The organism is Rothia amarae (assembly GCF_042677725.1).
In the GTDB taxonomy this organism is placed as follows: domain Bacteria; phylum Actinomycetota; class Actinomycetes; order Actinomycetales; family Micrococcaceae; genus Rothia; species Rothia amarae.
The window spans coordinates 1-208,220 of sequence record NZ_JBHUCN010000013.1 but is presented as its reverse complement, the minus strand read 5'-3'; the positions used below and the strand labels follow the sequence as shown (position 1 = coordinate 208,220).

182 protein-coding genes, 3 tRNA genes, 1 other RNA gene and 6 pseudogenes are annotated in these 208,220 nt (G+C 51.9%); 65 read left to right on the top strand and 127 right to left on the bottom strand.

The genetic code is table 11. From position 1 onward, the window contains the following. Window positions 1-121 precede the first annotated feature (121 nt). Window positions 122-712, bottom strand: coding sequence for a MarR family winged helix-turn-helix transcriptional regulator (locus ACFR81_RS07765; protein WP_343875190.1), 591 nt, complete (start codon window positions 710-712; stop codon window positions 122-124). 170 nt (window positions 713-882) lie between these two features. On the opposite strand from ACFR81_RS07765, the gene bcp reads away from it, so the two are divergent. The 8 genes and pseudogenes from bcp (at window position 883) to ACFR81_RS07725 (ending at window position 9,026) form a co-directional block, all read left to right on the top strand. Next, window positions 883-1,362, top strand: coding sequence for a thioredoxin-dependent thiol peroxidase (gene bcp / locus ACFR81_RS07760; protein ID WP_377148778.1), 480 nt, complete (start codon window positions 883-885; stop codon window positions 1,360-1,362). Between the two features lie 103 nt (window positions 1,363-1,465). Further along, window positions 1,466-1,550, top strand: a tRNA-Leu gene (locus ACFR81_RS07755). A gap of 128 nt (window positions 1,551-1,678) precedes the next feature. After that, window positions 1,679-3,397: an ABC transporter substrate-binding protein gene (locus ACFR81_RS07750; protein ID WP_343875194.1), complete on the top strand. Its 1,719-nt coding sequence runs from the start codon at window positions 1,679-1,681 to the stop codon at window positions 3,395-3,397. A gap of 142 nt (window positions 3,398-3,539) precedes the next feature. Next, complete coding sequence (locus ACFR81_RS07745) at window positions 3,540-5,018, top strand: malate:quinone oxidoreductase (RefSeq protein ID WP_343875196.1); 1,479 nt, start codon at window positions 3,540-3,542, stop codon at window positions 5,016-5,018. Window positions 5,019-5,204: 186 nt separating this feature from the next. Further along, the gene (locus ACFR81_RS07740) at window positions 5,205-6,308 is read left to right on the top strand and encodes a YihY/virulence factor BrkB family protein (RefSeq protein ID WP_343875198.1); all 1,104 of its coding nucleotides are present in this window, start codon (window positions 5,205-5,207) and stop codon (window positions 6,306-6,308) included. Between the two features lie 85 nt (window positions 6,309-6,393). Beyond that, a complete protein-coding gene (locus ACFR81_RS07735) occupies window positions 6,394-7,182 on the top strand; it encodes an alpha/beta fold hydrolase (RefSeq protein WP_343875200.1) in 789 nt (262 codons plus the stop codon). Between the two features lie 94 nt (window positions 7,183-7,276). Beyond that, on the top strand, window positions 7,277-8,368 hold the full coding sequence (locus ACFR81_RS07730; RefSeq protein WP_068170292.1) for an S-(hydroxymethyl)mycothiol dehydrogenase: 1,092 nt from the start codon (window positions 7,277-7,279) through the stop codon (window positions 8,366-8,368). 9 nt (window positions 8,369-8,377) lie between these two features. Further along, a pseudogene (locus ACFR81_RS07725) lies at window positions 8,378-9,026 on the top strand (MBL fold metallo-hydrolase). A gap of 67 nt (window positions 9,027-9,093) precedes the next feature. On the opposite strand, the gene ACFR81_RS07720 reads toward ACFR81_RS07725, so the two are convergent. Genes ACFR81_RS07720 through ACFR81_RS07710 form a run of 3 tightly spaced genes read right to left on the bottom strand, consistent with a single transcriptional unit; the run spans window position 9,094 to window position 14,769 of the window. After that, on the bottom strand, window positions 9,094-10,473 hold the full coding sequence (locus ACFR81_RS07720; RefSeq protein ID WP_343875203.1) for an MFS transporter: 1,380 nt from the start codon (window positions 10,471-10,473) through the stop codon (window positions 9,094-9,096). After that, a complete protein-coding gene (locus ACFR81_RS07715; RefSeq protein ID WP_343875206.1) occupies window positions 10,454-13,621 on the bottom strand; it encodes an SMC family ATPase in 3,168 nt (1,055 codons plus the stop codon). Before ACFR81_RS07715 ends, ACFR81_RS07720 begins: the two co-directional genes overlap by 20 nt. Further along, window positions 13,618-14,769, bottom strand: coding sequence for a metallophosphoesterase family protein (locus ACFR81_RS07710; protein ID WP_343875209.1), 1,152 nt, complete (start codon window positions 14,767-14,769; stop codon window positions 13,618-13,620). Before ACFR81_RS07710 ends, ACFR81_RS07715 begins: the two co-directional genes overlap by 4 nt. A 35-nt stretch (window positions 14,770-14,804) precedes the next feature. Here ACFR81_RS07710 and ACFR81_RS07705 point away from each other — a divergent pair, with 35 nt between their 5' ends. Next, complete coding sequence (locus ACFR81_RS07705; protein ID WP_343875211.1) at window positions 14,805-15,836, top strand: ADP-ribosylglycohydrolase family protein; 1,032 nt, start codon at window positions 14,805-14,807, stop codon at window positions 15,834-15,836. On the opposite strand, the gene ACFR81_RS07700 is transcribed toward ACFR81_RS07705, so the two are convergent. The 7 genes from ACFR81_RS07700 to clpS form a co-directional block, all read right to left on the bottom strand. After that, window positions 15,833-16,696 carry a phosphotransferase family protein gene (locus ACFR81_RS07700; RefSeq protein ID WP_343875215.1) on the bottom strand — a complete coding sequence of 288 codons (864 nt, stop codon included), beginning with the start codon at window positions 16,694-16,696 and terminating at the stop codon, window positions 15,833-15,835. The genes ACFR81_RS07705 and ACFR81_RS07700 overlap by 4 nt on opposite strands. Window positions 16,697-16,781: 85 nt before the next feature. After that, on the bottom strand, window positions 16,782-17,414 hold the full coding sequence (locus ACFR81_RS07695) for a non-canonical purine NTP pyrophosphatase (RefSeq protein ID WP_068170313.1): 633 nt from the start codon (window positions 17,412-17,414) through the stop codon (window positions 16,782-16,784). Beyond that, window positions 17,414-18,163 (bottom strand): ribonuclease PH, encoded by a 750-nt coding sequence (gene rph, locus ACFR81_RS07690; protein WP_145173271.1) that lies wholly within the window; start codon window positions 18,161-18,163, stop codon window positions 17,414-17,416. Before rph ends, ACFR81_RS07695 begins: the two co-directional genes overlap by 1 nt. 40 nt (window positions 18,164-18,203) lie before the next feature. Next, the gene (locus ACFR81_RS07685) at window positions 18,204-19,055 is read right to left on the bottom strand and encodes an MBL fold metallo-hydrolase (RefSeq protein ID WP_343875220.1); all 852 of its coding nucleotides are present in this window, start codon (window positions 19,053-19,055) and stop codon (window positions 18,204-18,206) included. Continuing rightward, on the bottom strand, window positions 19,052-20,017 hold the full coding sequence (murI, locus tag ACFR81_RS07680; RefSeq protein WP_186303149.1) for a glutamate racemase: 966 nt from the start codon (window positions 20,015-20,017) through the stop codon (window positions 19,052-19,054). Before murI ends, ACFR81_RS07685 begins: the two co-directional genes overlap by 4 nt. A gap of 118 nt (window positions 20,018-20,135) precedes the next feature. After that, window positions 20,136-20,690 (bottom strand): DUF2017 domain-containing protein, encoded by a 555-nt coding sequence (locus ACFR81_RS07675; RefSeq protein ID WP_151144487.1) that lies wholly within the window; start codon window positions 20,688-20,690, stop codon window positions 20,136-20,138. Then, complete coding sequence (gene clpS / locus ACFR81_RS07670) at window positions 20,691-20,996, bottom strand: ATP-dependent Clp protease adapter ClpS (protein WP_068170322.1); 306 nt, start codon at window positions 20,994-20,996, stop codon at window positions 20,691-20,693. A gap of 230 nt (window positions 20,997-21,226) precedes the next feature. Between clpS and ACFR81_RS07665 the strand changes: the two genes are divergently transcribed. After that, window positions 21,227-22,528 (top strand): nicotinate phosphoribosyltransferase, encoded by a 1,302-nt coding sequence (locus ACFR81_RS07665; protein ID WP_318274997.1) that lies wholly within the window; start codon window positions 21,227-21,229, stop codon window positions 22,526-22,528. A 29-nt stretch (window positions 22,529-22,557) separates the two neighbouring features. Further along, on the top strand, window positions 22,558-23,178 hold the full coding sequence (locus ACFR81_RS07660) for an isochorismatase family protein (RefSeq protein WP_343875226.1): 621 nt from the start codon (window positions 22,558-22,560) through the stop codon (window positions 23,176-23,178). Between the two features lie 53 nt (window positions 23,179-23,231). Here the strand turns inward: ACFR81_RS07660 and ACFR81_RS07655 are convergent, their stop codons facing one another. The 5 genes from ACFR81_RS07655 to ACFR81_RS07635 all read right to left on the bottom strand — a co-directional run bounded on the left by ACFR81_RS07655 (window position 23,232) and on the right by ACFR81_RS07635 (window position 29,101). Continuing rightward, on the bottom strand, window positions 23,232-25,031 hold the full coding sequence (locus tag ACFR81_RS07655) for a DEAD/DEAH box helicase family protein (RefSeq protein ID WP_145173283.1): 1,800 nt from the start codon (window positions 25,029-25,031) through the stop codon (window positions 23,232-23,234). 207 nt (window positions 25,032-25,238) lie between these two features. Further along, the gene (locus ACFR81_RS07650; RefSeq protein WP_343875233.1) at window positions 25,239-25,532 is read right to left on the bottom strand and encodes a DUF3039 domain-containing protein; all 294 of its coding nucleotides are present in this window, start codon (window positions 25,530-25,532) and stop codon (window positions 25,239-25,241) included. Window positions 25,533-25,637: 105 nt separating this feature from the next. Beyond that, a complete protein-coding gene (locus tag ACFR81_RS07645) occupies window positions 25,638-27,182 on the bottom strand; it encodes a hypothetical protein (RefSeq protein ID WP_343875236.1) in 1,545 nt (514 codons plus the stop codon). A 47-nt stretch (window positions 27,183-27,229) separates the two neighbouring features. Next, complete coding sequence (locus ACFR81_RS07640; RefSeq protein WP_343875553.1) at window positions 27,230-28,069, bottom strand: ABC transporter ATP-binding protein; 840 nt, start codon at window positions 28,067-28,069, stop codon at window positions 27,230-27,232. Window positions 28,070-28,162: 93 nt separating this feature from the next. Continuing rightward, window positions 28,163-29,101 carry a tetratricopeptide repeat protein gene (locus ACFR81_RS07635; RefSeq protein ID WP_343875239.1) on the bottom strand — a complete coding sequence of 313 codons (939 nt, stop codon included), beginning with the start codon at window positions 29,099-29,101 and terminating at the stop codon, window positions 28,163-28,165. Between the two features lie 183 nt (window positions 29,102-29,284). Between ACFR81_RS07635 and ACFR81_RS07630 the strand changes: the two genes are divergently transcribed. After that, window positions 29,285-30,559 carry an AI-2E family transporter gene (locus ACFR81_RS07630; protein ID WP_238398051.1) on the top strand — a complete coding sequence of 425 codons (1,275 nt, stop codon included), beginning with the start codon at window positions 29,285-29,287 and terminating at the stop codon, window positions 30,557-30,559. A gap of 16 nt (window positions 30,560-30,575) precedes the next feature. Here ACFR81_RS07630 and ACFR81_RS07625 read toward each other — a convergent pair whose 3' ends face one another. Next, window positions 30,576-30,911, bottom strand: coding sequence for an ATP/GTP-binding protein (locus ACFR81_RS07625; RefSeq protein WP_068170339.1), 336 nt, complete (start codon window positions 30,909-30,911; stop codon window positions 30,576-30,578). A gap of 74 nt (window positions 30,912-30,985) precedes the next feature. On the opposite strand from ACFR81_RS07625, the gene nucS reads away from it, so the two are divergent. After that, window positions 30,986-31,705, top strand: a complete 720-nt coding sequence (gene nucS / locus ACFR81_RS07620; RefSeq protein WP_151144475.1) for an endonuclease NucS — start codon at window positions 30,986-30,988, stop codon at window positions 31,703-31,705. 106 nt (window positions 31,706-31,811) lie between these two features. Here the strand turns inward: nucS and ACFR81_RS07615 are convergent, their stop codons facing one another. The 13 genes from ACFR81_RS07615 to ACFR81_RS07555 all read right to left on the bottom strand — a co-directional run bounded on the left by ACFR81_RS07615 (window position 31,812) and on the right by ACFR81_RS07555 (window position 44,457). Then, complete coding sequence (locus ACFR81_RS07615; protein ID WP_343875247.1) at window positions 31,812-32,069, bottom strand: F0F1 ATP synthase subunit epsilon; 258 nt, start codon at window positions 32,067-32,069, stop codon at window positions 31,812-31,814. A 2-nt stretch (window positions 32,070-32,071) separates the two neighbouring features. Beyond that, on the bottom strand, window positions 32,072-33,535 hold the full coding sequence (gene atpD / locus ACFR81_RS07610; RefSeq protein ID WP_343875249.1) for a F0F1 ATP synthase subunit beta: 1,464 nt from the start codon (window positions 33,533-33,535) through the stop codon (window positions 32,072-32,074). A 47-nt stretch (window positions 33,536-33,582) separates the two neighbouring features. After that, complete coding sequence (locus tag ACFR81_RS07605; protein ID WP_068170347.1) at window positions 33,583-34,515, bottom strand: F0F1 ATP synthase subunit gamma; 933 nt, start codon at window positions 34,513-34,515, stop codon at window positions 33,583-33,585. A 74-nt stretch (window positions 34,516-34,589) separates the two neighbouring features. Continuing rightward, window positions 34,590-36,215 carry a F0F1 ATP synthase subunit alpha gene (atpA, locus tag ACFR81_RS07600; protein ID WP_145173303.1) on the bottom strand — a complete coding sequence of 542 codons (1,626 nt, stop codon included), beginning with the start codon at window positions 36,213-36,215 and terminating at the stop codon, window positions 34,590-34,592. 150 nt (window positions 36,216-36,365) lie between these two features. Further along, window positions 36,366-37,184: a F0F1 ATP synthase subunit delta gene (locus ACFR81_RS07595; protein ID WP_343875253.1), complete on the bottom strand. Its 819-nt coding sequence runs from the start codon at window positions 37,182-37,184 to the stop codon at window positions 36,366-36,368. Next, a complete protein-coding gene (locus tag ACFR81_RS07590) occupies window positions 37,184-37,732 on the bottom strand; it encodes a F0F1 ATP synthase subunit B (RefSeq protein WP_343875256.1) in 549 nt (182 codons plus the stop codon). Before ACFR81_RS07590 ends, ACFR81_RS07595 begins: the two co-directional genes overlap by 1 nt. Window positions 37,733-37,779: 47 nt before the next feature. Continuing rightward, window positions 37,780-37,989 carry an ATP synthase F0 subunit C gene (atpE, locus tag ACFR81_RS07585; protein WP_186303135.1) on the bottom strand — a complete coding sequence of 70 codons (210 nt, stop codon included), beginning with the start codon at window positions 37,987-37,989 and terminating at the stop codon, window positions 37,780-37,782. Between the two features lie 128 nt (window positions 37,990-38,117). After that, entirely contained in the window at window positions 38,118-38,909 is a 792-nt protein-coding gene (gene atpB / locus ACFR81_RS07580) for a F0F1 ATP synthase subunit A (protein WP_068170356.1), read from the bottom strand. 84 nt (window positions 38,910-38,993) lie between these two features. After that, window positions 38,994-39,254, bottom strand: coding sequence for a LysE family translocator (locus tag ACFR81_RS07575; protein WP_343875261.1), 261 nt, complete (start codon window positions 39,252-39,254; stop codon window positions 38,994-38,996). A gap of 21 nt (window positions 39,255-39,275) precedes the next feature. Then, window positions 39,276-39,689, bottom strand: coding sequence for a hypothetical protein (locus ACFR81_RS07570; RefSeq protein WP_343875263.1), 414 nt, complete (start codon window positions 39,687-39,689; stop codon window positions 39,276-39,278). Continuing rightward, complete coding sequence (locus ACFR81_RS07565; RefSeq protein WP_318275000.1) at window positions 39,686-40,714, bottom strand: MraY family glycosyltransferase; 1,029 nt, start codon at window positions 40,712-40,714, stop codon at window positions 39,686-39,688. Before ACFR81_RS07565 ends, ACFR81_RS07570 begins: the two co-directional genes overlap by 4 nt. Beyond that, the gene (locus tag ACFR81_RS07560) at window positions 40,714-42,561 is read right to left on the bottom strand and encodes a nucleoside-diphosphate sugar epimerase/dehydratase (RefSeq protein ID WP_068170365.1); all 1,848 of its coding nucleotides are present in this window, start codon (window positions 42,559-42,561) and stop codon (window positions 40,714-40,716) included. Before ACFR81_RS07560 ends, ACFR81_RS07565 begins: the two co-directional genes overlap by 1 nt. Window positions 42,562-42,564: 3 nt before the next feature. Beyond that, on the bottom strand, window positions 42,565-44,457 hold the full coding sequence (locus tag ACFR81_RS07555; RefSeq protein ID WP_343875322.1) for a glycosyltransferase family 2 protein: 1,893 nt from the start codon (window positions 44,455-44,457) through the stop codon (window positions 42,565-42,567). A 275-nt stretch (window positions 44,458-44,732) separates the two neighbouring features. Here ACFR81_RS07555 and ACFR81_RS07550 point away from each other — a divergent pair, with 275 nt between their 5' ends. Beyond that, the gene (locus ACFR81_RS07550) at window positions 44,733-45,812 is read left to right on the top strand and encodes an NAD-dependent epimerase/dehydratase family protein (protein WP_068170367.1); all 1,080 of its coding nucleotides are present in this window, start codon (window positions 44,733-44,735) and stop codon (window positions 45,810-45,812) included. Window positions 45,813-45,872: 60 nt separating this feature from the next. On the opposite strand, the gene ACFR81_RS07545 is transcribed toward ACFR81_RS07550, so the two are convergent. From ACFR81_RS07545 to argS, 8 genes are all read right to left on the bottom strand, one after another. Next, window positions 45,873-46,880 carry an L-threonylcarbamoyladenylate synthase gene (locus ACFR81_RS07545; RefSeq protein ID WP_068170369.1) on the bottom strand — a complete coding sequence of 336 codons (1,008 nt, stop codon included), beginning with the start codon at window positions 46,878-46,880 and terminating at the stop codon, window positions 45,873-45,875. Between the two features lie 73 nt (window positions 46,881-46,953). After that, a complete protein-coding gene (gene prmC, locus ACFR81_RS07540; RefSeq protein WP_068170370.1) occupies window positions 46,954-47,841 on the bottom strand; it encodes a peptide chain release factor N(5)-glutamine methyltransferase in 888 nt (295 codons plus the stop codon). A gap of 3 nt (window positions 47,842-47,844) precedes the next feature. Beyond that, a complete protein-coding gene (prfA, locus tag ACFR81_RS07535; protein WP_377148698.1) occupies window positions 47,845-48,924 on the bottom strand; it encodes a peptide chain release factor 1 in 1,080 nt (359 codons plus the stop codon). Window positions 48,925-49,055: 131 nt separating this feature from the next. Then, window positions 49,056-51,161, bottom strand: a complete 2,106-nt coding sequence (gene rho / locus ACFR81_RS07530; RefSeq protein ID WP_343875328.1) for a transcription termination factor Rho — start codon at window positions 51,159-51,161, stop codon at window positions 49,056-49,058. Between the two features lie 311 nt (window positions 51,162-51,472). Further along, complete coding sequence (gene thrB / locus ACFR81_RS07525) at window positions 51,473-52,471, bottom strand: homoserine kinase (RefSeq protein WP_465269601.1); 999 nt, start codon at window positions 52,469-52,471, stop codon at window positions 51,473-51,475. 29 nt (window positions 52,472-52,500) lie between these two features. Continuing rightward, the gene (locus tag ACFR81_RS07520; RefSeq protein WP_190618309.1) at window positions 52,501-53,796 is read right to left on the bottom strand and encodes a homoserine dehydrogenase; all 1,296 of its coding nucleotides are present in this window, start codon (window positions 53,794-53,796) and stop codon (window positions 52,501-52,503) included. Between the two features lie 67 nt (window positions 53,797-53,863). Then, on the bottom strand, window positions 53,864-55,348 hold the full coding sequence (locus ACFR81_RS07515; RefSeq protein ID WP_343875336.1) for a diaminopimelate decarboxylase family protein: 1,485 nt from the start codon (window positions 55,346-55,348) through the stop codon (window positions 53,864-53,866). Beyond that, the gene (gene argS, locus ACFR81_RS07510; RefSeq protein ID WP_343875338.1) at window positions 55,349-57,010 is read right to left on the bottom strand and encodes an arginine--tRNA ligase; all 1,662 of its coding nucleotides are present in this window, start codon (window positions 57,008-57,010) and stop codon (window positions 55,349-55,351) included. It lies immediately after the preceding gene. Window positions 57,011-57,160: 150 nt separating this feature from the next. Between argS and ACFR81_RS07505 the strand changes: the two genes are divergently transcribed. From ACFR81_RS07505 to hrpA, 3 genes are all read left to right on the top strand, one after another. Beyond that, a tRNA-Arg gene (locus tag ACFR81_RS07505) sits at window positions 57,161-57,233 on the top strand. 42 nt (window positions 57,234-57,275) lie between these two features. Further along, window positions 57,276-58,163, top strand: a complete 888-nt coding sequence (locus tag ACFR81_RS07500; protein WP_343875340.1) for an alpha/beta hydrolase — start codon at window positions 57,276-57,278, stop codon at window positions 58,161-58,163. A 78-nt stretch (window positions 58,164-58,241) separates the two neighbouring features. Beyond that, on the top strand, window positions 58,242-62,603 hold the full coding sequence (gene hrpA, locus ACFR81_RS07495) for an ATP-dependent RNA helicase HrpA (protein ID WP_343875342.1): 4,362 nt from the start codon (window positions 58,242-58,244) through the stop codon (window positions 62,601-62,603). Between the two features lie 100 nt (window positions 62,604-62,703). Here the strand turns inward: hrpA and ACFR81_RS07490 are convergent, their stop codons facing one another. Together ACFR81_RS07490 and ACFR81_RS07485 are read right to left on the bottom strand one after the other, a co-directional pair. Then, the gene (locus tag ACFR81_RS07490; RefSeq protein WP_068168739.1) at window positions 62,704-63,132 is read right to left on the bottom strand and encodes an HIT family protein; all 429 of its coding nucleotides are present in this window, start codon (window positions 63,130-63,132) and stop codon (window positions 62,704-62,706) included. Between the two features lie 8 nt (window positions 63,133-63,140). Then, window positions 63,141-63,791, bottom strand: a complete 651-nt coding sequence (locus tag ACFR81_RS07485; protein WP_151144438.1) for an MBL fold metallo-hydrolase — start codon at window positions 63,789-63,791, stop codon at window positions 63,141-63,143. Between the two features lie 161 nt (window positions 63,792-63,952). On the opposite strand from ACFR81_RS07485, the gene ACFR81_RS07480 reads away from it, so the two are divergent. After that, window positions 63,953-64,387, top strand: a complete 435-nt coding sequence (locus ACFR81_RS07480; protein ID WP_238398048.1) for a Fur family transcriptional regulator — start codon at window positions 63,953-63,955, stop codon at window positions 64,385-64,387. 169 nt (window positions 64,388-64,556) lie between these two features. On the opposite strand, the gene ACFR81_RS07475 is transcribed toward ACFR81_RS07480, so the two are convergent. From ACFR81_RS07475 to ACFR81_RS07455, 5 genes are all read right to left on the bottom strand, one after another. Then, window positions 64,557-65,468 (bottom strand): metal ABC transporter permease, encoded by a 912-nt coding sequence (locus ACFR81_RS07475; protein ID WP_068171583.1) that lies wholly within the window; start codon window positions 65,466-65,468, stop codon window positions 64,557-64,559. Continuing rightward, window positions 65,465-66,349, bottom strand: coding sequence for a metal ABC transporter ATP-binding protein (locus tag ACFR81_RS07470; RefSeq protein WP_343875347.1), 885 nt, complete (start codon window positions 66,347-66,349; stop codon window positions 65,465-65,467). Before ACFR81_RS07470 ends, ACFR81_RS07475 begins: the two co-directional genes overlap by 4 nt. Before the next feature lie 2 nt (window positions 66,350-66,351). Then, window positions 66,352-67,311, bottom strand: coding sequence for a metal ABC transporter solute-binding protein, Zn/Mn family (locus ACFR81_RS07465; RefSeq protein WP_186303136.1), 960 nt, complete (start codon window positions 67,309-67,311; stop codon window positions 66,352-66,354). Window positions 67,312-67,484: 173 nt separating this feature from the next. After that, on the bottom strand, window positions 67,485-68,579 hold the full coding sequence (locus ACFR81_RS07460) for a hemolysin family protein (protein WP_068171590.1): 1,095 nt from the start codon (window positions 68,577-68,579) through the stop codon (window positions 67,485-67,487). Continuing rightward, on the bottom strand, window positions 68,579-69,916 hold the full coding sequence (locus ACFR81_RS07455) for a hemolysin family protein (protein ID WP_343875350.1): 1,338 nt from the start codon (window positions 69,914-69,916) through the stop codon (window positions 68,579-68,581). The genes ACFR81_RS07460 and ACFR81_RS07455 overlap by 1 nt, the downstream gene beginning before the upstream one ends. 308 nt (window positions 69,917-70,224) lie before the next feature. Between ACFR81_RS07455 and ACFR81_RS07450 the strand changes: the two genes are divergently transcribed. From ACFR81_RS07450 to ACFR81_RS07440, 3 genes are all read left to right on the top strand, one after another. Then, a complete protein-coding gene (locus ACFR81_RS07450; RefSeq protein WP_343875352.1) occupies window positions 70,225-73,965 on the top strand; it encodes a multifunctional oxoglutarate decarboxylase/oxoglutarate dehydrogenase thiamine pyrophosphate-binding subunit/dihydrolipoyllysine-residue succinyltransferase subunit in 3,741 nt (1,246 codons plus the stop codon). A gap of 190 nt (window positions 73,966-74,155) precedes the next feature. Then, on the top strand, window positions 74,156-74,755 hold the full coding sequence (locus tag ACFR81_RS07445; protein WP_145173366.1) for a GDSL-type esterase/lipase family protein: 600 nt from the start codon (window positions 74,156-74,158) through the stop codon (window positions 74,753-74,755). 146 nt (window positions 74,756-74,901) lie between these two features. Beyond that, window positions 74,902-74,976 (top strand): 50S ribosomal protein bL37, encoded by a 75-nt coding sequence (locus ACFR81_RS07440; RefSeq protein ID WP_369796768.1) that lies wholly within the window; start codon window positions 74,902-74,904, stop codon window positions 74,974-74,976. A 95-nt stretch (window positions 74,977-75,071) separates the two neighbouring features. Here ACFR81_RS07440 and rsrA read toward each other — a convergent pair whose 3' ends face one another. Both rsrA and ACFR81_RS07430 read right to left on the bottom strand, forming a co-directional pair. After that, entirely contained in the window at window positions 75,072-75,341 is a 270-nt protein-coding gene (rsrA, locus tag ACFR81_RS07435; protein ID WP_145173369.1) for a mycothiol system anti-sigma-R factor, read from the bottom strand. A 1-nt stretch (window position 75,342) separates the two neighbouring features. Continuing rightward, entirely contained in the window at window positions 75,343-75,996 is a 654-nt protein-coding gene (locus ACFR81_RS07430; protein WP_343875356.1) for a sigma-70 family RNA polymerase sigma factor, read from the bottom strand. 225 nt (window positions 75,997-76,221) lie between these two features. Between ACFR81_RS07430 and ACFR81_RS07425 the strand changes: the two genes are divergently transcribed. The 4 genes from ACFR81_RS07425 (at window position 76,222) to hisN (ending at window position 80,151) form a co-directional block, all read left to right on the top strand. Further along, window positions 76,222-76,734, top strand: coding sequence for a DoxX family membrane protein (locus ACFR81_RS07425; RefSeq protein ID WP_068171605.1), 513 nt, complete (start codon window positions 76,222-76,224; stop codon window positions 76,732-76,734). A 107-nt stretch (window positions 76,735-76,841) separates the two neighbouring features. After that, window positions 76,842-78,212 carry a 3-phosphoshikimate 1-carboxyvinyltransferase gene (aroA, locus tag ACFR81_RS07420; RefSeq protein ID WP_343875358.1) on the top strand — a complete coding sequence of 457 codons (1,371 nt, stop codon included), beginning with the start codon at window positions 76,842-76,844 and terminating at the stop codon, window positions 78,210-78,212. After that, window positions 78,205-79,293, top strand: a complete 1,089-nt coding sequence (gene rsgA / locus ACFR81_RS07415; RefSeq protein ID WP_190618644.1) for a ribosome small subunit-dependent GTPase A — start codon at window positions 78,205-78,207, stop codon at window positions 79,291-79,293. Before aroA ends, rsgA begins: the two co-directional genes overlap by 8 nt. A 51-nt stretch (window positions 79,294-79,344) precedes the next feature. Further along, the gene (gene hisN / locus ACFR81_RS07410; RefSeq protein WP_145173375.1) at window positions 79,345-80,151 is read left to right on the top strand and encodes a histidinol-phosphatase; all 807 of its coding nucleotides are present in this window, start codon (window positions 79,345-79,347) and stop codon (window positions 80,149-80,151) included. A gap of 65 nt (window positions 80,152-80,216) precedes the next feature. Here hisN and ACFR81_RS07405 read toward each other — a convergent pair whose 3' ends face one another. The 15 genes and pseudogenes from ACFR81_RS07405 to glf form a co-directional block, all read right to left on the bottom strand. Continuing rightward, on the bottom strand, window positions 80,217-80,756 hold the full coding sequence (locus ACFR81_RS07405) for a DUF4190 domain-containing protein (protein WP_343875361.1): 540 nt from the start codon (window positions 80,754-80,756) through the stop codon (window positions 80,217-80,219). Between the two features lie 137 nt (window positions 80,757-80,893). Then, window positions 80,894-81,263: a transfer-messenger RNA gene (ssrA, locus tag ACFR81_RS07400) on the bottom strand. A 153-nt stretch (window positions 81,264-81,416) separates the two neighbouring features. Beyond that, entirely contained in the window at window positions 81,417-81,908 is a 492-nt protein-coding gene (smpB, locus tag ACFR81_RS07395; RefSeq protein ID WP_343875559.1) for an SsrA-binding protein SmpB, read from the bottom strand. Between the two features lie 7 nt (window positions 81,909-81,915). Next, the gene (prfB, locus tag ACFR81_RS07390; protein WP_068171615.1) at window positions 81,916-83,031 is read right to left on the bottom strand and encodes a peptide chain release factor 2; all 1,116 of its coding nucleotides are present in this window, start codon (window positions 83,029-83,031) and stop codon (window positions 81,916-81,918) included. 41 nt (window positions 83,032-83,072) lie between these two features. Next, the gene (locus tag ACFR81_RS07385; RefSeq protein ID WP_068171618.1) at window positions 83,073-83,522 is read right to left on the bottom strand and encodes a pilus assembly protein TadG-related protein; all 450 of its coding nucleotides are present in this window, start codon (window positions 83,520-83,522) and stop codon (window positions 83,073-83,075) included. Continuing rightward, a complete protein-coding gene (locus ACFR81_RS07380) occupies window positions 83,519-83,995 on the bottom strand; it encodes a pilus assembly protein TadE (RefSeq protein WP_141669413.1) in 477 nt (158 codons plus the stop codon). Before ACFR81_RS07380 ends, ACFR81_RS07385 begins: the two co-directional genes overlap by 4 nt. Continuing rightward, on the bottom strand, window positions 83,976-84,368 hold the full coding sequence (locus ACFR81_RS07375; RefSeq protein WP_068171625.1) for a TadE/TadG family type IV pilus assembly protein: 393 nt from the start codon (window positions 84,366-84,368) through the stop codon (window positions 83,976-83,978). The genes ACFR81_RS07380 and ACFR81_RS07375 overlap by 20 nt, the downstream gene beginning before the upstream one ends. A gap of 21 nt (window positions 84,369-84,389) precedes the next feature. Further along, complete coding sequence (locus ACFR81_RS07370; protein WP_083147285.1) at window positions 84,390-84,569, bottom strand: hypothetical protein; 180 nt, start codon at window positions 84,567-84,569, stop codon at window positions 84,390-84,392. Between the two features lie 65 nt (window positions 84,570-84,634). Then, complete coding sequence (locus ACFR81_RS07365; RefSeq protein WP_068171630.1) at window positions 84,635-85,567, bottom strand: type II secretion system F family protein; 933 nt, start codon at window positions 85,565-85,567, stop codon at window positions 84,635-84,637. Then, complete coding sequence (locus ACFR81_RS07360; protein ID WP_145173388.1) at window positions 85,564-86,421, bottom strand: type II secretion system F family protein; 858 nt, start codon at window positions 86,419-86,421, stop codon at window positions 85,564-85,566. The genes ACFR81_RS07365 and ACFR81_RS07360 overlap by 4 nt, the downstream gene beginning before the upstream one ends. Then, on the bottom strand, window positions 86,418-87,677 hold the full coding sequence (locus tag ACFR81_RS07355; RefSeq protein ID WP_343875373.1) for a CpaF family protein: 1,260 nt from the start codon (window positions 87,675-87,677) through the stop codon (window positions 86,418-86,420). Before ACFR81_RS07355 ends, ACFR81_RS07360 begins: the two co-directional genes overlap by 4 nt. 594 nt (window positions 87,678-88,271) lie before the next feature. Beyond that, a pseudogene (locus tag ACFR81_RS07350) lies at window positions 88,272-89,033 on the bottom strand (ABC transporter ATP-binding protein); the annotation flags it as partial. Between the two features lie 2 nt (window positions 89,034-89,035). Next, window positions 89,036-89,932 carry an ABC transporter permease gene (locus ACFR81_RS07345; RefSeq protein WP_343875375.1) on the bottom strand — a complete coding sequence of 299 codons (897 nt, stop codon included), beginning with the start codon at window positions 89,930-89,932 and terminating at the stop codon, window positions 89,036-89,038. Beyond that, window positions 89,929-91,965 carry a glycosyltransferase gene (locus tag ACFR81_RS07340; RefSeq protein WP_343875378.1) on the bottom strand — a complete coding sequence of 679 codons (2,037 nt, stop codon included), beginning with the start codon at window positions 91,963-91,965 and terminating at the stop codon, window positions 89,929-89,931. The genes ACFR81_RS07345 and ACFR81_RS07340 overlap by 4 nt, the downstream gene beginning before the upstream one ends. Further along, window positions 91,958-93,145: a UDP-galactopyranose mutase gene (gene glf / locus ACFR81_RS07335; protein ID WP_068171646.1), complete on the bottom strand. Its 1,188-nt coding sequence runs from the start codon at window positions 93,143-93,145 to the stop codon at window positions 91,958-91,960. Before glf ends, ACFR81_RS07340 begins: the two co-directional genes overlap by 8 nt. Window positions 93,146-93,558: 413 nt before the next feature. Between glf and ACFR81_RS07330 the strand changes: the two genes are divergently transcribed. Next, a complete protein-coding gene (locus tag ACFR81_RS07330) occupies window positions 93,559-97,266 on the top strand; it encodes an FtsK/SpoIIIE domain-containing protein (protein ID WP_190618172.1) in 3,708 nt (1,235 codons plus the stop codon). On the opposite strand, the gene ACFR81_RS07325 is transcribed toward ACFR81_RS07330, so the two are convergent. Further along, a complete protein-coding gene (locus ACFR81_RS07325; RefSeq protein WP_141669414.1) occupies window positions 97,234-97,644 on the bottom strand; it encodes a hypothetical protein in 411 nt (136 codons plus the stop codon). The two genes, ACFR81_RS07330 and ACFR81_RS07325, sit on opposite strands and share 33 nt — an antisense overlap. 279 nt (window positions 97,645-97,923) lie before the next feature. On the opposite strand from ACFR81_RS07325, the gene ACFR81_RS07320 reads away from it, so the two are divergent. After that, window positions 97,924-98,172: a WhiB family transcriptional regulator gene (locus tag ACFR81_RS07320; protein ID WP_068171655.1), complete on the top strand. Its 249-nt coding sequence runs from the start codon at window positions 97,924-97,926 to the stop codon at window positions 98,170-98,172. Between the two features lie 84 nt (window positions 98,173-98,256). Here ACFR81_RS07320 and ACFR81_RS07315 read toward each other — a convergent pair whose 3' ends face one another. Genes ACFR81_RS07315 through ACFR81_RS07305 form a run of 3 tightly spaced genes read right to left on the bottom strand, consistent with a single transcriptional unit; the run spans window position 98,257 to window position 101,916 of the window. Then, the gene (locus tag ACFR81_RS07315; protein ID WP_190618170.1) at window positions 98,257-99,825 is read right to left on the bottom strand and encodes a sensor histidine kinase; all 1,569 of its coding nucleotides are present in this window, start codon (window positions 99,823-99,825) and stop codon (window positions 98,257-98,259) included. Window positions 99,826-99,877: 52 nt separating this feature from the next. Next, window positions 99,878-101,251: a CpaE/TadZ family protein gene (locus ACFR81_RS07310; protein ID WP_190618169.1), complete on the bottom strand. Its 1,374-nt coding sequence runs from the start codon at window positions 101,249-101,251 to the stop codon at window positions 99,878-99,880. Window positions 101,252-101,259: 8 nt separating this feature from the next. Then, a complete protein-coding gene (locus tag ACFR81_RS07305; protein WP_068172551.1) occupies window positions 101,260-101,916 on the bottom strand; it encodes an SAF domain-containing protein in 657 nt (218 codons plus the stop codon). A gap of 216 nt (window positions 101,917-102,132) precedes the next feature. Between ACFR81_RS07305 and ACFR81_RS07300 the strand changes: the two genes are divergently transcribed. Then, complete coding sequence (locus ACFR81_RS07300) at window positions 102,133-102,369, top strand: helix-turn-helix domain-containing protein (protein ID WP_068172549.1); 237 nt, start codon at window positions 102,133-102,135, stop codon at window positions 102,367-102,369. On the opposite strand, the gene ACFR81_RS07295 is transcribed toward ACFR81_RS07300, so the two are convergent. Beyond that, on the bottom strand, window positions 102,366-102,914 hold the full coding sequence (locus tag ACFR81_RS07295; protein WP_141669436.1) for a histidine kinase: 549 nt from the start codon (window positions 102,912-102,914) through the stop codon (window positions 102,366-102,368). The two genes, ACFR81_RS07300 and ACFR81_RS07295, sit on opposite strands and share 4 nt — an antisense overlap. Window positions 102,915-103,107: 193 nt before the next feature. Here ACFR81_RS07295 and ACFR81_RS07290 point away from each other — a divergent pair, with 193 nt between their 5' ends. Both ACFR81_RS07290 and ACFR81_RS07285 read left to right on the top strand, forming a co-directional pair. Continuing rightward, a complete protein-coding gene (locus ACFR81_RS07290) occupies window positions 103,108-103,833 on the top strand; it encodes a LysM peptidoglycan-binding domain-containing protein (RefSeq protein ID WP_343875388.1) in 726 nt (241 codons plus the stop codon). A gap of 18 nt (window positions 103,834-103,851) precedes the next feature. Then, window positions 103,852-104,403, top strand: coding sequence for an Rv3235 family protein (locus tag ACFR81_RS07285; protein ID WP_145173411.1), 552 nt, complete (start codon window positions 103,852-103,854; stop codon window positions 104,401-104,403). 107 nt (window positions 104,404-104,510) lie between these two features. On the opposite strand, the gene secA is transcribed toward ACFR81_RS07285, so the two are convergent. The 10 genes from secA to ACFR81_RS07235 all read right to left on the bottom strand — a co-directional run bounded on the left by secA (window position 104,511) and on the right by ACFR81_RS07235 (window position 117,414). After that, window positions 104,511-107,156 carry a preprotein translocase subunit SecA gene (secA, locus tag ACFR81_RS07280; RefSeq protein ID WP_068172535.1) on the bottom strand — a complete coding sequence of 882 codons (2,646 nt, stop codon included), beginning with the start codon at window positions 107,154-107,156 and terminating at the stop codon, window positions 104,511-104,513. A 260-nt stretch (window positions 107,157-107,416) separates the two neighbouring features. After that, complete coding sequence (gene hpf, locus ACFR81_RS07275) at window positions 107,417-108,043, bottom strand: ribosome hibernation-promoting factor, HPF/YfiA family (RefSeq protein ID WP_343875391.1); 627 nt, start codon at window positions 108,041-108,043, stop codon at window positions 107,417-107,419. 120 nt (window positions 108,044-108,163) lie between these two features. Then, complete coding sequence (locus ACFR81_RS07270; protein WP_343875394.1) at window positions 108,164-108,655, bottom strand: ComF family protein; 492 nt, start codon at window positions 108,653-108,655, stop codon at window positions 108,164-108,166. A 483-nt stretch (window positions 108,656-109,138) separates the two neighbouring features. Further along, window positions 109,139-110,827 (bottom strand): LpqB family beta-propeller domain-containing protein, encoded by a 1,689-nt coding sequence (locus ACFR81_RS07265; protein WP_343875397.1) that lies wholly within the window; start codon window positions 110,825-110,827, stop codon window positions 109,139-109,141. Further along, window positions 110,817-112,577, bottom strand: coding sequence for an MtrAB system histidine kinase MtrB (mtrB, locus tag ACFR81_RS07260; RefSeq protein WP_343875399.1), 1,761 nt, complete (start codon window positions 112,575-112,577; stop codon window positions 110,817-110,819). The genes ACFR81_RS07265 and mtrB overlap by 11 nt, the downstream gene beginning before the upstream one ends. A gap of 11 nt (window positions 112,578-112,588) precedes the next feature. Further along, window positions 112,589-113,278, bottom strand: a complete 690-nt coding sequence (mtrA, locus tag ACFR81_RS07255; protein WP_068170557.1) for an MtrAB system response regulator MtrA — start codon at window positions 113,276-113,278, stop codon at window positions 112,589-112,591. A 64-nt stretch (window positions 113,279-113,342) separates the two neighbouring features. Beyond that, the gene (locus tag ACFR81_RS07250; RefSeq protein ID WP_141669385.1) at window positions 113,343-114,440 is read right to left on the bottom strand and encodes a uroporphyrinogen decarboxylase/cobalamine-independent methonine synthase family protein; all 1,098 of its coding nucleotides are present in this window, start codon (window positions 114,438-114,440) and stop codon (window positions 113,343-113,345) included. 24 nt (window positions 114,441-114,464) lie between these two features. Beyond that, the gene (locus ACFR81_RS07245) at window positions 114,465-114,833 is read right to left on the bottom strand and encodes a chorismate mutase (RefSeq protein ID WP_068170561.1); all 369 of its coding nucleotides are present in this window, start codon (window positions 114,831-114,833) and stop codon (window positions 114,465-114,467) included. Between the two features lie 81 nt (window positions 114,834-114,914). Next, window positions 114,915-116,108 (bottom strand): tRNA 2-thiouridine(34) synthase MnmA, encoded by a 1,194-nt coding sequence (gene mnmA / locus ACFR81_RS07240; protein ID WP_343875403.1) that lies wholly within the window; start codon window positions 116,106-116,108, stop codon window positions 114,915-114,917. Window positions 116,109-116,172: 64 nt separating this feature from the next. Continuing rightward, window positions 116,173-117,414 carry a cysteine desulfurase family protein gene (locus ACFR81_RS07235; RefSeq protein ID WP_068170564.1) on the bottom strand — a complete coding sequence of 414 codons (1,242 nt, stop codon included), beginning with the start codon at window positions 117,412-117,414 and terminating at the stop codon, window positions 116,173-116,175. A gap of 128 nt (window positions 117,415-117,542) precedes the next feature. On the opposite strand from ACFR81_RS07235, the gene ACFR81_RS07230 reads away from it, so the two are divergent. Continuing rightward, window positions 117,543-118,013 carry a tRNA (cytidine(34)-2'-O)-methyltransferase gene (locus ACFR81_RS07230; RefSeq protein ID WP_068170566.1) on the top strand — a complete coding sequence of 157 codons (471 nt, stop codon included), beginning with the start codon at window positions 117,543-117,545 and terminating at the stop codon, window positions 118,011-118,013. A 123-nt stretch (window positions 118,014-118,136) separates the two neighbouring features. Here the strand turns inward: ACFR81_RS07230 and ACFR81_RS07225 are convergent, their stop codons facing one another. Beyond that, window positions 118,137-119,603: a S1C family serine protease gene (locus ACFR81_RS07225; RefSeq protein ID WP_233125997.1), complete on the bottom strand. Its 1,467-nt coding sequence runs from the start codon at window positions 119,601-119,603 to the stop codon at window positions 118,137-118,139. Window positions 119,604-119,871: 268 nt separating this feature from the next. On the opposite strand from ACFR81_RS07225, the gene ACFR81_RS07220 reads away from it, so the two are divergent. Further along, a complete protein-coding gene (locus tag ACFR81_RS07220; protein WP_190618158.1) occupies window positions 119,872-121,890 on the top strand; it encodes a TPM domain-containing protein in 2,019 nt (672 codons plus the stop codon). Between the two features lie 120 nt (window positions 121,891-122,010). Next, the gene (locus ACFR81_RS07215) at window positions 122,011-122,727 is read left to right on the top strand and encodes a PspA/IM30 family protein (protein WP_068170522.1); all 717 of its coding nucleotides are present in this window, start codon (window positions 122,011-122,013) and stop codon (window positions 122,725-122,727) included. A 73-nt stretch (window positions 122,728-122,800) separates the two neighbouring features. Here ACFR81_RS07215 and udk read toward each other — a convergent pair whose 3' ends face one another. Further along, window positions 122,801-123,421, bottom strand: a complete 621-nt coding sequence (gene udk, locus ACFR81_RS07210) for a uridine kinase (protein WP_068170521.1) — start codon at window positions 123,419-123,421, stop codon at window positions 122,801-122,803. 169 nt (window positions 123,422-123,590) lie between these two features. Between udk and ACFR81_RS07205 the strand changes: the two genes are divergently transcribed. Beyond that, window positions 123,591-124,928, top strand: a complete 1,338-nt coding sequence (locus tag ACFR81_RS07205; RefSeq protein WP_343875413.1) for an MFS transporter — start codon at window positions 123,591-123,593, stop codon at window positions 124,926-124,928. 67 nt (window positions 124,929-124,995) lie between these two features. On the opposite strand, the gene ACFR81_RS07200 is transcribed toward ACFR81_RS07205, so the two are convergent. Continuing rightward, window positions 124,996-125,199, bottom strand: coding sequence for a cold-shock protein (locus ACFR81_RS07200; RefSeq protein WP_068170519.1), 204 nt, complete (start codon window positions 125,197-125,199; stop codon window positions 124,996-124,998). Window positions 125,200-125,707: 508 nt separating this feature from the next. Here ACFR81_RS07200 and ACFR81_RS07195 point away from each other — a divergent pair. The 5 genes and pseudogenes from ACFR81_RS07195 (at window position 125,708) to ACFR81_RS07175 (ending at window position 127,304) form a co-directional block, all read left to right on the top strand. Further along, the gene (locus tag ACFR81_RS07195) at window positions 125,708-126,040 is read left to right on the top strand and encodes a hypothetical protein (RefSeq protein WP_068170513.1); all 333 of its coding nucleotides are present in this window, start codon (window positions 125,708-125,710) and stop codon (window positions 126,038-126,040) included. A gap of 151 nt (window positions 126,041-126,191) precedes the next feature. Continuing rightward, window positions 126,192-126,410, top strand: a pseudogene (locus tag ACFR81_RS07190) (transposase); the annotation flags it as partial. After that, on the top strand, window positions 126,407-126,592 hold the full coding sequence (locus ACFR81_RS07185) for a hypothetical protein (protein ID WP_083147259.1): 186 nt from the start codon (window positions 126,407-126,409) through the stop codon (window positions 126,590-126,592). The pseudogene ACFR81_RS07190 and the gene ACFR81_RS07185, both read left to right, overlap by 4 nt. 12 nt (window positions 126,593-126,604) lie before the next feature. Then, window positions 126,605-126,991, top strand: a pseudogene (locus ACFR81_RS07180) (transposase); the annotation flags it as partial. Continuing rightward, window positions 126,945-127,304: a transposase gene (locus tag ACFR81_RS07175; protein WP_369796766.1), complete on the top strand. Its 360-nt coding sequence runs from the start codon at window positions 126,945-126,947 to the stop codon at window positions 127,302-127,304. The pseudogene ACFR81_RS07180 and the gene ACFR81_RS07175, both read left to right, overlap by 47 nt. A 259-nt stretch (window positions 127,305-127,563) precedes the next feature. Here the strand turns inward: ACFR81_RS07175 and ACFR81_RS07170 are convergent, their stop codons facing one another. The 10 genes from ACFR81_RS07170 to ACFR81_RS07125 all read right to left on the bottom strand — a co-directional run bounded on the left by ACFR81_RS07170 (window position 127,564) and on the right by ACFR81_RS07125 (window position 134,582). Continuing rightward, the gene (locus tag ACFR81_RS07170; protein WP_068171307.1) at window positions 127,564-127,857 is read right to left on the bottom strand and encodes a hypothetical protein; all 294 of its coding nucleotides are present in this window, start codon (window positions 127,855-127,857) and stop codon (window positions 127,564-127,566) included. A 15-nt stretch (window positions 127,858-127,872) separates the two neighbouring features. Then, window positions 127,873-128,625 (bottom strand): hypothetical protein, encoded by a 753-nt coding sequence (locus tag ACFR81_RS07165; protein ID WP_068171310.1) that lies wholly within the window; start codon window positions 128,623-128,625, stop codon window positions 127,873-127,875. A gap of 140 nt (window positions 128,626-128,765) precedes the next feature. Continuing rightward, window positions 128,766-129,356 carry a hypothetical protein gene (locus tag ACFR81_RS07160; protein ID WP_068171312.1) on the bottom strand — a complete coding sequence of 197 codons (591 nt, stop codon included), beginning with the start codon at window positions 129,354-129,356 and terminating at the stop codon, window positions 128,766-128,768. A 12-nt stretch (window positions 129,357-129,368) separates the two neighbouring features. Next, window positions 129,369-129,791: a hypothetical protein gene (locus tag ACFR81_RS07155; protein ID WP_158004408.1), complete on the bottom strand. Its 423-nt coding sequence runs from the start codon at window positions 129,789-129,791 to the stop codon at window positions 129,369-129,371. Next, complete coding sequence (locus tag ACFR81_RS07150; RefSeq protein WP_190618154.1) at window positions 129,754-130,455, bottom strand: hypothetical protein; 702 nt, start codon at window positions 130,453-130,455, stop codon at window positions 129,754-129,756. Before ACFR81_RS07150 ends, ACFR81_RS07155 begins: the two co-directional genes overlap by 38 nt. Next, window positions 130,455-130,940, bottom strand: a complete 486-nt coding sequence (locus tag ACFR81_RS07145) for a sigma factor (protein WP_068171322.1) — start codon at window positions 130,938-130,940, stop codon at window positions 130,455-130,457. The genes ACFR81_RS07150 and ACFR81_RS07145 overlap by 1 nt, the downstream gene beginning before the upstream one ends. Before the next feature lie 280 nt (window positions 130,941-131,220). Further along, a complete protein-coding gene (locus ACFR81_RS07140; RefSeq protein ID WP_190618152.1) occupies window positions 131,221-132,249 on the bottom strand; it encodes a DUF2637 domain-containing protein in 1,029 nt (342 codons plus the stop codon). A gap of 124 nt (window positions 132,250-132,373) precedes the next feature. Continuing rightward, the gene (locus ACFR81_RS07135; RefSeq protein WP_068171330.1) at window positions 132,374-133,276 is read right to left on the bottom strand and encodes a hypothetical protein; all 903 of its coding nucleotides are present in this window, start codon (window positions 133,274-133,276) and stop codon (window positions 132,374-132,376) included. Between the two features lie 40 nt (window positions 133,277-133,316). After that, window positions 133,317-133,721, bottom strand: a complete 405-nt coding sequence (locus ACFR81_RS07130; RefSeq protein WP_151147323.1) for a hypothetical protein — start codon at window positions 133,719-133,721, stop codon at window positions 133,317-133,319. 624 nt (window positions 133,722-134,345) lie between these two features. Beyond that, window positions 134,346-134,582 (bottom strand): helix-turn-helix domain-containing protein, encoded by a 237-nt coding sequence (locus ACFR81_RS07125; RefSeq protein WP_068171340.1) that lies wholly within the window; start codon window positions 134,580-134,582, stop codon window positions 134,346-134,348. Window positions 134,583-134,692: 110 nt separating this feature from the next. Here ACFR81_RS07125 and ACFR81_RS07120 point away from each other — a divergent pair, with 110 nt between their 5' ends. Continuing rightward, on the top strand, window positions 134,693-135,055 hold the full coding sequence (locus ACFR81_RS07120) for a helix-turn-helix domain-containing protein (RefSeq protein WP_083147272.1): 363 nt from the start codon (window positions 134,693-134,695) through the stop codon (window positions 135,053-135,055). Here the strand turns inward: ACFR81_RS07120 and ACFR81_RS07115 are convergent. Further along, window positions 135,015-135,088 (bottom strand) — tRNA-Met (locus ACFR81_RS07115). The two genes, ACFR81_RS07120 and ACFR81_RS07115, sit on opposite strands and share 41 nt — an antisense overlap. A 140-nt stretch (window positions 135,089-135,228) precedes the next feature. Continuing rightward, window positions 135,229-138,234, bottom strand: coding sequence for a UPF0182 family membrane protein (locus ACFR81_RS07110; RefSeq protein WP_343875426.1), 3,006 nt, complete (start codon window positions 138,232-138,234; stop codon window positions 135,229-135,231). 237 nt (window positions 138,235-138,471) lie between these two features. Between ACFR81_RS07110 and ACFR81_RS07105 the strand changes: the two are divergent. Next, window positions 138,472-139,784 (top strand): annotated as a pseudogene (locus ACFR81_RS07105) (helicase HerA-like domain-containing protein); the annotation flags it as partial. 72 nt (window positions 139,785-139,856) lie between these two features. On the opposite strand, the gene ACFR81_RS07100 reads toward ACFR81_RS07105, so the two are convergent. Further along, window positions 139,857-140,969 carry a YlbL family protein gene (locus ACFR81_RS07100; RefSeq protein WP_343875428.1) on the bottom strand — a complete coding sequence of 371 codons (1,113 nt, stop codon included), beginning with the start codon at window positions 140,967-140,969 and terminating at the stop codon, window positions 139,857-139,859. A 173-nt stretch (window positions 140,970-141,142) separates the two neighbouring features. Here ACFR81_RS07100 and ACFR81_RS07095 point away from each other — a divergent pair, with 173 nt between their 5' ends. Continuing rightward, complete coding sequence (locus tag ACFR81_RS07095) at window positions 141,143-142,600, top strand: zinc-dependent metalloprotease (RefSeq protein WP_343875431.1); 1,458 nt, start codon at window positions 141,143-141,145, stop codon at window positions 142,598-142,600. A gap of 155 nt (window positions 142,601-142,755) precedes the next feature. Here ACFR81_RS07095 and ACFR81_RS07090 read toward each other — a convergent pair whose 3' ends face one another. From ACFR81_RS07090 to nudC, 3 genes are read right to left on the bottom strand one after another with little or no spacing between them, the layout of a single operon-like run. Next, entirely contained in the window at window positions 142,756-143,337 is a 582-nt protein-coding gene (locus ACFR81_RS07090) for a M48 family metallopeptidase (protein ID WP_343875433.1), read from the bottom strand. A 35-nt stretch (window positions 143,338-143,372) separates the two neighbouring features. Continuing rightward, the gene (locus ACFR81_RS07085) at window positions 143,373-145,217 is read right to left on the bottom strand and encodes an ATP-dependent helicase (RefSeq protein ID WP_343875435.1); all 1,845 of its coding nucleotides are present in this window, start codon (window positions 145,215-145,217) and stop codon (window positions 143,373-143,375) included. A gap of 44 nt (window positions 145,218-145,261) precedes the next feature. Continuing rightward, window positions 145,262-146,383, bottom strand: coding sequence for an NAD(+) diphosphatase (nudC, locus tag ACFR81_RS07080; protein ID WP_343875438.1), 1,122 nt, complete (start codon window positions 146,381-146,383; stop codon window positions 145,262-145,264). A 36-nt stretch (window positions 146,384-146,419) separates the two neighbouring features. Here nudC and ACFR81_RS07075 point away from each other — a divergent pair, with 36 nt between their 5' ends. Continuing rightward, a complete protein-coding gene (locus ACFR81_RS07075) occupies window positions 146,420-147,430 on the top strand; it encodes a phosphotransferase (protein WP_151147311.1) in 1,011 nt (336 codons plus the stop codon). A gap of 30 nt (window positions 147,431-147,460) precedes the next feature. On the opposite strand, the gene ACFR81_RS07070 is transcribed toward ACFR81_RS07075, so the two are convergent. Both ACFR81_RS07070 and ACFR81_RS07065 read right to left on the bottom strand, forming a co-directional pair. Then, on the bottom strand, window positions 147,461-151,108 hold the full coding sequence (locus ACFR81_RS07070) for an ATP-dependent DNA helicase (RefSeq protein ID WP_343875441.1): 3,648 nt from the start codon (window positions 151,106-151,108) through the stop codon (window positions 147,461-147,463). A gap of 7 nt (window positions 151,109-151,115) precedes the next feature. Continuing rightward, window positions 151,116-154,445: an ATP-dependent helicase gene (locus tag ACFR81_RS07065; protein ID WP_343875443.1), complete on the bottom strand. Its 3,330-nt coding sequence runs from the start codon at window positions 154,443-154,445 to the stop codon at window positions 151,116-151,118. Window positions 154,446-154,634: 189 nt separating this feature from the next. Between ACFR81_RS07065 and ACFR81_RS07060 the strand changes: the two genes are divergently transcribed. Both ACFR81_RS07060 and ACFR81_RS07055 read left to right on the top strand, forming a co-directional pair. Continuing rightward, a complete protein-coding gene (locus tag ACFR81_RS07060) occupies window positions 154,635-155,324 on the top strand; it encodes a 3'-5' exonuclease (RefSeq protein WP_343875563.1) in 690 nt (229 codons plus the stop codon). Window positions 155,325-155,409: 85 nt separating this feature from the next. Next, window positions 155,410-156,759 carry a threonine/serine exporter family protein gene (locus tag ACFR81_RS07055; protein WP_233126019.1) on the top strand — a complete coding sequence of 450 codons (1,350 nt, stop codon included), beginning with the start codon at window positions 155,410-155,412 and terminating at the stop codon, window positions 156,757-156,759. An 87-nt stretch (window positions 156,760-156,846) separates the two neighbouring features. Here the strand turns inward: ACFR81_RS07055 and hemL are convergent, their stop codons facing one another. The 8 genes from hemL to hemE all read right to left on the bottom strand — a co-directional run bounded on the left by hemL (window position 156,847) and on the right by hemE (window position 165,933). Continuing rightward, entirely contained in the window at window positions 156,847-158,172 is a 1,326-nt protein-coding gene (gene hemL / locus ACFR81_RS07050) for a glutamate-1-semialdehyde 2,1-aminomutase (protein ID WP_068171366.1), read from the bottom strand. A 111-nt stretch (window positions 158,173-158,283) separates the two neighbouring features. Then, window positions 158,284-159,282, bottom strand: coding sequence for a porphobilinogen synthase (hemB, locus tag ACFR81_RS07045; protein ID WP_343875447.1), 999 nt, complete (start codon window positions 159,280-159,282; stop codon window positions 158,284-158,286). 35 nt (window positions 159,283-159,317) lie between these two features. Then, entirely contained in the window at window positions 159,318-160,202 is an 885-nt protein-coding gene (locus tag ACFR81_RS07040) for a uroporphyrinogen-III synthase (protein WP_068171371.1), read from the bottom strand. Beyond that, entirely contained in the window at window positions 160,202-161,164 is a 963-nt protein-coding gene (hemC, locus tag ACFR81_RS07035; RefSeq protein ID WP_151147292.1) for a hydroxymethylbilane synthase, read from the bottom strand. Before hemC ends, ACFR81_RS07040 begins: the two co-directional genes overlap by 1 nt. Further along, window positions 161,161-162,486 carry a ferrochelatase gene (locus ACFR81_RS07030; RefSeq protein WP_151147290.1) on the bottom strand — a complete coding sequence of 442 codons (1,326 nt, stop codon included), beginning with the start codon at window positions 162,484-162,486 and terminating at the stop codon, window positions 161,161-161,163. The genes hemC and ACFR81_RS07030 overlap by 4 nt, the downstream gene beginning before the upstream one ends. After that, a complete protein-coding gene (gene hemQ, locus ACFR81_RS07025) occupies window positions 162,487-163,221 on the bottom strand; it encodes a hydrogen peroxide-dependent heme synthase (RefSeq protein ID WP_318275013.1) in 735 nt (244 codons plus the stop codon). Window positions 163,222-163,343: 122 nt separating this feature from the next. Continuing rightward, the gene (gene hemG, locus ACFR81_RS07020) at window positions 163,344-164,795 is read right to left on the bottom strand and encodes a protoporphyrinogen oxidase (RefSeq protein ID WP_068171381.1); all 1,452 of its coding nucleotides are present in this window, start codon (window positions 164,793-164,795) and stop codon (window positions 163,344-163,346) included. A gap of 19 nt (window positions 164,796-164,814) precedes the next feature. Beyond that, window positions 164,815-165,933, bottom strand: a complete 1,119-nt coding sequence (gene hemE, locus ACFR81_RS07015) for a uroporphyrinogen decarboxylase (protein WP_343875451.1) — start codon at window positions 165,931-165,933, stop codon at window positions 164,815-164,817. 179 nt (window positions 165,934-166,112) lie between these two features. On the opposite strand from hemE, the gene ACFR81_RS07010 reads away from it, so the two are divergent. From ACFR81_RS07010 to ACFR81_RS06995, 4 genes are all read left to right on the top strand, one after another. Continuing rightward, the gene (locus ACFR81_RS07010) at window positions 166,113-167,414 is read left to right on the top strand and encodes a glutamyl-tRNA reductase (protein WP_343875454.1); all 1,302 of its coding nucleotides are present in this window, start codon (window positions 166,113-166,115) and stop codon (window positions 167,412-167,414) included. A 64-nt stretch (window positions 167,415-167,478) separates the two neighbouring features. After that, window positions 167,479-168,147: a TetR/AcrR family transcriptional regulator gene (locus ACFR81_RS07005; protein WP_343875457.1), complete on the top strand. Its 669-nt coding sequence runs from the start codon at window positions 167,479-167,481 to the stop codon at window positions 168,145-168,147. A 106-nt stretch (window positions 168,148-168,253) separates the two neighbouring features. After that, window positions 168,254-168,481: a DUF3107 domain-containing protein gene (locus ACFR81_RS07000; protein ID WP_145173488.1), complete on the top strand. Its 228-nt coding sequence runs from the start codon at window positions 168,254-168,256 to the stop codon at window positions 168,479-168,481. 248 nt (window positions 168,482-168,729) lie between these two features. Continuing rightward, entirely contained in the window at window positions 168,730-170,277 is a 1,548-nt protein-coding gene (locus ACFR81_RS06995; protein WP_343875461.1) for a DEAD/DEAH box helicase, read from the top strand. A gap of 51 nt (window positions 170,278-170,328) precedes the next feature. Here ACFR81_RS06995 and ACFR81_RS06990 read toward each other — a convergent pair whose 3' ends face one another. Beyond that, window positions 170,329-171,168, bottom strand: coding sequence for a PHP domain-containing protein (locus ACFR81_RS06990; protein ID WP_068171395.1), 840 nt, complete (start codon window positions 171,166-171,168; stop codon window positions 170,329-170,331). 83 nt (window positions 171,169-171,251) lie between these two features. On the opposite strand from ACFR81_RS06990, the gene ACFR81_RS06985 reads away from it, so the two are divergent. Continuing rightward, a complete protein-coding gene (locus tag ACFR81_RS06985; protein WP_343875463.1) occupies window positions 171,252-172,799 on the top strand; it encodes an aminopeptidase P family protein in 1,548 nt (515 codons plus the stop codon). A gap of 117 nt (window positions 172,800-172,916) precedes the next feature. Here ACFR81_RS06985 and ACFR81_RS06980 read toward each other — a convergent pair whose 3' ends face one another. Further along, a complete protein-coding gene (locus tag ACFR81_RS06980) occupies window positions 172,917-173,777 on the bottom strand; it encodes a YflT domain-containing protein (RefSeq protein WP_343875465.1) in 861 nt (286 codons plus the stop codon). A gap of 171 nt (window positions 173,778-173,948) precedes the next feature. Between ACFR81_RS06980 and ACFR81_RS06975 the strand changes: the two genes are divergently transcribed. From ACFR81_RS06975 to ACFR81_RS06965, 3 genes are read left to right on the top strand one after another with little or no spacing between them, the layout of a single operon-like run. After that, entirely contained in the window at window positions 173,949-175,268 is a 1,320-nt protein-coding gene (locus tag ACFR81_RS06975) for a magnesium transporter MgtE N-terminal domain-containing protein (protein WP_068171404.1), read from the top strand. Beyond that, the gene (locus ACFR81_RS06970) at window positions 175,261-175,902 is read left to right on the top strand and encodes a DUF1003 domain-containing protein (protein WP_083147266.1); all 642 of its coding nucleotides are present in this window, start codon (window positions 175,261-175,263) and stop codon (window positions 175,900-175,902) included. The genes ACFR81_RS06975 and ACFR81_RS06970 overlap by 8 nt, the downstream gene beginning before the upstream one ends. Before the next feature lie 32 nt (window positions 175,903-175,934). Beyond that, window positions 175,935-177,092: a P-loop NTPase gene (locus tag ACFR81_RS06965; protein WP_343875476.1), complete on the top strand. Its 1,158-nt coding sequence runs from the start codon at window positions 175,935-175,937 to the stop codon at window positions 177,090-177,092. Here ACFR81_RS06965 and ACFR81_RS06960 read toward each other — a convergent pair. After that, a complete protein-coding gene (locus tag ACFR81_RS06960) occupies window positions 177,089-177,460 on the bottom strand; it encodes a twin-arginine translocase TatA/TatE family subunit (RefSeq protein WP_068171410.1) in 372 nt (123 codons plus the stop codon). The genes ACFR81_RS06965 and ACFR81_RS06960 overlap by 4 nt on opposite strands. A 99-nt stretch (window positions 177,461-177,559) precedes the next feature. Here ACFR81_RS06960 and ACFR81_RS06955 point away from each other — a divergent pair, with 99 nt between their 5' ends. Both ACFR81_RS06955 and ACFR81_RS06950 read left to right on the top strand, forming a co-directional pair. Next, window positions 177,560-178,216 (top strand): O-methyltransferase, encoded by a 657-nt coding sequence (locus tag ACFR81_RS06955; RefSeq protein ID WP_186303140.1) that lies wholly within the window; start codon window positions 177,560-177,562, stop codon window positions 178,214-178,216. Between the two features lie 143 nt (window positions 178,217-178,359). Next, a complete protein-coding gene (locus ACFR81_RS06950; protein WP_343875480.1) occupies window positions 178,360-179,031 on the top strand; it encodes a hypothetical protein in 672 nt (223 codons plus the stop codon). Window positions 179,032-179,100: 69 nt separating this feature from the next. On the opposite strand, the gene ACFR81_RS06945 is transcribed toward ACFR81_RS06950, so the two are convergent. From ACFR81_RS06945 to ACFR81_RS06935, 3 genes are all read right to left on the bottom strand, one after another. Then, window positions 179,101-179,265 (bottom strand): DUF3117 domain-containing protein, encoded by a 165-nt coding sequence (locus ACFR81_RS06945; protein ID WP_068171418.1) that lies wholly within the window; start codon window positions 179,263-179,265, stop codon window positions 179,101-179,103. 129 nt (window positions 179,266-179,394) lie between these two features. Next, entirely contained in the window at window positions 179,395-180,714 is a 1,320-nt protein-coding gene (locus tag ACFR81_RS06940; RefSeq protein WP_343875486.1) for a hypothetical protein, read from the bottom strand. Beyond that, window positions 180,707-181,027 (bottom strand): DivIVA domain-containing protein, encoded by a 321-nt coding sequence (locus tag ACFR81_RS06935; RefSeq protein WP_343875488.1) that lies wholly within the window; start codon window positions 181,025-181,027, stop codon window positions 180,707-180,709. Before ACFR81_RS06935 ends, ACFR81_RS06940 begins: the two co-directional genes overlap by 8 nt. Window positions 181,028-181,238: 211 nt before the next feature. On the opposite strand from ACFR81_RS06935, the gene ACFR81_RS06930 reads away from it, so the two are divergent. From ACFR81_RS06930 to ACFR81_RS06915, 4 genes are read left to right on the top strand one after another with little or no spacing between them, the layout of a single operon-like run. Beyond that, window positions 181,239-181,967: an amino acid ABC transporter ATP-binding protein gene (locus ACFR81_RS06930; RefSeq protein WP_377148771.1), complete on the top strand. Its 729-nt coding sequence runs from the start codon at window positions 181,239-181,241 to the stop codon at window positions 181,965-181,967. Window positions 181,968-181,986: 19 nt separating this feature from the next. Then, window positions 181,987-182,838: a glutamate ABC transporter substrate-binding protein gene (locus ACFR81_RS06925; protein WP_343875566.1), complete on the top strand. Its 852-nt coding sequence runs from the start codon at window positions 181,987-181,989 to the stop codon at window positions 182,836-182,838. Between the two features lie 30 nt (window positions 182,839-182,868). Next, window positions 182,869-183,552: an amino acid ABC transporter permease gene (locus ACFR81_RS06920; RefSeq protein ID WP_068171431.1), complete on the top strand. Its 684-nt coding sequence runs from the start codon at window positions 182,869-182,871 to the stop codon at window positions 183,550-183,552. Continuing rightward, window positions 183,549-184,451, top strand: coding sequence for an amino acid ABC transporter permease (locus ACFR81_RS06915; protein ID WP_343875494.1), 903 nt, complete (start codon window positions 183,549-183,551; stop codon window positions 184,449-184,451). The genes ACFR81_RS06920 and ACFR81_RS06915 overlap by 4 nt, the downstream gene beginning before the upstream one ends. 71 nt (window positions 184,452-184,522) lie before the next feature. On the opposite strand, the gene dapE is transcribed toward ACFR81_RS06915, so the two are convergent. Then, on the bottom strand, window positions 184,523-185,662 hold the full coding sequence (dapE, locus tag ACFR81_RS06910; protein WP_343875497.1) for a succinyl-diaminopimelate desuccinylase: 1,140 nt from the start codon (window positions 185,660-185,662) through the stop codon (window positions 184,523-184,525). Between the two features lie 97 nt (window positions 185,663-185,759). Here dapE and dapD point away from each other — a divergent pair, with 97 nt between their 5' ends. Beyond that, on the top strand, window positions 185,760-186,716 hold the full coding sequence (gene dapD / locus ACFR81_RS06905; protein ID WP_343875499.1) for a 2,3,4,5-tetrahydropyridine-2,6-dicarboxylate N-succinyltransferase: 957 nt from the start codon (window positions 185,760-185,762) through the stop codon (window positions 186,714-186,716). A 98-nt stretch (window positions 186,717-186,814) separates the two neighbouring features. Next, complete coding sequence (gene galE, locus ACFR81_RS06900) at window positions 186,815-187,828, top strand: UDP-glucose 4-epimerase GalE (RefSeq protein ID WP_343875501.1); 1,014 nt, start codon at window positions 186,815-186,817, stop codon at window positions 187,826-187,828. A gap of 102 nt (window positions 187,829-187,930) precedes the next feature. On the opposite strand, the gene ACFR81_RS06895 is transcribed toward galE, so the two are convergent. From ACFR81_RS06895 to ACFR81_RS06860, 8 genes are all read right to left on the bottom strand, one after another. Next, window positions 187,931-189,217: a citrate synthase gene (locus ACFR81_RS06895; protein ID WP_068171446.1), complete on the bottom strand. Its 1,287-nt coding sequence runs from the start codon at window positions 189,215-189,217 to the stop codon at window positions 187,931-187,933. Window positions 189,218-189,415: 198 nt separating this feature from the next. Then, window positions 189,416-190,543 carry a succinyldiaminopimelate transaminase gene (gene dapC / locus ACFR81_RS06890; protein WP_343875504.1) on the bottom strand — a complete coding sequence of 376 codons (1,128 nt, stop codon included), beginning with the start codon at window positions 190,541-190,543 and terminating at the stop codon, window positions 189,416-189,418. Window positions 190,544-190,644: 101 nt separating this feature from the next. Further along, the gene (locus ACFR81_RS06885) at window positions 190,645-190,857 is read right to left on the bottom strand and encodes a hypothetical protein (protein WP_343875507.1); all 213 of its coding nucleotides are present in this window, start codon (window positions 190,855-190,857) and stop codon (window positions 190,645-190,647) included. Beyond that, window positions 190,854-191,693, bottom strand: coding sequence for a nucleotidyltransferase family protein (locus ACFR81_RS06880; protein ID WP_343875509.1), 840 nt, complete (start codon window positions 191,691-191,693; stop codon window positions 190,854-190,856). The genes ACFR81_RS06885 and ACFR81_RS06880 overlap by 4 nt, the downstream gene beginning before the upstream one ends. A gap of 74 nt (window positions 191,694-191,767) precedes the next feature. Beyond that, window positions 191,768-192,091, bottom strand: a complete 324-nt coding sequence (fdxA, locus tag ACFR81_RS06875; RefSeq protein ID WP_068171450.1) for a ferredoxin — start codon at window positions 192,089-192,091, stop codon at window positions 191,768-191,770. Window positions 192,092-192,235: 144 nt separating this feature from the next. After that, on the bottom strand, window positions 192,236-193,591 hold the full coding sequence (locus tag ACFR81_RS06870; protein WP_343875513.1) for a PIG-L family deacetylase: 1,356 nt from the start codon (window positions 193,589-193,591) through the stop codon (window positions 192,236-192,238). Window positions 193,592-193,685: 94 nt separating this feature from the next. Continuing rightward, entirely contained in the window at window positions 193,686-195,593 is a 1,908-nt protein-coding gene (typA, locus tag ACFR81_RS06865; protein WP_068171455.1) for a translational GTPase TypA, read from the bottom strand. Window positions 195,594-195,951: 358 nt separating this feature from the next. Continuing rightward, window positions 195,952-197,877, bottom strand: coding sequence for a BCCT family transporter (locus ACFR81_RS06860; RefSeq protein WP_343875517.1), 1,926 nt, complete (start codon window positions 197,875-197,877; stop codon window positions 195,952-195,954). A gap of 374 nt (window positions 197,878-198,251) precedes the next feature. Here ACFR81_RS06860 and pgi point away from each other — a divergent pair, with 374 nt between their 5' ends. Further along, window positions 198,252-199,928: a glucose-6-phosphate isomerase gene (gene pgi / locus ACFR81_RS06855; protein ID WP_343875519.1), complete on the top strand. Its 1,677-nt coding sequence runs from the start codon at window positions 198,252-198,254 to the stop codon at window positions 199,926-199,928. A gap of 147 nt (window positions 199,929-200,075) precedes the next feature. Here the strand turns inward: pgi and ACFR81_RS06850 are convergent, their stop codons facing one another. Both ACFR81_RS06850 and ACFR81_RS06845 read right to left on the bottom strand, forming a co-directional pair. Then, a complete protein-coding gene (locus ACFR81_RS06850) occupies window positions 200,076-200,567 on the bottom strand; it encodes a DUF805 domain-containing protein (RefSeq protein WP_068171462.1) in 492 nt (163 codons plus the stop codon). Window positions 200,568-200,570: 3 nt separating this feature from the next. After that, a complete protein-coding gene (locus ACFR81_RS06845; RefSeq protein ID WP_343875523.1) occupies window positions 200,571-201,251 on the bottom strand; it encodes a pyroglutamyl-peptidase I in 681 nt (226 codons plus the stop codon). Window positions 201,252-201,286: 35 nt separating this feature from the next. Between ACFR81_RS06845 and ACFR81_RS06840 the strand changes: the two genes are divergently transcribed. Next, window positions 201,287-201,751 (top strand): hypothetical protein, encoded by a 465-nt coding sequence (locus ACFR81_RS06840; RefSeq protein WP_343875526.1) that lies wholly within the window; start codon window positions 201,287-201,289, stop codon window positions 201,749-201,751. Between the two features lie 6 nt (window positions 201,752-201,757). Here the strand turns inward: ACFR81_RS06840 and ACFR81_RS06835 are convergent. The 4 genes and pseudogenes from ACFR81_RS06835 to ACFR81_RS06820 all read right to left on the bottom strand — a co-directional run. After that, window positions 201,758-202,012: pseudogene (locus tag ACFR81_RS06835) on the bottom strand (prolyl oligopeptidase family serine peptidase); the annotation flags it as partial. Window positions 202,013-202,339: 327 nt separating this feature from the next. Then, window positions 202,340-203,290, bottom strand: a complete 951-nt coding sequence (locus ACFR81_RS06830) for a VOC family protein (RefSeq protein WP_343875529.1) — start codon at window positions 203,288-203,290, stop codon at window positions 202,340-202,342. Between the two features lie 40 nt (window positions 203,291-203,330). Next, on the bottom strand, window positions 203,331-204,329 hold the full coding sequence (locus ACFR81_RS06825; RefSeq protein WP_145173538.1) for a TIGR00730 family Rossman fold protein: 999 nt from the start codon (window positions 204,327-204,329) through the stop codon (window positions 203,331-203,333). 30 nt (window positions 204,330-204,359) lie between these two features. After that, window positions 204,360-204,749: a DUF488 domain-containing protein gene (locus ACFR81_RS06820; protein WP_145173541.1), complete on the bottom strand. Its 390-nt coding sequence runs from the start codon at window positions 204,747-204,749 to the stop codon at window positions 204,360-204,362. A 193-nt stretch (window positions 204,750-204,942) separates the two neighbouring features. Between ACFR81_RS06820 and ACFR81_RS06815 the strand changes: the two genes are divergently transcribed. Together ACFR81_RS06815 and ACFR81_RS06810 are read left to right on the top strand one after the other, a co-directional pair. Continuing rightward, window positions 204,943-207,162, top strand: coding sequence for an NADP-dependent isocitrate dehydrogenase (locus ACFR81_RS06815; RefSeq protein ID WP_343875534.1), 2,220 nt, complete (start codon window positions 204,943-204,945; stop codon window positions 207,160-207,162). Between the two features lie 82 nt (window positions 207,163-207,244). Continuing rightward, window positions 207,245-208,153 carry an SIR2 family protein gene (locus tag ACFR81_RS06810; protein ID WP_343875537.1) on the top strand — a complete coding sequence of 303 codons (909 nt, stop codon included), beginning with the start codon at window positions 207,245-207,247 and terminating at the stop codon, window positions 208,151-208,153. Window positions 208,154-208,220: the final 67 nt, after the last annotated feature.

Here is a 208,220-nt window from a genome sequence, read left to right as displayed (position 1 = left end):
TCTGCCAATTGAGCTAGAGGCGCTTGCCTGTTGCCTTGCAACGAATAGATACTCTACACAGGTATTTTAGTCTTGGCAACTCAGGCTCATTCCATGTTGCCAAGACCACAGGTTCCTGGGTTTATTCATCGAAGCTGTTTGCCCGAGCCGCCGCTAGCATTTCTGGGGTAATCACATCAAGAACTGCAGTAATGGGACCATCCTTAGATTCCATCTGCACTTCAGATCCCTCAGAATCAAGACCGGTTGACTTTAAAGCAGTATTGCGCTCGTCTCGCAAAATGGCGTTCGCACCTTCCTGCCTCGACAGCTCGTGCACAATATTGAGCAACATCTCGCGAAACTTAGGGTCGGCAAGCCCTGCCGTCCCCGACAGCGTTGTATCGATATTCTCTGCTCGTTCCAAGACCTCCTTACCCTGGGGGGTAATCCCCAAGAGATAACTCCGTCGATCTACGGTATTGCGGGTTCGATAAATGTGACCGTGAGATTCCAACCGGGCAAGAGTTTTGCCCATTGTCTGTGCTTGAACGCCCACAATAGACGCCACATTCACCTGCGAAATGGTCCCTGCCTTGGAAATAACTCCCAAAGCGGTGACACCCGCATGTGTGAGACCGAGTTCTTTCAGCTGGTTATTCCAGCTATGCTCCAGCATTCGTGCTGCAGTAGATAACAAACGATTTATTGACCAATTACCAATATCAGGCATGGCAACATTATAAGGACACACAACTAAAAATAGTAAGCAAGCGGAGCTTTTTTATTCAAAATTTATGTTTTTCACGACAATCAGAGGGGCTCTGGAGAAAAAATATATGGGCGCGCGAGAAATCAATCGATAAAATAAGTCTCGATATGCAACCTGTTCTCGATGGAGAAATGTTAATGACGCACCTAACCTCAGGCACTCCCGCCCCCGATTTTTCCCTCTATGATGCCGAAAACAAACTTCATACCCTCAGTCAGTTCAAGGGACAGAAGGTAATTCTTTATTTTTACCCCAAAGCTTCCACTCCCGGCTGCACCACTCAAGCCTGTGATTTCCGAGATAATATTGCCTCGTTAGCATCCCACGGCTATCAAATTTTAGGCATATCACCAGATGCCCCCGCAGCCCTGGAAAAATTTCGAACAGAGAATGACCTCAATTTCCCGCTACTTTCCGATGAAGATCACAGCGTTGCCGAAGCATACGGCGCGTGGGGCGAGAAAAAGAACTACGGTAAGACTTATGTGGGGCTTATCCGATCCACATTCGTCATCGATGAAAACAGCGATATAGAACTAGCTCAGTACAATGTGCGCGCCAAAGGTCATGTATCTAAGCTGCGCAAAGATTTAGCAATTGATCCACGCTAGATTCAGTTCTTCGACCATGTGCAAACTATCTCATCTTCGGGTTTGAAGAGTCTCTAGCTATGCTGTAGTATCTCTTAGGTACTTCGGTTTCGCCCGAAGAAATGCGCGAGTGGTGAAATTGGCAGACACGCAGGATTTAGGTTCCTGTGCCTTACGGCGTGAGGGTTCAAGTCCCTCCTTGCGCACCAAGTTTTGAAGAGCCCATCCAGAGCGGATGGGCTCTTTTGCTTTATATACAATGAAGTATGCAGATTTTTCCGCTCTCATCATCGGTGGAACAGTGCACCAAGCCGATCATGCCTGAAAGGTGAAAAAGTTGGGTCAGCATTTTACGCGGCGTCGTATGTTGCAGCTAAGCGGTCTCCTCACCGCAGGAATCAGTTTGAGCGCCTGCTCCTCCGAAAATTCCTCCGCCGATAGCCCTACATCTGCCCATCCGGTAACCTTCCGTTTTGCTAATGCCGCAGAAACATCCAGTCTGGACGTCGGAACCTCGGGCACCTTAGAAACAGCGCGAATTTCCGCGCAAATTTTAGAACCGCTCGTGCGTGCGAACATCAACACCGGTGAACCCGAAGCTTCACTTGCCTCTGACTGGTCTGTTTCAGACGATTACCGCACCTACACTTTCACGCTGGTCTCTGGAGTGAAGTTTCAGGACGGCACAGATTTCAATGCCGCTGCAGTCGTCAAAAATTACCAGCGATGGGTCTCTGTCTCCCAGGACACCGCATCAAACTCCCACATCGAATATCTGCAAATACTGAGCTCTCTCAATTCCAAGGATGGCAAAACACCGCTAGTCACCGATTGCCAGGAACACGAGGGGAAAGTAATCTTCACTCTTTCCCGCCCATCGGCTTCTTTCCTCCGTGCACTCACTCAGCCAGCATTCGGCATCTGCGCGCCATCTGCCCTCACCAAAAATCTCTCGCTCAAAAAATTTCCTGTGGGCACCGGCGCTTATACCGTGACCTCGTGGGATGGCCGCGCCGCCCAGCTCGACTACTACACCGGATTTAGGGGCGACAAACCCACCGTAGAACGTATTATCTTCACCGCCATTCCCGATGCGGAAAAACGTTTTGTGGCAATGCTGAACGACGAAGTAGACGGCTACGACCTGGTAGGTGGAGATAACTACGTGGAACTAGCCCGCCACGGCAAACTCACCCAGCCAAGAGACCCCTACTCCATCTGCTACATTAGCTTTAACCTGCAAAACAAGATTCTCTCTAACCGGGAAATGCGCTCAGCCATCGCTCACGCCGTCGACCGAAATTTCTTGGTCAAGAAGTATTTCCCCCAGGGTACAAACGTTGCAGTAGATTTTCTGCCGTCCTTGTTCATGATGAAGAACGAAGACACCTCGGCGTATTACACGCATAAAACCGATATCACTGCAGACCGCCTGAAAGAGGCAGGCTACAAGGGGGAGCCCATTGAGTTCTACTACCCCACCGATGTTTCTCTGCCGTGGATGATTTCACCCGAAGTTATTTTTGCATCTATCTCAGCTGACCTTGTCAAAGCAGGCATCAATATTACGCCTAAGCCGGTGCCGTGGATCGATGGGTATCTCGATATCATCAGCAAACCCAGCGAAACACGAGGTTTAGCACTGACTGGGTTTGTTGGCTCCTACCGCGACCCCAATGCCTTCCTCTCGCGCGTACTGGCTCCGACGTCGGAAATTATTTCTCAGGCAGAGAAGACTAAAGCAGTGGCACCCGATGTCGATGTTGAAGCTAGCCCCTTGCCTGTACCCACACCCTCAGCAGCAGAAAAAGACCGGGAAGAGCTGGTAGTGAGCTACCGCGAAATACTCGAAGCGATTCGCAACGCTGACCAGTTGATTGATGACCAGGAACGGAAAGAAGCTTACACAGCCATCAATCTGAAGGTTGCCCAGCTCATGCCCGCTTTTCCGCTGTGCTATCCCGTATCCGCAGTAGCTTTGGGCCAGCGCGTTAACTACTACCCGCTGAGTGCTACCGCGGTCTCAGAATTTGCCTTAGCAAACGTCAAACCCTAAGCGATATCCAAAAATCGAGCTTCATAAGTCTGCCTGTTATTTCCTCCACGCCACAGAACGAGTTAGTCTAAAAATAAAGGCGTGCTGAATCACGCAACATCGGTGCCTGATGGCGCCGCAGACGAAATTATGGGAGTTTAGCGTGGCTAACTACGAAACCACCGACGTCGTCCTTGTAGGTGGCGGCATCATGAGCGCGACACTGGGTGTGTTGCTCAAAGAACTAGAACCTTCCTGGAATATTGTGCTCCTGGAACGCCTCGATCAGGTCGCCCAGGAATCGTCTAATCCCTGGAACAACGCCGGTACCGGACACTCCGCTCTGTGCGAGCTGAACTATGCTCCTGCCGCAACAGATGGCACTGTCAACACAGCCAAAGCCTTGGGCATTAACGAGCAGTTCCAGGTATCCCGCCAATTCTGGGCAACTTTGGTTGAAGAGAAAAAACTCAAAGACGCACAGTGGATTAACCCCGTTCCGCATATGTCCTTAGTATTTGGCGATGCGCACTCAAAGTACCTCGCTGCACGCAATGAAGCGTTTAAAGCAGAAAAGTTATTTGAGCGTATGCAGTTTTCCACCGACCCTGAGCAAATTCGCCAGTGGGCTCCACTGACGATGGAAGGTCGCGCACCTTCAGTTCCTGTAGCTGCCAGCTGGTCGCCCGAGGGTACCGACGTGGATTTCGGTGCACTTACCCAGAATCTCGTGAACTACCTTGTATCGCAGGGCATCGAGGTGCGCTACGGTCAGGAAGTCACCAACGTCACCCAGGAAAGCGATAAGTCCTGGACTATCAACGTACAGAACCGTTTGCGTAAAGGTGATTCTTCCAAGATTCGTGCGAAATTCCTCTTCCTCGGTGCCGGTGGTGGAGCACTCCATCTACTTCAGAAGTCAGGCATCAAAGAGGGAAAAGGATTTGGCGGGTTCCCTGTATCCGGTCTTTTCCTACGCAACACCAACGAAGCAACGGCAGATCTGCACAACGCCAAGGTCTACGGTCAGGCATCTGTGGGCGCACCTCCCATGTCCGTACCGCACCTCGACACCCGCTACGTTAACGGCAAGCGCTCCCTATTGTTCGGCCCCTACGCCGGTTTCAAAACGAACTTCCTCAAGCAGGGTTCCTTGCTTGACCTACCCCGCTCGCTACGCCTGGACAACCTCTACCCCATGATGAAGGCTGGCTTGGACAACATGGACCTCACCAAGTACCTCATCGGTGAGTTGTTGAAGAATCAAGAGTCACGGGTGCGTTCTCTGCGCGAATATTACCCCGAGGCAGTGGGCGGAGATTGGGAGCTCATCACCGCCGGTCAGCGCGTCCAGGTCATGAAGAAAGACGCCCAAAAGGGCGGTGTGCTCCAGTTCGGCACTGAGCTCATCTCTTCTGCGGATGGTTCTATTGCAGCTCTCTTGGGTGCTTCCCCCGGTGCTTCAACTGCTGTTCCCATCATGCTCCGCTTGGTACAGCAATGCTTCCCTGATCGCTTTAGCACCTGGGAACCCCGTATTAAAGAATTGGTCCCTGCCTTCGGAACCAAGCTCAACGATAACCCCCAGCTTGCCGATGAAATCATGAGCCACACTGCTCGTGTACTTGGAATCAACAACTAAGCGCTGGAGAACCTACTCCATTGAGAGCCCATCATGACAGGTCCGAAACACTGAAGCGTTTCGGACCTGTTCTTTCCCAAATAAAATCATTGATATTCTTCTACCCGCGCTTCAGAATTCACGGTGAATACATAGGGTAAGCTAACTTAGTACTCACCAGCTCCTGTACTTAATGAAGAGGATTTTATGGCAACCCTTGATGAGCAAACTGTCAAGAGAGCTCAAACGGATCACGAATCTACCCAGAGCAAATCAGACAAGCTCTCCAGCGTCTCAGCTTCAAACTGGGGCTACATTTTTAAACGATCTTTTAATAAGTTCTTGGCGGACGGCTCCACCGACCTAGCTGCAGCCCTCACCTACTTTGCAGTGCTCTCCATTTTCCCTGCGCTACTGGCTATTGTTTCAACCTTAGGTGTGTTTGGGCAGGGCGACGCCACCGCTAACGCAATTCTTAAGTTCCTCGGCGATTTTGCACCCAAGGACATCATGCCTCTGGTGGAAGAACCTATTCGAAACCTCTCCTCCAGTAGCGGTGCAGGGTTTGCTCTAATTATCGGTATCGTGGGTGCCCTCTGGACCGCGTCAGGTTACGTGGGGGCCTTTGGTCGTGCGATGAATAAGATCTACCGAGTCACCGAAGGACGCCCCATTTGGGTACTTCGCCCCTGGAATCTACTGGTCACCGCAGGGTTAGTTCTGCTCGTTGTTCTCATGATGCTTGTTCTGCTACTCAGCGGATCAGCCCTTGATTTCCTCAACAACATCATTCCCGGCGTCGATCTTTCGGGCTTTACAGCGGTATGGCTATGGGTTCGCTGGCCCGTTATCTTCGCCATCGCGGTAGCGCTCATTGCGTTGCTCTACTACGGCACTCCTAATATCAAGCAGCCTAAGTTCCACTGGCTCTCCCCCGGCGCACTTATTGCTTTGATTACCATGGGCATTGCAGGAGTTGGCTTCACTTTCTACGTGACCAACTTTGGCAAATACAATGCCACCTACGGAATGATCGGCGGCGTCATCGTTCTGTTACTCTTCCTCTGGATTATGAACAATGTCTTGCTCTTCGGTGCACAGATTGATGCCGAAATTGAGCGTGTCCGTGAACTTCGCGCAGGTATCCGTGCTGAAGAAACTCTTACTTTAGAGCCTCGCTCAGACACCATGGCTTTGAAGAACATCGAAAAGCAGGACAAGCTGGTTGAAGAAGCACGCGCCATCCGGTTGGAGAATAACGGTGTTGACTTTGAGCAAAAGGCAAAAGATTTAGAAGATTCTGAAAAGTAAACAGTTCTTTTCTATCAGGTCTTTAACCAGATGAGGTGGGTTCCCCCTAGCCGGGGAGCCCACCTTTTCTATTAGAGTTGGGAACATGACTACGTTTCCTCCTGTGGAGTACACCAGCTATCCTTTGCCCCAGCAGGGCGCTCCGTTTGTCGTCCTGATTCACGGATTTGCCGCAACCGCCGAGCAGGTCTGGATCAAGACCGGTTGGATTCGCAAGTTACAAGCTCAGGGTTTGCACTGCATCACCGTGGGTTTGCCGTACCATGGGCAGGACTTTTTGCGGGACGACGCGCAGTCAGCCAGCACCACTCAGAGCATCGAAAAGTCTGCGCTCCCCGCCGAAGGTAAAACGTATACAGCCGCAGTTGAAGGTGCTCTTTTTCGGTTGAGTCAACAAGTCGGGCATCCCCTGCATGTGGTGGGGTTCTCAGCAGGGGCTCGTATCGCCTGGGAATTTGCCATTAATCACCCCGAGAACGTCAGAACTGTCACCGTGGCTGGGTTCCCCCAAAAAAACCATATCGAGGACTTAAAGAATTACCTCAGCGGACGTCAGTATGAATCGTTTGACACCGTTTTTCGCGAACTCATTGACCACTCGCCCATTACCACCGAGGGGCTATTGCAGTTCGTCTCAGCACCCCACGAAGGCGAATTTGACCCTGCCCAGCATCACCCCAAAGTCCCGACCCTTGTTGTGGGTGGCACAGCAGATACAGTCTCTGGAAACGGAGATTGGCTGTATGAGGCACTAGAGATAACTGATGTCCCCCACCGCAGAGAAATTCTCTCCGGACGGGATCACATTAATGCGCTCACCAGCGGCATATTCAAGAAAGCCGTGATGCAGTGGATTCAAGAATTTGAGCCGTAAATCATTCCTCTTCGCGTGAACTGAACTTATCAGAATGCTGAGGATTAGATACGATTGAAAAAATCTTTATGTTTGCTCCATGAAAGGATGATTAATGCATCAGGTTAAAGCAGTAGTCGTTATGGCAAAGAATGAACCTGCCACCGTTACCACAATCAATGTTCCAGATCCCGGCCCCGGTGAAGTACTCGTTCAGGTCAAATCCTGCGGCGTCTGCCAAACGGACCACCACTACATCGAAGGCGGCGTAGGAGACAACTTTCCCTACCTGCTGGGCCATGAATCAACCGCTGTTGTAGAGTCAGTGGGCGAAGGTGTCACCCACGTAGAACCCGGTGACCTCGTCATCCTCAACTGGCGTGCGGTATGCGGCGAATGCCGCGCCTGTAAGAAAGGGCAGTTGCAGTACTGCTTCAATACCCATAATGCTACTCAAAAAATGACTCTTGAAGATGGCACTGAACTAGAAGCAGCTCTAGGAATTGGGTCCTTTGCGGAGAAAACCCTGGTTGCTGGTGGACAGTGCACCAAGATTGATGCCGATATTGACGAAAAAGATTATGCGGCAATTGGTCTTCTAGGTTGCGGTATTACCGCCGGTGTGGGGGCGGTACTCAACACCGGCGAGCTCAAACGCGGTGAATCGGTTGCTGTAATTGGTTGTGGCGGCGTCGGTGTTGCAGCTATTGCCGGTGCCAAGCTAGGGGGCGCTACCACCATCATCGCTGTGGATGTGGACGACACTAAGCTCGCCCGCGCCAAGGATCTCGGCGCCACCCATACCATCAACTCAACCTCAACCGATCCGGTAGAGAAAATTCGTGAACTGACCGATGGCTATGGCGCTGACTTGGTCATTGACGCCGTCGGCATCAAAGAGACCTTCCAGCAGGCGTTCTATGCCCGTGACCTCGCCGGACGAGTCGTACTGGTGGGCGTTCCCTCCCCCGGTACCTCCTGGGATATTCCCCTCGACGACGTCTTCGGCCGTGGGGGATCCATCAAATCAGCATGGTATGGGGATACTCTGCCTTCGCGTGATTTCCCCATGTTCGTCGACCAGTACCAACTAGGTCGTTTGCCCCTCGATCAGTTCGTGACCGAGCGAATTTCTCTCGAGGATGTCAATGATGCCTTTGAGACCATGAAGACCGGCAAGGTGCTTCGTTCGGTTGTGGAACTTTAGGAGACAACAATGAGTGAAAAAATTGAAAAAGTTGTAACGACGGGAACCTTTTCACTCGATGGCGGAATCTGGGACGTTGAAAATAACGTCTGGATTGTAGGCAACGAGAAATCGGTGATTATCATAGATCCCGCTCACGACGTCGATAAAATTTCGAAAGCAGTGGACGGTCGAAACGTTGAAAAGATTCTGCTTACCCACGCCCATGATGACCACATTGGTTCAGCCAAAGAAGCCGCAGACCGTTTTGAAGCACCGGTCTACCTCAATTCAGCAGATCGGCAACTCTGGGAAATGGTGTACCCCAGCTGGGATTTTGACGAAGATCTCGCCGAAGGAACTCTTCTGAGCATTGGTGATACTGAACTTCGAGTGCTTGAGACACCCGGTCACTCCCCCTGGCTCGGTATGTTTTTACGCGCCAGATTTGAGCTGGGAAAACTCTGACGGTGTCGTCTTCAGCGGAGACACGCTGTTCCAGGGCGGTCCCGGAGCAACCGGTCGCTCGTTCAGCGATTTCCCCACTATCCTCAATTCGATTACGGGAAAATTGCTGGTGTTGCCTGATTCCACTGCGGTTCTCACCGGTCATGGTGAGGAAACAGGAATCGGGCTAGAAGCCGGCGATGTCGAAGAATGGACCAAGCGCGGTCACTAACCGTCAGCGTTTTCTTTGAGAATAAGCAAGGAGCTCAGCACGATGGTGCTGAGCTCCTTGCTTATTCTTATTTATTCTTAGGCCTCTCCAGCTGGAGAAGATGCAGTCTCTCTTCATAACGCCGCCTCCATTGGAAGCCAAAGAGTTGCCCGGTGCAAAAGAACAGAGTGGCAGCAACAAGTGGAACCAGTAGAGACGCCGATTGACCTGTCATATTGCTCATCAGCACTGCCCATACGTACCCCAGAGCTAGTCCACCGATGTATGTGGATTGAGTGCTGGAATGAGCCAAGACGATGTTTCCCCGGGCAGAGAGCCTGGTAATAATCGTGTCCATACACATCAGGGCAGCACCGATAGCGCAGCCAAAGAAGATGAGCACGAAAATCGTCCAGAAAACCGCACGCGGTAACGAGAGTGTCAGAGTTGCCATCACCAATAAGCCGGAAATCAGTAACCAGCCTTCCCATGTGGCAAACCGTTGAAGGTTTCCCACCAGGAAAAGGCAGGTCACAGCCCCTGCAACTCCCATAATCCCCAGATAGATACCTACGGTTTCTAGGGTTTCAGTTTGTACTGCCCGAATCACTAATGCGGACTGCGTTGCCCCGATGGCGATACCTAGAAAAGTTGCCCCCAACATCGGCAACCAGCCCAGTTGCTGGCTGTCTTTTCCTAAATCTTCCACGCGCGGTTCGGAAGTTTCAGAACCTAATGATTGGGGGTTCAGCGCTGATGGCTTCCATAACACGAACATCATGCCCACCACGTTGATGACGATGACGGCGAACAGGGAGGATTGAACACCACCTAAAATGGACACCAAACCCACAATCGCAGCAGCGACCGGTAGGGCTATCACGTCAAGGATTGATTCAAACGCTGAAGCATAAATGAGGTTGTTGCGATACTTGACTTCCTTATACTGACCACCCCAAAACAAACGCATAATCGAACCTAGAGGGGCGGTCGTGAGACCAGCAAGAAGGGCAGCCAGAAGCAACAAAATAATTGATCCACCAGCACCGGACGTCGTAAACCTGCCGGTCTGAATCATCAAGAAAGCCACGGCTGGAATATTTAGTGTTGCTGCAACCATCAGAACTCGGCGGTACCCGACCCTGCGAGAGAGATTGCGGTAGGTTCGTTGCGTTGCTGCGGAGCTCAGCGCCACCAAACCTGCAGCATAGGCACCCAGTGAAACTTCTCCCGTTTGATGTGCCATCACCAGGAGCACCGACAGAGCAATCATGAAAGACGGCAGACGCATCAAAATAGAAAAGACCAAAAGTTGACGATCAACGGGGCGGTAGCTCTCCCTCAGTTGCTCCCGCATAGCCCGAGTCTTTTGCCAAATCTTCTCACTGCGTCGTCTTTTACTGCCGGAATTAGCTGGGGATTCTGCAGGCCGAGTATCTGAGGTCATCTCACGGGCGAGGTGTTTCAAGGGTTGATCCTTCCGGTGAGGTACTGAGCGTAATATGCAAGGGAATTCGATTCTTCATCTCAGCCACGTGCGAAATGAGACCAATCACGCGGCCACCTTCTCGCAAATTATCGAGTGTACCCATCACTTCTTCCAGTGTGGATTCATCGAGCGTACCGAATCCTTCGTCTACAAATAGCGTATCAATTTCGATACCGCCGTTGCGCTGTTGGACGACGTCCGCCAGCCCCAGTGCGAGCGCCAATGAGGCCATGAAAGTCTCGCCACCGGAGAGGGTAGCGGGAGTGCGTTCTCTCGCAAGCCAGCTATCGAAAACGGCGATTTCTAGACCAGATTTGCCCCGCCCTGTTTTGGCATCGGTGTGGCGCAGCTTGAAGCGGCCATGCGTCATGCTTTCCAGATGCAAGGTGGCTGCGAGCGCTACCTCCTCCAGTTGCGCTGCCAGCACAAAGGTGGTGAGAGACATAGCAAGACGGTTATCGGTTGTATTGCCTGCTGCAATATCGGCAAGACGGCGGTGCATCTGAGCGGTCTCAATGAGCTTTTCGTTGCGGGCCGTGATACGTGTATGTTCTGCCCGCAGTTGCTGAAAACTATGGTGGGCACTGGCGAGTTGCGTTTCCCAGCGGATGAATTGTTCGCCGATGTGCTGGGTTTTTTCGAGTTGTTCGGTGAGGAGCTCGCATTCTTCAGCGGTGGGGGGCTGCATCCCCATTTCTTTGTTTTCTTTGATGTCTTGTTGTGCTGGGGTATCTAGTCGTGCTTGGATACCGCTGAGTGTGTTGTTATAGGTGGTGATTTCTTCTTCGAGCTTGGTCAGAGTTGCCGCAGGCAGGGCGCTTTCTCGGATTTCTGACTCCCCTGTGAAGATTGAGTCCTGTAATTTTGCCTGGGAAAGCGTTTGTTGATCGACTTCTACCTGGTGAGCGTGCACATAGTCATTTCCTGTTTTTTGGAATTTTTTGAGCAGAGGCAGTAGCCGTTGAAGGCTGTGCAGAGTGTTTGCCCAAGACAATTCGGTGCGATGAGTTTCAAGGTGGGTTCGTTCTAACTGATGTTGTTCTTGGAGTACCTGTATTTCTGATTCGAGACGGGAAATTTCAAGCGCCTTCTGTCGCATCTGTTGGGCGGTGGACTCTTGTTGGTCCTTCAGCTTTGTTGCTGCGTTTTTGAGTTCGGTAGCACGGTGGGCACGGTGCTTTAGTTCTTCTAAACGTGCTTGTGCCTTATTGAAGTTGTCGAGGGCTTGTTCGACGTTGATAGCACCCATCTCTTGGAGATTTTCTGCTGTGGCCCGGGCGGCGGTGAGTTGAGTTTGGGTTTCTTGGGCTTCTACTTCTGCAGCATTTCGCGCGACTCGGGCATTCTTGACCTCTGATTCTTCGACCAGTTCTTGTGTAACCTCTCCTGCAGCAGGACGTGGGTGCTGGCAAGAACCACAGACGGGGCATGGTTGGTTGTCTTCGAGTTGGTTTGCTAAGGATTGAGCTGCTTGTGCGTAGCGAAGATTTTGAAGCGCTTCCGCGTGGTGCGCCAGCTTTTGCCTGTTTTGTTCGGCGACTTGGGCTTGTACAACTTTGCGCTCTAGCTTTTTGAGATGCTCGTTTAGCTGCCGTGAAAGTTCTACTACTTTTTGAGTGCGGTCGAAGGCTGCGGTGAATTCGGCGAGTTCAATTTCTGCCCGATGGAGACTCTCTTGCTCTTTTTCGGTCGTGGCAAGTTTTTGCGCTGATTGTTCTGCTTGTTGCTCTAATACTTGAACTTGCTTTTCATGGTCGTTCCGGCGCGCTTGCAGCTGATGAACTTGCTCTTCACCCTGTTGAAGCTTCTTTTCCCGTTCTATCAGCTGTTCGGTGAACCCCGCTCGCTGTTTGATATCGTCATAGAGCGTTTCGAGTTCGGCAGAAGTATCCGGAGTGAAAACCTCATTTGCTACCGTGTGCAGCTTTTCTCCTGTTGACTGCGCGGGAAGCGTTTTTAGCCAGGGGTTAAGCTGCATTTCGTGGAGAAGGGGTGCTTGAGCTTGTGCGAAATGATTTTCCGCCTGAATTCTCTTCTTCTCTGCTTGGTTTGCTGCATCAAAGAGCGGCAAAATCTGCAGTGCAGCGTGCGCGCGTTTCACCTTATGGCGCTTCTGCTTGAAACCTTCCTCCTGGCTCTTGAGACGTTTGAGTGAAGCGCTGAGTTCTTCGAAAATTTCCCACTGTCTCTTGGATTCGTTGAGTCGTTGCACTTCAGTGCGAAGTGTGTTCACCTTTTCTATAGAGAGCCCATGGGCCGTGCGCACCACATCTAGCGCCTGTTTAATTCGGTGTTCAGATGCAGCCAGCTCCTCCCCCAACGTCGGGTTCTGCCCCTGGTCAGAGTACTCTGCGGAAATTTTCTCCAACAGCAAGTCTGTCAAACGCGCTTTGTCTTGTTCCTGCGCTACCGGCGCCAGTTGGCTTTCGAACCGCTCTTTCACATCATCTAAGGCAGAGCTTTCTAAGGTTTGCTCCGAGCGATCAGCAATTTTCTCTACATCGTGCAGAGCCCTCTCCGCCTTCAACCCGCTCTCTTTTGCTCGCCGAATAAGTTCCTGCTGTACCCGCTCAAAGGTAGCAGTGGGGAACAATCGTTTGAGTAGTTCTTCTCGATCAGCCGATTTACTGGTCAGGAAACGGGCAAATTCGCCTTGGGGTAACAGCATGACCTGAGTAAATTGCTCACGATTCAACCCGATGAGTTCAGTGATGTATTTCCCTGCCTCATCGTTTCGCTCTGCCTTTGTTTCCCACTGCCCGGGCTGCTCGGGGTTTTCACGCTCCACAAGCACTTTGGCCTGTTGGGTAAGCGTACCTGTACCCCGTTTTTTGGGGCGCTCCCACTTGGGCGAGCGCTCAATACGCAGGTGAGCTGAACCGATGGTGCATTCAAGTTCGACGCGCGGTTCCACATCATCTGCAGCAAAGTGGCTCTTGAGCTCTGGGCGAGCTAGCGAAGTAGTGCCATAAAGAGCGAAACAAATGGCATCCAAAATGGAGGATTTTCCCGAACCGGTAGGGCCATTAAGCAAGAAAATTCCGGCCTGATTGAGTTCTTCGAAATCAATATCGACGGTATGGGGAAAGGGACCATAGGCGGTCAACCTCAGGCGGTGGATTCTCATGCGGAAACTTCCTCTGCTTCTACAGCCGTGCACACGTCGTGTACATAGGTCACTTCATCGGGTGTGAGCTCGCTACCGCAAACGTGTCCGAAAAAGTCAGTACAGACTTCTTCGGTATTCATGGTCTGCGAAACTCGCTGCGCATAGGCGCGGGTATCTCTCTGTGCTGGATGCGCCGGATCAAAATAAAGTTCCGCTACCGTCTCAAACCGTTCCCGAAGTTTTTCGAGAGCGCCTAAAGGTCGCACGTCGTCAGTGATATACATCCGGCAAATGGATTGCTCAAAGGGGGTGTAGGTCTTCTCCGTGCATAGCTCAGCCAACGTACCCCGCAGCGTTTTCAGAGAAAGCTTGTTTTTCCAGATGACTTCAGAAATCTCTACGATGCCCTCGGCCTCAACATCGAGTAGCCAAGCGCCCTTGCGGTGGTTTTCCTCAGAGAAAGAGAAAGCCAAAGGTGAGCCGGAGTAACGGATAGTATCGGTTAGCTTTTGCTTACCATGAATATGGCCTAGAGCGACGTAGTCAAAATCCCTGAACACCTGAAAATCTACGGTCTCAATACCTCCGACGGCGATATTTCGTTCCGATTCGGTCGGTTGAGATCCGCTGGCAAAGCAATGAGCCATAGCGATGCTAACGGTATCCTGCGGCAACTCTTCCTTGCGCTGCCGGGCAGCGTTGAAGGTATGTTCTAGGACATCGCGGTGAGTAGGGGCGACGCCGAGCCGTCTGCCCATTGACCGCGGTTCAAGATAGGGAGCGGCAAAAATTGCAACGCTTACCCCGCCTTTTTCGAGAAGCACGGGCTCGTTACTTTGCTCCACCTCTGTTTGAAAAAATACCCGCTGCCGTGCCAGGAGTTTAGAGGCAAAGCCTAGCCGCGCAGCCGAATCATGGTTGCCGCTACTGAGCACCACCGCGCACCCCAGCTCGCTCAATTCTTCAAGAGCTGCGGAAAGCAATTCAATGGTTTCGGTACGCGGCTGCGCCTGATCATAAACATCACCGCTCACCAAGACCGCATCGATATTTTTCTCTTTCACGGTTTCTACTAACTCCAGCAAGAACTTCTCGCTGATGTCGTGCAGAGACAGCCCATGAAAAGATCTGCCCAGGTGCCAATCAGAGGTGTGCAAAATACGCATAGTTCTAATCTATGCCAAAAAGATAAGATAGGTGCATGACTTCGACTTTTCAGCCCGCACCTCAAATCACCCACCCGGCTTTCGCCCAGGCTTGCTCGGCGTCGCTTGATGCATTAGCGAGCGCGGATGCGGCGCTGCATCAGAGCAAAAGCCCCTCCGATGAAACCTGGTTTGCGCTGTACCAGCTAGATGGGCTCAACGAAGTCTTAGAATGGAACAACGAGGGCGTAGCCGCCGATGAAACCGCGTGTATCTGGCTTGCGCTTTTGCGCATGATTCGCACGGTTCACAGTATCTCCCCCGACGGCGCACCTTTTGCCTTAGATCGGGCAATCGACTCCCTGGCTCCGCACAGCTGTAGCGGCCACATCGATGCGACCATCATGAAAGCACTGAACCAGAGCGACATGCAGCTCCTGGAGAAGAACATCAATACTGAGGCACAGGACGGCGGATCGCTCGTTCGCTCAGCCATGATGGGTTTTCTACCAGTGGAGGATCCCACCACCGTAGCGGTATTGACCGCTCGCGCAGCGGCCTTGACCCACGGTCATGAGCAAGAAATATTCAGTGCAGTTGCAGTCGCTCTTCTGGTGCGCTCGCTCCTGGCGGGCGTCACTGATGGTCAGCAGCGCTCCGAAGATGGGCTTCTAAGCCAGGCGTTGGAGGCAGCCGCGGATTGGTTCGTCCGGTTGCCGCTTCCCCAGCTCCCTGGCCATGGAGAAGAGATTGAGAAGATTCTGCGGGGTGCTCTCAATTCTCCCTCGGAGGTTCGGATTCAAGATCGCTCAGCCCCAGTCAATACTGCCGGTGCGATACTGAAGGAATCCATCATCCTGACTTTTTCTATGTTGAGTACCTCTGAAATTTCGGATTCGAAGCAATCCACTCAAGCTCTTCCCACTGGTACTGTGCGCGCTCGTCTGCTGGCGACTTTCTTCGCCAGCATCGCCCGCCCAAATCAAGCCTTCTCAGCCTCAGAACAGGTAGAGCCCACCCATCCTGCGATTCACAGCGTACTGGAGAATTTCTTCGCTCAAGTGGGAGCCAGTCCCTTAGCAGCTTAGATTTCTTCGCGGTGATCCATCAGCCAGTTATCGGCTCGTTCCACAGCCAACCGCACAATCGCCCCGCCCATGCCATTATGCATAGAATAAGCGACAGCTTCTAAGGCCAATTTGTGCGAGATAGTTTTGGCTCTCTCTAGTTCAACAGAACTCAATGATTTCTTGAGCGAATCCCAGCCATACCAGTTTCCCAACGAAGCCCAGTCATAAGCGGGATCAGCTATGCATGCGTGATCCCAATCAATCAAGCCCACCAACCGGTCACCGTTCCACAGGATATTGTGACCGGCTAAATCGTTGTGAATCAGCCGAGGTTTCATTGGCTCCAGCTCTAAAACGTTCTCAATAATCTTGTGAGCGTAGGGGCGGTTGCTCCGCAACAGTTGAGGAACCACATCATCTTGGAGTGTCCCGACCCAATCCTGACCACCCCAGTGACAATGCGGCTGATCCAGGTAAGGCTCCATACCGGTGTAATCAATCGAGTGTAAATCTCGAAGCATATGCGATAGAGCTTTTGGCGAAGCCGGGCCCGGATTCTTCGGTTCACCCTTGATCCAGTGCAGCCCCACCGCCGTCATTCCATTGCGCGTAATGGTTCGAGTAATCGGACGAGGCACAGCAAAAGAAAGACCAGTGGGTAATCGGCGAAGTGTTTCCGCACGCCTGGCCACTTTAGCCCCAGTGTCAGGAGTCTTAGCAACGCGGACGCTCAGTCGCCCCTCCATGTTAATGACGAAGTGGGCTGACCCTCCTCGGCGCACGTCCCATCGGTCGCGGGCAACGTTGAGACCCGCTTGACGCATAACGGCATCCACCACAGGCGCAAAATTGGCTTGGTCTAGGTGAGCTCGATGCATGGTTTTCTCAACCCCAAAGAATAAGAACTCTCACGACGTTGTGGAAAGTCCCACAGGCAGCACTGGTCAGGCGCCACCTTGCGGTTTACGATTCAAGTGCCTGGCGAAGATGCGGGATTAAAGCGGTGAACGCACGAGCGCGGTGGCTCATAGAATTCTTCACTTCTGCCGGTATTTCAGCACATGATTTTCCAGCATACTCCCCTGTGAGCTCCGATGGAGCCAAAATGGGGTCATAACCGAAGCCGCCTTCACCTGCGGGCTGGCGCAAGAGTCGACCGGGCAACTCCCCGTATTCCACAGCTTCGGATCCATCTGGGGTCACCATTGTTGCTGCGCAGCAGAATTTTGCCCGGCGGTGACTATCGTCAATATCCGAAAGCTGTGCCAGGAGCAAATTAATATTTGCCGCATCATCACCGTGGTTCCCAGCCCAGCGAGCGGAGAAAATCCCTGGAGCTCCTCCGAGCACATCAACTGCAAGCCCAGAATCATCGGCAATAGCAATCAACCCGGTAGCAGCAGATACTGCCCTCGCCTTTTTGAAGGAGTTTTCGGCAAAGGTAACGCCGTCCTCAACTACGTCGGGGGCGTTGACCGCAGTGGCATCGACCACGTCAGTATCTACGTTCAGACCTGGAATTTGTCCGCGTAAAATGTCACGGAGCTCGCGCAGCTTACCCTGGTTATGCGAGGCAAGAACAACTTTGGCAGGCATTAGGACTCCCCCAGAACCTGGCGCTGGATGGCAGCGAGTTCAGCGGTGCCTTCAAGCGCAAGATCGAGGAGCGCGTTAAGCTCCTCGCGGTCGAAGGGAGCACCTTCAGCAGTTCCCTGCACCTCCACGAATTTGCCGTCGCCTGTCACCACCACGTTCATGTCGGTCTCAGCACGAACATCTTCAACGTAGGGCAAATCAAGCATGGGCACGCCGTCGATAATCCCCACTGAGATGGCGGAAACTGAGCCGGTCAGAGGCTGAGCTTTGGCACGAAGAATACCCTGACTCTTAGCCCACTGAATTGCTTCCGAAAGCGCTACATAAGCACCGGTGATGGATGCAGTGCGCGTTCCTCCATCTGCTTGCAGAACGTCGCAATCCAACACAATCGTGTTCTCACCAAGCGCTTTGGTATCGATGACGGCGCGCAACGAGCGGCCGATGAGGCGAGAGATTTCGTGGGTGCGCCCACCAATCTTGCCTTTGACAGATTCTCGGGAAGAGCGGGTGTTCGTTGCCCGAGGAAGCATCGCGTATTCAGCGGTGACCCAACCTTTGCCTTCGCCTTTGAGCCAGCGTGGCACTCCTTCGGTGAAGGAAGCGGTGCACAATACTCGGGTGTTTCCGAATTCAATGAGCGCCGACCCCTCGGCGTTCTTTGACCAGCCGCGGGTAATGGTGATGGGGCGCAGTTCATTGGTGGCGCGTCCGTCTGCTCGCAGAACGGAGGTGTTTTCTTGAGCCATAGTAGGTTGTTCTCCTATGAATGATTGAAGCGAGAAAAGTTTAGGGAAGTGTTTTGTTGATGACTTGCAGGGTTGTGGTCTGTGTCGGCGAGTCATCGGGGCGAGGATGTACCTGATAGGTGGCGCTGGTTTCTGCCACCCCGATGCCGCCGTCGAACATTTCTTGGGCTTCTGCAAGAATTTCTGCAGGGTCATTCCAGATGGGTAAGTGAGTCAGCAACAGGTTGCGGACGTTCGCCTCTTGGGCAGCAAGACCTGCACGTTTACCGCTGAGGTGGATGCCACGCAGGTGATCATCTCGACCTTCCTGATAAGCGGCTTCGCAAAGAAAGAGGTCTGCGTTTCGTGCAGCATCCACCAGCCCCTGGCAGGAATCCGTGTCGCCCGAATACGTCAGAACGGTGTGACCTTCTTCCGAATCGCATTCAATCCGCAGAGCATAGGGCTCTTTGACAGGATGCTGTACCTCATAAGGGGTTACCGTAAAAGGGCCAATCTTGATGGCTTGCCGGGGGGTCCAGGAATGGAAATCAAACTCGGTGTGCATACCGGTTTCCATCGTCAGCCCATGAGTGTTAAGAAGGTACTGGTGAATATCCGTGGGACCATACAACGGGATAGGGCCTTTGGGCCATCCACGTGGATCCCACTTCACTGCCACGTGTACACCAGATAAATCAATGCAGTGATCGGGGTGAAGATGGGAAATCAAGATGGCATCAATCTCTGAAAGATCAACATGCCGTTGCAGTACGCCGAGGGCACCATTGCCCATATCAACTAGTACTCGCCACGTTCGACCAAACTCGTCCGTGGCGGCAATCATATAGCAAGACGCCGGGGAAATAGAGCTGGGAAAAGAACCCGAGCATCCGATAACCGTCAATCTCATGTTTTGTCCTGTTCCAAGGCATTGTCAGGTGCGCCAAATAGTTCGGGCGCGATGGTTTTTTGGGCGTTGCTCAACATCTCTGGGGTGAGGGTCGCCAAAGAACCGGTGGGGAATTGCTGGGCCACTGAATCGGTTTGACGCACGGTAGCCACTTCGGGCCCTAAGAAGCGGCGTGCTAGTTTCTCGAACGATTCTGTTTCCCCGGTGGCAAGAAAATCGTAATGGGTGGGGGTGTTATCGGTGCGTTCCATGTTATGGGCAACGAGCGCACGGTAAACGTCTTTTGCAGATTCTTCCGACGAAGAAACAAGCGTGACCGATTCACCCATAATGTATGAAATAACGCCGGTGAGAAGCGGGTAGTGAGTACACCCGAGCACCAGTGTGTCTACTCCAGCCTCTTTGAGGGGACGCAGATATTCTTCAGCGGTGGCTAGAAGCTCTGGGCCGGAGGTAATACCCCGTTCTACGAATTCCACAAAGCGTGGGCACGCCACTGAAAAAATATCATAACCGCTGACGGTAAAGGTGTCTTCATAGGCTCGTGATGTCACCGTTGCTTCGGTAGCAATCACACCGATTTTTCCATTGCGCGTAGCAGATACTGCCCGGCGTGCAGCAGGTTGAATTACCTCGACGACGGGAATCCCATAAACACGAGTGTATCGTTCTCGGGCGTCTCGAAGTACAGCAGCCGAGGCAGTATTGCAGGCAATCACCAGCATTTTCACTCCGGCATCTACCAATTCGTCCATAATGCGCAGAGCGTTAGCGCGCACCGAAGCTATCGGGAGAGGCCCGTAAGGGCCGTGGGCAGTGTCACCTACATAAATAATGTTTTCGTGCGGCAGCTGATCCATCACTGCGCGAGCTACGGTCAATCCTCCTACACCCGAGTCAAAAACGCCGATGGGCGCTGCAGGTGTAGGCTGCGCGGAAATGTGAGAGCCCCAAGGGGTCATTACTGTGGCGGTTTCTTCGTATGACATGCTATCTCTGAGAATACAGTGAGAATTTCTAAGACAGTGGAATTTGCATTACTTGCCCATGTTTCAGGGCGAATATCACGGTGTTATTCATTTAGTTCAATGAATCCAACATGGCTTCCATGAGGGTATCGAGAAGCCAAGAGACAAAGTTATAAATTAGCGACATATAGTCTTCGATGTCTTCAACAGCATTCCAGTCGGTTTTTTCTGCAATGAGCTGAGCATCGTTTTCGTTCTGGATGTTGAGGCGGGCTGCGAGTGTCAGCCGAACATCATTGAGTGCAGCTGCCCATGCGCGGGCATGCTCGGCGTCGAGAACGACATCGAGTTTTTCTAGATCCATCGCGGCTAGTTGCAAGTAGCCAATTTTTTCCTGGCGCAGTGAAATCTCTGTATAACGGCGGTATTCGTCGGCAACTTCTGGGTCGTCGCTCGCTACCGGAAGCATTCGTGCGAGCGCCGGGTCGGTGGGTGCTGAAACGTTTTCTGAAATACCTACCAACGCCGCTAGCGGGTCTTGTCCTTCGTCAGTATCGGGTTCGAGGGTGGTGGCGACATCGGTAAACAGCTTTTGGAGCAGAGATGCTTCTTCTGCATTAAAGCGGGCAGTCAGCCCTTTGCGGCCGCTCTTGAATCCTTGCGCCATTTATTCGCTCACCCTTTCAAAAGTTGCCCAGAGTCCCCAGCCGTGCATTGCTTGTGTGTGTTTTTCAGCTTCTTCGCGGGAACCGGTGAAAACGACGGTTTTTCCTTGCTCGTGCACCTGCATCATGAGGCGGTGTGCTTTGTCTTTGCTGAATCCAAAATAGGAGCGAAATACATAGGTTACGTAGCTCATCAGATTTACGGGATCGTTCCAAACAATGACTTGCCAGGGCACGCCCGGTGCAACCTCAAATTCTGTCTCTTGAGCGAATGCCGCTTCAAGAGCTTCCTGGGGTGCAGCTGACATGTAACAATCTCCTTATTTTCCCTTGCGTGAGCCTTTGGTTCAGCGGGTCATCTTTGACCACACCCTGTCACTTTCCCTCAGCCTATCCTAAATTTGCCTTGAATTTACTCAGCTATTTTTCACTATTTGTTCATCTGCCGGTTGAGCCAGGGTTTAGTTTATTCTGCTGTTCTCAACACACGAAGCACTGAATATATTCCTCTAAGCGTTTTACCCGTAAAATATAGCCTGTGTCTACCTCAACAGCATTATTGACTGATCATTATGAGCTCACCATGCTCCAGGCCGCTTTGAAGTCTGGTGCCGCTCACCGCCATAGCTTCTTTGAAGTATTTACGCGTCGGCTCCCTGCCGGACGCCGGTACGGAGTGTTAGCCGGAACCGGCAGGTTTCTGGAAGGACTCAAGAATTTTAAGTTCGAAAAAGAAGAACTAGATTTCTTAGCGAACACTCACGTGGTGAACGATGAGACTCTGGAATATCTGAGTAATTTCTCGTTCAGCGGCAACATTTTTGGGTATGCCGAGGGTGAAGTTTATTTCCCGCACTCCCCCGTCTTGCAGGTGGAGAGCACCTTTGCCGAAGCGTGCGTACTTGAAACTTTCATTCTTTCTATCTTGAATTACGATTCCGCTGTAGCTTCTGCTGCTTCGCGCATGTCTCTAGCGGCGGGCAATCGCCCCTGTTTAGAGATGGGTAGCCGCCGCGCCCACGAGGAAGCTGCTGTAGCGGCAGCACGTGCAGCAATCATTTGTGGCTTTACCGGCACCTCTAACCTAGAAGCTGGTCGCCGCTACGGTTTGAATACTATTGGAACCTCTGCCCACGCTTTTACCCTCCTGCACGATACTGAGCGCGATGCTTTCCAGGCGCAGCTCGATTCTTTGGGCGTGGATACTACTTTGTTAGTGGATACCTACGACGTCGAAAAAGCAGTGCGCCTCGCGGTGGAGTTGGCTGGTCCCGAGCTAGGGGGCGTCCGCTTGGATTCCGGAGACTTGGTTGCTCAGGCTACCTGGGTTCGCCAGCTTCTCGATGAGCTGGGAAACACCAAAACCAAGATTACTGTGACCTCTGACCTGGACGAATATGCTATCGCTTCACTCGCCGCAGCTCCCGTTAACTCCTACGGTGTGGGTACCAAATTGGTGACCGGTTCGGGCGCCCCGACGTCGTCCATGGTCTACAAAGTAGTAGCCCGCGAAAACGATGAGGGTGTCATGGAACCTGTGGCAAAAGCATCCACGGGTAAAGCGTCCTATGGCGGTCGTAAGTATGCGGTGCGCAAAATCAATGAACAGGGTAGAGCAACTGCTGAGGTTATTGGGGTTGACGCGAAAGCGCCTTCCGATTCAAACGATCGCGACTTGATGGTCGATTTCGTCAAAGACGGAAAAATCCTCGAAGGGTTCACCGGGGCTGAAGGTGTGCGTCGTGCTGCCGAACGTCACGCTCGTTCGATTGCTGAACTCCCCCGAGCGGCGTCTCGACTGTCTGAAGGCGAGCCTGTCATCCCATCCCAATTCATCTAATTCGATTCTCTGTAAAGTAGAGGAAAACCATGTCTAAAGCTTTGATTATTGTCGATGTTCAAAACGACTTTTGTCCCGGTGGTAGCCTGGCAACGGAAAACGGTGCCGACGTCGCCGCAGCAATTAGTGAGTATGTAGAAGTGCACCACACTGATTACGATGCAATTGTTGCAACCCAGGATTGGCATAAAGATCCCGGTTCACATTTCTCAGAAACCCCCGACTATAAAAATTCCTGGCCGGTACACTGCAAAGCAGAGACGAACGGGGCGGAAACTCACCCGAATCTCGATACCGACTACATCGAGGCTTTCTTCCGTAAGGGTGAATTCGAGGCCGCTTATTCAGGCTTTGAAGGTATTTTGGCGCCGGAGGATACTGTCATGACCGGCGAGCGCGATGTCCATGAAAATCCTGAAGACAATACCCCCAAGCTGTCTTTGGACGATTGGTTGCAGGAGCGGGATATCACCGAAGTCGATGTCGTGGGAATCGCTACAGATTTCTGTGTCAAAGCGACCGCTCTAGATGCTGTAGATGCCGGGTATGAAACCCAGGTATTGGCAGAGCTCACCGCGCCTGTTTCCGATGAGGGATTCGAAGACGCTCTGGAGGAACTGGAGGACGGCGGCGTCACCGTCGTCAGATAACGCGGGAATGCAGGTGAGGGCGGAAGCTACGGTAGCTTCCGCCCTCTTTCTTTTTATTTACGACCGACGAACCAGTCCGCGAGTTTATCCAGTCGGGCTTGAATTTGCTCAGCGGAGGCTTGCGCCACCGGCGGTCCGCCGCATACTCGCCGCAATTCGTTATGGATGGAACCGTGAGGTTTGCCCGAGCGCACCGCGTAGGCAGACACATTTTTGGCTAATTTATTGCGCAGATCTTTGAGTTGGCGGTGGTCGACAACTTGAGGGGTGGAACCGGTAGGACGCCGAGAGGCATGTTCTTGCTGATGAGCGCGCAATAGTGTACCTACTTGATCGGCATCAAGCAAACCGGGGATGCCCAAAAAATCTTGTTCTTCCTCCGAGCCAATGCCTACTGCGCCGGCACCGAATTCTGAGCCATCAAAGAGAACACCGTGGAAGGACGCCTGGGAACCAATCGCCTCAAATTTGCCCTTAGTCAGCTCCTCAGAGGCGCGGTCCTCACGGTTTGCTTCTTCAATGAGGTGATCGTCCAGGCCCTCGTTAAGGGGATCCTGAGGAATGTCATCACCAGGTGCTTTGCGGTCGAGGGCATGGTCGCGTTCGGCTTCCATCTCATTTGCCAGGAGCATGAGCTGCGGTACCGAGGGCAAGAATACAGAGGCGGTTTCTCCTCGTTTACGGGCACGCACGAAGCGACCGACTGCCTGGGCAAAAAATAGGGGTGTGGAAGTAGATGTTGCGTACACGCCCACAGCAAGACGGGGCACGTCCACGCCTTCAGACACCATACGAACCGCTACCATCCAGCGCTGCTCCCCTTCGGAGAAAGCATCAATTTTGCGGGAGGCGGTTTTGTCATCGGAGAGCACCACGGTGGGTTTTTCCCCCGTGATTTTTTCGAGCTGGGCCGCATAGGCACGTGCATCCTGGTGGTCGGTGGCAATGACCAACGCACCGGCGTCGGGCACTGTACGGCGCACTTCGGTGAGTCTCTTATCGGCTGCCGAAAGAACCGTGGGAATCCACTCGCCGTTGGGATCAAGAGCAGTTCGCCACGCCTGGGCAGTGATGTCCTTGGTAAAACCCTCCCCTAGGTTTGCCGCCATTTCTTCACCGGCAGAGGTGCGCCAGCGCATCTGCCCGGAGTACGCCATAAAAATAACCGGGCGCACCACATGGTCTTTAAGCGCCGGACCATATCCATAGGAGTAGTCAGACTTTGAACGGCGAATACCGTCTTTACCCTCCTCATAGGTCACAAAGGGGATTGGTGAATCATCTGAACGAAACGGTGTTCCGGTCAGAGACAGACGTTTATGGGCTGGTTCAAATGCTTCACGGAGACCATCACCCCAAGACAGGGCATCACCAGCGTGGTGAATTTCGTCCATAATCACCAGGGTGCGCGCGTTCTCGGTGCGAGCACGGTGCAACATGGGCTTATTCGCTACCTGGGCGTAGGTAAGGGCAACACCCTGATATTCGCGACCGTGGGTACCGTCAGCATTCTTGAAGTTAGGGTCAATCGAAAGCCCGACGCGCGCGGCGGCGTCTGCCCACTGCTTCTTCAGGTGGTCAGTAGGGGCGACAACCGTCAGACGGTTTACTTCTCCCCGGTCAAAAAGTTCTTTAGCTACGGTAAGGGCAAAGGTGGTTTTACCTGCGCCGGGGGTAGCTACAGCCATAAAATCCCGCGGGCGCTGGGTGAAGTAGAGGTGCATTGCCTCTGCCTGCCAGGCACGAAGTTTGGTTGCTGTACCCCAAGCCGCACGGTTAGGGAAGGCAGGAGAAAGATCGGGAGACGGCGTTGGCGCTGCGTCAAAAAGCGATGGCTGTTCGGAATCACTCATTCATTTCCCCTTTAGTCGTCTACCTTCTGATTTTGCTAGTGAGCCACTCGTTTCCTGCCCACGCACCAGAGATGATTCTAATACTTTCTCCTTTGCTCAGAGGCCGGAAATATCACAGGCGTTACGGTCGACTGGCGCAAATACACGAAAAACCACCCAAGAATGAAAGATTAATAACATCATTCTCGGGTGGTTTCTGCTGAGGGTTTATTGATCGTCCTCGTTGTCTTTGCCCGGGCGGAGCCCGTCGTAAACTTCCTTGCACTGCGGGCACACGGGGAACTTCTCGGGATCGCGGCCGGGTGTCCATACTTTGCCGCAGAGCGCACGCACTGGGTTTCCTGTCAGCGCGGATTCCATGATTTTTTCTTTACGAACGTAGTGGCTAAACCGTTCGTGGTCGCCAGGTTCTACGTTCTGAGTTTCCTCACGTTCAAGGAGGGTGGTGCCCCCTTGAGTTTCGTGAGCGAACGGATCTTCAACTCCGGGAATGGATGACATGTGCTGACCTCCTGGTCATCCGTGCAAACTCTTTCCGCACGGGTTTCAGTTTGTGTTGGTGCTATTGTATCTTGCCGGTCAATATCTGCGCGGCACAACGTTCACTTAGCGAAATTGGCTCACGCGTTGGAGGGTCTCGGCGGAGTGAGCGTCATACCGTGCAGCTCCCACGGTTAGACCGATAAAGAAAACGATGGCGCCAATCAGCAGAGAAACCGCACCGCTCAACCACATCCACAACGGGCTGGAGGTTGAAGAATAAACAATCCAGAGGATTCCGCCGGGAATTGCAAATGCCATGAGCACCAGCATGATCAACCCTCGAATCAGACCTTTAGAAAAGCCATCCGATTGTTTGGGGGTCTTGAAAGGACTTCCTCCAGGTGGAGGTACGGGAACTGAGATGAGCATATCGACAAAGGCAGACAGCCCGACACCGCATAAGAGTTGCCCTACGCCCAACCCCATAATCGCCGGAAGTGAGGCAAAATTATCAAACCGCCAACTCAGAAAAAGGGAACCGAAAATAATTAACGGCCCCATCAGCACCAGCAAGCCCCATGCTCTGCCCCAACGATCGTCCTTACCGCTTACAGGAGCTAGCACGTTCATGGAAAATGCCGAGTTCTCGTAAGAAATGAGGTAGGAATACACGTAACCTGCCAGGGCAGGGACAAATACCGCCGCCATCGCGAGTAAGACTGGATTGCCCGTTGATTCCTCTCCTATGGAGACTCGTCCAAAGAGAGTAAAAAGTACATAGAACGCTGGAATCATAATGATATTGAGGTTACAGCGCGGATCCTTTACCAACATATGCACGGTTCGAGCGGCAAGAGCTCCTCGGGGGCTGGCAGGGAAATGTTTGAAGATGCCGGTGTTTCCGGCCTCAACTTGTTTCGATGCCGTGGTTCCACCGATTTCGCCGATGCGGCTCATCGCACGGTTAAGAAGTTTCGCCCAGATAACCCAGGACAGAGCAAGGTATATCAGGCTCAGAACCAGGAAAAGCAGGGCTTTACCCCAGTGCCCCATATAGACCGCGCTAGCTACGGCAAAAGGCGCGCCCAGTGGGGTCCAGGACAGCACTTTCATAGCTGAAGGGAGCGCATCCCAGGCTTCGCCTAGCCCCAGAGCTAACCCAGCGACCAGGGGACCAGCGCCCATCATCAGTAGGAACCCTACGATAATCAGCCCTTGTTTTACCCCTGGAATGGAGCTGATTTCTATGGCGAGAAGGCTAATAATACGCGAAATAGTCAGGACAAGCGCCAGTCCGAGAGGAATCATCAGCACGTAGACAACCAGCGACACCGGGTGCCGCCAGAGTAAGAGAGCAGTCACAGCACTAAAAAGCACCGTCGCAAGACCGGGTAGACCAATCAAGCCGCCCAGCAACTGCCCCAGCTGAATATCTTTAGTTTTCAGCGGATATGGCGCAAGATGGTCGGGATCTAAGGTGGCATCGGTACCCGAAGCAAAAATCGGAAGAATCCACCATAGCAGTGCCAGCAGAACTCCTGCTCCCACGAGCAACATAGCTGTTTGCGGGTCATTACCTTCGTGTGCCCCTTGCGTCGCGGTAAAAACTCCCCATCCCACGAGAGCACCCAGCAGATACAAAGAACCGAAAATAGTCCCGACAATCACCCAGGCATTCCCTTTAAAGGAAGCGAGAAAATACCGCCATTTCAGATTTAAGAGGACTTTAACCATGAAATCCCCTCCGAAATCTTTCGACCACCTACGAGTTCGACGAACCGGTCTTCCAAAGATGAGTCACCGCGTACTTCGTCGGTTGTCCCAGCAGCCAAAATGCGACCATCACTCATAATTGCCACATGGTCGCAGAGTCTTTGCACCAGATCCATGACGTGGGAGGACAATATGACGGTGCCTCCACCCTGTACGTAGGCTCTGAGAATATCCTGAATATTCGAGGCAGAGACCGGATCCACCGCCTCGAACGGTTCATCGAGAACCAACAAGGATGGGGCATGAATCATAGCGGCAGCCAAAGCCACCTTTTTCGTCATACCCGCCGAATAGTCGCTGACGCGCCGTCCTGCAGCCTCCGTCAAATCAAGAGCAGCTAGCAAATCGGCGGTGCGCTGAGCTACAGTCGCCCGATCCAGTCCGTGCAACAACCCAGCATAGGTAATCAGCTGCTCCCCCGTGAGCTTGTCAAAAAGAAATACGCCATCAGGTAATACACCAATTTTGCTCTTAGCGCTCTGAGGGTTCTCCCACACATTGATGCCATCGATGAGCACCGTCCCTGCGGTAGGGCGAAGCATGCCAGTAGCCATCGACAACGACGTCGTCTTACCGGCACCATTGCGCCCTACCAGACCAAAGAAAGAACCCCTCGGAATAGTGAGGTTAATACCGTCTACGGCTATCTTGTCTTTGAAAGCCTTCACAAGATTCTGAATTTCAAGTGCGGGTCGGTGTAAGGCTTCTGCAGGAACTTCAGCAGCCACCGCCTCAGCGGTTGAAACTGGTGTGGATAGAGATTGTTCAGTGGAATCATCCATGCTGATGGATGGTCGGGGAAGATGCGTGTTCTCACTCATATTTCTACCGTATAAGTTTGAGCAGAATACTGCATCCTCCCCTAGGAGTACTTCTTAGAACAGAGCCATCATCAAATCGGCGCGCGCCTTAGTCACGCGAGGATCATGAGAGCCCACTACTTCAAACAGTTCTAACAGACGTTCGCGCACCACGTTCTTCTGTTCGGCGTCCACTGCCTTGAACAAAGTAATCAATCGGCTAAAGGCGTCCTCCATATGCCCACCCGCTACATCAAGGTCAGCAACGTTGAGGGATGCTTGAACATCCTGGGGGTTTTCAGCGGCGCGCTCGCGTTCCTCCTGAAGGTTAAGGTGGGCAACACGTGACAGCAACCCCACCTGTGCTAGCCCAATCTTTGCATCCGTATCGCCGGGATTTTCGTTGAGAGCTTTTTGGTAGGCGGTTTCAGCCGCAGAAAAATCTCCCCGGTCAATCGCCTCTGCTGCTTCTTGGTGCAAGGGAGGAAGCGGTTTTTCTTGCTCTTGGGAAACGTTGGGTTCAAATCCGCCGGGAAGCTGTTGTTGTGCGGCAATCTGCAAAAGCTGTTGCAGGACGTCGGTGAGTTGTTCTAGGGTGACTTGCGAGTTAAACATCGGGGCAGGCTGCCCGGCAATGACAGCGACAGCAGCGGGCACGCCCTGAATCTGAAATGCTTGACCGATTTCCGGTTGCTTGGTGATATCAACGGTTGCAAGCAACAAATTGCCCTGCGCCGAGTTCACCAACTTTTCCATGTTTTCTACGGTCTCTAACGACGCCGGAGAATGCTCGGCATACATCGCGAAGACTACTGCGCCCTGCGATGATAGCTGGACAAATTTTTGAAAATCCTCACCGGATTCAACTTCAAATCGCCAGGTAGGTTCATCGCCTGCAGATTGAGATGTTTCTTCAGCTGCTGGTGCGGTTGAAAATTCTGAGAGATCCGGGGCGTTTCGTACAGAGGCGGGGAGGTCAATATTTTGGTTAGCTTCGTGCGGTGATTCAGACATCATATTCTCCTTATAGTTCTCACGAACTCATCTATCTTATCTGAGCTCTTAGAATGAACTTTCTTCAGTTATCCTGCCAAATCCGCCCTCTTTTATGGGCTAAAAGAATCAATTCTTGCGATGGGCTGAATCTCAAAAGCTACAGTAGATGTCAGACTAATATTTTTCGATGAGATGAGCCCCATGCCCCAGCTAAAAACTGATGCTTCAAATTTTATGAGCCATCTGAGACACCTTGCGGCAGCGCAGCGTAAGAAATATCAAAAGCTACCGCAGATTCCCGGTGCCCAGCCTAGGCCGCGGTTTGATCCACCGACCAACTCTTCGGTACGTGCAGAATCTGACTTTGCTTTCTCTGGCAACTCTGCCGAGCACGAAGCTCGCCTCTCTGCTCAGCCGGTTCAACATTATTCTCTCAGCAACCCGGTTCTTGCAGGTTTCATGCTGACGGTCGGTGTGGGTCTTGCTCTGCTGGGTTGGTATATTCTGACCAATGTGGGGGCTCTCTCCGGGTGGATTGTTGGCGCACTTTTCATTGCTCTGGGTCTTGATCCGGCGGTGCGACGTCTGGAAAAAATGGGCTTACCTCGCATTGCCGGTGTTGCTCTCGTCGTTTCGATATTTGCCCTGGCCGTCGTGGGCTTAGTTTCTTGGGTTGTTCCTAAAATCGCCAACCAAACTGTGCAGTTTATTAGCGACTTTCCCCATGAGTTCGATCAATTTCTGAATTCAGATTTTTTCTCTTCGATTGATCGCCAGTGGGGGGTACGCCACATAGTCGATGAGGCAGTGACGCAGGCAACCGGAGAGTTTACTGCCGATTCAAATGCGGTAGGCAGTTTTCTGAATAATCTCGTCGACGCAGGCTCAATGCTTGCGAACATCATCACCGGCACCATTATCGTGCTGATTCTTTCGCTCTACTTCCTCTCCTCTTTGCCCCTGATGAAAGCATGGTTCGTGCGGCTCACCCCCGCTTCACGACGCACCCGTGTCAGCGCCTTGACAGAAAGTATTACCGGCGCTGTCGGACATTACGTGGCTGGTCAGGCTATTGTCGCGCTGCTCAACGGTACGTTCGCCTTTATCGTTATGCTCATCATCGGCGCACCGTTCCCCCAGCTTCTCACGCTCTTTGTGGTCATACTGGCTTTCATTCCGCTCATCGGTGGCGTCTCCGCTGGGGTACTGGTCTCGCTGGTATGTCTGTTGGATAGCTGGCAAACTGCGCTTGCTTTTGCGATTCCTTACTTTATTTATCTTCAGGTGGAGGCTTACTTCATCTCGCCCCGCATTATGTCAAAGGCGGTGGCTGTACCCGGTGGTATTGCCATCATCGCAGTTGCTGCCGGGGGCGCACTGTGGGGTGTGCTTGGTGCGCTCATCGCTATCCCTGTGGCTGCTTCTTTGCTCATCTTGGTTAAAGAAGTTCTTGTACCCCGGCAGGACGAACATTAGAACCCAGCGCAGGCACCTACCATTTGCTGCGTGTCTGCCAGCATTTGCTATGCCAGTGACGCCGCTCCTCAATAGCTCGATCTTTGCCAAACATGTGGTCTTCGCGCCAAATGACGAGGTGCGCGGTACGTGGAGGTATCTTCCGCCCGCACTCAGGGCAGATATAGGTTTTGAGCGCGTTGACCGCCGGCATAAACTGAATAAACCAGTCGCCATCGAAACTGTGTTCTACATAGGGTGCGGGGTCCAGAATTCTAGAAATATCTCTGCCCTGCGGCATGGCTTTCTGCCATTTAGAGGGCTTCTGACCAGAATTTGAAGAACGACCGCGGGATCCTGAACGTTTAGGCATAGTACATATTGTGGCATAGTTGATGAGCTTCATTCGGGCTGCTTCCAACTCTGCTGAGCTGTTAGAGTTATGGAGTGCGTCTTGTAATAGCTGAATGTTCCGTAGATTATGTAGGTCGGCTCAAAGCCCACCTCCCCCGAGCTACCCGCTTGCTCATGGTAAAAAATGATGGTTCCGTTCTGATTCACTCAGACGGTGGCTCTTATAAACCGTTGAACTGGATGAGTCCTCCTGCAACTATGCACGTTGCTGACCGAGAAGAATTAGCGAGATCTACTACTTTTGAATTGGAAGATGACCCTGATATCCAGGAGCTCTGGCGCGTTCAGGCGGCTAAATCCGATGATTATCTGCTGATTCGCGTCTACGGCGTGGTGGGAGAGCTCTCTCATGATTTAGGTGTTGATCCCGGTTTAATCAAGGACGGTGTTGAAGCCGATTTGCAACGCCTACTCGCTGAACAAATCGAAGTCTTAGGTAGTGGATACCGGCTCGTGCGCCGCGAATATCCAACTGCTATTGGGCCAGTCGATATTCTCGCGCGGGATTCTCAGGGTGCAGCTATAGCTGTGGAACTCAAGCGCGTGGGCGACATCGACGGTGTCGAGCAGTTGACCCGCTATCTTGAATTGCTCAATCGAGATCCCCTGCTCTCCCCCGTCAAAGGTATTTTCGCCGCTCAGAAAATCAAGCCTCAGGCACGGGTACTCGCAGAAGACCGTGGTATCCGGTGCGTCAGCTTAGATTACGATGCCATGCGCGGAGTCGACGACGTCGATTCTAGGCTCTTCTAAAACTTCCGCCATCGTCGTTGATGCGCATATGTAATCTTCATCCATAGACACCACATAAAAAAGAACCCCTCCTGTTAGGAGGGGTTCTTTTGCTGGTGGACTCGCGCTAGATATTAGCGTGCTTTGCAGCGATAATGACCTTGTTGTTAGACACGGTCAAGAAGCCTTCATGAAGACGAGTCACAATCTTTTCACCGGAAACCGGTTCAATGATGAGTTCGCCGTCTTCAGCAAGCAAAGCCATGGTCGGAATATGCCCGGACATAATTCCGATATCACCGTCAAGAGTACGAGCACGAACGTACTTCGCTTCTCCCGTCCACACTTTTTTCTCACGAGAGACTACTTCGACGTTGAGTGCCATGATTACTTGGCTCCAGTCTGTGCCTTGAGTTCTTCGTACTGACGCATGACGTCGTCCATGCCACCAATGTTGTAGAACGCCTGCTCGGGAATGTGGTCTACATCGCCGCGGCAAATCATCTGGAATGATTCAATGGTGTCCTTAATGGGAACAGTTGAACCCTCAACACCGGTGAACTGCTTAGCAGTGTAGGTGTTCTGGGAGAGGAACTGCTCGATGCGACGTGCACGAGAAACAACGACCTTCTGTTCTTCGGAAAGTTCGTCCACACCAAGGATCGCGATGATGTCCTGGAGTTCCTTGTTTTCCTGAAGAATTGCCTTCACCTGGATTGCGGTGTCGTAGTGTTCCTGACCGATGTACTGAGGATCCAAAATACGTGAAGTGGAAGTCAGCGGATCGATTGCGGGGTACAGACCACGAGCTGCAATCGCACGGTTCAACTCGGTGGTTGCATCGAGGTGAGCGAAGGTAGTTGCCGGAGCGGGGTCGGTATAGTCATCCGCTGGAACGTAAATTGCCTGCATAGAGGTAATGGAGTGACCACGGGTTGAAGTAATGCGCTCCTGCAAAAGGCCCATTTCATCAGCCAAGTTGGGCTGGTAACCCACAGCTGAAGGCATACGACCGAGAAGGGTAGAAACTTCTGAACCAGCCTGAGTGAAGCGGAAGATGTTGTCAATGAACAACAAAACGTCCTGGTTCTTTACATCGCGGAAGTATTCCGCCATGGTCAGACCGGTCAAAGCTACGCGCAGACGAGTTCCTGGGGGCTCATCCATCTGACCGAAAACGAGTGCGGTGTCTTTGAGAACACCTGCTTCTTCCATTTCAACCCAGAGGTCGTTACCTTCACGGGTACGCTCACCAACACCAGCGAATACCGAGGTACCACCGAAGTTACGAGCAACACGGGTAATCATTTCCTGAATCAGAACGGTCTTGCCCACGCCAGCGCCACCGAACAGACCAATTTTACCGCCCTTGATGTAGGGGGTCAGAAGGTCGATTGACTTGATGCCAGTTTCCAGCATTTCGGTGGAGCCTTCGAGCTGTGCAAAGCTGGGAGCCTTACGGTGAATTCCCCAGCGCTCGTCGGCATGAATTTCTGAGTTATCTACGTCAAGAGCATCGCCCAAAACGTTGAAGATGTGACCCTTGACGCCGTCGCCCACGGGAACAGAAATCGGAGCGCCGGTGTCCTGAACAGACTGACCGCGGACAAGTCCGTCGGTAGCCTTGAGAGAGATTGCGCGCACGAGTGAGTCGCCGAGGTGCTGTGCAGTTTCAAAGGTGATGCTCTGGGTTACGCCGCCGATAGTAATTTCAGCGGTAAGAGCGTTGTAAATGTCCGGTACCTGACCGGCAGGGAACTCAACGTCGACCACAGGGCCGATGACGCGCGCGATGCGGCCAGTAGCGCCCTGAGTCGGCGTGGTTGCCGATTCATTCAGAGTGGAGGTCATTGTTCTCACTTACCTGTATAGAGAAAGTTGAATAAGTATCTTCGATATTAGGAGGCGGCGAGGGCGTCTGCGCCGCCCACGATCTCGGAAATCTCGTTGGTGATTTCTGCCTGACGAGCGTTGTTCATGAGTCGGGTGTATTTCTTCACCAGTTCGTCTGCGTTATCGCCGGCAGACTTCATAGCGCGCTGGCGAGATGCCAGCTCACTTGCTGCTGCTTCGAGCAAGCAAGCGTAAAGTCGTGAGGCAATGTAACGGGGCAACAGCTCATCAAGAACTTCCTGCGGGCTCGGTTCAAAGTTGAAAGCTGCGTTCTGATCTACCAGAGCATCCTCAATCTCTTCGCCGGGTACAATTTCGTCACCGATACGCTTGGTATCTGCAACTGCCAAAGGCAACATACGCAGAATCTTCGTTTCCTGAGTCACCATCGAGATGAACTCTGTGTAGACAATGTGAAGATCATCCACACCGCCCTCTTCGTAAGGGCGAGCGAAAGCGTCAAGCAGAGCTTCACGCATTTCAACAGCCATCTCTACGTTGGGGCTATCGGTATTTCCTTCCCACGAACGTTCATAGTCGCGCTCACGGAATTCGAAGTAAGACTTCGCTTTACGTCCTACGAGGAACAGCTGAACTTCGCGCCCTTCGCTACGAAGCTTCTCAATCAGGCCTTCAGTCTTTTTCAGGACTGAAGAAGAGTAAGAGCCTGCGAGACCGCGATCGCTGGTCAAGACCAGAACTGCAGAGCGGCGGTGCTGAGCATTTTTATCGCTAATCAAGGGGTGCTTGATAGAACCCTGGGCAGCAATAGCAGTAACAGCCTTAGTCAAAGCAGCAGCATAGGGGCTAGCCGCATCCGCGCTCTGACGTGCCTTGTTAATACGAGAGGTCGCGATCATCTCCATCGCCTTGAAGATTTTCTTCATGGACGACGTCGAAGCAATCTTTTGGCGGTAAACCCTAATCTGGGCTCCCATAGAGCTTCCTTTCTTCCTCAGTGGGCGTTGTCTTCTCCTTCACTGGAGAAGACAACGCTACTGCGGAGTAATCGCTAACCGATGGTTTCCTGAGAGACTTCCGAGTCAGAAACAGGCTTGTGCTCTTCATGGCCAGCTTCTACAAGGTGGCTTGAGCCCTGTGAACGGAAATCACGCTTGACAGCTTCAACGCTTGCCTTCAGCTCGGCGACGGTGTCGTCTTCGAGCTTTCCGGTTTCAGCAATGTTCTTCAACGCGTTGCCGTGACGACGGAGGTAGTTGATGTATTCCTTCTCGAAGCGAAGAACATCTGAAACCTCGATGTCATCCAGGTAGCCGTTAGTACCTGCCCAGATGGAAGCCACCTGATCCTCAACGGAGTAAGGAGAGTATTGGGGCTGGCGCAGAAGTTCGGTGAGGCGAGCACCGCGGGTAAGCTGCTGCTTGGAAGCGTCGTCCAAGTCAGAAGCGAACATTGCGAATGCTTCCATCGCACGATACTGAGCCAAATCAAGCTTCAGGGTACCTGAAACTTTCTTCATTGCCTTCGTCTGTGCAGCGCCACCGACGCGGGAAACCGAGATACCTACGTCAACAGCGGGACGCTGGTTGGCGTTGAACAAATCGGACTGGAGGAAGATCTGACCGTCGGTAATGGAAATAACGTTGGTCGGAATAAAGGCGGAAACGTCGTTAGCCTTGGTTTCAATAATCGGGAAGCCGGTCATCGATCCTGCGCCCAGCTCATCAGAGAGCTTTGCACAACGCTCGAGCAAACGAGAGTGTAGGTAGAAGACGTCGCCGGGGTATGCTTCGCGTCCTGGAGGTCGGCGAAGAAGAAGTGAAACGGAGCGGTAAGCTTCAGCTTGCTTGGACAGATCATCAAAGATAATCAGGACGTGTTTGCCGCCGTACATCCAGTGCTGACCAATGGCAGAACCGGTGTAGGGAGCAAGGTACTTGAAGCCAGCTGCATCTGATGCAGGAGCTGCAACGATGGTGGTGTATTCAAGTGCGCCGTGAGTTTCAAGAGTCTGGCGAACAGCTGCGATAGTGGAAGCCTTCTGTCCCACAGCAACGTAGATGCAACGAACCTGCTTGGATGGATCACCAGTTGCCCAGTTAGCCTTCTGGTTGATGATAGTGTCCACTGCAATAGCGGTCTTACCGGTCTGGCGGTCACCAATAATGAGCTGACGCTGACCACGACCAATCGGGATCATCGCGTCAATTGCCTTCATACCGGTCTGAAGGGGCTCGTGTACGGACTTACGCATGGTAACGCCCGGTGCCTGAAGCTCCAACGCACGGCGGCTTTCGCTCTGGATTTCGCCTAGGTCGTCGATAGGCTGACCCAGTGGATCAACGACGCGACCGAGGTAGCCTTCACCAACGGGTACAGAAAGCACTTCACCAGTGCGGTGGACTTCCTGGCCTTCTTCAATACCGGTGAAGTCGCCCAAGACGATAACACCAATTTCGCGGGTGTCGAGGTTTAGTGCAAGACCAAGAGTGCCGTCTTCAAAACGGAGCAACTCGTTAGCCATTGCAGAAGGAAGACCCTCGACGCGGGCAATACCGTCAGATGCTGACGATACGCGACCCACCTCTACTCGTTCTACATTGCCGGGTTCGTAAGACGCCGCGAATTCATTTAGCGCATTACGGACTTCATCGGCATTGATGGTCAAATCGGCCATCTGTGTCCCTGCTCTCCTTATACATGATTTCCAACTCTGCTTCGAGAGGTGAAAATCGAAAACTTGCTTTATACAGTTACGTTCCCGTCCACAATTTGCTGTGTACGGGAACGGGGCCGTACACGTGTATCTGCTAAATCAGTGTGTTGACTATCGCTGGGTGAGTGCTCGATTGAGATCGGAAAGTCGAGTCTGAACGGTGCCGTCCATCATGTCGTCTCCTACCTGCACTCGCAGCCCACCAATAAGCGATGGGTCAACAGAAATATCTAGCTTCAGTTCTTTGCCATAAGCGTTGGAAAGACCAGAACGAAGTTTCTCGATCTGGGCTTCTGACAAGGGTCGTGCTGTTGAAACACGTGCAATGGAACGGTTCTGTTGTTTGACGATAATATCGACAAACTTCTCGGCCAATCGCGCAGGTGTTGCCCCGCGAGGCGCCTTTGCGACGCGTTCAATGAGCAACTTACCCTCAGCAGATTGGGGGTTACCGCCCAGGACCAAAGCCAGCTTCTGTTTAGCGTCGTTAGATGCACGTTCTTCAGTCAGTGCGGTCTGCGCTTCTGCTAAATCGTCCACAGAATTGATAAAGGTCAACAATTCGTTGATAACGTTTTCAAGACCCTGAACGCCGTTGTTCGCTTCTGCTGAATAAGCTGAAGCTTCAACTGCTGCTTGTTCAAGAGAATCTGCAAGATCGCGTTCGTTAGACCAGCGTGCCGAAGCTGCTGCCTGTACTACCTTGATTGCCGATTCTGAAATCTTGCCACCGAAAATGGTGGAGCAAATGCTTGCGCGACTGTCTGCCGAACGGGAAGGGTCTGTTAGTCCACGGCGCAAACCACCGTTTTCATCCAGAACATCGACTACAGCAAATAGTTCTTGAGCGAGATGATCAGGGTTTGCACCAATATTGGCGGCTAGTACCTGTTCAACTTTCTTCAATGATTCAGTAGATACTCCTGCCATTACCGAGTAGCACCTGCATTCTGCTTTTCGGTTTCTAGGTCAGCAAGAAAACGATCTACCACACGAGCCGATCGCTCATCATCATTAAGGGATTCGCCCACAATCTTTCCAGCCAGTGCAGTTGCCAAAGTTCCAACTTCCGAACGGAGTGAAACGGTAGCTGCTGCGCGTTCTGCCTCGATTGATTTGTGTGCATTTTCGGTAATGCGCTGCGCTTCAACAGCGGCGCGTTCCTTGGATTCAGCAATAATTGCATCACCTTCGGCGCGTGCTTCTTCACGAATTTTCTGAGCTTCCAGACGAGCGCTTTCGAGCTGCTGGTTGTACTCTTCGCGTGCTGCTGCGGCTTCAGCCTGAGCTTTTTCAGCCTTTGCAAGACCGCCCTCAATCGCTTCCTTACGATCCTGATAGATCTTTTCGAACATCGGGAAAACGTATTTGGCAACGATGAAGAAGAGGATCAGGAACCCAATGAGCGTAATGACCATTTCCCAAACATTTGGGATAAGAGGGTTTGTTGCACCCTCGGCAGCCATCAAATATGACATAGGGAAAATTCCTGTTCTATAGATTGGTCAGTTAGGACTCTCGTCGATTAGACGATGAAGGCCAGAACCAGACCAAGAATTGCCAAAGCTTCAACCACTGCGAAGCCCATGAACAGCATAGGCTGCAGGGTGCGCTGGGATTCAGGCTGGCGAGCAACAGAAGTCATGTATGCAGCGAAGATCAGACCCACGCCGATACCGCCACCAATAGAAGCGAGGCCGTAACCAATTGCGTTCAAGGAGCCGGTAAGTTCCATGTTGTTTCCTTTCAACAGTGCTCACAAAATAGGATGTGTGTAATGAGCAGAGTTTTGATTTATGCAATTACTACCCGCGGGTGCGGGTCGTTTTAATTCATCGAGTGTGGATTCACTCGAGAAAACTTTTAGTGGCCTTCGGAGACCGATCCCTGGATGTACACAGCCAGTAGCAACGCAAAGATGTATGCCTGGATGCACTGGATGAGGAATTCGAGGAAGTAGAGGAAGATACCCAGAGCAATCGAAGCTACCGAACCAACCGCAGCGATACCCCCTACCTCAATGATGAGGAACTGGGTGAGAGATGCTGCCACCATCATCGCAAGGTGACCACCGAACATGGTTGCGAACAAACGCAGAGCGTGAGTAACGGGGCGGATGATGAGGTTCGAAAGGAACTCGATGGGAATCAAAATGATGTATAGAACGGGAGGGACGCCAGGAGGCATGGTGAGATCGCGGAAGAAGCCACCCAATCCCTTTCGCTTAATGCCTACCCCGACCCATACAAAGTAACCAACAGCTGCGAGAACATAGGCAGAACCAGCGTGGCTAAGAGTGGGAAGCTGGAAGAAGGGAATTGAACCGTAAAGATTGTTCACCAGAATGAAGAAGAAAGCGGTGAAAAGCAAAGGAACGAATGGCTTGAAGTGGTGAGCCCCAATAAGTTCTTTACCTAAGGAGTTACGGACAAAGCCGTAACCCATTTCGGCAACAAACTGATTCTTACCGGGAACCATCGCACGCTTGCGACCTGCCCAGAGGAAATAACCCGCAACGATAACGACGGACAGCAGAACAAGAAGCATCTGCTTGCCAAAGCCGAATGAACCGACGGTGAAAAGATCCGGAAGATGCATTTCCTCCACCGATGGAGGAACATATCCGGCGGCTGTTACGAGCCCGTTTTCAATCAAGGCAAGTCCTTTCTTGCTTTGTGTGCCAACCGCTGTTTGCAGCTGTCTTCATCAAGTTAAGTTGTGTGTGATTCGATGAAAAATTTAAGAAGTTTTGCGATGTTGCATGTGGTAGTAAACCAGGTAGAAACCGCCTGCGGCTCCTATCAACGCTCCAAGCCAAACTATCCATCGCGTGCCCAAAAGAAGGTCCAGCCCATAGCCTACCAAACTCCAGAACGCTATGCCGATTACGACATAGAGTAAGGTCATGAAAGCGCCAGAAATTCCTCCACCAGAAACCAGTTCACCGGCACTACGGAGCTCTTTGTCGCCGTCCCACCATTTCTTTTGGCTTTGGTTCACTGAATCCCCTGAAATTTGTATTTAGTCATGAGCATCGAAGTACAAAATTCTCATTTTCATGATGGTCCGCATGCTCCCCCCAAGCCAGAGAAGAACCGTAAGAATCGCCCCTGTCAAAAACCATCCGTTCAGGATTAACCGCGGAAGAGGAACCAGAAGCAACAGACCAAAACCAATAAGAACTTTGATGATGTAGGTAGCCATCAGTGCTCTAGCAACTTCAGAAAGTGCTTTCTTTTCAGCACGCTGAGCTACCAGGATATCGATGGCGAACCAAAGATAGACTAGTGCGAACCCCGATAGCAGACCTAGCATACCTGCCCAGCCATCGATGATTGCACCAACCATAGTACCTGCCAGAACTAGCGGAATACATAGTTTTGTGACAAATCGGAGAATATTTTTCCACTGAGTTGGTGTGCTATGTGCGCTCATGAATTTTTCTTCGAAAAGCGTCGAATAAGAGCAGGAAGGCTCAGATAGAGAGCAACCAAAGCTAGGACCAGGAGCCCTGCTCCGAGAGCGTCCTGGGTTTCATAAGGCAGTGCCACGACAGCAATGAGAGAAATCAGAACAGTGAAGCACGCGACCACCACAGAAGACCCCACATGGCTTAGACCGACGTCGGTCAGCCGCTGGTAGACGTGGGTGCGATGCGGTTTATACCACTGCTCCCCCCGTGCCATTCTGCGCAAAAGTGTGAACCCAGTATCTGCCAAATAAATCATGACCGGCGAAAGAATATATTCAACATAGACCCCAGAGAGGAAAGCACCCACTGCCATGGAGGCAATAGCACCTCCCAGGAAGTAACTACCGGCGTCCCCCAAAAAGACATTTTTCCCGGTTCGAATATTCCAAGGCAGAAAAGCCACATATGCGAAAGCTACAGCGGCTCCCGCAGCAACGAGCCAGGGCAATCCGCTAATCCAGCCTGAGTAGGAATAAAATCCGCCAACAACCAATCCATGTAGACCAGAGATTCCGTTAACCCCGTCCATAAAGTTCACCACGTTGATATACGCGGCGACCGCAAAAACCCCCAGAGGTATCCACCAAATGGAGGTATGGAGGGCAAAAGTGATAGCAACACTGACTACGAGCCCAATGAGCAATTGCACCAGGAAGCGTACGCGAATGGAAACCCCGCGAAAATCCTCCATCCAACCTAGGAAACCCGATGTCACCATGCCGAATAAAACGGCTAATGCTACGGATCGATCGCTGGGAATGAGCCCGGAAACAAGTGCTACTACGAAACCCGCCATAGCGGCTACGGCAGTTGCCAGACCCATGCCTCGGAAAACCGGTTCGACGTGAGAAGAACGCGCAGTTGGAATGTCCACTAGATTCCAGCGGTGCAAGAGAGGTTTAACAAAAAACGGTAACAACAGGCCCAACACTAGAGCGACCAGGGCAGGAACCACCATCACGGGTGCTTGTATGGATAATCCCGGCATTATTGTTGCCCCCGATGCTCATCTCGCTGATAACCGCGCGATGCTAGATAGTTAGTGTGCCACGTAGAATAATCCAGTTCTTCCGGCGAAAGTGGCGGCGTTTGCGCGTGAGAAATATAAGGATTTTTCTCGCTCTGTTCCATCTTTTCGTCTTTGCCAAAGAGAACTTCTTCAAGCTTTTCACCCGGGCGCATCTGAGTAATTTCAATATCGACGTCGTACCGCTCGTAAAGACGGCGAAGGTTCTCCGCCACGTCGTAGATGCGTACGGGCTTGCCCATATCGAGCACCATAACATCCCCAGAATTCCCAATGGATCCTGCGAGCATGACGAGCATGCAAGCATCGGGGATAAGCATAAAGAAGCGAGTCGCATCTCGGTGGGTCACAGTAATGGGTCCGCCGTCTTTAATCTGCTGAGTAAAGATGGGCTTGACTGAACCTCGCGACCCAAACACATTGCCGAAGCGAACCGACACATACCGTCGTCCGGTCTGTTGCCCGAACCAGCTGGTGAGCTTTTCTGCAGTGCGCTTTGACTGTCCTAGAGCTGTCGTAGGATCGGCGGCTTTATCGGTTGAAACATTAACAAATACTTCAACTTCAACTGAAGCTGCAGCTTCAAGCACATTTTTCGTACCCAGAGTATTAGTTTTCCAGGCTTCCTTGGGGTAAGCCTCAAGTGCAGATACATGTTTAAGTGCTGCGGCGTGGAAAACTACGTGAGGTCTCCGCTCTTCAAATACCGCGTCGATAGCCTCTGCATCACGAATGTCTGCCAAAATGATGCAATTATCATCCAGGGCAGTACTACCCAGCAAAGAATATTTGCTTTCCATCAGCAAAGTTTCATCATGATCGAGCAACATCAGTTCTTCGGGGTTGTACTTGATAATTTGCCGGCACAATTCTGATCCAATTGAGCCACCGGCTCCTGTGACAAGCACCCTTTTCCCCGTGATGTAGGAGCTAATATCCTCGTCATTGATGTCGTAATCAATCTTGCCGCGGACTCCTTCAATAATCATGCGGTTTGCATCTTCAGGCTCACCGTCAGATCCTGCAGTGAGTTCAGATATCATGCCGGTGATTTTGTGTACCTGCACGTCGAGTTCCCGCATCTTCAAAGCAAGACGCTCAAAAGATTTTTCGTGGGGGTCACTCATCGCATAGAAAACTTTGCTGACGCCATAGCGTTTGACTAACGTGGGAAGATCGGTTCCCCGTCCAATAACATTCACCGAATGAATACGAGCGTTACGCAGCGCAGGATCGTCGTCCACAATTCCAACCGGCATGTACTGGCTTTCAGGATCCGACATGAGAGAAGCGACCAACGACCGCCCTACAAAGCCGCCGCCATAGACGATAACCGGTTCACTTTTTTCCGAATCTGGACGATTCATAATGTCTTCAACAATGCGCTTGGCATAACGCATAATCATCATCGCCATGATGGCAAAAGGGAAAGCAATAATGACCACTGACCGAGGTACATCAATATGCCAGGCAAAAAGCAGAAGCACAATCTGAATGACGATTATGTCCACTACCACTACTGGGTAGAGCAGCATTGCCTCCGAAAAACTACCGTAGGAGAAACGGTTGCGATAGAGCCCCAGCGCATAACCCAAACCCAGCTGAATAAGTACGGCCAGAGCAGCTACAATCACCAGCCCAGAGGGATTGATGAGATCAGCATCGCCATAGCGCAAAAAGAAACCGATGGGTAGAGCAATCAGCCAAGCTAGTGCGTCCAAGAACATCTGCACAAACCGCCACCAGGGTTTACGATCCGTATTAGGCTGTTCGACGACTGGAATAGATTGAGTCGTAGGAGAAGCCATAGACTATTTCTCCTTACTTTGAGGTTGCTCAGGGGTGGAAGCCGCTGAGGATTCGGTGAAGAATCGACGGAACAATTTCTGCCTCAAGCTCAGTGGGATAAACCGATATGCCGAACGTACCAAGAGATTTTGTGCGACGCGCGGTGCGGAAACAACATGCCCACGATAGAGCCGTTTTTGCACCTGAATATCCTGTTTGAGTGCCTGCACTCCCCCGCGCTTTGTATATGCACCCACTTCAGTGCGGTACTTCACCAATGGTTGGGGTAGGTTCTTCAAACCATACCCTGCTTGGTTGAGCCTTGCCCATAGCCAGTAATCTTCTGCACCAGGTACTTCTTCATAACTACCTACCGATAGCACTGCTGACTTCCTGAACATCACAGTCGGATGAAAGATTGGATTTCGTTGAGGAAGCACACGGGCTATTTCCAAAGACGTACAGGTTGCTTTCCGCACAGCCAGCTCTTTTTGTCCTGAGGCATCTACTTCGTACAGAGCACTTCCCAGGACGGCAAGGTTGGTTCCTGTCATCGCCTCAAGCTGTTCCTCAAAACGCTCGGGGAGGGATATATCGTCGGAATCTGCTCGAGCCACAAGTTCAAACTTACAAGCCTGCAGTCCAAGATTGAGCGCTGAGGCTAAACCACTGTTTTCAGGTTGGCGGACGATAGTGAAATCTGTGAGTTTCTCCGAGACAGCAAGAGATTCCCATTTTTCAAGAATGGCGTTAAGCTCAGGAGTTAACGGACCATCGGCCACCACAACAAACTGATGTGGCCGCACTGTCTGATCTCGAAGATTTGAGGCAATCGCTTGGTCCAAATACAGGGGATTATCCTGGGCATAAGTGCTCATTAGCACGGAAAACGGAGGATTTTCCTCTTGCTGGATGTTTTGTTCCCTCCATTGCTGAGCGAAGCGTGGAAACTCCAATTCATAGATCCCCTGCAACACTTCATCGTTAGACCGGAAAGGAACCAGCGCATCTTTGATACCCCGAGCAAGGTAAGTCAGATAGGTCTTCTTATCATCGGTACGCAACACCGTAGTAATCCACAGACGAAGGGTAGAACCCCCATACAGAAATTTTTCCAGCGGAGTGAGGGTACGTCGTCGACAAAAAAGCCACAACTTATTGCGTACGTCATTATAGAATCGCGGTCCCGGATTGAAATCAGTATTGCCCGCGCTCTTGGTGTGGTGGATAACCACAGATTGAGAAGTCGCGATAGCATCTCTGCCATGCGCTAACCGTGTCGTATATTCGAAGTCATCATTCCAAATGAAGAAATCTGCGATAGGTAAGCCTTCGCGGCGCATGACTGCCGCATCCATCATTACTGACACGAAAGACGCCGATCGAATTGGGCGTGCGCCCACGACTCTTGCCCGGGAAAATTCAGCAGCTGAAGCACCGAATTTAGTACGCATCGTATTCATCGGATGATCACGGCCATCTGTCCACTCCACCTTTGATGCTACAAATGCAGGATGCTCCCCATGTGCCCCTCGGTAGTTAGACCAGGCTTTGACAGCTTCACTCAGAGTACTCTCGGTGGGTTCTGTGTCGTCGTCCATGACCCAGACCAAATCAGCTTGATGCCGCACCAGAGCACGATCAATACCAACCGTGAACCCGCCAGCTCCCCCAAGATTTTTGGAAAGATTGACGATGTCGACAGGTAACGAATATTCCAAGTTCTCTAGATATTCTGCGGTACCGTCGGTTGAAGCATTATTGATAATTACTACTGCGGCAGGTAGTTGATCTCCAGATGCAATACCTTTCAAGGTCACCGGTAACAATTCCTGCCGGTTATACGTCACCACTACCGCAACAACCCGAGGGCTCGCTTCATGAGCCATTTCGCTCTGTATCTTAGGTGAAGTCATAACGAGGAGACCGATTCCTTTCGGTAGCCTGCATCCGGGGCAGATGCGGGAGAAACTCAAACTATCGCAGCACATACATCAGAAAAAATATTTGAGTTCAAAGAACTTACGATAGTTCAACTCATTTAGTTTACTGAATCGGTGCTCTGTGTTCACTCTGATTGCCTGTTCACTCGCTAAAAGTCTGCTGTGTTTAGTACAAATTCTCTGCAGATATGTGCGAAAGTTAGTCATGAAAGTTTATATAAACTCTTCTTCCCTTTGAAAGGATCGATATGTCGGTATCTGCATGGAAAGTAATCGGTGCAAGCGGATTTGTTGGGTCTTCGATTCTGACCCGTCTTAAAATTGATGGTATCGAAGCAGATCCCATCGAGGCCCCACGCCTGGCAACCAGCCAACGTGATGCAAATCAAATTATTCGCGATGCTCGCAAGCTCGAAGGCATTATCGATTCTCTTGCGGATTCTTTTGCAGGTGCCGAAGTAGTCATAAATGCTTCCGGCTTGGCAGCTCCGAACCAGCAGGACATAGCTCCCTTGCTGGGTGCAAACGCATTGCTTCCCGCCGTCATTGCTATTGCTGCTCAGCGTACCGGAGTGAAAAGACTCATTCATCTTTCCTCTGCCGCTGTTCAGGGGCCCCGCCCCGTTCTCGATGATTCTCCACGCACCGAGCCATTTTCTGCATATTCTTATTCCAAGGCACTGGGTGAAGATGTTCTCTTACGCATCGCAGATTACGTAGAAGAAAAAGCCGCCGCCGGCGTAGCTCCAGGCTCTGCCAATTCCTCGTTCCCCGCTGCCCCCTCGTTTTCTCCCGCTTCAGTTTCGGCTCACCACGCGTTAGAGACGTGCATCGTTCGTGCAACCAGCGTGCAAGGGGCAGGACGGCGCACCACCGAATCTTTTGCTAAATTTTCTTCATCTCCTTTGGCTTCAGTAGCCGGATCCGGCAGTTATAAATCCCCTGTTTCGTCCTCCTACGCTCTGGCAGAATTCGTTTCGATGCTCGGCCAGTTTTCCGGCGAGTTGCCGAGGATTGTGGTTCAGCCGTGGGAAGGAACCACCTGTGAATCTGTCATTGTTGACGCCGGACGGCGTCGCCCCCTCCACATCCCTGCCCCACTCTGCACCGTGGCAGTGAAAGCCGGGTATGCTCTATCCGGACTTTTGAATGATAGATTGCAGGGCTCAGTACGCAGGGCAGAGGTCATGTGGTTTGGTCAGGACGTCGACGATTCCTGGGCACGAGAGAATGGTCTGCTCCCCCAACACCGTGTACAAGAAGTCCTACGATCAGCCCATTTAGGGTTAGGCAAAAAATATGATCGAAAATTCAAAAAAGACAAATAGAACATCAATATATCGGGTGCATCAGTTCAGATGCACCCGATATATTTGTGAGGCCTTAGGCTACTCGTTAGATTTATGGGAATCAGCATCGTCAAAGAGAAGTTTGCGGGCATCACTTTGAGAAAGTGGTTTAACGGCTGCTTCCCTTCGTGCGATTTCCTGGCGAATACTTTCCTTGGTGCGCATTTGATCTACGCGTGCAGTACCCTGCCCACCTTCAACAAGATGGGCATTGAAAGATCCGGCTGCAGGGGCAGAAGCACGCGGCCCATCGCCCAATCCCACTGGGGCAGAAGCTGTAGGACTCTCTGCTTCTTCAACCAATGAACTAGCTACCCGGCGCTCTTCCGCGCGCTCAGCAGTGGACTGTCGATTCTCGGCTTCTAGCTCTTCTTTAGTAATGATAGAAGGCACAACCTGCCGTAGCTCTTCCATGCTAATAGCACCTTCACGAACCACTACGAGTCGGTCTGCAGTGCAGTCAACGATAGTGGAAGGAAGCGCTTCTGCAGGAAGGGCATCTTCATGGGCTCCAATGGGGCGGCGTCCGCCATCAATAATAACTTCGACGTCTTCGCCCAATTGTTCAGAGGCTGCCTCAGCGGTAGTTGCAGCATGTTGCCCGGTCTTATTGGCAGAAGAAACCGCTAACGGCCCAATCTCCCTCAGAAGCTGGATTGTCAAAGGATCGTTAGGCACACGCAACGCTACTGTTCCCTGGGTCTCCCCCAAATCCCAGCTCAAAGACGGCTGCGAATAAAGAATGAGAGTCAAAGCACCCGGCCAGAATTTACGAGCAAGCGCAATGGCATCGTCAGAAACTTCATCGGCAAGACCGGGCAGAACAGCTTCATCAAAAATCAAAACCGGAGGCGGCATAGTGCGTGACCGCCCCTTCGCTGCCAGTAGCGTACTGACGCCGGCATGCGAGAACGCATCAGCCGCGATACCGTACACGGTATCAGTGGGTAGCACAATGGCTTTATTCTCGCGCAAAGCTACTCGAGCAGCCTCGATAGCTTCATTGCGAACTTCGGTAGTTTCTGTTGAATATACGGTTGCTTTCACGCTGTCATTCTCTCACGTTCAGAGCGGACACAATAGATAAGTGGTTCTGTGATATCGAAAAGAGTCGGAAGACTTAACCAAGATACCCTGCGGTATGGCGGGGTCTGCCCGTTAAATCATCGATAGATTCAATTCTTTCAAACCCAGACTCAGCCAAAATGGTTCGCATGTCTTCACGTTGGGTCTCTGCATGCTCCATGATAAGAAAACCTCCGGGTTTGAGGAGCTCAGCTGCTCGCTGGCAAATAGCGCGAGGAATCTTGAGCCCATCTTCGCTACCTCCGTACAGAGCCATCTGTGGATCGTGCTCGCGTACCTCGGTATCTTGGGGAACAGCACCGTTCGGAATGTAGGGCGGGTTCGAAGCAACAATATCGAAGGTGGATTCGTGTCCTGCTAGAGCACGAGTTGCATCTTCATGGATGAGCTTCACCGCAGTGCCCACAATATTGCGGGTGGTCCACGCTATCGCAAGCTCACTCAGTTCCACCGCAAAAACGGAATGCCCCGGGCGCTCGACGTCGATGCTGGCGGCGATCGCCCCCGAGCCGGTACACAAATCTACAATTTTCAGCGGTGATGTCTTCTGGGAATCCACTTCTGCCAGAACCCGGCTCACTAGCTCTTCTGTCTCAGGGCGAGGGATAAAAACTCCCGGCCCCACAGCCAGCTCTAGTTGCCTGAAATACGCGACGCCGGTCAAATGCTGAAGAGGAATTCTTTGAGCCCTCTCAGCAATAAGGTCGGTAAACCCTTCGGGTGCAGGTGCTCCAATGAGCTCCAGACTCTGTACCCGACCCCGTGAAATACTTTCCCCGCTCGCCTTACTCATGCAGTATGCGGCCAAAAGCTCGGCGTCGACCCTAGGATTCTCTACCCCGGCTTCTGCAAGATACGCCGAAGCCCGGCGAAGAACTTCTTTAAGTTCTTCGCCGGGCAACTGCTCAAATGATTCTGCCAAGACTTAGTTTTCTTCCTGTCCCAGCTGCTCAAGACGGTGTTTCTCATCCACATCAATAGCAGACTGGATAACTGCCTCAAGGTCACCGTTGAGAACCGCATCCAGGTTGTAAGCCTTGTAACCGGTACGGTGGTCGGCAATTCGGTTTTCCGGGAAGTTATAAGTACGGATACGCTCGGAGCGATCCATCGTTTTCACCTGAGAATGGCGCTTTTCAGCGTTTTCCGCGTCAATCTGTTCCTGCTGCCACGCCAACAGACGAGCCCGCAACACGCGCATAGCGGCTTCACGGTTCTGAATCTGAGACTTTTCGTTCTGCATAGCAACCACAATGCCGGTCGGCAAGTGAGTAATACGCACAGCGGAGTCAGTGGTATTCACGGACTGACCACCGGGACCAGATGAGCGGTACACGTCAATCTTCAAGTCATTCTGGGAAATCTCAATTTCCTCAGGCTCATCGACCTCGGGAAAGACCAAAACACCAGCGGCGGAAGTGTGGATACGCCCTTGAGATTCTGTAGCCGGCACACGCTGTACGCGGTGAACGCCACCTTCATACTTGAAATGCGCCCACACGCCATCTGCAGGATCGGTAGAAGAGGTCTTGATAGCAACCTGAACGTCTTTATAGCCGCCCACGTCAGTCATATTGGAAGAAATCATTTCTGTCTTCCAGCCCTTAGACTCTGCGTAGCGAGTATACATACGCAATAGATCAGCTGCGAAAAGGCTTGCTTCGTCGCCGCCTTCACCACCCTTGACCTCAAGAATGACGTTACGACCGTCATCAGGATCGCGGGGAATAAGCAGGTGACGTAAACGCTCGTTAGCCTCGGTCAACTGCTTTTCCAGCTCGGGAACTTCTGCAGCAAACTCGGGGTCTTCTAAAGCCATCTCACGAGCTGCTTCCAAGTCATCGGTGAGCGCACCTACGCGCTTGTAGGCTTCAACAATACCGTTCAGCTCCGAATAGCGACGCCCTAGTTTACGAGCCTTACCCTGGTCTGCGTGCACAGCGGGGTCAGCCAGCTGTTTCTGCAAATCAGCATGCTCATCAAGCAAAGACTGAATTTCGTACAAAATATGCCTTCTTTTAGATCAACGGGATTTAGTTCCCGAATGTCATCACATCAAAAACGCGGCTGAACCGCGCGGGTGCGAAAGTGCACTGCCCGGCATCGAAATAGAGCAGACAGTGCACTTTTTAAGTGTTAGTCGTTAGAGGAGGTTCCCAAACCGGACTTCTGAACGGTCAGCAAGAACTCTACATTGGACTGAGTCTCACGCAGTTTGGAGGTCAGAACGCCCAAAGCCTGCTCCTGATCCAGCCCTGCAAGTACGCGGCGCAAACGCCACATAATCTTGATTTCCTCAGAGGACAGCAGGTTTTCTTCACGGCGGGTGCCGGATGAATTGACATCAACGGCGGGGAAAATACGCTTGTCCGCTAGCTGACGGGACAGACGCAACTCCATGTTGCCGGTTCCCTTGAATTCTTCGAAGATAACCTCGTCCATCTTGGATCCGGTTTCTACCAGAGCAGTCGCCAGAATGGTCAGCGAGCCACCTTCCTCAATGTTGCGGGCAGCACCAAAGAATTTCTTCGGTGGGTACAGCGCAGCAGAATCGACACCGCCGGAGAGGATACGACCTGAAGCAGGAGCACTCAGGTTGTAGGCACGGCCCAAACGAGTCATCGAATCCAACAGTACGACGACGTCCAACCCCTGCTCTACGAGGCGCTTAGCACGCTCGATGGCAAGTTCAGCAACAGTCGTGTGATCGTCTGCAGGGCGATCGAAGGTCGAAGCAATAACTTCGCCCTTGACGGTACGCTGCATATCGGTCACTTCTTCAGGACGCTCGTCGACCAAAACCATCATGAGGTGAACCTCAGGATTGTTGGTGGTAATCGCATTTGCGATCGACTGCAGCATCAAAGTCTTACCAGCTTTAGGAGGCGAGACAATCAGACCGCGCTGACCCTTACCGATGGGAGCGATGAGGTCGACCACGCGGGTGCCCAGCTTCTTCGGCTCGGTTTCCAGTCGCAAGCGTTCCTGGGGATACAGAGGAGTCAGCTTGGAGAAATCACGGCGGTTCTTTGACTCTTCAGGCTCAAGACCATTGATAGAAGTCAGCTGAACTAGCGCATTGAATTTCTGGCGCTGGTTGTTCTTGTTATCGTTTTCACGCGGTGCGCGGATTGCGCCCACTACGGCGTCGCCCTTGCGCAAACCGTAACGCTTCACCTGGTTGAGGGAAACGTACACATCGGATGCACCGGGTAGGTAACCGGACGTACGGACGAACGCATAGTTATCCAGAACATCGAGGATGCCGGCTACAGGTACGAGGACGTCGTCTTCGGTGACCTCAGGCTCATCGTACTCATTAGTATTACGGCGGTTGCGGTTACGACGCTCGTTTTGGCGGTCGCGGCGGTTACGTTTGCGGTTGTTGCGGCTGTCGTCGTCAGGACCGTTGCCAAAGTTTTCGCGGTCATTTGAACGGTTGTTGCGATCGGAGCGATCGTTTCGCTCATTGCGCTCAGAACGATCGTTGCGTTCATTGCGGTCGCCGCGATCGTTTTTCTCACCGTTACGCTTGGTGCGAGTGCGCTTGCGGGAGTTTGACCGCTCAGAATCGGACTCATCGTTCTTCTCGGAGCCCGGCTGCTGGTTGTTCTGCTCAACAGGAGTCGATTCAGACTGTGCTGAAGAATCTGCTGAGTTGTTTTCGTCGTTCTGCTTCTCAGAAGAAGAATTGCGACGACGACGATCAGAGCGGGTTCGTGAACGACGGTTAGTGCGTTCAGAGTTGTCTTCCGAACCTTCGCCCTGCTCAGAGGAGGCATCTACCGATTCGTTTTCATCAGCTTTCTGCTCAGTATTCTGAACACCGGTTGAAGTTGCACGGCGATTACGACGCGCGGGAGCCTTCTTAGGCTCTTCTTCAGTTTGCGAAGCGTTTTCCGTCTGAGCACTGTCAGTGTTCTGCTCTGAGGCGGTCTCTACCTGCTCAGGGCTCTCCGCTTTTTTGCGGGGTGCACGTTTACGCTTCGGCTTCTCAGCGCTCTGCGCATTTTCAGAATCAGAAGATGAAGCTTCTTGAGCATTCTGCTGTTCTACGCGTTCTGCTGAAGCTCCGCGCTGATGGTTAGTAATAGCGTCTACCAGGTCGGATTTACGCATACGGCGAGCGCCAGTAATGCCAAGCTGGGATGCTAAAGACTGTAGCTGAGCAAGTTTGAGGCTGCTCAATGATGGTGATTTGGTTTCTTCCGGAGCCGCAGTGCGGTCGGTGGATTCTGCCACGAAGGTCCCTTCCCCTCGAAAAGTTCGAAAAATCTTTCGGTTTGGCACATCAGATACGTGCCGTGCTCAGCATCAGATCAGCTGGCACACGGTGCAGGCATCCGCATGGGTATCTGAGGCTAATGCCTCAAACATACGAATAGCTACTTGAAGTAATGCGAAGAGTCTGCACGGCTATGCCCGCTCTAGAACGCATTACGTGATTTCATGAGAGGTACTTAAGAGAACCTCAAATAAAAAAAATTAAATCATCACGATTCACACTACCTGGAAGCGGTAATTTGAACTCTGTGAGTTACGCTCTGCAAAAATTAATTTGCTGAGTCAACACGTAAAACTATAACACCTTCTGTATCGATGTTCACGGGTAGTACGCGCCAGGAAAGCTTTTCGCCGGCAAATGAGCCTACCTGTGGGTCATTTTGAGCGGCATCGATAGCGCTTATTATTTCTGTGCGTTCTTCCTCACCTCGGGCAAAAATGATGACGGTCGGCCCTGCCCCTGAAATTACTGCAGGGTATCCGTGTTCTCTCAGGGTTCTCACCAAGACGGCTGAAGGCGCCATTGCGTTAGCTCGGTAAGACTGGTGTAGGTAGTCTTCAGTAGCAGCCAGCAAATGTTCTGGGGCTTGGGAAAGCGCTTGAGTAAGCAATGCCGAACGAGCGGAATTTCGGGCAGCATCAGCGTGCGGCACGTTCTCTGGCAGTAATGCCCTCGCCTGCTTGGTGGGCACCTCATAGTCAGGAATTGCTATGACAGGCAGAATGCGGGGGTTTACAGCAATGGGCAGGGTTTCCCATGCAGAGGTGGTCCCCCAGGAAACCGTGAGGTGACCGAGCAAAGACGGCGCTACGTTATCTGGGTGACCCTCCATATCCGAGCAAATCTGCAGTATCTCAGCAAAGCTCAACCGCGACGTCTTCGGGAGAAGTTCGTTGGCTGCGACGACTCCTGCCACAATGGCAGAAGCCGAAGAGCCCATCCCTCGCGAATGAGGAATCTGGTTGTGCGCTTTCAACCGGATACCCGGAAAGTCTTGCAGCCCGGCGTATTGAAAGCAGCGGTTCATCGCACGAATCACCAGATGATTGGCATCGCGGGCTATTTCTTCACTCCCCTGCCCTGAAAGTTCAAATTCTAGCCCCCGCGCGATGCGTGTGACCTCAATTTCATCGTAGAAAGCTAAGCTCAGCCCCATTGAGTCATAACCGGGACCCAGGTTAGCGCTCGATGCGGGTACTTTAACGCGAACGGTGGTACCCACCGGGATGGAATCGGCAGTCAGCAAGGAACAACCTTTCGTCGTCATGAAGGGATAATTTTGAACAGGTAAGGGGATTATTTACCCTCAACTCGAATGACCGAAGCAATCGAGCGCACGGCGTCCAAAGAATCCACGACAGCCATCGTCTTTCTCAAATTTGAATCAGCTGCCTGATGCGTCACGATGCGCAAAGCTGCAGAGAACTGACCATCTTTTTCAAACTTGGTCTGGCGCATCGTTTGAATAGAAACACCGTGTTCAGCAAAAATCCGAGCGATATTGGCAAGCACACCTAACTTATCTTCGACGATAAGTCCGACTGAATAGCGAGAGACCACTGCCGCCATCGGTGTCGACTGCAAAGCAGCATGGTTGGATTCAGGGACACCCGCACCGCCCAAAACCATGCGGCGGGCCAATGAAACGAAATCGCCCATCACGGCAGAGGCTGTCGGAGCACCGCCTGCTCCTGGACCGTAGAACATCAATTCGCCGGCATTCTCTGCTTCCACAAAAACAGCGTTATAGGCATCATGTACCGATGCCAAGGGATGTTCCTGAGGAACCAAAGTGGGATTGACCCGGATATTGACGCCGTCACCATCCAGCTCGCAAATGGCGAGAAGCTTGATGACGAATCCGTCATCTTTAGCCGCCTGCACGTCGTGGGCAGTAATGGAGGTAATACCTTCGCAGTGAACGTCATCAATCGTAAATTCCGAATGGAATGCCAAAGAAGCAACTATGGCAGCTTTGGACGCCGCATCATACCCCTCAATATCGGCGGTCGGATCTGCTTCGGCATATCCAAGCCGCTGAGCTTCTTTGAGGACATCATTAAATTGGGCGCCGGTTGTATCCATTTGGTCGAGGATAAAATTGGTGGTGCCGTTCATAATGCCCAAAACACGCGTAATTTTATCGCCTGCTAGAGAATCGCGGAGGGGGCGCAAGATGGGGATAGCCCCGGCGACTGCTGCCTCAAAGGAGAGCTGTACACCGTTCTGATTCGCCGCTGCTTGGAGTTCCTGACCATGCTTTGCCAGCAGAGCCTTATTTCCAGAAACTACAGGTTTGCCAGCATGAAGCGCCCTCAAGATGCGAGTACGAGCAGGCTCAATTCCGCCGGTTAGCTCAATCACCACATCTGCCTGATCAATCAAGACCTCAGCATCATCTGTCAGCAAAGCTGCAGCCAGAGGTACCTGCCGGGGCGCTTCAGTATCACGTACGGCAATACCGATGAGTTCAGCAGGAACCCCAATGCGCTGGCGAATAAGATCGCTGTCTTCCAGCAAAATACGAGCGACCTGTGAACCTACGTTGCCCGCACCGAGCAAAGCGACCTTGATTTTTTCAGGCTGTGACATGTTTTTATACTCCTGCTTAGAAATGTTAGGGGAATCTTCCGATGCTCAGCATCGAAGACCTGCCAGATTAGACGAGCCCTAAATCCCGGCTCAGCATTTCTTCTTCAGTCTCCCCCCGAACCATCAGACGAGGAACGCTATCCTGGGCTGTTGCCACTACTGGCGGTTTAGTGAGGTAGTTGTAATTAGAACTGAGTGCATAGCAGTAGGCGCCTGTTGCTGGAACTGCCAGGATGTCCCCCGCCATCAAATCTGTAGGTAAGTAGCAAAAGCGCACCACAATATCGCCCGATTCGCAGTGTTTACCTACCACACGAGAAAGAACCTGAATTCCCCTCGGCTCACGATTTGCTAGCACCGCCGTGTAATCGGCGTCGTAAAGAACCGGACGAGCATTATCGCTCATTCCGCCATCTACTGATACATATCGACGAACGCGAGACGCTCCCGCTTCGTCTTCGATTGCTACGTCTTTGATAGTGCCCACCGTATAGAGGGTGATACCTGATGGACCCGAGATAGAACGCCCGGGTTCAAAGGACAAATGTGGAATTTCCATTCCTAAATCAGCGCATGTTTTGGACACCGAATCAGCAAGTTCTGTGGCGACATCTAACGCAGCGCGAGGGGACTCCCCCTCGATATACCCGATGCCGTAACCGCCGCCCAAATCAATTTCAGCTAGGGTGACGTCGAAACGGTGGTTCAACTCGTTCATAAAGCCCAAAACTTTTTCGGCGGCTTTGGAGAATCCTTCTGCCTCAAAAATCTGAGACCCAATATGGCAGTGCAGGCCACGAAGGTTTATAGAATCCTCGCCTAAAGCTACAGCGGCAGCAACGGTTGCGTAAGAATCCTCGTCGCTCAAACCTAAGGCGGTGATTTGTTCGGTGGTAAATCCTGCCAGCATCGCAGTTCCAGCGACCATCGACTGACCAAACTTCTGGTCTTCGTGCGCGGTGGCAATGTAGTCATGGGTAGAAGCGTGAACACCGGGGGTAACACGCAACATCACAGGTGCTACTACTCCCATATCGCTGGCTATGCGCGCAATCTGCTGAACCTCATAGACAGAATCGGCGACGATGCGGCCTACCTGGTTCTCCAGGGCGCGGCGAATTTCCACATCAGATTTATTGTTTCCGTGTAAAGCAATCTGTTGCCCGGGAACTTCAGCACGCAGAGCAAGGGCTAACTCGCCACCTGAAGCGGTATCGAGGTTGAGTCCTTCTTCCAGAGCCCACCGCGCCACCGCCGTCGTCAAAAATGATTTGGCGGCATAGTAAACCGAGACCTCGGCACCGTGCTCAGCAAATGCAGAGGTGAATGCATTTTTGAACTCTGCAGCGCGAGCACGGAAAGTCGTCTCTGAGAAGATGTATTCGGGGGTGCCAAATTGCTCACGCAAAGCGCTGACCGCTACGCCGTCTACTTCGAGTTCACCGGAATCATTACGGCTGAAGCTATCGGTCCATATGGTGCGGTTGAGGTCTGCGGGATGCGCTGGTATTTCCAACCAATCTGGTTTGAAAAGAGTTGAGGAATCACTCATTTACATCTTCTCCGGTGCTGTTACGCCAAGCATGTTCAATCCGTTAGAGAGAACCTGGCCGGCTGCGTTGTTGAGCATGAGACGTGCGCGGTGCAGGTCCGTGATTTCTTCCTCGCCCTTAGGTGCCACGTGGGAGTTTCCGTACCAGCGATGGTAAGAGCCTGCCAGTGTTTCGATGTAGCGGGCGATGCGGTGGGGTTCGCGGAAGGTCGCTGCCTCTTTGACTGCCTGTGGAAACTGGCTGAGGACGGCGATGAGTTCGTTGTCAGATTCTGTGTTGAGCTGGGACGCATCAAAGCTGGAAGTATCAACCCCAGCTTTTTCTGCGTTACGAGCCACGTTGCAGGTACGAGCGTGAGCATACTGCACATAGAAGACAGGGTTTTCATTAGACTGCTTGGTCAGCAAATCAAGATCAATATCAATGTTTGTATCTACAGAGTAACGAGTCAAGGTGTAACGTGCGGCGTCAACGCCCACAGCTTCTACCAAATCTTCAAGAATGACGATGGTGCCGGCACGTTTGGACATCCGAACGGGCTTGCCATCGCGTACCAAGTTCACCATTTGACCAATCATCACTTCAACACGGTCGGGGTTATCCCCCAGCGCTGCTGCAGCTGCTTTAAGGCGCGCGACGTAGCCGTGGTGGTCTGCACCGAGCATATAGATGGCGATGTCAGCGGGGTTCTCGGGGCGATTAATCTTGTCTTGGAAATAAGCGATATCGCCAGCGATATAAGCGGCGTTTCCGTCTGATTTAATCACTACGCGGTCTTTGTCATCACCAAAATCAGTTGATTTCAGCCACCATGCACCGTCCTTGAAGTAGAGGTGCTCGCTGGTCTTGAGTTTCTCGAGGAGTTCATCTACTTTGCCCTCTTCAAAGAGGGAGTTCTCGTGAAAGAAAACATCAAAATCTACCTTGAAATCATGCAGGGACTTTTTGATGTCCTCAAACATAAATTTCACGCCAGCAGCACGGAACACTTCTTGAGGATCCTCTGAAGTCAGCGCCTCAGGGTGCTCAGCCATGACGCGATTGGCGATGTCGGTGATGTACTCGCCACCGTAGCCATCCTCAGGGGCAGCATTGCCCTGAGCACGCGCTAGAAGTGAACGAGCAAAACGGTCAATCTGTGTACCGTGATCGTTAAAGTAGTATTCGCGCACCACATGTGCACCCTCAGCCTGCAAAATACGCGCCAATGAATCACCCACCGCAGCCCAGCGGGTTCCACCCAAGTGAATGGGGCCCGTGGGGTTCGCGGAAACGAACTCCAGGTTGATGGTTTGGCCGGCTAGCTCTGAATTAGTACCGAACTTCTCCCCTGCCTCGACAATCGTGCGGGCAATTTCCCCGGCGGCACCGGCGTCCAGAATGATATTGAGGAAGCCTGGACCAGCGATATCGACCTGGGCGACGCCGTCAATCTGAGCAATTTTTTCGCTCAAAATAGTAGCTACCTCGCGGGGATTCTTGCCCACCTTTTTAGAAATCTGCAGTGCAACGTTTGTTGCCCAATCGCCGTGATCGCGGTTCTTTGGTCGTTCAACCCTAATTTCGGGCAGTTCGGCGCCATCGACAAGAGTCAGTTCGCCAGATTCTAGAGTGGTTGCAAGGGCAGTTGAGATTGCATCTGAGAGTTCTTCGGGTGTCATGGGAATAAGTCTACCCAAAGCGCAGGTGCAGACGAAGAAGCCCATCTTGCGATGTGAATCGCAAGGTGATTCCATACGACGGAAATGAAAGAGATGCCTAAGAATCTGGTAAGGTAGTGACGTGCTGTTTTAGCTAACGCTGAAGCACGTGCCTCTGTAGCTCAGTGGATAGAGCACCAGTTTCCGGTACTGGTTGTCGAAGGTTCGAATCCTTTCAGGGGCACTTTTCTTTTTAACCTTTTTCTTTTGAACTAGAGAGAAGACTATGAAGAGCACAACCGGTTTTTATACCCGCGGACACCTTGATGCGCAAAGTTATACGTTCTATCCGGCAAATTCTTCAGATCCGGCTCCCCTGGTGGTCTATGTCCACGGTGGCGCGTGGCGCTATGGCTCTAAAGATTCTCTTGAATCCAGCGAAAATGGTGTGCACCGCCTTCGCGAATTCTTCTCAGCTGCGGGCTTCGCCTGTGCCTCCATCAATTACAGACTCTCGTCCCAGGCGCAATTTCCTGCCCAGATTCATGATGTTAAAGCTGCCATTGCGCATTTTCGCAAACACGCCACATCATTTCAGATTGACCCTCGCAAGATTGTGTTAGTCGGTGGTTCTGCTGGTGGTCACCTCACCATGCTGGCTGCGGCTACAGGTACTTTAGGCGATTCTTATTATGATGGTGCGCTGACTTCCGGTTCTTCAGAAGTCACGTGCGCAGTGAGTATTTACGGGGTTTCCGATCTTCGAACGATCTACGATGACCGCGAAATCTGCGGTTTTCCCCGCGTGCACCCTGAAGACGACGACGCCGAATGCCTTCTTCTGGGCAGTAACTTTCCTGCGCCGGCGGGTTCGCAGGCAGAAGTGAACTGGTTCAAGGCTCAACCGCTCGATATTATTTCCCACGCGCGCCCTGCCGGCACACGCCGCTGCGCACCGCTTTATCTTCTTCATGGATTAGGTGATACGTGCGTGCCTCACCTCCAATCCAGCAGGGTCTATGAAACGTTGCAACAGCGCGGTATCGAGACGGAGCTATATCTAATCCCCGATACTGAGCATGCCGATTTACGGTGCTACACCGATGAATCTTTGCACTCAATGGTGCGCTGGGTGCAGCAACAACTAGACTCGAAGGGCTTTTCCACCCCTTAACTATCTAACCAGCGCTCGCTACGCCTGCGGCAAACTTCTTTCCCCTACGCTGTGGCTGTTCTACAATGATTTTTCAGTATGTCTAAGAATCATTCAGGCTCCGCCTCACCCTCACTTTCCCACATTGCCGCCGCTATGCATGCGGCGAATACCCGCGCGTCGACCCCTGCACCGCAAGCAGATGTTGCACATCCTGCGCAGAAAAATAACTCTGCAAGGCAGAAAAGCTCCGGGACAACTCAGCGTAAGAAACGCGGGTCAGCTCGTTCTCCGCAGCAGAATCAGAACCGTAACAGAGGCGAGCGCAAAACAACCTCTCGGGAGTACAAGCCTTTTATTCCCAGCACCATCAGCTTTCCTCCTGCACTTCCGGTCTCCGAACGCCGGGAAGATATCAAAAAAGCAATTGCTGAGAACCAGGTTGTTATTATCGCCGGTGAAACGGGCTCAGGTAAGACTACCCAGATTCCTAAAATGTGTTTAGAACTTGGTCTGGGCGAAACCGGGCTGATCGGGCATACTCAGCCCCGCCGTCTGGCTGCTCGATCTGTTGCTGAACGTATTGCTGAAGAACTCGGTCAGAACATTGGACAGACAGTGGGGTATCAGGTTCGCTTCACCTCCGAGGTGGGCGAGCATTCGGCAATCAAATTGATGACCGACGGCATCTTGCTAGCAGAGATTCAAAATGACCCGCTACTGAAAAAGTATTCGACCATCATTATTGATGAAGCGCACGAACGAAGCCTCAATATTGACTTCATTCTTGGTTATCTCAAACGCATTATGGGTCAGCGCTCCGATCTTAAAATCATCATTACTTCTGCCACCATTGACCCCGAGCGTTTTGCTCGCCATTTTTCGCCCAGCTTTGTGCCTGGGGTCGGAATTGTCGATGACTCTCTGAGCGCTGAAGAAAAGGAAATTGCCGAGGCAACGCTGCCAGATGACGCACCTCCCATCATCGAGGTGTCAGGCAGAACCTATCCCGTTGAAATCCGCTACCGTCCGCTGAATGTGCCAACCGAGGGTGAAGACGACGACGCCGACGACGGTTTAGAGGACGAAGATCGTGATCCCATCGAGGGTATCTTGGACGCGATTCGCGAATTGGCGGCAGAAGATCCCGGCGATATCCTCATCTTCTTCTCGGGGGAGCGAGAAATCCGCGATGCTCAAGATGCCATTGAGGACATGATTCGCTCCACTCGGAGGCTACCCCACTATGAGGTTTTACCCCTGTTCGGCCGCCTCTCGATGCAAGAGCAAACTCAGGTGTTCCGCCCCGGTTCACGCCCGCGCATCGTGTTGGCAACCAACGTTGCAGAAACCTCACTGACAGTACCCGGTATCAAGTATGTGATTGATACCGGCACCGCCCGCATTTCACGTTATTCTTCTCGTACTAAAGTTCAGCGCCTTCCCATTGAGCGTATTTCTCAGGCGAGCGCTAACCAACGGTCGGGTCGCTGTGGGCGCGTGTCAGATGGTATTGCTATTCGTCTTTATTCTGAAGAAGATTTCCTTTCCCGCCCAGAATTTACCGACCCTGAGATTTTGCGTACCAACCTGGCTGCGGTGATTTTGCAGATGACCTCTATTGGAGTGGTGAAAGCTATCTCCGATATTGAGCGTTTTCCCTTTGTGCAGCCGCCAGAGACCCGCGCTATCAACGATGGCGTCAACCTCCTGCGGGAGCTGGGCGCTCTGCGCCAGAAGAACTTCCAGCAGGCTACGCGTGGACGCCGTTCGCCCGCTACGCCACTGACCGGTGTGGGGCGCAAGATGGCAGCGCTACCCGTTGATCCCCGTTTGGCGCGCATGATTGTCGAGGCAGATCAGCGCGGTTGTGCCAAAGAAATGATGGTTCTCGCCGCGGCATTGACTGTGCAAGACCCGCGAGAACGGCCCACTGAGCGTCGGGCAGAAGCTGATACTCAGCATGCACGCTTCAAAGACGAAAAATCTGACTTCTCCAGCTATCTCTTGCTGTGGAACTTCATCAACGAAAAGCAGCAGGAGCTCTCTTCCAGCCAGTTCCGCAAGTTGTGTCATCGAGAATTCCTGAATTTCTTGCGAGTGCGTGAATGGCAGGATCTTTATGCGCAGCTGGCTGAGATTGGACGGTCAGCCCACATCTCAGTGAGCCGCGGCAGAGATATCAATCCCGCAGCCCCCGAGGTCGATCTTCATAAGTCGCTACTTTCGGGCTTGCTCTCTCATATTGGCCTCAAAGATGAACGAGCCCGCCGCGAGTACATGGGCGCTCGGGGTACCCGTTTCCAAATCTTCCCAGGTTCTGGATTGTTCAAGAAAAATCCCGAGTGGATTGTTTCGGCTGAATTAGTAGAGACATCCCGCTTGTGGGCACGAGTCAATGCAGAGGTCAAGCCCGAGTGGATTGAAGAAGTCGGCTCTCACCTGGTAAAAAAGCAGTACTCTGATCCTCATTGGTCATCGGCTCAAGGGTCGGTCATGGCACATGAAAAGGTCACACTCTTTGGAGTGCCCGTGATTGCGGACCGCAGAGTGCAGTACTGGCGTATTGACCCGCAGGCAGCCCGGGAAATGTTCATTCGCTCCGCCCTCGTTGAAGGCGACTGGCGAACCCATCACAAGTTCTTTGAGCGAAATCAGCGCGCGTTGGCTGAGGTCGAGGAACTCGAAGCTCGCCTGCGCCGTCGTAATCTGCGCGTAGACGATCAGACGCTCTTTGATTTTTACGATGCCCGGTTGCCAGAGAATATCTACTCCGAACGTCATTTTGATCGCTGGTGGAAAGAGGAGCGGACAAAGAACGAGCATCTGTTGGATTTCAACCCCGATCATCTCATCGATGAAGAAGCTGCAGACTACGACGAATCGCTCTTTCCCCGAACCTGGACGATTCATACCGGATCAGGCGAACTCACCCTCGATCTGCGCTATGAATTTGCTCCATCGGTTTCTATCGGGGGAGTCCGCAGTTCAGAGACTAAGGCAGACGGAATTGCCGTGCAGGTACCTATCCTATTCCTCAATCAACTGGAGCAAGCTCCCTTTGAGTGGATGATTCCCGGTCTACGCACTGAACTCATCACGGCACTTATCAAGTCCTTGCCTAAGCAGCTGAGGAAGAATTTTGTGCCGGCGCCCGACGTCGCCCAAGCTGCAGTGGCAAAACTCAACGCTGAGTTCTCCCCTGCCGAGGACAACCTCCTCGAATCTTTGGCACTGGTGCTCCGTCGTCTTCGAGGAATTGTAGTTGACCCTGCCGCCTTTAACTGGGATCAGGTACCAGAGTATCTTCGCTTCACGTTCCAGGTGCGCAACCCTCACAATAAAATTTTGGGTGAAGGTCGCGATATCGAGTTACTCAAGACCCAGTTACACTCCCATATTCGTTCTGCTCTGGCAGCATCGCTGGGGGCTTCACCCGATACTTTTGCTGCTATGAACAAGATGGCTCAGAGGCAGCAATCCTCTGCGCAACGAGGTGGAGATCAGTCCAAGGGTCAGCGCCCGACACTGGCGGGAAAGACGGTTACAGCAGGACACGCATCCGCAGCTGCCCATGGCGTTCGCGAGCAAAGTGGTTTGACCGACTGGCCCGCACAAGAGTTTCCGCGCAAAATTGAACGAGTCATCGCTACCCAAAAAGTCGCCGGTTTTCCGGCGCTCTTTGACGAAGGAAAAACCGTGGGGATTAGAATCTTCCCCACCGAAGCGGAAGCAGCGCGTTCACAACGTCGCGGCGTCATTCGTCTGCTTCATCTCAAGGTGCCCTCGCCTATCCGCTATGTGAGTGACCATCTGTCGAACCGAGAGAAAATCGTCTTCACTCAGAATCCGCACGGTTCTATTGATTCGCTCATTAGTGACTGCACAGTGGCAGCGGTAGATATGTTGACACCGGCGCAGGCGTCCTTTACCCACGACGAATTTGAAAAAGTTTTTCAGCAGGTTCGTGCAGAACTCATTGAATCGGTTTTCCAAGTCACCAAGTTAGTGGCGGATATCCTGGCAGAAGCTTCGGCTGTGCAGAAGAAAATAAAAAAGAGCACCTCGTTGAGCGTCATTCACGCGATGCAAGATATGAAAGCTCAGTTGGATCACCTGATATATCCCGGATTCGTAGCCCAGACGGGGTATTCTCAGCTGGTTCATCTCCCCCGCTACCTGAAAGCAATCACTCAGCGCATTGAGAAGCTGGGACCCCAGGTGCACCGCGACAATCAGCTCATGATTGCGGTACAGGAACTAGAAGACGAATATGATTCAGCCCTGAAATCTTTGCCCCAAGGGACCGAAGTTTCTGATGAATTAGAACACGTGGGTTGGATGATTGAGGAGCTACGCGTAAGCTTCTTTGCTCAAGAACTGGGTACAGCCTATACCGTTTCCGAAAAGCGGATTCGCAAAGCGCTACGAGATGCTCTAGAGAATCTGAAAAATTCATAGCAATCTGTCAAAATGCTGAAATAATTTAGCCCCGGTTCTTCTGATGAAGAACCGGGGCTAAAACATCCGAGAATGCATATTACATCAAAGTGAGCACGCCTTAGGACTCAGGTACAAACTCTTCCCAGCCCGCCTCGCGCAAAGCTGCACGAAGTTTCTCAGCGTGTGCGTCCAGGGTTGCGCCATCGACGTTACGGTCTATAGCTTCTGGCCCAAAGTCAGCTAATCCATTAACCGGGTAGACATGCAGATGAGTATGAGGCACTTCTAACCCTGCAATCATCAAACCAATTTTAGTTGCGGTAAAGAGGTGCGACTGTGCCTGACCAATTTTCTGAGCCACGTCGAAAAGATGGGCGTTCAAGTCTGCAGGTAAATCAATCCAGTGATCGATTTCTTCACGAGGGACGACGAGCGTATGCCCCTCCCCCATGGGTTCGATGGTTAAGAAAGCCACAGCTTTCTCGTCTTTCCAAATGAAGCGTCCGGGAATGTCGCCGTTAATAATTTGGGTGAAAACGGTAGCCATGTCTCTCCTTAGATCTCTACCTCATCGCGGGGCTCCAGGTGAACGTACTCGGTACCGTATTTTTCCCCGAAGTTTTTCAGCTGTCCTTCAATAATGCCATGCCCGTTCTCCGAAAGGAGGGCATTGTGAATGGGGTATGCCTTCTCAGCTCCCACAGCGATGATGTAATCGATAACTTCTTGAATCTTATTCCAGGGAGCATGGATAGGTACGAGCAAGGTTTTTACCTTGAGCTGGTGAGGCACGACCAGCGAATCACCGGGGTGGAACAGCTCATCATTGATGAGGTAGCCGACGTTATCGATAGTGCGAATCAACGGGTGAATCAACGCGTGCTGTCCGCCGAACGTCTTGATGTCGAATCCATCCAGAGAGAAAGATTCCTCCGCCTCAGCGTTATGGAGCTTGGCGCCCTTGACTTTGTCTTTCAGCTCGTCAATCACTGCTCGAGGAGCATAGAGCTCAGTTTCAGGGTGAGCTTCTAGAAAAGCTGCAACTTTCTCTGCTTCAAAGTGGTCAGGGTGAGCGTGGGTGATGAGAATGAAGTCAGCACCTTCGAGAGCCTCTTCGACCTCAGAGAAATTCCCCGGATCCAGCACCAGCGTTTTGTTGTTATTTTGGAGGCGAATACATGAGTGAGAATATTTAATAAGTTTCATATCTCTAGCCTAGTGGCGGGCACAACAGAAATTCCAGTTTGCTGCCTCAGCACTTAATGCCTGAGACGATATTTGCTCTTTCAAGAAACACCCCGCCATATGCTGGAGCGCTGGTGTAAGGTTAGGGACGATTTATGTACGTTGTACCAAAGGATTCTTTCGTGGCTTCAACACAAGGTTCATCTCCTAAACCCGAGATTCGTAATACAAAGCAACGTCGCACAGTGAAATCAACCATAGAAGGTCTTGAAGATTTCATCTCTGCGCAGGATCTTCATCTGTTGATGGTGAACCGCGGCGAATCGGTATCATTAGCGACTACTTACAGAATTCTGCAGTCGATGGCGGAGCAGGGCGAGGTGGATGTGCTCAAAACGGAAGACGGCGAGGCTATCTATCGCCAGTGCGCTGTGGAGCACCATCACCACCACCTATTGTGCAGAAATTGCGGAGCAGCGGAAGAGCTAGAAGTTCCGGACTTAGAATCGTGGGCGCACGAAATCGGTGAGAAATTTGGTTTTGCGGATATCAATCACGTCATTGAAGTCACTGGAATATGCGCAGACTGTCAAAAGAGAGCTAAGACTACTCACTAGAGATTTTATGCAAACAATCGGTAAGAAACTGACCAAGCACACCGGTACGGTGAACAAGCTTGGACTGGTCTGAATTGCATTTGCGAGCTCTAGCCAGGCATGCAAGAAGGTTCATTCAGCGTTGGGTGCTTGCTCGGTTTTTATCTTTCGAGCACCCCCAAATAAGACTTTAAGCAGCAATCTTCTGAGGTTGCGTCTCGCCTCGTCCAGAAGCGCTATGACGTCCTCGTACTCCGGCTACAATCCTGCACAGCACGTAAATGATGAACGAGATGGTCGTAACGTAGGGGCTAATAGGAAGGGATCCTGCCAGAGCCAACAGCATGCCGCCCACCATGGAAATCTCTGCAAATAGCACCGAAAATATCAAAGCCTTCAGCGGTGACGACGTTACTTGCAGAGCCGCCGCAGAGGGCGTGATCAGTAGGGCTAGCACGAGCAAAGAACCCACTACCTGCACAGACAGCGCAACGGCGATACCCAAAATCACCATAAACAGCAACGACAGTGCGCGAAGCGGAACTCCTTTGGCACGTGCCACCTCAGGGTCAAGAGAAGCGAAAGTTAGCGGTCGCCAGACTAGAGTCAGAGCCACCACTACGATGACGGCGCCGATGATCATTTCCAGAAGCTGTGAATCGTCCACCGATACAATCTGCCCAGTCAACAGCGAAAACTTGTTGTTTGCTCGTCCTTCATACATCGATAGAAACAGAATGCCCAGCCCGAGGCCAAAGGGCATCAGGGCACCAATGACAGAGTTAGATTCGCTACGCTTGACACCCAACAACCCAATGAGAATAGCCGAAGCAATAGAACCCACCAGCGATCCCGTGACTACGTCAAATCCTAGTAGCAAGAAGAGGGCAGCACCGGCAAAAGACATTTCAGCGATACCGTGCACCGCAAAGGCATGGTCGCGCATCATCACGAACATCCCCACAAAGCCACCGATAACCCCCAGTACCGCACCAGCCAATATTGACTGGCTCAGTAGCTGAACCAATTCTCCGTAACGGTCGAAAACAAAAATTTTGGACCAAAATTCAGAGGCAGTGAGTGCACCTATTAGATGAATCATGCGCGAATCTCCCGCTCTGCGTAGGTTGAACCAAGCCCGTGGTCGCTGCAATGGGGGTGCGCAATGTCGCCTGCGCTGATATCCAGAGGAGCATTGGCGTCACCTCCCACGACGACGTAGCGGCCGTTGGTTCGAATCACGGTAACTTGGATCTGGTAAAGATCCGAGAGCACTTCACTTCGCATGACCTCTTCAACCGTTCCCACGGTGAAGCGACCGTTGGCTAGATAGAGCACCCGATCGACATGATCAATAATAGGGTTGATTTCGTGGGTCACGAACACCACGGTGGCATTTTTCTCTTTGTTATAGCGGTGTATCAAATCAGAGACCGCGTACTGGTGATTTAAATCCAGAGATAATAACGCTTCATCTGCCAACAAAATCTGAGGATCATTGGCTAGGGCCTGCGCGATACGCAGCCTTTGTTGCTCCCCACCAGAGAGTAATCCAATGGGAACCTTGGCGTATTCGGTTGCGCCTACAGCTTCTAGAAGCTGGTCAATCACAGCGTTTTGCTTCTTGTTCCCTACACGAATCCCCCATTTGTGCCCGTCGATTCCCAAGCCCACAAAATCGCGAGCACGCAGAGGCGCATTAGTAGGTAGCGGACGTTGCTGAGGAATGTAGCCAACTCCTGGATTGCCAGTCTTAGCAGGTGAACCCAGAACGGAAATGCTACCGCTGTTGAGTTGGGTTAGCCCTAACACCACTTTCAAAAAAGTGGATTTGCCAGAGCCATTGGGCCCAAGCACTGCAAAGTACTCCCCTTGCTGGATCGTCAAATCCAGTTCACTCCATAGTTTGCGGGAGCCAAAGGAGAGTTCACCGTTGTGGACAGCGATAGATGCCTGGAAAATCCGGGGGTGTTGTGGGTTCATACTTATTGATCAACAGCCTGTTTGATGTTGGAAATATTATCGTTCATCCAGTCTACGTAGCTCTTGCCTTCAGGGAGGGTTTCATAAAATGATGCGTTGGCTACATGGTGTTCCTGAGCGGTTTTGAGCACTTCATTGGTCTGGTTGGATGAGGTTTGTTCGTTGTAACCCAGAAAGTTAACAGAACCGTTAGCGAGTTGGTCTTTGATTTCCTGCAATGTTAGTGGAGCTACATCTGAGCCGTCCTCTATCGCTGCGGTGAAATCTGCTGGGGTGACATCTTCCATGCCGGTTGTCTGCAAGAGGTAATTAGGTACGGGCTCCGTAGCAATAAAGTGTTTACCTTTTGCATTTAGACTTTCGGCGTCTTTCTTTAAGGTGTCGAGCTTAGCTTCAAAGCTTTCGCTATTTTTCGCAAAAGTATCCGCATCTGTAGAATCCACAGCTTTAAGTTCTGTTGCTACTGCTTCAGATACCTTTTTCATGGCATCCAGGCTGTACCAAACGTGCTCGTTGAGGGAGCCATGATCGTGAGTATGTTCTTCCCCCTCAGAATGCTGATGGCCCTCAGTGAGTTCCTTTATCTCTTCTTCTGAGAATAGTCCTGATTCCTCTACTGCATTGATAACTTTTTGGTCTGGGTTATCGGTGCCTGCCATGTCTTCGAGGAATTGATCGTAACCGCCGCCGTTGAGCACCACAAGATCCGCATCTTTGACTTTCAAGCGGTCTGAAGCGGTTGCTTCATAGGAGTGGGGATCCTGGCTGGTGGATGAGATGAGGGAAGTAACTTCGACTTTGTCCCCTGCTATCTGCCGTACGACATCGGCGTAAACGTCAGTAGTTGTTACTACTTTCACGACGTCGTCTTTCGAGTCAGAGGCAGAATTCTGAGCGCCGCATCCCGTGAGTGCTAAGGCACCTGCAGAGGCGAGAGCTACGCTGCGAAGGACGAGTTTCACGGATATTCTCCAGACTATTTTTGAAAACGATTCTCAACTAACATACTCCTTAGAGCGAATGGTTCGCAATTCCCTGAGTGAAACTTCCACCAAAATAGTGGTGCCCCGCTTCTTGCGGGGCACCATCATAAAATGAAATAAATTACGAAACCGAAAATCAACGAGAGTTAGCTCTAATCGGCAGCCGAACTTCCTGCCCGAACAGAAGCTGCCTCACGACGGCGCACATGCTCCTGTGTAGTGTCCTTGATTTCACCTACTAGCTCTTCCAAAATGTCTTCAAGAAATAGCACGCCTAGCGACTCCCCTTGTTGACTTACTACGTGGGAGATATGGGCGCGGTTTCGCTGCATGATAGCCAGAGCATCATCGATATCTACCCCTGGCTGAACAATCGACATCTGACGGATCTTGGACCAAGGAATAGTCCGCGACGAACGCTCCTTGGGTATCCCCAGCACATCCTTGATGTGGACATAGCCCATGTAGGTGCCGTCGTTGGCATCCTCGATGATGTATCGAGAGAATCCGGTATGAGCCACCAGGCTCTCAAGATCCATAGGCGAGCAGGGGAACTTCAAAGTCACTAGCTTCTCGCGAGGAACCATAATTTCTTCAACGTTCTTTTCGGAAAACTCCAATGCGCCAGAGAGGACGCCGGATCCGTCGTCCACCGTTCCCTCAGCAGTTGATTCCGCCACGATATTTTGAAGCTCATCCAAGGTAAAAGTGGAGGATACCTCAGATTTGGGCTCCACCTTCATCAAGCGCAACGTGTGGTCAGCTACCCAGTTGAGGAATCCGACAATGGGACGGAAGATACGCGAGAGCAGAACCAAAGGCGGAGCAATCCATAGTGCAACACCTTCAGATGCCAAGGACACAGCAGCGTTCTTGGGAACCATCTCCCCCAAAATAACGTGCAAGAAGGTGACGATAATCAGTGCAATCAAGAAAGCAGCAATATCTGCTACAGCGAGAGGAATGCCCAGATGCTCTAGGGGCCCGGCCACCAGATGGTGCAGAGCTGGTTCGGAGACATTGAGAATTAACAAAGAACAAACGGTAATACCCAGCTGGCAGGTAGCGAGCATGAGCGATACATGTTCTAGGGCATACAGAACGGTCTGCGCCCTTTTGTTGCCTGAATCGGCAAGCGGTTCCATTTGGGAGCGGCGAGTCGACATGATGGCGAACTCCCCCGCCACAAAGAAGGCGTTACCAGCAAGGAGCAATACCAGAAGTCCTAGGGCTGTCCAGTCACTCATTACTGTGCACCTCCACGTGCGGCTTCAAGAATTTCAGGTTTATGGGGAATATAGCGGATGCGGTCCACTCTCCTATGTTCCATGGCTTCAACTTTGAGAATGCCATTTTCAAGGGGAAGGTCATCCCCTGTTTCGGGAATTCGCCCCAACCGGTCCATGAGGAATCCGCCTACGGTTTCATAAGCGGGATCGTCTTCGATTTCAAGAACATCGATATATTCGTTGACTTCATCGGGACGCAAGAGACCAGAAAATAGCCAATCTCCTGAGCCCAGCATGAGCGGGCGTTCTTCCACTCCAGCGAGTTCGTGCTCGTCAGAGACTTCACCCACGATTTCCTCTACTAGGTCTTCGAGTGTGGTCATGCCAGCGGTTCCGCCGTACTCATCAAGGACGATGGCGAGTTGCAACGCACCTTCGCGCAACTGAAGAAGTAGCGCATCAAGGTGCAGGGTTTCGGGGACTTTGATGACTTCTTCCATCAGCGTGCCTGCCTCAAGCGTTTCACGCACATCGGCTGGAACGCTGACAGCCTTCTTCACGTGTACTGCTCCGACCACGTTGTCCTGGTCCTCCCGATAGAGGGGGAAACGAGAGTAGCCGGTAGCCTTAGCAGCCTCAATAATTTCGGAAACGGGAACAGTATCTTCCAACATGGTGACTTTACGGCGCGGAGTCATCACATCCGCTGCCGTAAGCTCAGCAAAAGACAAAGTCTTATCCACAAATCGAGCTGTATCCTGATCAAGCGTGCCCTGCTCTGCAGAGCGCTTAATCATCGATGACAACTCTTCTGGAGAGCGAGCACCGGAAAGTTCTTCCTTAGCTTCCATCCCAAAGAGATGCAGAATCTTATTCGCTGAACCATTCAATACATGCACAATCGGGTGCATCACCTTGGTGAACATTAGTTGCCAGGGAGCTAGCTGACGTGCCACCCGATAGGGCTCAGCGATTGCCAAGTTTTTAGGAATGAGCTCGCCTAGAAGCATGGACAGCAGGGTTGCAATGCCCATAGCCAAAATAAGGGTCATGATACGAGCGATATTTTCCGGCAAGCCCCAGCTTGAGATAGCGTCTACCGCTAAATCCTGAATCGCAAAATCCAGGGTATAGCCTGTAAGCAACGTGGTGATAGTAATACCAATCTGGCAACTCGAGAGCTGCGTAGACAGGGATTTCAGACACGCAAGTACTTTTTCGCCAGCTTTATCACCCTTATTAATCTCTTGCTGAACAGAACTCTGATCCAGCGCAACCATGGAAAATTCCACTGCCACAAAAAATCCGGTTCCAAAAATCAGTAATATACCAACGACAAGCAGAATCCATTCCATGCCATGAAATATTACCAGCGCTCAAAAAGCTACATCTATGATTTCTCCGAGCGCTAGAAAATTCCTGTTTAGACAACAAGACGGAGCTTCATCACTAATATTCAGCTCTCTGGGGAATTCATCTTTCGTTAACGAAGCGAGAGAGTAGAAAGTTAGGGTAAAAAGTTACTAAACTGAAAATAAGTATGCGAGGAACCGAACAGAGGTCTTCGCATAAAAAATAATTTCAGATCGAGCTCCCCTCTATACGGCGGAGTCGTGTGGTTCTGGAAATACTTCATCATCACAATGGAAGAGGCGTAGCAACTGTGCCCAATATTTCAGAGCACCAGGTGCCCGAAGAATTCGCTGGTAACGAATGGCTCGTTGAAGAGCTTTTTGAAAAATTTCAGCAAGACAAGAACTCAGTAGAAAAGAAGTGGTGGCCCATTTTCGAGCAGATGCAGGGTGAGAAGTCTTCCTCCTCCGAGTCTCAAGCTTCTCAGGAGTTCGCAGAGTCTTCACCGGCGAAGAAAACTGCGCCCGCGGCGTCAGCTACCCAGTCCGCTTCTCCGACGGTTGAGAAGGCTAGCCCGTCCAAGACCGGAACGGTTCCTGCCCCTCGCAAAGCTACTGAGCCCAAGCCTTCCTCTGAGGAATCCAAGAACCAAGAACCTGCCGAGGACAAAGAAGTTCCACTGCGCGGTCCTGCTAAAGCGGTTGTTACCACCATGGAGGAATCCCTTGAGGTTCCTACCGCAACTACGGTTCGCGCTGTACCTGCCAAGCTACTTATCGATAACCGTGTAGCCATCAACGAGTACCTCAAGCGCACCCGCGGTGGAAAGATTTCGTTCACCCACATTATTGGTTACGCTGTAATTCGTGCGGCAGCAGCCATTCCGTCCATGAACGTTCTGTATGGAACCAATGACAAGGGCAAGCCTGTTGCCATTCACCCCGCGCATATCAATTTCGGGTTGGCTATCGACATCCCCCGCCCCGACGGCTCGCGCAACCTCGTCGTACCCAACGTCAAGGGTGCTGAAGAGCTGAGTTTCTCTCAGTTCTGGAAAGAATACGACGACATCGTACAGCGCGGTCGCAAGGGCGAGTTGGGCATTGAAGATTTCCGTGGAACGACCATTTCGTTGACTAACCCCGGAGGCATTGGCACCGTCCATTCGGTGCCTCGCCTTTCAAAGGGTCAGGCATGCATCGTGGGTGTTGGTGCACTCAACTACCCCGCTGAATTCCGCGGAGCCTCAGAAAAGACTCTTGCTCGCCAGGGCGTTTCAAAGATTCTGACCTTGACTTCCACCTACGATCACCGGGTTATTCAAGGCGCAGGTTCCGGTGAATTCCTCCGCCAGATTGAGCACTTCTTGCTCGGTGGAGATGGTTTCTACGACCAGATTTTTGAAGACCTTCGTATTCCTTTTGAGCCCGTCCGCTGGGCAGTAGACAACCAAGTCAATCCTGAATCAGAAGTTTCTAAGGTTGCCCGTATCCAGCAGCTCATCCACGCCTACCGCGTGCGTGGTCACTTGATAGCTCAGACCAATCCACTGGGTTATGAGATGCTCTCGCACCCGGATTTGCAGTTGGAAAACTATGGTCTAACCCTGTGGGATCTTGACCGTTTCTGGCCCACCGGTGGTTTTGGAGGCAAGGATTTCCTCTCATTGCGCACGATCTTGGACTTGTTGCGCGAGGCATACTGCCGCACCATTGGCGTGGAATATATGCACATTGAGAACCCTGAAGAACGTCAGTGGTTCCAGACCAAACTGGAAAATGGGTACACCAAGCCCACCCGCGAAGAGCAGTTCCGTGTTCTAGGCAAGCTGAATGCTGCTGAAGCTTTTGAAACTTTCTTGCAGACGAAGTACCTCGGACAGAAGCGTTTCTCGCTCGAAGGCGGCGAATCACTGATTCCGTTGTTGGACTCGGTTATCTCTGAAGCAGCTGATGCTGGTCTCTACGGCGTAGGTATCGGCATGGCTCACCGTGGACGCCTGAATGTTTTGACCAACATAGCAGGTAAGTCTTACGCTCAGATTTTCCGTGAATTCGAAGGTGAAATGGATCCCCGCCTCACAGGTGGTTCAGGCGATGTGAAGTACCACCTGGGTACCGAAGGTGAATTCACCTCTGATAACGGCAACCAGACTCAGGTTTATCTTGCAGCTAACCCCTCTCACCTTGAAGCGGCTAACACCGTTCTAGAAGGTATTGTGCGAGCTAAGCAAGATAGCTTGGCTGAGGCCGGTAACACCGACCCCTTCCCCGTGCTTCCCATATTGGTTCATGGTGATGCCGCATTCGCAGGTCAGGGCGTTGTGATGGAAACCCTACAGATGTCCCAGCTTGAGGGATACAAGACGGGTGGTACCGTCCACATTATCGTCAACAATCAAGTGGGCTTTACCACTACCCCCTCCGATGGTCGTTCTTCAACCTACGCAACCGACGTCGCCCGTATGATTCAGTCACCTGTTTTCCACGTGAATGCAGATGATCCTGAAGCTGTAGTTCGCGCCGGTCAGCTTTCATTTGAGTACCGCCAGAAGTTCCAGAAGGACGTCGTTATCGACTTGCTGTGCTACCGCCGTCGCGGACACAACGAAGCCGATGATCCTTCGATGACTCAGCCTTCGATGTACAAAATGATTGGCGCGCAGAACTCGACCCGCAAGATTTACACCGAATCTTTGGTTGGTCGCGGAGATATCACTCAGGAAGAAGCTGAGAGAGCACTTAAGGATTATCAGCAGCGCCTAGAGCAGATTTTCACGGAGACTCACGAAGCACAGTCCTCCAAAGCGCCTCTCGTGACTGCAGATGCTGCGGCTGTCTCTAACATTGAGCGCCCCGCTGCTCAGCAGAGTGAAGATGCTGTCAACGTTCCTGAATCCACCAGCATCTCTGCAGAAACGCTCAAGAGCATTGGTGAGTCCTTCGTCAACTTCCCCGAAGGCTTTGAGCCCCACAAGAAGTTGAAGAAGCTCATGGAACAGCGCGAGAAGATGGCTGTTGAGGGTGGCATCAACTGGGGCTTTGGCGAGCTTGCTGCCTTTGGCTCTTTGCTTCTCGAAGGCATTAACGTGCGTATGTCCGGTCAGGACGTTCAGCGCGGCACCTTCGTGCAGCGCCACACTGTCTTGCACGATGCGAATACGGACGCTGAGTGGAATCCTTTGCAGCATCTTTCAGAGAACCAGGGACAGTTCAATATCTATAACTCGTTCCTCTCTGAATACGGCGTGATGGGATTCGAATACGGTTACTCCGTAGAACGTCCTGACTCGCTAGTGCTGTGGGAAGCTCAGTTCGGTGACTTCGCCAACGGCGCTCAAACCATTGTGGATGAATTTATTTCTTCGGCAGAACAGAAGTGGGCTCAGCGTTCATCGTTGGTTCTGCTTTTGCCCCACGGTTTTGAAGGTCAGGGACCGGATCACTCGTCTGCACGTCAGGAACGTTATCTACAGCTCTGCGCGGAGAACAATATGACCGTTGCTGTGCCTTCTACCCCGGCGTCGTACTTCCACCTGTTGCGCTTCCATGCGCACTCTCGCCCTCATAAGCCTTTGGTTGTCTTTACCCCCAAGCAGCTTTTGCGCTTGAAGGCAGCGGCGTCTTCAGTTGAGGATTTCACGCAGGGTGAGTTCAAGCCGGTTCTCGAAGATACCGGCAATCTGAAGGCTGAAGAGGTTCAGCGCCTGGTCATGGTTTCCGGTCGTCTTTACTACGATTTGGAAGCAGAGCGCCAGAAGTCCGGCGATAAGACCACTGCAATCATCCGCGTGGAGCAGCTCTATCCGCTTCCCGTGGATGAGATTCAAGCACAGTTGGCTAAGTATCCCAATGCCAAGGATATTGTCTGGGCACAGGACGAACCTGCTAACCAGGGTCAGTGGCCTTTCATTGCCGTCAATCTGGTGCCTGAGTTGGATGTGAAGGTTCGCCTGGCTTCACGCCGCGCGGCAGCATCTCCTGCAGCGGGTACCGGCAAGCGCCACGCAGCTGAGCTAGAAAGCTTGATTGCGGACGTTTTTGAAGGCTAAGTTTTCTCGGTGATGGTCGCTGTGCCGTTGAGACCAATAGTGTCTTAGCGGCACAGCATCATTTATGAGGGAAATACTTTTCTAGGATTTGTACCCTAAAGTGGAGGTTTCTCCCGTGGAGTACGATTATTCTTAAACGAGGACATCAACGGTTTTCCCGTTTTCCATACTTTTGACAGAAAGATTCTCAGTGGATCAGCGAAATATTAGACTAGTTGCCGTGGGCGATGACCTTTTGGCGGGTATTGGAGATCCCCGCGCGCTTGGCTGGTTTGGTCGGGTGCTTGCACGAACTCCGCAGAATTCCGCTCCGGTGGCAGCCTATAATTTGGCGGCACCTGGCGAAGGTACCGAGTTGCTTAACGCTCGTTGGTTCGATGAAGCGAGCCGTCGTTTTGGTCAAGGCGCAGACAATCGTTTGGTTATTGCTCCTTCTACTTTTGATGTGGATTTGGATATCACCAGCGCCCGGAGCCGTCTGAACCTCGCCAATATGGTGGACATGGCGTCGCAGAACAATGTGAAGGTTTTGGTAGTTGGTCCTCCGCCCACGCTCGATACAGAACGCAACCGCCGTATTGCAGATCTAAACGCAGCCTACGCGGATGTAGTGACCCGTCGAAATCACGTCTACGTAGATACTTTTAATCCGCTTCTTCACCATGAGCAGTGGCGTAATGATCTCGCGGCAAACGACGGGCGCCCAGGTCAGTCAGGCTACGGTTTGATGGCTTGGCTCGTTTTGCATCGAGGTTGGTACAGCTGGCTCAACCTTCCAGAACCTGTCTAACGGCTCACTGTTCAGCTGTTTCGTGCGGTCTCAGATGAAATTTCTGTCTGACTGTGCGAAAATGGACGGCAGTGTCTTGAAATTTTCGAGAACATTTATAGTGCGAACGGTATCACTGTTGGCATTGAATTTATAAGGAGGCTCTGATGAGCAAGCGCGGTCGTAAGCGCAAGGACCGTCGTAAGAATGGCGCTAACCACGGTAAGCGTCCTAATTCTTAAGGTACCTTGAATACTTTTCAGGCCCTGAGCTTTTTGAGCTCAGGGCCTGTTCTTTTTTTGCGGGGCTCCCTCGTTTGCCGTGAGCGCTACTTCAGCTAATGCCCTGCGGCAGAATGCTGGTTCTCGCGCAATGCTGAAATGCGTTCCCAAATCTTAGTTTTGAGATTCTCAGGTGCAGGTTCGCAACAAGAGCGTTTCACGACCGAACGGATAACGCATTCGAGGTCATGTTCACTGGCGCAGTGTTCGCAGTGCTTGAGATGGTGGTCCATTTCCTGCAATTCTTCGCAGGAGAGTGTGCCATCGAGGTATTCATAAATATGACCAAGCTTTTCTGAACAAGGATGTTGCTCCTTCTCTGTCATCTTATTTTCCCTTCTGAGCTGTTTGATTTTTGATGCCATGTTCTTCGGCGTAGTCTGCCAGTAAATCCCGGAGAAGCTTTCGCCCGCGGTGTAGGCGTGACATCACGGTGCCGATGGGCGTGTTCATGATGCCTGAGATTTCTTTATATGAGAATCCTTCGACATCGGAATAGTAGACCGCCATTCGAAATTCTTCGGGGATAGATTGAAGCGCCCGTTTAACGTCGTCATCCGGCAATCGGCTGAGTGCTTCAGCTTCTGCTGATTCGAGGCCCTTAGAGTCATGGGAACTCGCTTGCGCGAGTTGCCAGTCTTCCACCGTATCGGTGTGCGATTGGTGAGGCTCACGTTGACGTTTGCGGTACAGGTTGATGTAGGTATTCGTTAAAATCCTGTACAGCCACGCTTTGAGGTTTGTCCCTGGCCTGTACTGGTGGAATGAAGAATACGCTTTGGTATATGCCTCTTGCACCAGGTCTTCTGCATCCGCAGGATTTCGTGCCATGCGTAAAGCAGCAGCATACAGCTGATCCACATATTGCATCGCTTCTCGTTCGAAGCGCGCACGGCGTTCTTCCGTCGTTTCGTGTGTAACATCAACGTCAGATTCTTCAGACACGTTCCCCACTGATTCAGTGAGATGCTGTGCTGTCATTCAGCTGTTCCTTATCTGAGTAAGCGGAGTGCTTCCGCTGGGGGTGAGAAAGCTATTGAGTTGATGATAGGTATATCTTGAATACATCAACAAACCGTCTGCAAAAAATATTCCTTGTCATGCTCTTCGCGCGTCATCGCATGACAAAATCACTTCGCGTGCTTACTATTATAGGTAGTAAATTAACTACGAGATGGCTGGCGAAAGTCAGCTGGGAGGAACATTATGTCACTGGTACGTAAACTAGCACGCCCCCTACTTGCATCAAGCTTTGTACTTTCAGGCGTTGATCGTCTGAAGAACTCCAACGACTACAGCCACCTGGAGAAGGCTATAAGCCTCGCTTCTAAGTCAGCTCCTCAGTTGGTCGTCCTCAAGGGTAAAGAGCAGCTCCTTGGTCAGGGACTTGCAGCTACTCAGGTAGCTGCTGGTAGCTTGTTTGCCCTAGGTAAGCTCCCCCGCCTTTCTTCCGTCGTCCTTCTGGCTACCGGCGCAACCAACGCCTATGTTGAGTACGCTGCTACCGAGGCAAACACCAAGGAAGATAAGAAAGCTCGTTCCCGTTCTGCATTGACCAACGGTTCTCTACTGGGTGCCATTGCGATCACCGCAGTGGATACCGATGGCAATCCTTCACTCGTTTGGCGCGCCAACAAGCTCGGTAACACTATTGCTAAGAAGTCCGGTCAGATTACCTCTGACCTCAAAGATAAGTCAGATGACATCTTCAGCCACTAATAGCAGGTGAGCGTTTGAAGCCTCGTCCTTTCTTGGGCGAGGCTTCTTTTTATTGCGTAAACTGGAGGTACTGTGCGATATCAAGCTCGTATCTAGCGAAGGACAACGTGATTTCAACTCAAAATTCAGATGTACAGGTTCCCGACGGCGATTGGTTAGCGCCAACACCACTTTCTGCTCGGGGCGGGTTCGCCACGGTGCGCATCCCCGGTTCTAAATCTTTGACTAACCGTTATCTGATTCTTGCTGCTCTAGCTCACAGTCCTTCCGTTATTCATGCTCCTCTTCACTCACGAGATTCTGCGTTGATGGTCGAAGCGTTGCGGGCCTTAGGAGTACGAATAGAGGAAATAGAGACTGACAGCCCTTTTGGCCCAGATCTTCGAGTTTTCCCCCTCCCACGAGAAATAGAACCCTTTCATGCGTCCATTGACTGCGGTCTTGCAGGAACAGTCATGCGCTTTGTGCCGCCGGTTGCAGCACTAGTTCCTGGAACGTTCAGCTTCGATGGAGATTCTCATGCTCGCCAGCGCCCTTTGCAACCTGTAATTCAGGCGCTGCGAGACCTTGGGGTGGATATTGATTCCCAGCAGAATTCTTTGCCGTTTGAGATGAAATCTCGCGGTTCTATTGAAGTTTCGGAAATCACCATTGACGCTTCTGGGTCCTCCCAATTCCTCTCCGCCCTGTTGCTATCCGCACCCGCCTTTGAGCAGGGATTGACTATTCACCATCGTGGTTCAGCGATTCCGTCGATGCCCCATGTTGAAATGACACTGGAAGTATTGCGAGAAGTAGGAGTCAACGTTCAGGTGGAAGAAAACCGCTGGGTGGTTCCATCTACTTCCTATGCAGGTTTCGAGGTGACGGTCGAGCCTGATTTATCGAATTCCGGTCCGTTCCTCGCTGCAGCCACCGTCTTAGGTGCAGAAATTTTGATACCCGACTGGCCAGCACACACCACCCAAGGTGGGGACCATTGGAAGACCATCCTGCCTCTATTCGGCGCAAAAGTGGAACACGATTCCACCGGCTTGAAGGTTAGAGGTGCAACGCAGGCGGAAAAATTTCATCAGTCAGGGGTAGACCTCAACCTAGCAGAATCTGGAGAACTAGCACCTACTGTGGCTGCCCTCTGCGCGCTCACACGCTCCCCCAGTGTTCTGTCAGGGATTGCCCATCTGCGAGGACACGAAACCGATCGTTTAGCCGCCCTTGTTGAAGAAATAAATCGATTAGGCGGTCATGCTCAAGAAACAGAAGATGGTGTGAGCATCGAACAACCCGTCACCCACGGTGAACTATTTCATACCTATGATGACCACCGCATGGCAACTGCCGCTGCCATCATCGGCTTAGCTGTGCCCGGCGTCGTCGTCGAAAATATTGGCACCGTGGCTAAGACCCTTCCCGATTTTCCCCTCATGTGGGAAAACATGATCAATCAATGGACAGAAAGCGCTCGTGACCATGCGTAGAAACTGGGACGAATCAAATATCCGCGTACGGCCCAACAAAAAAGGATCCCGCCCTCGAACTAAGGATCGGCCCAGCTATAAAGACGCCGAAATCGGTCGAATTATCACCGTAGATCGCGGTCGATACACGGCAGTGGTAGACGAAGGTAGTCCCACTGAGCGCACGCTCACAGCAGTCCGAGCCAAGGAACTCCGAAGGAACCCCGTGGTCGTAGGTGACCGCGTGGCGCTGGTCGGAGACACCTCTGGCCAGGAAGGCTCACTAGCGCGGCTGGTACGGATTGAAGAGCGCGATACCGTGCTTCGTCGTAGCGCAGATGATACGGACCCCTACGAACGCGTAGTGGTTGCTAACGCCACTCAGCTTGTGATTGTAGTGGCAGCTGCTAATCCCGAACCGCGCACAGGATTTATTGACCGTTCTCTAGTCGCAGCCTTTGACGCGGGAATCCGCCCCATTCTGTGCATTACTAAAACTGACCTCAAGCACCCACAGGAGCTCTTAGATTACTTTGCGCAGGCGGACGTGCGCATCGTGCTTTCTGAGTCAAGGGACGGGCGCGCGCCCAGTGAAGAAGGATCGCAAGGTCTCTCCCCTAACCTCGTAGAAACTATCTCTTCTCTGTTGGAGGGAGAGGTGTCTGTGCTTCTTGGCCACTCAGGCGTGGGCAAGTCTACGCTGGTTAACGCTTTGACAGGCTCTACCCGAGATACCGGGCATGTTAATGCGGTCACGGGTCGTGGCCGGCATACGTCGTCTTCGGCGCTGGCATTGCAACCTCAGGATGCCCCCGCCGATACCTGGATTATCGATACACCGGGTATCCGCTCCTTTGGGTTGGCTCATATCCCCGCTGAAAATATAGTGGGTGCGTTTACAGAACTCGCGCCCGCAAGTGCTGGCTGCCCTAAGGGATGTTCACATTCAAGAACTGCGGCGGGCTGCGGTATTACAGCATTTGTGGCAGAGGGCAAGGCAGGTGCTTCAGGCCCTGCTCGCTTAGACTCGTTGCGCAAATTACTTGGCGTTGAAGAAAACCCCGAAGTTGGGTCTGAAAAAGAGCTCGGTATAGTCGAGTAATAATTGTTTTGCCCCGTCACCCCCTATATTTCTATGAGAAAATGATTTCTTATGAGTGCAAACACCTATACCGATGACCTCCGGCTCGCCCACATCCTTGCTGACAGCGTGGATCGTCTCACTCTATCGCGGTTTCAGAATCAGGATTTCACCGTGGAGACCAAGCCGGATTTGACTCCAGTGACTGACGCGGACAAAGAGGCAGAACAGCTCATCCGTAGCCAGCTTTCGCGAGTTCGCACCAGAGATTCTGTTTTAGGGGAGGAATTTGGGGAAACCGGCTCATCCTCTCGTCAGTGGGTCATTGATCCTATCGACGGCACCAAGAATTTTGTACGTGGCGTACCGGTATGGGCAACTTTAATTTCTCTGATGGATCATGGGCAGCCGGTACTAGGTGTAGTCTCAGCGCCTGCCTTGCAGCGCCGGTGGTGGGCTGCTCAAGGCACCGGAGCCTATACCGGGCGTTCTATTGCCAAGGCAACACGCATTTCAGTATCCGGTGTTTCAAACCTCTCTGACGCTTCTTTTTCTTATTCTTCGATGAGCGGGTGGAAGGAACTGGGTATTCGAGATCGATTCATCGACCTCACTGATAATGTGTGGCGCACGCGCGCTTATGGAGATTTTTGGTCCTATTGCATGGTGGCTGAAGGGGCGGTCGATATTGCGGCCGAACCTGAACTGAATCTTTACGATATTGCCGCTTTAGTCCCCATCGTGACCGAAGCGGGCGGACGCTTGACGTCGTTAGCAGGCGAAAACGGACCTCACGGCAGAAATGCGCTGGCCAGCAACGGACATTTACACCGAAACGCCCTTGATTTCCTCGGCACAGACAGAAAATTAGGCGATTAAATAGCCGAATCTCACAAAAATACCCGCCTGAGCAGGGCGGGTATTTTGATGAGAAAACTATTCTTTTAGAAAATCGAAGTATTCGACGGTGGATTTTGGCATTCTTGATACTCCGTTGTACCCGGTTCATAGGCGCTACAATCTGAAATCTCGCTAAAGAGCCATACTGAGAGAATCATTGCGCCAATACTCAGAATAGTTCCTATGGCTCCCACCACGATTGCACCAATTGCCATGAGGCGCGCCCGGCGGTAAAAGAATTGAGGGTCTGAAGGGCGAGTACGTCGTAGTGCCATAATTCCCAGGACGATTCCTAAGACCGCAGGAACCAAGCTCAGACCGGCGGCACCTAGTGCCAAAAAAATGACTGCACCGATAGAAAAGACTGCCGATACGATTCCACCAAACGCCAAAACATAACCACGCCCCCTCGCATCAGTGGGGTGGGCGCCTAATGGGCGACGTACATTCTCAGGGATCACAAATTGCTCAGGTACTCCTGACTGTGTGGCCAGTGAACCAGGCTGCCATGGTTCCACATGGTTCTGATGAGAAGCAGAAGGCTGTACGGGCTGCTGGGGAGATGAAGCAGAAAATGATGGCATCAGAGCAAAAGACCTTATCCGCAGAAAATATGTATTTCTATTCAATCACAGCCACTTACCCGAAATGTATAGCTCAAGAGCGAGAATAGAAGAAAAAGGGCACAAAAAAGCCCCCTTCTCATAGAGAAGGGGGCTAATCGTGGAGATGCGGGGAATCGAACCCCGGTCCGATGTGTTTTCAACAGGGCTTCTACGTGCGTAGTTTACGTAGTGGTGTTTTCGGCTCCGGCACTTGCGTAAACACATATGCCGCCGAACCTATTCGTATAAGAGTCCCTTATGCCCCTACGACGAGGGTATAAAGCAGTGGCCTTCTAAGTTGATGCCGGGTACTGAGTCAAAGGCGAACTCAGGCCGACAGACTGGACTCGCGCTTAGGCAGCGAGTGCGAAGTCAGTGCGATTTTGTTTTGCACTTATTGTTTTGCAGAGGGTATTTACGAGTGTCCTCTACATCCTCGGCACGCTTCACCTGTTTCAACTCACATCGTCGAAACCGATCATCCCCAATATTCTTTTTTCAAAGAGCTTACCTATTCCAGAAAGTTATCTGCTTGATAAAGCCTAAATTTACCTACAGGACCAATCCGGGCAGGACTCTTCAGTCTACACCGACACAACTTATTTGCCAAGAGCCAGCAATAGGAGGTAGCCGTTATCACTAGCCAAGATTCTTATACCGCATAGCGCGGGCGGCTTCCAAGTTGTCCTGGCGCTCACGGAGCGCGTGGCGTTTGTCGAACTCTCGTTTACCGGTAGCTAGCGCGATTTCAGCCTTCGCTTTACCGTTAGAGAAATAGATGCGCAGGGGAACTGCCGTGTAACCCGTTTCGTTGAGTTTCTGCGCAATCTTATCAATTTCATAGCGGTGCAAGAGCAGTTTTCGACGGCGTCTTGCTTGGTGGTTGGTCCACGAACCTCGCCCATATTCGGCGATATTTATGCCTTCCAGCCAAAGCTCGTTACCGTACATCTGGCAGAAGCCTTCAGTAATGTTAACTCCCCCATCTCGCAGGGATTTTACTTCGGTACCCATGAGCTGCAATCCAGCTTCGTAGGTATCTACGATGTTGTAGTTGTGGCGAGCTTTTCTGTTCGATGCAACTACTTTATTATTCGGGTCTTCAGTCTTTTTTTTCTTCTGTGTTGCCATCATTTTCTTATTCTTTTTCGTTTCGCATTGATGCTCTCCAGCGAATGCCAGCATCAATAAAATCATCAATTTTGCCATCAAATACTGCAGAGGGGTTTCCCTCTTCATGGTTAGTGCGGAGATCTTTAACCATTTGGTAAGGGTTCAGCACGTAGGAGCGCATTTGATCACCCCAGGATGCCTTGACGTCGCCTGCTAATTCCTTCTTTTTGGCGTCCTCTTGTTCTTTCTTGAGCAAGAGCAATCTGGATTGAAGAACGCGAAGAGCAGCAGCGCGGTTCTGTATCTGCGATTTTTCATTCTGCATCGATACCACGATTCCCGTGGGTATATGGGTCAGTCGAACCGCAGAGTCAGTGGTGTTCACTGACTGACCTCCAGGACCAGAACTTCGGAATACATCCACTTTGATTTCGGTGTCTGGAATATCGATGAATTCCGTTTGCTCGATCAGTGGAATTACCTCCACCGCAGCGAACGACGTCATGCGTTTCCCCTGGCTGTTAAAGGGAGAAATACGCACCAATCGATGGGTTCCCGCTTCGATAGATAGACGTCCATAAGCGTACGGTGCTTGAACCTCGAAAGTCGTCGATTTGATGCCGGCTTCTTCGGCAAAGGAGGTATCAAGAATCTGGGTGGTAAATCCATGAGATTCTGCCCACCGTAAATACATCCGCTGAAGCATCTCAGCGAAATCTGCAGCGTCCACGCCTCCCGCACCTGAACGAATGGTGACTACAGCTTCCCGCTGATCGTATTCACCCGATAGCAGGGTAACAACTTCGAGTTCAGCCAGTTTTTTGGCAATAACTTTGAGGTCTTCCTCAGCTTCTGCCAGCAAATCAGCTTCGTCTTCTTCCTCAGCTAACTCGACCATTGCTTCAAGATCGTTAATGCTCTCTTCAGTTTGGGTAAGCCTTTCGAGTTCGGACTGGCGATGTGAGAGTTGTGAAGTTATCTTCTGCGCCTTCTCAGGATCGTCCCAGAGGCTCGGAGCACCAGCTTCTTCGGAAAGCTCTGCAATAGATTTTTTGAGCGCATCAATATCACTCACCTGTGCGATGGATGCATAGGTGAATCGTAAATTCTTGATTTCTGAGGAAAAGTCTATTGAAGCCATGACTCTTAAGCCTAGCCGATATATGAATTTTTAGTGTGGTGTTACTGTTGCAGCTCACTACGCGCTGAGCTTGTAGCTGTAATTTCTACACCTTCTGGGAGAACTATGGAGACGAGCGGAATCCTCGCACGGGCGCTGAGCGTGACTTGCGCGGTGTTTGCATCGGGTGCTCCCGTAGGATTCGAGATTCTCAATGCTTCGAATTCCTGTACAGCCCCCGTCTGTTCAAGGGTCTGGCTCACTGTTTCTGAAACCGCTGCGTTAGTGAGTCGTACATAAGGCTTATCTGAACCGCTGGATAACCCCGTTACTCGCTGGGCAGCAGCGGAGCTGAGCTGGTCGGAAAGATTTTGAAGTTGTTGCTGCTGTATATAGACGGATGTAATGCCTATTACCACAGTCGCCAGTATCAACAGAACAACGCCTAAACCAATCAGAAGAAGCATGATGCTACCTTCTTCATCAGCTGCGCGTGCAGAATCTGCTTTCATCGATACCTGCCTCCCCAAACGAATGAAGAGGAAGAGACTTCTGCAAAGGAAGCTCCCCTGACCCAAGGAATAAGAGGGAGTTGGACTTGTACAGTTGTGCTCACACGGATGGAGTCAGACTGGGAGCAGTCATTTCCACAACTTACAGCAACGCGCAGGTTCTCCGGTTCAATCCCATAGTCACGAGCAGCAAACTGTGCTGCCTGTTGCGCAGTCTGAGAATTCATCTGATCTAGCGGCTGGTTAGATATTGTCTGAGCAGCTTGATCTGCAGCGGCGTGGGCGGCCATGGTACCGGATTGCACAGCGAAAACGGAGAGCAAAAAGTAAATGGTGGGCACCATGAGCATAAAACCTAGACCAATAAATTCCACCATCGCGTTGCCCTCTTCTGAGTTATTGACACTAGCTATAGAGGTAATTTTGTGCCGAAGCGTCTGGTACCAGCTATTTCTATTTTTGGACGATTGCATGTCCGCTCACCTCAATCCCCTGATCGAATCCGAAAGGACCAACCACAGGTAACGTGCCGTGGACTCTTATCTCGATGGCATCGACCCCGTTTACCGTTACGGCCGAGCTAGAAACAGTTGTTTGATAGATATCCGGTAGACCACCAGCAATGATTTCTTCCGTACGCGTTCGTCCCTCGGATTCTGTTCTATCCAGCAGAGTTCCATAGCGTGCGCCGGCAGATGCCGCATCGAGCATGATATTGCGGGCATAGAGCGCAAAAGCAATTTGCAGAACGACGCCAAAGAGCATCAACACCAAAGCGCTGACCATCACGAACTCGGCGGTAACATTACCGCGTTCTTTGGTGTCGTTCTGAAGGGGTGAATACATGCTAAAAACCCGTAGAAGAATCTATTTGCTGACCATAGACATGGCGTTATTGAACATGTTGACCAGGGCATCCTGAGCAACGACCAACAAGGCAGCCACAAGGATGGCGGTCATCATTGTGATCATAACCCAGCCGGGGACATCCCCTCTTTCCTGGTCGTCGTACTGCGGTGCAGCCTGACCAAAGAAAGCGTTCATCATGGTGAGAGCGAAAAGGACTGTTTTCTTCATGGTTTCTCCTAGAGATTGAAGCGCAAAGCGCAGATTTAGAATTTGAAATTGATAAGGGATAGACCGGGAAATAGAGCAAAAACTACGGTAAGCGGCAGAATACAAAAGATGATGGGCGCCATCATGGCTATTTCTTTCTTACCCGCAGCTTCCATCAGCTGTCGTTTAGAAGAATCGCGTACGTCCTGAGCCTGTGCCCGCAATACTTCGGAAAGAGGAGTACCTCTCTCGATGGCGACGACGATTCCATCCACAAAACGTGCCAGTGGGGCGATTTCGGTTCGTGCGGAGAAATCTTGCAAGGACCTCACCAAACCATCGCCCGAACGTATCTGAGCAAGAATCTTTTTGAATTCACCCGAAAGCTCTCCACTGGAGCAACGGCAGACTCGCTCCAAGGCACCGGCAGCTGATTCACCGGCTGTGACCGAGAGAGCCATTAGCTCTGCGAGCGCGGGAAATTCTTCCAACATTTTGGATTCTCGTTTTTCAATGGTTTGTGTAAGCCACCAGTCTCGGGCCAGGTAACCGGCTACTGCTGAAAGGACGCAGATTGCTAAAGCCCCCGCCACCGAAATTTTTCCTTGAATCATTCCCAAGCCCATAAACAGGGCTGCCGCCACAAGTCCGATGAGCGACCACACCAACTGTTCTGCCCTGAAGCTTGACACCGAGAGATTTAGGCCAGAACGAATGAGGCGTTTTTCTAAAGCTGTGGTGTTGATAGTGGAATGGTTGAACCGTGCCAGAGCTGTTCGTATAAAAGGTCGCAGGACCTCGACAAAGCTCTCACCCATGCCCATCTGAGACTGTTGGGATTCATAGCGCAATGAAGCATGGATTTCCTGGGACTTCATCTGAGGTGCAATACGGTCAGAAAAGTCAACCGTGCGTCGTGCCAATAGTGCTGATGCAACCAACCATATTCCAGCTGCAAGACACAACCCAATCAAGATTTTGTGACTCATGCCAGTACCCTCCGTTCAGCAGGGAGCTCTCCAATTTTGAGCATGACGCGGTAGGCAACCACCGAGATGATGAGTCCGCCGAGCATGACCATCAGGCCTGGGAATGAGTTATAGACTTGCACGGTACCTGGCTGAGTTGCCATCAAGCACAGCACCACCCACGGTGCAACTACGGCGAGTTTGGCGGCATTTACCGTCCAGGATTGTCTCGCTTCAATTTCCGAACGAGTTCGGGCGTTTTCTCTCAAGAATTCGCTGAGTGTTCCCAACAATCTGCCCAGATCAGTACCGCCGACTTCACGAGTTACTTTGAGAGCCTCGACGATATTATCTGCAGTTGGATCAGCCATCCTCTCCTTGAACCGGTTCAAGGAGGCAACGAATTCTCCTGTAGATCGGTAGTCGGCAGAGAACAATTCAAAAGGCTCCCGAAGTTGCTCCGGTCCCCTATATTGCAGTTGCATCATTGCTTCTGGCAAAGAGAGACCAGCCCTAATAGCTGAGCGAAGATGGTCAACAACGTCGGGCCAAAGTTCACGGATGGCAGCAGTCCTTTTCTTTGCACGTTGTGCCACTAAAAATCGTGGCAAAAAGAAGCTGAGGACTGCAGTGATGAGAGCCAGATTATTAAGGGCAGTAATGACCCAGATTAACAGAGCAAGAAATCCCGCCACCAACGTGGAAAGTGCGTAAAACCGCTGTGGGCTCATCCGTTGAATATCCGCCTGGCGGAGCAGAACTGACATTTTAGATTCTGGTTTGTGCCGTTTGGTGATGGGTTGCGGCGCCTCCCAGAAAGAGAGCCATACGAGGAATACTCCGATACCCAGAACAAGCCCTATGATGGCGTTCATCGTTTATCCCCTCCCCCGCCAGATTTGAACAGGGATTCGCTGGTATATCCGGCACGCTCAAATTTATGGGATACGGGAAGTTCTGAAGCTGTGCACACCAGTTCATCTCCGCGGCGCTCAAAAAGAGTCGTGGTTTCAATCACTGAATTCTCTACGCGGTTGCCGAGCGCAATAATCTCGCTAACGCGGCGTCTGCCCCGATTATCTCGGCTGCAGTGCACCACGACATCGAAACAGGAAGCTACGGTGGGTACCACGAACTGGCTAGATATGTTCTCACCAGCGAGCAGGGGCAAGGTGCACATCTTTGTGACAGCATCGCGCGCAGAGTTAGCGTGAATGGTACACATGCCCGGTAAACCCGAGTTCAACGCAATCAGCATATCCAGCGATTCCGCCTCACGTACCTCGCCGATTAACAACCGATCCGGTCTCATACGCAAAGCTTCTTTAACCAGACGGCGGAGCGGGATTTCACCGGTTCCTTCTAAGTTTTCTTGCCGGCATTGGAGACCCACGACGTCCCGCAGAGGAACCTGAAGTTCAAAGATTTCTTCGCACGTTACGACTCTCTCGCGCTGACCGATACTTGCTGTGAGACAGTTCAACAGGGTGGTTTTACCAGCCTGGGTTGCACCTGAAACTAAGATGTTGAGCCCGCTAGCTACTGCGGCGTTGAGAAATTGCGCAGCTTCAGGAGTAAGGGAACCGAGTTTAACTAAATCATTCAATCTACGCGCGCGTGCGATGAACTTGCGAATATTAACAGACCAGTGCTGACGCGTGATATCGGGGATAACCACGTGTAGGCGCGAGCCGTCCGGTAGAGACGCATCTACAAAGGGGTTACTCAAATCGAGCCTGCGACCGGACTGCTTCAGCATTCTTTCCACCAGATAGCGAATTTGATCCTCTGTCAGAAGAAGTCCGGTTAATTCCGATTCGCCATAGCGAGCCACAAAAATTTCTGACGGAGAGTTAATCCAAATCTCCTCGATACTGGGATCATCAAGATATTTCTGCAATGAGCCAAAGCCACAAATCGTATCAATCAAGTTCTTGCGAATTTGAGCAAAGTCATCCAGTATGGGCAAGGTTCCTTTGACCATCCGAGACTCATATTGGGCGATGGACTGGTCAATAATTCGAGCGGCTTGATCCTGGTCTGCCAGAGGATCAATGCCGCTATGGCGGATCATTTCGCGGACGTCGCTCTCCAAGAGCTTATATCCGGGAAGCTTATCCAAAACTGGCATGTGAAATCCTCTGATGGCTGATGATGCGTAACTAGATGAAAGAATTACTGACAATCTATGCGCAACAATTGACATCAAACAAGCAGAAATATAGGGCTGCTGTGGAAAACTTCTTGAACTTCCCCCGATTCACTTCAACGCCACCTTTTAAAAAGAAACATTGATAAGCTACTATAAAGTTTTTGTCCCCTCTCCCACCAAGCATTGTCCCCAGTTGTGAAACAGACTACATATTTCGTCATAATTCACACACTTTACGCATGAAAGAAGCGCCAGATGAATCATCTGGCGCTTCTTATGAGATTTGTTTCTGCGAAATTATGCGTTCAGTTGATGCAATCGTTCACGTTTCTTTTCCAAGCGGGTAATCTCCGAATTTACTATTTCGAGTTTTTGTTCATTACTCATAGCATCAATCTCAGCCTGAGAATCCTCAGCGATATCAGCAAGAGCCACAACGACAGTCTCTGTTGAACCTGATTCAATGGCCTGCATTAGCTCTCGTCGGCTGACCTCCATGGTCTCCAGCTTCTGCTGGGCAGCCAGCAGGTCCCCTTCATACCGGTTCCGTTTGGTGGTGCCAAAAGGCAAATCACGCATAACGTCTACGGCTTCCATAGCCTCGCCGTCAAACTTGACTGCGCCCCTTTCCAGCACCACGCCACGATCACAAATCTGCGACACCAAATCAAGGTCATGGCTCACTACAACAAGAGTCTTACCGCTAGCGCACAGCTCCTTAATCTTTGCGAGGCATTTGCGCTGGAACGGCTCATCGCCCACCGCCAAAATCTCATCCACCAAGAAAATTTCAGGATCAGTATGAATAGCCACGGCGAAAGCTAGACGAAGGTACATACCCGATGAATAGAATTTCACTTCGGTATCGATAAAGTCGCCGATCTCAGAGAAAGCGACAATCTCATCAAATTTCGCTTCGATTTGTTCTTTTTCCATACCCAAAATCGCAGCGTTCATAAAGACGTTGTCGCGGCCCGTAAGGTCAGGATGGAAACCAGCACCGACCTCGATGAGTCCAGCGATGCGTCCTCGTGTTAGCACACTTCCGTCGTCGGGTTGCATAACTCCAGAGATGAGCTTCAACAAGGTTGACTTGCCCGAGCCGTTGTAGCCCAACAGCGCAACTCGCTCACCCTGGCGAATATTCATCGTGACGTCGTTGAGCGCATTGAACTTTTCGCTCAAATCACCCTTACGCCCTTTCACCAGCCAAATGAAAGCTTCTTTCATCGACCGCGTATGACGCAAAACAAAACGTTTAAAAAGGTGATCAATACGTATGACATCCGGGGCGTTCGCTGCCACTGGAGGTAGATCAAATATATCCAGTTTCATGATTACAACTCCTGTGCGAAGTTACCCTCGAACTTGCGAAATAGATAGTTCCCCAGCAATAGCAAAACAAGAGAGACACCGAATGCAACCGGCACCCAAATCGTCAAAAGATGCGGGAACATATGCCAGTTACCTGCCTCTAACAAGAATCCCTGCTGTTCAACACTCAATGTGGGTTGCCAGAAAGCGTAGTGAAAGAGTTCGACGGCAACGCTCAGCGGATTGGTCATATAGATTTGCTCGATATGTGGAATCTGCACCTCGCGAGCCACCATGGTCCAGGAATACATCACAGGAGACAGCCAGGTAGCCATCATCAAAAACATATCCACCAGGTTTTCAGAGTCGCGGAAGAACACATTGGCGACACCAAAAATCATTCCGACAGCAAGCCCAAACAGCATAATGAGAACAATTCCCACTGCCGCTGCAAGAATTTGTTTGATATCCGGTGACCACCCCACCACAAAACACGCTACGATGAGCACCAATATTTGGGGAAGAAAGTGGATAATTCCTACCCAAATAGTGGAGAGCGAGAAGAGCTGCCTCGGAAGGTAAATCTTCTTGATCAATGCCCCGTTCACCACAAAGGCACGTGCGCCGTTGCTAAAACACTCTGAGAAGAAATTAATAACGATAATGCCTGAGAAAAGATAAACAGAATAATTCTGTAGTCCTTTCTCAAGACCCAAAAAGATACCCAGAGCTAAATAAAAGACCAGGAATTGAACCGCAGGTTTAATATAAGACCAGACAATGCCCAGCACCGATCCGCGGTAGCGAACCTGGATTTCCTTATCTACGAGCAGTTTTAGAAGATATCTGTGATTGAGAGCGTCCTTCAGCCCCCGGCCTCGACCGGGGGCTGAAAACTCTCGATTAGCTATATCAGTCATCGAGTAATTTCTGACTCCGTATGCTTATTGAAAGTCTCTTGCCATGCTTCGTAAGAAGCTACTTGTTCTGCAGCTTCTTTATATTGCTTACGCAAATCTGCCCAGTCGGTAAAGAGCTTGGTATGAAGCTTGGTAGCTCGTACCAAATCCTTGCGCAACTGCTGAGGGTCACGTTTGTACCAGAACACACCGGTTCCTTCAGCATTGGTCACAAGGAGCGAGTCGAATTTTGAGACAGTCCACCAGCGATTTTCTGCATAGGTGAGCTGAATTTGCGGGTTTTTCTCCGCCATCTCATCCACTGGCTTGAAGAGCTGGCGTCCCACTGTTGAAACTGCCCACGGCACCAGCTTCGAATAGCCGGGAGCATGGAAATTACGGCGGCCCTTGAACGGAGGTTTCTTCGTCTTGGGCTGCGGGTAATCGTCAATGTTGGTCTTGAGCTGTGCGTCTTGGAAGTTCTTGACCTTGCCGCGAATGACGGGCAATCGTTCGCTCAACGAAGGATGAAGATGTTCAGGACCTGAGAGCAAATCTTCAATCGCCAACAAGCGACCTTCCTCAGTGTAGTACTGCATCGACAGAGCATGCTTTACGTCGAGGAAAAGAGACTCGCGAAGAACCGACCCACCCTTTTCAAAGGGTGAGTGAATCAAAGCAGTAATGAGTCGGTTACGCTCATGGAAGTATGCCTGCCAGCCCACCGAATCGTCTTTGTCCTGCCAGGAGACATGCCACAGACCTGCTCCGGGGAAAGACACCGTTGCAATGCCCGCCTCCTTAGCGCGAAGACCGTATTCGGCATCGTCCCATTTAAGGAAGAGGGGAAGGGACAAGCCAATCTTCTTGATGACCTCGGTGGGAATGAGGCACATCCACCAGCCGTTGTAGTCTACGTCGACACGGCGATGCATCCAGTGCGTGCTACGCAGGTTGCTTTTCGCTAAATCGTGACCCAAGGACATGTCTTCGTGGGGTCGATCGTAGAAAGTTCGCCAAGGGTTTACAACCTCGCCGAATGCGTGAAGAACTGAACGGTCGAACATGTCAAACATGTGTCCACCCACAATGGTGGGGTTCTTGCAGTAGTCGGCAAAAGTAATAAGGCGCAGAATTGATTCTGGTTCAACCACGACGTCGTCGTCCAGCAACAAAACGTAGTCGCTACCATTGTTTATCGACTCATACATGCCGCGACCGAACCCGCCTGATCCACCCAGATTACTCTGGTTGATAATGCGGAATTTACCAGAGAGAGGCTTAACGGCATTTTCAAAATCGGGGTGATCGGCTACCTTATCGGTACCTTGATCCACGATAAGAATTTCCTGAACAGACTCTAAAGCATCGAGATTTTCGCCCAGGGAGCGAATGTTATTGATGCAGTATTCAACCTTGTTCATCGTGGTAATTTGAACAGTTGCTTTGCCGCCGTCTTGACCCAAACGTGGTTCGATATCGCCCTGCCACTCAGCTTCCTGCAGAATCAGGTCACTCTTTGTGGCTGTGAGGTCGAACCAGTACCAGCCACCATCACCAAACGGGGCAAGAGTGAGCTGGAAAGTAGAGGTAGCGACGCCAGAAACGACTTTTGCGTCCACGCGCTGAATCACACCACGTGCGTTCGACTTATACACCACGATCATGCCGTCGCCTTCGGTCCTCAGCTGAAGGTTGACCGAATCTAGCTCTGTCCAACGACGCCAGTAGGACGCGGGAAAAGCATTGAAATACGTACCAAATGAAACTGTCTTACCAGCATCGATTTTGGTGGAACGGCGTCCTAAAACATCGGGAGATGCAGAACGTGAAGGAGCGTTTGCGTCCGTTTTCAACTCTTGAACTGCTGCTGCCTCTGCGATGGCGTCCGCGGCGTCGCCGTCCATACGAGTAGGAAGTTGAACACCAGTGGCGCTACCGCTATCGATGTATAGAGGGATGACGTCCGTCTGCACTGCTTCGGGCAGAATGATTCGTTGCAAGGTACGAAGAGACTTCGTCTTTGGGGTGGGGGTAGCAGTCATCTTATGCATCCACCCCGCCTGCTTCGAGCTTCTGTCCATTTTCAAAATGAGGCTTAATCTTGTTGTCGAACATAGATAGTGCCGCGCCAATAGCCATGTGCATGTCAAGGTACTTGTAGGTACCCAAACGACCGCCAAAGAGAACCTTGTCTTCACCCTTTGCAAGGTCGCGGTATGCCAAAAGCTTCTCGCGGTCGACAGAGGTGTTCACCGGGTAGTATGGCTCATCGCCCTTCTCAGCGAATCGGGAGAATTCGCGCATAATAACGGTGGCGTCCTTCGTGTAATCACGCTCGGGGTGGAAGTGGCGGAATTCGTGGATGCGGGTATAAGGCTGATCTGCATCGGGGTAGTTCATCACTGCGCAACCCTGGAAATCCTCGATGGGAAGAACTTCTTGTTCCAAGTCGATGGTGCGCCAGGAGAGGTCGCCTTCTGCGAAATCGAAGTAGCGATCGACCGGCCCAGTGTAAATCACGGGAACCTGCCCGATAACGTTAGAGCGAGAATACTCATGACCGTCTTCGAAGAAATCGGTATTGAGGTGAACTTCGATGTTTTCGTGTGCGGCCATGCGCTCAAGCCATGCGGCGTATCCATCTACCGGCAAACCTTCATACTTGTCGTTGAAGTAGCGGTTGTCATAGTTGTAGCGAACTGGCAAGCGCGAAATGATAGATGCCGGTAAGTCAGCGGGATCAGTCTGCCACTGTTTTGCAGTGTAATGCTTGATGAAAGCCTCGTAGAGCGGACGACCGATGAGCTGGATGCCCTTATCGTTGAGGTTCTGAGGATCGGTACCAGCCAACTCGCCCGCTTGCTCCTGAATAAGTGCTTTTGCTTCAGCAGGGGAATAAGCGGCGTTGAAGAACTGGTTGATGGTTCCCAGGTTAATAGGCATGGGATAGACCACGCCGTTGTGGTTGGTGTACACCTTATGAACGTAGTTGGTGAAGTCAGTAAAGCGGTTGACATATTCCCAGACACGTTCATTTGAAGTATGGAAAAGGTGAGCACCGTACTGGTGAACCTCAATACCAGTCTGCTCTTCTTTCTTACTGTATGCGTTGCCACCAATATGCGAGCGACGGTCCAGAAGCGCTACCTTGAGACCTAGTTCGGTTGCAGCACGCTCTGCGATGGTCAGACCAAATAAGCCCGAACCTACGACTACGAGATCAGCGTTCACAAAATACTCCTGTACTTCTGGTTTCCTAGCCTGCGCTAGAAGTAATTATTTTTGACCGATGGCGAGCGAATCTACAGATCTACACCTTCTGACAAAACTACCTGATGATTTATTCTAACGTGCTTTGCTAACTCACATTTTTTATACTCTTCAGAGAATTTTCTGAGCTCACCTGGGGAAAACATCGAAACACTCAGAAATATTCAGTTAATTTTAAGGGATTTTCTGAGATTTCATTGAGTTATCCACAGGTTGAAGGGACCCCCGTTGCACAAGAGAGAGCGCTTTATTCTTATTAAGAGATGCACCGAAAATTTTTACTCGCACTCAGTGAAAACGAACATCTTTTAGTTCTTAAGGTTGAAGCTCATCCGCGTCTCTCTGGCCTTCACTTGCATGAGAGGCTGCGAGAAATGCTCAATACAGAAGATTCATTCAGCGTGAGTTCTTCCGGTTCTTTGGACGACGTCCGACATTTCCAAGATATCCCCGCAGGCAGCATCATTTCTTCGAGTGAGCACCCCATATTGACTTCCCTGCCTGCGCAAAATGCCCTCTTTCTCCAAGTTATTGCTGGGCCAGATATGGGAAAGCGTTTTTCGCTGCATCGGAATTCCGCGTTCAGGGTTGGGCGAACCAACGGCGAAATTCAGATACATGACCCTCTGCTAGATACCGAATCCGCTCTAGTCTCGATGACTCCTTCAGGAATATTTATCATCGATGACAGCGAGGAGTATGAACTCAAACTTCACGAAGAAGTCATATGGGGGTCATCCGTCGTCGAGCTAGTGGAGAACACAAAGTGTCGCCACGACGTCGTCCACTCAGATCTTTTTAGCCCGTTTTCGTTGGATTTACCTCCCCGGCGACCGCTTTTTCAGCAGGTCGCCATGATAGTTCTACCCCTTCTCGTGGGAGGAGTAATAGCAGTAATAACCGGTATGTGGTTCTTTCTGATGATGTCGATAGCTTCATCCCTCATGCTGGGTATCAATCTAAAGTCCGGTCACGGCCAATCCAAAAAATATCGGCGCATCCTAGACGATGGCATTGCAAAGGATAAAGCGCGAGCGCATTCCGTACACGGTCTGGAATGCCCGGGAGCGTTGAAACGGCCTCTCTCGGAGGCTATGACGTGGGGTCGTGGCTCACGGGAGGTTAACTGTGAGAGTTCTCAGCTGCGTTTTGAGGATTTACCGATGTTGCAGTCAGTTCCCATCTATTCGCGGTTGTATAAAAACTCTGCTCAGGTATTTGACGCTCATGTTTCAGTGTCGGTGTTTCGGCATCTTCTCTTACAACTCATTCTTAAAACTAAAGGAGCTAGAATTTTCATTGATCCTGCGCTCCTTCGGATTCTTCCTGCGGAATGTGAGCTTTTGCAGGTACTACCAAACGTCGAGCTTATGAGCTCCTCCTCGAATTTAGATGGCGGTAGCGAGCAGGACTGGCTCATTTTTGCTTCGGAGAGTGACGTTAAACTTGAGGGGTGGATTGGGTCAGTAGTGCGGTTCTTGGAGCCTCACCGAAATCGCCCGCCGGTTGATGAGCTCCTCCAACGCCGTGTTCCTCTCACAATTCTCGATGAAGATACTTCGGGTGCGGAAAACAACCTCGCTCTTAGTTTCCATCATTTCGCAGAGTGTCCTGCTCCTCGGTTCGATACCGGGCAAGTACTGAGATGTACTGCTCACGGGATGGCATCGCGGACTTTTGAAAAATTGTTCTTGAACTGGCTAAATCAACTATCTACACTTGCTCTCGAACAGAATTCTGTCGTTGTATCTGAGCACCCCCTCTTTGATATAGATGCCGCGCAAGAGCGGTGGCAAAGTTCCTTATTTACTCGTTCCCTCTCATTTCCTGTGGGCATAAGCGATGGAGCAGAGACCATTCTGGATTTATCAGTTCATGGCCCCCATCTTCTGTTGGCTGGAACAACCGGGTCAGGTAAGTCTCAGCTACTGCGCTCTATCATTCTCAGTCTTGTCTACTCTTTCGCGCCGTCGCGTCTGGCGCTCGTCCTCATCGATTTCAAAGGAGCCGCAGGGCTCGGTCAATTTGAAAGGCTTCCGCACACCCAGGCGGTGCTTTCTGACTTAGAAGAAGGTGAATTTGATCGTTCACTCAAATTCTTGCGGGCAGATTTGGAAAAAAGGGAAAGGCTGTTCCGTTCTCTAGCGGTGAGCTCTTACACTGATTATCTTCACCTGATGTATAAGCGTAACGAAAAGCCCAAATACCCTGAGCTGTTAATCGTGGTTGATGAATTTAAAATGCTCACCGACCAATTTCCTCAGAGCATGAATGAATTGATGCGTGTGGCTACTATCGGCAGATCCCTCGGCGTGCATTTGCTTCTCTCTACTCAGAAACCGCGGGGGAATGTCTCCTCGGATATCACATCCAACATCGGTACCACCCTGTGTTTGCGGGTGGCATCAAGCGCCGAGTCTATCTCTGTCATAGATTCAGACCTTGCCGCCAAAATACCTCTGAGTTCACCGGGTGCAGGATATATCAAGTACTCAGATGGTTCTCTGATCCCTTTTCAATCTCTTTATATTGATTCGCCCAGAAAGCCCCCTGAGCAGGCAGCTTGCTCGCTTTCTATACTCGGAACCGGTATATCTTCGAAGACTTTGATTCCAGAGTCTGCAGATGAAGACGCGCGGTTAGCAGACTATGTAAGTCGTGTGCAGGCGGTTTGCGCGCCTTCGGACTATCGACCAATCCCCCATCGAAAGGCTTCTTCTACTCTTTCCATTTCAGAGGGCCGTCGTCTTTTGTTAGGCGTAGTTGAAATTGCCGCAGCAGGTGATCATCACGAGGTTGAACTAGATAGTCAAATCGGTCCAATTAGCCTGGTGGCAGAGCAAAATCAGAGATGGGAATTATTGAGGACGCTGGCAGTTCAGGCGCTCGCTGCGGATATAGAAACCCATATCTTGTGCGGCGAATATAGCAGTTTTACCTATTTCCAAAATTTTGTACAGGAATCGGGATGGCAGGTGAGTTCACTTGTGGGTCCTTTTGACCCTGAATTCCAAACTTTGGTGTGGAGGGAAGTTACCCAGGAAAGCTCTTCCAATCGCCCCATTTTATTTCTTATTGATGGCTTAGACAGCTGGCTTGAAATGCATGTCAAGGAGCTGGAAGCGAGCAGAACTCTGCAGAGATTACTCATGAATGCTCCAACCAAGAACCATATCGTCGTAGCAGGTTCGCATACGAGCTTAAAGGGAAGCATGGCCCAGCTCTTTTCTACTCAGTTATTGAGCGATGAAGCTATCAGTAAGGATCCGTTGAAATCAATCAGCAAGAATATTCTTCACCCCGCCCCTCATAATTTTTCAGTCGAGGGCAAACTAGTCAAGAAATTCAGTCCCCACTCAAAAATTACCTCTGCAGAATTGATTCCTGCGCAGAGCGCACTACCCAGAGACATCTCCCCACCAATATCTTCACACGAGTGCTGGAATCAGTTGCCTCTAAAGATTACTTTAAAAGAAGCTGCAAAACTTCCTCTTGTTTTCCCAGCTCATCTATCCTCACAGCAGAATCTGGTGCTTCGTACCGCTGTCACGCGGCACAACGAGCTGATGGTAACCGCTTACCCTATGCACCAGTGCACAGCTATCGTTGGTCCCCGCTTATCCGGCAAAACAGCTTTGCTAGATGCTTTGCAACAACTCAACCCGGAATACTCCTATTTGAGAATCTCGGGAAAGATACCCGCAACCGCAGAGCAACTAGCTGAAATCCAGCGACATCTGGAGACTACGCCGCATTTGGTGCTCCTTCTGGACGATTTACAATTTGTGGCACACGAGGTTCAGCAAAAAATTCTGCAGAATATGTCGCAGTTAGAGCACGTATTTTTTACGGTAGTTCCCAATCCACGTCTGATGTCTCTTCCACTGTATTCAGCCGGAATAGGCGCCATCCGCGGATTTGCGTTGATGCCGCAGAGCCCCCGAGATCTTGAGTTTTTCGCCAGCGCGAATTTAGCTGATGACCTCAAGACGGAGGGGCAAATCCCCGCTGGCAGAGTCCTCTACATCAATCAGGGCGACAGCGTAGCTCTACAGGTCCCTATCGAGGGAACGTCCCGATGAGTGCGCTTCAAAGAAAGCGTTGACGGAGGAAGAAAAGAGCATCATAATCGCGAGTCCGCCAAGAAAAACAGCTAACAAGCCAATGAACAGCTGCCCACCCACTACGGTCTGTACTCCTAGGATGACAGCAAATAATTGCCAGACTAAAAGCATTGAACGGGCTGAAGGTTTACCCGCCAAGAGCTTGCAGGCGGAAAAGGCAATGACAGCTGCAATCACCAGGAAGAAAATGGCGAGAGCGATGATACGCCCCATCCCTGTCTCAGATGCTCCCGCCGAAATAATCATGATCACCGAATAACCGGCAATAGCAAGTGCTTCGAGGAAACCCACCCCAGCTGCTACTTTGATAGAACCAGGTGCTTGGAGTGATGCCACAGATTTGCCTCTGTTCGTAATAAAAGCGGATTCTTTAGACTCCATAGTAGCTAAAAATTTAGGGTCTCCTATATACCTCATTTGCACTATTTGCACCTGTGAGATATAACTCAGCTCCCGGAGGAATTTTCTTCTAGAAACCTCTTGTTTACGCTTTCTTTACGTGGGAAAGTTATTGAGGTTTAGAAAGGCCTCTACTCGTAGGGGCCTCATTTGTTGTCATAGTATTTGTTGCAATCAGATACTTGCGAGTTAGCCTCTAATAAGGAGAACGTGCTCATGGATTGGCGTAGCCGTGCTGCTTGCCTGGAGAAGGATCCAGAACTATTTTTTCCCGTAGGAAATACTGGTCCCGCCTTACTTCAGATTGAAGAAGCAAAAACGGTATGCCGTAACTGCACGGTCATGGACACCTGTCTGCAGTGGGCTATCGAAACAGGGCAAGACTCCGGTGTATGGGGCGGTATGAGTGAGGACGAGCGACGCGCTATGAAGCGTCGAGCTGCCCGAGCCCGTCGCGCTTCCTAAGTTTAGGAAACATCGAGTATTAAGTTCCTTGAAAGAGGGGAATCAGCTAACAAGCTGATTCCCCTCTTTCTTTGTTCTAATTTATTAGTTGGTTGTCAGATGAGCACGGATGGTAACTGCTGTACCGCGAGGCTGACGCGGTTCCCATCGAATGGAACCATTGAGCTCGCTGGCAACGAGTGTGCGCACAATTTGCATGCCCAGCCCCTCCCTGCCCTTATTTTCTCGATAAGCTGACGTCCCTGCTTCTTCAATGGGATACTTCACCATTCCGCATCCATCATCACAGATGGTAACGGTGAGTTGTCGTTCATTTTGTGCCGTGAGGCTTTGTAGAGCGGTCAGGGTAACTGTCCCAGTTTCGCCGTCTAAACCATGCTCCACTGCGTTGGCAACGATCTCATTGATAACCAGCGCGAGTGGAGTAGCAAACTGGCTGGGGAGCTCACCAAAAGTCCCGTTCAATTCCGTACGAATGTGTTGACCGGGCGATGCTAGCTCGGCAGCCAGATGAAATTGGCGTTGAATGAGTTCGTCAAAATCCACGTTCTGCGTCAGGCCCTGGGAAAGAGCTTCATGGACCATTGCAATCGTGGCGACACGGCGCATCGCTTGTTCTAGCCCTTGTTTAGCTTCACCCGTTTTCATCCGTCGTGATTGTAGGCGCAACAGCGCTGAAACCGTTTGAAGATTGTTCTTCACACGATGGTGGATTTCACGAATGGTGGCGTCTTTGGTCATCAGTTCCAGTTCGCGACGTCGTAACTCGCTGACGTCGCGGCACAGCAAGATGGCACCATATCTTTCTTCCCCCAACGATGTTTCCTGCCGCAGGGGAATAGCTCGAAAGGTGACACTCGTGTTGCGCACCTTGATTTCGCCGCGCCACGGCATGCGTCCACTGAGCACCAGGGGAAGGGTTTCATCAGCGGTTTCATCCTGGGACATGAGATTTCGTGTAATCTCAACGAGCTGTTTTCCTTCAAGTTCTCCACTAAAACCTAAACGCTTATAGATAGAGGAAACGTTAGGAGAAGCAAAATTTACTATTCCTTCAGAATCCAAGGTCAGGAGGCCATCGCTGACGCGCGGGTTACCGCGGCTAGTACCCACAGATGCGCTGAATTCAGGCCAGGCTCCACGTTTGACCATTTGGATGAGGTCTTCTGCCACCGTCTTGTAGACCGTTTCTATACGAGGTGGGCGCCGCAGCCCAAAGAGCTCAGTATGGATGGTAAGAACCGCGATAGTTCGACCGTGTCTGACCAAGGGAAGCACACCGGTTCGAAGTATTAGTTCATCGGAGGTTTCAGTGTCATCAAGGTACTCGGTCTTTTGATGCCGCCACACTTGCTGGACTACTTCCAGCAGCTTCTCCCCCATTTCTTGGTCTACCATATCGCGGTAAAACACTGTGTGAACGGTGGAGGGGCGAACCTGCCCGGCGCTAGTAAAGTGACGAGGAAATGCAGGCGCCCTCATTGCTGAGAGGTGCTCTGAATCCGGAAGATTCTTTTCGTCCGGTAACCAAAGCACTATATCTGCATGAGCGGTGTCTGCGATTATTTGCCAATCGCCCATCAACAAATGTAACCATTCGGTGTCTCCTGGTCCCAGCGACGCCGCATGTAATTTTGAATCGTTGAGTGACATTACCCCTCCAGAAAAGTTGCTTCATGAAAGATTTTAGTCGCTCATGATCCTTCTAAGATTTACGTTTCCAGGCGCGCCATTTTGCCCTCGAAGGATCATGCGATGATTCTTTACCTGGTGCAGACCGGGTAGCAATGGTCAGATTGTCAGACGAAAACTCACCAACTCCCCTCGCTTTTGTTTCTTCGATAATCAGCGATTCGATCAGGGTTCGTAACGCTTGGCAAACATCTGAAGACGGCGCACTTTCTGCCAGGGTCTGCCCCGTGAGCCAAGATTTATCTATGGCATCTGGATTCCACGGAATAAATCCTTCGATGGGAAGTTGTGGACCGAATCTCTGCCAAGAATGTAGAATCTGCTCCTCCGGTTGCGGTCCGATGGAACCGGGGCGGACTTTGTTGATCCAAACATGCACTTTAGATTTTTCGACGTGGACGTTGGGGGTGGAAAGCAATTCCGAAATTGCTTTCATCACACGAGGCACGCCTAAGGCATCGGCGACCCCCACCAGGATAATTTCATCGGCTTGATCAATTGCAGTTAAAGTAGCTGCGTTTCTGCGTGGCGCGACACCGTCAAAGCTCAGTTCTTCATCAGCTTCTAAAGAAAACCCCGCATCCACTAGCACAAAGTCGTATTTTGCAGTCAATGTTTTCAACACGCTCTCGAGCGCTTGGGAACGTATTTCGGGCCACCGATCAGCTCGGGTTATTCCGGTGACCACATCTAGAGTTCCGCTCTCAATCTTTACCGTGCTCATGATCTCTGCAATTTTCTCTGTTTCCAGATTTCCTCGATCTGCCAAATGACATAGCTGGGACAAAGTTGAATAATCATCCATCATGCCCAAAAGCGAGCTCAGCGACGGAGCATACGTATCGGCATCGACAATACACACGGTATGTTGTTGGTCAGCGAGTATTGCCGCACAGTTTAGAGCGAGAGTGCTACGCCCCGGCGCGCCGGCTGGCCCCCAGAAGGTGATGATTTTCCCTTGCCTATCAGGTTGTACATCTTCTAAGGCCGCAGATGACAGTTCTACCCCTGAAAGAGGACCTCGACCGCTCACACTAACGGGAGTATTTTCGACTTCTTCAGCAGCAGTTTCTAGCGCCTCGATAACCTCTGAAGGGTTCGCCAACGCACTCAGGTAGCGAATATTTTCCAGGGGTTCTGGATCCCCTGGGTCAACGACAGCAACCACGCCGACATCGCTCTCCGCCAGGTAATTCACCAGTGAGGCAGTTAGATCTTCGAATCCACTAATTAGCAGAACGGCTCGAGCAATGCCCGTCTGGGCGATACCCAAAACCTCAGCGAGCTCATGTACGTGTCTCGCTACGCTAACGATACCGCGTTCGCTTTCGATAGCTTCAATATATTTGCCTGAAATATCGCCAAGAACAATAACAGGTACATTCACCGGGCTACCTACTTCTGTCCAAAAGTTGTGGGAACCAAATTAATCTTGTTTTCGTTGTTGGTGGCGTTGAGCACTTCCGCCAGGGCGTCATCGGTGACAAGCAATTGCACAGCAGATTTTCCTGTACTACCAATCATCGATTCCTCAGAATGGACGCCGCTCACCTCAGCGGCTTGCATGACAACTTGCGGTTCAGAATAGGCAGTACCGTTGTCCTTTTTCTTCGATACCCAGATATCTACTCTGTCGCCGGTAGTAAAGGAAGACGCAATAGTAGAATCCATCACAACGGTTGCTAGACGACGGCCGTCATGATCTTGCGCTTTTACAGTATTCTGCTGCAGAAGTGCTCCTGCAGGAATGTTCTGATTGGCTCGGGCGTAATCTGGTAGTGCATCATCTGCGGAGAGATAAAGGTTTTCAGAATCGCCCAATCTCACCTCTGAGAGAGTGAGGTCTTCCTGTCGAATTTCATCTCCCACTTTGATGTCGTGGGCAGCAATGTAGTAATTCTGAGTTTTGTTAGTAGCTCTCATGACGCCGATGACAGCGAGGACAGAAAGCAAAATAAGCAATAATCCAATCAAAAGCTTAGGATCTTTCCACCCCGGTTTATGAATGCGCTCGGCAATGACCTGAGGAGTGACGGTTACTTTCTGAGCCATAGTGGTATCCCGTGTTCGAAATCTGCGATGAGTGATTTGACCAACAGCATACGATGCAATGTCTACTAAAAATAGACTAAAAGCAACCAACCGCACTTTTAGGGACATGCAACCAAATGTACATTTTGTCCCCTTAAAAACCTTTTTCCTAGTCAAACACCAAGAGTCGAGATTATAGTTACTGTAACGGCATCAAACTACATCAAAGAGGTCACAATGGTTAAGAAAAGGTTTCATACCCTCCCCGAGATTTGCGAAATTCTCAACATCACTATGAGTCAAGCACGAGCTCTCGTCAAAAAAGGAGAACTTCCCGCCATTCAGGTAGGCGGACGCGGTCAATGGCGTGTAGAAATTTCTAAACTCGAAGAATATATTGAGCAAGCATATGAACGAACCCAACAACAGGCTGCCAAAGAGGCAGAGGACCAAAAAACCAAAACCTCAGCCTAGGTAAGCAGCGAACAGCAGGCACTAACCTGAGAAAGCTGCACCGTTCGCCACCCTGAGATTTGCTGGGCACGAAAGTGCCCTTCGAGGGGGTGCAAGGCTATTTCTGCGAAATCGAGTCCAACCCTCTCAATTGTTCCCTCAGTAGTTACTGCGCCCATGTTGTGAAAAATACGCACAGGAATGCGAGCACTCGCTAACGCGCGAAAAGCGTACCCTAGCGAGAGCGAACGAGAAACAGAACGTGCTTCCACCGTAGAGAATGGCGTTCCACCTTCCCACCAGTTGACAGAGTTCATTGGAATTAAAATATTCTCCGAATGAGACTGAAGTTGAATCCATCCTTTTCCCAGGGATTCAAGAGTCCCTTCCCATTGCAACGAATCGCCCGTATTGACGCGCACAGAACGTCCTATTTGCGCCGCCAGACGGTCGGCTTGTTGAATCTTGGCGAATTCACTTCGTCGCACATCACGAGCCTCAGCCTCCACGACTCTTTGATTTTCTGCCGCTAACTGCGTCTCATAATCACGAAAAATTCTCTCCATTCTCATGCTCTAAAAGTAGCATCTCCCCCGTTGAACCCACATGAACTACATATTTGGGGCATGAAATCTCTTTACTATTACTTAAAACACATTCATAATCAAAATAAAGCATCAAAATGCATCAAACGATACGAAATGATTGATTATGAGAACGAAAATTAATATCCCTCTTTCCAGGGACCTCTTTCTTCTTGTGCTCGTTCCTATCCTTTCGCTACTAGCCATTGCGGCAGCGAAGCAGCTACTGAAATCAGGAAAGAATCTGGACCCAGTAGAAAGTGGGCTTATCATCCTCGTTGCTTCCGTAGCAGGGATGATGATTCTCTGGTGGACTATCGGTTTACTAGGAATACTAAAAGCTATCTGCACAGCCGAAGGACGGGGCTCTGTCCAACTACCGCATTGGGCTCCAGCCGTTCTACGGCGTGTAGCGGTAGCTGTTCTCGGATTATCAATCTTTGCTACTCCAGCTCAGGCGGTAGATATTACTGCTGGCGCAGAGCCCAGCGCTATTTCCAGTGTGAGCGCCCCAGATGCGGCGGTGTTGCCCTTCTTTCAATCCTCTACAGCCGATGAAGCGGAACATCCGTTCGTCGAACAGCCTCTGCTCACAACGCAGAAAGTTGAAATGACATCCACGCAGAAAGATACAGACAAAGCTGCACCACAGATTCTCCCCTTTTTCATGTCCGGTATGAGAGAGGAGCCCGAGGGTTCCTCCACGACCTACACGGTGGCCGCCGGAGATAGTCTCTGGAGTATCGCGCAAGCTCACCTACCAGAGTCTGCGACCCCTTCAGAAGTGCTGGACTTCACTCATCAGATCTATGACCTGAATCAAGTAAATCTCGGAGAAATGGATGACCCCATCTTCGCTGACCAGATTCTCACCATTCCCACTTTCACCCCGCACGCATAACTATCCAGGAGTAAAACAATGTCCCATCCCCATGGCCCTCTTAAGCAATCATCCCTATCTGCCGATCTCCGAGCAGATGAGAAGCAGACCAATTTTCTTGCTATTTCAGCCGAAGACTACGAAAAATTTAGGCGCAAAATAGTCAAAGAAGAACAACCTGACTCAGTTTCTCGGGGAATCCCTCTCAAACCTTCAGACTCACAGTGTAGAGCCATCGAAGTAATGTGCGCTGGGATAGGTGTCGTTCTGCTTGAGGTATTTGCTGGACGCCGTCCAGCTTCTCATGTGTCGAAATGGCTCAGCAAAGAATGTCAGCAAAGGGTTGTCCTCAGAAGCAAAGTAACTGCAAATAGCCTACGGCGAAAATACGCTCGGGTCCCTCTCAATCACTCGCCTTTTGCACCCCAAATTACGATGCCGAAAACTCGCAGAGCCAAAGCGCAAAAGATTTCTCCCACGGTCTTTGAGGTTTCCCTCATTATGCAAGACTATGCCCGCGTGAGAGCGATGGCGTTGCGGGTAGAAAAGGTTTTCTCCAGATGGCAAATCACTGAGATAGAGATTGCCTAAGCAATGCCCGTTGTTCCCGCACGTTCCCTGATGATGCTGAAGCTGGGACCTAAAAATTGGCCTCCGCATGTAGTGCGGAGGCCAATTTTCGACTAAGACTAAATGTCTTACTTCCTATGCTTCATTTTCACTTCTGACTCATCTACAAACTCATTTTCCAGAGTTTTCGTCTCGGTCCCACCAGATTCGGATGGAGCCGAATACTGCAAGAACTTAGGCTGAGCAGGAATATCCAACTTGATATTGGACGAGCGAGTACGCTGCTTGGAAAGGTCGAGATGATAAAGGTAGCTGACGGTTTCTTCGCGTACTGCATCCATCATTGCCTGATACATTCCATAGCCTTCACGCTGGTACTCCACCAGTGGGTCACGCTGAGCCATCGCTCTGAGCCCAATGCCTTCTTTGAGGTAATCCATCTCGTAGAGATGCTCAGGCCAATGCTTACCAATGACTGAGAGAACTACTCGACGTTCAATTTCTCGCATAGCCTCTGATCCGACTTCTTCTTCACGCTCTTCGTAAATGACCTGTGCGTCTGCAAGAACTTCCTTGACCAGCTGGTCGCGAGTAATTTTGGACTTATCTCCGGCGTCTTCCGCCAACTCATCAACAGTGAGAGTAATAGGATATACGCTCTCCAGATTCTTCCAGAGTTTAGCGAAGTCCCAATCTTCGGCATGCCCTGTGCTAACTTCAGCGTCGATGGTAGAAGTCAGAACATCACGGGTGAACTTTTGGATGTTCTCCTTGAGATCATCACCGTGCAAAATGGCGTTGCGATCCTTGTACATAGCTTCACGTTGGCGGTTAAGAACATCATCATATTTGAGAATATTCTTTCGTTGCTCGGCGTTTCGGGATTCAACCTGCCCCTGGGCAGAAGCGATAACACGCGAAACCAATTTAGAATCTAGCGCAGTATCATCGGGAGCACCCGCCATAAGGCGACCCGCAGCCTGTCCATTGAACAGACGCATCAAATCGTCAGCTAGAGACAGATAGAACCGCGATTCGCCGGGATCGCCCTGGCGACCTGAGCGACCGCGAAGCTGGTTATCGATGCGGCGCGATTCATGGCGTTCGGTACCCAATACGTAGAGTCCGCCCACAGCGGTGACTTCATCGTGTTCAGCTTGAGCTGCATTTTCACACTCAGCTAAAACCTCGGGCCAGCGGGCCTCATACTCTTCAGTATTCTTTTCGGGATCCAGCCCTAAAGACTCCATCTTTTCAACAGCATTGAATTCTGGGTTACCACCGAGCATGATGTCGGTACCACGGCCAGCCATATTGGTTGCAACAGTCACTGCACCTTTACGACCTGCCTGAGCCACGATTGCAGCTTCACGGGCGTTGTTCTTCGCGTTCAACACCTCGTGTCGCACGCCTTCGCGCTTCAGGAGCTTCGAAAGGTACTCGCTCTTTTCAACGCTGGTTGTACCCACCAAGACGGGCTGCCCTGATTCGTGGCGTTCTTTAATATCTTTGACGACCGCATTAAATTTAGCGATTTCGTCCTTATAAACCTTATCCGGCTGATCCTTACGAGCAACATCTTTGTTAGTCGGAATCGGAACGACACCAAGCTCATAGGTATTCATAAATTCTGCCGCTTCGGTTTCAGCAGTACCGGTCATACCGGAAAGCTTGTCGTACATGCGGAAGTAATTCTGCAAGGTGATAGTAGCCATCGTCTGGTTTTCGGGCTTAACCTCAACCTTTTCCTTGGCTTCAATTGCCTGGTGGATGCCGTCGTTATATCGACGACCAGAAAGAATACGTCCGGTGTGCTCATCAACAATCATGACCTCGCCGTTCATCACGACGTAATCTTTATTATCTTTGAAGAGCTCTTTTGCTTTAATAGCGTTATTCAAGAAACCGATAAGAGGGGTGTTGGAAGACTCATAGAGGTTGTTGATACCCAGGTGATCTTCAATCTTATCGATGCCCGGTTCCAAAATACCTACGGTGCGCTTTTTCTCATCTACCTCATAGTCATAATCGGCTTTGAGGGTCTGTGCAAACCGCGCAAATTCGGCATACCAGCGGTTGGCTTCACCAGCAGCGGGACCGGAAATAATCAGCGGGGTTCGTGCCTCATCAATCAAGATGGAGTCCACTTCGTCCACGATGGCGAAGTTGTGACCGCGTTGTACCTGCTCTTCCACAGTCCACGCCATGTTATCCCGGAGGTAATCGAAACCGAATTCATTGTTGGTGCCGTAGGTGACGTCTGCTAAATATTCTTTACGACGCTGTTCAGGAGTCTGGTTTGCAAGGATAACGCCTGATTCCATTCCTAAGAATCGGAAGACGCGCCCCATTAGATTTGCTTGATATTCAGCGAGATAATCGTTGACGGTGACCACGTGTACGCCCTTGCCAGTGAGCGCGTTCAAGTAGGCAGGTGCGGTAGCAACCAGTGTTTTGCCTTCGCCCGTCTTCATTTCGGCGATATTCCCCAGGTGGAGCGCAGCGCCGCCCATAAGTTGGACGTCGTAGTGGCGCTTGCCGAGGGTGCGCTTGGATGCTTCTCGAACCACCGCAAAGGCTTCTGGCAACATGGTGTCCAGCGATTCGCCGTCCTGAGCTCTCTTTCTAAACGCATCAGTTTCAGCGCGGAGTTCAGCATCGCTCATGGCGATAAAGCTGTCTTCTAGAGAATTCACCGCATCAGTGTAAGCGCGGAGCTGTTTGAGAATCTTCTTGTCTCCAACTCGAAGAATCTTTTCTAGGAAAGATGCCACTGAAAACTGACTCCTTGTAATAACGAAAGTAGAGGTTACGGGTCTCTCCCCAAAGGTAAGAGAAGACACGCTTTCACCATTCTAGGTTACTCTCTGCTCAGAATTTACGAGGTATGGCTTTTCTTCTGTGGGCTAACGGTAAGACATTGGGCACATTTTGCCCTTGAGGTTACACGATATAAAACAAGCAGAGTCGGTAGATTTTTATCTACCGACTCTGCAAAAAATATCTACATTAGGTTTGCTTGGGCACCCAATATTTACTGATTTTTGAGCAAAATTACGCCGTAGGACCAGCCTTTACGACGGTAAACGGCTGAAGGCGCGCCAGTCTCTTTATCAACGTAAACGAAGAAGTCATGCCCTACCAGTTCCATATGGTCAACTGCTTCTTCAGGGGTAAGTGCAACTGCTTTAAAGCTCTTGCGACGGATTTCAATGGGTGAAGAGAGGTCGTCCTCAAGCGAAATTTCTGAACTGAAAGCGGCTTCTTCAACAGTTTGATCTTCAAATTCTATGAGGGGTGAATCCTCAGGAACCAGCGCACCAGTGGCTTCACCCACACTGACCGGGCGTTTGTTGCCGTGTTTGGGAGTTTTTCGTCGGTCGCGAGCGCGGCGTAAACGTTCTAGCAATTTGCCATAGGTTTCATCAAAGACAGCAAATTTGTCAGAGCCCTGGGCTTCTGCGCGCAGGACGGGACCTTGACCTTCTACTGTGATTTCTACTCGAATTGTTTCTGAACCGGAGTGACCTTCTAGCGAGAATTTCACTTCGATGTTGCTCACGCGTTCTCCAAGTTGCTCAAATTTAGCAACTTTTTCTTCGACATACTCGCGGAGGCGATTGGAGACCGTAATGTTTCGTCCAACTACGTTGATTTCCACAATTCTCTCCCAACATTGAAGGGTAGCGTCTGTGATTTAACATTCGCTCAGGAACTTTGGGTGGGTTCCTTATGAACAACAATAGAACACTATATGTTGTCAGTCACATAAATTTCGCACTTAGCGTTGTGTTAAGTTGGTTTCTACGTTGTGTCGCTTTGTTTCATCTGAGGTTTTCCGCGGGACTGCCGCTACAGTGATAGCTCCTATCACGTGAGCCCCGTGCTTTTCTAGAATAGAGGTGGCTGCTTTGAGGGTTGCGCCGGTAGTCAATACATCGTCTACGAGCACACACTTTTTGCCCCGCAAATCCCGTTCGCGCCCTAACACACTAGTTAAGGTGGGTCGGATGCTCATAGAATCGAGGATTCGACGGCGTCTGGCGCTCACTCCCAGCAATTTTTGACCGGTAGCTGATGAAAGACGCGATTTTTGACGCAAGAATCTTCCTAGCTGAAATTCAAAGGTCTCGGTGAGCGGCGTCTTTCGTAGCTGGCGCAGGGTTTGTTGAGCTAATAATTCTGCGGGAACAAACCCCCGACGTCGGGCACTTTGGGCGGTGGACGGGATAGGCACCCAGTAAATTTGTTGAGAGGAGGTTTTATTCCTCATGCCCATTGCTTTTGTAGGTGAGCTACTCAGCGGTCCGAGTATCTCGTATGCCGCACGTACCAGCCCGGTCACAAAATATTCAGTCAGATCAGTTCTGCCACCATTCTTAAAAGCTAAAATACAACGGGCTAGCTCGTGCGTATAAGCTCCTGCGGAAAAAACCGGAGGAAGAGCATATCTTGATTTTGGTCGCATAACTTTCACTAACGAATACCTCACTAGATAATCGCATCTCGTGCAGAGCGCTCTGCCCAGCCCCATGCACTGCCCATAGGAGAGGCAACTGGCACACGTTCGAGGAAAGAAGAGTTCGTAAACCGAATAAAGAAGAGCCCAGAAGGTCTCCGCATCACGATGAGTATGAGCGTGATGTCGCAGTTGAGGTGTCTGAGGAAAAAGTTGCATACCTCCAGTGTCACCGCCCGAGCATCAGCTACACCAGGTTTATTTTCAACTGTGGATAACTTGTAGTGAATAGATGAACTACCCGGAGAAATTAGCGTCTTCCAGCGAAATATCAATGCGCGACCAGCGCCCGTCAAGCAACCTGTAGACGCTTGCATCTTGGGTATGCGCCAGTGCAGTTTCGCTACCGGGGGCAGCAGAGATGCTTGCTAAACCATCGAGAGTTTCAATCTGATTGACCTCGCCCGAGAGGTTTACAATCTCTGTGCTCCCCTGCGAATAGTCAGCCAAGAGCACAGAAGAATCGCTATACCACTGAGCATCTGATACCTTGCCGGTACTGCTCAAGCGGATCGGCTCCATCAAAGCCTCCGGAGTATTATCGGACCCGCGTTTGATACCCGACATCCAGACGGCTGATTCTCCGCCGCTTTGAGTCACAATCACAGCGCGTGTGCCGTCGCGCGAAATTTTCAAGGAGCTCACCGTGTAGTCTTTGAGCCAATCTGCAGAAATGGTGCGCGGAGTTTGATTCTCTCGATTCGCGATAGATATAGCCTTGACCTCCCCATCAGAAGTAGAGGACCATAACCACTGGAATTGATCAAATGATGGCTGAGTGAGCATTTCCCCCATCATGACAGTCTTGCGTGTATTGGAGTTAATCCAGTTCAGCGAGTTGCGGGCAGCGTTGAGATAAGCAAAGTTCTGTCTCTTATACCCCATAGCGGGAAGTTGCATTGAATCATCCGAGGTATAAATGGTGGTCAGATTACTATCATCGCGGAAGTTTTCGCTCATCCTCATATCCTTGCCAGAGAATCCCACAACTTGCGGACCCACATCGGGATTGATGACTGGCGCCTGATAATCATCCAAACTGTTCTGCTTCAAAACCTGGTCTTGAACGGAAAGCTGAATTGCCTGCACTCCGTTGAGCTGGGACAAAGTTTGAGTGAGCTGAGTTTGGAATCTTTCAATATCAAGCTGGGAGAGATTAGCCGCCGGTTCTGCTGTATTCACATCCACCGTTGCGGTGCCCCCATTAACCGGCACTGAATTCCGATTGAGCTGTGTGCCTTCGGGTACAGCAGAGCTGACAGCGCCCTCAAGGTAGGGCGCCGGGCCCTGCAACAGCACGCGAACCAACGACGTCGCAACCGTACTACGGTCTGCAAACCAGCGCGTATCCGGCACGGCATAGGTAAACGTGGAATCGTAAAAATAGAGCGTGAAAGGAGTAAAGACCTTTTCGAAGTTCGCCCGAGAAATGACGATGGCATTCGGTGCAGAAGCGATACGCCACTGTCCGTCCACCTGCTTAACCGTAATGTTGACATCCTGGTTTTCCGCCGCGTCAAAGGAGGTAGCGATACCCTTCTTATCAATCTCAGTTGTTACCGGTACATTGACGACGAAGTCCTCGCTCTTTCCCCCCTGTTTGAGATTCACCTGGTCTCCATAGACGAGGGTCTTATCATCAGGTTGCCAGGTCTGCGCAAATTCGGGTGTCAAAAACTCACGCGCCACTGTGTAATCATCGTGGGCGCCGATACCTGCCTCTATAAATCCACGCACAATTTGTTCTGGGCTAGCGTTCTGGCTCGGTCCCTGTGCCTGGATATCCGCCGCAGAAGGCGAGGCACTCTGTGCAGGGTCAGCATAGTGGTTGACGGAACCGTCAGTTGGAATACTCCCGCAACTTGTAGCTGTGAGCAGAAAGATGAGCCCCAAAGAAGAAACTTTGTACAAAGGTCTAATTTTCATCGGGTACTTCCTCCGAAGAAGCAGCGGTATAACGAGAATTTGGTTCAGGCTTATCGAGTTCGTGATCGAGCGAAGCTACAGTGAGTATGCTACCCGTGGCGGCAGTTTGCTCCGTTGACCGCAGAGAACCGTTTTCTGGTTCACCTGTTAGTAGCACGGGCGAGGACCCCATAGGAATATCTTGAGTCAGCGGCAAGGTCATGCGGAAGCACGCACCTTCGTCCGGCTTGCCCCACGCTTCCAGTGTTCCTTGGTGCAAACGCACGTCCTCGGCTGCGATAGAAAGCCCCAAACCGGTTCCTCCCAACGTACGTTTACGGGAAGGATCAGCACGCCAGAAACGATTGAAAACTTGATCCAAATGCTCAGGTTTCATACCGATACCGTGGTCACGTACTGCAAGACCTACCGTGTTTTCGTTCACGCCGATGTACACGTCAATCGGGTTACCTTCGCTGTGCTCCACTGCATTGAACAAGAGGTTACGCAAAACCCTTTCGATACGGCGGTGATCCATCTCCACCATAATTTGTCGCTCGTCCGTATGGAGAGTGAGCTCCGTACCGGTTCGCGCAAGATGCGGTTGCACTTCGAACAAGACATCGTTGATAACCGCCAGTAAATCAACCGGCGCGCAATCGAGTGTGGCGGAACCGGCGTCAAACCGCGAAATCTCCAGTAAATCTGCCAGCAACGAATCAAAGCGATCTACCTGGTGGTAAAGAAGCTCCGTGGGACGGCGGTACGCCGGATTCAAATCTTCACGACCGCTGTAGAGCATCTCCGCCGCCATACGGACGGTAGTCAAAGGGGTACGCAGCTCATGCGAGACGTCGGAAACGAATTGCTGCTGCATGCTAGAAAGGGTTTCCAGCTGAGAAATCTGGTTCTGTAACCCGTCTGCCATGCGGTTGAAGGAATGACCCAACCGAGACGTTTCGTTTTCCCCTCGCACAATCACACGCCGGTCAAGATCACCGGCTGCCAGTTTCTCGGCCGTTATAGCAGTGGAGGCAATAGGGCGGATAACCGTTCGCGTCACAAACCACACGATAGAAAGAACAACCACAAGCAGAATCAAGAATGCCAGCAGAATCACCAGGTTGATATACCGCATGGTCTGCTGGGACGCCGATAAGTCATACACCAGATAAAGACCATAGTCAGGGTTCTGGTGAATCTTGATAGACGTACCTACAAATAGAACCGGATGCGTTACACCATTCTGAGTAATACTCGATGACTGCCAATAGATACCGCCGTCGTCCTTCCGCACTGCCTCATCCAGCTCCGCAGGAACCGCATCGGCAGTAATAGAAGGACCCTGGCTGTGAGCTGTAATTGAACCGGGATTATCTGGATCTCCGTGAGGCACCAAAATCCACTGCCGGCTAGAATCACTGCCGTCTACCTCAAGAACCGTCATAAAGCGCAGAACGTCGCGTTCAATCTCCGAATTTGCAGTGGCATCAGAGCTATCAAGAAGTGACTGAACATTCGTAAAGCCGCTCTTAGATTCTTCCAGTGCTTGGCTGAGGCGACCATCAAACAGAGAATTAGCAATCTGATGTGTCAAAAATGAACCCACGAAGATGAAAGCAATCATCATCAAAATACCAGCTGCCGACACAGCACGGAATTGAAGCGACTGTCGCCACAGTTGACGGACAGTTTTAATAGGATGACGCCGAGGATTCAGTTCTGACGCTGGAGCTGCATTCACCTTCGGCAGTGGTGCGGTAATTGACACGAAGGGTAGTCCTAGCGGTGCGGTTTATCTGAGACGGCCTTATAACCTACGCCGCGCACAGTCAAAACAATCTGAGGGTTCTCAGGGTCCTGCTCAATCTTTGAACGCAGGCGCTGAATATGAACGTTGACCAAACGAGAATCAACCGATTTTTCGTAACCCCATACGTTATCTAATAACGATTCGCGGGTCATTACTTGCCCCGGTTGCTGCGCCAAATTTGCCAGCAAATCAAACTCCAAAGGAGTCAGTGAGATGTTCTCTCCCCCGCGGCTGACGGTATGACCGGCGAGGTCTATCTCCAACCCGCCTACTAGCAGATGACCCTTGCTGTGCTCTTCTTTAGGGCGCAGACGAGCACGTACGCGGGCTAACAGCTCAGCAGGTTTGAAGGGCTTGGCGATATAATCATCTGCACCAGCTTCAAGCCCCCGCACGACGTCCTCAGTATCGCTCTTGGCGGTCAACATGATGATAGGGACATCTGACTCCTGGCGAATCTGGGTGCACACCTCGATACCGTTCATACCCGGAAGCATAAAGTCGAGAAGGATGAGGTCCGGCTGGTGAGTACGGAAAGCATCAGCGGCTTGGTCGCCCGTCTCGCAAATAGCTGTTTCAAAGCCTTCTTGAGCTAGTACGATTCCGACCATCTCAGCCAGAGCTTCGTCGTCGTCCACGACGAGTATGGTTGCGTTCATTATTCTCCTCTGAAAAATCAGCAGACCCTCTCATCTTAGCGGGGTCCAAAATAAGTGTGAAAAGTTACTGGTCCTGCGCAATTTCGGAGACTGCCCGCGCCGTCTCGGTCAGATGCCTTAGCACCGCTGTAGCCTGCGGGGAGGAAATTTCAGAGAGGTCTCCTCGCTCCGTCAAGGTCAGACCGCTTAACTGGTCAGCAGAGAGGCCTACCGTCCGCCAGGATTTCCACAGCGAATGGGCAAGAGATGAAACACTCTGAACTTGGTGGGTATCTGCTACCCCCAGCCATACCTGCTGCCCCGCTTCAATCAGGGTGGCTACTTTCTCCCAATCCCTTTCTTCAAAATTTTTGGAAGAAAATGCGCTTGCGTTTACAGTCGATTGCAAACTGGCAAGGTATGGGTGGGGTGCATTCGCAACTGCAGTGAAAACATTGTGGTTCTTCATCTCCTGTGCCAGTAGTTCGTAGCTACTCTCTAATATCTCAGGTTTGATTGCCCGATACGTTCTCAACCCGCTTGCTGTTGAGATTTGACCGGCCATCGCTGCTCCCAAATCCGGTTCATCGAACTGGATAATGATTTGCTCATCCGGCACAGCCTCACGCACCAGTTTGAGCCAAGAACCAAGACCGGCAATGAAAGCATCCCGAATATCTCGTACCGCACCGTAATCTGCGATGGCGCGCTCCCCCTGCGGCAGATGCAAAGAAGAAGCAAGAGTAAAGGGACCGCAGAATTGCAGTTTCAGAGCATTGCCGGAAGCGCTTTCTTTGCCCACGGTATCTGCCAGAGCATTTAAATCAGAGGTGAAGAGCGAACGCGCTTTTTCTGCTTCCCGGGAGTAGCCAGAAACCAACCGCCACCCGAAAGAAGCTCCATCTGCTTCGAGGCCGTCCAACACAGCGATACTTCGAGCCAACGTCGACGCCGCATAACCCCGATCAGGTAAAGCAGGAAGATACGACAGATGTGGTGACCCCAATTCACCGCGCACGCGATGGACTGTATCGATGACATCGCTACCCGACCAGTTCCCCAACCCCGTACAACGTACAAAATACCGCTGGTCAAACGTTACACCGGCGTCCATCCCCTGCTTCTGGCTCAGCATTTCATGATCGATGCTGGCATACTGGGCGATTCTTTGAACTCGCGGCATACACGGCTCCTCATAAAGGATGAGCTAGTTAGCTGCCTCTCGGGCAATCTGCTCATGATGTTTGATGACTTCGGAAATAATAAAGTTCAAAAACTTCTCGGCAAATTCAGGATCCAACTCTGCTGCTTCAGCAAACGACCGCAACCGCCTAATTTGTTCTTCTTCACGTTTGGGGTCACCGGCAGGTAAGGAATGCTCAGCTTTGAGAAGCCCCACCTTTTGGGTGGCTCTAAATCGCTCTGCCAAAATATAAACCAAACTGGCGTCAAGATTATCAATGGTTCGGCGAATGCTGAGCAACTCAGCCATCACAGAATCATCGGCGGTATTCTGCAAACTTGAAGCATTCTGATTGAAATCTTCATTAGCTTTAATTTCTTGTGAAGCGCTCATGATGCAATCCTAATCGATAGGAGAAAAATGCTCCTTTTCCCTTCTCAAAGAAAGGAGCAACTTCCCTCATCTATCAGGGCCTTATGCTGCCTGGATATCTGCGCGGTTCAATGAATACGCCCGGTTAATAGTTGCCTGCCCCAAGACTCTGGTGCCCTGGTACATCACTACCGTTTGACCGGGAGCTACACCCTTGAGTCCTTCTTTGAGACGAACCACGATTTCCAAACGTAGCTTTCCAGCATCCATAGACTCGTCGTCCTCCACCCATTCCATATGAGCAGCAGAAAGCACGGGATCGGCATGCGCCCTCACCTGGGAGGTAATTTCGAATTCTGCGCTCTGAGCGCCCAGTTCCGGCGTCTTTTCGAGGAACTCGGTGACTTCGGCAATAGGCAGACCTGCCCAGGTTGCACGAATCCCACGAATCTCATCAACGGCAAGTAACTCACGGGAACCTACAATAACTTCGTTTGTTTTGGGTTTGACTTCCAGCACAAACCGCGGCTTACCATCTGCTGCCGGACGCCCCAGGGCCAGCCCCTTGCGCTGGCCCACGGTAAATGCCTGAGCGCCGGTATGGTGACCTAAAACGTTACCCTCGGTGTCCTTAATTTCACCTTCACGCAGCGCAATATGATCACCTAGCCAAGCGCGAGTATCCCCTTCAGGGATAAAGCAGATGTCATAGGAATCAGGCTTCTTCGCTACCGAAAAACCGCGTTCAGCAGCTTCGGCACGCACTTCGTCTTTTGAGGGGGTATCCGCCAGCGGGAACCACGCGTGTTTGAGTTGCTCGTGAGTAAGTACACCCAATACATAGGACTGGTCTTTTGCCCAGGTAGCTGCACGATGCAATTCGCGGTTGCCGTCTTTATCAGCTATCACTTTGGCGTAGTGTCCCGTCACTACGGCGTCGAAGCCCAAGGCAACAGCTTTTTCAAGGAGGGCTGCGAACTTAATTTTTTCGTTACAGCGCATGCAGGGGTTAGGTGTGCGCCCGTGCTCGTATTCAGAGATGAAATCATCAACGACGTCCTCTTTAAAGCGCTCGGAAAAATCCCACACATAAAAAGGAATGCCCAGTTTGTCGCATACTCGGCGAGCGTCCATCGAATCCTCGATGGTGCAACAGCCGCGGCTACCGGTGCGCAAAGTACCGGGCATCCGCGATAGAGCCAAGTGCACCCCGACGACGTCGTGGCCAGCATCAACTGCCCGAGCTGCTGCGACTGCAGAATCGACTCCGCCACTCATTGCTGCCAAAATCTTCATAAAAATCCTTCTGTATATGGCACGCCAACAGCGCACCTTCAAGTCTGTGAAAAGTCAGAGCACTTTAGTGCCACATCGAAGCGTCAGGGGTACGTGCTGCCAATCCAGCCGAATATGCCTGTTTGAAAGCGGCAGGAAGTGCCTGCAGTAGCTGATCAATATCTTCAGCAGTGGTGCTGTGCCCCAGGGTGAATCGTTGAGCCCCGCGCGCTACTGTTTCCTCGACTCCCATAGCTAAGAGCACGTGAGAGGGGCGGGGTACGCCAGCGTTACAGGCTGATCCTGTGGAGCTCTCCACCCCTGCCATATCCAGCAAGAAGAGAAGCGAATCACCTTCGCACCCTTCAAAAGTGAAATGCGCGTTGGCAGGTAGCCGGTTCTGCGGACCATTCTCCATAATCTGCAAATCTGTTTCAGGTTCAGGACCCCGCAAGATTGCCTGAGGAATTTCTGTGCGGACTAATTTAATCAGGCGATTTCTCAAGAGAGCAATGCGGCGAGATTCTTCAGCAAGATTCTCGCTCCCCCACTGAGCTGCTACCCCAAAGCCTGCAATAGCGGCAGCATCGATAGTGCCCGAACGAACCGAACGTTCTTGTCCACCGCCGTGCTGAACGGGTGTCATCTTTGCCTGGCGCGTAGCGATGAGGGCTCCAATACCCATGGGCCCGCCAATCTTATGACCGGAGATAGCCATGGTGTCCACACCTGATTCTCGGAAGTTCACCTCAAGCGCGCAAAAAGCCTGCACGGCATCGGTATGAACGGGAATCCCATACTCATGAGCGATGGCGGTTATCTCAGCAATAGGCTGAACAGAACCCACCTCATTATTTGCCCACATCACCGTTACCAGTGCAACCGATTCAGGATCTTTCTCAATCAATGTTCGAACGCTGGCAGGATCTACTACTCCCTCAGAGTTGACGGGAATCCACTCTACGATGGCGTCGTCATGTTTTTCTAAAAATTCCGCAGCTTCCGATACCGCATGATGCTCAATAGCAGACACCAGAATACGGCGGACGGATGGATTCGCTTCCTTCCGGTTCCAGAAAAGTCCTTTTACCGCCAGGTTATCTGCCTCGGTGCCTCCGGAGGTAAAAATAACTTCCGCTGCATCGCAACCCACCGCCGAAGCGACCTGCTCTCTGGCAGCCTCTACCACAGCGCGAGCGCGGCGTCCTGCAGAGTGCAGGGAAGAAGGATTACCACCAACTCTCATTTGTTCCGCCACGGCATCAACAACGGGACCGAGGACGTCGGTCGTTGCGGCGTGGTCAAGATATACGCGAGAAGAACTCATAAGGGTGCCTTTTTTCGAGAGAGCTTTAGCTTGATTATTTTACGCTTCATTGAGAATTTAGCCCATGAGATGGTTCACGAATCACGTATTCATCTGCAGGCTTTATTTCATGCGCCTAGACTGAAGGGGTGTTTAAGATTCTTTTCTATACTCCTGAGATTCCCGGCAATACGGGAAATGCTATTCGTTTGGCTGCTATTACCGGTGCAGAACTTCATGTGGTGAAGCCGCTGGGGTTCAATTTTGAAGACGCTCATTTGCGCCGGGCGGGTCTTGATTACCATGATTTGGCGGTCATGACCGTGCACGAGACGTTGGAGGATGCGTGGGCGGCGCTTCTTCCCGCTCGTGTTTTTGCTTTCACCACCACAGCGGAGAAAAATTTTGCAGATGTGAAATACCGTGAGGGTGACGTGCTGATGTTCGGGCCCGAATCAGTGGGATTACCCGCTGAGGTTCAGCAGGCAGAGCAGATTACCGAGCGTGTGAAGATTCCTATGCTGGAAGGGCGACGCTCGCTTAACCTTGCCAATTCAGCATCAATTGCCGTGTATGAGGCATGGCGTCAGCTGGGGTTTGCCGGTTCCACTTTCGAATAGGAACCATCAGGTTTTCTAGAACCGCCAGTGAATCCTATAACAAAATCCCGGTCACTCATAATAATAAGTGACCGGGATTCCTGTTTTATCAACCAGTTCTAGGCCTGTGTACTGGTGCAGTGTTTACTTTTGGGCATCTTCAGAATTACCCAAAGTTACCTTGATTTCTTCGGTAGAATTTCCACGCTGAACTTTGACAGTGGCAGTGGAGCCGGCTGCCTGTTCGCGTACCGCTGCGGTCAATTCCATGGCTTCGCTTATTCGCTTACCGTTAAATTCGGTGACGACGTCGCCCTGTTTGAGCCCTGCTTTACCGGCAGCTTGTCCGCTAACGACGTCTTTGATAACTGCTCCGTCTCCAAAGGTATCCGAAGAATCATTGTCTCCAGGTGAGGTTGCTACTGAAGCACCCAGGTAGCCGTGGGTGGCATGCCCGTTGTCAATAATTTCTTGAGCAATTCGGCTTGCGGTGTTGATGGGAATGGCGAACCCTACACCGATGTTTCCCGAGGATGAGGAAGAAGATGACGAACCCGCAGAAGCAATTGCCACGTTAACACCGATGACCTCGCCTTGAGCGTTGACCAGCGCACCGCCGGAGTTACCGGGGTTAACCGCCGCGTCGGTCTGAATCACATTGATGGCAATACTGGACTGGGTCTGGGACTTCTGACTTTCTTGACCAGGAATTTCAAACTGAAAGGGTGATTCTTGGGAGCCGTACTGATCCGAAGATTCTTCTGAGTTATTAGGTGCCGCTGAGGATGCAACTTCGATCGTACGAGAAAGGGTGGAGATAATTCCATCGGTGACGGTATTCTGCAACCCCAGGGGTGCGCCGATAGCCAACGACGTATCTCCTACGTTCAGTTTGGATGAATCTCCCAAAGTTGCTGGGGTGATATTCATTCCTGCCGTATCAATTTTGATGACGGCAAGATCGCTCGTGGGGTCGGTTCCAACCAAAGTTGCCTTCTTGACAGTTCCATCTGACATCTGAACTTCAATATTGGCGTTATTAGCCGCGCCATCGAGGGTCACTACGTGTGTATTAGTCAGAATATGGCCTTCTCCATCTATGATGATGCCCGACCCAGACCCCTGCCCCGAATTGCTGGTTACCCCGATGGTAACGACCGACGGCGTCGCCTTAGCAGCAGCAGCGGTTACTTCATTGACTGAGTCCGTGTTATTGACAATAGTTGTGCCCGGATTCGTGGTACCCACCGTTGAGATACCGTTATCTGAGAGCAGAGCCGCCCCGGCTCCTGCACCGCCGCCTACGAGCGCAGCTATTAAAGCAGCACTAAGTAAAGCACCGGTTGAGTGTTTTTTTCGTGAGGTCGGCTGTGCTTGGACGGGCGTACCGTAACCCTGCCCGGTCCACTGGGACTGAGCCGAATAGGATGGTTGCTGCCCATACTGGGGATTCTCCTGATACCGACCGTCATACTGCTGGGTTTTCAGAGGAACGGTAGGGTCCGACGTTTGATTCCAAGCTTGTCCCTGGGCATTTTCAGTGGAGCCGTGAGCTCCCGGTGTATTTTGCACTCCAGGATTCTGATTCTCGCCCCAGGGGTCTTGAGTCATTGGATGAATTCCCTTCATATAAGAATAGTGGCGGCGTCAGTTGCCGTATTTCATGAATATGGTTCAACTATCTCGCACTCTACTGTGATGACTTTGTGTTTATTCTGTAAGTTTACTGAAAGCCAATTGTTGATTTTTGCAGGAAAGTGCGCCAGGGGCGAATACGGTGAATTCTCCCGTAACGGGTGCCACTTACCTCTAGAATATTGACTAAAGATTCTTAGTGCTCGCACCAAGAGCAGGATCCCCTTTTAGATCGAGAGGTCTCATGAAACTTCAACCTTCCGCCCGCATCGCATTAGCTTCTTGCGCCTCAATTGGAATTTTGTTTTCTGCACCGACTGCTTGGGCTCAGGCACCTATGGATTTGCAACCCTCGGTTCGTGTTGAAGACACCACCGGTGCTCTGGGGAATACTTCGGGGCTCAAGAATTCCATATCCCAGTTAGCAGATGAACATCAGATCAATCTGTTTGTGGTGACCATCGATCAGTTTGAATCGCCCTCAAATTCTGAGCAGTGGGCTCAAAAATTTGGTTCGATGAATAATCTGGGGAGTAACGATGTCCTCTTGGTCATCGCCACCGACGACCGTCAAGCATATTTTGCACCCGGCGGCAATGGGCTCCTCTCTACCTCGGATGTCAACGAGATCTATCAGAACAACATCTTTCCTCAGCTCAAAAAATCTGATTATTCAGCAGCTGCCTCAGCGGCTGTGCAAGGAATTGATGAAAAGCTCTCAGGTGGCGCTACTACCTCTGATAACGGTAGCGGATCTGTTGGCGGTGTAGCAACCAGTGTGGGCGTTTTGGGTGGTGTTGCAGCGCTTGCTGTCGGTGGCGCCTGGATGGTCAGTCGACGTCGTAAATCTGCAAACTCAAATTCTGCTCCTGGGCAGTTCGACCGTCCACAGACCCAGCAAACTCTCGTCCCCATCCCCCAGCTGCGTAAAGAAGCGGGGAACATGCTGGTGCAGGTGGACGACGCTATAGTCCACTCTGAACAAGAGGTTGAGTTCGCACGCTTGCAATACGGAGAATCAGAGGTCGCTCCCTTCGTGACAGCCATTGAGAGCGCTAAAGCGCATATGCAACGCTCCTTCCAGTTGCAGAAACAACTCGATGACACGATTCCGGATACCGAAGAAGAACAGCGCGCCTGGCTGGGAGAAATTATCAGCCGCACCAAAGACGCCTACCGCGCGCTAGAAGAGCAGAAGCAAAACTTCACTAATCTGCGCCAGTTAGAACAAAATGCACCGCAAATTCTCCAAGCTCTGGAGGGTCGCTTCAGCGAGACAGAACAGCTCTTTCCTACCGCTGAACAGTCGCTGGAGAAAATCCGCTCGCTGTACGCCGACTCGGCGGTCACTCCGGTTGCCGATAACGTTCAAGAAGCTCACAAACGTTTGGACTTCGCTCGAACGAGCATGAGCCAGGCACAGACTCATATGGATTCCAACAGATCAGAAGCTGTACTAGAAATTCGTGCTGCGGAAGAAGCTGTTGGCCAGGCCAAGGGACTTCTTGAATCAGTCACCCACCGGGAGCTGGAGCTAGCAAAGACTAAAGAATCGCTTGATTCGGCAATTTTGGTTGCCGAGCGAGATGTCGCTCAAGCACGCGAACTCTCCAAGTTTGCCAATACAGGCGAACTTGCCGGCGCTGCCGCCGGAGTTTCTGCCGTCATCGATCAGATCCGAGCCGAATCTGCCGCGCCAAAATCCGATCCCCTCGCTTTGAGCCGCAAACTGACCGAAGTACGTTCTGACCTTGATAGAGCACTCAATAATGTGCGCGAGGTTCAAGACCGCCAACGAGCAGCAGGCGATACCTTACAGCACACTCTCGTATCTGCTCAGGCGCAAGTTTCTTCTGCCTCAGAATATGTATGGGCTCGTCGCGGCGGGGTCAGCGCAGAAGCACGCACCAAGCTTCGCGAAGCAGAACGAAATCTTGCAGAGGCTCAGAGCTTGCAACGCACCGATCCCATGGAAGCTCTGAACTATGCCAATAACGCTATTCGTTTAGCGAACGATGCACAGAATCTCGCTCAGGCCGATGTCGATTCTTTCACCCGCAGCAATATGGGTTATGGCAATCGCGGCGGGGTCGATTTAGGTTCTGCCATGCTCGGCGGCATCTTGATGGGTTCTCTCTTTGGAGGAAATCACTCAGGCGGCGGTATGTTCGGTGGCGGCGGAGGCTTCGGAGGGGGCTTTGGCGGCGGAGGCGACTTCGGTGGCGGGGGCGATTTTGGCGGCGGCGCCGGTGGCAACTTCTAAGACTGCACCCGTGCGCTCAGTGTGAACATTGCCTGAGAGTTCCCTGAAACTCTGCACGTTCTCAACCTTTACCTGGCACAATAAAAATATACATATTCATTAATCTCTAAGGAGTTTAAGTTGGTCAAGCAAACCATTTTCAGCCGTATTGCTCAGCTTGCGAAGGCTAATATCAACTCAATTATTGACGCTGCAGAAGATCCCCAGAAAATGCTGGATCAGATGGTACGCGATTACACCAATAACATTGCTGAAGCTGAACAGGCAGTAGCTCAGACTATTGGTAACCTCCGCCTCCTCGAAGAAGATTTCGCAGAAGATCAGCGTGAAGCTGAGGAGTGGGGCAACAAGGCTCTGGCTGCGTCCAACAAGGCAGACGAATTCCGTACCAGCGGCGATACCGCCAATGCTGATAAGTTCGATAATCTCGCTAAGGTTGCCCTGGGCCGCCAGATGCAGGCTGAGAAAGAAGCAGCTTCCATCAAGCCCCAGATTGAGTCACAGACTCAGGTCGTTGAGCAGCTCAAAGACGGTCTGACCAAGATGCGCGAAAAGCTCCGTGAGCTCTCCTCCAAGCGTGATGAGCTGGTGGCTCGTAGCAAGAACGCATCAGCACAAACCCAGGTCAACGACGCTTTGAAGTCATTCGATGTCATGGATCCTACCTCTGAAATTTCACGTTTCGAGGAAAAGGTACGCCGCGAAGAAGCCATGGTTCGTGGTCAGCAGGAGCTGGCATCCTCCTCCATCGATGCGCAGTTCAACGATTTGGAAGAACTCGGCAAAGAAACGGAGCTTGAGGCTCGACTTGCTGCGTTGAAGAACAAGAACGCATAATTTAGCTTCTAACGCTTTCTATACATGAGGGAGGCTCTCGCGTCTGCGAGAGCCTCCCTCATGTATATGAGCTTTAAGCCTGAGAACCCAACTGAGATTTAATACGATGAACCAGCATATCCAGCGCTACCAAGTTTGTTCCGCCCTCAGGGACGATGATGTCCGCGTATCGTTTGGAGGGCTCAACGTAGAGCTCATGCATGGGCTTGACGGTCTCTAGATACTGGGTCTGTACAGATTCGATGCTACGCCCGCGTTCGACGACGTCGCGCCGCATACGACGGAGGATGCGCACGTCGGCGTCGGTATCCACAAAGAGTTTGATGTCTAGACGCTCGCGAATTGCGGGCTCAGCAAAAATGAGGATGCCCTCCACGATGATGATGGGACGGGTCTGCACCATCAGTGTTTCTTCGGAGCGGTTGTGGTCTGAGAAATCATAAACGGGGCACTCGATGGTTTGCCCTTCGATGAGCGCATCTAGCTGTTTGACCAAAAGATCGTTGTCGAATGCATCCGGAGCGTCGTAGTTTAGCAAACAACGTTCTTCGTAGGTGAGGTGATCGTTTTTCTTGTAGTAGTTGTCGTGAAAAACTACGGCAACTTGTTCTTCAAACGATTCGATGAGCGCTCGGGTGAGCGTGGTTTTACCAGACCCGGTTCCCCCGGCGATACCAATAACGAGTGGACGCACTTTTTCTCCTCTAGACTCTCGTTTTCTCTATTGTGGCACGATTTAGAAACGGAGATTTACGGTAAGAGAAGAACGGGGAAAAATCAGACACGTTTCTCACCCTCTTCCTTCAGGTCTAAATAACCTTTACTATTGGTTGCTAATAGCGTTTCTTCTCTGAAAGCACTCCATGTCACTGACAAAAAACGAACGACTTGATCGACTCCCTTTTACTCGCAAGCATTCTAAGCTCCTCATCGGCTCCGGCATTGGCTGGTCACTCGACGCCATGGACGTAGGGCTCATTTCCTTTGTAATGGCGGCTCTTACCGTCCAGTGGGGTTTGACCCCAACTCAGACTTCATGGCTGGGATCCATCGGATTTCTGGGCATGGCCATTGGCGCATCGCTAGGTGGTCTGCTGGCAGATCGGTGGGGACGGCGGCAAATCTTTGCCGCAACACTGTTAATTTACGGTCTTGCCACGGGCGCATCGGCGCTGGTGAGTTCTCTGGCTGCACTCATTATTTTTAGGTTCGTGGTGGGTCTGGGACTGGGCGCCGAATTACCGGTTGCTTCCACGCTCGTCTCAGAATTTGCCCCCTCACGCATTCGCGGGCGCGTTGTGGTTATTCTGGAAGGTTTTTGGGCAGTGGGCTGGATAGCGGCTGCCTGCATCGGGACGTTCGTTGTCACTAGTTCAGAGAATGGATGGCGGTGGGCACTTGCCATCGGCTTAGTTCCCGCTGCCTATTCCATGGTGATACGATTGGGACTCCCCGAGTCAGTGCGCTTCTTGGAAGCGAAGGGAAAAGATGCCGAAGCCGAGAAAATAGTCCGCGCCTTCGAAGACTCACCACCCCTCTTTTCGTCTTCCCGTATCGTGCAAAAAACAGCAGAACCAGCCTCCTCCTCGCCGAGCAGTGCTCACAGCGACTCCTCCATTACTTCGATCTGGCACAGCTCACTTCGTTCACGCACCATCGCGCTGTGGATAATCTGGTTCTGTATCAATCTTTCGTACTACGGCGCTTTTACATGGATTCCATCGATTCTCCATGCCCAGGGTTTTACGCTGGTGAAATCCTTTAGCTTTACCCTCATCATGACGCTCGCTCAGATACCCGGGTATGCGGTCGCAGCTTTTCTGATTGAACGCTGGGGACGACGCTCCACTTTGGCTGCTTTTCTCATCGGCTCCGCTACTGCTGCCTGCTTCTTTGGAGTGGCATGGAATGAAGCAACCCTCATTCTGGCTGGCTGCTTACTTTCCTTCTTCAATCTAGGTGCCTGGGGAGCGCTCTATGCAATCGGGCCAGAGCTGTACCCCACCAGTGTACGAGGTAAAGGAACCGGGGCAGCGGCTGGTTTTGGACGTATCGCTTCAATTGCAGCGCCACTGATTGTGCCCCCGCTCCTTGCTTGGGGCGGGATGAATGCCCTCTTCTGGACGTTTGCTGCGGCATTTGTGCTAGCTGCGGCAGCGTCCTTTGTACTGCCAGAACTCAAAGGACGTACCTTAAGTTAAAGCGTTAGGGTATGCCAAAAGGACCGGTTCAATCGAACCGGTCCTTTTTTCTCTAAAAATCTAAGGATTAGAGGGGGCGAACTTCGCTAGCCTGCATGCCCTTGGGGCCACGCTCTGCGGTGTAGTCTACTGCCTGACCCTCTTCAACGGTGCGGTAACCGCTGCTCTGAATTGCTGAGTAATGGAAGAAAAGGTCCTCTGAACCGTCTTCAGGCTGGATGAATCCGTAGCCTTTTTCGGAGTTGAACCATTTTACTGTGCCGTTAGCCATGTTTTTTGTATTACTTTCGTTATGACCTCGAGAATGAGGTCGATTGCTCCATATCGATCTTCAGATATGGAAGTGAGAACACTTTTTGTTCTCTGGATCAGTTTCTCCGCCTAGAACCTTCTGGGCGTTGAAGAGAATCATCACCGATGAGGTAATAGGAATTTTTACAAAAACAATGACATCGAAGAGACGATGTTGAATCCGTAGAAATGCGTATCAACCAAGATTTGACTATACACGACATTCTTCAGCTTTATAAGCCGTCTAAGAAAAATAGTCGCCTTTGTACCTCAGAAAACCTCTAGGTCACGGGGTAAAAGAAGACAAAAATAAAAAAGACCCAGTTCCTAAGAACTGGGTCTTTCTATCAAGTTGCGGGGGCAAGATTTGAACTTGCGACCTCCGGGTTATGAGCCCCAATTTGGGGCCAAGTAATAACCACAATTCTTTTACTTCAAAAAAGTGAACCCCACGATGTACATCACCTCTAAGACGAGGTGAACTAACAGTGGAATTCCGTAACACCCAAACAAATCTCTACGCCATCACCGTAACGCCACAAGGCAGTGAGCACCCCATCCTCACCACCTACGCATCCACCCAAGAAAAAGCACGCGCCATTGAACGCTCCTACGACAGATGCTACGGCTGGGGAAAATACATCGTCGAGGTTCACCGCCCTAATGAGTTCCTGGTCAAAGAACTTATAAGCCAAGACCAAAAAACACTCAACAACCCCCGCGCAGGCAAATACGAACGGGCACTCGGCCAACTCCGAACCCGAAACGGTTACCAGCCCTACATCGGTTACGACGATCCTATTGATATGTCCTGGGTTTAGTTCCGCTCCCGTAAATTGAAAACAAACAAAAAACAAAGGAACAAACCCATGCCCACCCAATACCCCGCCGAACTCAAAACATGAGCCCTACGCCTACTGGCCGACCACCTCGAAAACAACCCCGACACAGGCATCTACACGCACCTGCCGAAACATCGGAGAACGCCTCGGCATCGGCCCCGATACTCTGCGAAAATGGCACAAACAAGCCGAAATCGATGCTGGCAGCACCCCCGGCACCACCACTGATATGGCAGCAGAAAACCGGCGCCTGCGCAAAGAAAACGCCGAGTTGAAGCGAACCAACGAAATCCTGCGCACCGCCCCGGCTTTTTTCGCGGCAGAACCAGGCCGCCCAGCCCGATCATGATCCGCTATATCGATAGGTATAGGAATCGTTTCGGGGTTGAGAACATCTGCACCGCACTACAAGAAAACCTAGCTGGTGGTTTCATCACCTCACGCGGCTACCGCGCCGCTAAGGCTCGTGTTCCTGCTGCACGTACTTTGAAGGACCAGCTTCTGATTCCTGAGCTGATGAAAATCCACTAGGAAAACTATTCAGTCTATGGTGTGCGCAAAATGTGGCACGCCATGAACCGGGTCGGCTGGAACATCGGTCGGGATCAGACCTACCGGCTGATGAAAATAGCCGGTGTTGCTGGTGCTCATCGGGGTCGTAAGCCTGTCACGACTCGGGCTGCTACAGTGGTTGATGACCGTCCTGATTTGGTGAATCGGGATTTTACCGCCACTGCCCCGAACCGGCTGTGGGTAGCTGATTTCACCTATATCAGGACGTATTCTGGCTTCTGTTATACGGCCTTCATTACTGATGTGTTTTCCCCGGAAGATTGTGGGTTGGGGTGTGTCTTCGACGATGCATACTCTGGGGATGCCTTTGATGGCTTTGAAGCAGGCTTTGTTCCAGGCGAAGAAAGATGGTTCTGATCTAACGCAGATTGTGCATTATTCTGACAGGGGGTCACAGTATGTTTCTACTGGTTACACCCAGGATTTGAAGGCGTTGGGTGTGCAGCTGTCGGTGGGTTCTACTGGGGATTCTTATGATAATGCTTTGGCTGAGTCCGTCAATAGTGCGTATAAGGCGGAGATGGTCAAGGATCGCCTGTTTGATTCTGTGGCTCGATTGGAGTTGGAGACGGCTGAGTGGGTGCGCTGGTGGAATCGGGTTCGGTTGCATCAGGGTCTTGGTTATCGGACTCCTCAGGAGGTGGTCGATGGTGCTTTAGTGGTCTTATAATTGTCGGAACTAAACCACGTACATATCAGGACAACCATCCCCTAGTTGTGTTATTCCGTGGAACACCAACACCCGCCCACATTGTTTTCGTTGCGAGTTATAGGAACGGGAGAGTTGAGCAGATTTGCTCCTCTCCCGTTTTCCATTTAAAGAGTAAAGAGAGTACACAGACTAGGTGACGCCTCGTAAAGACGCAAGTACAACAAATTGACGTAGAAACCCAGCCCTCAAGGGACTGGGTCTCTACATATCTAGAAATTTACCACCATAGATCCAGACGAAAGACCAGACCTAGTTGACGAAATTCATTGGCAAGTTGAATGTATTCTCGATCGAACCATGCACGCTGGTCTTGGTTGTAGAAACCATGGTTCTCTTCCGTGAAATTATCCAGAAAGAAAGAACACCAATGTTCATATCGCTGGATAAGTTCTGAAGAGAATTTTTCTCTAAAACCGTAATAAGGATGCAACTCATCAACCATGTAATCCACGAAAGGGTCCAGGGTGTAATTAGCTGAAAACATCGGTACATTTTCGTCAGAAACATTCATATCTCTATAGTGTCCCTAACAGGTTTTATTTCCCGTGGGAAATGATGTGATGACTTTACGATTGTTTGTAGAAACCGCCACACGGGGATAGATTGTTTTTTGGTATACCGGTTTTCTATTAACTTTTTTGAAGACTTGAATAGGAGTTACATAACAGCGAGTGGTTGAATTCTGCTGCCGACTATATGAAGGTGCCTGTAAAGCATTGATTGTTGAATACAGCATAAAATCATCCCAGTATCCAGCGAAACCTCCCTTTGCGTTATTCCAATCGCCTTCATGCCTGCTCCGAATGTGCACGTATCCGTTGTCTTTATTTCCGCATTTTAGATCGATATTCCCGTTATGTTTCGAATTGCGGATAGTGTAAACGACAGTATTTTCTCTACCAGCGTTGCATAAACCGATTTTTATGGGGTTCAGATAAAGGTTGCTCTCCGGAGTTGTTGACGTTGAAGAATCATGGTGAAGAGAATCTAAGTCCGAAGCTACTTCTCCTGCGAAGAATTTACTTCCTTCAGGGGCAGTTGGAGAGAAAGCTATAATATCTCCTTCTGCATATAGCTCTTCAACCTCTTCTTGATATGCAGATATGGACTGTTCTGCGTCGCTTGCTTCTGTTGAGGGGACATGTATGAGAGCTGAGCTGCGTAATTCCTTAGAGCTGTCAGGGCTGGAAGTGACCGTTCCAGCTTGGGCTAGACCTGAGGAGGTCAGAAGAAGAAGAGCTAGTGCAGAAGAAGACAACACCTTTGTTGTGATTCGCATAGATTTTTCCTCAGTTATCAATGAACCGAGGCTCAATTAAGCCTCGGTTCAAGTCTGTTGAGCTGACATTCAAAATGCAACAGGGTTAGCTAATATTTTCGATTGTTAAGCTCTTTTTTATTGCGCAATCCTATAAATCTCTACAGCCGAAAATCTAACCCCGAATCTTCCAGACCCAAATACATAGGCTCCGGAGCAACCTCAGCAACCGCAGTCCGCAAAGTACTCTCCCCCAGAACCTGCTGAATCTGAAGAACCTGATGTTTCTGGTAACGATTCAATTCATGGCCAGGGACATGATCATAGAACATAGGATTAGTCCTTCCCTCAGCCATCATCTGGAAATACACCCGAGTCTTACCCGAAGACTCAAAGTTTTCTTTCACATCAATCACCACAACAAGAACATCATGACGAGTCTGCAACAAATCTCCTGGTTGCAAATCAGAAACCTTAGCAGGCTCCAAAGCACCAACCACCCCGGCACGTTCCACCGCACACAACGGTTGCCGCACCTGAACAGACTCCTGTTTCCACAGACGCAAAGCCGAAGGCTCCAATACCCCCTCAAGCTCCCTCATACCAGAAACCAAAACAGTCCCATCAGACTGCGGCTGAACTTCCTCAACGTTGAGAATCTGACCCTCATAACCCATCACATCCCCAGTACGCACGCGACTAATCGAACGAGTACGCCAGTTCTGCTCAGCAACACCAGAATCAGGACTCATCTCCACCGTCACCTACGTATCGGGAGAAATACCAGTGGTGACCAACCCGCGCTCCGTGAGAACAGTAATAGCCACCGACTCCGGACTGAGCTGTTTAGTGCGCATCACGTTAAACCACTGCTGACCGTCAATTACCCTGTCCCCAGGACGAATTTGAGCACAAGCAATCCGTCGAGTCTCCGGATGCTCGTTCAACTCTCGACTGTAACTTTGGATCAGTTCTTCCGCACGAGGTACTTGCGTTACGCGCTCCTGAACAGGGCCGCCACTGACTCGATGAATATCCTCTTCACCATCAGTCACCACCACATGCTGATGACCATCTTCATCAGCAACAGTGACAGAACCGGCGATCTCCTCGGTGGTAGGCTCTACCGCCATCACCGTGCCACGAACATCAATAGTGGTATCTGTTGCGCACGTCTTGACCTTCAACCTGCACATCATCACCCACAGCCATCTCAGAAATATCGGCAGCCTCCAAAGCCAACACCGGGCTACTATCGCGGATCGTGGCAGCCAGAGCAATCGTCTGAGCAGCAGCTAACGACTCCACATAACAATGAGCACCCGCCTCAGCTTCTACTGCTAGATGCAGACCATCCTCATACGCCATATGCAGCACTCGACCAGAAACATTGACCCCCGTCACTAGGACGTTTTTCAGGTCAATAAATTCTTCACATACAGAAGGCAAAATCTTCAGATGCGCAGCCGTGATGTAATCTCCTGGTTCAATATCCGCTAGAGTAACACTGCCGAAAGTCTCCAGAACAGCATCACGGTTCACAGCCCACTCAGCACCCCCCAGAGTAGCCTCAGCTTGCTCCGCAGTAAGCACTCGAAACTTCTCCTGCGTCTCCAATGGACGAACATGAACAGTGAAATCTCGTTCGCTCTCGCGCGACACGGCAGAAAGTTCCACCGTCTTCTCCGCGGTATTAACACCAACAACTGTGCCCAACACACGCGGATACACCAAAGCCTCCGCAGAATTACCAAACTCAGTATCGGGACTGTTCGGATCAGCCACCGGCGAAGCATCAACTCCGATTTGAGCCAACACAAACTGACCCACATGAAGCTCCGACAAGGACATCAGACCGCCACCAGACTCACCGCCGCCGCAGACACATCACCATCAAAATCACGAATGAGCACCAAGGACCGCTCAAAAAGATGCTGATGCTCTACCGACAATTTCACCATCGCCAGCACCGTGCCGATACGCTCAATCGTCACCGAGGAATCCTCCCACGCCAGTTGTGGTTCATCCACCAGTGCGTCCTGACTCAACTGTAAATTTTTATACACTTGATCAGTTTTAGCCCGCGAATTATGCGCCCGAACCATCGAACGAGCCTGATTCACTGCCACAGCATTAATCCACTCAGCGAACGAACCGCGCTCTGGGTCAAAAGAATCAATTTTTCGTGTGGCTTGCAGGTACGTTTCTTGCACCACATACTCTGCATCAAGGAAAGTCAAACCCCACTTGCTCAGGTAAGACTTCACTGCCCTACGACTTTGTTTTAGCGCCTCGATACGCTCAGCAGTCCATACCTCTTCGGTTGCTTTGCTCATGATGACATCGTCTCTTTGCCAGTAGTAGGGCGGTAGGGCTCATCAACACCTACGCAAGCATGACAGCGCCCAGAAGCTACTATCGGTGTTTTTTAGCGGGTTAGACATGATTTCCTTTGCAGATGCTGATGAGTGATTTTTCAAAAGACACAATCCGGTCTATTTGTGTTTTATAAAAATATGTGGGGAAATAAAAAACCGGTTATTGCGAACGAAGGAACCAGCCACCATTGAGTGTACTCACATTCAATGCTTGTGACTGAGATAGCTTCATCGAAGTTCACAATATTTCGCCCTCGAATACCGCCGGATATAGCTCACGTAAACGGTTCAGACGGTTGCGACCTGTGCGGTCAGAGACATCAAGAAAACGACCTGCCGCAGCTCCGGTAATCTTGACGCCTTCTTCTATTTGCTCATTGACCCAGCGTGCTAGTTTCTGATCTTCCTCGGGCAGCTCTTCGGCAGTTACCGCAGAGATCGCCTCTGAACTGGTTTCGGTTTCATCGTCAACAACCACCTCAGGCTCAGATTCTGAATCTACTGAAGAAACCTCTTGCGCAACAGAATCCTCTTGCTCGCCCTGTGGGAGAGTTTCTTCGGGAGTATCTGCTGTTATTTCCTCAACAACCCCAGTCTCAGAATCAGAAAAGTGCTGATGCTCCACACGAGGGTTAGCACTGATAGCTGACTGAGCCGGAACAGAAGCCACTGCGCTCACCGTCGGAGATGAGGTAGGCACCTCCAGTAACCTCTCCGCCAGAACATCATCCACTCGTCTCACAGAAGTCGTGCGCTCTTCTGAGCCAGCTTCGGGCTCAGTGTCTTCTTCATCAGGAACAGCAAAAGCCAATCGTGATGCTTCTTCCGTTGCCGCAAAAACCGCCACAGGAGCCGTAGCAGCAATACACGCACCAATCCACGACTGCAACACGGTCTGTCCCTCTCCGACGCTCAAAGCGTGAACCGCGTTAGCGACCACTGAAATCGTGGTGAACGCCCCGAGCGTGAACCAGGTCAGACCCACAGGTTCTTTACGGGATTTATGAATCACCGCAGCCATCGAATACGCCAGAATCGCAATGTCAATAAAAATTGGTACAGCCCATCGCATCCAGGTTGGCAGCCCTACCCAAGCGGCGACATCATGCAAACCATTGAACGAGACCATGAAAGAGGTGAGCCCCAATAGCCCAATCAAAATGACGGTGAACCAGAGGGTTCGGATAGAGTCCGGGTTGATCCGGTTCTGCCTAGTTCTGGGGATATTCTTCACAGGTGTTCCAGTTCTTTGATAATCTGTTTTCATAACTTGGTCTCCTAGAGTGTTGTATCTCGTAATTGCATAAACTGGTTTGACAAGTTTTTTCATGTGGCGATCTGCCGTGCAAGACGGATCGCCACATTTTTTATCCGCCAAACGCTTCATCAACCTAGCCCTGTTCATCTTCACGCAGGGTGGTCACGACCTCATCGAGCGTGATAACCGTGGAATCCACTGCGGTTGCTAGTTGCTCTGAATCTCCTAGCAAGTCCGGTTGTAGGTTGAAGAGTTTGAGCAAACCTGAGCCGGCAAGCAACGTATGCACGACCTGTTGAGCCATCTTCTGCGAAACACTCCCGGGGTCAAAAACTTGCCGATTATTCGCGGTCATAGCTTTCTTGAAGAGCTCTTCAAGCTCGGTGGAGACCTCAAGAATTTCTGGGAAGTACAGGTAATCATCTGGTGTATCTTCACCGCGAGGTAATTCCTCATTGACCGCCGTGATAGTGGTATCGAAGGGGTCAGTGGCTGCTCGTTGAGCTTTTGCAGGGGTAGCTGTTTTGCTCTCTGCGGCTTTGAAAAAGCCAATCCCTAGATCAGCTACGGGCAAGTCCAGTTGTTCATTAGGTACAGCCGCAGGTGCTTTTCGCACGAGCGCTTTGCGTGTGCGTCCATCACGTCCGATGGTTGGCAAGTCTTCGGGGAGAGCTCCGGCTTCTTTAGCTTTTTTGATTTCTTTAGCCACGCTCATATGCGAAAGTCCAACGACTGAGGCAATGGCGCGAGTGGGCATTCCTTCCTTGGCTAGTTGGTTGATGAAGTCACCGCGGCGGTGACGTGGCAGAATCCAGCGTTCTTCACCGATTTCACCGTCCAGGTACGCATCCCAGCTGGTGTAACCCATGGTGAGCCAGATGCGCTGGCTGTATGCCATCACGCACAGGCTCTGCAAGAGTGTGGCTGACTGGGGTAGGTCTTTGGTGATTTGCTTGGCTTGATCGAGGGTGAGTTCGGGGAGAACTTCTACCTCTTCGGCTGGCTCGAATACGGGGGTTTGCAAAAGTGCGCTCATGATATTTTCCTTTGAGAAATGGTTAGGATTGCAAGACTTTTTAGGGGGTAAGAATTCCAGCGAGTCGGTCGGCTCGGTGTCCAGGACATTCTCGCTCAGCCGAGTGCTCCATGTGGTGGACAGGGCAGGTAACGATACGGGGTTTTTGTTGTGACTGTTTATGCTCGATTACTGATTCAGCCAGGGAGGCAAGCTCGTAGAACTCTTTGGAAATGCAGCTGAAGGCGAAGCGTTGAGGGCTTCGGATATCTTGGGTTGCTCGAGAAAAAACGATCTGAATCATTTGAGCCAGCACATCATCATTGATGTGACCAGAATCGAGACCTGAGGATTTTTTGAGATTCATTCGAAGGTCTTGATGATTCACGCCTCGGGTAATTCTGCTGACTGGTGCAGGAGATTTTTTGAGGTTTTCGGTTGGTCGGTCAGTCTCTGAGTTATCCACAGGTTGCTCTTTTTTGACTGACTGACTGACTGATTAGAGAAGTCTGTGCGCGCGTTCCTATTAAGGCGGGAGTGTCGTTTATGTCAGAGTGACACCTAGCCTGTGTCAGATTGACACCTAGCCTCTCTGAAGGTGTCGGAGTGACACCTTGTGTGTTTGCCCCGGAATTACCGCTAAGTGTCAGAGTGACACCTTGTGTGTTTTTGGAGTTATTCACAGGCTGATTTTCTACTTCCACTTCTTCGATGGGAATCCCAAATCGTGCCTGATTACTCTTTTGAAGTTGCTTGAGTGCCTTCATAGTTCGCCACGGAGTTTTAGTGCCCCTATTCCAAAGATGAAGGACAATCAGGTCTGTTTGACGGCCGCCGAAGTCTGCATATGCGCGTCGTTCACGATGAAGCAAATCAGCCTGTTCGAACTCTTTGAGAGCTCGGATGACAGTGGATTTACTAGCGCACGTTTCGTGAATGATGAACGCTACGCCTTTATCACCTTCGTGATCGGGGATGTAACCGTCGTCGTCAGCTTGCCCTGCAAGGAAGCGGAGGATTGCTGTTCATCCTACGGCGCTGTTTTCGAATTCATGGGTACGAGCCCATTCAAGTGCTTTGCTGCTTATAGCTAGGCACCATTATGAGTGGTTGAAAATTTGACGTATTTGGTGAGTTCTTCAATTTCTACACCCATGAAATTAGCAATATTTTCAATCTCACTGGGTTTGAATTCAACTCGACCTCTAAGTCGGGAACTCATCTGAGCCTGAGAAATACCTAGATGTTGAGCTAGGTCTGTTTGGTTGATTTCGCGGCGGCTAACTTTGGCTCGGATGTTGCCCGCGATGGAATCTGCATAGGTCATACTCACACATTATCGGTGATACCGATAATGCGCAATCTTTATTTATCGGCTTAGCCAATAATTTTTCATTTTTACTTGCTATTATCCAGAAATACTTGTAGCTTGAAGGTATGGCAAAAACAATCATCACCCCCGCCGAAGCCGTGGGTAAAGAAGTAAAAATTTGGATGGCTCGAAGAGGCCTCAACCAAGGCGATATTGCTCGAATCCTGGGAGTTACTCAGTCATCCGTATCTGAAAAATTACGTGGGAAAATCGCAATCAGCATTACAGATTTAATTACCATTGCTGCTGCTTTAGAAATTTCTTTAGCCGACTTACTTGGCGAAGGCATCTTAAACGCAAAAATCCCCTCCACCGTTACAAACAATGAAGGGAATAAAGAAGAAGCCCCAATCGGCTTTATACCGAATGGGGCTTCTTACGATGTAGTTGCGGGGGCAAGATTTGAACTTGCGACCTCCGGGTTATGAGCCCGGCGAGCTACCGAACTGCTCCACCCCGCGGCGACTTCTATAACTATACACATGCCGTTAACCTGCTGCAACCTAAAAGCCCCCTTTGTAAGAGACAACACAAAAGCTCCGGGTTCCTCTCTCCTCAGAGAAAGAGAACCCGGAGCTTCATCTCCAGCGGTAGCGCGGTATTACTCGGCTACAGCGCCGTCAGCTTCCATAGCCTGCGCTAGCGCCTTATTCAAACGGTCCTGAGCTTCACCATAGGCAGCCCAATCGCCGTCCTTCATCGCCTTTTCAGAATCCTTCATCGCTGCAGAAGCGTCCTTGAGCGCTTGCTGTAGTGACGGCGAATCGGAAGACTCATCCGGTTTATCCGAGGATCCCGTGTCAGCCTTCTTTTCGTCCACACCAGCGTCAGCAGCGGTCTGCGCGCCCGAGTCACCCCCGAATAGCTCGTTCAAAGCTTCTTCCAGCGTGGGCGCAAAGCCTACCTTTTCACCAAACCCAACGAGTACTCGACGCAAGGTCGGGTAAGAAGAATCGCCAGAGGATTGCACGTAGACCGGCTGCACATAAAGAATGCCATCTCCAACCGGCAAAGTCAGCAAGTTACCGTTGGTTACCTTAGAGGCGCCCTGACGCAACAGGTTCAGCTCGGTAGAGACTTCAGTGTCAGAGTTGAAGTTGTTCTGTGCCTGACCGGGACCAGGCACCACAGAGCTTCGAGGTAGCTCAAGCAATGTGAGCTTTCCATACTGATCTGAGACCTCGCCGTCCTTGCCGGTACCTGCATCGCCGTTGGCAGACATAAATCCGTACATGACGTTACGAGTGTTGTCATCGGACTGTTGCGGAATCCAGCTCGTTGTCAGAGAGAAAGCCCCTTGTTCTTCTTCAGGCATCTTCAATGAGAGGTAGTAAGGAGGCAACGGAGTCGCCTGCTCCACAGTGGGATCGTTAGGAACTGACCAAACGTCGTCGCCTGCATAGAACGAACCGGCATCGGTCACGTGATACCTGTTCAGCACTTCACGCTGAACCTTGAATATGTCCTGCGGATAACGCACGTGATCCAACAGGCCCGCGCTCATCTCAGAAACCGGTTTTACGGTCTGGGGGAAGACCCCCTGCCATGCTTTAAGCACAGGATCTTGGTCGTCCCATGCGTAAAGGTCTACTGAACCGTCATAGGCATCAACCGTAGCTTTAACAGAGTTACGAATGTAGTTCACTTCCTTGTTGGGAAGGGCAGCGGCAGCACCTGACTGTGTCTCCGAATCGACGGTCGCTTCACCGAGCCCCTGCGACTGCGAGTAGGGGTACTGATCGCTGGTAGTGTACGCATCCACAATCCACACCACGCGGTCATTGACGATCGCAGGATAGGGGTTACCGTCCACCGTAAGGTAAGGAGCTACCTTATTGACGCGGTCGGTAGGATCACGGTCATAGAGCACCTGCGACTCAGAACGAACGACGTCAGAAAGCAAGATATCCGAAGACTGGAACTTGATGGCGTACGCCAGACGGTTGAAGAAATTACCGATATTCGGGCCGCCGTCACCCTTAAAGGTGTACTTGGCGTCGGCATTTTCTTGATCGTTAGCAGTCTGGGGGCGGTCAAGCTCTAGGGCGTCGTCGCTCTCAGAGCCACCCACAATCGAATATTCGGGAGAGGTCTGCCCAAAGTAGATTCGAGGTTCATAGTTCTCGCTAATCTCGCCGGTTGCTGTAATGCCATCCTGCATAAACTTTGGCTTACCGTCTGCCTCAACCTGGTTGCCGTAGGCGGCAATCACGCCATAGCCGTGGGTGTAGACAACATGCTGGTTAATCCACGAAGAATCAGCATTCTGCGCAGGGTTCAACTCACGAGCTGCCAGCACGGTGTCATGGGTTTCGCCATTGATTTTGTAGCGGTCCACTGCCAAGTTGTCATCGAACCGGTAGTAGGGGCGGAACTGCTGAAGCTGAGCGAAAGATGCCGATACTACGTTCGGATCCAACAAACGAATGTTAGAAATGGTCTCGCTCTCCCCCTTCAAAGCTCCGGCGTTGGTGGCGGTAGTTGCATCATAATTTTGCACATCGATGTTATCTAACCCGAATGCAGCGCGGGTTGAATCGATGTTGCGCTGGATATATTCGCTCTCCGCTGCCTGCTCGTTGGGAACAACTTGGAAGCGCTGAACAATCCAGGGGTACACGGCACCGGCAACTAGCGCCGCAATCAACATCACGGCAATACCGATAACGGGGAGCCGCCACCGGTTGGTCAAAGCCGCCACGATGAAGAACGCCGCAACCAAAACGGCAGCAATCGCCAAAATAGATTTGACGGGGATAATCGCGTTGACGTCGGTGTACATAGCGCCAGCCCATTTACCGGACTGGGACTGAGTAGCGGTGTAGCGCTCCAGCCAGAACTGGGCACCGCGCAAAAGCAGGTAGAGAGCCGCCAAAACTGCTGCATGCATACGGAAAGCGCGAGTAGTATCAATACTTTTTTCGTTAACTTTGATACCGCCGTAGAAGTAATGCATGACGATTCCGGCAAGTGCCGAAAGAATAACGACGGTGCTCAAGAAAGTAAGAAGCGCTTTCCAGAAGGGGAGGCTAAAGATAAAGAAGCCTAAGTCTCGACCAAATTCTGGATCCTGCTGACCGAATTCTCCACCGTTGAAGAAAAGAGCAACGGTTTCCCACTGGGACATCGCGCCACTACCGACGAACAAGCCAAGAATGAGAGGAATTGCAATCAGCAAAACCTTTCGCATGCTATCTACGGATTGACGGTAGCGATCCATGTTCTGGTTGAACATATCTTGGAACTCAGCAAAAGGATCCTGTCCCGGCACTCCCTGCCCAGGGGCAGTCTGCGAGTAAGGGCGATGGGGACGACGATTCGGCGCTTGAGGCGCCTGACCCTTTTTGTATGCAAAGTAAAGGCTTGCCCATACTGCCGCTGCAGTAATCAGCCCTGCTAAAGCGAAAAGAGCAAGTTTATATAGATTTTCTTTGACAAAAACATTCAAGAAACCCAGCTGGTCATACCAGAGAACATCGGTATAGATTTGCGTGCCAAACACAAAGAGCGCAATCAGCACTCCCACTATCACCAGCGTGGTGATAAGAGTGCTGTTTTTTCGTTGTGGACGGCGGGATTGGGGCGGGCTAGCTGCTCCGGTGCTCACATCTTCCTCGAAACTTCAGTGGTGTGCGATTTATATTCGCCGGTCTGACGGTGCTTTGGCACCGTACTTAGGTGTCTATCCATTGTGCCAAAGATAAAGGTGGCGTGGGGATTTATTTCTTCATCGCGAAAAGCTTCCTGAAGCGGTTTCACTACCGCCCCAGCGAAATCGCGTTTATCACGCGAAGTGTTATTACCGGAAGAACCCTGAGATTCCTCAGATCGTTCCCGCTAGCTGGAGCTCGTCGCGCGGACGTTGGCGCTGGGTCAAACGTGGCAGGGCACCTCCTACCCCGCCGAATTCTTCACTCTCGGCGGTGAAGGAACCGGTGTTCCTATCCGTGCCACCATTGAATCATTCGGTCCAATTTTGCTCTCTCGAGTGATGGATCTGAACAGCACCCAGGAATCGGCGTTGCAGCTAATTTTCCACTACGCTGACCAAAAGAGCTCGAACTCTATAACCTTGCCGATCTTCGTGCGGTCATCCAATTCCTCACCTCAGCCGAAGGCAAAGCCGAGCTGGAGAACCTAGGTGGAGTATCTAAGGCGACTGCCGGCGTCATCCTGCGTGGTCTGGTCACCCTTGAAGCAGATGGTATAGACAAGTTCTTTGGCGAGCCTGAATTTGATACAGCCGAGTTCTTGTGCACAGCCTCCGACGGCCGCGGCATCATCAGCATCTTAGAGCTGGCTAATCTGCAGTCTAAGCCCCAGCTATTTTCTACCTTCCTCATGTGGCTGCTGGCTGATCTCTTTGAAGATTTGCCCGAAGTGGGCGATGGTGAAAAGCCTAAACTCGTTTTTTTCCTCGATGAAGCACATCTACTCTTCAACGGTTCTTCTAAAGCGTTCAAAGAGGCCATCACTCAGACTGTGCGTTTGATTCGCTCTAAAGGTGTAGGGCTCTTCTTCATTACGCAGACACCTAAGGACGTACCCGCCGAAGTTCTGGGTCAGCTCGCTAACCGCGTACAGCACGCTCTGCGCGCGTTCACCCCCGATGACCAAAAGGCGCTGGTAGCAACAGCAAAGACCTTCCCCAAATCTGCTTATGATCTCGAAGAAGTGTTGACGACGGCGGGAACCGGCGAGGCAATCGTAACCGTCATGACCGAAACCGGCGCACCCTCACCGGTTGCCCTCACCCGCATGTACGCACCGCAGTCTTTCATGGGGCCGGCTCCCGAAGCGCTCAGCGCCACCGTGAACAACAGCACGCTGAATACTAAGTACGCCACGGTGGTCGATTCGGTATCTGCTTTTGAGAAGCTCACCCAGAAAGCAGAAGCAACGCAGCAAGAGACAGCCTCTGCCCAGCAGAGTCAGGCTAATGATTCGGCAGCAAAAGAAGCCGAAAAGCGTGCAGCTGCCGAAGCTAAAGAAGCCGAGAAACGCGCTAAAGAAGAAGAGCGCGAGCGTCAGAAACGCAACGACGCCGTTATGAGGGTGGGCACCAACATTGCCACTACCTTGGGTCGCGAGATCGTGCGATCCATCTTTGGCACCAAGCGTTCCGGCCGTAAAGGCGGTCTGGGCGGCTTGTTCTAAACCCTGAGCCTATAAGAAATCTCCGCCCGAAAAATTCGGGCGGAGATTTTTTATGCTCTTGTTTTGATGCTTTTACTCAGCGGTGCAGGTGGGGAATGTGGAAGGATCCTCTCCTGCCCCAATCTTTTTCACGGCATCGGCTGCTTCTGTCAGATTGGAAACTTTCACCACGGACAGCCCCTCAGGAATATGCCCTACCACTTCGTCGCAGTTATCTGCTGGGGCAAGAAAAACCGTGGCACCGGCGTCTTTCGCTCCCACCATTTTCTGGGCGATACCGCCAATAGGTCCAACATCGCCATTGGATTCGATAGTTCCTGTTCCCGCGAAGTGAACGCCGCCGGTCATCTTGCCTTCGGTGAGCTCGTCAATGATTCCTAAGGCAAACATCATGCCGGCACTGGGCCCGCCTACTTCTTCTAGACCGTACTTGACCTTGAACGGGAACTCATAGGAGCGATCCAGCGCGAGACCTAGAAGGTAGCGGCCATGGTCATCGCTGCGCTGAGGGGTGATGGTCTCGGTGATTTCTTTACCATCTCTGCTGACGGTGACGGCAAGGGGCTTGTCGCGGTTCTTGTCTAAAATCTCAGCAATTTGCCCATAATTTTCCAAGGTTGTTGAGCCCAGTTTAAGCAAGATGTCGTCTTCTTGAATCTTTCCTTGACTGGGGCTATTTTCAGTCAGTGAGGCTACTTTCAGCTTTTCTTTCACCGGTTTACCCAGATAATTGAGGGCAGCTGCCTGAGCTATCTCCTGAGAATTAGTCATATCCGCAGTGTTTTGCTCAACTACTTGCTCACTGGTGACGGTGGGTTGGTACAGCAAGTCCGATGGAAGTACCGTGCCGGTTGAGCTTAACCAGCTTGCCAGAGCAGGTACTGCGGTGAGGGTGGTGTTGGGACCACCCGCTACCGACACGGTCGTCATATCAAGATTGCCCGAAACATCATAGGTCTTAGCACCGTCAATTGAAATGAGCTGGTGTCCCTCATAATCACCAATGGTGTTGAAGGTGGGGCCCGGCTCCTCGGTCACGAAATCAACGGGAACCACAAAACCCGCCACCAGCAACAAACCCGTAGCCCAACCTGCAGTGGTGCGAGCAGATGGACGCCCGGTGCGCAACCGGGGTAACAGACGGGAATTGGTAGATGCGGGATTTGATGAATCGCGGGAAGTCATTGTTCTAGGTTACCGGCTCGCCCAGGGTCCCCCGTAGATTGTGGTAGCAGATTCAAGCTGGTTGTTTGCTGTACGTTTTCATAGCTGTGGGCAAAACATTAGCCAGCACTCAGGCTCGTTGGGTAACGTAGAGGAAAATAATCACCAAAATATATGGCAAGGAGAGACGTGTTATGGCTTCATCAAACAATTCACACGAAAACAACGACGGCTCCGATCCGTTCGAAGAATTTTTCAAAAAGCTCTCTGAAAATGGCGGGTTCCCTGGGGGTAATTTTGACCCTTCCGCCATGGGCATAGACCCTGACATGATGAAAAACATGGGTGGCATGCCCATTGATCCCGCTATGATGCAGGGTATTTTTGCCCAGGTGAGCGCCATGATGAGTAGCTCCTCGACCGACAAACCGGTGAATTGGGATCTTGCCCGTCAAACTGCGCGTCAGGTGGTATCTGCCGATGGCGACGCCTCTGTAACTTCCAACGAAAAATCAGCGGTTGCAGACGCCACCCAGCTGGCAGATCTTTGGTTAGACCCGGTGACCGCCTTTGAACGCCCCAGCTCTCAGACTGAGACGTGGTCAAAGTCTGAATACGTAGAGAATACTTTTGGAGTATTCCAGGAAATTGCCGGCCCCATTGCCGAATCAATGTCTGAAGCCATGAATAACTCCATGGATTCACAGCTACCTGAAGAAATTAAATCTCTGCTGGGCGGTCAAACCAATATTCTCGCGGGAATCGGTGGCATGATGTTTGGCGCCCAAGCTGGTCAGTCCATCGGCAAACTTGCGGCAGAGGTAGTCTCCTCCACCGACGTCGGGCTTCCCATGGCAGAGGGACGCTCAGCGTTAGTTCCAGCGGGTATCAAAAATTTCGGTGAGGGGCTAGAAATCCCTGCCCAGGAAGTCATGCTGTATCTGGCGGTCCGTGAAGCTGCGCTGGTACGCCTTTACAAGGCAAACTCCTGGTTGCGCCAAGACATTATTGATTTGGTAAAACGCTACGCCCGCGGAATTCATGTAGATATTGAGAGGATGCAGGACGCCGCTCAAGAGATTGACCCTATGAACCCCGACGCCATGCAGGAAGCCTTCGCTGCTGAAATTTTCACCCCGCAGAATACCGAAGATCAGCAACTTGCCTTGGCGCGTTTGGAAACCCTGTTGGCACTGGTAGAGGGCTGGGTAACTGTCATTACCGAGCAAGCTACCAAAAACCTGCCTATGGCGGCACAATTGGCGGAAACCATGAACCGCCGTCATGCCAACGGAGGACCTGCCGAGCATATCTTCGCAGCACTTGTGGGATTGGAACTGCACCCCCGCAAGAACCGAGAAGCCGCTAACTTCTGGCGTTCCTACGGTGAAAAACGCGGTAAAGACGCCCGCGATGAGTTGTGGAGCGCTCCCGAAACACTACCTACCGGCGACGAGCTGGATGACCTCGATGCCTACACGAAGCGCGTCGAGATGGTCACCGCATCTGCCGACGAGTTCGACGCCGCTTTGGAGAAGCTCCTTTCTGGCGGCTACGACGAAGATCAGACATCTGAGAAAATCGAAACGGATGATGCTTCGGAAAACAAGAACTCCGATAAGCCCGACGATTCGGACTCAGATAAGGACTAGAAAACTTCGAGATAAGGTATAAGGCCAGGTCTCCAAACCCGGGCACAGCAGTATGGTGAACTAACCTTCTCCCTTGCTTCGCTAGCGCTCAGTGAAGCGATTCATGCCAGACCCAGCCAGTTCACCGTACTGCTGTGCCCGGCTTGGCTTCACCCTTATAAATTACGCTCCTTGCGTTCAAGTTTGAGCCCGGCGCTCAAACCCGCCAGATAAGCCTCTGCCTCCGCTTTTCGGGGGTAGAGGCTTTCTAATGCCCTAAAGCGTGCGCTGTGGTTGAGCTCGATAAAATGGCACAGCTCGTGGTGTAACACAAAATCAATCACATATTCTGGGGCACCCTGCAAGACGTGGGAAAGGCGGATGCTTCCGCGTGAAGGGGTAGCAGATCCCCACCTCGTATTCTGATTAGTCACCCAGCGGCTACTGGTGGGGCGAGTCATCTTCGGGAGTCTTTCCATCAGCGCTTCGGCACGAGCTATCAAATATTCATCGCTGGCCCGCGCATCCTGCTGTCTCTTATTCCGCTGACGCTGTTTGAGCAAATCTGGGAGCAACTTTTGAATGTACTCCTGCACCTCGCGGGGGCTGCTGGTTGCAGGAACCATGAGCCGTGCTCGCCCGTCGTCGTCCATGCGAGCGCTCACCGTTTTCCGGCGCCGGGAGGAACGCACCACCACAATCTCCGGCATGGATTCAGTGGCAGGAATAACGCTTTCAGAAGTGCTTGAACGTGGCAAGGGCGGCGCTTTCTAGGGGCAAGCTCAAAGGTTGATTATTTAGTAGGGGGCGCGATGGAATCAAGAAAACGCGAACGGCGTCGATTCGCCCGGCCGCCGGGGGTGCGCGCCCTCGACCAGGAGAAGGTGAGATATTTGCGAGCGCGGGTGATGCCTACATAAAGCAGGCGGCGTTCTTCATCTATTTCATCGCCCGTTTTGGCAAAGGAAATAGGCATGAGCCCTTCATTGAGACCGCAAAGGAAGACGGCGTCCCATTCCAGGCCTTTCGCCGAGTGGAGAGATGCCAGGGTTACACCGTTCATTTTGGGTGGATCCTGGTGCGCCATCCGCTGGGCGAGTACTGCCACGAATTCAGCCATGGTGAGGGGGCGAGGAAGCTCGCTGGCGCCGTTATCGTGGGCTTGATCGCGCGCTTTTTCTCGCTCGTTGTGCAGGCGATCTGCCATAGAGACGAGTGCAGCCAACGATTCCCATTTCTGGCGAACAGCGCCGGACGCCGAGGGCCCCTTAGCGGTGTACCCCAGGGATTTAAGGATATCGCGGGTGGCTTGGGGCACCGGATCATCAGAAATCGCAGCGGCGGCACCGCGTAACTGGGCATAGGCATTTTTGACTTCGGGGCGGGAGAAAAATTGCTCTGCCCCGCGTAGCTGATAGGCAATACCTTCGTCGGTGAGTGCCTGTTCCAGTGCAGCTGATTGACCGTTCGTCCTAAAAAGCACGGCAATTTCAGACGGCTCGACGCCCTCTTTGGTGATGAGATCTTGAATGTCTTCGGCGATGCCCGCGGCCTCGTCCTCGTCGTCGGCGTATTCGAAGAACTCTGCGGTGGGCCCTGTCCCCCGCTGAGATACCAACTCTAAAGGTTTGGCCCAGGCTCCCGGGGTGGAATCTTTAGCCGGCTTGCGGGAATTCAGGAGGGTATTTGCTAGTTCAACGACCTGGTGGGTGGAACGGTAATCTCGCACTAGTTTGACGACATTGGCGTTGTCGTAGCGGCGGGTAAATTCCAACAAATGGCGGCTCGTTGCGCCGGTGAAGGAGTAAATGGTCTGTGAGGCATCACCCACTACGCATAGGTCATCGCGCCCGCCTAGCCAGGCGTCCAGTAGCCGCTGCTGAAGGGGAGAAACGTCCTGGTATTCATCGACGACGAAGTGCCGGTACTGCTGGCGGACGGCGGCAGCGACCTGCTCATCGTCCTCTAAGACCCCCACGGTCAGAAGCAGAACATCTTCAAAATCTATAATGTTCCGCTCATCTTTGAGATCTTCGTAGGCTTTGAAAAGGCGGCACATGTTGATGGGGGTGATATCCGAGGGCAAAACGCGATCTGCCAGATGTGGCATGAGGGTGTCATAGGTGTACATATTGACCTTTGCCCACTCAATTTCAGCGGCGAGATCTCGAATCATCGCCCGGTCGGCGCTGATACGCAGGCGCTGAGCGGCCTCGGTAATCAGTTGAGCTTTATGGGAAATGATGCGAGGTTCGGAGCCGCCAACCGCCTGCGGCCAGAAGAATCGGAGCTGCCGTAAAGCTGCCGAGTGGAAGGTTCGGGCTTGCACTCCTACCGAACCCAGTGCCCGCAAACGAACCCGCATTTCATCGGCAGCGCGAGTTGTAAATGATAGAGCTAGGACGCGAGTTGGGACGTATCTACCGGTAGCAATTCCATAGGCAATCCGGTGAGTAATCGCGCGCGTCTTACCGGTACCGGCGCCTGCCAGCACGCACATGGGACCGCTGAGTTCAGTAGCAACCCGGCGTTGCTCAGGATCAAGCCCCTGCAAAATCAGCTCAGGACTCGGCGGTGCCTGCTCTGCTAAATTCGCTGAGCCACTAGATGAGTGCGCAGGATTCGGCAGAGTAGACATGAAACTCCTGAAGGTTGTGTTTAAAAGGGCTCTTCCAGTGTAATTTATGCCAACGGTTCACCGAGAAAATTCTCGATGAGCATACGGGAGATTGACGCGCGGGAGGGCAGCTTGATTTCCCCGCTGGAGTGAGCGGTTTTTAGCTCGTGAGCGGTAAACCAGCGTACCGTTTCTATTTCTTCGCCGTCCGCTTGCACCTGGTGGGGGTTAGAAATCTCAGCGCGATACCCTAGCATCAGTGAGCGAGGAAAAGGCCAAGGTTGTGAACCCAAATACTGCAGGCTGTCTACTTCGCCGTTGCACTCTTCCAATAGTTCTCTTTGAACTGCGTTCTCCGCTGATTCACCGGCTTCAATGAACCCGGCAAAAGTGGAAAATCGATTCTTTCCCCAGGCGCGTGCTTGCCCCAGCAGAATCCGTTCTTCGCCGTCAAAGGTTGCAGTAACCGCTGTAATAACTGCTGGATCTGTTCGGGGGAAAATCTCTCGACCGGCAGAATTCACACGCGACCATCCCGCCTGAGCCACAACAGTTTCCTGCCCCGTTGCCGGGTCATAGGCTGCTCCTCTGTGCCAGTTGTTCAATGCCACAGCAGCGCCAGCAAGTTCTAACCAAATCTTTAACTTTGCGTCTTGAGAATTCGCTACATGTTCGGCAAGCTCGTGCACCGACTGCCAGTGCCCCTCGACATGAGAGGCCAGGACGTCGCGGGGCGCTCGTTGCTCACCGTCGGGTCCTAAGAGGTTGAGATGCTCGGTCTTAAAATCACAGAAGTATTCCCAGTTACCCGTCAAGGCCAGAACCGCGCTCCCCTCGCGTGTTCTGCCAATGAAAATCACATCAGCTTGGCGCTGCGGCTCTGCTACCCAATGCCTGAGCACTTCAGCTTTGGTCATCGAAGCGCTCAGGTGCAGAGGCTTGGATGTCTCATCCACTAAGATTTCGTGCCCATCTACTGCCACGAAAACTGGCTTCTTCTGGGATTTCTCTGCACGCAGAAAATCCTCTACAAGCTGAGAAAGAAAGCCTGGACGAGCCCGATTTTCACCCTCCATCCGAGGTCGCGTACCAGTCAGAGGCAGATACCCTAACGGTGCAATAGATTCTCCTGGTTCATGAGAATTCGTAGAGTTTTCTTCAAAAATAGGGTTAGATTCCTGCGTCATTGCTGTGACCTGCTGATTCTCTTGTACTCTGGAAAGGTGACTGTTACACCGCTTCAACTTGCTGCTATTGTATCTGCCGGAGTGCCTGGGCTCTATCCTGTTGCCGCGCTCCCCTCTGCTGACGATGCCGTCGATTTTGATTCGGCCATCATTATCGATTCAGCCGATAAGCGCTGGCGGGTCCGCTCTCCCAAGAACCCCGAAGCAAGCGTTCGTTTAGAAGCTGAACACGTAATTCTCCAGTCCTTTTCCGCCGGTTTGCGCGCGCGCCTTCCTTTCCAGGTGCCCACTATTGTCGGCTCAGTGCCTGTCGATGGTATGCAAACTTTTATCTATACCCACATTCCCGGTAGCCACTACGACATTGACGAACTGGCAGAAATTTCCTCTCATGCCAAACCGGGCACCGAAGATTTAGCAACCGCGCTGGGGCGCATAATTGCCACCATTCACGTAATGCCCACCACAATTATTGAAGACGCCGACCTTCCGGTCTACACCTCCGAACAGTTGCGCCAACGCCGTCTCACAGAACTCGAACGAGTCGAAAAAACCGGCAAAGTGCCCGCCGGCCTCATTCGCCGCTGGCGAGAACTGCTCACCGACCCTCACATGTGGAACTTCCGACCGCGCGTCATCCACGGGGATCTCAACGAAGATAACCTAGTTCTCAACCAGAAAAAAGTCACCGAAGTAACCGGCTGGTCCGAAGTATGTGTGGGTGATCCTGCCATGGATTTCTCCTGGCTTCTTGCCTGCGAAGACCGTTCCTTTAGCGACCGGGTCATGAACGTCTATACCGAACAGATGCCGCAACGCCCCGATAATTCTCTGGCGCTACGCGCGAATCTTTACGCCGAATTTGCCCTAGCCCAATGGATGATACGTGGTATCGAATTAGAGGATCAGGCGATGGTCGATGAAGCATTTGCCATGCTCCATCAACTAGAAAATGACCTGCGCAGAGTCGGAGAAATCACCGACGATAAGACCAACTCCGCGCTGAGTGCAGATGATAAACCGTCAGGGTCGGTAGTGGCTCCCTAACTCATCATTTTCTAAGTATAAGAGGTAGGTTTAGCGTTTTCTACGCTGAGACGCTTCCCCCTGTTGTCCAGCCTTGTACGCTCGACGAATCAGCCTCTTCAACGATTCTTCGTCAGCCAGATGTTGCGGTCGCACTGTCTTTGCCGCCCCCACGTAGAAGAAAGTGGCAAAAACGTCCTCAACTGGGATGTCATTCAACCGGGCAAAAGCCAACCGGTACAGTGCTAGCTGGATGGATTTAGCCTCCATCTCAGAAGCACGAGGAACTCGACCCGTTTTCCAGTCCACCAGTTCCCACGTCACCTGTCCCGATTCATCAACGTGGCGATAAATAGCATCTACTCGCCCCCGCACCGAAATACCTTCAACCGGGGTTTCGAGCGGAAATTCCACTGCCCACGGTTGCAGGTTTGCCCACTCGCTCGCCAAAAAGTTTTCCCGTAGTTGCGGTAAATCTAAAGAATCATCAATGTCATCGTCGGCAAACTCTTCATTTCCCATATCTAGCATTGCGGAGTGCTCAAAATGGGACTCCACCCAGGCATGAAAAATGCTACCCTGACGGGCTTCGATGCCGGGACGTTGCGGCATCGGTCGTATCAAATTACTCACAACAGCTTCTGTGTTACTTTTCAACGCCACCAGCTGCGAGGCGCTGAGGTGAGAGGGTAGCTCAAACTCGCGATACTCCGTTGGTTCGTTGAGCAGCGCCAGGAGTAGCTCGGTTTCTTGACGCCAATCCTCAATGGAAGGCCCGTCCAGCTGGGTTTGTTCTCCTCCGATGACAGCTGGCGAGTCGCCCTCCTTCGCAGAACCACGAAGGACGTTTTGCGCGGCACGGGTAAGCCTCGCTCGCCGGGAAACCGCCGGGTCGCGAAGAATATCTGTGGTCATAGATTCACCTGCAGAGGGGGAAGTATTCTCTGAACTATGTCCTGCATCATGAGCCAGAGCCCATTCTTCTTCGCTCTTCCACTGAATAACTTCGGGCCCATCCAGAGGGTCAAAAGGCCATAGAGCGGTGGTGAGCGACGCCGATTGAGGATTCTCCTCCCCTATCTGAGTTTCGTCCAAGGTACGCAGCATCAACGGCATGTCGCTCGCAGGATCATGGTGGGGACTCAATTGTGCTTCCTCAGCCAGTTCCTCCCAAAATTCAGAAGCTTGCACAGGCTTACTCGCGGTCCCTTTCCAAGCTGCAGAGCCCAGCATCAGAAGAGTGCGAGCGCGCGTGATACCCACGTAGGCAAGACGCCGTTCCTCCGCAGTACTGTGTATCAGGGCTTCTTCTTTGAACTGCCCTATATATGCCTTGAAATCAGTGAGGTTTTCGTGGTCGGGATTCCACCCGGGCAAAAAGTTCTTGTCCCCGCGTAGAGGCCAGGGAACAGTCTGCGAATTCTGGGTCCAGCGCGCGTCTTTTGTCAGGGGAAAATCGCCTTGGTAGAGCCCTGGAATGTAGACGTGGTCCCATTCAAGACCCTTCGAGGCATGCACCGTCAGAATCTGCACCGCATCATGACGCGGCTCTTCAGCAGCCATTTCCAGCCCAGATTCTTCAGCAGCAGCGGCGTCCAACCATGCCAAGAAACCGTTAATTCCGCTGGCTGATCCGCTCGATGCGGTCAAGCTGAAACGAAGTATTCGTTCGTCGTCTTCAGTCAGCTCATCGCTGTTCTGAAACGCTGCCGCTCCTGCATGTAGGGTGGCGTTGATGCGCGGAGCGCTCATCGCATACTGAGCGGCAACCTCGTGGAAGGCATCTAGATTTCGACGCGCCTCATGGTTGCCTCGCCCCGGCTTAGCCGCCAACTCGATATCGAGCAGAATTGTCCGCTCAATTTCTACCAGCAAACTTGAAATATCATCTGCCATAAATTGGCGAAGATAACTGAATTCTGCAGCAAGTGCCTGAAGCCTTTGCAGACCCACCTCGGTCAGTGAACGGCCTCTGACTGACGTCCAGCCCGGTTTGGGTAAGGTTTCCAGCGCTTCAATCAAAGAGGAATGATCCGTAATATCCGAAACGGTCTCCCTCGCCTGCCTAGCCTCTTCTTCTGCCCGTTCTTGCTCACTTAAGTCGGCAAAAAGGTTCTCCGCGCGCCCTTCTCGAATAGCTTTCTCGCGCTCGCGTGCAAGGTGGGTGGACCAGTCGGACAACGCCAGCAGGTCAGATAAACCGAGTCGCCAGCGGGCACCTGCCATGAGACGCATCAGGGCATCCGAGCGCCCCGGGTCAGCAAGAACTCGCAGAACAGACACCATATCGATTACTTCAGGGGTCTCCAGCAAACCTCCTAATCCAACGATTTGATAGGGAACACCCAACTCTTCACATGCCTGGCGGATAGGTTCCATCATGGCGCGTTTCTTACACAGCACTGCCATAGTGGGCATTTCGGTCAGAGGACGGTGAGCATGATGGGCTCGTTCCTGGGCTATTTTCTCTACCATCGAGCGAGCCTCTTCTTGGTCAGTGAGGTAGCGGCCCATCAGCACTTGTCCGACGCCCGGTTCTGGTCTGGCTACTAAATCGGGTACGTCTACCTGGTGAGGTGAGCGAACCCATGCGGGTTGCACTTTGAGCGGATCAGCTACCCGGTTAGCCGCATGAAGAATTGCCGTGTCATTTCGCCACGCGACGGTCAGATAACTTGCGGTGGTGTCTTGGGTGGGAAAGTAGCTGTAGAAGCTAAACAGTTGGCCGTCGGATGCCCCACGGAAGCCGTAAATTGATTGCTTGGGGTCGCCCACCGCCATGACCGGATGTTCTTCGCGCCCCTTTGTTCCGCCAAACAAATCGGAAAATAACTGCATCTGAGCATGGGACGTATCTTGAAATTCGTCCAGCAAGACCACCTTGAAACGATCCCGCTCCGTGGCACTTGCCTGCGGTATCTCGCGGGCTATACGCGCAGCTAACGCCACTAAATCGCCATAGTCCATAACCTGCATTTGCTTCTTCAAGCGAGAATACTGCTGCACTAAAAGAGCATAGAAAACACGGTTGTGAAGCCTTTGTACCAGTTTGTTCCGCTCGCTCACAGCCCCGGGTTTATCGATGTTTTCTAATGCGGCAATTTGCTGCTGGCACCATTCAATGATGGTTTCGGGGTCAATGAGGTGCTCGGAGCACTCCCCTGCCAGTTGCATCACGCCCTCGATGATGCTCTTTTTCGACGGCGGATCAACCGGCAACAGTTTGGGATCTACAAACTCAACCAGCTGTGCGACCAGCTGCCATGCCTGTGCGCTACCCAGCATCTGCGCATCCTGTTCAATCCCCAGTCGCAGACCGTAATTCGCCACTAACGTATTGGCATAGGAGTGGTAGGTGGAAACACTGGGATCTGAAACCGGGGCATTTTCCTCATTCTGCGGAGTACGCACCATGTCTAAGCGGCGTAGCTGTTCCAAGCGCATACGCATACGCTCCCGTAGTTCACCGGCGGCTTTGCGGGTAAAGGTGACGCCCAGCACTTGATCGGCTCGAACTAATCCGTTGGCTACAAGCCAGACCACACGATCCACCATGGTCGCCGTCTTACCCGATCCGGCGCCTGCCACGACCAAACGCGGGGTGAGGGGGGAGGCAATAATCGCTGACTGTTCAACTGTAGGGCGCGGACGTCCCAGAGCATCGGCAATTTCTTCGGGAGTATATAAATGTTGTTGCATCGTAGACCTAATTCTGAGTGACCTGGCGGCCGCGGTTGCACAGCGGGCAGATATCGGGAAGTTTGCATTGAATGCCGAAAGAACTGCTGGAGGACGACGTATGCCGTGCCTCCACATGGTTGCCCGCAATCAGTTCGGCCGCTCGATTAATGAGTTCAACAGCCCAAGTACTTGAGGAAGTGAGAGCCGGTTGTTCTTGCTCTATGTACGTCTTAGTATCTCTACCTAGTTGAATGAGGAAGGCTCCACCGGAAAGTTCCTGAAGACCCTCGAATTTCAGCTTGTTGGGAAGCGATAGATGGTGCTCGCTAAAAGCTTGCGCCATGTGCTCACCTGCGCCAGCTTCCAATGCAACCTGGTAAGAGGCGAGCTGAGGGTGCTTCTGCAGGTCAGCTTTGGTGGGCTGGGTGGAGCCTGTTTTCAAGTCAATAATCACGAATCTGCCCAGCGAGTCCACTTCTAGTCGATCCACTCGTCCGCTCAGAAGAGCATCCCGCGCTGGCCCGGGAATGAGTACACTAAAGGCACCTTCAACACCCACCAGTTTGCGCCCCAGCGTGGAAAGATCTGCGGTGTACTGCGCAAACTTTCGCACCATTGTTTCCGCACGCTCTATCACCTGCACTGACTCCCACGTATCTGGCAAGTTCAGTTGTTTGATGCGCTGGTGTAATTCATCGAGTAGTTGATGTCCGGGAGCATCTGGCATATCTTCAGCAAGTTCGTGTACCAGAGTACCGAGTGTTCGCGATAGGTCTGTGGCCGCCTCTGCTTTGGAAGCGGAAACAAACCAGTCCAGAGGTGAACGGTGAATTTCGGCTACCCGGGACGGTGAGATGGGAATTGGCTCGTTCTCCCCGAACCCTGCGCCAGTTGAAGAAATCGGTAGCAGACCCCACCAGGTAGCAGGGTGAACACCGGGTAGGTGGGCTCCCGCTGTTTGGGCAGGATCATTGAGCCGATGCAAAATTTCAGTTGCCGCCTGTGCTCGGTGGAAATCGTCGTCCTGTTTTTCTGCCCACTGGCGAAGCTCAGCGATGAGAGCGCGCAAGGTCATAGGACGCCGCACTTCTACGTTGGTGCGCTGCCCCTCTGGAGCTGGCGCTACCATATCGAGAAATTCGCTCGGTGCGTCATCAACCGAGGAAACCGCGGTACAGATGAGGCGTTCGCTGGCGCGGGAAACAGCCGTAGAGAATTGCCGTAACTCATCGTAGCGGGTATCTCGTATTCGATCGCCGATAGAGACAGTCGCGGCTGCTTGCGGACCCACATCAAAAATATCGGTGAGTTGCTGGGTATTCAGTAAAGAACCACGAATGGTGGTGTTGGGCCAGGTGCCCTCTTGCAATCCGGCGATATAGACAGTGTCCCACTGCCTCCCCGCTGCGAGTGCGGGGGTAAGGATCTCAACGGCATCGTAAGAATTTGCCCGCTGAGCTAGGGTATCCATTGGTAAATCTTGGGAATCGATGTAGTCCAAGAACTGTGCGGCGGTGGCACCGGGCATCTGGTCAACGTAGCGAGCAGCTGCCTCGAATAATCCGAGCATGGCATCTAAGTCGCGGTGCGCGCGGTCGGCTCCTACTCCTTGAGAGAGGGCTTGTTCTCGCCAAGGTTGGGCAAGACCCGATGCCTCCCACAGCGCCCAGAGCACCGTTTCAGCCGTTCCACCTTCTTGTTGTAGAGCTTCGGTTCCCGCCGCCAAAACATTGCTGATTCGACGTGCAGCAGCTCCGGCATTTCCCGCCGGCAAGTTGCTGGGGTTCAAGAGCGCTTCCACCAGCAAATCATCGCTGGACCGTGTTCCTCCGGCTCGGAGTTCTTCGGCGCGCAATCTCTGCCTGAGACGGCGTACGTCCATGGGAGAAGCACCTCCCAAGCGGGAGGTCAGAAGAGACAATGCAGTATCAACTCCCCATCCTTGAGCAGGGCGCTGAGTATGGGTTTCTTCTTGACCAGGTTCAGTTTCATCCTCAGACGAGCGCGGAGAAGGAGCAAGAAGAATCAGCGAGAGGGCATCAAGGAAGGGGCGCACCGCGGGTTCATCACGCACAGGTGTGAGCGCAGATGACGTTTGCACGGGAATACCTTGCCCCACCAAAACCCGTTTGATACGAGAAACATCCGAACTATTTCGGACGATCACCGCTGAACGCGAAAAAGCTTTGCCTCGGTAAAGATGATCTTCCAAAAGCATTTGCGCTATCAGACGTGATTCATGCTGGGCTGTTTCGACTGTCAACCCTTGTACGATAGGGCGATTGTCCTGGGACTTTTCGGGGTCCAGCAGGGTGCCGTCGTCGCCTAAATTCCACAGTGCCTGTTCCTGGGTATCACCCGCCGGTTCGGTGAGATCACGGCTATGCCGTGCCTGGGCGACGACGGGGATGCGGGTTGCTACCGATTCCCAGGAGCGCGCGATGTCAGGAGGCATTCTATAAGAAACATCGAGCATGTCGCGGTACGGGTGATTCAAGATATCTTCAAGCTGGCTCGCGAGAGTAGGACGGGCGCCGCGGAAACCTTGAACTACGGTGTCGGTGCATACCGTCACGCTAAATGCAGGGGCAGGTTCTGCTGAACTTTCGGAATTTGCTAAGACGCGCAGAAGGCGAAAAATAGAGGGCGTAGCCTCCTGCATATCGTCTACCAAAACCAGTTGCAGTTGAGCACGTTCGGCAGTTAGGAATTCAGGGTTTTTCAGGAATGTTTCCGTTGCCTGATGAATCAATGCCGCAGGGTCAAAAGCGTTAGGCATCCGTAGGCGGCGTATCTGCTGATATTCAGTATATAGTTGCGCCGCTGCCGCCCATTCTGGATGGTCCCAGTGCTGGGCTAGTTCTTTGACGTGCTCGGAGGTGAGGTTGTATTCGGCCATGCGGTCAAAGAAATCGCGTATTTCGTGGCGGAAACCCCGTGTTCCTAGAGCTTCATGCAAATCCACGGGCCAGAACACTGCTAGACCTTCTCCCCGGCTATGTCCGGCGAGAAGTTCGGCAATCATGACGTCCTGTTCTGGACCGGAAATGAGTTTGGGAGAGAATTCTAGACCGGGCAGGATGCCTAAAGCATGTGCTCGTCGGAGAACATCAAAAGCATATGCCTGCCAAGCGCGAATCGGCGCGGAAGACATGGTGGTTTGCGCCCGTGCAGTGAGTTCTTCTCGTATGCGAGTAGCAGATTGACGGGTGGGGGTGAGTATCAGCAAAGAGGCGGGGTCTGCGCCCTCCGAGAGAAAGCGATGGGCACGCTCTATTATGCCCTCGGTCTTGCCGGTTCCTGGTGCGCCGAGGATGAGTTCGTGCTGGGGCAAACCTGATAACTTCTGGTTCATGCTGTGCGCTCTATCCTTCTCTCTTCTACCCCCTGTTTTCCCTGCAATTTCTATCTGCGAGCAGGCGGGTTCTTCAAGACTATGTCAGAACTATGGCAAAGACGACTGACAAGATAAGCAATTTTTCCCTTCATGACAGCAGGAGATCTGAGAATCGAAGAATTTTCTCAGAAGTTATATAGTCGTTCCATGACTGCATGGACTGAGCTACCCCGCGCCACCTTTGATTTAGAAACCACTGGAATTGATCCCTCAACAGCCCGTATCGTGACGGCATCGCTGGTTTTGGTCAATCCCGATGGCACAGTGCTGCGTGCTGGCGAGTGGCTAGCCAACCCCAGTGTAGAAATACCGGAGCAAGCCGCGGCAGTTCACGGAATCACTACCGAATACGCCCAAGAACACGGACGAGATGCCCGCGAGGTGGTCTACGAGCTGGCAATGGCTCTCGGGGGTCTCTTTCATGACGGCGTGCCCGTTATTGCATTCAATGCCGCCTACGATTTTTCGGTGCTTCATCACGAGCTCAAACGCTATGACTTCCCTGAGCTCACCTGCTATCCGGTACTTGACCCTTACGTCATCAATAAACAGGTGCACAAGTTCAAAAAAGGTAAGCGCACCCTCGAAGTTCTGAGCGCCGAATACGGCGTGAGTTTGGAAAATGCTCATACCTCTAAGGACGACGCGATGGCGGCAGAGCGGTTGCTTGCAGCGATGGCTCAGCAGTATCCGCAAATTATTGTAGATGCTCAGTCTTTGCACGAAGAACAAATAGGTTGGGCACGCGCTCAGGCTGCTGAATTTCAGGATTATCTGCAGCGCCAGGGAAAGAACGAAGTTATCGATGGTTCATGGCCTGTGCGTACTGCTAGGTGAGTAACATCGCGTTTACACGCGACCTGCTTCTGCTCAATGGATGCCACCATTGAATCGATTCTGATTCCATTCGAGAGGGATTATTGTGGCTGATTCGTCTATGGTTCCGCCCACCAATAGCATCTATCTAGGGTCCACCCGCTCCCAGCACGAGCATCTCGTGGCCCAATCAGGTGTTGTGCTGAAACTCGGGTTGCTCCTGTTGAAGTCTGGAGCGAGCGCCTATCGGGTCAAAGCATCCATGGCACGGCTAGCTCGTGCGGTGGGTTTGGAAGAGCATCATTCGCAGGTCTCTTTTACCGAAATTACTACTACTGCGTACTCTACCGGCAATTTTCGCACTGAAATTGCTGAGCAACGAGTCATGGGCATTTCTGCCTATCGGATGGATTTACTCAGCGATTTTGTCTCAAATCTGCCCGAGAAAATTTCCCCTCAAGCAGCTTCCGCTGAGATTGATCGGATCGCCACGCTCCCCCATCTCTATTCAAAATTTTGGTTGGCATTGGCTGCAGCTTTCGCGTGTGCAGGCTTTGCTTTCCTTAATGGTGGTGGCTTGGTGGGGTGCCTTGTAGTTTTCGGTGCAGCTGGCATTGGTCAGTTGATTCGTACCCTTTTGATGCATCGCGAGGTCAATCATCTGGCGATTTGGTTTGTGTGTGGTGTAATTTCAGCAGGAATCTATAGCGGTACGATTGGTGTCCTTGCCTCAGCTTCACTGATTGCTCCGAACCATATGGTGGGCTTCATTTCTTCCATTCTTTTCTTAGTGCCAGGTTTTCCTTTGGTCACAGGTATGCTCGATCTTGCCCGCTTCGACTTTTCGGCGGCGATTTCACGGCTCACCTATGTTGCTCTATTGCTGGTGAGCGCATCCGCTGCAGTATGGATTCTGGCGTTCCTCTTCGAGCTCCCTTTGGACGTCGCCACCCCAGCGCCTATGACCCCTTGGATGCGTTATTCACTCCAAATGGTTGCTTCGTTTATTGCAGCCTATGGTTTCGCCATGCTCTTCTCAGCGCTCCCCTTTGCCTGTTTATGGGCAGGATTTATAGCGGCGCTAGTTAACCCAGCTCGTCTATTTCTCACCGAAGCTGGTTTGACGCCGCAGATTTCGGTTTTTCTGGCCGCGCTCGTCGCTGCTCTTCTGGCTGAACTCATCTCACCGCTCCATGGGCGGAAGTATTCCCGTATTTCGCTCTCAGTGCCTGCTGTCGTCACTATGGTACCGGGGGTGATGTTCTACCGTTCCATGGCGTATCTTTCTAACGGTAATCTCACGGATGCGATTTCCGGCATGGTTGATGTTTTTCTGATTTTCTTAGCTATTGGTAGTGGCTTAGTAATCTCACGTTTTGTCACCGATGAGAACTGGCTTTTCAACAGAGATCTTCAAAAAGTCCGCACGTATGATTCCCATGCTCATTTACGCTAATGATGCGGTGAGAAGACGACGCCCCGGCACTCTCTGGTGAGAATACCGGGGCATCGTTATAGAGAAAATAGTCTCTTACTATTGGTGTTAGGCGGTAGCCTGAGCTGCTGCCTCTGCGGCATCGGGAAGCGCAGCAATGATTCGATCCATCACAGCATCGGTATGAGCCGATGATAAGAACCACGCCTCGAAAGCGCTCGGCGGTAAGTAGACGCCCGCGTTTAGCATGGAGTGGAAGAACGGCGCATAGCGGAAAGTCTCAGAATTCTTGATATCCGCGTAGTTATGGACGCCGTTTTCAGCCGTACCGAAAGCCACCGAGAACAGATTTCCAGCAGTCTGAATCGAATAATTCAGCCCCTGGGCATCGAAGGCTTCGACAATCGCCTGCTGCAGTTGGCGGGATTTGGCATCGATGCTCTGATAAACCTCAGCGTCTGCCGCCTGCAAGGTAGCCAAACCTGCCGCCATCGAAATCGGATTACCCGAGAGCGTACCAGCCTGATACACCGGGCCGGTGGGAGCAAGATACTCCATGATTTTTCGTTTACCGCCCAACGCTGCGATGGGCATACCGCCGCCAATCACCTTTCCGAAGGTGAAAATATCGGGAACCCATCCGCCGTCGTCGGGTGATGCAAAGCCCCAATAGCCAGCCGAAGACACGCGAAAACCGGTCAATACCTCGTCGAAGACCATCAGCGCGCCATGCTCTTGGGTAATCTCCCGCAGTCCGCGGTTAAATCCCTCGGCAGGGGTAACTACACCCATGTTGCAAGGAGCTGCCTCGGTAATGACTGCGGCAATCTGCCCCTCGTGAGCGGCAAAAGCTGCGCGGACTGCATCCAAATCGTTATAGGGCAACACAATGGTTTCAGCCGCGGTAGCCTCCGTTACGCCTGCCGAACCGGGCATTGCCAAGGTAGCCACGCCCGAACCAGCCTCGGAGAGCAAGGAGTCAACATGCCCGTGGTAGCAGCCGGCAAACTTGATGATCTTATCCCTGCCGGTATAACCGCGTGCCAAGCGAATCGCCGTCATGGTAGCTTCCGTACCGGTAGAGACCATGCGAATCTGATCGATAGCGCCGGGCAGAACATCGTTCATGCGGGAAACTACCAGCTCAGCCAGACGAGTCTCAGATTCGGTAGACGCACCAAAAGAAAGACCGTGCTCCACGGCAGCATGAACCGCTTCAATAACGCGCGAATCCTTATGCCCTAACAAGCTCGGGCCCCAGCTCATTACCAGATCCACATAATTACGGCCATCAGCATCGGTCAGGTACGGCCCCTGTGCCTCCACCATGAAAGCAGGAGTACCGCCTACAGAGTTAAAGGCGCGAACAGGGGAATTCACGCCGCCGGGAATTACCTTTTGAGAGCGGGCAAATAATTCTTCAGAAACAGTCACAGGTCTAAATCCTTTTCGTTAGGTTTCTGGGGATAAGTCTAATGCGTAAGAAATCGAGATGGGGACAGTAAGGCTTCCTCCAGCGGAATAAACCAAGCAAACGTACGCCCGTTACTTCAACCAGCCAGCGACCTCGGTAGCGTAATAGGTCAAAATCATGTCCGCCCCGGCACGTTTGATGCCGCTCAGCGATTCGAGAACGATGCGCTCGCGATCCACCCAGCCGTTGGCAGATGCCGCCTCGATCATCGCGTACTCCCCCGAAACCTGGTAGGCAGCTACAGGAACTGGTGAGAAATCTGCTACCTCGCGCACGATATCTAGGTAAGCCATAGCAGGCTTGACCATCACAAAATCGGCGCCTTCTTCAATATCGAGCTGTGCTTCTAGAACGCCCTCGCGGCGGTTTGCCGGATCTTGCTGGTAGCTCTTGCGATCGCCGTCCAAGGATGAACCCACGGCATCGCGGAAGGGGCCAAAGAATGCTGAGGCGTATTTGGCGGAGTATGCCATGATGGCGACGTCGGTGAATCCGGCGTCGTCCAGTGCCTGACGGATGGCGGCGACCTGCCCGTCCATCATGCCCGAGGGGCTCACCATGTGGGCACCAGCTTTCGCTTGCGCTACCGCCATTTTGCAGTATGACTCTACCGAGGCATCATTATCCACTACCGTATTTCCAAATTGGTCGATGGTGAGCGGACCACAATGGCCATGAGAGGTAAATTCGTCGAGGCAGGTATCAGCCATAATCACGATGTCGTTGCCAAACTTGTGCCGGATAGCGGCAATTGCGCGGTTCAGGATTCCGTCTTCAGCCCAGGCAACGGAGCCTTGATCGTCTTTATCTTCATCGAGAGGTACACCGAACAGGTCGATACAGGCGATACCCGCGTCGATAGCGCGACTCACCTCGTCTAAGACCGAGTCAAGAGTGTGCTGATACTGCCCGGGCATAGATGCAATTTCCTGGGGTGACTCGATGCCGTCTCGAACGAAAAGCACCTGAATAAGGTTGCGAGGGGTCAGCTCAGTTTGAGCGACTAGCGAGCGCATTGCGGCTGTGGTGCGCAGGCGGCGAGGGCGGAAGGGAAGTTCTAGGTTTTTCATGGTGTTCCTTTAACGAAAATTCTGTAGGAAGAAAGTTAGCGGGTCAGGTGTAGAAGGGTATCGCAGGCTGCGGTTGCAAGGTCTGAAGCAGCTGGGCTGGCAGGTACGGTGGCGGTCAGACCCAATTCGACAGCTTGGAGGGCGGTTGATTTTCCAATGGCAATGAGATGGGGGAAATTCTCTCGGCTACCCTGCGGCGAAGTCACCCATCCTTGATAAAACGCCCGGAGTAACGAGGGCGCTGTAGCAATCAGAATTCGCGCAGTGGAATTATCTGCCGAGGTACGTCCCTGAGCTACTTCTAAAGCCTGATTGAGCGAAAGCGGTTCGTACTCCCCGTAAGACTTTGAGCCCTGTACGAGCGCCGATTCAGCGGGAAAGTCCCGCATTTGATAGACGGTGGCGACATCAACCCGGTGTCCTAGCGCTTTCAGTCCTTCGCGAAGTGTTGGACGAGCGTTGGCACCCTGTACGCACAAAATACGTTGGTTCAAACCAGCAGATGCTGGCCACTGTTGAATCATGTGCTGAGCATCTTGGATATCGGGAATGAAATTCGCAGTAATGCCCAGTTTTTTTAGTTCAGCAGCAGTACCCTGTCCCACGGCGGCAATCAATGTTTCCGGGGGAAAGGGTAGAGCTTGAGAAGCTATCAGTTGTTCAAAGGCCCGTACTCCATTGCGACTGGTAAACGTGACCGCATCAAACTGCCCTTTCAAACTCTGGCGGAGCAACTCGCGGGCTACTTCCCGCGCATTCTGGGGGATAAGCTCTGCCTCGTGGAGAGGTACGCAGAGCAGCTCAATTGCGCCAGAAGGTGAAGACAACAGGGATTTCCCTACCCCCTCGAGGAGCTCATCAATGAGCTCCCCAGCGGCGGCAGGTGTTCTCGTCACAAAGATTTGTGCAGATGCAGTCATTAGAGGGTCAGATTTGCCAGGCGGGCGGCGCCCATGGAGAGAAGTTCATCAGCAAGTTTTTCTCCCAATGTTTTCGCGCCATCCGCCGATAGATCGGAAGTGGTTGCTTGGTGGCGTAGGGATTCAGAGCCGTCAGGGTTTGCTACCACTGCGTCTAGGACGAGTGTTTGCTCCTCTAACCGCGCAAAAGTTCCTACGGGAGCTGCGCATCCGGCTTCTAAACGTGCCAACAGAGCCCGCTCGGCGGTCACTGCCCAACGAGTAGGCGCATGGTCGACGGCGCGAATTGCCTCTGCCAGTTCAGTAGCTTTTTCGACGTCGCTCTCGCGCACCTCCAGCGCCAGAGCGCCTTGACCAGCGGCGGGGAGCATCTGAGTGGGATCAAGATAGTCGGTAACTGTCTCTTCAAAACCCAGACGGCGTAAACCTGAGGCCGCCAGAACCACCGCATCGCAGTCCCCGGCAGGTGTGCTTTGGTTTCCATAGGATTCGAATCCTGCCACGCGCGCCAACCGAGTACCCACATTGCCGCGAATATCTACAATCTCGATATCGGGTCGGAGCAAGCGCAATTGTGCTGCTCGGCGGGGAGATCCGGTTCCGATGCGGGCACCAGCGGGTAGTTTTTCTAAGGTCAACCCGTCGCGAGCAATCAGAGCATCACGGGGATCTTCTCGCTCCGGAATCCCCGCAACGACCAGTCCGGGGCAGGGAGCAGTGGGCAAATCTTTGAGAGAGTGCACCGCAAAGTCAACCGATCCGTCGAGCACGCGGGTACGGAGGGTTGCTGCGAATACTCCGGTACCACCCATCTGAGAGAGGGGGCCGGTCAACACATCGCCCTCGGTGCGAACGGTGCGTAGTTCCACCTCAAAGTTGCCGGCTGCAACGATTTGATCGGCTGCCATTCCCGATTGGGTGAGGGCAAGAGCAGAACCGCGCGTTCCTAGGATAAAGGTCATGAACGCGCTCCTTCTGCTTTATCTGCACCTGTATACGTAGCAATGGTGGGCTTCTGAACTTTTGCTCGTGCCGATACGCAACAGTCAGGGTTGCAGGTGTCAAACCATCCAGGGGTGCCGCAGGCACTGGTTCTCAATTCATCCAGCTCAGCGGGATTTTGCGAAGGGGCAGAAGATGCCACACGCTGGCCGATGAGTTGGCGCAACATTTCAACGTACTCGGGGTGGGTTCCGGGAGTCGGTGTCCGTGTTGCCACGAACCCCAGTTTCTCGCAGGTGTCCAGAGCCTCGGTGTCCAAGTCCCACTTGACTTCCATGTGGTCTGAGACGAATCCCAGCGGCACCAGAACCACGCCATCCACAGTGCCTTCTAGCGCTTCGAGGGCATCGTTCACATCGGGTTCAAGCCAGGGCATAGACGGCGGACCGGAACGAGACTGGTAGACCAGCTCCCATTCCACGTCTTTCAACAGCTCAGGATGTTTTTTCTCCACTCCGGCGAGCACCGCGCGAGCAGCCTGCAGATGTTTTTCAACGTAGGCGGAGCCACCTTCGTAGTCGACGCCGCGAGGTCCCGCTTCATTTGCCGCGCTGGTGGGTATCGAGTGGGTGCAGAACATAATGCGAATCTTGCCGTTGCCGGCAGCTTTCCGCTCTGCCTGCTCTAGCCGGGCGCGCACGTCCTGTAGTCCTTCGATGAGACCGTCTTCGAAAGGCGCGATGAAACCGGGGGCGTCAAAATACTGGCGTACCTTATCGATTTGTAGCTTTCCTTCGAGGCCCAGCTGCTCTAAGGCAATACCGTAATCCTCGCGGTATTGGCGGCACGATGAATATCCCGGGTAAGCGCTGGTAGCCAGTACCAAGATTTTGCGCGCGCCCTTGTCGTAGGCCTCTTGAACTACGTCTTTGACGTAAGGCTCCCAGTTTCGATTTGCCCAGGTTATGGGCACATCGGGACCTTTTTCAGCGAGTGCCGTTTGTAGGGCTGCCAGGAGCGCACGGTTCTGCTCGTTAATCGGCGAGACTCCCCCGTTGGCGCGGTAGTGAGTGGCTACCTCTTCTAGACGCTCGTCGGGGATTCCTCGCCCTGCGGTGACGTTGCGCAGAAAGGGGATAACGTCCTCTTGGCCTTCAGGGCCGCCGAAGGAGGAAAGAATAACGAGGTCGTAATCCCGCGGTGCCTCAGAGCGCACACGGGTAAGGTTCTCTTCCCCATGGAACACCTCCAGGTTCTGCTCATTCAGAACGGCTGGCCCGTTGGTTGCAGTGTTCTGGGGGTCTGTCCGATTCGGAATAATGTCGGTGGGAAGTTGAGTCATTTAAGCAAGTACTCCTGCCACTTCACTGGCTTCAATGCGGCGACCAGTGTAGAACGGGATTTCTTCGCGGATGTAGTGGCGTGCCTCTGTGTTGCGGAATGAACGCATCAGGTCTACCAGCAGAACCAGTTCAGGGGATTCGAGGGCAATGAGCCATTCGTAGTCATTGAGTCCGAACGTTGCGATGGTGTTGGGGAGAACTTCGCGGAAGTCTACGCCCTTCATGCCGTGATTCTTCATGATGTCGCGGCGCTTTTCGGGGTTGATGGTGTACCAGTCGTAGGAGCGAACGAAGGGGTAGACGCAAATCCAACGCTCTGGGGCAATACCCTTGGCGAAGGATGGGGTGTGGTTGTTAGAGAATTCTGCATCGCGGTGTACGCCCATGGTCGACCAGACGATTTTGGTGCCGGAGAATGCAACGGTTCGGCGGATATCTCGGATAGCTGCCTGAAGGTCTTCGGGGGTTGCGCCGTGAACCCAGACCATGACGTCGGCGTCGTTGCGCATCGCTGAGACATCGTAGAATCCGCGTACGGTGACGCCGTTGGATTCAAGGCGTGCTACAACCTTGTTCAATTCTTCGGTGGCAGCTTCAGAGGATGCGTTGTCCGCAGGCTGGGTGTCACGGGCAAAAACGGTGTGAATGGAATAGTGGAACTGGTCATCGAGCTCGGCGGTTTCGCCGGGTCGCTGACCCTGAATCTTTCCGTGGGCATCTTTAGCGGTGGGCATGGATGCGCCGTGACCGTGGCTGTATGCGTGTGCTTTTTCCTGCTGTGACATGGTGTTCTTCCTTTTCTGCGTCCCAGTTTGTGTTGAGCTGGCACGCGGCTTCTGTCTGGAAAATAAAATCTTTAGTCGGCTGATGTTGCGTCAATAAATTCGTGCATGGTGCGGCGGGTATCTGCGGTGACGGCGGCTAGCCCGTTGCCTGATAACCAGGCGCCCACTGCGGTAACGCCTTCTAGATCCTGCAGTGAGTTGCGAAACTGCTGTACTTTTTCGCGGTGTCCGGGGCGCATGGTGGGCAAAGAGCCCTTCCATCGCACTACGTCAGCCCCCAGTAAATTGCCCCGGGTGATGCTGACGCCCAGTAGCTTGCCTGCATCGTGCATTGCCAGAGTGATGAGCTGGTCATCATAGAGGGAAACTTCGCGCAAAGGTCCGTGGTCGTTGCCTCGTCCGTAAGACAGACGCACGACGTGTTTGCCCGGACCCATTTCCTCTGCAATCCACTTCCACTTGGCAGTGGCATGGGTTAGCGCTTTGGCGCGTACGGTGGCTACCTGATCGCTGACTAGCAGACCGGTGCCGCGGGGGCGAGAATCCAATTCTGGCTGCTCAATGGCGAGGGTAACCAGAGCAATTTCGTGCCCTGCTTTGACCTGGGGAATGGTGGAAGCATCCAAATGGGATCCCAGGATTCGCAAGGTAGTGGGTCCATCGGTTGCCATCACTAAGTATTTGCCGTGAACCGGTGCAACGCGCTCCCCCAGCTGGGGTGCCCTTTGCAGCAGGGTCCAACCGCCTCGATCGGGGTCACGGTCAACGGCGATGGCATCGTAGCCGGTGAGGATACGCACACGGCGGCGCAAAACATCACGCACCAAAGCCTCAGAGAGCTGGTTCATACCTCCTACTAGGCCAGCAACCTGGGATCCAGCCGGAGAGGCAGCACGCAATGATGCCGAAGCGGCGGCAAGCGAACCTCGCTGGGCGAGCGCTGCCCGCAGACCGGGGATAACGCTTTCAATTTCGACTTCATCGGGATGGGTCGATTGGACGCCGGTGGTTACCGGCGCAACGAGTCGGTCGACAACCTGCTGGCCCATACGCTTGCGAACAAGTTCACCCAGAGTCTTAGCGTTGGCGCCCACAGACGCAGGGAGTAGCTTATCCATCTTGGCTCGTCGAAGACCAGCTGATGAAAGAATTTCCCGGATTGAAGGATCGCTCAAATCGCCAGGAATACCCAGAATTCCCGTACGAGGAGCCGGGTGGGCGCCGTCTTGCAAGTACAGCCATGAGCCGCCGTCATAAGGTGAGCAAATCTTATCTTCAATGCCCAATTCGGTGAGCAGTTCCGCAACATCAGAGGTGCGGGTAGCAAACGATTCAGCCCCCGAATCGAGCACGTGCCCATCTACCTCGTGTGCGCCTACAGCACCACCGAGATGAGAGCGCTTTTCAACGAGAGTAACGCGCAGCCCCTTCATCGCTAGTTCACGGGCAGCGAGCAAACCGGAGATGCCGCCACCTACCACCACCGCAGATTCGCGGTGAGTTCGTCGGGAGTCCATAGCCATTATTGTTCAAGAATGCTTTCTACTCGTGCTGGGTAGTTTGGGTGTGAATATACTCCACCAGGCGGGTCAGGACGGCGGGGTCGGTGCTCGGGGGTACGCCGTGACCCAGATTTACCACGTGGGTGGGTGCGCTGTTGCCAGCTGCTAGTACCTGATCGGTGTGCTCGCGCAGAGCGTCCCAACCCGATGCCAGCAAGGCAGGGTCGATATTTCCTTGCAGTGGAATCCCTCCGCCCAAGCGCTGCTCAGCTTCGGTCAGGGATAGGCGGTAGTCCACTCCAACGACGTCAGCGCCAGCCTCGTGCATAGCGCCGAGTAACTCAGCAGTACCCGTGCCAAAGTGGATACGTGGGACACCGAATTCTTCAACCATTGCCAAAGCATCCGCAGAGTGTTTCTGAACGAAACGCCGATAATCCGCTTCAGATAGTGAACCTGCCCAAGAGTCAAAGAGCTGCACCGCAGACGCGCCGGCTTCTATCTGAGCGCGAAGGAACTGGCCTGAGGTGCGTGCCGCCCACTGCCCCAGGGCTTCCCATGCTTCGGGTTCAGCGTGCATCATGGTTCGCGGGCGCAGGTGGTCGCGGGAGGGTCCACCTTCCACCATATAAGCGGCAACGGTGAAAGGAGCCCCAGCAAAGCCAATCAGTGGGGTATCTCCTAGTTCTTTGACGGTCAGCTCAACAGCTTCGCGAATAGGATCCAACGCAGAGTCTTCAAGTTCGGGAAGGTTCTTGATCTCTTCCAACGTGCGAACCGGAGTATCGAGTACCGGACCGCGCCCGGTCACAATATCAACGCCAACCCCGGCGAGTTTCATAGGAATCACGATGTCAGAAAAGAAGATGCCCGCATCCACGTTGTGTCGTCGCACAGGTTGGAGGGTAATTTCAGCTGCCAACGAAGGAGTCAGGCAAGCATCCAGCATCGGGACACCTTCGCGAACCTTTAAATATTCAGGAAGTGAACGCCCAGCCTGACGCATGAACCACACGGGACGATGCACGCTCTGCCGCCCGGTCAGTGCTCTCATCATTGGAGAGTCAGCGGTTCCACCCGCTCGCAAGGGGTGATGGGCAGGCAGGTGCTTCAGCTGCTCGTCGGTGAGCAAGTTACGCTGGCGAAGTGATGAAGTCATATGTTCTATTGTGCCAATAAATTCTGGGTGTTTTGTCTACACTCTGTCATTTATTTGTGCTCGGCACGGTAAGGAGCGCGAATTCCCCGCTGAGTCCAACCCATTCGGGGTATCTCATTCATGAGTTTGACCTCAGCTATTCGCCAAGGTAGCTCAGACATGTTTATGATATTGAAGTCGTGACTATTTTTTCTCTCGTAGCATCTCACAAAACTGTCGATTTGAGCACCGTGGCACATCTAGCCAACGGTGCTAGTTCACTTGATGCCTCAGAACTCGATGTAGAAACCCGAGGTTTAGTGGTTCTCTCTACCTGCAATCGCCTAGAAATCTACGGGGAAACAGCTCAGGATACTGTGGCGACGGACCAAAAAGCAGAACAAGATGTCGCCGAAGTAGCCACCGCGATTTTTGAAGAACTCTCAGCGCTATCGTCCTTAGATTATTCGACCGTTGAATCAAGTTTTGATGTCTTTTTCAACGACGCTGTAGCTCACCATCTCTTCACCGTTGCCTCAGGTCTTGAATCCGCAGTTGTGGGAGAACGAGAAATCACCGGCCAAGTTCGCCGCGCCATCACTGCCGCTCAAGAAGAGGGCAAAGCCTCTGGAAATCTTGTGCGGCTTTTTGACAACGCAGCCAATACTGCCCGACGAGTAGGACAGCAAACACTCTTGGGCGCTCGCGGACGCTCGGTGGTCTCTGTTGCTTTGGACCTTGCCGACGACGTCGCCGAGAAAACGTGGAAAGACCGATCGGCTTTGGTTTTTGGTACGGGTGCCTATGCAGGTGCCACCGTTGCAGCCTTGCGAGATAGAGGTTGCCAGAATATTACGGTATATTCCTTCACCGGCCGTGCAGCTACTTTTGCCCACAAGCGTGGGGTAAAAGCGATTGACGGCGCTTCTTTGCCTCAGGCGCTGGCTAGTGCAGATGTCATTATCGGGTGTTCGGGTAGCTCTGATCCGCTCAGTGCCGATGAAATTCCTGCGGGAAAGCGGGTTATCCTCGATCTTGCCCTCACTCGCGATTTCGCCCCCGAGGTAGCCGACCTCCCAGATACAGAACTCATTACTTTAGAGTCTGTGCGCTTGGCAGCCCCTGAAGAAATGGATAGTTCCGTACAGCTTGCCCACACAATAGTGGACAATGCTGTTGAGGAATTCCGCATTAAACAAAAGGCGCGCACTGTAGATGCTGCTATTGTTGCTCTTCGAGAGCACACCATGTCCATTCTCGACTCCGAGTTAGAGAAAGTTCGTGGACACTTTGGGTGTGGAGGAGCTGCTGATCAGGTCGAATTCGCAATGCGTCGCATGGTCAAATCCCTTTTACACACTCCTACGGTCAGAGCACGTTCGCTAGCCCAAGAAGGCAGAGAATCCGAATATATTGCGGGTCTCGAAGCACTTTACGGCATTGAAGTTTCGCAGTCTCAAGAAAAAGTCGTCCGAGATATCCCTCAGGCAGATGCGTCTTAGAGTATGGCATTCATCAATCTCACACGTAGATAATTTCGCACCTTAGATACGTCAGGACACACACTTGAGCGCACATTTCGAGAATCAGTCCGAGCCCACTGCCCTCAGCGGACTCTCCGCAGAACAGGCAACCGGTGGCATTCGCCTTCCTAAAAAATTACGACGTCAGCAGTTAGTTTTTTCAGCCCTTCGAGTTTTTTCCTCCCAGGGTTATCACGTCACGACCATGAACCACATTGCGTCGGCAGCAGACGTCACCAAGCCAGTTCTTTATCAGCACTTCAAATCAAAGCGCGATCTTTATCTTGCCGTTCTCGATGAGCAAATTGATGATCTCATCAAGCGCATTGTTGAGCCTCTCTACCGCACAGAAAATAATCGTAGCCGCGTAGAGGGTGCCCTCAGCGCTTTCTTTGAGTTCATCCGCACCAATCCCCAGGGCTACAGGCTCATTTTTGAGTCTGATATTCAAAGTGACCTTGCAGTTCAAGAATGCTTGGACAAGCTCTACACCTCTATCGCGGGGCATATCGCTGGCATTCTTGGTCCCAACGCCGGTCTGCCCGTCAAAGAAGCAGTCCTGCTGGCACGAACGCTTACAGGCATGGTTATTTCTGCCACGCAACACGCAATTAGCCAAGGTGCATCCACCGATGAGCTCGCTCAGGTGGAGCAACTGGTGTTCCGCTTAGCGTGGGGCGGCATTTCTATTATTGACGAAGATTGGGAATAATCGAGATCTCAAAATTTGCTCTGAGTGATATTCGAAAAATCACAGGGGCGCTCCCCCTAGACTAAATTCAACGCAAATATTTTTCGTTGAAGGAAACGGAGTAAAAGTGGAAATCAAAATTGGCGTTCAGCATGTCCAACGCGAAATCGTTATTGAGACCGAAGAGTCAACGAATGACATCAAGGCAAAGGTATCCCAGGCTTTGCAGGATAAGTCAGTTCTAGAGCTAGAAAATACTAAGGGTGCTATCACTTTGATTCCTGCCGAGCAGATTGGTTACATCGAGCTCGGCGCAGAGACCAAGCCTCGTATTGGCTTTGGATTTTCCGAATAAGAATTAATAAAACCCTGATGAAGCAGTGAGAGCGTGTTGCCGCTCTCACTGCTTCATTTTTCAATTTGCTACTATGAGAAGTGTTATCTGGTTGCCCGGTCGTTGGACGGCATATACCATTTTGAGACTCTCCCCGTTGAGAGCGTACTTTTTACGATCGGCTTCCCCACTCGCGTCCTGTCTATCCCGGTTCTAAAACTGGCGGATTTCAGACAGTAGATGCACCTATATTTTCAAGGAAACCTTCGTTGACTGAAGAAATTAAGACTTTTGCCGATTACGGCTTACGAGAAGATATCTGCGAGGCACTAGCCGAACGCGGTATCCTTTCTCCTTTCCCTATCCAGGCACTCACCCTTCCCGTAGCTCTTGGCGGCCATGACATTATCGGCCAGGCGAAAACCGGTACAGGTAAGACCCTCGGTTTTGGTTTGCCAGCTATTCAGCGAGTGGTTGGCCGAGATGACGCCGGTTGGTCCCACCTCAAATCCCCCGGTGCGCCTCAGGCACTCATCGTGGTCCCTACCCGCGAGCTTGCTATTCAGGTGGGTTCTGACCTTGAAGCTGCGGCTAAGAAACGCAACGCTCGTACAGTCACCCTGTACGGCGGTGTGCCTTACGAATCGCAGGTTAAGGTTCTGGATGAGGGCGTCGAGTTGGTAGTGGGCACCCCCGGTCGCCTGATCGATTTGCAGCGCCAAAAGAAGCTGAATCTTTCGCAGGTCAAGATTGTAGTTCTTGACGAAGCCGATGAAATGTTGGACTTAGGCTTCTTGCCCGATGTTGAAAAACTCCTGGCTGCCCTGCCCGAAGTTCGCCAGACTATGCTGTTCTCAGCCACTATGCCCGGCCCCGTAGTAACTATGGCTCGCCGCTACATGACCAAGCCTATGCATATTCAGGCGTCGTCTCCGGACGATGAGTCTATTACTAAGGCATCCATCCGCCAGGTGATTTACCGTGCGCACCCGCTGGATAAGGACGAGCTGGTCGGCCGCATCCTCCGTGCGAACGGTCGCGGTCGCACCATCATTTTCTGTAAGACCAAGCGATCGGCCGCGAAACTTGCCGACGAACTTAACACCCGCGGATTCGCCGCCGGCGCCCTTCACGGTGACTTGAACCAGGGAGCGCGCGAACAGGCTCTTCAGGCATTCCGTGATGACCGCGTTGATGTTCTCGTGGCAACCGACGTCGCCGCTCGCGGTATCGACGTTGATGACGTCACACACGTCATCAACTTCCAGTGCCCCGAAGACGAGAAGACCTACCTGCACCGTGTGGGTCGCACCGGACGCGCGGCGAACAATGGTACCGCAGTCACCCTGGTGGATTGGGAAGATGTCCCTCGCTGGTCGCTCATCAACAAAGCACTGGAGCTGGGCGTTCCTGAGCCCGTAGAGACTTACTCATCCTCCGATCATCTGTTTACTGACCTCGATATTCCTGAGGGCGTCAAGGGCAATTTGCCCCGCGACGAACAGACGAAAGAAGGCCTCTCTCAGAACCACTCAGCCGGAGTTCGGAGTAATAATCGCCGCAACGAGCGCGTTGGTTCTCGCCAAGGCAACGGCAGGAACCGTAACCGCTCGGAGCGCGGTGGCGCTCGCCGCCGCGACGGCGAGCAATCCGCACAGAACGAGAAGTCCAATAATCGCCGTCCTCAGCGCCGGCGCGCTGATGGGGATTCCGCGCAGAAAACGGCAGACTCTCGTGAAAAATCGGTAGAGAAGTCTTCAGATGGCACGCGCCGTCGTCGACGTCGCCGCAAGCCCGCGGATAACAAGGGCGAGTAAGTAGTTCTTGGCGGGGAAGGAGCAGGTGATTTCACCGGTTCCTTCCCCTTTCTATCTACTGGGTGAAAAGGTGGAAAGTTTCCGGATGCGTTGAACCGTGTGCCGATCGGTGGTGTTTTCACCCAGACGGTTTGGCTTGCCAGCACCGTGATAATCAGATGACCCGGTTACCAACAAGTCATGCTCGAACGCTATGCTATGTAACCATTTCTGGTCTTCAAGTGAATTATCGCGGTGATGAACTTCTAGCCCGGCAAGTCCCGCATCAATCATTTCTTCGATGAGCTCTGCAGAGGCAATGCGGCCTCGACTACGAGCGCGCGGATGCGCCATAACCGGTACTCCCCCGGCGGCACGTACCAGCCGTACGGCTTCAACCGGATTCACTGCATAGTGCGACACATAGTAGCGCGATTGTGGGGTGAGGATGGAAGCGAAGGCTTCTGAGCGGTTCTCCACAGCACCGGCTGCCACGAGAGCATCAGCTATGTGGGGTCTGCCTACAGTGGCTCCCTCACCCGTTTGTTCCATGACGTCGTCCCAATCGATAGGATAGTCTTCGCTCAGAAGAGTCACCATCCGCTGGGCACGGTGAATGCGGGATTCGCGGGCACGAGCAATTTCCTGCAAGAGTGGCTGATAGGTGGGATCATGCAAGTAGCTGAGCAGGTGAATGCTCACGCCATGCCCCGCACAGGAAATTTCCATTCCCGCCACAAAATCTAGTCCTAGTTTTTGAGCGGTTTGATCTGCTTCAGACCAGCCAGCTGTGGTGTCATGGTCGGTCAGCGCAAAGCCGTCTAGACCTGTTTCAGCAATTTCCTGAACCAGATCTTTGACCGACTGAGTACCGTCTGAAATTTTTGAATGCACATGCAGGTCATAACCCATGCCTCTATCTTAGGTCGCTTGCACCCATAGCCAGAAGTGAACCGGAGATGATAAGCGTTACCTGCCGTATTAGAGTTAAAACCATGAATACTTCTGAGAACAATTTTGAAATAGATGATCAGCCGCTGGAAGAGCGTGTTAATAATCGCTCGCAGCCTCCTAAATCCCATGCTTTTACTGAGTTTATTAGTTCTAACTGGGCACCGAGCAACCAGCAGATTCCCAATCGTGCTGAGGTAGCCGATTTTGCTGCAAAGCGCCGTCGGGCTATTTCATTGAAGTTCCCCGGTGAGCGTTTGGTATTGCCTGCGGGGCCTTTGAAAGTTCGCTCTAACGATACGGATTACCGCTTCCGCCCCCATTCTGCTTTTGCACATCAGACGGGGTTAGGTACCGACCATGAGCCCGACGCAGTGCTGATTTTTGAGCCTGTAGAAGAAGGCGATGGGGATAATGGTTCGAATCATGAGGTGACTCTTTACTTCCGTCCTTTGGCGGGGCGAGATACCGAGCAGTTCTATTCGGATCCTCGATACGGTGAATTTTGGATTGGCCCCCGCCCCACCCTTGCTGAAATTGAAGCTGAGTACGGTGTGAAGTGTAAAGATCTTTCCGAGCTCGAAGTTGCTATCACCAAGAATGCCGGAAATAAAGCGCTCGGTGGTGTTCAGATTCGCCTGGTGCGCAATGTCGATTTGAACATCGACGCGCTGGTGGATACCTCGCGGTATAACACCGGCGTTGATTTGGAACAGGCAGATGCCACCGATGCTGTGTTGACCGAAGCGCTTTCCGAGGCTCGTTTGGTGAAGGACGCGGTAGAAATCGATAATCTGCGCCGTTCGGTAGCGTCTACCGTTGAAGGGTTCGAAAACGTTATTCGAGCTTTGCCTCGTGCGGTAGCGCACCGTCGTGGCGAACGCGTTATCGAAGGTGCTTTCTTCACGAAAGCCCGCGAAGAGGGCAACGACTTGGGTTATGACACCATTGCTGCCTGCGGTAACAATGCCACCGTACTGCACTGGATTCAGAACACCGGTGCAGTCGAAGAGGGCAAGCTAGTACTGTTGGACGCCGGTGTTGAGGACGATACGCTGTACACCGCTGATATCACCCGTACTTTCCCCGTCAACGGAAAATTTTCCGAAGTTCAGGCAAAGGCTTATCAGGCGGTGCTGGACGCTGCAGATGCGGCATTTAAGGCAGCAGTTCCTGGCAATAAATTCCGCGACGTCCATGCTGCAGCGATGAATGTTCTCGCCTCCCGCCTTGAGGACTGGGGGCTTCTGCCGGTCAGCGCCGAGGTCGCTCTTTCGGACGAGGGCGGGCAACACCGTCGTTGGATGCCGCACGGCACCAGCCACCATCTAGGGCTGGATGTGCACGACTGCGCGCAGGCGAAAAAAGACCTCTACTTGGATGGCACTATCGAAGCGGGTATGGTCTTCACTATCGAGCCCGGTCTGTACTTCAAAGAAGAAGATCTTTCCATTCCAGAAGAACTACGAGGTATCGGCATTCGATTGGAGGACGATGTCCTGATTACTGAAGCAGGCAATGAGAATCTTTCCGCTGCGTTGCCTCGTACGGTTGAAGAAATTGAGCAGTGGATGGCAGAGCTAGCTCAATAGAGCAATCTTGCGTCCGAAGACAAGAACAAGGCCCATCACCGCTCAGGTGATGGGCCTTGCTCATGAGTTCAGCAGATAACTGTTCTACAGTGTCTCTCAATCAAGAGAGGTCATAAGTTAGGACTTGCGGGAACCGTGGTGTTCCGAGGGCTCCTCTGGGGCAGATGAAGCAGGTGCGTTGCGTACGGAATCCTGAACCTCTTGAGAATCCTCTACCTTCAGACCGTATCGTTGAGGACTCTGCTCTTCTCGCACCTTTTCGATTCTCTGTTCAGAATCGTCCGGGCGCATTGGTTCGGTGCGCACCATCTTGGCGTACTCTTCGGGGTCGTCAATGCGTAGCCCAAATTTGCCGCCGGCGGGCGAGCCGTCCCTGTTATATTCGGGGCCAACAAAGGTGGTGGGATCTGCTTGTTCATGGGAGTGCCCCTGAACTACAGATGATGGTGTTCCCGATGCAGGGGTATTGGGGCGTGCTAGCTGCGGGCGGAAGTTCTGGGAACGGACGCCCAGTACTTCACGAGCCTGTGCCGCTACGCCGGGATTGCTCATCAGCGAAAAAGCTGTAGGAATCATTTGCTGGCGCATCTGGAAGGCGCCGTTCTTGTTCCCCCGAGAAAAAGAGAGAATGCCAAAAATCATCCAGATGGCAATGCCCAAGGGTACTGCGGAAGCAAGATGCGGCAAGACTGATGTGCCGGTCACCAATGCGGTCACCACGCCGATTAGAGCACCGAAGGTTGCACCGCTAAGCGCTGAGCTCAAAGCAATACGTGGATATGACAGCTTGCCTATAAAATATTCAACTTGTTTGAGGTCATGCCCCACCACAAAAAATGCCTGGGCAGGTAAGCCTGCGCTCGTCAGACGCCCCATCGCGGCATCCAGTTCTGCACGAGAAGTAAAGTTTTGCACCAGCTCACCGCGGGGAATTTTGCCGGCTTCTGGAATAACGGGTGTTATCTGTTGCTCATTCATGCACTTTATTTTTCCGTGTTTACCGCAAAGATTCCTAATAATTGCCCAAGGTATCGCAACAGGCGAAAAATTGAGTAAATTTTGACTCCTTGACAGGGAAATCTACTCGTTTATCTCACACTTTTCTCTGGGACTCCCGATTTGCCCTCAATATCCCCTAATCTTGAAAGGGTGAGTACTACACCGAACAAAATCTTTATTGCCCGTCTACTCGGCATGGACGTTTTTGACCCCCTGGGTGATCGTCTAGGACGATTACGCGATATTGTGGTGCTCAAACAGAGTTTTGGTGCCCTTTCCGCGTTGACAGGAACCGCTGGACAAAAGGGCAAAGAGCCCATCGTAGTGGGCATCGTGATTGAAGTCCTGGGTAAGAAACGAATTTTTGTACCTATGACCCGCGTAACGACTATTGAATCTTCGCAGATTATCTGTACCGGTTTGGTTAATCTCCGCCGGTTCGAACAGCGTGGATCCGAGGCACTGGTCGTTGCTGAAATTTTTGACCGCAAGGTACGACTGACCGACGGTTCAGGTGAAGCAATGGTTGAAGATGTTGCCATGGAGCAGCGCCGGAATGGTGACTGGTTCCTCTCCGAGCTCTTTGTCTCTCGCGCCCACGAAACCGGTGGTCTGCTGCGCCGTCGTAAAGATACTCTGATTGTGGACTGGAATGAAGCGATTCTCTCCACCGATTTAGAACCCCAGGCTGCGACCGCGTTCGTCGAAAACCATGCAAACGCCAATCCTGCGGACTTGGCAGATGCCATCCACGAGATGAACGACAAGCGCATGGTCGAAGTTGCCCATGAACTCCAAGATGAGCGCCTAGCAGACGTCTTGCAGGAACTTCCCGAAGATGACCAGGTGGAAATTCTTTCTCACCTCGATGTGGAACGCGCCGCCCAGGTTCTCGAGGAAATGGAACCGGATGACGCCGCCGACCTCCTCAACGAACTATCCGATGCTCAACGTGAAGAACTGCTGCACTTGATGGAACCAGAAGAAGCAGACGATGTCCGTCGTCTTCTGGAATATGAGGAGGGAACCGCAGGTTCGTTAATGAACCCTGTTCCAATTATTCTCTCCCCTGAAGCTACCGTTGCTGAGGCACTGGCGCATATCCGGCAGGAAGAAATTTCCCCCGCGATGGCAGCTGCCGTCTTGGTAGCCCGTCCCCCGTTGGAAACCCCCACTGGTAAATATCTAGGTATGGTTCATATGCAGCAGCTTCTTCGCTATCCGCCCAGCGAGCTGGTGGGAACACTTTTGGATTCCTCCATCGAACCGGTCTCCGATATGTCTTCTCTTGCGGAAATTTCCCGCATCCTCGCAACGTATGACCTCACCATCATACCCGTCGTCAACCAGCATGACCGATTAGTCGGTGCGATTACTATTGACGACGTGTTAGACGCTATCTTGCCCGAAGACTGGCGAACCTATGACGATGGAACTCCGATTCGAAAGGTAGGACGCCGTTTTGAGTGATAAGAACCGCGACCGTTCCTCCACCGATGAACACCTCTCCCAGCCCCAGGCAGCTCGTCGCAAGTTTGCCTTCTCGTCGAATCCCGATAGCTTTGGTCGCGCCACTGAATCTATTGCGCGATTCATGGGTACTCCCACCTTCTTGCTCTACATGACGGTCTTCTGCGGTCTCTGGCTGGGGTGGAATACCTTGGCACCTGAAGAGATGCAGTTTGACCCCCGTTCATTGAACTTCACTCTGCTCACGTTGATGCTTTCTTTGCAGGCATCCTATGCTGCCCCGCTGCTCCTTTTGGCGCAGAATAGGCAGGACGACCGCGACCGCGTGATTGCCTCACAGGACCGTAAGCGCGACCAAGAAAACCTGGAAGAGACCCAGTACCTCACCCGTGAAATTGCCGCTTTGCGCATTGCTTTGCGCGAGGTGGCCACCCGCGATTACGTACGTAGCGAATTGCGCGACATCATGGAAGAACTACAGAAAATTCAGGATAAGCAGAATCAGTTAGATCAGTATGTGCCGGAAGCACGAGATCCACTGACCGGTTCTGTAGCTATCGTGACTGAAGAATCGCGGAAGAAGAAAAAGGTTAAGGATGTCGATGAGAGCGAGCACGACTCCCCTAACCAATAGCCTATTTACCGCAGCAACCTAAGGATAATCCCGTGTTAGACGAAGCCCTGTTTCAAGCGCTGGCTGAAGTATATGACCCCGAGTTGCGCAAACCCATCACCGAATTGGGAATGGTCGAATCTGCGCAAGTTCAGGGTTCCTTAGCTCAGGTTTCAATCCTGCTGACCATAGAGGGGTGCCCGCTTCGCTCCACTATCGAGACAGAGGTACGCCAGGCTGCCCTGGGTGTAGATGGAATAGAGCAGGTAGAAGTCTCTGTGGGCTTTATGAGCCCCGAGCAACGCTCGGCATTGCGGTCTTCACTGGGTCATACTAAAACCAATCCTTTCGCTGCCAAAGAATCATTGACGCGCGTTTTTGCCGTCGTCTCGGGCAAAGGCGGGGTAGGTAAATCCTCCATGACCGCCAATCTTGCCGCTGCTTTTGCCGCGCAGGGGCTCAGCGTGGGTATTGTGGACGCCGATGTTCACGGCTTCTCGATTCCTGGTCTCATGGGTATTACTCAACCACCCACCCGTATGGACGATATGATTCTCCCGCCGGTCGTTGAGGTACCTTCGTCTGCCTCCCCCGTTTCAGACGGGACAGCAGAAACTCACGGGTTTGTGAAAGTTATTTCCATCGGCATGTTTATCGAAGGAAATCAGCCTGTAGCGTGGCGAGGCCCCATGCTCCACCGCGCATTAGAGCAGTTTCTCACCGACGTCCATTTTGGTGATTTGGATGTGTTGTTACTCGATCTTCCGCCCGGCACCGGAGATATTGCGATTTCGATGGCGCAACTTCTCCCTCATGCCGAGTTGCTTCTTGTTTCTACGCCTCAACATGCGGCAGTGGAAGTTGCAGAACGAGCCGGTACCCTCAGCTTGCAAACCGAACAAAAAGTTGCCGGTGTGATTGAAAATATGGCAGCTATGCGAATGCCAGATGGTTCGTTGCTAGAAATTTTTGGCTCGGGCGGCGGAGAACAACTCTCTGATCGACTCACCGACACATTGGGATACGAAGTGCCGCTTCTAGGTTCTATCCCCCTAGAAACCGACGTGCGAACCGGCGGCGATGAGGGAATGCCCATCGTCTGGGGCGCGCCAGAGACCGAAGCAGCGCAGACTATTTCCCATATTGCAGAAGAACTTGCCCACCGGGGCCGCGGGCTCGAAGGAAGACCCCTGCCCCTAAACTTTTCTTAGGTAGCGTCGGTATCAAAAGGCGCATAAGCGCCACGCGGTAGACGGCGAAGGTTCTGTTCAACCGGCTGGTTCAGCGCCATCTGCTCTTCAGCACGAGCTGCTCGCTCGGCGTCGTCCTCAGCTAATGCCTCACGCACAATCGTGCGAGGGTCGTACTGGCGAGGATCATACTGTTTCCAGTTGAAATCCCCCAGCGGATTTTCTCCCATGGTTTCTTTAAGGTCATCTCGCGCTTCAAACGCGATACCTCGAACCCATTTCACGCCTTCTTTAAGCTTCTGGGCGTATTCAGGCATGCGTTGAGGACCGATCACCACCAAAGCGAGGATGATCAGTATCAAAAATTCCATACCGTTGATACCTAACACATATGGAAGATTACCAGTAAAACCTGAAGAACACTGAAAATTTGAGGGGGTTCTATATGATGAACACAGCAGGGTTTTGTGGATGAGGTGGAACAAACAGTGTTTTCAAAGGACGAAATAAGACCTGACCGGAACAGCATTTGGGCTTTTATCGAGGAATTTCCCGAGGAGAGCTCAGATATTACGGACGCCCGGAAAGCCGCCCGAGAACTCGGAGTGCAACCGGTCAGCGCACATACGGCTGACTTGTTACGGGTTTTGGCGGCGTCTACCCACGCTCAAAATATCTTAGAGGTGGGAACCGGCACGGGGGTCTCTACTTTGGCATTGCTTCAGGGCATGGAACCGGGGTCTGCCATGACCACCTTAGATATTGATAATTCCCGCCTACAACGGGCCCGGTTAGCTATTCAGAATTCTTCACACGGCAGAAAACACCGAGTACGCACCATCTGTGGCGACGCCGCCGAAGTTCTACCCCGGCTCTCTCAAGGCTCCTACGATCTTGCTTTCGTAGATACATCCGTAGAATCTGCAGAGTATTCGGTACTTTCTTGTCTCTCACTCATCAAATCGGGTGGCTTACTCATCATGCACAATGCTCTCAACCAAGGGCTAGTAGCTCAACCTACCGCTCGGGATCCGCAGACCGTTGTGCACCGTCGTCTGCTTCAAGAAATCCAAGAATGCACTCACGATGTGTTCGTTTCGTTGGTTCACTCCAACCTGGGTTTGTATTTGGTCTACAAGCGCTAGCAAGTAATATTTCCCAATGTCCCCTGAGAATACTCAGGTTAGTGTAAGAATAAGTTTTATCGGTATAGGTAACCTTTCGTTAACTATCTGATGGAGCCTGCAGGCTCCTCTCCCCTAACACTCTTTCGCACTGAGGACTTTCGATGAAGAAAACTCTCCCCCTTCTTGCTCTTGCGCTGGTTTCTCTGACCGGTTGCGTCAATATCAACAACTCTGCTCCCGAGGAGTCAGCCTCAAGCTCTCGCAGCGCCTCCCCCAGTTCAACCGTCACAAGTTCGACAACGGCTGCGCCAGCGTCGTCGAGTAAAGCACCGGAATCGCCATCGAGCTCTCCCTCCGAGACGCCGGTTCATGCGATGCCTGAGAAGACGCAAAATGCCTCCAAAACATCTTTTGAAGGAACGACCGCAAAAGGAAATGATATTTCCTTCTATATGCTTCCTGCGTTCGACCAGGACACCATGAATGGAATGATGCGCAGCACTGGTCTGTCGGGCTCGTGGGCTTCACTGTGCTCGTCCTCTGCTACCCAGCAACAACTCACGGAAACCGCAGTGAACACCGTTTCATCCAGTGGTTCGGTACACACATGGATGTCCTTCAAATATGCGGCGCCTTATCTGGACGTCATGACCGAGTCCCAGAGCCAACTACTAGAGCAAAAACTGGTTGATGGCCCCGCCGAGGGCACAAACTTGACCTGTATACCGGTGATTACCCAACAAGTCTCAGCTTCATTGCAGGGGTATCCCTCCGCTACCGTGGGTCAGTATGTAGGTAGCCAAAATCTGGTTAATACCGTTGAAATCTATTAATACCTAGCACCTCGTTGCCCCATAAAAAGTGCCCTGCCGATTCTTCGGCAGGGCACTTTTTATGGCTGATTAGCTAAAATCTTCGAGGCACTTTTTCAGAGCTTCAATCTCATCGGTCGAAATTTCCAGGACGAGACGTCCACCGCCCTCAATAGGAATCTTCATGTTGATGCCACGTCCTTCGCGAACGATTTCAAGTGGCCCTTCGCCCGTGCGTGGTTTTTGTGCGGCCATACTCAATCTCCTTGTTATAAGTCCACGTTCGGGGAACCGAGTGGGATCAATTCTGTGATATGCCCCATGATAACCCGGAATAATCGTCAGATTTTGTACATCAGCTGGGAAAAATGTCGTTTTCTAGGCTTAGGGTGGATAGTCTCCGCCTGTGGGAAGCTGTTTCCAGTGCCAGAGCCAGCCAACCCACCCGAACTGAAGGGCGGCACCACCGAGCACCAAAAGCATCCGATACGCTCGATCAGCTGAAACCGCTACTGTCACCAGCGCTAGTGGGAACAGCGGTAACAGCATTCTAAAAAGCGAACTCTGCGGGTTAAGGAAAAGCACCAGATACGCCGCGTAGCACGCACACCACATGATGAGGACGGGGTGAAGAGTTCTGCGGATGAGACGGGAGCTGAGCAAGACGATAAAGCCAATGAGGAGAACAATGAAAAGTATTGGCCCTGCCGCCCCAAAATATTCGGTACTCTGCTTAAACCAGGGCGCCACTAAGTAAAGATCGCTACCCCGCCACGCTGTTTCGGTGGCCGTATAAGCATCTACTCGCCCCGTCCTGATCCAAGCGATAAGGGGCCAGAGCAAGGCAATCCCGCAGATTAACAGGGCAGAAATAAGCTGCGAAGCATGCTGAGCGAAGGACTTACTCCAACCCAGCGGCGCACCCGGTTGATCTGCGCCGGTGTGCATACCGCGGGCGTCGATAATCCACGCGATAAGCCAGAGCAGACCGGCTGTTGCTCCCAGAGGCACCCCTACAGGGCGAGAAAAACATGCAGGAATGGCGAGGAGCACTGCCCACCAGAATTTGCGATTCATCAGCGCTAAGAGTACCGCTGCCACGAACAATAGATTCAAAGATTCGGCGTAGGCGACCTGTAACACCGGGGAAATAGGGGCGAAAGAAAATACCGCTACTCCCCAAAGAGCCATAGATTCTACGCTGGACGGTTCGCTGAGAACCGCCGAGACACGCCCCTCTCTCAACGTGCGTAAAGAAGTCTCGAACAGACGATATATCAGGCACGCTGCTCCAAAGCCACTCACTAAGGAAACGGCGGCAGCAACTGGCGGATAGCTCACTCCCAAGAGATTCATCAGAGCAGAATTCACCAATGGATAGAGCGGGTAGAACGCCCACGGGTTCTCTGCAACGGCGCCGGTAGGAGTCAGTGGAAGATGAGTAGGATAGCCAGTCTCAGCAATCTTGCGATACCAGTCGGCATCCCAAATATTAACAAAGCTGAGGTAGTCCATGGGTTGGTCGCTCCACGGACTATATTTTTCCTGTTTTCCGACGACAGTAAAAAGCACCCAGCCAAAAACACGGCTGACGGCAAAGATAATGAGCACCTGCACATAAATATTGGCGCTGCGGAAGGACTTCTGATAGTTTTCCCATGCCATCATGACCCGCAGCGAAAGTGCATCTCTTTGTCTAAGCATGGTGGGGCTTTTCTTCCAGCTGACTTCGCAAACGAGTATTTTCCTCAGCCAGCAACGTCAGCGCCTGGTCTACTTCATCTGGCTTGTACCCGCGCCACGACGTCGAAAATCGTTGCCTCTTTACCTCAGCGACTGTAGGACGCGACGATAAAACCAAAGGCATTTCAAGATCAGACTCGGGAGCTATTCCATCATTCGATATATGATTCAACACATTTCGAGCAGGAAAAATCCGGTCAGAACCCAAGAGGGCAATACTCACCATCGTTAGCGCCAGAACTATAAAAGTTATGAAAACCAGTACATAATTCACCGATCAATTCCCTCACATTTTCTGCATTACCGTCATATCCTCACCACCATATTGCATGAAAATGAATATTTTCTTTGCGTTCTGTAACACAGTGGTAACGCAGTTCACTGTAAGGTGTTCCTTGTACTTATCACACACCGCGCCCATCATCGAATAACGATGCAGGGCACGGCTCACACATCCCTTAGGAGGAACCCTCGTGAATGAAGCGTTGGTTCAGCTGAAGTCCGTTAACAAACATTACGGATCTCTGCATGTACTCAAGGACATCAATCTGGAAGTAGGCAAGGGCGAAGTTATTATTCTGCTCGGTCCCTCAGGTTCCGGTAAATCTACTCTATGCCGCACTATCAACCGTCTCGAAACCATCGATTCCGGTTCGATTTCCATAGACGACAAAATACTCCCTGAAGAAGGCAAAGAACTCGCAAATTTGCGTGCCGAAGTGGGAATGGTTTTCCAGTCATTCAATCTCTTTGCCCATAAGTCCATTCTCGACAACGTGACGTTGGGGCCCCGTAAGGTTCGCGGGCTCTCAAAAGCCGAAGCTGAAGAAGAAGCAATGGCTTTGCTCCGCAAAGTGGGCGTGGATTCCCAGGCTCAGAAAATGCCCGCGCAGCTCTCCGGCGGTCAGCAACAGCGTGTAGCTATTGCACGCGCTCTCGCTATGCGTCCCAAGGTTATGCTCTTTGACGAGCCGACCTCCGCACTTGACCCCGAAATGGTCAACGAAGTGCTGGACACCATGGTCAACCTGGCACGCGAAGGCATGACCATGATTGTGGTGACCCATGAAATGGGCTTCGCCCGTCGTGCAGCAGACCGCATTGTCTTCCTTGCCAACGGCGAAATCGTTGAGCAGGCTACACCCGATGAGTTCTTCTCCAACCCCAAGTCAGACCGCGCCAAGGACTTCCTCGGCAAGATTCTCAACCACTAAGGAGTATCACATGGCTCTGATGAAGAATCTGAAGAAGAAAAGCCTGGCAGCTATGGCTCTGGCAGCTACAGCCACCTTGGCTTTTTCAGGATGTGCTTCTACCGATGATGCGGGCGATAAAATCCGCATTGGTATTAAGTACGATCAGCCAGGTTTGGGCTACCAGGACGGTAAGGATTACACCGGTTTCGACACCGACGTCGCCCGCTATGTAGCCAACGAGCTCGGTTACTCTGAAGATCGAATTGAATGGGTCGAAGCGCCTTCTGCTAACCGTGAGAACATGCTTTCAAACGGTCAGGTAGACATGATTTTTGCTACCTATTCCATCTCCAATACCCGTTTGAAGACCATCGACTTTGCCGGCCCCTACTTTGTAGCCGGTCAGGATTTGCTGGTGCAGAAGGACAACACCGACATCACCGGCCCCGATTCGCTCAATGGCAAAGACCTCTGCTCTGTCACCGGTTCAACTTCAGCCAAAAAGATTCAGGACAAGTTCGCCTCCAACGTGCAGCTCGTTCAACAGAATTCTTACTCTGACTGCGTGGTTGCTCTTAACGCTGGCATGGTTGATGCGGTGACCACCGACGACATCATCCTCGCCGGTCTGGGCGCTACCAAAGCGAACAAAGGCGAGCTCAAGCTCGTGGGTAATACCTTCACCACCGAAAAATACGGTGTGGGTCTGCCCAAGGGTTCTGATAAGTGCAAAGACATTAACTCCGCCATCAACAAAATGGTTGAAACCGGCGAATGGGAAAAAGCACTGGAAAAGAACGTCGGCGACTCCGGGTTCAAATTTAACAAAGAGCTCAACCCGCCCAAACTTGGCGATACCTGCGTTCAACCCACTGAAGACAAAAAATAAACAACAATACTTTTAGAATTGGAGGCTCCCGTGTCATTCGGCGAACAGCTCTCCACGCTCTTTGATACCTATAACGTGCTGGGCGCGTTCTGGGTGAATGTTCAGCTCACTTTCTGGGCAGCTATAGGTTCTTTCATCATTGGTTCGGTTCTTGCGCTTATGCGCATTTCTCCGGTGCCGTCGTTGCAGTTTATTGGCACCGCGTACGTGCATATTTTCCGCAACACCCCTCTGACCATTTTGATGACCATGGCAATTTTGGGCGTGTGGACTCAGTTCCAGCTTCAGCTGGTATCTGACTTCAAAGCAAACTTCTTTATCTACGCTGTGATTGTGTTGGCAATCTACCACGCAGCTTTCGTGTGTGAGGCAATCCGCTCGGGTATCAATACCGTACCGGTTGGTCAGGCGGAAGCAGCTCGTGCCATTGGACTAGGGTTCTTCCCTGCCGCACGTCATATCATTTTCCCCCAGGCGCTTCGTGGTTCAATTACCCCCTTGGGCAACACCCTGATCGCACTGGCAAAGAACACCACCGTAGCTACCGTGGCTTCGGTTGCTGAAGCATCGGGAATGATGAAATCAATGATCGAGTTCAACTCGGATCTCATCTTCGTCATCTTCTTGATTTTCGCCATGGGTTTCGTCGTCATTGTCGTGCCCATTGGTATTCTGACCACCTGGGCATCTCGTAAATTGGCGGTGAAACGATGAGTTCGTCTGTACTTTTTGACGCGCCCGGCCCCCGAGGCCGCGCCCTCACACGTACTTTCAATGTGATTGCCCTGATTCTTTTCTTGGCATTCATCGCTTACGTCTTGGTTATTATGCACCGCCAGGGCCAGCTAGAGGCTGAAAAATGGACGGCGCTTTTCACAGCCCGCGCTTGGGAGTATTACTTCATCCCAGGTCTGATTTCGACCCTCAAAGCAGCACTTCTTTCCGTCATTACCTCACTGATTTTTGGTATGGCATTTGGCTACATGCGCCTGTCGACTTCAGCACCCGTTCTGTGGTTTGCCACCGTGGTTGTTGAATTCTTCCGAGCAGTTCCAGTGCTGATAATGATGATTTTCTTCTGGCTGTTCTTGGGAAAGCTCGCGCTTTTCTCGCCCCAGCAGCTGCCGTTCATCGCCGTCGTTATTGGTCTAACCCTCTACAACGGCTCAGTGATTGCTGAGCTCTTGCGCTCTGGCGTGAAGCAGCTACCGAAGGGCCAGGGTGAGGCAGGTCTTGCTATCGGTTTGACCCCTGGCAAGGTTCTACGATCTATCCTGATGCCTCAGGCAATGGTGACCATGCTTCCTTCATTGGTCAGCCAGTTCGTGGTGATTCTGAAGGATACCGCTTTGGGTTACATCATCTCCTACCCCGAGCTGCTGGCTTCTGCCCGCCGCTTTGGTTCCGGTGAAGGTAACATTTTGCAGACCCTCGTGCTGGCAGCGGTCATGTTCATCGTTATCAACTTTGCGCTAACGATGCTCGCCACTTGGCTCTCGGGATTCCTCTCCTCACGCTCGTCAACCGGTGTGAAGAAGGCAGACGGCATCCCCGGCGAAATCGACAACCCGAATCCCGCAACCATTGCGATATTCAAGTTGCCTAAAAACTAAATAAGTAGGGACTTTTCCTCACCAAAATGCCCCGTGCAGATTTCTCTGCACGGGGCATCTTTGTAAGGAGTCTAGGCGGTGAGCCAGTTTTTCAACTGCTCGTAGGTTCGCTGAATATCTGAAGCTTTCACATGTTCATTATCGGAGTGGGCTAAAAGGGCATCTCCGGGGCCGAAGTTCACCGCAGAGATACCAATTTCTGAGAAGCGCGCCACGTCCGTCCACCCGTATTTAGGTTTGGGCTCTTGCCCCACCGATTCAATGAGCGACCGACTCATCGGTGCGTCCAGCCCCGGGCGTGCAGCAGAGGACTGATCTACAAAATCGAGGTCATACCCTGCGAATACTTCTTCAACGTGTGCAATCGCCTCATCTAACGTTTTGTTGGGTGCGAACCGGTAATTGATATGGACGGATGCCTCGTCGGGAATCACGTTTCCTGCTACCCCACCTGAGATTTCTACTGCGCTCAGTCCCTCGCGGAAGGCGAGCCCTTCGACGTCGTAGGTCTGCGGCTCATAGTTGGAAAGGCGAGTCAGAATATCAGCCAACTGGTGAATCGCGTTCTTACCTTTCCAAGCCCTGCCAGAGTGCGCCCGTAAGCCCTGGGTATGAATCCAAAAACGCATGGTGCCGTTGCACCCACCCTCGATGGTTCCGTCTGTGGGTTCTAGCAGGACGGCGAAATCCGCGTCAGTGAGCTTCTCTGCATGGTTGCGCATGAGCCTACCTAGCCCAGATAGTTCCGAAGACACTTCTTCATGGTCGTAGAATACGTAGGTGATGTCATAGGCAGAATCAGTCAGGTGGGCTGCTAAGGCTAGTTGAACCGCCACCCCGCCTTTCATATCGGTAGCTCCGCGCCCAAAGAGAACTCGCTCCCCTGCTTCTTCTTTCCATACTGAAGGAACGGTACCTTCAGAACCTTCTACAGCAGGCAGCGGCACGGTGTCGAGATGTCCGGCAAGTACCACGCGTTTATCTTTGCCGAAATCAGTACGAGCGATAATGGAATCGCCATCGCGGGTAATCTCCAAGTTTTCCAGGTTGGTCAGCGCATTTTCGACGATGTCTGCCAGCCGTTTTTCTTCGCCCGAAACGGAGTAAATATCGAGAAGATCAGCGGTCAGCTGCGCGACGTCCTGATGGATATCAAGCTCCGCAGGCCCGAATTTTTTGAATTGTTCAGCAGTGTATTCTTTGAGGCTCATAGAAAATACTTTACAGTTTTTGGTTTCTTCGCCATTGTTTAGTCTCACATCATGCGAAGGGAGTGCACGAATTTGAGCTTCCCCTTAAGCTGGTTCTATGACTGAAAATAATTCACGTCCCGCCTCTGGCTTGGGGCTTGCTACAGTAGTTGCCTCTGGCGAGAATGCTGGAACCGTACTGGACACTTGGTTTCCCAACCCTGTCTTGGGCGCGAAAGCTGATGAATCTGCTCGCGCTCAACTTGAAGAGCTAGTGGGTGAAGAAGCAGATCGCAATGTCCGCACCGAGGTTGTTTCGAAGACTATTGATTTGAATGCTGCTCCTGCAGATGCCTCGGATGCCTACCTACGTCTGCATCTCCTTTCCTGGTGTTTGGTGGAGCCAAACACTCTTAACCTGGACGGTCTTTTTGGCAAGCTCACCAATGTTGCCTGGACTAACTATGGCCCGGTTCTTGCCTCTGAGATCGACGCTCTACTTCCAGGGCTCCGCAAGCGTGGTCACGTTTCTATTTCACACGTGGACAAATTTCCCCGCATGATTGATTACGTTGTTCCTGGCGGGGTGCGAATTGGCGACGCCGACCGCGTGCGCTTGGGTGCCCACCTGGCGTCGGGCACCACCGTGATGCACGAGGGCTTCGTCAATTTCAATGCGGGAACCCGCGGCACCTCTATGGTGGAGGGGCGCATTTCCCAGGGCGTTATCGTGGGCGATGGCTCTGACGTCGGCGGTGGCGCATCCACTATGGGCACGCTGTCCGGTGGCGGTACAGAACGAGTTTCTATTGGTGAACGTTCCCTCATCGGCGCTGAAGCCGGCGTCGGAATCGCTATTGGTGACGACTGCGTGGTCGAAGCCGGTTTGTACATCACCGCTGGCACCCGCGTTAGCGTTTTACAGGAGGGGCAAGAACCTCGGGTAGTCAAGGCTCGCGCTCTTTCAGGTGTCTCAAATCTTCTGTTCCGTCGCAATTCAGAATCCGGTCGGGTTGAAGCTCTCCCCCGCGCCAACAACACGGTGGAACTCAACGACGCTCTGCACGCCAACTAATCAGGAAAAGACTTGTAGGACTTTCTGGGTTGAGCCGCTGATGATTTGTGGTGGATTGACCCGGTAAAGTGGTTCTCAAAACCATTTAAGGGAGAAATATGAAGATTATGGTTACCGGCGGTGCCGGATACATTGGTTCGCACACCGTTTTAGAGTTGCTCAATGCAGGGCATGAAGTTGTTGTCATGGACAACCTTGCTAACTCTTCTGAGGAATCGCTCCGCCGAGTCGCAGAGCTTACTGGTAAAGAGGCAAAGTTCCACAAGGTTGATTTGCTCGATGCGGAAGGCATGAAAGATCTCTTTGTTGAAGAGAAGCCCGAAGCGGTAATCCACTTCGCGGGTCTGAAAGCTGTCGGCGAATCCGCGTCCATGCCACTGTGGTACTACCGCACGAACGTCACCGGTACTCTGAACCTGCTGGCAGCGATGGAAGCCGCTGATTGCAAGTCCATCGTATTCTCATCCTCGGCAACCGTATACGGCGAGCCTGAAGAGATGCCTTTGACCGAGAAGATTAACATGGACGCGCAGTCCTGCTACGGTCGCACCAAAGAGCACATTGAAGACATCTTGCGTGACCTAGGCGCTTCAGATTCCTCGTGGAATATCGCGCTTCTGCGCTACTTCAACCCCGTGGGCGCACACGAATCAGGTCGTATTGGCGAGGACCCCTCGGGTATTCCTAACAACCTTGTGCCATTCATCGCTCAGGTTGCTGTAGGACGTCGCGAGTTCCTCAGTGTCTTCGGCAACGATTACCCCACGGTAGACGGCACCGGCGTCCGTGACTACATTCACGTAGTTGATCTTGCAGATGGCCATCTGAAAGCTTTGGATTTCATCGCGAAGAACGGTGGCTTGCACACCTGGAACCTGGGTACCGGCAACGGTTACTCGGTTCTAGAAGTTCTGCACGCTTTCGAAGAAGCCTGTGGCAAGGAGCTCCCCTATAAAATTGTGGAGCGCCGCCCCGGCGACGTCGCAGTTTCCTACGCTGATCCTTCTTCTGCTCTGGCAGATTTGGGCTGGTCCGCACAGCGTGACATCAAGACCATGGTTCGCGATCACTGGAACTGGCAGAAGAGCAACCCCAACGGTTACGAAGCCTAAAGGTTTTTAGAGCCAAACAAAAAGTACACTTTTAGCTCTATCCGTACAAGCTAACGCTTGTATTGATGAGCTAAAAGTGTACTTTTTTATTCGTTTTGAAGGCTATTTAGCACCCGGGTAGTGGCGCAGTCCTTCACCAATGTAAACCTGTCGGGGGCGTCCAATCTTGGTTTCAGGGTCCTGAATCATTTCGCGCCACTGAGCAATCCAGCCGGGCATTCGCCCCAGGGCGAAGAGAACAGTGAACATTTCTTCAGGGAAGCCCATCGCCTTGTAGATCATGCCGGTATAGAAGTCCACGTTGGGGTACAGCTTACGCTCGATGAAGTAATCATCCGCCAAAGCCTTTTCTTCAAGGCGGCGCGCGATGTCGAGTAGCTCGTTATTGCCACCCATCTGTTCCAGAACCTCATCAGCGGTCTTCTTAATGATGCGAGCGCGCGGATCGTAGTTCTTGTAGACGCGGTGGCCAAAACCCATCAGGCGGATGCCGTCTTCTTTGTTCTTGACCTTTTCCATAAACTGCTCAGGCTCAATTCCTTCAGCCTGAATCTTACGGAGCATGTTCAGAACAGCTTCGTTGGCACCACCGTGTAGGGGGCCATAGAGGGCGTTAATGCCCGCAGAGATTGAAGTGAAGATATTGGCGTGAGCCGAACCTACCAAGCGTACGGTGGATGCTGAGCAGTTCTGCTCGTGATCAGCGTGCAGAAGCAAGAGGGTATCGAGTGCCTTCGCCATCACAGGGTCAACTTCGTATTCCTCGGTGGGGAAACCGAAGCACATCTGCAACAGATTCTCTGCATAGTTAAGCTTGTTCTGGGGGTACATGAACGGCTCGCCCTTAGACTTCTTGAAAGCATAAGCGGCAAGGGTGGGTACCTTGGAGAGCAAGCGGAAAGTAGAGATTTCTACCTGGCGGTCATCAAAAGGATCCAGCGAGTCAGAATAGAAGGTCGACATAGCAGAGACTGATGCAGCCAGCACGGCCATGGGGTGCGCGTCGCGGGGGAAACCGTCGAAGAACGTCTTGAAATCCTCGTGCACCATAGTATGGCGGCGAATCATGGTTTCAAATTCTTCGTATTCTGATGCAGAGGGAAGGTTTCCGTAAATCAGCAGATATGCGGTTTCAACAAAGTTTGATTTCTCTGCCAGTTCGTCGATGGGGTAACCGCGGTAGCGCAGAATACCTTCATCGCCGTCGATGTAGGTGATTGCTGATTTTGCGTTGGCGGTGTTCATGAACCCGGGGTCGTAGGCAACGCGCCCGGTTTCTTTGAGCAAACCGGCGGCGTTAAACGCACCGTTGCCTTCCGTTGAGTCAATGTGCTCAAGGGTAAGTTTTTTCTCTCCGTAGGAGAGTTCAGCGTCTTTGGCGTTAGTCATAAAAATTTTCCTCCGTGTGTTGGAGCAAATATTTGCTCCGCTTACTGCGTTGAGCGCGCCACCGGGGTGGGTGCAAGATATGCAATAGGCGGAGTAAACAAATGATCTTGGTTATAGGTTACTCGGATTCATGTCCACGGTCACATCGATAAAGTGTTTCTGACATGATTTCACGCTGTTTGACCCAATATGAAGCGATTATTCGCTCAAACGCTGTGCTGCGGCGGTGATATCTGCATCACTTCCAGTGAGCGCAATACGTACGAATCCTTCGCCTTGCTCGCCGTAGAACACGCCGGGGCCAATCAATATGCCCTTTTCTGCGAAACGGTCAACGGTGCGCCAGGTGTCCTCTCCCGCCGTCGCCCAGAGGTAAAGCCCCGCTTCTGAGTGCTCAACTTTTAGACCAAATTTTTCCACTGCAGGTAGGAGAAGTTCGCGACGTCGTCGGTAGCGATCCTTCTGCTCCTGGACGTGCGTATCGTCAGAAAGTGCTGCTACCATTGCCGCTTGGATGGGTGCAGGAACAATCATTCCCGCGTGCTTACGAGAATTAATCAGATTAGGCATAATCGCGGGATCGCCCGCGATGAAAGCCGCTCGATAGCCTGCCAAATTAGACTGTTTGGAGAGCGAATAAACACTGAACAGGAGATCCTGAGTTCCGCCACTGATTTCCGGGTCAAGGATGGAAGGCACAGGCTTACCGCCCTGTTGCACATCCCATTCGCCCCAGCCTAGCTCGGCATAGCATTCATCCGATGCCACTACTGCGCCAAGTTCTCGCGCCTGGTCCACTAGATTTTTGAGGTCCTTGGTATGGCGCACAATACCGGTGGGGTTTGCCGGTGAATTGACCCAGATGAGTTTTACTCGCGAACGGGTTTCTTCATCTAAATCTTCCAGATGGTCCGCCGCTACATGGTCTGCCCCTGCCAGCTGAGCACCAATATCGTAGGTAGGGTAGGCAACGGTCGGTCGCATGACGACGTCGCCCTCCCCCAGCCCCAATAGGAAAGGCAACCATGCCACCAGTTCTTTGGAACCTACCGTAGGCATGACCTGCTCTACCGAAAGACCGGGCACGTTGCGTCGTCGAGCAAACCAATTCACAATTGCCTGACGAACTTCTACAGTACCCTGTGTAGTCGGATAGCCATGAGCATCAGTTGCAGCAGCTAATGCTTTACCAATCGTTTCAGGGGTGGGATCTACCGGCGTGCCAATGGACAGATTGACTAATCCATCAGGATGTTTTTCAGCCTTCGCTTTATAGGGGGCCATGCGGTTCCAGGGATAATCGGGTAAATCAAGGCCAAAGCTCATGGTGCAGTCCTTCTCTGAAGTCAATTTTTATGTTCTTCAGGCTAATTTATGCTTAAAGGCACAGTATCGCTGGAACACTGTGCCTTTAGTCAAAGCTTCCTTTAGGCAACTTGATTTTGTATAAAGTAACGAGAATGAGATTTTTTCAGCGCTTCCAAGGAAACAGCAGAGATGGAAACGACTTCAATTTTTTCATCGTTCTTCTCCCTCTCAAGCTTCACTCTTTCCCGGATTGCTTTCTCTCGACTTGGGAATTCTTTGAGGGTTCCAAGTGTCCCAAGGGTTCGATTATATGTAAGTACAAATGACGTCATTTTGACCGTTCCTTCTCCAGAGACTCCAAGAGCGCAACAGCCTGCTCGAACTCATCCAAGCACAAAACTTTTTTTCTGTTAATCTCTTCAAGTTTATTGTAGAGCATGTTTAGCTCGCAAGACTGAGGCGAATTATAAATTTTTTGTTGAAGACTAGTCGACTGTTGCTCTAATGAGAATACTTTTTTTGAAATTTCCAAAGATTGGTTCAGAATCTCAGCTTGAGGATGACTACTTTCAACGCCCTCATGATATCTGATACTTCGTCCTATCTTATCAGCCAGGAGCTCATAGATATTCGCCCAACGAGACTGCGACTCTGTACGGAATTGAAGCTCTGCTCTACCCGCAGGATAGGTGATATGCAGATGAATTGCCCTGTACCCCGCATGTTCTCCGTTAAGAAGATTTTTACGAACAACTGTCACTCCAGGTTCATCTAAGACCTCTTCGCTTGTTCGGGATAGCTCTTCCAGCTGAGTTAGGTTGCAATTAATCTGGCACCGCAAGCCCGCGATATCTTGGATTCGCGACAGTTTGGTTCTTTGTCTCCGCAGTTTTTCTTTAATGGAAATTTCAGTCTTCACTCTTGTAGATATCTCGACGCTTATATCTGAGCAACCCCGACTTTTCTCACCCTCAATAAATGAAGAGATGATGTTTTCAAGGATAAGATTTAATTCTTCAATGAATTTCTCTGAATGGACAAGAAAATCACCCCATAGGGAATCTTGATCTTCACTAAGCTGGTTATCAGCCCTCAGAGAATCTCCAATTCGATTAATATCCCCATTTGTCCATTCAGGTCGGTGAGATAAAAAATTCGAGGTACTCATTTACAAGCTCTCTAGATAGTGCCGCACAATGAAAACTCTGTAATTATGGTGAACACTAAGTTCTCAAATGAAACTTAGCTCTGATTCTGCTTGGGCAAAGCTGCAATCCAGTCGACATCTTTGCCGGTATTGCCCAGGCGAGCCGCGCCACCGGGCGAACCGAGATCGTCAAAGAAATCGACGTTTGCCTGAGTGTACTCTTCCCACTGCTCGGGAACGTCGTCCTCATAGTAAATTGCTTCTACGGGGCATACGGGTTCACACGCGCCGCAGTCTACGCATTCATCAGGGTGAATGTAGAGGGTGCGTTCACCCTCGTAGATGCAGTCAACGGGGCATTCCTCAACGCAAGCGCGGTCTTTGACATCAACGCAAGGCTGGGCAATAACGTAAGTCATGCGGTGGGCCTTTCTGGGCAAGTGAGCTACGCACGTAAAGAATCAGTGTGCGCTTTGAAACCTTATTCAATGGTAGCCCTGAACAACATCAGGTAAATAGTTTAGTGGTGTAGCTGACAGCAGAAAACCGGGGATGGGCTCAGCTTATCTGTGCGCTCGATACCGCAAACGGTTCACCCAGACGTTAGAAACGATAGTCGCGGCTAAAGAACCAAGCATCCACATAGTTCCCGCGACCCCCACCGGTACCGCCGGATTGACGAGCACCAAAATCGAATGGGGCTTGGCGAATGCAAAGAGGGCAACCACCAAGAAAGTAATAATCCCTACCAGCGAGCCAGCCCAGTTTCTTCCGGCGCGAAGGGAATTCCAAGTGGCCGCAGAGAACACCAAAATGAGTGCCACCAACGCGCCCCAGGGAATGTAAAAGGATTCATTAATGTACCAAATGGAAGCATGGTACATCGTCCCAATGAAACCTACGAGCAGCCCCAAAGCGATACCTGTCAGTACAGAATTCCCTACGCTGGGATGAATATCAGCGTTCCGACTGGAGAGAGGACCGTTACCGCCCAGCGAATTAAGTTCCATCGTGTGTTCTGGAACCTTGCTCTGTAAGAGGCGGTAGGTTTCCCGCGCAGAAATCTTTTGCGGTACAAGGTTGGAATACTGAAAAGTCTCATCATCCACCACAATGATTTGTGTACGATGCGCTTGCATAGCAGCACGTTTGCGCATCAGCGAACCCTGGATGACAGCCTGCTGGCGGGTATCTGCTGGATCAGCTTCGCCTTCCAGTCCCCAGACCAACAGTGGTTCGGCGTCCGAACCAGCTACCATTTCAAGCGCCTTTATGCTCGCCTCATAGGTCCGCAAATGATCGGGATGGCCGTAACCACCACCGTGATCGTAAGTCACCACTACGTGCGGGCGGCGTGCACGAATCACCGCAGCAATTCCTGACGCTTCTTCTTCTAGATTTAGCGCTGTCAAGCAGTCTCGGGCGGCGTCTGGGTTAGCGGCAGCGCGACCGTCAGCACCCCACACCATGCCCGAATCTCGGAAAAATTTCCGCCCGCCCGGAACAGCGGCGACGTCCTGCCCCAGAAAAAAGTGACGATCTACGCCGAGGGCAACGAGCGCCTGAGCCAGCTCTTGCGCGCGATACTCTCCCAGCGCTGCCCCAAAATCTGTGGTGCCCGGGTGCGCGGCTTCAAGATGTTTGAGGTCCTCAGGAATTACCTCACCCATCTCGCCACGCGTGAGAGTCAGCAAATCTACTTGAGCGCCCTCTTCAGCGAGTGCACCCATAGTGGCGCCGGTAGACGTCGATTCGTCATCCGGATGCGCGTGAATAAATAAGACGCGAGCATTCTGCGCATCTACTCCCGCAGGCAAAAGAGAATACACCGCGTGAGCAGCCACAAAATTACCCTGTTCAGGGTAATAAGGCTGATTCTCTGGAACCGCCGGCTGCTGCGGCGCTGACTGACTCGTCAAAAGATACTCCTGAAAGAAGACCAACATAAAACTCAGGGGACCACCTTACGGCAGTCCCCTGAAAGTTTACCGGCTCAAAGAGCCAGCTAAGTGATTAGGCGCGGTGACGGCGGCGGTACTCGCGCACGCGCTCGTTAGCGTCCAACGTAACCTTGCGGATACGGATAGCTTCGGGAGTAACCTCAACGCACTCGTCTTCACGAGCGAATTCTAGGGACTCTTCCAAAGTGAGCTTCTTGGGAGGAGTAAGGTTTTCGAAGTTATCTGCAGAAGCACTACGCATGTTAGTGAGCTTCTTTTCCTTGGTGATGTTAACTTCCATGTCATCTGCACGGGAGTTCTCGCCAACGATCATGCCTTCGTAAACCTCAGTCGTGGGTTCCACGAAGAACGAACCGCGTTCCTGCAGGTTAATCATGGCGTAAGGAGTCACAACACCGGCACGGTCAGCTACCAGTGAGCCGTTGGTGCGGTATTCGATGTCGCCTGCCCACGGCTCGTAGCCGATGGAGTAGGACGACGAGATGCCTGCGCCACGAGTATCAGTCAAGAACTGAGTGCGGAAACCAATCAGGCCACGAGCGGGCACATCAAATTCCATGCGAACCCAGCCGGTGCCATTGTTGGTCATACCGGACATGCGGCCCTTACGACCAGCAAGCAACTGAGTTACAGCGCCGAGGTACTCTTCGGGAACGTCAATAATGAGATGTTCCATAGGTTCGTGAATCTTGCCGTCAATAGTCTTGGTCACTACCTGAGGCTTACCTACGGTGAGCTCGAAGCCTTCACGGCGCATCTGCTCCACTAAAATAGCCAAAGCAAGTTCGCCACGACCCTGAACTTCCCAAGCGTCTGGGCGCTGGGTGGGAAGAACCTTCAGAGAAACGTTACCGATGAGTTCTTTGTCCAGGCGATCTTTCACCTGACGAGCGGTTACCTTCGCGCCCTTAACACGACCTGCAAGAGGTGAGGTGTTAATACCAATGGTCATAGAGATCGCGGGATCGTCCACAGTAATCAAAGGCAGCGGCTTGGGGTTCTCGGGGTCAGTCAAAGTTTCACCAATGGTGATGTCTTCGATACCCGCAACTGCCACGATTTCACCGGGGCCAGCTGATTCAGCAGGAACGCGCTCAAGTGCCTTGGTTGCCAGAAGTTCGGAGATACGAACGTTCTTGGTCTGACCGTCCTGGCGTACCCACGCTACGGTCTGGCCCTTGCGCAAGGTGCCGTTGAAAATACGCAGTAGCGCAAGACGACCGAGGAAGGGTGAGGAGTCAAGGTTAGTAACGTGCGCCTGCAAAACCTCATCGGGGTTATAAGTAGGAGCAGGAACGTGCTCAAGAATGGTCTGGAACAGAGGCTCCAGGTCATCATTATCGGGCAGGGCACCGTCAGCAGGCTGGTTTAAGGATGCTGCGCCAGCTTTACCTGATGCGTACACAACGGGAACGTCCAAGAGGGCGTCGACGTCAAGGTCGGGAACCTCATCTGCAAGGTCAGAGCCCAAGCCCAGAAGAAGGTCCATGGTCTCGCCAACGACTTCTTCAATACGAGCGTCGGGGCGGTCAACCTTGTTGACCACGAGGATAACGGGGAGTTTTGCTGCAAGTGCCTTACGGAGCACGAAGCGAGTCTGAGGAAGGGGGCCTTCCGATGCGTCAACAAGCAGAACGACGCCATCAACCATGGAAAGACCGCGCTCAACCTCGCCACCGAAGTCGGCGTGGCCGGGAGTATCGATCACGTTAATGGTGATTGCTTCACCATTGGCCGAGGGACCTTCATAGAACACTGTGGTGTTCTTTGCCAGGATGGTAATACCTTTTTCTTTTTCAAGGTCGCCCGAGTCCATGACACGATCTTCAACGTCTCCGTGAGTGGAGAAAGCGTTGGTCTGCTTTAGCATTGCGTCAACGATGGTGGTCTTACCGTGGTCAACGTGCGCCACGATTGCTACGTTGCGCAAATCGCTACGTGAAGCTGTGTTTTCTGACATGCGTATAAATCTCGCTTAAGTCTAGGGAGTGTTACTGCCCAATAACCCGGATTCTGTGCATAGGAAATGAGCACTCGCGGGTGAGGGCTTGCTAGCAACTATACGCGTTAGAACGCTAAAACAAGGTAATGCGGTGATGAACCTCCCAATAATTCTTTAACCTAGGAGATATAGCAAAGCGGTGCATCTCCTGCCACAACTGGCGATGAGATGCACCGCTTATTTGCGCTCTATAGCCTGACACAGCGGCGGCAAGCAATCCTTCTCGCATGGGTTCGCTAGCGCTCACTGATGCGATTCATGCCAGCCCCAGCCAGCTTGCCGCCCGCTGTGCCAAGCTAAGTCGCCACTTAAACAGCTACTTATCCCAGGGTCCGTTGCTTGCTGATTCAGAACCAGAAGAGTTTTCTTTCAGCTCTTGGATTGCAACGGTGTTTGCCTGCACCTGGAAAGCAACTTCGTCCACGGTGGAAGCAACTGCGGATTCAACCCGTTCATCGAGTTTTTCGTTGACGGCGAGGTTAACCTTTCGCTCGACCTTGGCGTCCACTGCTTCTTCAACTGCTTCATCCACTGCTGTTGCCAGACGGCGGTCCACACCGGAAGCAACCATCTCATCAACCTGTTCACCAAGATTATCGCGTAGCTCAAGAGCAATTTCTTCACGAGCATTACGACGCTGAGCGCGGATAAAGAGCTTGTGTTCAAAGCTCAGTGCCTTGTAGAGCGATACACACATCATCAGAATGACGAGGGAGAACGGGATTGCCGTCAAAATCGCTACCGTCTGGATAGCTGACAGGGAATCTGTGCCGCCTGCCCAGATCAGGGCGATTGCTGTAAAGGCAGCAACCAAGCACCAGAACACGCGAATCCATGTCTTGGGTTCGGGTGAACCGTTGGTGGAAATCATGCCCAGAACCAGCGCGCCAGAGTCAGCGGAGGTTACGAAGAATACGGTAATCAAAATTACCGCGCCGATGGTGAGGATGACGCCACCAGGCAGGTTGCCCAGCATATGGAAGAGGGCATTTTCAGCGGTTACGCTGCCGTCTTCGTTGCGCAAAGCCACATCGCCGAAGAGCTCCTGGTGAAGTGCAGTACCGCCCATCACAGCGAACCAGAAGAAGGAGGTAAACGCGGGAACAAGCAGTACGCCGACGACGAATTCACGGACCGAACGACCCTTAGAAACGCGCGCAATGAACATGCCTACGAAGGGCGACCATGAAATCCACCAGCCCCAGTAGAAGGTGGTCCAGGTTGCCTGGAATTTCTGACCTTCGTCCCCATACATTGCCAGGGTATCGAAGGTCATGTAAATAACGTTCTGGAAGTAGTGCCCCAGTGAACCGATGAATTCGCGGAGCAAGAAGATGGTGGGACCAACTGCTAGAACGAAAAGACAAACAATAGCTGCAAGAATCAAGTTGCCGTTGGAGAGCCATTTCATGCCCTTTTCAAGACCGGTTACCACCGAGAAAAGTGTGATGCCCATGAGAACCAAGATGATTCCGGTCAGCCAGAGGTTGCCCTCTGCAGGGATGTTCAGAAAACCCAGACCAGCGGCAATCTGCATCACACCCAGGCCCAGGGAGGTCGCCACACCAAAGAGAGTTCCTACCAGAGCGACGATATCAATAACGTCGCCCCATTTACCCTTGACTCGATCCCCCAGCAGTGGTTTCAGCGAGTAACGGATAGATAGGGGTAGCTTCAGACGGTGCGTAGCGTAGGCAATAGCCAAACCAACGATCACATAGATCGCCCAGGGGTGCAGACCCCAGTGTAGGTAAGACTGACTCATTGCTTCTTGAGCAACCTGCTCAGGAGTTCCATCGACCCCGGGGCGCGGGGAAACGAAGTGCATCAGCGGTTCAGTTGCACCGTAGAAAACTAGACCAATACCCATACCTGCTGCGAAGAGGAACGCGAACCAGGTTCGGAACGAGTAGGCGGGTTTGTCGTCATCGCTACCGAGCTTGATATCGCCCATGCGGGAAAAACCCAGGTAGAGCGCAAAGACTACAAAGAAGGCAACGATGGCAACGTAGTACCAGCCAAAATATGAGATGACGTCTGACTGCAGAGCGTCAAAAATACCTTTTGCTTTTTGGGGAAAAGCCAAGGTGAGGCCAATAAAAATAGCCATGATAATAGCAGCTGGCCAGAAAACGCGGGGTGCAAGTGTACCCTCGCGCATATTTTCTTCTGCCTGTGCGTCAATATCGCCGTGGCGAATATCAGGGGCATCGCCCGGCGGAGCCGCATGTGAATGTGCCATAGAAAATACCTTATGAATCTAGTTACGTACCAATAAAATGTGATGTGTTGTTGGGCGTAATTCCGCCCAAGAATGACATTAGCCTTATCTAACGTAACGAAATTGACGGCGTATTACCAGATTGAAGTAATTAAGCTGAGAGAAATCACAAGAGAGTCTTGGGTTCTTTATTTAGGGGGAACCGGCAACCAGGGGCAGCTGGAGGCAAGCTGGCTGGGTCTGGCGTGAATCGCCTTTGCGAGCGCTAGCGAGACAGGCGAGAGGGATCGCTTGCCGAGGCTGCCCCTGGTGGTAGGAGTAACCCGGAGAATAAACCTGCCTGTCATCTTGTGCTAGAGCTGGCATCGTTGGCACACGAGTGGGAAAATTGAGCCATGACTAAAAATATTGTTGATCCCACGACCACATCCGCTTGGGCTGAGTTGAATGAGCACAGCAAGAATCTCAAGCCTGATCTACGCGGTTGGTTTGCAGAAGATTCTAAGCGTGCAGAACGCTTCACATTCGAGGCTGCAGATTTGCTCGTTGACCTCTCGAAGAACATCATCAACACCGAAATTCTCGAATCGCTGAAGAAACTTGCAGCCGAGGTTAAGCTCGATGAACGCCGTGCGGCGATGTTCTCCGGTGAACATATCAACGTGACCGAAGATCGCGCTGTACTGCATACTGCGCTACGCCGTCCCTCTGATATTTCCCCAGAACTTCAGGTAGATGGTCAGAACGTTGATGCCGATGTGCAAGAAGTACTCGGTCGTATGTACGATTTCGCCGACCGCGTGCGCTCCGGCGAGTGGACCGGTATCACCGGCAAGAAGATTGAAACCGTAGTGAATATCGGTATTGGTGGCTCAGACTTGGGCCCGGTCATGGTCTACGAGGCTCTCAAGCCTTACGCGCAGGACGGCCTAGAAGCACGTTTTATCTCTAATATCGACCCCACCGACGCCGCAGAGACCGTAGCTGATTTGGACCCCGAAACCACGCTCTTCATTGTGGCTTCAAAGACCTTCGGAACGCTAGAGACTCTCACCAACGCCCGAGTGTGCCGTCAGTGGCTTCTCGATTCCCTCCGCGAGAACGGTGCGCTCGAGGGTAAAGAAGAAAACGACGCTGTAGCGTCCCACTTTATTGCCGTTTCCACCGCACTCGATAAGGTCAAGGACTTCGGCATCGACCCCGAGAACGCTTTTGGTTTCTGGAACTGGGTAGGCGGTCGCTACTCCGTCGACTCAGCCATCGGTACTTCTCTGGCGATTGTGCTGGGTCCCGACGTCTTTGAAGAATTCCTCGCTGGCTTTCACGCCATGGACGAGCACTTCCGCACCGCATCTCTTGAAGAAAATGTTCCAGCGCTCATGGGTCTGCTGAATATTTGGAACGTCAACTTCCTCGGCGCTGAAACGCACGCGGTACTCCCCTATGACCAGTACCTGCACCGCTTCCCTGCCTACCTGCAGCAGCTCACCATGGAATCCAACGGCAAGGGAGTCACCGCCGAAGGTAAACCGGTTATCTACAACACCGGTGAAGTTTTCTGGGGAGAACCCGGCACCAACGGTCAGCATGCCTTCTACCAGCTCATCCACCAGGGAACTCGCATCATCCCTGCCGACTTCATTGCGTTCGCCAACCCGGTACACGCCACCAAAGACGGCGACCAGGACGTTCACGAGCTTTTCCTTGCAAACTTCTTTGCCCAGACGAAAGCACTAGCCTTTGGCAAAACCGCAGATGAGGTTCGCGCCGAAGGCACCGATGAAGCAATCGTTCCCGCCCGCGTCTTTACGGGCAACCGCCCGACGACGTCCATCATGGCGTCCAAGCTCACGCCTTCCGTGCTGGGGCAGCTCATTGCACTCTACGAACACATCACCTTCGTACAGGGCGTTGTGTGGGGTATCGACTCCTTCGACCAGTGGGGCGTGGAACTCGGCAAGCAGCTCGCTCAACAGCTAGCACCTGCTGTAGCGGGAAACCGTGAAGTTCTCGCTGAACAAGATTCTTCCACTCAGAACCTCATCGGTTTCTACCTCAATCAACGTAAGTAGAAGTCTTCACGGTATACGCCTGGCGCCCCGTCACAGCCTCGGCTGTGACGGGGCTGCCCGCGGCAGTATTGTAAAAGGCGTGGCTTAGATAAGCGACCGGTCATCGATGCCGGTCACTTTTCGTATCTACAACTTCAGCCTCAAAACTTACGGACGGTTAAAGTCTTGCGGGCCGTCGTAGCTCAACCCGTTATGCGATGCCGGCATCATGCACATCACCAAGGGCACTATGCCTATCCCGATGAAATTTAATAGCCACAGAGCGCCAGGGAAGCCGGCGTCCTGCAACCTACGCCAGCCCAGGGAAAGCGTCATCAGAGTGAAGGTAATTCCCAGCGCAAAAACCAAAAAGGCGTAGACCAAGAAATAAATCAGGACAAAACTAGCGAAAGCAGAACCTGGTTGTGAGCCCATATTAAAAACAATCGCTATCCAACCGATATAACCCGCGATAAGAGGCAGGATGCACACCGCTACCCACAGTCCCCAGGGCTTCCAAAATTCGCTCCGGGAGGCTCGTCCGCTGAAATGCCACAGGTACCTTTTGTTGTTGCGCATAGCTTGTTTGAAGGACACCGACGGACGCGGCTGCGGAACATACGAGTAAGGCGTCGGTGGCGGAAAGTGGTTCTGAGTCATGGTTTACCTTTCAGAAATTTCTAGGATGGCAAGAGTAATAATTTGCTTCGCTTCTTCTACCGAAATAGTAGGTATTGCTGTGCCTTCTACTCCCCCGGCGTCCACATGGGCAACGAGTTGATTTTGTGGTTCTGTTTCAAATTCCAAGGCAGGAACATGGATAAACCCGGCTGGAATAGTTGTGCCGGCAACCGCGTGCATCAGCGAATAAAAAACATGGTTGCACACATAGGTTCCTGCGGTGTAACTCAGCTCTGCAGGCAGATTCAGTGCCTGAGCTTTTTCAACGACGGCGCGCGTGGGCAACGTGGAAAAATAGGCGGCAGGTGCTTCTGCCACGATGGGAGAATCTTTGCGCTGAATGCCCTCAGTATCTGCGATTCGCGCATCATCCAGGTTTATGGCTACACGCTCTAAACTGACTTTATTCCGCCCCACCGCTACACCCAAGGCAATGACTGCATCAGGTGTTTCGGCGACTATGGTTTTATTCAACCGTCGTGCCGACTCACCAAAGACAACGGGTAACTCTTGAAGAATAACTTCCACTGCCCACTCGGGATGCTCCTCACAGTGAGCGTGCACCGCATGAGCCAACCGATCAGTAGGATTCACCGGCACACCCTCAAAAGCGCCAAAGTAGGTGAGCAAAACACGCATGGATTGAGGTACTTTCTGAGTCACTGCGAACTTTCCTTCCTTTAGGTAAAGTTACCCCTATGTCTCCAACTGAACAGCCCCATCACTCAAACCGCCTCTATACCTATGATGCTCCTACTCAGGACGATTTAGGAGCTGTATCGGTGGATGGTTTCGATGAGGATGAGGACATCCAATCAGAGAACAAGCCCCGTGTTCCTGCGCAAGAAGATGCCAATCTTTTTCAGGGTATCTATCGGTATTTTCACCTGTATCTAAATTCGCGGGCTTATTCCAGCACCTCAGAACTGGTGTGGGGCATGAGCTACGCTGTGGTCTCTACCGTACTAATGTTCACTTTGATGGTGTGGATGGCGTCGGTAGTGCATACCGGCGGGGATGCGGTGTCCTCATTATTCCGAGTTCTCTACATGCTGGTGATTGTAGTAGCGCCCGTATGGCTAATTGTGCACATTACCCCCACCATCAACCTCATCAAGAGATTCCAGAACTATCGCAAACACCGCGACCCCGCCGGCATCTAGTCCCCTCTATTCGTCCTTGCCAGACTGATGTTCCGGCAAAAATTCAGGAACCGGCTGAATGATGGGCAGCATGGACGTTGCCACCTGTTCCTCCGGCTTCTGATACCGCCCCTGGGGGTGGGGATTACCCAGCAAACGTGGAGCCTCAAATTCTTCACCCATCACATGCTTTTTCAAAAATGCCAGCACCGTCTGGTACCAAATCTTTGAGTTACCCGGTCCCAGAATCCAGTGACCTTCGTCGGGGAAATAAAGAAACTTGCGACGACGTCCCCGTTGCGGTTAGCGGTGAGGTCGGTGATGCGTGTAGCCCCGATGAGCTGGTCCAAGTAAGTGTTTTCTATCATGGCACTAGAGTACAGAGCCGCCTCAAAACACGCGTGCCCGGCTCATATGGTGAGCCGGGCACAAATGTTCAATTTTGGATTTAACCTGTTTATTCAAAGGTATATTGCCGGCTCGGGGCAGCGGTCGGCAAACTGGCTGGGTCTGGCGTGAATCGTCCTTCTGAGCGCCAGCGAAGCGGGCGAGAGGGATTGTTTGCCGATGCTGCTCCGGGCGGCACTTAAATTCCCTGTGAATAAACCCTTATGCTGTTGGGTTGAGAATCAGCGTGTTGTTCCAGGGGTCGTTCACGCGCAGTGCGTTGCCGTCGAATTCGCTCTTGATGCCGTGGAATTTGAGGCGGTCAGCTGCCTGGGCGATGGATTCCTGGCCGGGGAGCTGCAGATTGACGATGCCTAGACCCAGGGTCTTGTCGCGGGGTCCTGCACCGCGAGAGTTCCAGATGTTCATTGCCATGTGGTGGTGGTAGCCACCTGCGGAAACGAACAGAGCCTGATTACCCATGCCCAAGGTGCGGTCAAAGCCCAGTGCTTTGACGTAGAAGTCCTGAGCGACGGCGGTATCGCCCACCTGTAGGTGAACGTGACCGATAGTGCCGGTTAGCCCCAGTGGATCGGTGGAAGTAGCAGCCTTCACGATTTCTTCTTCGGTGAGGTTTTCACGGATGAACTGGATGGGGTCAATGTAGAGGGTGTCCATGCGAACTTCACCATTTGACCATGTCCATTCATCGCGGGGGCGGTCCCAGTAGAGTTCCACGCCGTTGCCCTCGGGGTCTGCGAAGTAGAATGCCTGGCTCACCAGGTGCTCGCCGGCGCCGGTGTACAGCTCCTGGTACTTGTTGAGCGTGCTCACCAATGACTTCGAAAGCTCTGCTTTGGTGGGGAACAGAACTGCGGTGTGGAACAGACCGGCGTCGGTGCGCGAGGGGTGGCGCAGTTCGGGGTCATGTTCGAGAAACAAGATGACTCGCTCAACGGGGTTGCCCTGTTCATCGTGATCTTCAAGCCCGAGCATCACTTCGCCGTTGGATGAGTTGATTTCATAGAGACCAACTCCCTTGGTGTAGAAGTCGTAGACGGCGTTCATGTCTTTGACACGCAGACGCACGGCGCCCATGGTGGTCAGAGCGGGGAGCTTGTTTTCTGTCGGGGTAGATTCTTGGTTGATACCAAACATTGATATACTTTCCACGTAAAGTTTCTTCTTGATTGATTACTTTACGCTTCAAGTATTATTTTGACAAGAGATTCATCAAGCCTTCCACTGAATCCACTACTTTGAGCTTCTCCATATACACGGGATTCACAAAACCTGCATCCTGCATCGAAGAAATCATGGCAAGTAGCGGATCCCAGAACCCATCAACGTTGAGTAATATAACGGGCTTACGGTGAATCTGCAGATAGTTCCACGTCCACACCTCAAAGAATTCTTCCAAGGTTCCCGGACCACCAGGCAGAGCAACGAAAGCATCGGCAAGGCTCGCCATACGGGCTTTACGCTCATGCATGTCACTGACAATTTCCAGGTTAGAAATACCAGTATGCGCTTTCTCTTTTTCCACCATAAAACGGGGAATAATGCCATAGACCGTGCCGCCACCTTCGTGCGCGCCGTTGGCGAGCTCACCCATGAGACCCGTGCGTCCACCGCCGTAAACCAGTGCAATATTGTTTTCCGCCAGCGCACCGCCTAGCTCACGCGCAACCTGAGAAAATCGAGGGTCATTGCCCTGCGATGACCCCAAGAACACAGCTAAAGATTTCTGGGGCTGACTATTTTTTGCCGCGGGTTCCTCAATTTGTAACGGCATTTTCTCTAGCTTGCGAAAAACGCACTCAGTATTGAGAGGAGCCTGATTGTGGTGGTCGCCGGTTTCAGGGTGAACCCACAGTACCTCTTCGATTTCGGCGGCAGGGCTCAGGTCGCGGAGCATCTCAAAAGATCCCATGTCGGCGGGCTGCCATTCAAAAACGTGAGCACGCACCTCAAAACCTGCCTCGTTCAGGGCAGGAGCAACATAGGTGCCCATGTATTCGATATCGTCTTTGGTGAGTTTGAGGTTCAGTTCTTCATATACTTCTCGAAGTGCGGTAGCTGCGGCACCCTCTCCCTCTTCGGGTTTTCCCCCGGGAAGCATAAAACCGGTTGTTCCGCGCTTTCGCACGGTAAGTACTTCTCCCGATTCGTTCCGAAAGACGACGGCAGAGACACATATAAAAGAAGCCATGGGGTTAACTATATGCCCCCTTGTTTAGCTTTACCCCTTCGGGCGGTTACCCAAAGAGGCTTCAGCGATGTGTTTTTGCAGATACTTCTGCAGGACGAGCGCGTGGTTATGTTCGGTATCTTTGGCGGCAAAAAGGAGCGTGAGGTTTAGGGGCTTGTCAGCCTTGAGTTTGTCGATGTAATCCTGTGCCTCGTCGCTCTGTTCGAGTTCTTGCTCGTAGCGCTCTGCGAATTCTTCAAATTTATCGGGGTCGTGGTTGAAGTCTTTGCGAGCGTCAGTCGAAGGAGCTAGATCTTTCGCCCAGTCGTCGATTTCGGCGTCTTCTTTCTTGATTCCGCGGGGCCAGATGCGATCCACGAGAATGCGCGTACCGTCGCCCTGTGCCTTATCTTCAAAGATGCGTTTGATGTGAATCTTCATGATTTCTCCTCAGTTTTGCCGGCTTGGTGTCTTTACCAGCCTCTCACGAGCGCAAAAACTGCGCCAGATCCCCTCTCACAAACCGTCATAAAACAAAAGATAAGGTTCATTCCACGCTAAGTATTCTGTGGTGACAGGCACAGGAGGGTATTCTAGATGAGAACATAGACGCCTATTTTGGGAGAGTTTCTCAATGTCAAAGATTATTTACACCCACACCGATGAAGCACCTTTGCTCGCCACTTATTCCTTCAAGCCCATTGTTGAAGCGTTTGCAGCAAGCGCCGGTATTGAGGTAGAAACCCGCGACATTTCCCTGGCAGGTCGTATTCTTGCCCAGTTCCCTGATTATTTGAAAGAAGATCAGAAGGTTGCTGATGCCCTGGCAGAGCTGGGCGAATTGGCTAAGACTCCTGAGGCAAACATCATCAAGCTTCCCAACATTTCGGCATCGGTTCCCCAGCTCAAAGCTGCTGTAGCGGAGCTGCAGGCTGCCGGTTATGCGATTCCTGATTACCCCGAGGAAATCAAGGACGACAAAGATAAGGATGTGCGCGCACGCTACGACCGTGTGAAGGGTTCGGCTGTGAACCCCGTTCTGCGTGAGGGTAACTCTGACCGCCGCGCACCTCTTTCGGTAAAGAACTTTGCTCGCAAGAACCCCCACTCCATGGGTGCTTGGTCAGCCGATTCCAAGACTTCTGTTGCCACCATGGGCAAGGCTGATTTCCGCGATAACGAGAAGTCAGTGGTGATGGAGTCAGACGATACTCTGAAGATTCAGCACATTGCCGCTAATGGCGACGTCACTGTTCTGAAGGAGTCGCTACCCGTTCTTGCCGGCGAAATCGTCGATGGCACTTTCATGAACGTTGAAGCACTCGATGAATTCCTCAAGAACGAAATTGCTCTTGCCAAGGAAACCGGAGTGCTCTTCTCCGTGCACCTGAAGGCAACCATGATGAAGGTATCTGACCCCATCATCTTCGGTCACGTAGTTCGCGCGTTCTTCCCTTCCCTCTTCTCTAAGTACGGCGAGCAGCTTGAAGCCGCAGGCCTGAACGGCAACAATGGCCTGGGCGTAATTCTCTCCGGCATTGATTCCCTGCCCGCTGACATTCAGGACGGCGTACGCGCAGAAATCGAAAAGGGCTTTGCAGAAGGCCCCGCTCTTGCCATGGTGAACTCTGATAAGGGCATCACCAACCTGCACGTTCCCTCCGACGTCATTGTGGATGCTTCCATGCCTGCAATGATTCGCTCCTCCGGTCACATGTGGAATAAGGACGGCGAGGAGCAGGACACCCTAGCGGTTCTCCCCGATTCTTCTTACGCTGGCATCTACCAGGCAGTAATTGATGACTGCAAGAAGAACGGCGCATTCGATCCCACCACCATGGGCACCGTACCTAACGTTGGCTTGATGGCGCAGAAGGCTGAAGAATACGGCTCACACGATAAGACCTTTGAGATTGCAACCGAGGGTAAGGTGCAGGTTGTAAACTCCGCTGGCGATGTTCTCATTGAACACGACGTTCAGGCTGGCGACATCTGGCGCGCATGCCAGACCAAGGACATCCCTGTTCAGGACTGGGTCAAGCTCGCTGTGACTCGCGCCCGCGCGTCTGAAACTCCCGCCGTTTTCTGGTTGGATGAGTCCCGCGCTCACGACCGAAACCTGATTGAAAAGGTCAATAAGTACCTACCCGAGCACGACACCGAAGGTTTGGATATCCGTATCCTCTCCCCCATCGAGGCAACTAAGTTCTCGATTGAGCGCATCCGCAAGGGCGAGGACACCATCTCGGTAACCGGTAACGTGTTGCGTGACTACAACACTGACCTCTTCCCCATTTTGGAACTGGGTACCTCTGCAAAGATGCTCTCGATTGTTCCTTTGATTAACGGCGGTGGTCTGTTCGAGACCGGCGCGGGTGGTTCTGCGCCTAAGCACGTTCAGCAGCTTGTGGAAGAGAACCACTTGCGCTGGGATTCGCTCGGTGAATTCTTGGCTCTGGCCGCTTCATTCGAGCACCAGGCTAAGACCACTGGCAATGAGGCGGCTCAGGTTCTAGCTGATACTTTGGACGCCGCAACCGGTACTTTCTTAAACGAGAACAAGTCTCCTTCACGCAAGGTGGGCGAGATCGACAACCGCGGTTCGCACTTCTACTTGGCTAAGTACTGGGCTGAGGAATTGGCTAACCAGAAGGATAACGCTGAGCTTGCTGAAAATTTCGCACCCATTGCCAAGGCTCTGGCTGAGAACGAGGATGCAATCAACGCCGAACTGCTTGGCGTGCAGGGTTCAGCGGTTGAGCTGGGCGGCTACTACAAGCCCTCCGACGAGAAGGCAGACGCAGCGATGCGCCCGTCGGCAAAGCTGAATGAGATTGTGGCTGGGTTGAAATAAAGCAATAAATGAGTAAGTAAAAATTGAAATTAGAAGCGCAGGAATATAAGCCTGCGCTTCTCTTATCTTGAGAGCTAGAATCATGGATTTAGAAAAAGAACTTATTAATCTTGGAATAAAAGAACAGGTCTTGCAAGGATTAAAAAAAAGAAAATATCATATTTTTCTTGGAGCTGGAGCCAGTGCAGATTCAGTAAATAATTTAGATAAGAATATACCTGTCATTTCCCAATTTACCAAGAATTTAGTAAAAGATTTCTATCTGGAGGATTTTTATTTAAAAGCAGATTTAAATGGTTTATTCGAAGAATGCCGTCTCCGGAACCATAAAGATGAGAGTTTTTTCTATGATTACCTGAGAGATACATTTCGCTGCAGGAATGTTGCGAAGTGGTATGAAAAATTTGTACAATTTCGATGGAAACAGATTTGGACTTTAAATGTCGATAATGTACTTCACAAAGCCTATAATGAGCATAAGGAAAAATCAGCATTCCTAACGACAAATTTTTATAATTGGGATCAGAATTCAATTCCAGAAAACTCTGATGATTTGTCAATAGTTCATTTGCATGGACAAATAAGCCACCCTGATAAGATGATATTTACGCCTACTAATTATCAATCTTTGGTGGAAAATAAAAATACTTGGCACAGTATTTTTGAAGGTATATACGAGGAATCACCTTTTATAATCATTGGAACTCGTCTATCTAATGAATTTGATATTGCAAGAACAATCAACAAATCTAAATCTTTAAGCAATGAACATCCTACCCTATATATCAATAGAACTATTGAAGATTGGCAAAAACCTGATTTTAAGAGAAAAAATATTCATTGTATAGAAATGGAAGCGAAAGATTTTTTTGAGCAACTGTATGCACTTGCGGAAAAGAACAACGCTATTGGATTAATGGAATCAACCAAAGATATCGAACTCAAAATAAAGGATAAATGGCAAAAATTAAGTAGTAGAGACGATAAGTGAGGCTTATTCAAAAGTCCTCCCAGCCGCATAAAACACCAACCCCCGAACCACCGCAAACACCCGCAAA

Coding starts and splice junctions, on each gene's coding strand:
- ACFR81_RS06980 (WP_343875465.1), bottom strand. CDS start 173,777: ATGAATGAGCAACAGATAACACCCGTTATTCCAGAAGCCGGCAAAATT.
- ACFR81_RS06825 (WP_145173538.1), bottom strand. CDS start 204,329: ATGGCTTCTTTTATATGTGTCTCTGCCGTCGTCTTTCGGAACGAATCG.
- atpD (WP_343875249.1), bottom strand. CDS start 33,535: ATGACCTCCACTCTGAATGAATCGGCAACCACGCCGACTCAGGGCGCT.
- hemB (WP_343875447.1), bottom strand. CDS start 159,282: ATGAAAAACCTAGAACTTCCCTTCCGCCCTCGCCGCCTGCGCACCACA.
- ACFR81_RS07475 (WP_068171583.1), bottom strand. CDS start 65,468: ATGATTCATCTAATAGGTGCACTCACTGCCTCTGAATTTTGGTCCAAA.
- ACFR81_RS07095 (WP_343875431.1), top strand. CDS start 141,143: ATGGCTTCATCAAACAATTCACACGAAAACAACGACGGCTCCGATCCG.
- ACFR81_RS06860 (WP_343875517.1), bottom strand. CDS start 197,877: ATGGCACATTCACATGCGGCTCCGCCGGGCGATGCCCCTGATATTCGC.
- rsgA (WP_190618644.1), top strand. CDS start 78,205: ATGCGTAGAAACTGGGACGAATCAAATATCCGCGTACGGCCCAACAAA.
- ACFR81_RS07655 (WP_145173283.1), bottom strand. CDS start 25,031: ATGAGTGATTCCGAACAGCCATCGCTTTTTGACGCAGCGCCAACGCCG.
- ACFR81_RS07650 (WP_343875233.1), bottom strand. CDS start 25,532: ATGTCATCCATTCCCGGAGTTGAAGATCCGTTCGCTCACGAAACTCAA.
- ACFR81_RS07460 (WP_068171590.1), bottom strand. CDS start 68,579: ATGAGTGACTGGACAGCCCTAGGACTTCTGGTATTGCTCCTTGCTGGT.
- ACFR81_RS07065 (WP_343875443.1), bottom strand. CDS start 154,445: ATGAACCAGAAGTTATCAGGTTTGCCCCAGCACGAACTCATCCTCGGC.
- ACFR81_RS07405 (WP_343875361.1), bottom strand. CDS start 80,756: ATGCCATCATTTTCTGCTTCATCTCCCCAGCAGCCCGTACAGCCTTCT.
- ACFR81_RS07425 (WP_068171605.1), top strand. CDS start 76,222: ATGTCACTGGTACGTAAACTAGCACGCCCCCTACTTGCATCAAGCTTT.
- ACFR81_RS07485 (WP_151144438.1), bottom strand. CDS start 63,791: ATGAAACTTATTAAATATTCTCACTCATGTATTCGCCTCCAAAATAAC.
- ACFR81_RS07320 (WP_068171655.1), top strand. CDS start 97,924: ATGGATTGGCGTAGCCGTGCTGCTTGCCTGGAGAAGGATCCAGAACTA.
- ACFR81_RS07060 (WP_343875563.1), top strand. CDS start 154,635: ATGACTGCATGGACTGAGCTACCCCGCGCCACCTTTGATTTAGAAACC.
- ACFR81_RS07630 (WP_238398051.1), top strand. CDS start 29,285: ATGCCCCAGCTAAAAACTGATGCTTCAAATTTTATGAGCCATCTGAGA.
- ACFR81_RS06990 (WP_068171395.1), bottom strand. CDS start 171,168: ATGGGTTATGACCTGCATGTGCATTCAAAAATTTCAGACGGTACTCAG.
- dapE (WP_343875497.1), bottom strand. CDS start 185,662: ATGAGCCTCAAAGAATACACTGCTGAACAATTCAAAAAATTCGGGCCT.
- ACFR81_RS07205 (WP_343875413.1), top strand. CDS start 123,591: ATGTCACTGACAAAAAACGAACGACTTGATCGACTCCCTTTTACTCGC.
- ACFR81_RS07200 (WP_068170519.1), bottom strand. CDS start 125,199: ATGGCTAACGGCACAGTAAAATGGTTCAACTCCGAAAAAGGCTACGGA.
- ACFR81_RS07355 (WP_343875373.1), bottom strand. CDS start 87,677: ATGCCAGTTTTGGATAAGCTTCCCGGATATAAGCTCTTGGAGAGCGAC.
- ACFR81_RS07515 (WP_343875336.1), bottom strand. CDS start 55,348: ATGAGTGATTCCTCAACTCTTTTCAAACCAGATTGGTTGGAAATACCA.
- ACFR81_RS07560 (WP_068170365.1), bottom strand. CDS start 42,561: ATGGCTTCTCCTACGACTCAATCTATTCCAGTCGTCGAACAGCCTAAT.
- pgi (WP_343875519.1), top strand. CDS start 198,252: ATGACTAAAAATATTGTTGATCCCACGACCACATCCGCTTGGGCTGAG.
- ACFR81_RS07305 (WP_068172551.1), bottom strand. CDS start 101,916: ATGGCTCAGAAAGTAACCGTCACTCCTCAGGTCATTGCCGAGCGCATT.
- ACFR81_RS07125 (WP_068171340.1), bottom strand. CDS start 134,582: ATGACCTATGCAGATTCCATCGCGGGCAACATCCGAGCCAAAGTTAGC.
- ACFR81_RS07710 (WP_343875209.1), bottom strand. CDS start 14,769: ATGCGTATTTTGCACACCTCTGATTGGCACCTGGGCAGATCTTTTCAT.
- ACFR81_RS07135 (WP_068171330.1), bottom strand. CDS start 133,276: ATGAGCGCACTTTTGCAAACCCCCGTATTCGAGCCAGCCGAAGAGGTA.
- ACFR81_RS07245 (WP_068170561.1), bottom strand. CDS start 114,833: ATGAGCGCTTCACAAGAAATTAAAGCTAATGAAGATTTCAATCAGAAT.
- ACFR81_RS06915 (WP_343875494.1), top strand. CDS start 183,549: ATGAGTTCGTCTGTACTTTTTGACGCGCCCGGCCCCCGAGGCCGCGCC.
- ACFR81_RS07595 (WP_343875253.1), bottom strand. CDS start 37,184: ATGGCAGGAGTATCTACTGAATCATTGAAGAAAGTTGAACAGGTACTA.
- galE (WP_343875501.1), top strand. CDS start 186,815: ATGAAGATTATGGTTACCGGCGGTGCCGGATACATTGGTTCGCACACC.
- ACFR81_RS07300 (WP_068172549.1), top strand. CDS start 102,133: ATGGTTAAGAAAAGGTTTCATACCCTCCCCGAGATTTGCGAAATTCTC.
- ACFR81_RS07120 (WP_083147272.1), top strand. CDS start 134,693: ATGGCAAAAACAATCATCACCCCCGCCGAAGCCGTGGGTAAAGAAGTA.
- typA (WP_068171455.1), bottom strand. CDS start 195,593: ATGTCAGAAAACACAGCTTCACGTAGCGATTTGCGCAACGTAGCAATC.
- ACFR81_RS06950 (WP_343875480.1), top strand. CDS start 178,360: ATGAAGAAAACTCTCCCCCTTCTTGCTCTTGCGCTGGTTTCTCTGACC.
- prfB (WP_068171615.1), bottom strand. CDS start 83,031: ATGGCTTCAATAGACTTTTCCTCAGAAATCAAGAATTTACGATTCACC.
- ACFR81_RS06820 (WP_145173541.1), bottom strand. CDS start 204,749: ATGAAGATTCACATCAAACGCATCTTTGAAGATAAGGCACAGGGCGAC.
- ACFR81_RS07430 (WP_343875356.1), bottom strand. CDS start 75,996: ATGACAGCACAGCATCTCACTGAATCAGTGGGGAACGTGTCTGAAGAA.
- ACFR81_RS07640 (WP_343875553.1), bottom strand. CDS start 28,069: ATGGATGATTCCACTGAACAATCTCTATCCACACCAGTTTCAACCGCT.
- ACFR81_RS06895 (WP_068171446.1), bottom strand. CDS start 189,217: ATGACTAACGCCAAAGACGCTGAACTCTCCTACGGAGAGAAAAAACTT.
- thrB (WP_465269601.1), bottom strand. CDS start 52,471: ATGACGACGAAAGGTTGTTCCTTGCTGACTGCCGATTCCATCCCGGTG.
- ACFR81_RS06810 (WP_343875537.1), top strand. CDS start 207,245: ATGGATTTAGAAAAAGAACTTATTAATCTTGGAATAAAAGAACAGGTC.
- mnmA (WP_343875403.1), bottom strand. CDS start 116,108: ATGAAGATTTTGGCAGCAATGAGTGGCGGAGTCGATTCTGCAGTCGCA.
- ACFR81_RS07685 (WP_343875220.1), bottom strand. CDS start 19,055: ATGAGATTGACGGTTATCGGATGCTCGGGTTCTTTTCCCAGCTCTATT.
- ACFR81_RS07615 (WP_343875247.1), bottom strand. CDS start 32,069: ATGGCACTCAACGTCGAAGTAGTCTCTCGTGAGAAAAAAGTGTGGACG.
- ACFR81_RS06850 (WP_068171462.1), bottom strand. CDS start 200,567: ATGACTCAGAACCACTTTCCGCCACCGACGCCTTACTCGTATGTTCCG.
- ACFR81_RS07740 (WP_343875198.1), top strand. CDS start 5,205: ATGGCAACCCTTGATGAGCAAACTGTCAAGAGAGCTCAAACGGATCAC.
- ACFR81_RS07705 (WP_343875211.1), top strand. CDS start 14,805: ATGACTTCGACTTTTCAGCCCGCACCTCAAATCACCCACCCGGCTTTC.
- atpE (WP_186303135.1), bottom strand. CDS start 37,989: ATGGAACTTACCGGCTCCTTGAACGCAATTGGTTACGGCCTCGCTTCT.
- ACFR81_RS07185 (WP_083147259.1), top strand. CDS start 126,407: ATGATCCGCTATATCGATAGGTATAGGAATCGTTTCGGGGTTGAGAAC.
- ACFR81_RS07490 (WP_068168739.1), bottom strand. CDS start 63,132: ATGGCTACCGTTTTCACCCAAATTATTAACGGCGACATTCCCGGACGC.
- bcp (WP_377148778.1), top strand. CDS start 883: ATGTTAATGACGCACCTAACCTCAGGCACTCCCGCCCCCGATTTTTCC.
- ACFR81_RS07675 (WP_151144487.1), bottom strand. CDS start 20,690: ATGGCGCAAGGATTCAAGAGCGGCCGCAAAGGGCTGACTGCCCGCTTT.
- ACFR81_RS07220 (WP_190618158.1), top strand. CDS start 119,872: ATGAAACTTCAACCTTCCGCCCGCATCGCATTAGCTTCTTGCGCCTCA.
- rsrA (WP_145173369.1), bottom strand. CDS start 75,341: ATGACAGAGAAGGAGCAACATCCTTGTTCAGAAAAGCTTGGTCATATT.
- murI (WP_186303149.1), bottom strand. CDS start 20,017: ATGACCCCTTGGGGCTCTCACATTTCCGCGCAGCCTACACCTGCAGCG.
- ACFR81_RS07700 (WP_343875215.1), bottom strand. CDS start 16,696: ATGCATCGAGCTCACCTAGACCAAGCCAATTTTGCGCCTGTGGTGGAT.
- ACFR81_RS07235 (WP_068170564.1), bottom strand. CDS start 117,414: ATGAGTTCTTCTCGCGTATATCTTGACCACGCCGCAACGACCGACGTC.
- ACFR81_RS07360 (WP_145173388.1), bottom strand. CDS start 86,421: ATGAACGCCATCATAGGGCTTGTTCTGGGTATCGGAGTATTCCTCGTA.
- ACFR81_RS07455 (WP_343875350.1), bottom strand. CDS start 69,916: ATGGAATGGATTCTGCTTGTCGTTGGTATATTACTGATTTTTGGAACC.
- nudC (WP_343875438.1), bottom strand. CDS start 146,383: ATGACGCAGGAATCTAACCCTATTTTTGAAGAAAACTCTACGAATTCT.
- ACFR81_RS07365 (WP_068171630.1), bottom strand. CDS start 85,567: ATGAGTCACAAAATCTTGATTGGGTTGTGTCTTGCAGCTGGAATATGG.
- ACFR81_RS07570 (WP_343875263.1), bottom strand. CDS start 39,689: ATGAGCGCACATAGCACACCAACTCAGTGGAAAAATATTCTCCGATTT.
- hemG (WP_068171381.1), bottom strand. CDS start 164,795: ATGGCTATGGACTCCCGACGAACTCACCGCGAATCTGCGGTGGTGGTA.
- ACFR81_RS07370 (WP_083147285.1), bottom strand. CDS start 84,569: ATGATGAACGCTTTCTTTGGTCAGGCTGCACCGCAGTACGACGACCAG.
- ACFR81_RS07635 (WP_343875239.1), bottom strand. CDS start 29,101: ATGTCTGAATCACCGCACGAAGCTAACCAAAATATTGACCTCCCCGCC.
- hemQ (WP_318275013.1), bottom strand. CDS start 163,221: ATGCCCACCGCTAAAGATGCCCACGGAAAGATTCAGGGTCAGCGACCC.
- ACFR81_RS06880 (WP_343875509.1), bottom strand. CDS start 191,693: ATGAGTACCTCGAATTTTTTATCTCACCGACCTGAATGGACAAATGGG.
- ACFR81_RS06940 (WP_343875486.1), bottom strand. CDS start 180,714: ATGCTTAGACAAAGAGATGCACTTTCGCTGCGGGTCATGATGGCATGG.
- ACFR81_RS07695 (WP_068170313.1), bottom strand. CDS start 17,414: ATGCCTGCCAAAGTTGTTCTTGCCTCGCATAACCAGGGTAAGCTGCGC.
- mtrA (WP_068170557.1), bottom strand. CDS start 113,278: ATGAACGCAACCATACTCGTCGTGGACGACGACGAAGCTCTGGCTGAG.
- dapC (WP_343875504.1), bottom strand. CDS start 190,543: ATGAGCTTTGGCCTTGATTTACCCGATTATCCCTGGAACCGCATGGCC.
- ACFR81_RS07270 (WP_343875394.1), bottom strand. CDS start 108,655: ATGAGGAATAAAACCTCCTCTCAACAAATTTACTGGGTGCCTATCCCG.
- ACFR81_RS07590 (WP_343875256.1), bottom strand. CDS start 37,732: ATGTCATATTTGATGGCTGCCGAGGGTGCAACAAACCCTCTTATCCCA.
- argS (WP_343875338.1), bottom strand. CDS start 57,010: ATGACACCCGAAGAACTCTCAGATGCAATCTCAACTGCCCTTGCAACC.
- ACFR81_RS07040 (WP_068171371.1), bottom strand. CDS start 160,202: ATGACTGCATCTGCACAAATCTTTGTGACGAGAACACCTGCCGCCGCT.
- ACFR81_RS07295 (WP_141669436.1), bottom strand. CDS start 102,914: ATGGAGAGAATTTTTCGTGATTATGAGACGCAGTTAGCGGCAGAAAAT.
- ACFR81_RS06925 (WP_343875566.1), top strand. CDS start 181,987: ATGAAGAATCTGAAGAAGAAAAGCCTGGCAGCTATGGCTCTGGCAGCT.
- rph (WP_145173271.1), bottom strand. CDS start 18,163: ATGGCTCAAGAAAACACCTCCGTTCTGCGAGCAGACGGACGCGCCACC.
- ACFR81_RS07225 (WP_233125997.1), bottom strand. CDS start 119,603: ATGACTCAAGACCCCTGGGGCGAGAATCAGAATCCTGGAGTGCAAAAT.
- ACFR81_RS07085 (WP_343875435.1), bottom strand. CDS start 145,217: ATGTCTACTCTGCCGAATCCTGCGCACTCATCTAGTGGCTCAGCGAAT.
- ACFR81_RS07765 (WP_343875190.1), bottom strand. CDS start 712: ATGCCTGATATTGGTAATTGGTCAATAAATCGTTTGTTATCTACTGCA.
- ACFR81_RS07175 (WP_369796766.1), top strand. CDS start 126,945: ATGGCTTTGAAGCAGGCTTTGTTCCAGGCGAAGAAAGATGGTTCTGAT.
- ACFR81_RS07160 (WP_068171312.1), bottom strand. CDS start 129,356: ATGAGTCCTGATTCTGGTGTTGCTGAGCAGAACTGGCGTACTCGTTCG.
- ACFR81_RS07330 (WP_190618172.1), top strand. CDS start 93,559: ATGCTCAATACAGAAGATTCATTCAGCGTGAGTTCTTCCGGTTCTTTG.
- atpA (WP_145173303.1), bottom strand. CDS start 36,215: ATGGCCGATTTGACCATCAATGCCGATGAAGTCCGTAATGCGCTAAAT.
- ACFR81_RS06885 (WP_343875507.1), bottom strand. CDS start 190,857: ATGACGTCATTTGTACTTACATATAATCGAACCCTTGGGACACTTGGA.
- ACFR81_RS07520 (WP_190618309.1), bottom strand. CDS start 53,796: ATGTCACAGCCTGAAAAAATCAAGGTCGCTTTGCTCGGTGCGGGCAAC.
- clpS (WP_068170322.1), bottom strand. CDS start 20,996: ATGTCAGCTGCACCCCAGGAAGCTCTTGAAGCGGCATTCGCTCAAGAG.
- ACFR81_RS07100 (WP_343875428.1), bottom strand. CDS start 140,969: ATGACTTCCCGCGATTCATCAAATCCCGCATCTACCAATTCCCGTCTG.
- ACFR81_RS07250 (WP_141669385.1), bottom strand. CDS start 114,440: ATGCCGCGAGTTCAAAGAATCGCCCAGTATGCCAGCATCGATCATGAA.
- ACFR81_RS06985 (WP_343875463.1), top strand. CDS start 171,252: ATGAATACTTCTGAGAACAATTTTGAAATAGATGATCAGCCGCTGGAA.
- ACFR81_RS07265 (WP_343875397.1), bottom strand. CDS start 110,827: ATGAAAATTAGACCTTTGTACAAAGTTTCTTCTTTGGGGCTCATCTTT.
- ACFR81_RS06945 (WP_068171418.1), bottom strand. CDS start 179,265: ATGGCCGCACAAAAACCACGCACGGGCGAAGGGCCACTTGAAATCGTT.
- ACFR81_RS07150 (WP_190618154.1), bottom strand. CDS start 130,455: ATGTCCTTGTCGGAGCTTCATGTGGGTCAGTTTGTGTTGGCTCAAATC.
- dapD (WP_343875499.1), top strand. CDS start 185,760: ATGACTGAAAATAATTCACGTCCCGCCTCTGGCTTGGGGCTTGCTACA.
- ACFR81_RS07380 (WP_141669413.1), bottom strand. CDS start 83,995: ATGCAATCGTCCAAAAATAGAAATAGCTGGTACCAGACGCTTCGGCAC.
- ACFR81_RS07145 (WP_068171322.1), bottom strand. CDS start 130,940: ATGAGCAAAGCAACCGAAGAGGTATGGACTGCTGAGCGTATCGAGGCG.
- ACFR81_RS07375 (WP_068171625.1), bottom strand. CDS start 84,368: ATGTATTCACCCCTTCAGAACGACACCAAAGAACGCGGTAATGTTACC.
- ACFR81_RS07170 (WP_068171307.1), bottom strand. CDS start 127,857: ATGAATGTTTCTGACGAAAATGTACCGATGTTTTCAGCTAATTACACC.
- smpB (WP_343875559.1), bottom strand. CDS start 81,908: ATGGCAACACAGAAGAAAAAAAAGACTGAAGACCCGAATAATAAAGTA.
- ACFR81_RS07030 (WP_151147290.1), bottom strand. CDS start 162,486: ATGACTCAACTTCCCACCGACATTATTCCGAATCGGACAGACCCCCAG.
- ACFR81_RS07315 (WP_190618170.1), bottom strand. CDS start 99,825: ATGTCACTCAACGATTCAAAATTACATGCGGCGTCGCTGGGACCAGGA.
- ACFR81_RS07345 (WP_343875375.1), bottom strand. CDS start 89,932: ATGACTGATATAGCTAATCGAGAGTTTTCAGCCCCCGGTCGAGGCCGG.
- ACFR81_RS07660 (WP_343875226.1), top strand. CDS start 22,558: ATGTCTAAAGCTTTGATTATTGTCGATGTTCAAAACGACTTTTGTCCC.
- ACFR81_RS07385 (WP_068171618.1), bottom strand. CDS start 83,522: ATGAAAGCAGATTCTGCACGCGCAGCTGATGAAGAAGGTAGCATCATG.
- ACFR81_RS07140 (WP_190618152.1), bottom strand. CDS start 132,249: ATGAAAACAGATTATCAAAGAACTGGAACACCTGTGAAGAATATCCCC.
- ACFR81_RS07550 (WP_068170367.1), top strand. CDS start 44,733: ATGTCGGTATCTGCATGGAAAGTAATCGGTGCAAGCGGATTTGTTGGG.
- ACFR81_RS07470 (WP_343875347.1), bottom strand. CDS start 66,349: ATGAACCCACAACACCCCCGGATTTTCCAGGCATCTATCGCTGTCCAC.
- fdxA (WP_068171450.1), bottom strand. CDS start 192,091: ATGACTTACGTTATTGCCCAGCCTTGCGTTGATGTCAAAGACCGCGCT.
- hemC (WP_151147292.1), bottom strand. CDS start 161,164: ATGACCTTTATCCTAGGAACGCGCGGTTCTGCTCTTGCCCTCACCCAA.
- ACFR81_RS07735 (WP_343875200.1), top strand. CDS start 6,394: ATGACTACGTTTCCTCCTGTGGAGTACACCAGCTATCCTTTGCCCCAG.
- ACFR81_RS07565 (WP_318275000.1), bottom strand. CDS start 40,714: ATGCCGGGATTATCCATACAAGCACCCGTGATGGTGGTTCCTGCCCTG.
- ACFR81_RS07500 (WP_343875340.1), top strand. CDS start 57,276: ATGAAGAGCACAACCGGTTTTTATACCCGCGGACACCTTGATGCGCAA.
- hisN (WP_145173375.1), top strand. CDS start 79,345: ATGAGTGCAAACACCTATACCGATGACCTCCGGCTCGCCCACATCCTT.
- ACFR81_RS07285 (WP_145173411.1), top strand. CDS start 103,852: ATGTCCCATCCCCATGGCCCTCTTAAGCAATCATCCCTATCTGCCGAT.
- ACFR81_RS06840 (WP_343875526.1), top strand. CDS start 201,287: ATGTCTCCAACTGAACAGCCCCATCACTCAAACCGCCTCTATACCTAT.
- ACFR81_RS07165 (WP_068171310.1), bottom strand. CDS start 128,625: ATGCGAATCACAACAAAGGTGTTGTCTTCTTCTGCACTAGCTCTTCTT.
- ACFR81_RS07605 (WP_068170347.1), bottom strand. CDS start 34,515: ATGGGAGCCCAGATTAGGGTTTACCGCCAAAAGATTGCTTCGACGTCG.
- ACFR81_RS07070 (WP_343875441.1), bottom strand. CDS start 151,108: ATGCAACAACATTTATATACTCCCGAAGAAATTGCCGATGCTCTGGGA.
- ACFR81_RS07730 (WP_068170292.1), top strand. CDS start 7,277: ATGCATCAGGTTAAAGCAGTAGTCGTTATGGCAAAGAATGAACCTGCC.
- hemE (WP_343875451.1), bottom strand. CDS start 165,933: ATGACTTCATCACTTCGCCAGCGTAACTTGCTCACCGACGAGCAGCTG.
- hrpA (WP_343875342.1), top strand. CDS start 58,242: ATGTCTAAGAATCATTCAGGCTCCGCCTCACCCTCACTTTCCCACATT.
- ACFR81_RS07625 (WP_068170339.1), bottom strand. CDS start 30,911: ATGCCTAAACGTTCAGGATCCCGCGGTCGTTCTTCAAATTCTGGTCAG.
- ACFR81_RS07555 (WP_343875322.1), bottom strand. CDS start 44,457: ATGACTTCACCTAAGATACAGAGCGAAATGGCTCATGAAGCGAGCCCT.
- ACFR81_RS07715 (WP_343875206.1), bottom strand. CDS start 13,621: ATGAGAATCCACCGCCTGAGGTTGACCGCCTATGGTCCCTTTCCCCAT.
- ACFR81_RS06815 (WP_343875534.1), top strand. CDS start 204,943: ATGTCAAAGATTATTTACACCCACACCGATGAAGCACCTTTGCTCGCC.
- ACFR81_RS07340 (WP_343875378.1), bottom strand. CDS start 91,965: ATGCATAAGATGACTGCTACCCCCACCCCAAAGACGAAGTCTCTTCGT.